The 224,663-nt window shown below is 53.9% G+C and carries 212 protein-coding genes, 2 tRNA genes and 4 pseudogenes (1 of these 218 only partly in view); 85 read left to right on the forward strand and 133 right to left on the reverse strand.

The genetic code is table 11. From position 1 onward, the window contains the following. The 14 genes from thrC to PG062_RS06870 form a co-directional block, all read right to left on the reverse strand. Positions 1–929: the 5' portion of a threonine synthase gene (thrC, locus tag PG062_RS06805; RefSeq protein ID WP_270751699.1), read on the reverse strand. The gene continues 520 nt to the left of window position 1, outside the view; only the first 929 of its 1,449 coding nucleotides appear in the window; its start codon is at positions 927–929; its stop codon lies off the left edge, out of view. 132 nt (positions 930–1,061) lie between these two features. Continuing rightward, positions 1,062–1,421 (reverse strand): YraN family protein, encoded by a 360-nt coding sequence (locus PG062_RS06810; RefSeq protein WP_270751700.1) that lies wholly within the window; start codon positions 1,419–1,421, stop codon positions 1,062–1,064. Continuing rightward, positions 1,418–2,041 carry a ribonuclease HII gene (gene rnhB, locus PG062_RS06815; RefSeq protein WP_242979593.1) on the reverse strand — a complete coding sequence of 208 codons (624 nt, stop codon included), beginning with the start codon at positions 2,039–2,041 and terminating at the stop codon, positions 1,418–1,420. The genes PG062_RS06810 and rnhB overlap by 4 nt, the downstream gene beginning before the upstream one ends. After that, the gene (ylqF, locus tag PG062_RS06820) at positions 2,025–2,951 is read right to left on the reverse strand and encodes a ribosome biogenesis GTPase YlqF (protein ID WP_270751701.1); all 927 of its coding nucleotides are present in this window, start codon (positions 2,949–2,951) and stop codon (positions 2,025–2,027) included. Before ylqF ends, rnhB begins: the two co-directional genes overlap by 17 nt. Before the next feature lie 12 nt (positions 2,952–2,963). After that, positions 2,964–3,485 (reverse strand): signal peptidase I, encoded by a 522-nt coding sequence (gene lepB, locus PG062_RS06825; RefSeq protein ID WP_270751848.1) that lies wholly within the window; start codon positions 3,483–3,485, stop codon positions 2,964–2,966. A 96-nt stretch (positions 3,486–3,581) separates the two neighbouring features. Then, positions 3,582–3,923: a 50S ribosomal protein L19 gene (gene rplS, locus PG062_RS06830; protein ID WP_270751702.1), complete on the reverse strand. Its 342-nt coding sequence runs from the start codon at positions 3,921–3,923 to the stop codon at positions 3,582–3,584. 159 nt (positions 3,924–4,082) lie between these two features. Beyond that, positions 4,083–4,733, reverse strand: a complete 651-nt coding sequence (locus PG062_RS06835; RefSeq protein ID WP_270751703.1) for a TIGR03936 family radical SAM-associated protein — start codon at positions 4,731–4,733, stop codon at positions 4,083–4,085. Further along, a complete protein-coding gene (locus tag PG062_RS06840; RefSeq protein ID WP_114000653.1) occupies positions 4,708–6,570 on the reverse strand; it encodes a TIGR03960 family B12-binding radical SAM protein in 1,863 nt (620 codons plus the stop codon). Before PG062_RS06840 ends, PG062_RS06835 begins: the two co-directional genes overlap by 26 nt. Positions 6,571–6,689: 119 nt before the next feature. Continuing rightward, positions 6,690–7,175 (reverse strand): zinc metalloprotease, encoded by a 486-nt coding sequence (locus tag PG062_RS06845; protein WP_270751704.1) that lies wholly within the window; start codon positions 7,173–7,175, stop codon positions 6,690–6,692. Beyond that, the gene (locus tag PG062_RS06850; protein WP_270751706.1) at positions 7,172–7,969 is read right to left on the reverse strand and encodes a M23 family metallopeptidase; all 798 of its coding nucleotides are present in this window, start codon (positions 7,967–7,969) and stop codon (positions 7,172–7,174) included. The genes PG062_RS06845 and PG062_RS06850 overlap by 4 nt, the downstream gene beginning before the upstream one ends. Before the next feature lie 225 nt (positions 7,970–8,194). Further along, positions 8,195–8,575: an SRPBCC domain-containing protein gene (locus PG062_RS06855; protein ID WP_114001210.1), complete on the reverse strand. Its 381-nt coding sequence runs from the start codon at positions 8,573–8,575 to the stop codon at positions 8,195–8,197. A gap of 111 nt (positions 8,576–8,686) precedes the next feature. Beyond that, entirely contained in the window at positions 8,687–10,888 is a 2,202-nt protein-coding gene (gene ppk1, locus PG062_RS06860) for a polyphosphate kinase 1 (RefSeq protein WP_270751707.1), read from the reverse strand. Between the two features lie 87 nt (positions 10,889–10,975). Further along, complete coding sequence (locus PG062_RS06865) at positions 10,976–11,347, reverse strand: ComEA family DNA-binding protein (RefSeq protein WP_270751708.1); 372 nt, start codon at positions 11,345–11,347, stop codon at positions 10,976–10,978. Positions 11,348–11,462: 115 nt separating this feature from the next. Beyond that, positions 11,463–11,729 (reverse strand): YlmC/YmxH family sporulation protein, encoded by a 267-nt coding sequence (locus PG062_RS06870; protein WP_114001208.1) that lies wholly within the window; start codon positions 11,727–11,729, stop codon positions 11,463–11,465. A gap of 149 nt (positions 11,730–11,878) precedes the next feature. Between PG062_RS06870 and PG062_RS06875 the strand changes: the two genes are divergently transcribed. Beyond that, positions 11,879–12,541, forward strand: a complete 663-nt coding sequence (locus PG062_RS06875; protein WP_270751709.1) for an HAD family hydrolase — start codon at positions 11,879–11,881, stop codon at positions 12,539–12,541. Between the two features lie 417 nt (positions 12,542–12,958). On the opposite strand, the gene PG062_RS06880 is transcribed toward PG062_RS06875, so the two are convergent. Continuing rightward, on the reverse strand, positions 12,959–14,449 hold the full coding sequence (locus tag PG062_RS06880) for a DUF1846 domain-containing protein (RefSeq protein ID WP_270751710.1): 1,491 nt from the start codon (positions 14,447–14,449) through the stop codon (positions 12,959–12,961). Between the two features lie 722 nt (positions 14,450–15,171). On the opposite strand from PG062_RS06880, the gene PG062_RS06885 reads away from it, so the two are divergent. Together PG062_RS06885 and PG062_RS06890 are read left to right on the forward strand one after the other, a co-directional pair. Next, positions 15,172–15,951 (forward strand): SigB/SigF/SigG family RNA polymerase sigma factor, encoded by a 780-nt coding sequence (locus PG062_RS06885; RefSeq protein WP_114001032.1) that lies wholly within the window; start codon positions 15,172–15,174, stop codon positions 15,949–15,951. 60 nt (positions 15,952–16,011) lie between these two features. Next, positions 16,012–16,572 carry a hypothetical protein gene (locus PG062_RS06890; RefSeq protein ID WP_270751712.1) on the forward strand — a complete coding sequence of 187 codons (561 nt, stop codon included), beginning with the start codon at positions 16,012–16,014 and terminating at the stop codon, positions 16,570–16,572. Positions 16,573–16,875: 303 nt separating this feature from the next. On the opposite strand, the gene sigK is transcribed toward PG062_RS06890, so the two are convergent. The 9 genes from sigK to PG062_RS06935 form a co-directional block, all read right to left on the reverse strand. Then, positions 16,876–17,529 carry an RNA polymerase sporulation sigma factor SigK gene (gene sigK, locus PG062_RS06895; protein ID WP_242979611.1) on the reverse strand — a complete coding sequence of 218 codons (654 nt, stop codon included), beginning with the start codon at positions 17,527–17,529 and terminating at the stop codon, positions 16,876–16,878. 280 nt (positions 17,530–17,809) lie between these two features. Beyond that, the gene (locus tag PG062_RS06900; RefSeq protein WP_270751713.1) at positions 17,810–18,688 is read right to left on the reverse strand and encodes a sigma-E processing peptidase SpoIIGA; all 879 of its coding nucleotides are present in this window, start codon (positions 18,686–18,688) and stop codon (positions 17,810–17,812) included. A gap of 162 nt (positions 18,689–18,850) precedes the next feature. Beyond that, on the reverse strand, positions 18,851–20,317 hold the full coding sequence (locus PG062_RS06905) for a radical SAM/SPASM domain-containing protein (protein ID WP_333559390.1): 1,467 nt from the start codon (positions 20,315–20,317) through the stop codon (positions 18,851–18,853). 657 nt (positions 20,318–20,974) lie between these two features. Beyond that, positions 20,975–22,366 (reverse strand): aminopeptidase, encoded by a 1,392-nt coding sequence (locus tag PG062_RS06910; protein WP_270751714.1) that lies wholly within the window; start codon positions 22,364–22,366, stop codon positions 20,975–20,977. 38 nt (positions 22,367–22,404) lie between these two features. Then, positions 22,405–23,046 carry a lytic transglycosylase domain-containing protein gene (locus PG062_RS06915; RefSeq protein ID WP_270751715.1) on the reverse strand — a complete coding sequence of 214 codons (642 nt, stop codon included), beginning with the start codon at positions 23,044–23,046 and terminating at the stop codon, positions 22,405–22,407. Then, a complete protein-coding gene (gene coaE, locus PG062_RS06920) occupies positions 23,021–23,644 on the reverse strand; it encodes a dephospho-CoA kinase (RefSeq protein WP_270751716.1) in 624 nt (207 codons plus the stop codon). Before coaE ends, PG062_RS06915 begins: the two co-directional genes overlap by 26 nt. Before the next feature lies 1 nt (position 23,645). Beyond that, complete coding sequence (locus tag PG062_RS06925; RefSeq protein ID WP_270751717.1) at positions 23,646–24,665, reverse strand: L-threonylcarbamoyladenylate synthase; 1,020 nt, start codon at positions 24,663–24,665, stop codon at positions 23,646–23,648. A 31-nt stretch (positions 24,666–24,696) separates the two neighbouring features. Continuing rightward, on the reverse strand, positions 24,697–25,773 hold the full coding sequence (prfA, locus tag PG062_RS06930) for a peptide chain release factor 1 (RefSeq protein WP_270751718.1): 1,077 nt from the start codon (positions 25,771–25,773) through the stop codon (positions 24,697–24,699). A 63-nt stretch (positions 25,774–25,836) separates the two neighbouring features. Continuing rightward, positions 25,837–26,025: a DUF951 domain-containing protein gene (locus tag PG062_RS06935; protein WP_270751719.1), complete on the reverse strand. Its 189-nt coding sequence runs from the start codon at positions 26,023–26,025 to the stop codon at positions 25,837–25,839. Positions 26,026–26,417: 392 nt separating this feature from the next. Here PG062_RS06935 and PG062_RS06940 point away from each other — a divergent pair, with 392 nt between their 5' ends. Then, positions 26,418–27,326 carry a S1 RNA-binding domain-containing protein gene (locus PG062_RS06940; RefSeq protein ID WP_114001061.1) on the forward strand — a complete coding sequence of 303 codons (909 nt, stop codon included), beginning with the start codon at positions 26,418–26,420 and terminating at the stop codon, positions 27,324–27,326. A gap of 121 nt (positions 27,327–27,447) precedes the next feature. Further along, positions 27,448–28,026, forward strand: a complete 579-nt coding sequence (locus PG062_RS06945; protein ID WP_270751720.1) for a DUF4364 family protein — start codon at positions 27,448–27,450, stop codon at positions 28,024–28,026. Positions 28,027–28,214: 188 nt separating this feature from the next. On the opposite strand, the gene PG062_RS06950 is transcribed toward PG062_RS06945, so the two are convergent. The 5 genes from PG062_RS06950 to PG062_RS06970 form a co-directional block, all read right to left on the reverse strand. After that, positions 28,215–28,934 carry an ABC transporter ATP-binding protein gene (locus PG062_RS06950; RefSeq protein ID WP_114001025.1) on the reverse strand — a complete coding sequence of 240 codons (720 nt, stop codon included), beginning with the start codon at positions 28,932–28,934 and terminating at the stop codon, positions 28,215–28,217. Then, positions 28,934–29,698 (reverse strand): ABC transporter ATP-binding protein, encoded by a 765-nt coding sequence (locus tag PG062_RS06955; RefSeq protein WP_270751721.1) that lies wholly within the window; start codon positions 29,696–29,698, stop codon positions 28,934–28,936. Before PG062_RS06955 ends, PG062_RS06950 begins: the two co-directional genes overlap by 1 nt. Continuing rightward, complete coding sequence (locus tag PG062_RS06960) at positions 29,699–30,805, reverse strand: branched-chain amino acid ABC transporter permease (protein WP_270751722.1); 1,107 nt, start codon at positions 30,803–30,805, stop codon at positions 29,699–29,701. It lies immediately after the preceding gene. A gap of 10 nt (positions 30,806–30,815) precedes the next feature. Then, the gene (locus PG062_RS06965; protein WP_270751723.1) at positions 30,816–31,697 is read right to left on the reverse strand and encodes a branched-chain amino acid ABC transporter permease; all 882 of its coding nucleotides are present in this window, start codon (positions 31,695–31,697) and stop codon (positions 30,816–30,818) included. Positions 31,698–31,999: 302 nt separating this feature from the next. Then, on the reverse strand, positions 32,000–33,235 hold the full coding sequence (locus tag PG062_RS06970) for an ABC transporter substrate-binding protein (RefSeq protein WP_270751724.1): 1,236 nt from the start codon (positions 33,233–33,235) through the stop codon (positions 32,000–32,002). Positions 33,236–33,549: 314 nt separating this feature from the next. On the opposite strand from PG062_RS06970, the gene PG062_RS06975 reads away from it, so the two are divergent. After that, positions 33,550–34,134, forward strand: coding sequence for a xanthine phosphoribosyltransferase (locus PG062_RS06975; protein WP_114001020.1), 585 nt, complete (start codon positions 33,550–33,552; stop codon positions 34,132–34,134). A gap of 207 nt (positions 34,135–34,341) precedes the next feature. On the opposite strand, the gene PG062_RS06980 is transcribed toward PG062_RS06975, so the two are convergent. Beyond that, a complete protein-coding gene (locus PG062_RS06980) occupies positions 34,342–34,470 on the reverse strand; it encodes a hypothetical protein (RefSeq protein ID WP_333559391.1) in 129 nt (42 codons plus the stop codon). A 124-nt stretch (positions 34,471–34,594) separates the two neighbouring features. Here PG062_RS06980 and PG062_RS06985 point away from each other — a divergent pair, with 124 nt between their 5' ends. Further along, entirely contained in the window at positions 34,595–34,780 is a 186-nt protein-coding gene (locus PG062_RS06985; RefSeq protein ID WP_270751725.1) for a hypothetical protein, read from the forward strand. Here PG062_RS06985 and PG062_RS06990 read toward each other — a convergent pair. The 56 genes and pseudogenes from PG062_RS06990 to PG062_RS07265 all read right to left on the reverse strand — a co-directional run bounded on the left by PG062_RS06990 (position 34,770) and on the right by PG062_RS07265 (position 102,748). Further along, positions 34,770–35,303, reverse strand: a complete 534-nt coding sequence (locus PG062_RS06990; RefSeq protein WP_270751726.1) for a prolyl-tRNA synthetase associated domain-containing protein — start codon at positions 35,301–35,303, stop codon at positions 34,770–34,772. The genes PG062_RS06985 and PG062_RS06990 overlap by 11 nt on opposite strands. Before the next feature lie 301 nt (positions 35,304–35,604). Further along, positions 35,605–36,531 (reverse strand): hypothetical protein, encoded by a 927-nt coding sequence (locus PG062_RS06995; protein WP_270751727.1) that lies wholly within the window; start codon positions 36,529–36,531, stop codon positions 35,605–35,607. 160 nt (positions 36,532–36,691) lie between these two features. Then, positions 36,692–37,144: a dicarboxylate/amino acid:cation symporter gene (locus PG062_RS07000; RefSeq protein WP_333559392.1), complete on the reverse strand. Its 453-nt coding sequence runs from the start codon at positions 37,142–37,144 to the stop codon at positions 36,692–36,694. Further along, positions 37,140–37,217, reverse strand: a pseudogene (locus PG062_RS07005) (DNA methyltransferase); the annotation flags it as partial. The pseudogene PG062_RS07005 and the gene PG062_RS07000, both read right to left, overlap by 5 nt. A 179-nt stretch (positions 37,218–37,396) precedes the next feature. After that, positions 37,397–38,314 (reverse strand): translation elongation factor Ts, encoded by a 918-nt coding sequence (tsf, locus tag PG062_RS07010; RefSeq protein ID WP_270751728.1) that lies wholly within the window; start codon positions 38,312–38,314, stop codon positions 37,397–37,399. Between the two features lie 55 nt (positions 38,315–38,369). Then, positions 38,370–39,095 (reverse strand): 30S ribosomal protein S2, encoded by a 726-nt coding sequence (rpsB, locus tag PG062_RS07015; protein WP_114000134.1) that lies wholly within the window; start codon positions 39,093–39,095, stop codon positions 38,370–38,372. 254 nt (positions 39,096–39,349) lie between these two features. After that, positions 39,350–40,324, reverse strand: a complete 975-nt coding sequence (gene pfkA, locus PG062_RS07020; protein ID WP_114000135.1) for a 6-phosphofructokinase — start codon at positions 40,322–40,324, stop codon at positions 39,350–39,352. Positions 40,325–40,516: 192 nt separating this feature from the next. Beyond that, entirely contained in the window at positions 40,517–44,065 is a 3,549-nt protein-coding gene (locus PG062_RS07025) for a DNA polymerase III subunit alpha (protein WP_270751729.1), read from the reverse strand. A gap of 69 nt (positions 44,066–44,134) precedes the next feature. After that, on the reverse strand, positions 44,135–45,118 hold the full coding sequence (gene whiA / locus PG062_RS07030; protein WP_270751730.1) for a DNA-binding protein WhiA: 984 nt from the start codon (positions 45,116–45,118) through the stop codon (positions 44,135–44,137). Positions 45,119–45,160: 42 nt separating this feature from the next. Further along, positions 45,161–46,024: an RNase adapter RapZ gene (gene rapZ / locus PG062_RS07035; RefSeq protein WP_114000138.1), complete on the reverse strand. Its 864-nt coding sequence runs from the start codon at positions 46,022–46,024 to the stop codon at positions 45,161–45,163. A gap of 72 nt (positions 46,025–46,096) precedes the next feature. Continuing rightward, positions 46,097–47,011, reverse strand: coding sequence for a UDP-N-acetylmuramate dehydrogenase (murB, locus tag PG062_RS07040; RefSeq protein WP_270751731.1), 915 nt, complete (start codon positions 47,009–47,011; stop codon positions 46,097–46,099). Positions 47,012–47,031: 20 nt separating this feature from the next. After that, positions 47,032–47,985 (reverse strand): ROK family protein, encoded by a 954-nt coding sequence (locus tag PG062_RS07045; protein WP_270751732.1) that lies wholly within the window; start codon positions 47,983–47,985, stop codon positions 47,032–47,034. Beyond that, positions 47,982–48,731, reverse strand: coding sequence for a PHP domain-containing protein (locus PG062_RS07050; RefSeq protein ID WP_270751733.1), 750 nt, complete (start codon positions 48,729–48,731; stop codon positions 47,982–47,984). The genes PG062_RS07045 and PG062_RS07050 overlap by 4 nt, the downstream gene beginning before the upstream one ends. Before the next feature lie 50 nt (positions 48,732–48,781). Beyond that, complete coding sequence (hprK, locus tag PG062_RS07055) at positions 48,782–49,717, reverse strand: HPr(Ser) kinase/phosphatase (RefSeq protein ID WP_114000142.1); 936 nt, start codon at positions 49,715–49,717, stop codon at positions 48,782–48,784. 280 nt (positions 49,718–49,997) lie between these two features. Then, a complete protein-coding gene (locus PG062_RS07060) occupies positions 49,998–51,017 on the reverse strand; it encodes an acyltransferase family protein (RefSeq protein ID WP_270751734.1) in 1,020 nt (339 codons plus the stop codon). After that, positions 51,014–52,489: a rhamnan synthesis F family protein gene (locus PG062_RS07065; protein ID WP_270751735.1), complete on the reverse strand. Its 1,476-nt coding sequence runs from the start codon at positions 52,487–52,489 to the stop codon at positions 51,014–51,016. The genes PG062_RS07060 and PG062_RS07065 overlap by 4 nt, the downstream gene beginning before the upstream one ends. A 10-nt stretch (positions 52,490–52,499) precedes the next feature. After that, entirely contained in the window at positions 52,500–54,446 is a 1,947-nt protein-coding gene (locus PG062_RS07070) for a rhamnan synthesis F family protein (RefSeq protein ID WP_270751736.1), read from the reverse strand. Positions 54,447–54,469: 23 nt separating this feature from the next. Then, positions 54,470–55,312 carry an NAD-dependent epimerase/dehydratase family protein gene (locus tag PG062_RS07075; protein ID WP_270751737.1) on the reverse strand — a complete coding sequence of 281 codons (843 nt, stop codon included), beginning with the start codon at positions 55,310–55,312 and terminating at the stop codon, positions 54,470–54,472. After that, on the reverse strand, positions 55,309–56,328 hold the full coding sequence (locus PG062_RS07080) for a glycosyltransferase family 2 protein (RefSeq protein ID WP_270751738.1): 1,020 nt from the start codon (positions 56,326–56,328) through the stop codon (positions 55,309–55,311). The genes PG062_RS07075 and PG062_RS07080 overlap by 4 nt, the downstream gene beginning before the upstream one ends. A 61-nt stretch (positions 56,329–56,389) precedes the next feature. After that, the gene (locus PG062_RS07085; RefSeq protein WP_270751739.1) at positions 56,390–58,234 is read right to left on the reverse strand and encodes an HAD family hydrolase; all 1,845 of its coding nucleotides are present in this window, start codon (positions 58,232–58,234) and stop codon (positions 56,390–56,392) included. Then, the gene (locus tag PG062_RS07090; RefSeq protein WP_270751740.1) at positions 58,231–59,124 is read right to left on the reverse strand and encodes a glycosyltransferase family 2 protein; all 894 of its coding nucleotides are present in this window, start codon (positions 59,122–59,124) and stop codon (positions 58,231–58,233) included. Before PG062_RS07090 ends, PG062_RS07085 begins: the two co-directional genes overlap by 4 nt. After that, positions 59,121–59,894 carry a DUF4422 domain-containing protein gene (locus tag PG062_RS07095; protein ID WP_270751741.1) on the reverse strand — a complete coding sequence of 258 codons (774 nt, stop codon included), beginning with the start codon at positions 59,892–59,894 and terminating at the stop codon, positions 59,121–59,123. Before PG062_RS07095 ends, PG062_RS07090 begins: the two co-directional genes overlap by 4 nt. 290 nt (positions 59,895–60,184) lie before the next feature. Then, positions 60,185–62,077 carry an ABC-F family ATP-binding cassette domain-containing protein gene (locus tag PG062_RS07100; protein WP_270751742.1) on the reverse strand — a complete coding sequence of 631 codons (1,893 nt, stop codon included), beginning with the start codon at positions 62,075–62,077 and terminating at the stop codon, positions 60,185–60,187. A 445-nt stretch (positions 62,078–62,522) separates the two neighbouring features. Further along, positions 62,523–63,272: a YjjG family noncanonical pyrimidine nucleotidase gene (locus PG062_RS07105; RefSeq protein ID WP_114000215.1), complete on the reverse strand. Its 750-nt coding sequence runs from the start codon at positions 63,270–63,272 to the stop codon at positions 62,523–62,525. A gap of 70 nt (positions 63,273–63,342) precedes the next feature. After that, the gene (locus PG062_RS07110) at positions 63,343–63,498 is read right to left on the reverse strand and encodes a hypothetical protein (RefSeq protein WP_270751743.1); all 156 of its coding nucleotides are present in this window, start codon (positions 63,496–63,498) and stop codon (positions 63,343–63,345) included. 53 nt (positions 63,499–63,551) lie between these two features. Then, positions 63,552–65,255, reverse strand: coding sequence for a GDSL-type esterase/lipase family protein (locus PG062_RS07115; RefSeq protein WP_270751744.1), 1,704 nt, complete (start codon positions 65,253–65,255; stop codon positions 63,552–63,554). 101 nt (positions 65,256–65,356) lie between these two features. Next, on the reverse strand, positions 65,357–66,001 hold the full coding sequence (locus PG062_RS07120) for an HAD hydrolase-like protein (RefSeq protein WP_270751745.1): 645 nt from the start codon (positions 65,999–66,001) through the stop codon (positions 65,357–65,359). A gap of 437 nt (positions 66,002–66,438) precedes the next feature. Next, complete coding sequence (locus tag PG062_RS07125; RefSeq protein ID WP_270751746.1) at positions 66,439–67,224, reverse strand: ABC transporter ATP-binding protein; 786 nt, start codon at positions 67,222–67,224, stop codon at positions 66,439–66,441. Continuing rightward, positions 67,217–68,119 (reverse strand): ABC transporter permease, encoded by a 903-nt coding sequence (locus PG062_RS07130; RefSeq protein ID WP_333559394.1) that lies wholly within the window; start codon positions 68,117–68,119, stop codon positions 67,217–67,219. Before PG062_RS07130 ends, PG062_RS07125 begins: the two co-directional genes overlap by 8 nt. A 158-nt stretch (positions 68,120–68,277) precedes the next feature. Next, complete coding sequence (locus tag PG062_RS07135) at positions 68,278–69,315, reverse strand: ABC transporter substrate-binding protein (protein WP_270751748.1); 1,038 nt, start codon at positions 69,313–69,315, stop codon at positions 68,278–68,280. Positions 69,316–69,646: 331 nt separating this feature from the next. Then, positions 69,647–70,147: a PTS sugar transporter subunit IIA gene (locus tag PG062_RS07140; protein WP_114000209.1), complete on the reverse strand. Its 501-nt coding sequence runs from the start codon at positions 70,145–70,147 to the stop codon at positions 69,647–69,649. Then, positions 70,144–70,971: an HAD family hydrolase gene (locus PG062_RS07145; RefSeq protein ID WP_270751749.1), complete on the reverse strand. Its 828-nt coding sequence runs from the start codon at positions 70,969–70,971 to the stop codon at positions 70,144–70,146. The genes PG062_RS07140 and PG062_RS07145 overlap by 4 nt, the downstream gene beginning before the upstream one ends. Continuing rightward, positions 70,955–71,893 carry an RluA family pseudouridine synthase gene (locus tag PG062_RS07150; RefSeq protein WP_270751750.1) on the reverse strand — a complete coding sequence of 313 codons (939 nt, stop codon included), beginning with the start codon at positions 71,891–71,893 and terminating at the stop codon, positions 70,955–70,957. Before PG062_RS07150 ends, PG062_RS07145 begins: the two co-directional genes overlap by 17 nt. After that, entirely contained in the window at positions 71,880–72,383 is a 504-nt protein-coding gene (lspA, locus tag PG062_RS07155) for a signal peptidase II (protein ID WP_270751751.1), read from the reverse strand. The genes PG062_RS07150 and lspA overlap by 14 nt, the downstream gene beginning before the upstream one ends. Positions 72,384–72,573: 190 nt before the next feature. After that, entirely contained in the window at positions 72,574–75,345 is a 2,772-nt protein-coding gene (ileS, locus tag PG062_RS07160) for an isoleucine--tRNA ligase (protein WP_270751752.1), read from the reverse strand. Between the two features lie 144 nt (positions 75,346–75,489). Beyond that, positions 75,490–76,464 carry a DivIVA domain-containing protein gene (locus PG062_RS07165; RefSeq protein ID WP_270751753.1) on the reverse strand — a complete coding sequence of 325 codons (975 nt, stop codon included), beginning with the start codon at positions 76,462–76,464 and terminating at the stop codon, positions 75,490–75,492. Positions 76,465–76,577: 113 nt separating this feature from the next. Further along, the gene (locus tag PG062_RS07170) at positions 76,578–77,384 is read right to left on the reverse strand and encodes a YlmH family RNA-binding protein (RefSeq protein ID WP_270751754.1); all 807 of its coding nucleotides are present in this window, start codon (positions 77,382–77,384) and stop codon (positions 76,578–76,580) included. Further along, entirely contained in the window at positions 77,368–77,841 is a 474-nt protein-coding gene (locus PG062_RS07175; protein WP_199488099.1) for a cell division protein SepF, read from the reverse strand. The genes PG062_RS07170 and PG062_RS07175 overlap by 17 nt, the downstream gene beginning before the upstream one ends. Positions 77,842–77,998: 157 nt before the next feature. Continuing rightward, positions 77,999–79,234 carry a biotin/lipoyl attachment domain-containing protein gene (locus tag PG062_RS07180; protein WP_270751755.1) on the reverse strand — a complete coding sequence of 412 codons (1,236 nt, stop codon included), beginning with the start codon at positions 79,232–79,234 and terminating at the stop codon, positions 77,999–78,001. Positions 79,235–79,577: 343 nt separating this feature from the next. Continuing rightward, complete coding sequence (gene miaA, locus PG062_RS07185; protein WP_270751757.1) at positions 79,578–80,537, reverse strand: tRNA (adenosine(37)-N6)-dimethylallyltransferase MiaA; 960 nt, start codon at positions 80,535–80,537, stop codon at positions 79,578–79,580. After that, positions 80,521–82,650, reverse strand: a complete 2,130-nt coding sequence (mutL, locus tag PG062_RS07190) for a DNA mismatch repair endonuclease MutL (protein ID WP_270751758.1) — start codon at positions 82,648–82,650, stop codon at positions 80,521–80,523. Before mutL ends, miaA begins: the two co-directional genes overlap by 17 nt. 352 nt (positions 82,651–83,002) lie before the next feature. After that, positions 83,003–85,651 (reverse strand): DNA mismatch repair protein MutS, encoded by a 2,649-nt coding sequence (mutS, locus tag PG062_RS07195; RefSeq protein WP_270751759.1) that lies wholly within the window; start codon positions 85,649–85,651, stop codon positions 83,003–83,005. A 49-nt stretch (positions 85,652–85,700) separates the two neighbouring features. After that, positions 85,701–86,108: a YlbF/YmcA family competence regulator gene (locus PG062_RS07200; RefSeq protein WP_114000200.1), complete on the reverse strand. Its 408-nt coding sequence runs from the start codon at positions 86,106–86,108 to the stop codon at positions 85,701–85,703. Positions 86,109–86,176: 68 nt separating this feature from the next. Then, positions 86,177–87,559, reverse strand: a complete 1,383-nt coding sequence (gene miaB, locus PG062_RS07205) for a tRNA (N6-isopentenyl adenosine(37)-C2)-methylthiotransferase MiaB (protein WP_114000199.1) — start codon at positions 87,557–87,559, stop codon at positions 86,177–86,179. A 1,009-nt stretch (positions 87,560–88,568) separates the two neighbouring features. After that, complete coding sequence (locus PG062_RS07210; RefSeq protein WP_270751760.1) at positions 88,569–92,876, reverse strand: PolC-type DNA polymerase III; 4,308 nt, start codon at positions 92,874–92,876, stop codon at positions 88,569–88,571. A gap of 80 nt (positions 92,877–92,956) precedes the next feature. After that, complete coding sequence (locus tag PG062_RS07215) at positions 92,957–93,499, reverse strand: hypothetical protein (protein ID WP_270751761.1); 543 nt, start codon at positions 93,497–93,499, stop codon at positions 92,957–92,959. A gap of 145 nt (positions 93,500–93,644) precedes the next feature. Then, a complete protein-coding gene (locus PG062_RS07220; protein ID WP_270751762.1) occupies positions 93,645–93,947 on the reverse strand; it encodes a hypothetical protein in 303 nt (100 codons plus the stop codon). Then, the gene (gene ispG, locus PG062_RS07225) at positions 93,947–94,996 is read right to left on the reverse strand and encodes a flavodoxin-dependent (E)-4-hydroxy-3-methylbut-2-enyl-diphosphate synthase (protein WP_270751763.1); all 1,050 of its coding nucleotides are present in this window, start codon (positions 94,994–94,996) and stop codon (positions 93,947–93,949) included. Before ispG ends, PG062_RS07220 begins: the two co-directional genes overlap by 1 nt. Before the next feature lie 79 nt (positions 94,997–95,075). After that, on the reverse strand, positions 95,076–96,218 hold the full coding sequence (locus tag PG062_RS07230) for a M50 family metallopeptidase (protein ID WP_270751764.1): 1,143 nt from the start codon (positions 96,216–96,218) through the stop codon (positions 95,076–95,078). Positions 96,219–96,278: 60 nt separating this feature from the next. Next, positions 96,279–97,430: a 1-deoxy-D-xylulose-5-phosphate reductoisomerase gene (gene dxr / locus PG062_RS07235; protein WP_114001167.1), complete on the reverse strand. Its 1,152-nt coding sequence runs from the start codon at positions 97,428–97,430 to the stop codon at positions 96,279–96,281. 105 nt (positions 97,431–97,535) lie between these two features. Next, entirely contained in the window at positions 97,536–98,399 is an 864-nt protein-coding gene (locus PG062_RS07240; protein WP_270751765.1) for a phosphatidate cytidylyltransferase, read from the reverse strand. A 600-nt stretch (positions 98,400–98,999) separates the two neighbouring features. After that, complete coding sequence (gene frr, locus PG062_RS07245) at positions 99,000–99,554, reverse strand: ribosome recycling factor (RefSeq protein ID WP_270751766.1); 555 nt, start codon at positions 99,552–99,554, stop codon at positions 99,000–99,002. 52 nt (positions 99,555–99,606) lie between these two features. Then, complete coding sequence (pyrH, locus tag PG062_RS07250; RefSeq protein ID WP_270751767.1) at positions 99,607–100,314, reverse strand: UMP kinase; 708 nt, start codon at positions 100,312–100,314, stop codon at positions 99,607–99,609. Positions 100,315–100,798: 484 nt separating this feature from the next. Next, positions 100,799–101,623, reverse strand: a complete 825-nt coding sequence (locus tag PG062_RS07255; RefSeq protein ID WP_270751768.1) for an ATP-binding protein — start codon at positions 101,621–101,623, stop codon at positions 100,799–100,801. Between the two features lie 50 nt (positions 101,624–101,673). Next, on the reverse strand, positions 101,674–102,432 hold the full coding sequence (locus PG062_RS07260) for a response regulator (protein WP_270751769.1): 759 nt from the start codon (positions 102,430–102,432) through the stop codon (positions 101,674–101,676). 94 nt (positions 102,433–102,526) lie between these two features. Further along, on the reverse strand, positions 102,527–102,748 hold the full coding sequence (locus PG062_RS07265) for a hypothetical protein (RefSeq protein ID WP_270751770.1): 222 nt from the start codon (positions 102,746–102,748) through the stop codon (positions 102,527–102,529). Positions 102,749–103,827: 1,079 nt separating this feature from the next. Here PG062_RS07265 and PG062_RS07270 point away from each other — a divergent pair. Then, positions 103,828–103,903 (forward strand) — tRNA-Ala (locus PG062_RS07270). Positions 103,904–104,091: 188 nt separating this feature from the next. Here PG062_RS07270 and PG062_RS07275 read toward each other — a convergent pair. Beyond that, positions 104,092–104,826 (reverse strand): hypothetical protein, encoded by a 735-nt coding sequence (locus PG062_RS07275; RefSeq protein WP_270751771.1) that lies wholly within the window; start codon positions 104,824–104,826, stop codon positions 104,092–104,094. A 105-nt stretch (positions 104,827–104,931) separates the two neighbouring features. Further along, positions 104,932–105,762 (reverse strand): AraC family transcriptional regulator, encoded by an 831-nt coding sequence (locus tag PG062_RS07280; RefSeq protein ID WP_270751772.1) that lies wholly within the window; start codon positions 105,760–105,762, stop codon positions 104,932–104,934. Positions 105,763–105,976: 214 nt separating this feature from the next. Here PG062_RS07280 and PG062_RS07285 point away from each other — a divergent pair, with 214 nt between their 5' ends. From PG062_RS07285 to bilR, 3 genes are read left to right on the forward strand one after another with little or no spacing between them, the layout of a single operon-like run. After that, positions 105,977–107,365, forward strand: a complete 1,389-nt coding sequence (locus tag PG062_RS07285) for an MFS transporter (protein WP_270751773.1) — start codon at positions 105,977–105,979, stop codon at positions 107,363–107,365. Positions 107,366–107,368: 3 nt separating this feature from the next. Next, entirely contained in the window at positions 107,369–108,124 is a 756-nt protein-coding gene (locus PG062_RS07290; RefSeq protein ID WP_270751774.1) for an alpha/beta hydrolase family protein, read from the forward strand. A 30-nt stretch (positions 108,125–108,154) separates the two neighbouring features. After that, positions 108,155–110,080 (forward strand): bilirubin reductase, long form, encoded by a 1,926-nt coding sequence (gene bilR / locus PG062_RS07295; protein ID WP_270751775.1) that lies wholly within the window; start codon positions 108,155–108,157, stop codon positions 110,078–110,080. A gap of 635 nt (positions 110,081–110,715) precedes the next feature. On the opposite strand, the gene PG062_RS07300 is transcribed toward bilR, so the two are convergent. After that, complete coding sequence (locus PG062_RS07300) at positions 110,716–111,675, reverse strand: calcium/sodium antiporter (protein WP_270751776.1); 960 nt, start codon at positions 111,673–111,675, stop codon at positions 110,716–110,718. Positions 111,676–111,917: 242 nt separating this feature from the next. Then, on the reverse strand, positions 111,918–112,754 hold the full coding sequence (locus tag PG062_RS07305; protein WP_270751778.1) for a putative ABC transporter permease: 837 nt from the start codon (positions 112,752–112,754) through the stop codon (positions 111,918–111,920). Positions 112,755–113,076: 322 nt separating this feature from the next. Between PG062_RS07305 and PG062_RS15990 the strand changes: the two genes are divergently transcribed. Next, entirely contained in the window at positions 113,077–113,235 is a 159-nt protein-coding gene (locus PG062_RS15990) for a hypothetical protein (RefSeq protein ID WP_270751779.1), read from the forward strand. 158 nt (positions 113,236–113,393) lie between these two features. Here the strand turns inward: PG062_RS15990 and PG062_RS07315 are convergent, their stop codons facing one another. Together PG062_RS07315 and PG062_RS07320 are read right to left on the reverse strand one after the other, a co-directional pair. Continuing rightward, positions 113,394–114,029, reverse strand: coding sequence for a GyrI-like domain-containing protein (locus PG062_RS07315; RefSeq protein WP_270751780.1), 636 nt, complete (start codon positions 114,027–114,029; stop codon positions 113,394–113,396). 3 nt (positions 114,030–114,032) lie between these two features. Continuing rightward, the gene (locus PG062_RS07320) at positions 114,033–114,362 is read right to left on the reverse strand and encodes a TfoX/Sxy family protein (protein ID WP_270751781.1); all 330 of its coding nucleotides are present in this window, start codon (positions 114,360–114,362) and stop codon (positions 114,033–114,035) included. A gap of 206 nt (positions 114,363–114,568) precedes the next feature. Here PG062_RS07320 and PG062_RS07325 point away from each other — a divergent pair, with 206 nt between their 5' ends. Together PG062_RS07325 and PG062_RS07330 are read left to right on the forward strand one after the other, a co-directional pair. Next, the gene (locus PG062_RS07325) at positions 114,569–116,239 is read left to right on the forward strand and encodes a GDSL-type esterase/lipase family protein (RefSeq protein ID WP_270751782.1); all 1,671 of its coding nucleotides are present in this window, start codon (positions 114,569–114,571) and stop codon (positions 116,237–116,239) included. A 347-nt stretch (positions 116,240–116,586) separates the two neighbouring features. Continuing rightward, entirely contained in the window at positions 116,587–118,362 is a 1,776-nt protein-coding gene (locus PG062_RS07330) for an ABC transporter ATP-binding protein (RefSeq protein WP_270751783.1), read from the forward strand. 584 nt (positions 118,363–118,946) lie between these two features. Here the strand turns inward: PG062_RS07330 and PG062_RS07335 are convergent. Then, on the reverse strand, positions 118,947–120,320 hold the full coding sequence (locus PG062_RS07335; RefSeq protein ID WP_333559395.1) for an oligosaccharide flippase family protein: 1,374 nt from the start codon (positions 120,318–120,320) through the stop codon (positions 118,947–118,949). Between the two features lie 204 nt (positions 120,321–120,524). Between PG062_RS07335 and PG062_RS07340 the strand changes: the two genes are divergently transcribed. The 4 genes from PG062_RS07340 (at position 120,525) to PG062_RS07355 (ending at position 128,194) form a co-directional block, all read left to right on the forward strand. Next, on the forward strand, positions 120,525–121,349 hold the full coding sequence (locus tag PG062_RS07340) for an Mrp/NBP35 family ATP-binding protein (protein ID WP_114000695.1): 825 nt from the start codon (positions 120,525–120,527) through the stop codon (positions 121,347–121,349). 93 nt (positions 121,350–121,442) lie between these two features. Next, positions 121,443–121,859: a large conductance mechanosensitive channel protein MscL gene (mscL, locus tag PG062_RS07345; RefSeq protein ID WP_270751784.1), complete on the forward strand. Its 417-nt coding sequence runs from the start codon at positions 121,443–121,445 to the stop codon at positions 121,857–121,859. A gap of 282 nt (positions 121,860–122,141) precedes the next feature. Beyond that, entirely contained in the window at positions 122,142–126,698 is a 4,557-nt protein-coding gene (gene gltB, locus PG062_RS07350) for a glutamate synthase large subunit (RefSeq protein ID WP_270751785.1), read from the forward strand. Positions 126,699–126,712: 14 nt separating this feature from the next. Next, complete coding sequence (locus PG062_RS07355) at positions 126,713–128,194, forward strand: glutamate synthase subunit beta (RefSeq protein ID WP_270751786.1); 1,482 nt, start codon at positions 126,713–126,715, stop codon at positions 128,192–128,194. A gap of 112 nt (positions 128,195–128,306) precedes the next feature. Here the strand turns inward: PG062_RS07355 and PG062_RS07360 are convergent, their stop codons facing one another. The 4 genes from PG062_RS07360 to PG062_RS07375 form a co-directional block, all read right to left on the reverse strand. Beyond that, positions 128,307–128,543, reverse strand: a complete 237-nt coding sequence (locus tag PG062_RS07360; protein ID WP_270751787.1) for a hypothetical protein — start codon at positions 128,541–128,543, stop codon at positions 128,307–128,309. A 93-nt stretch (positions 128,544–128,636) separates the two neighbouring features. Continuing rightward, a complete protein-coding gene (locus PG062_RS07365) occupies positions 128,637–129,323 on the reverse strand; it encodes a YkgJ family cysteine cluster protein (protein ID WP_270751788.1) in 687 nt (228 codons plus the stop codon). After that, the gene (locus tag PG062_RS07370) at positions 129,320–130,306 is read right to left on the reverse strand and encodes a D-isomer specific 2-hydroxyacid dehydrogenase family protein (RefSeq protein ID WP_270751790.1); all 987 of its coding nucleotides are present in this window, start codon (positions 130,304–130,306) and stop codon (positions 129,320–129,322) included. Before PG062_RS07370 ends, PG062_RS07365 begins: the two co-directional genes overlap by 4 nt. A gap of 58 nt (positions 130,307–130,364) precedes the next feature. Beyond that, complete coding sequence (locus PG062_RS07375; protein WP_270751791.1) at positions 130,365–131,162, reverse strand: alpha/beta hydrolase; 798 nt, start codon at positions 131,160–131,162, stop codon at positions 130,365–130,367. A gap of 224 nt (positions 131,163–131,386) precedes the next feature. Here PG062_RS07375 and htpG point away from each other — a divergent pair, with 224 nt between their 5' ends. Next, a complete protein-coding gene (htpG, locus tag PG062_RS07380; RefSeq protein WP_270751792.1) occupies positions 131,387–133,291 on the forward strand; it encodes a molecular chaperone HtpG in 1,905 nt (634 codons plus the stop codon). A gap of 279 nt (positions 133,292–133,570) precedes the next feature. Here the strand turns inward: htpG and PG062_RS07385 are convergent, their stop codons facing one another. Further along, complete coding sequence (locus tag PG062_RS07385) at positions 133,571–134,950, reverse strand: sensor histidine kinase (RefSeq protein WP_270751793.1); 1,380 nt, start codon at positions 134,948–134,950, stop codon at positions 133,571–133,573. Beyond that, a complete protein-coding gene (locus PG062_RS07390) occupies positions 134,947–135,666 on the reverse strand; it encodes a response regulator transcription factor (RefSeq protein WP_270751795.1) in 720 nt (239 codons plus the stop codon). The genes PG062_RS07385 and PG062_RS07390 overlap by 4 nt, the downstream gene beginning before the upstream one ends. A 160-nt stretch (positions 135,667–135,826) precedes the next feature. On the opposite strand from PG062_RS07390, the gene PG062_RS07395 reads away from it, so the two are divergent. The 6 genes from PG062_RS07395 (at position 135,827) to PG062_RS07420 (ending at position 141,168) form a co-directional block, all read left to right on the forward strand. Next, positions 135,827–136,750 carry an ABC transporter ATP-binding protein gene (locus tag PG062_RS07395; RefSeq protein WP_270751796.1) on the forward strand — a complete coding sequence of 308 codons (924 nt, stop codon included), beginning with the start codon at positions 135,827–135,829 and terminating at the stop codon, positions 136,748–136,750. Position 136,751: 1 nt separating this feature from the next. Further along, positions 136,752–137,507 (forward strand): ABC transporter permease, encoded by a 756-nt coding sequence (locus PG062_RS07400; RefSeq protein WP_270751797.1) that lies wholly within the window; start codon positions 136,752–136,754, stop codon positions 137,505–137,507. 3 nt (positions 137,508–137,510) lie between these two features. Continuing rightward, a complete protein-coding gene (locus tag PG062_RS07405) occupies positions 137,511–138,248 on the forward strand; it encodes an ABC transporter permease (protein ID WP_113999356.1) in 738 nt (245 codons plus the stop codon). A gap of 384 nt (positions 138,249–138,632) precedes the next feature. Beyond that, a complete protein-coding gene (gene pyrB, locus PG062_RS07410) occupies positions 138,633–139,580 on the forward strand; it encodes an aspartate carbamoyltransferase (protein ID WP_270751798.1) in 948 nt (315 codons plus the stop codon). After that, complete coding sequence (locus tag PG062_RS07415; protein ID WP_270751799.1) at positions 139,574–140,002, forward strand: aspartate carbamoyltransferase regulatory subunit; 429 nt, start codon at positions 139,574–139,576, stop codon at positions 140,000–140,002. The genes pyrB and PG062_RS07415 overlap by 7 nt, the downstream gene beginning before the upstream one ends. A 182-nt stretch (positions 140,003–140,184) precedes the next feature. Further along, positions 140,185–141,168: a Gfo/Idh/MocA family protein gene (locus tag PG062_RS07420; RefSeq protein WP_270751800.1), complete on the forward strand. Its 984-nt coding sequence runs from the start codon at positions 140,185–140,187 to the stop codon at positions 141,166–141,168. Between the two features lie 101 nt (positions 141,169–141,269). Here PG062_RS07420 and PG062_RS07425 read toward each other — a convergent pair whose 3' ends face one another. The 6 genes from PG062_RS07425 to PG062_RS07450 all read right to left on the reverse strand — a co-directional run bounded on the left by PG062_RS07425 (position 141,270) and on the right by PG062_RS07450 (position 147,978). Beyond that, positions 141,270–142,661: an MBOAT family O-acyltransferase gene (locus PG062_RS07425; RefSeq protein ID WP_270751801.1), complete on the reverse strand. Its 1,392-nt coding sequence runs from the start codon at positions 142,659–142,661 to the stop codon at positions 141,270–141,272. Continuing rightward, positions 142,661–143,782, reverse strand: a complete 1,122-nt coding sequence (locus tag PG062_RS07430) for an LB_356 family protein (RefSeq protein WP_270751802.1) — start codon at positions 143,780–143,782, stop codon at positions 142,661–142,663. The genes PG062_RS07425 and PG062_RS07430 overlap by 1 nt, the downstream gene beginning before the upstream one ends. A gap of 47 nt (positions 143,783–143,829) precedes the next feature. Next, positions 143,830–145,608 (reverse strand): HAD-IIIC family phosphatase, encoded by a 1,779-nt coding sequence (locus tag PG062_RS07435; protein WP_113999350.1) that lies wholly within the window; start codon positions 145,606–145,608, stop codon positions 143,830–143,832. 32 nt (positions 145,609–145,640) lie between these two features. Further along, complete coding sequence (locus tag PG062_RS07440) at positions 145,641–145,895, reverse strand: TIGR03905 family TSCPD domain-containing protein (RefSeq protein WP_113999349.1); 255 nt, start codon at positions 145,893–145,895, stop codon at positions 145,641–145,643. Positions 145,896–146,127: 232 nt separating this feature from the next. Next, positions 146,128–146,976, reverse strand: a complete 849-nt coding sequence (locus tag PG062_RS07445; RefSeq protein WP_270751803.1) for a PHP domain-containing protein — start codon at positions 146,974–146,976, stop codon at positions 146,128–146,130. A gap of 114 nt (positions 146,977–147,090) precedes the next feature. Next, positions 147,091–147,978: a LysR family transcriptional regulator gene (locus tag PG062_RS07450; RefSeq protein WP_270751804.1), complete on the reverse strand. Its 888-nt coding sequence runs from the start codon at positions 147,976–147,978 to the stop codon at positions 147,091–147,093. A gap of 409 nt (positions 147,979–148,387) precedes the next feature. Between PG062_RS07450 and PG062_RS07455 the strand changes: the two genes are divergently transcribed. The 40 genes and pseudogenes from PG062_RS07455 to PG062_RS07650 all read left to right on the forward strand — a co-directional run bounded on the left by PG062_RS07455 (position 148,388) and on the right by PG062_RS07650 (position 182,686). Continuing rightward, complete coding sequence (locus tag PG062_RS07455; RefSeq protein ID WP_270751805.1) at positions 148,388–149,320, forward strand: CPBP family intramembrane glutamic endopeptidase; 933 nt, start codon at positions 148,388–148,390, stop codon at positions 149,318–149,320. Between the two features lie 4 nt (positions 149,321–149,324). After that, positions 149,325–149,846 (forward strand): nucleoside deaminase, encoded by a 522-nt coding sequence (locus tag PG062_RS07460; RefSeq protein WP_270751807.1) that lies wholly within the window; start codon positions 149,325–149,327, stop codon positions 149,844–149,846. Further along, positions 149,839–150,579, forward strand: a complete 741-nt coding sequence (gene ymfI / locus PG062_RS07465) for an elongation factor P 5-aminopentanone reductase (RefSeq protein ID WP_113999344.1) — start codon at positions 149,839–149,841, stop codon at positions 150,577–150,579. Before PG062_RS07460 ends, ymfI begins: the two co-directional genes overlap by 8 nt. 137 nt (positions 150,580–150,716) lie before the next feature. Continuing rightward, the gene (locus PG062_RS07470) at positions 150,717–151,661 is read left to right on the forward strand and encodes a glycoside hydrolase family 25 protein (RefSeq protein WP_270751808.1); all 945 of its coding nucleotides are present in this window, start codon (positions 150,717–150,719) and stop codon (positions 151,659–151,661) included. A gap of 262 nt (positions 151,662–151,923) precedes the next feature. Continuing rightward, complete coding sequence (locus PG062_RS07475) at positions 151,924–152,118, forward strand: flavodoxin (RefSeq protein WP_270751809.1); 195 nt, start codon at positions 151,924–151,926, stop codon at positions 152,116–152,118. Between the two features lie 373 nt (positions 152,119–152,491). Next, positions 152,492–152,568, forward strand: a tRNA-Arg gene (locus tag PG062_RS07480). Between the two features lie 557 nt (positions 152,569–153,125). After that, on the forward strand, positions 153,126–153,341 hold the full coding sequence (locus PG062_RS07485; RefSeq protein ID WP_009146480.1) for a hypothetical protein: 216 nt from the start codon (positions 153,126–153,128) through the stop codon (positions 153,339–153,341). After that, positions 153,338–154,267, forward strand: coding sequence for a DUF6017 domain-containing protein (locus PG062_RS07490; RefSeq protein WP_002304312.1), 930 nt, complete (start codon positions 153,338–153,340; stop codon positions 154,265–154,267). Before PG062_RS07485 ends, PG062_RS07490 begins: the two co-directional genes overlap by 4 nt. Before the next feature lie 6 nt (positions 154,268–154,273). After that, on the forward strand, positions 154,274–155,101 hold the full coding sequence (locus PG062_RS07495) for a ParA family protein (protein ID WP_002304313.1): 828 nt from the start codon (positions 154,274–154,276) through the stop codon (positions 155,099–155,101). Beyond that, on the forward strand, positions 155,058–155,984 hold the full coding sequence (locus PG062_RS07500) for a ParB/RepB/Spo0J family partition protein (RefSeq protein WP_002304314.1): 927 nt from the start codon (positions 155,058–155,060) through the stop codon (positions 155,982–155,984). Before PG062_RS07495 ends, PG062_RS07500 begins: the two co-directional genes overlap by 44 nt. An 8-nt stretch (positions 155,985–155,992) precedes the next feature. Further along, the gene (locus PG062_RS07505) at positions 155,993–156,520 is read left to right on the forward strand and encodes a hypothetical protein (RefSeq protein ID WP_002304315.1); all 528 of its coding nucleotides are present in this window, start codon (positions 155,993–155,995) and stop codon (positions 156,518–156,520) included. A gap of 54 nt (positions 156,521–156,574) precedes the next feature. Continuing rightward, entirely contained in the window at positions 156,575–157,216 is a 642-nt protein-coding gene (locus tag PG062_RS07510) for a DUF3846 domain-containing protein (RefSeq protein WP_002588969.1), read from the forward strand. A 10-nt stretch (positions 157,217–157,226) separates the two neighbouring features. After that, complete coding sequence (locus PG062_RS07515) at positions 157,227–157,538, forward strand: DUF5720 family protein (RefSeq protein ID WP_002304317.1); 312 nt, start codon at positions 157,227–157,229, stop codon at positions 157,536–157,538. Positions 157,539–157,574: 36 nt separating this feature from the next. Continuing rightward, positions 157,575–158,057: a PcfB family protein gene (locus PG062_RS07520; protein ID WP_002304320.1), complete on the forward strand. Its 483-nt coding sequence runs from the start codon at positions 157,575–157,577 to the stop codon at positions 158,055–158,057. Beyond that, a pseudogene (locus tag PG062_RS07525) lies at positions 158,057–159,010 on the forward strand (type IV secretory system conjugative DNA transfer family protein); the annotation flags it as partial. The gene PG062_RS07520 and the pseudogene PG062_RS07525, both read left to right, overlap by 1 nt. Before the next feature lie 90 nt (positions 159,011–159,100). Beyond that, positions 159,101–159,346, forward strand: a pseudogene (locus tag PG062_RS15890) (recombinase family protein); the annotation flags it as partial. A gap of 153 nt (positions 159,347–159,499) precedes the next feature. Continuing rightward, positions 159,500–159,808, forward strand: coding sequence for a DUF6050 family protein (locus PG062_RS07535; protein WP_005934801.1), 309 nt, complete (start codon positions 159,500–159,502; stop codon positions 159,806–159,808). A gap of 126 nt (positions 159,809–159,934) precedes the next feature. Next, positions 159,935–160,183: a hypothetical protein gene (locus tag PG062_RS07540; RefSeq protein WP_040650084.1), complete on the forward strand. Its 249-nt coding sequence runs from the start codon at positions 159,935–159,937 to the stop codon at positions 160,181–160,183. Further along, positions 160,176–160,937, forward strand: coding sequence for a phage antirepressor KilAC domain-containing protein (locus PG062_RS07545; RefSeq protein WP_213541557.1), 762 nt, complete (start codon positions 160,176–160,178; stop codon positions 160,935–160,937). Before PG062_RS07540 ends, PG062_RS07545 begins: the two co-directional genes overlap by 8 nt. Beyond that, the gene (locus tag PG062_RS07550; RefSeq protein WP_270751810.1) at positions 160,934–161,839 is read left to right on the forward strand and encodes a DUF6017 domain-containing protein; all 906 of its coding nucleotides are present in this window, start codon (positions 160,934–160,936) and stop codon (positions 161,837–161,839) included. The genes PG062_RS07545 and PG062_RS07550 overlap by 4 nt, the downstream gene beginning before the upstream one ends. 130 nt (positions 161,840–161,969) lie before the next feature. Beyond that, on the forward strand, positions 161,970–162,461 hold the full coding sequence (locus tag PG062_RS07555) for a PcfB family protein (protein WP_270751811.1): 492 nt from the start codon (positions 161,970–161,972) through the stop codon (positions 162,459–162,461). Then, positions 162,458–164,227, forward strand: a complete 1,770-nt coding sequence (locus PG062_RS07560; RefSeq protein ID WP_270751812.1) for a VirD4-like conjugal transfer protein, CD1115 family — start codon at positions 162,458–162,460, stop codon at positions 164,225–164,227. Before PG062_RS07555 ends, PG062_RS07560 begins: the two co-directional genes overlap by 4 nt. Positions 164,228–164,361: 134 nt before the next feature. Further along, positions 164,362–164,577 carry a Maff2 family mobile element protein gene (locus PG062_RS07565; protein ID WP_005934794.1) on the forward strand — a complete coding sequence of 72 codons (216 nt, stop codon included), beginning with the start codon at positions 164,362–164,364 and terminating at the stop codon, positions 164,575–164,577. A gap of 93 nt (positions 164,578–164,670) precedes the next feature. Beyond that, the gene (locus PG062_RS07570; RefSeq protein ID WP_005934794.1) at positions 164,671–164,886 is read left to right on the forward strand and encodes a Maff2 family mobile element protein; all 216 of its coding nucleotides are present in this window, start codon (positions 164,671–164,673) and stop codon (positions 164,884–164,886) included. Positions 164,887–164,925: 39 nt separating this feature from the next. Beyond that, positions 164,926–165,795 (forward strand): VirB6/TrbL-like conjugal transfer protein, CD1112 family, encoded by an 870-nt coding sequence (locus PG062_RS07575; RefSeq protein WP_005934793.1) that lies wholly within the window; start codon positions 164,926–164,928, stop codon positions 165,793–165,795. Next, positions 165,785–166,399, forward strand: coding sequence for an MT-A70 family methyltransferase (locus tag PG062_RS07580; RefSeq protein ID WP_456298752.1), 615 nt, complete (start codon positions 165,785–165,787; stop codon positions 166,397–166,399). The genes PG062_RS07575 and PG062_RS07580 overlap by 11 nt, the downstream gene beginning before the upstream one ends. Further along, positions 166,368–166,748: a PrgI family protein gene (locus tag PG062_RS07585; protein ID WP_256292780.1), complete on the forward strand. Its 381-nt coding sequence runs from the start codon at positions 166,368–166,370 to the stop codon at positions 166,746–166,748. Before PG062_RS07580 ends, PG062_RS07585 begins: the two co-directional genes overlap by 32 nt. Position 166,749: 1 nt before the next feature. After that, positions 166,750–169,149 carry a VirB4-like conjugal transfer ATPase, CD1110 family gene (locus PG062_RS07590; RefSeq protein WP_270751850.1) on the forward strand — a complete coding sequence of 800 codons (2,400 nt, stop codon included), beginning with the start codon at positions 166,750–166,752 and terminating at the stop codon, positions 169,147–169,149. Positions 169,150–169,164: 15 nt separating this feature from the next. Beyond that, the gene (locus PG062_RS07595) at positions 169,165–169,758 is read left to right on the forward strand and encodes a nitrogen fixation protein (RefSeq protein WP_270751813.1); all 594 of its coding nucleotides are present in this window, start codon (positions 169,165–169,167) and stop codon (positions 169,756–169,758) included. Positions 169,759–169,799: 41 nt separating this feature from the next. Beyond that, the gene (locus PG062_RS07600; protein WP_270751814.1) at positions 169,800–170,786 is read left to right on the forward strand and encodes a DNA-methyltransferase; all 987 of its coding nucleotides are present in this window, start codon (positions 169,800–169,802) and stop codon (positions 170,784–170,786) included. After that, complete coding sequence (locus PG062_RS07605) at positions 170,786–172,990, forward strand: C40 family peptidase (protein ID WP_270751815.1); 2,205 nt, start codon at positions 170,786–170,788, stop codon at positions 172,988–172,990. Before PG062_RS07600 ends, PG062_RS07605 begins: the two co-directional genes overlap by 1 nt. A 16-nt stretch (positions 172,991–173,006) precedes the next feature. Then, positions 173,007–173,243 carry a DUF4315 family protein gene (locus PG062_RS07610; protein ID WP_270751816.1) on the forward strand — a complete coding sequence of 79 codons (237 nt, stop codon included), beginning with the start codon at positions 173,007–173,009 and terminating at the stop codon, positions 173,241–173,243. Further along, positions 173,236–174,015 (forward strand): DUF4366 domain-containing protein, encoded by a 780-nt coding sequence (locus PG062_RS07615; protein ID WP_119191145.1) that lies wholly within the window; start codon positions 173,236–173,238, stop codon positions 174,013–174,015. The genes PG062_RS07610 and PG062_RS07615 overlap by 8 nt, the downstream gene beginning before the upstream one ends. Further along, positions 174,012–176,081 (forward strand): DNA topoisomerase 3, encoded by a 2,070-nt coding sequence (locus PG062_RS07620; protein WP_270751817.1) that lies wholly within the window; start codon positions 174,012–174,014, stop codon positions 176,079–176,081. Before PG062_RS07615 ends, PG062_RS07620 begins: the two co-directional genes overlap by 4 nt. A gap of 12 nt (positions 176,082–176,093) precedes the next feature. Continuing rightward, the gene (locus tag PG062_RS07625; protein WP_333559393.1) at positions 176,094–177,983 is read left to right on the forward strand and encodes a DUF3849 domain-containing protein; all 1,890 of its coding nucleotides are present in this window, start codon (positions 176,094–176,096) and stop codon (positions 177,981–177,983) included. A gap of 12 nt (positions 177,984–177,995) precedes the next feature. After that, on the forward strand, positions 177,996–179,189 hold the full coding sequence (locus tag PG062_RS07630) for a MutS N-terminal domain-containing protein (protein ID WP_270751818.1): 1,194 nt from the start codon (positions 177,996–177,998) through the stop codon (positions 179,187–179,189). A gap of 1 nt (position 179,190) precedes the next feature. Continuing rightward, positions 179,191–179,406, forward strand: a complete 216-nt coding sequence (locus PG062_RS07635) for a transposon-transfer assisting family protein (RefSeq protein WP_008396825.1) — start codon at positions 179,191–179,193, stop codon at positions 179,404–179,406. A 13-nt stretch (positions 179,407–179,419) separates the two neighbouring features. Beyond that, the gene (locus PG062_RS07640) at positions 179,420–181,180 is read left to right on the forward strand and encodes an antirestriction protein ArdA (RefSeq protein WP_270751819.1); all 1,761 of its coding nucleotides are present in this window, start codon (positions 179,420–179,422) and stop codon (positions 181,178–181,180) included. A 514-nt stretch (positions 181,181–181,694) separates the two neighbouring features. Next, positions 181,695–182,030, forward strand: a complete 336-nt coding sequence (locus tag PG062_RS07645; RefSeq protein WP_071699556.1) for a helix-turn-helix domain-containing protein — start codon at positions 181,695–181,697, stop codon at positions 182,028–182,030. A 140-nt stretch (positions 182,031–182,170) separates the two neighbouring features. Further along, on the forward strand, positions 182,171–182,686 hold the full coding sequence (locus PG062_RS07650) for an SLOG family protein (protein ID WP_270751820.1): 516 nt from the start codon (positions 182,171–182,173) through the stop codon (positions 182,684–182,686). 271 nt (positions 182,687–182,957) lie between these two features. Here PG062_RS07650 and PG062_RS07655 read toward each other — a convergent pair whose 3' ends face one another. After that, positions 182,958–183,905 carry a site-specific integrase gene (locus PG062_RS07655; RefSeq protein ID WP_270751821.1) on the reverse strand — a complete coding sequence of 316 codons (948 nt, stop codon included), beginning with the start codon at positions 183,903–183,905 and terminating at the stop codon, positions 182,958–182,960. A gap of 215 nt (positions 183,906–184,120) precedes the next feature. Between PG062_RS07655 and PG062_RS07660 the strand changes: the two genes are divergently transcribed. Further along, positions 184,121–185,179 (forward strand): restriction endonuclease subunit S, encoded by a 1,059-nt coding sequence (locus PG062_RS07660; protein WP_270751822.1) that lies wholly within the window; start codon positions 184,121–184,123, stop codon positions 185,177–185,179. Here the strand turns inward: PG062_RS07660 and PG062_RS07665 are convergent. Then, on the reverse strand, positions 185,172–186,230 hold the full coding sequence (locus tag PG062_RS07665) for a restriction endonuclease subunit S (RefSeq protein ID WP_270751823.1): 1,059 nt from the start codon (positions 186,228–186,230) through the stop codon (positions 185,172–185,174). The genes PG062_RS07660 and PG062_RS07665 overlap by 8 nt on opposite strands. A 227-nt stretch (positions 186,231–186,457) precedes the next feature. Here PG062_RS07665 and PG062_RS07670 point away from each other — a divergent pair, with 227 nt between their 5' ends. Next, the gene (locus PG062_RS07670) at positions 186,458–187,078 is read left to right on the forward strand and encodes a restriction endonuclease subunit S (protein WP_270751824.1); all 621 of its coding nucleotides are present in this window, start codon (positions 186,458–186,460) and stop codon (positions 187,076–187,078) included. Here PG062_RS07670 and PG062_RS07675 read toward each other — a convergent pair. The 25 genes from PG062_RS07675 to PG062_RS07795 all read right to left on the reverse strand — a co-directional run bounded on the left by PG062_RS07675 (position 187,071) and on the right by PG062_RS07795 (position 208,096). Then, positions 187,071–188,261 (reverse strand): restriction endonuclease subunit S, encoded by a 1,191-nt coding sequence (locus PG062_RS07675; RefSeq protein WP_270751825.1) that lies wholly within the window; start codon positions 188,259–188,261, stop codon positions 187,071–187,073. The two genes, PG062_RS07670 and PG062_RS07675, sit on opposite strands and share 8 nt — an antisense overlap. A gap of 2 nt (positions 188,262–188,263) precedes the next feature. Then, complete coding sequence (locus PG062_RS07680; RefSeq protein WP_270751826.1) at positions 188,264–189,832, reverse strand: type I restriction-modification system subunit M; 1,569 nt, start codon at positions 189,830–189,832, stop codon at positions 188,264–188,266. A gap of 12 nt (positions 189,833–189,844) precedes the next feature. Then, on the reverse strand, positions 189,845–192,610 hold the full coding sequence (locus PG062_RS07685; RefSeq protein WP_117452828.1) for a type I restriction endonuclease subunit R: 2,766 nt from the start codon (positions 192,608–192,610) through the stop codon (positions 189,845–189,847). A gap of 88 nt (positions 192,611–192,698) precedes the next feature. Then, positions 192,699–194,117, reverse strand: a complete 1,419-nt coding sequence (locus PG062_RS07690) for an NYN domain-containing protein (RefSeq protein ID WP_117461144.1) — start codon at positions 194,115–194,117, stop codon at positions 192,699–192,701. A gap of 65 nt (positions 194,118–194,182) precedes the next feature. Continuing rightward, positions 194,183–194,395 carry a helix-turn-helix domain-containing protein gene (locus PG062_RS07695; RefSeq protein ID WP_071699564.1) on the reverse strand — a complete coding sequence of 71 codons (213 nt, stop codon included), beginning with the start codon at positions 194,393–194,395 and terminating at the stop codon, positions 194,183–194,185. Between the two features lie 169 nt (positions 194,396–194,564). Further along, on the reverse strand, positions 194,565–195,932 hold the full coding sequence (locus PG062_RS07700; protein WP_199483498.1) for a relaxase/mobilization nuclease domain-containing protein: 1,368 nt from the start codon (positions 195,930–195,932) through the stop codon (positions 194,565–194,567). Beyond that, positions 195,893–196,222 carry a plasmid mobilization protein gene (locus PG062_RS07705; protein WP_071699565.1) on the reverse strand — a complete coding sequence of 110 codons (330 nt, stop codon included), beginning with the start codon at positions 196,220–196,222 and terminating at the stop codon, positions 195,893–195,895. The genes PG062_RS07700 and PG062_RS07705 overlap by 40 nt, the downstream gene beginning before the upstream one ends. 235 nt (positions 196,223–196,457) lie before the next feature. Next, the gene (locus PG062_RS07710; protein WP_270751827.1) at positions 196,458–197,117 is read right to left on the reverse strand and encodes an SIMPL domain-containing protein; all 660 of its coding nucleotides are present in this window, start codon (positions 197,115–197,117) and stop codon (positions 196,458–196,460) included. Further along, entirely contained in the window at positions 197,117–197,773 is a 657-nt protein-coding gene (locus PG062_RS07715) for a vWA domain-containing protein (protein WP_456298753.1), read from the reverse strand. The genes PG062_RS07710 and PG062_RS07715 overlap by 1 nt, the downstream gene beginning before the upstream one ends. A gap of 101 nt (positions 197,774–197,874) precedes the next feature. Beyond that, entirely contained in the window at positions 197,875–198,297 is a 423-nt protein-coding gene (locus PG062_RS07720) for a YolD-like family protein (RefSeq protein WP_008396798.1), read from the reverse strand. Further along, entirely contained in the window at positions 198,294–199,802 is a 1,509-nt protein-coding gene (locus PG062_RS07725; protein ID WP_270751830.1) for a Y-family DNA polymerase, read from the reverse strand. Before PG062_RS07725 ends, PG062_RS07720 begins: the two co-directional genes overlap by 4 nt. A gap of 25 nt (positions 199,803–199,827) precedes the next feature. Next, positions 199,828–200,874: an O-acetyl-ADP-ribose deacetylase gene (locus PG062_RS07730; protein ID WP_270751831.1), complete on the reverse strand. Its 1,047-nt coding sequence runs from the start codon at positions 200,872–200,874 to the stop codon at positions 199,828–199,830. 20 nt (positions 200,875–200,894) lie between these two features. Then, positions 200,895–201,416 carry an SRPBCC family protein gene (locus tag PG062_RS07735; protein ID WP_110441594.1) on the reverse strand — a complete coding sequence of 174 codons (522 nt, stop codon included), beginning with the start codon at positions 201,414–201,416 and terminating at the stop codon, positions 200,895–200,897. A gap of 20 nt (positions 201,417–201,436) precedes the next feature. After that, on the reverse strand, positions 201,437–201,646 hold the full coding sequence (locus tag PG062_RS07740) for a hypothetical protein (protein WP_008982901.1): 210 nt from the start codon (positions 201,644–201,646) through the stop codon (positions 201,437–201,439). Positions 201,647–201,685: 39 nt separating this feature from the next. Then, positions 201,686–202,063 carry a hypothetical protein gene (locus tag PG062_RS07745; RefSeq protein WP_118564779.1) on the reverse strand — a complete coding sequence of 126 codons (378 nt, stop codon included), beginning with the start codon at positions 202,061–202,063 and terminating at the stop codon, positions 201,686–201,688. Positions 202,064–202,128: 65 nt separating this feature from the next. Further along, complete coding sequence (locus PG062_RS07750) at positions 202,129–202,656, reverse strand: hypothetical protein (RefSeq protein WP_270751832.1); 528 nt, start codon at positions 202,654–202,656, stop codon at positions 202,129–202,131. 205 nt (positions 202,657–202,861) lie between these two features. Beyond that, on the reverse strand, positions 202,862–203,464 hold the full coding sequence (locus tag PG062_RS07755) for an alpha/beta fold hydrolase (protein WP_005342549.1): 603 nt from the start codon (positions 203,462–203,464) through the stop codon (positions 202,862–202,864). 62 nt (positions 203,465–203,526) lie between these two features. Beyond that, on the reverse strand, positions 203,527–203,946 hold the full coding sequence (locus PG062_RS07760) for a nuclear transport factor 2 family protein (RefSeq protein ID WP_118564777.1): 420 nt from the start codon (positions 203,944–203,946) through the stop codon (positions 203,527–203,529). 34 nt (positions 203,947–203,980) lie between these two features. Further along, positions 203,981–204,460, reverse strand: a complete 480-nt coding sequence (locus PG062_RS07765; protein ID WP_008982904.1) for a flavodoxin — start codon at positions 204,458–204,460, stop codon at positions 203,981–203,983. Beyond that, positions 204,450–205,184: a hypothetical protein gene (locus tag PG062_RS07770; protein WP_008982905.1), complete on the reverse strand. Its 735-nt coding sequence runs from the start codon at positions 205,182–205,184 to the stop codon at positions 204,450–204,452. The genes PG062_RS07765 and PG062_RS07770 overlap by 11 nt, the downstream gene beginning before the upstream one ends. 4 nt (positions 205,185–205,188) lie before the next feature. Continuing rightward, on the reverse strand, positions 205,189–205,875 hold the full coding sequence (locus PG062_RS07775) for an AlkZ-related protein (protein ID WP_270751835.1): 687 nt from the start codon (positions 205,873–205,875) through the stop codon (positions 205,189–205,191). Continuing rightward, positions 205,875–206,180, reverse strand: a complete 306-nt coding sequence (locus PG062_RS07780) for a hypothetical protein (protein WP_021748083.1) — start codon at positions 206,178–206,180, stop codon at positions 205,875–205,877. Before PG062_RS07780 ends, PG062_RS07775 begins: the two co-directional genes overlap by 1 nt. 33 nt (positions 206,181–206,213) lie before the next feature. Then, positions 206,214–207,038, reverse strand: coding sequence for a hypothetical protein (locus PG062_RS07785; protein WP_270751837.1), 825 nt, complete (start codon positions 207,036–207,038; stop codon positions 206,214–206,216). A 24-nt stretch (positions 207,039–207,062) separates the two neighbouring features. Continuing rightward, on the reverse strand, positions 207,063–207,527 hold the full coding sequence (locus PG062_RS07790) for an ImmA/IrrE family metallo-endopeptidase (protein WP_227127608.1): 465 nt from the start codon (positions 207,525–207,527) through the stop codon (positions 207,063–207,065). Positions 207,528–207,667: 140 nt separating this feature from the next. Continuing rightward, positions 207,668–208,096 (reverse strand): helix-turn-helix domain-containing protein, encoded by a 429-nt coding sequence (locus tag PG062_RS07795; protein ID WP_005934745.1) that lies wholly within the window; start codon positions 208,094–208,096, stop codon positions 207,668–207,670. Between the two features lie 203 nt (positions 208,097–208,299). Between PG062_RS07795 and PG062_RS07800 the strand changes: the two genes are divergently transcribed. The 11 genes and pseudogenes from PG062_RS07800 (at position 208,300) to PG062_RS07850 (ending at position 219,033) form a co-directional block, all read left to right on the forward strand. Then, entirely contained in the window at positions 208,300–208,626 is a 327-nt protein-coding gene (locus tag PG062_RS07800; protein WP_005934743.1) for a hypothetical protein, read from the forward strand. Beyond that, positions 208,623–209,351 carry an ImmA/IrrE family metallo-endopeptidase gene (locus tag PG062_RS07805; RefSeq protein WP_008816141.1) on the forward strand — a complete coding sequence of 243 codons (729 nt, stop codon included), beginning with the start codon at positions 208,623–208,625 and terminating at the stop codon, positions 209,349–209,351. Before PG062_RS07800 ends, PG062_RS07805 begins: the two co-directional genes overlap by 4 nt. Before the next feature lie 450 nt (positions 209,352–209,801). After that, the gene (locus tag PG062_RS07810) at positions 209,802–210,284 is read left to right on the forward strand and encodes a hypothetical protein (RefSeq protein ID WP_270751838.1); all 483 of its coding nucleotides are present in this window, start codon (positions 209,802–209,804) and stop codon (positions 210,282–210,284) included. Between the two features lie 511 nt (positions 210,285–210,795). Continuing rightward, a complete protein-coding gene (locus PG062_RS07815; protein WP_009323467.1) occupies positions 210,796–211,038 on the forward strand; it encodes a DUF6870 family protein in 243 nt (80 codons plus the stop codon). 214 nt (positions 211,039–211,252) lie between these two features. Then, positions 211,253–212,887: a recombinase family protein gene (locus PG062_RS07820; protein WP_270751839.1), complete on the forward strand. Its 1,635-nt coding sequence runs from the start codon at positions 211,253–211,255 to the stop codon at positions 212,885–212,887. Positions 212,888–212,902: 15 nt separating this feature from the next. Continuing rightward, on the forward strand, positions 212,903–214,609 hold the full coding sequence (locus tag PG062_RS07825) for a recombinase family protein (protein WP_270751840.1): 1,707 nt from the start codon (positions 212,903–212,905) through the stop codon (positions 214,607–214,609). Continuing rightward, on the forward strand, positions 214,610–216,217 hold the full coding sequence (locus PG062_RS07830; RefSeq protein WP_270751841.1) for a recombinase family protein: 1,608 nt from the start codon (positions 214,610–214,612) through the stop codon (positions 216,215–216,217). It abuts the gene before it with no gap. Continuing rightward, positions 216,214–216,609 (forward strand): recombinase family protein, encoded by a 396-nt coding sequence (locus tag PG062_RS07835; protein ID WP_270751842.1) that lies wholly within the window; start codon positions 216,214–216,216, stop codon positions 216,607–216,609. Before PG062_RS07830 ends, PG062_RS07835 begins: the two co-directional genes overlap by 4 nt. Before the next feature lie 87 nt (positions 216,610–216,696). Further along, a pseudogene (locus tag PG062_RS07840) lies at positions 216,697–218,337 on the forward strand (DUF4368 domain-containing protein); the annotation flags it as partial. Between the two features lie 26 nt (positions 218,338–218,363). Continuing rightward, the gene (locus tag PG062_RS07845) at positions 218,364–218,717 is read left to right on the forward strand and encodes a TnpV protein (protein ID WP_118322732.1); all 354 of its coding nucleotides are present in this window, start codon (positions 218,364–218,366) and stop codon (positions 218,715–218,717) included. A gap of 16 nt (positions 218,718–218,733) precedes the next feature. Then, positions 218,734–219,033, forward strand: coding sequence for a hypothetical protein (locus tag PG062_RS07850; RefSeq protein ID WP_004612693.1), 300 nt, complete (start codon positions 218,734–218,736; stop codon positions 219,031–219,033). A 27-nt stretch (positions 219,034–219,060) separates the two neighbouring features. Here PG062_RS07850 and PG062_RS07855 read toward each other — a convergent pair whose 3' ends face one another. After that, positions 219,061–219,429, reverse strand: a complete 369-nt coding sequence (locus PG062_RS07855) for a helix-turn-helix transcriptional regulator (protein ID WP_005933665.1) — start codon at positions 219,427–219,429, stop codon at positions 219,061–219,063. A gap of 204 nt (positions 219,430–219,633) precedes the next feature. On the opposite strand from PG062_RS07855, the gene PG062_RS07860 reads away from it, so the two are divergent. From PG062_RS07860 to PG062_RS07890, 7 genes are all read left to right on the forward strand, one after another. Then, positions 219,634–220,299 (forward strand): response regulator transcription factor, encoded by a 666-nt coding sequence (locus tag PG062_RS07860; RefSeq protein WP_117456766.1) that lies wholly within the window; start codon positions 219,634–219,636, stop codon positions 220,297–220,299. Then, the gene (locus PG062_RS07865) at positions 220,283–221,734 is read left to right on the forward strand and encodes a sensor histidine kinase (protein WP_118658836.1); all 1,452 of its coding nucleotides are present in this window, start codon (positions 220,283–220,285) and stop codon (positions 221,732–221,734) included. The genes PG062_RS07860 and PG062_RS07865 overlap by 17 nt, the downstream gene beginning before the upstream one ends. 97 nt (positions 221,735–221,831) lie before the next feature. Then, the gene (locus PG062_RS07870; RefSeq protein ID WP_118658837.1) at positions 221,832–222,368 is read left to right on the forward strand and encodes a hypothetical protein; all 537 of its coding nucleotides are present in this window, start codon (positions 221,832–221,834) and stop codon (positions 222,366–222,368) included. Between the two features lie 475 nt (positions 222,369–222,843). Then, positions 222,844–223,257, forward strand: a complete 414-nt coding sequence (locus PG062_RS07875; RefSeq protein WP_270751845.1) for an RNA polymerase sigma factor — start codon at positions 222,844–222,846, stop codon at positions 223,255–223,257. 103 nt (positions 223,258–223,360) lie between these two features. Further along, complete coding sequence (locus PG062_RS07880; protein WP_244799747.1) at positions 223,361–223,813, forward strand: RNA polymerase subunit sigma-24; 453 nt, start codon at positions 223,361–223,363, stop codon at positions 223,811–223,813. Between the two features lie 10 nt (positions 223,814–223,823). Beyond that, a complete protein-coding gene (locus tag PG062_RS07885) occupies positions 223,824–224,285 on the forward strand; it encodes an RNA polymerase sigma factor (protein ID WP_270751846.1) in 462 nt (153 codons plus the stop codon). A 28-nt stretch (positions 224,286–224,313) separates the two neighbouring features. Beyond that, on the forward strand, positions 224,314–224,604 hold the full coding sequence (locus tag PG062_RS07890) for a DUF3847 domain-containing protein (protein ID WP_118213134.1): 291 nt from the start codon (positions 224,314–224,316) through the stop codon (positions 224,602–224,604). The last annotated feature ends 59 nt before the right edge of the window (positions 224,605–224,663 follow it).

Raw genomic sequence — 224,663 nt, forward strand, 5'->3', positions numbered from 1 at the left:
TAGAAGGTGCGGCGGGCATCATAGGTACCGGTCTTGATGAAGTCGGTCAGGACGTTATTCTTGTTGGAAGCGCAAACCAGCTTGCCCACAGGCAGGCCCATCTGCTTGGCATAATAACCGGCCAGGATATCGCCAAAGTTTCCGGTCGGCACGCAGAAGTCCACCGGCTTTCCCCAGGCAACATTGCCCTGCTCCACCAGGCGGAAGTAGGCATAGAAGTAGTACACGATCTGCGGCACCAGGCGACCCCAGTTGATGGAGTTTGCGCTGGACAGGCAGATATTGCGCTTTTCCAGTTCTTCAGCAACCGAAGCATCGCCAAACACGCGTTTCACGCCGGTCTGGGCATCGTCAAAGTTGCCGTTCACGGCATAGACGGATACGTTATCTCCTGCCTGGGTGGCCATCTGCAGGCGTTGGATTTCGCTGGTACCGGCATCGGGATAGAACACTTCGATCTCAATGCCCGGCAGGCCTGCATAACCAGCCAGTGCAGCCTTGCCGGTATCGCCGGAGGTTGCCACCAGAATGCGGGTCGTTTCGGTGCGGCCCAGGTTTTTTTTGGCCTGAACCAGCAGTTTGGGCATCAGCTGGAGCGCATAGTCCTTGAAGGCGCAGGTCGGGCCGTGCCACAATTCCAGCGAGTACAGGCCATCGTGAACCTTCTGGACATAACCCGCCTTACCGGCAAAGGCATCTTCATAAGTTGCAGCGGCAGCTTCACCCAGGAAAGCCGGGTCATAATCTGTCAAAAAGCCAGCCAGAACTTTCTGGGCAAGCTCCGGGTAGCTGAGGGATTTCCAATCTTCCAGCTCTGCCTTGGGGAACGCGGTGGGAACGAACAGGCCGCCGTCCGGTGCCAAACCGCGGAGAATGGCCTCCGACGAAGAAACGATGGTGTTGGGATCGCGTGTGCTTTGGAACTGCATAATCAAACCCCCTATATATTTTCATCTCTATCAAACCTTTCCGCACAGAAAGGCCTGTTTTTTCTGGCACAGCAAAAATAGGTTGCACATCCTGTTTTGCTGTATCCAAAACAGCTCAAAATAGGCCCCGCATCATTCGCTGGCAAAAGCATCCCGGATGCAGTGGACCTGCCAGCCGGAACCGGCAGGCAGAACTTCCACCACATCAAAACGGATATTGGCATCAGCATACGGGCTTTGCTGAAGATACTGGCCCGCCACGGCAATCAGACGTTGCTGTTTATAATAGTCCACCGCTTCGGCCGGGGCGGCGCGCTGGGCGCTGGTGCGGGTCTTGACCTCTGCAAATACAATGGTGTCTGCTTTATATAAGATCAAGTCCAGCTCCCCCATGCGGGTGCGGTAGTTATGGTTCAGCAGCAGGTAGCCCTGCCGGATGTAATACTTAGCGGCAACGGCTTCGCCCGTATGGCCCAAATTGGCGCGGTTCATGGCCAGTAGCCCTGCTTTTTCAAGAAGCTGCGGCGGTAAAAATCCTGAATGCCATATTGTTCAATCAGCTCATAATGGAGCTTGGTGGGATAACCTTTATGTTTGGCCAGCTGGTATTGCGGGTACTGTTTATCCAGCTCCAGCATGTACCGGTCACGGCTGACTTTGGCCAGAATGGAAGCCGCCGCAATACTGGCGCTGTTGGCGTCACCCTTGACGACAGCTTCGGCAGGCTGGGCCAGATTGGGTGGGCAGCGGTTGCCATCCACCAGAACATAGTCCGGCGTAACGGCCAAACCGGCCACCGCCTGCTCCATGCCGTCCATGGTAGCCCACAGGATGTTGCGCTCGTCAATTTCCTGCGGGGAGATAAAAACGATCTGGTAGCACAGAGCGCGGGCAATGATCTCGTCAAACAAGGCTTCGCGGCGCTTCTCGCTGAGCTTTTTGGAGTCGTTGACTCCTTCAATGGGGTCATCCGGGTTCAGAATGACGGCGGCTACGCAGACCGGCCCGCACAGGGGGCCGCGTCCAGCTTCGTCCACGCCGCAGATGTTGCCATGCTCGGCGCGCTTTGCTGCGTCAAACGTATACAACGCGGGGTTACTGCTCGTCCTCATCGGCATCATCGCCCTCCCAGTCTGTCACTTCTGCGCGCTGCGGCGGGCGTTCCAGCGAGATACGGCCCCACTTGCTGGCGCGGAATTCCCCGACCAGCATTTTGGCGGCACGCTCGGTGTCAACCTCGCCGCCGGAAATCAGCATACCGCGCTTGGCACCGATGGCCTGCAAAAGGTCATATGGCGGCAGAGCCAAAGCCTGCTCATCCAGCTTGTAGCGCTCCATCAGGCGCTGCGGATAGATGGCCCGCACGCCGGACAGCAAACCACAGGCAAGCTCCTCGATATCCAGGATATCATCTTTGATGGAACCGATGAACGCCAGATTGGTGGCGGTTTCCAGACTGTCAAACTTTTTCCAAAGCACGCCAGGCATGTCCATCAGGTCGTAATCATCCACGGTGATCCACTGTTTGCCGCGGGTAACGCCGGGTTTGTTGGCCGCTTTGGCGCGGGCAGCACCGGCAAAGGAATTGATGAAGGTGGATTTGCCCACATTGGGAATGCCCACCACCATCACACGGATGCGGGCACCGATCATGCCTTTTTTGCGGCGGCGCTCCATCAGGGCGGAAAGTTCTTTTTCAATGGGGCCTTTGACTGCACCTGCCTTGCCGCTTTGTTTGGAGTTCATGGGCAGGCAGCCAGCCCCGGCGCTTTTGAAGTAAGCCAGCCACTGGGCAGTGATATCCGGGTCCGCCAGGTCGGCTTTATTCATAATATACAGGTGCGGCTTGCCGGAGGTGATGCGTTCAATTTCCGGGTTCAGGCTGGAAAGCGGGATGCGCGCATCCAGAATTTGTAAAACACAATCCACGTTGCGGATCTCGGTTTCCATCAGGCGCAGGGTTTTGGCCATATGGCCGGGGAACCATTGGATCGCGCGGCGGTTGATGATATCTTCGCTCATCTGCTTCTCCTGTCAATATTTTTGAATGGTTTTGCCCATCACATCCCGGATATCCACAAAGCCGATATCGGAACGGCGGCTGTCCAAAGAATTGTTGCGGTTATCCCCCATCACAAAGATGGTGCCTTCCGGCACGGTGACGGGGAACGTCATATCCAGGCGGGTGTAGGTCGGTTCCGCGGTATAGGGTTCGTCGAGTGCTTCGCCGTTGCGGTACACGGTGCCGGTGGTAAAATCAATGTCGATCGTATCACCTGCCACGCCGATGACGCGTTTGATAAGCGTTTGGCCGTGCGGGGTGTAGGCGTCGATCACGACGATATCCCCATGGCTGGGCTGGTATGGCAGACTATTGATGATCAGCAGCTGCTGATCATGCAGGGTGGGGTCCATGGAATGCCCGTCCACACGGATGGCCCGTGCGGCAAAGGTGAACACAAGAGAAAGCACAGCAACCGCCAGAATGATGGAATCCAGCCATTCCAGCAGGTTTTTGTTCTTTTTGCAGCGCTCTGTTACAGCGGCACTTGCCATAGTCAATCAAGCCCCCCTTGCCTGGCATAGAAATTGATAAAACAAAAAGGGAAGAACGCCAACCGTCCTCCCCTTTTGCTGCATATTGGCCGATAATCAGACGCGAGCCTTGACCTTGGCGGCCTTGCCGGTGCGGCTGCGCAGATAGAACAGCTTTGCACGGCGAACCTTACCGCGGCGAACAACCTCAACGTTCTCGACGAACGGGCTGTTGACCGGGAACACACGCTCAACGCCAACACCATAAGAGGTGCGGCGGACGGTGAAGGTCTCCGCGATGCCGCCATGCTTCTTAGCAATAACGGTACCTTCGAAAGCCTGGATACGCTCCTTGTCGCCTTCCTTGATGCGGACGGACACGCGGACGGTATCGCCGACTTCAAACTTGGGCTGGTTCTCTTTGATCATGCCCTCGGTCATTTTCTGCATTGCGTTCATTGATGAATTCCTCCATTGTTTTGCGACGTTCATACCCGCTTACAGCGGCAGAGGACCGCCTGTATAATGATGTGTCATTACCCCGCCGATGGCTCGGCGGCACTAACGCTTAAGTATAATAACATACCCTGGCAGATTTTGCAAGGGCTTTTCGGAAAATTAACAAAATTCTTCGTTGTTTTTTGTGTAAAGCTTCGTGCGCAACACGCTGCACAGCCAGGGCGGGATGTTGTACTGCTGCTGCAAATAGCCCAGCAGCAAAGCGGGGTTATAGTTCGGTGCTTCGCCGGAGCCGCAGGGCAGCACCAGGTTAAACTGCAGCTGCCCCCCTGCCTGTTCATATTCAACATGCGGGATAATGGTTTTCAGGTCCAGCTCTTTCTGGCCGCGCTTGGTCTTTTTGACCACCATGGCGTTTTCGGCTGCATTGTAAGCATCCAGCGCAGCGGCGGCGCTGGCGGGCAGAGTGACAAGATAAGAAGCATGGTCGATCTCCGCTACCTTATTCTGCGCCTGCTGGGCACTGAGCACCTTGATACCGCGCGGCATGTAGGGCTGCAAAACATCGCACCAGGTATCCAGCTGGGGGTCCTCAGCTTCGGTTTTTACCTCGCAGCACTCACACAGGCTTTCCTGCCCCAAAGACAGCGGGCACGCAAAGGAAAGATAGATATGCGGGTTAAAGCCCTGGGTGTAATACACCGGCAGACCGCTGCGCTTTAAGATGCGATGGAACACGCGCTGCAGGTCCAGCAGCGAGATATAGGCAGCTTCGCCCGTTTTTTCAAAGCGAATTCTTACTGTAATCAAAGCAGGGTCCTCCCAGCAGTTTATTGGCACCGCAGGCCGAGCACTGGCGATTGCAGGGCTGTGTGGTCTGCGCCTGCAGGGCCTTTTGGTATTCCCGCACCAGGTGGGCATGGGTCACACCCACATCCAGGTGCGACCACGGGGTTACTTCATCCAAGCCCAAGGCGCGGTAGTTATAAAAATCGGGGTCCAGGCCGCAGGCAGCAAATGCTTCCAACCAGCGGTCATAGCTGAAGAACTCCTCCCAGGTATCAAAGAATGCGCCGTTGTGATAGGCAGTTTCGATCACGCGGCCCATGCGGCGGTCACCCTTAGCGAACACACCCTCCAGCACGCTGGTGGCGCTGTCGTGATAGTTGACCTTGATTTTGCGCGAGTGCACACAGCTGAGCAGGTACTTCTGCTTTTCGCGCAGGGTTTCGCGGCGATCCTGGGCGCAGAACTGGAACGGGGTATCCGGCTTGGGCACAAAGCAGGCCACGCTGATGGTAACCTGGACGCCCTTGCCTTTGGGGTGCTCCATGCTGTAATACAGGTCCACTACCTGCTGGGCGGTATCGGCAATGCCTTTGATGTCTTCCAGTGTTTCGGTGGGCAGGCCCATCATAAAGTAGAGCTTGACGGAGGTGTAGCCTTCCGCGAAGGCAATGCGGCAGCCGCGCTCGATCTGGTCCCAGGTAACGTTTTTGTTGATGACATCGCGCAGGCGCTGGGTGCCGGCCTCCGCCGCAAAGGTCAAGCCGCTTTTGCGCACCTTAGTGGTTTTTTCCACCAGAGACTGCGAGAAGTTGTCCACACGCAGAGACGGCAGCGACAGGCTGACATGGTCGGTCTCCGCCCAGGAATTCAGCTCGTCCAGGATATCCTCCAGACGGGAATGGTCGGAGGTGGACAGGCTGGAAAGGCTCAGTTCATCGTACCCGGTGTTGCGGCACAGCACACGGGCGCTTTCGCTGATGAGCTTGGGCGAGCGCTCGCGGAACGGGCGGTACAGCTGGCCTGCCTGGCAGAACCGGCAACCGCGCACACAGCCGCGCAGAACTTCCACACAGGCACGGTCCTGCACAGCACCCACCATGGGCACAACAAAATTTTCCGGCGGAACAAAGCTGTCCATGTCCTTCACAATGGCCTTGGTCACACGTTCCGGCACACCGGGGCGGTTAGGCTTGATGCTTTCCACCCGGCCATCCGGCAGGTAGGTTACATCATAGAAGGACGGCACATACACGCCGGGAATTTTTGAAAGTTCAAACAGCAGCTGGTCCTTGTTCCAGCCAGCCTTTTTACCTGCTTCCACGGTGGCGCAGATGTCCTGCAGCATCTGTTCGCCTTCGCCCAGCTGCATGATATCAAAGAAATCCGCCATCGGTTCGGCGTTGCAGACGCAGGGGCCGCCGGAAATGATCAGCGGCCAGCGCTCGTCACGATCCGCAGCGCGCAGCGGAATACCTGCCAGATCCAGCATGGCAAGGATATTGGTATAGCAAAGCTCGTATTCCAAGGAGAAGCCAACGATATCGAAATCCGTCAGCGGGTCCTTGCTTTCCAGGCAGTAGAGCGGAATATGCAGGCGCTCCATCTGCTCTTTCATGTCCACCCAGGGCATAAAGGCTCGCTCGCACCACCAGTTTTCGTGGCGGTTGAGCAGCTCGTACAGGATTTTTTCGCCCAAAAAGGACATGCCGATCTCATAGGTATCAGGGAAGCAGAACGCCATGCGCACGTCAACGTTTGCTTTATCTTTATAGGTGCAGCCCGGTTCACCGCCGGTATAACGGCCCGGCTTTTGAACCAGACTGAGCGCTTCTTTCAACTTAGGGGAAAATTCGGCCATGTTGCCACCCTTCCATACCCTGCAGCACAGGTGTTGACCGCAGGCAGTTATTGTTCATTTATTGCTTTACACAACTTTTCTATTTTATATGATAGCCCAAAACAGCGCAAAATGCAACCTCAATTCACGCAGGAATGCTTCTGGGTTTGGATCTTGGAATGAAACAGGATGCCCAGGTTGGAGTTGATCTGCCAGCCATCCAGCCCATGGATCGGCAGCAGGTTGAATGCCCCCAGAAGCAGATTGGCCGCGATGAAATAACACAGGCGGTAACTGGCGGGATGGCCCAGCAACCAGGCAATGCCCCCTGCCGCCAGCACCAGATTGACCGCTGGCCCCGCAGCGGCAAGAATGATAAACTGCTTTGGCGTCAGCACCACCCCACGCAGGGAAAGACAGAAACCGGTTGGACAGATAATAAGCGTTGGGGGCAAACGGGTCAGCAGTACCCACACCAGCAGGTGGCCGCATTCATGCAGGCAGGAGCACAGAAGCCCTAGGCGGACAATGCCGGTGTGGTCAACGGCCAGCGCCAAAGCGAGGAGAAAGAGTGTCCAGACCGGGTGCGCGATACGGACGGCTAAAATGTGGTGCGGCTGCTTCATGGTTCCGCCTGGAGACCCGCTTTGGCAAGGGCCCGGGTTGGGTCATACCGCACACCGGCGTGCAAAAGCTCAAAGTGCAGGTGCGGGCCGGTGGCGTTGCCGGTCTGCCCCACGGTGCCCAGGCACTGCCCCGCCTGAATCTGCTGACCCTGGCGGACAAACAGGTATTGCAGATGGGCATAGATCGTTTCATCCCCGCCGGGGTGCAGCAGACGGACATAATTGCCATAGCTCGCATGATTCCGGGCTATGCGCACCACCCCGCTTGCGGCAGCATAAACCGGTGTACCCTGCACAGCGGAAAGATCCGCACCGGTATGGAACTCCTGCGTTTTGCCCTGCACGGGATCAATGCGGGTTCCGTAAGCGGAGGTTTCAACAGCAGGTTTGCCCGGCAGAGGATATTGGAGCATAACCCCCGGCAGATACGCTTCGGCGCTGGCCAGCGGCTGGCCGTGGGCAGTGCCGGTGCGGGCCGCGGTTTCCGGCGTTTGGGCGGCGACTTGCCGCAGCACCCCGCGCAACTCGGCAAAAGTTTCCTGTGTAAAGCGCACGACATTGCGGGAGCCATCCGTGTTCCAGAAATCGGGGCCGGGCTGGGCCAGCGCATAGCGGTAATCGGTGCGCAGCGTGCTGTACAGCGGCAGTTCCAGCGCGCGGGCAGCGAATACCCCAGCAGCAATCAGCACGCACAGGATGATCTGTGCCCACAGCAGCGTATCATATTCGCCGGGCTCCGCCGCAGCGGGTGGCGCGGGTGGTGTATCAGTATGTTTGGCGGCATTCTCCCACATAGGCAGTCCCCTTTCTTTGCATTGCGGCATATTTTGTATATATGCAGCGGGGGCGGGTGGGTATGCAAGAAAGTGGGGCGCTGCATCACAAGTACCGTGCAAAGTTCTGCGGACAGACTTCCCGAAAAAGCAGCTTCCAGTATAGAAAAACGGAGCACCACAATGCAGTGCCCCGCTTTATCTGTTTTATCAATTTACCAAAGATGTTGTGAATCTGATTCTGGTTTAGTCACCCAGTACTTTGCGCAAGGTTTCCAGATACTCTTCCAGCTTTTTCTGCGGCTTGGCGAACAGACCAAGACCTTCCACATCCAGCGTGCATTCCAGGCTGGTGGAATCGGCGCTGCCCAGCAGGATGGCGGTAAAAGCGCCGCGGATCTTGCCGCGGGTAAAAGTGCAGCTGATACGGCGGGGCTTATCCAGCTTGTCAAAGTGGATATCCGTGGTAGTGCCGTCCTTGTTTTTCTCAACAATGTGCATGCCTTCCAGGTCAACCTCCGCCGAAGCAACAGTCGGGTTCCAGCTGTTCAGGGTGGGGTTGGTCATGTACAGCCATACTTTGTTGGGAGCGCAGCCATAGGTTGCTGTTACAACACAGGTTTTCATACGTTTATGTTCTCCTTAACCGTTTTACTTTTGGCGGTTCCATATCATTCCGGGGCTGATGCGGTATCTCTGCCGTCAGGCGGGAATGGTGCAGAACAGCCTTTGCGGGGGTTACTTTTTGTGGCCAAACAGGCTGTCAAGAAAACCGCGGAAGCGCTTATTCTCCGGTTTGTGGGGATGGGGCGTGGGGTGCTTGGGCTTTTGAACCGGTTTGGCGGCAGCCTTTCTGGTGGGTGCGGCGGGGTGTGCGGTTTCAAAGCCGTGCTGGAAGTAGCCATACATTGCCATCTGGCTGTCCACCGGCGGCTCGCCCTGCTTGGGCTTTACGCGGGTATATATGCCATCAGGCTGCATCTCCCGTGCATTGACGGTATCCCGCAGCTGTAGGTCGAGGATGCCGCGCAGCTTTTTGGCAATCTCACGATCATCCACCCGCACGCCGACTTCGACACGACGCTCGGTGTTGCGGGTCAGGAAGTCGCCGGAGGCGATATAGATGGTCATGTCTTCGCCTTCACCGAAGCAATAAATGCGGGAATGTTCCAGATAGCGGCCAACGATGCTGCGGATGTGGACGTTCTCGGTCTTTCCAGGCACCCCTGCTTTGATGCAGCAGATGCCGCGCACGATCATATCCACCCGCACACCGGCGCAACTGGCCTCGCTGATCTTGTTGATGATCTGCGGGTCATTGATGGAGTTGTTTTTCAAAATCATGGATGCCGGAAGCCCGCGGCGGGCGCGGTCAATCTGGCGGTCCATCTGTTCCAGCAGAACGCTCTTGAAGCGCAGCGGTGCCACCAGCATGGTATCGGCCTCACTGGTCAGGCGCTGCAAAGCCATATTGTTGAACACTGCGCTGGCTTCCTCGCCGATTTCCTGCCGGGTGGTGATGAAGGAAAGGTCAGTGTACAGCTCGCTGGTTTTTTCGTTATAGTTACCTGTGCCAATCTGGGTCAGGTAGTGGTATTTGCCGTTCACCTTGCTGGTGATCAGGGTCAGCTTGGAATGGACTTTGTAATCATCAAAGCCATAGAACACCGTGCAGCCAGCTTCTTCCAGCTGTTTGGACCAGTCGATGTTGTTCTGCTCGTCAAAGCGGGCGCGCAGCTCCACCATGGCGGTAACTTCCTTGCCGTTTTCCGCTGCATTGATCAGCGCCTGCACGATCTGGGAATCGCTTGCCATGCGGTACAGGGTCATTTTGATGCTGACAACATCCGGGTCGGAACCTGCTTTCATCAGCATGCGGATGAACGGGCGGATGCTCTGGTACGGGTAAGAGAGCAGAACGTCATGTTTGTGGGCTTCGGCATACAGATCATAATCCGCGGGGGCCTGAATCGGGCGGGCTGGCGGATAGGAAAAAGCGGGGTTGCTGTCTGCCGAAACGCGGCTGGCCAGGCGGAACAAAAGCCCGGGGTCCAGCGGCGAAGTTTGGGTATAGCAGCGGTCCGCCGGGACCACCAGCTTGTCCCGCAGGAACTTGACGATCTCCTGCGGAGCGCTGGGCCAGAATTGCAGGCGCACAGCGGCCAGCTTGCGGCGCTTTTTCAGCAGCTCGCTCATCACATCGCGGAAGTCGATATCATGGTCCATCATGCCCTCGTCCACCGTGATATCCGCATTGCGGGTCACGCGGAACAGACAGGCGTTCTGCAGCGTGCTTTTATTAAAGATGCCGGCGGCGTAATGGGCGATCAGCTCATCCGCAAAGGCAAAGCTTGTGGTGCCGTCTGGATTTTTGATAAACAGCAGCTGCTCAAACTGGCCGCTGAGGGGGATAATGCCGTAATATACACCGTCACTCTTGCTGTTGAGCTGGGCGGCATAATAAATTTCTTTATTGCGCAGGAACGGGAACGGGTGGCGTTGGTCCACCACCTGCGGGCTCAGGATGGGCAGGATTTCAGAGGTGAAATATGCTTTCCAGTAGTGCTCCTGCTGCTTGTCCAGGTGGTCAAAATCGACCTTGATGTACTTGTTCTCTTTCAAGGCGGAAAGTAAGTGCTGATAGTATTTATCACACTTTGCCTGCAGCTCCGCTACGCGCGGGGTGATGGCGGCGATCTGTTCCGATGGCGTCATATGGGTGACGATATCCAGCTTATTGTTTTTCAGCAACGTCTGGTCATACAGCGAGCCAACACGCACCATAAAAAACTCATCCATATTGCTGCCGAAAATGGCGGCAAATTTGATGCGCTCTGCCAGGGGAACGCTTTTTTCTTTGGCAAGGGCCAGCACGCGGCTGTCAAAATCCAGCCAGCTGAGTTCCCGGTTGATAAAAATGCTCTCCGACGGGTTTTCCAAAACAGGTTCCTCCTTACGGATGTTCAGTGGTGTTGAGCGAGGCTAAAATCAGTTTTTATTTTCTAGCTCCACCATCGGGCAGCGGGGTCAGCCGCCAACGGTAATATCACTTCCCCACTGCTGCACCATGCGCTGGGATATTCCCTTCACGCGGGTCAGGTCTTCCGGCGCTGCATAGGGGCCGTTTGCCGCGCGGTCCGCCAGAATGGCTTCCGCTTTTGCCTGCCCAATGCCAGGCAGCCGCATCAGCTCTTCGGCCGAAGCGGTATTGATGTTGACTGGCCCCTGTTCTTCCCGCGTGGGTTCCGGTGCAGGTTCAGCCTGCGCCGGCAAAACAGGCGGCTGATAGGCAGCCGGGGCATAACCAAACTGCCAGACAGGAGCGATCCAGAATAGCGCACCAAATACGATCAGCGCAAGGGCGGCAGCACCGGCCAGCAGGGTTTGCTTTTCGTTCATCTGCATGGCGGGCTCCCCTTTCCTTGGGTGGCAGTATCTGGAAGTTACTCTTTCAAAATATTATAGCACAGTCTTACAAAATGTTCACCCCTGTCAAGAAGATTTTTCAGTGATTTTACATCCAGCCTTTTCTGATGTGATTTGCGTGCGGGGGCGGCACTTCGGCATCCACCATGATAACATCTGTCCCTATGGTTTTGACAGCGGCCCAGGGAATGAACAAATCATCGTCCCGCCCCAGCAGGCCGAACATTCGGGCGCGGCCGTGCAGGACCACCTGGGTGATCTGGCCATCCTCAAAGGCAAGGTCATCAATGCGGCCAAGGTTCTCCCCTGTTTTCAGCTGAATCACATCTTTCTCGCTCAAGTCACGCAGTGTCATGCCACCACCCCTTTTCCCATTTTGCACCTATTACAGATTATGCTGTAAATAATTTATTTGTGCTTTGGGGCAATTATGTGTATAATAAGGGATAATACAAACTGCTATGCAGGTATGATGTAAGCCAAAACCGGAGGGATAAACCGTTTATGTATAAAAACATCATTTTTGATCTGGGCGGCGTTGTGGTGGATTTTAAGCCGCGGGATTTTTTGATGGATCATTTTTTGAACAAGAGCGCCGAGGATGAAGTGTTTGATTTGACCTTTGGCAGCAAAGAATGGGAAGAGCTGGACCGCGGGGTCATCAGCCGCGGCACTGCCAACCGCCTGATGCTGGAAAACGCTGCTGAGCGCGGCCGTACCTTTGAGGTGCAGGCTGTCATTGATGAATGGCAGAGCATCCTGCACACCAACAAGCGCACGGTAAAAACGATGTGCAAGCTGAAGCTGGCGGGCTACCGGCTGTATTACCTTTCCAACATTCCGCAGGACGTGATTGACGAAATCCGCCAGCGGGACTTTTTCCCGCTGTTTGACGGCGGCATTGCCTCGTGCGAAGTACACCTGAGCAAACCCGACCCGAAAATTTTTGGCTTGATGATGCAAAAATACGGCCTTGCCTATGACGAAACCATTTTTGTGGATGATACCAAGGTGAACGCCCAGGCAGCCTATAACCTGGGGATCACGGGTATTTTGTATAAGGGGCCAAAGTCTTTCCAGCGTGCGCTGGGGCTGTGCGGGGTCAAGATGGAGGCCGACAACAAGCGGCAGGCGGCACCGGAAGCACCAACGGAAAATCGAGGCTGACAAAACCATACTAGGGTGTATCTGAAAAGTCAAAAATATCGTCTATTTCTTTGTTTTCAGATACACCTTAGGGCAATACCGCATAATTCTAAGTGCCGATACGGCGAGCGAGGTGCGGCAGATGTCAAGCCAAAAGCGCAGATAATACTGGATGCTGCAAAGGTGAGCGCCGCCAGTGGCGGAAACAGCGAACCGAAGCAGGGGCAGCGGTCGCAGAGTGCGAGGGGCTTTTGCCCCCGAAGCACGATGCGGGTACCGCAACCCGACATTATCGAGCATTTTGGCAACGCAGATGCCGTGCCGCAGCTGCCGGAGCGGTGCTTAAGCCGCAAGGCGGGAATTATGCGGTGTTGCCTTAGATAACGCAAAAGGCCGAACGGAAGGAGAACCGTTCGGCCTTTTGAATTATGATCGGGGTTATATCTTATGGTACTTGCGACCGGTTTCTTCGTAAACAGGGTCACAGGTCAGGTTCATGCCAAGCTTTTTTAGGGTATCGGCGTCCACGCTGGACAGGATGACAGTGGAATGGACATCGCAGCCTTTGAGCATGGGCAGCTGGTGCATGGCGGCAGCTGCTGCGGCATTTTCAGTAACCGAGCTGGAAAGCGCGATGAGAATTTCATCCGTGTGCAGGCGGGGGTTGCGGCTGCCGAGATACTGGGTTTTTAGGGTCTGGATTGGCTCGATCGCATGGGCGGAAACCAGATTCAGCTCCTGATCAATCCCGGCAAGGCGCTTGAGTGCATTGAGCAACGCAGAGGCGGCAGCGCCCAGCAGCGGGCCGGTTTTGCCGGTTACAATAGTGCCATCCGGCAGTTCGATTGCCGCAGCAGGGCGGCCGCCGGTTTTATCGGAACAGGCGTGGGCCTGCTGTTCCACGGCGCGCATGCCGACGCTGACGCCCGCCTGGTTCAGCAGCAGTTCCAGCTTGTAGCGGTCATCCTTGACGATACCGCCGGTTTTCTGGTCGCACAGGCACTTGAAGTAGCGGCGGATAATTTCCTTGCGGGAAGCCTCCTGGCAGACTTCATCGTCAATGATGCAGTTGCCTGCCATATTAACGCCCATGTCGGTGGGCGAATGGTAAGGGCTTTTGCCCGCAATCAGCTCAAACATGGCATTGACAACGGGGAAAATTTCGATATCGCGGTTATAGTTGACCGCTGTTTTGCCGTATGCTTCCAGATGGAACGGGTCAATCATGTTGACATCATTCAGGTCGGCGGTAGCAGCTTCGTAAGCAAGGTTGACTGGGTGCTTGAGGGGAATGTTCCAGATGGGGAATGTTTCAAATTTGGCGTAGCCAGCCTTGATGCCGCGCTTGTATTCATGGTACAGCTGGGACAGGCAGACGGCCATTTTGCCGCTGCCGGGGCCGGGAGCCGTGATAACGACCAGTGGGCGCTCGGTTTCGATGTAATCATTTTTGCCGTAACCGTCATCGCTCACAATGCGAGTCACATCGTTGGGGTAGCCAGCAATTTTGTAATGGCGGAAGGTACGGATGTTCAGCTCATTCAGGCGGCGCTCAAAAGCTTCCACTTCCGGCGCAGCGGTATACATGGTGATGCACACGCTGCCAACAAACAGACCCATGCCCTGGAACGCGTCAATCAGGCGCAGAACGTCCTGGTCATAGGTGATGCCGTAATCGCCGCGCATTTTGTTGCTGATGATGTCCTCGGCGCTGATCACAACCACGATTTCGGCCTGGGCTTTCAGCTGCAGCAGCATTTGAAGTTTGGAATCCGGCTGGAAGCCCGGCAGCACGCGGGAAGCATGATAGTCATCAAACAGCTTGCCGCCAAATTCCAGGTAGAGCTTGTTATCAAACTGGCTGATGCGCTCCCGGATATGGGCAGACTGCATGGCCAGGTACTTATTGTTATCAAATCCTATTTTCATCGGTATCCCTTTTTCCTGCTGTTTGGGCGCATGGCACAACACGGTGCGGTACCGCACGCCGGAACATAATTTTTCCAACATAAGTATTAGTATAACATAACCTGCGGGCGGGTGCAATCTTGCCAGGGCGGTTCGTATTAAATTTACTAGCATGCACAAAAATATAGTTCAACAGGGGCCTGTTTTTTGCCTTTGCTATTTTATGGAAGGGTGATTTCAATTATTTCCCATCCTGTCTTTTTCAGCCGTCAGGTGCCCATACTAAGGTGTATCTGAAAACAAAAAAATGACGGATATTTCGCAAACACAAGCAGGATTTAAGGCAATACCGCATAATTCTAAGTGCCGATACGGCGAGCGAGGTGCGGCAGCTGCTAGGCAAAAAGCGCAGATAATACTGGATGCTGCAAAGGTGAGCGCCGCCAGTGGCGGAAACAGCGAACCGAAGCAGGGGCAGCGGTCGCAGAGTGCGAGGGGCTTTTGCCCCCCCGAAGCACGATGCGGGTACCGCAACCCGACATTATCGAGCATTTTGGCAACGCAGATGCCGTGCCGCAGCCGCCGGAGCGGTGCTTAAGCCGTCAGGCGGGAATTGTGCGGTGTTGCCTTAACACAAAATCCGGCTATGCTTGTAGAAACAGACGATATTTTCGACTTTTCAGATCCCCCTAAGGGCGGAACCAACTGCTGTTGCTGAATGCAAAAGAACGGGAGGATGCAGAATGAATACCAGCAAAGTGGAAATATGCGGTGTGAACACGGCCCTGCTGCCGGTGCTGAACGAGGAACAGAAAACCCAGCTGCTGCTTGCTGCCAAAGCCGGAAACAGCGAAGCCCGTGCCCAGATGATACAGGGCAACCTGCGCCTTGTGTTGAGCGTGGTGCAGAAATTTGCGGGCCGAGGCGAAAACCTGGACGACCTGTTCCAGGTTGGGTGCATTGGGCTGATTAAGGCAATCGACAATTTTGACCCCGGTTTGAAAGTGCGGTTTTCCACCTATGGGGTGCCGATGATTCTGGGTGAGATCCGGCGCTTTTTGCGGGATAATACCCCCATACGGGTCAGCCGGTCGGTGCGGGACCTGGCCTATCACGCCATGCAGGCACGGGAAGCCCTGCAAAAAGAAACCGGGCGTGAGCCCCGCGTGAGTGAAATTGCCGCCCGCGTCGGCAGCGCCCCGGAGCAGGTTGCCATGGCGCTGGAATCCATTGTGGAACCAGCCAGTTTGTATGAACCGGCCTATACCGATGGTGATGATACCCTAGCCATTATGGACCGCGTACAGGAAGCAAGCTGCGAAGAAAGCTGGATCAGCGATATCATGTTCAAGGATACCGTGCAGGCCCTTACCCCGCGGGAGCGACGCATCATCGCCCTGCGGTATTTATCCGGCCAGACACAGATGCAGGTGGCGCAGGCCATCGGCATCAGCCAGGCGCAGGTCAGCCGGTTGGAAAAATGCGCGCTGAACCACATCAAGGAACAAATCTCCTGCCGGTAGAACCATCTCATGTGCACCATCCCCAGCCGCAGCACATACCATGGAGCAAAGGGGATGGTAATGATGGAGCAAGCATTTTGGCTGATTTTGTTTTTGGCAGTTGTGGGCATTGCGGCGCTGATTGCCGCCGCGATGATGTGGCAGAAAGAGAGCATCCAGCAGCCCGGCACGCCCACCGGGCAGCGCAGTTACCAGGAGGAATATTCGGCGCCGGATTTTACCGAAAGTGCAGGGTTTGCTGTAACGATGTACCCTTCCACTGATATCCTGATTCCGGGGCGGTTCTGGCTCATCAACCGCAAAACGGCGGAGATTGAATACAATGTGATTCCCGCCGGGGGCGTTCGGCTGCGGGTTGCTCAAACCGGGCAGCTGGATGTGCCGGATACCTATCTGGCTTGTCAATACGAAAACGTGGCCACTGTGCCGATTGACGGCACAGAAGTCACGCTGAGCCAGAACCCCGGTCGGAACGCCATGGCGAGTTGGACGCGGAACGGATTTGATTACCTTTTGTTGTGTGAAGAACCGCAAATGAACCTGTTGGGCGGGGTGATCCAGGATTTTGTGACCCAGACAACTGCCAGCACAGTATCTGGGCAACGGGTCACGCAGGAATAGCTAAGGCAACACCGCACAATTCCCGCCTTGCGGCTTAAGCACCGCTCCGGCAGCTGCGGCACGGCATCTGCGTTGCCAAAATGCTCGATAATGTCGGGTTGCGGTACCCGCATCGTGCTTCGGGGGCAAAAGCCCCTCGCACTCTGCGACCGCTGCCCCTGCTTCGGTTCGCTGTTTCCGCCACTGGCGGCGCTCACCTTTGCAGCATCCAGTATTATCTGCGCTTTTGGCTTGGCATCTGCCGCACCTCGCTCGCCGTATCGGCACTTAGAATTATGCGGTATTGCCCTAAGGCATGCCGGATCAGACCAAAGACTCGATTTGTTGACGCAAACGCTTGATGATGCGCTTTTCCAACCGGGAAATATAACTTTGAGATATCCCGATGGAATCCGCAACTTCCTTTTGGGTGTGCTCTACCCCATCACGTAAACCGAAGCGCAGCTCCATGATTTGCCGCTCCCTCGGGTTCAATGCCTGAACGGCGGCAAGCAGGGCGCTGCGCTCGGCATTGCGCTCCAGCTCTTCCCCAACCTGGGCCTGGTCGCTGGTCAACACATCCATCAGCAGCAGCTCGTTGCCGTCGGAATCAGTGTTCAGGGGCTCATCAATGCTGGCATCCTGCCTGCGGTTGGAGCTTTTGCGCAGGTACATCAAAATTTCATTTTCAATGCAGCGGCTGGCATAGGTAGCAAGTTTGATATTTTTTCCCGGTTCAAAGGTATTTACCGCTTTAATTAAGCCGATCGTACCAATCGAGATCATATCCTCCACCCCAGCGGTGGAGGATTCAAATTTTTTGGCAATGTAAACGACCAGGCGCAGGTTATGTGTGATCAAGGCATCCCGCGCCGCCCCTTCGCCCGCAGCAAGACCGCACAGCGCCTGCTGTTCTTCCTGCGGGGTCAGCGGCGGGGGCAGCGTATCCGGGCCGTTAATGTAGTGCAGATCCGGCATGGCACCAAACAGTAGCACAAAATTTCCGATACGGCGGCAAAGCGTGTGCAGCGGCTGCATAAATATTTCCCTCCTTTGAGATGTGGGTGGTAAACTATGATAAAGGCATTGGCGGGTGGTTTGTGCTTACGCAGAGATATAACGTGCAGCGGAAACGATAGCTATGCGTTTTCGCTCATTATTTCACTAAATAAATATTTAGCGAATATAATGTTTGATTTATCATGTGCTTTGCGATAAGAGGATTGCCGGCAGTAATTGATACAAGCCTGCCGCATGGTTACAAAAAATCTGAGCCATATAAAGCTTCATATTCGCCGGACTGGAACGGCTGCGGGCAAAAAGCAACGGCGGTGCGGCCAAGGCTTTGCATCCCCGTTTCGGTGATGGTGCTGATATCCGCCACCGCAAACCCCGGCAGCAGCGCGTGCTGCGCAGCGGTATTGCAGGGTATCACCCGCAGACTGGCACCGACCGGCGGCGTACTGGGGTGCAGGCCCTGGAACCACTGCCCCAAAAAGGCGTTGACTCCCCCCGGCAGTCGGCCTTTTGCCGCCGGCCAGCTGATGAGCAGCACCGGCAGGCAGGTGACGGGGTCTTTCAGGTGGCACCCAGTATCCAGTGTGGCGCGCAGCCGCACGGGGGCACCGCACAGTTCAAACTCGATCCCAATCGTCCGGGTGGTCTGCGGCGTGCTGCCCGAAAAGTGCAATACCAGCCACACCGCGCCGCAGCTGGCTGCAGAAAGCAGCAGCAACACGACCGGCGAAATGCGCAGGTATACCGTAAGATTTGCCGTTTGCAGCAGCGGTGTGCCTGTGCGCAGGATAACGGCAATGCAAAGCCCGGCCAGCAGAATGTTGAGCGCGGCATACCAGCACACGGCGGTGACAAAGCGCCGCAGCCCCTGCAGCCCAAAGGCAACGCCCACCACGGCGCAGGCAGTCAGTATCTTGTACAGAATTTGGGCAGGATATGAAAGTTCCGGCGCGAACAAGATCAGCGCACTGAGCGAGGCAATGCCGCTGGCGCACACCATGCGGGAAAACGCGGCGTGCTGACTGCTGAGCAGCCCGGCGGCCTGCAGCAAAAAGTAAGCCACCAGAAAGTTGACCAACAAAAGGACATCCAGATAAATGACCGTTTTGATAGCAGGCATCTCCCCTTTCGTGGCCGTGCGGCAGTTTTGGCGGCTTTGGGGGCCGCTTGTTCAGTGTATGCCAATGGCAAAGAGAAAATGCGGGAAACCTGCGAAAGCTGAACAGGCACAAAAAATCCGCCCGTGGCTGTTTGCCATGGGCGGATGAAATCAGTAATTTAATTATTCCTGATGAGCGGAGCATGCGGCGCAGCTGGCACAGGAGGCACAGCTGTTAGCGCTTTCCGGATTTTCGGGGTCAACGTAACCGGGGTGCTTTTCGGCCCACAGGCGGTCAGCGGTGGGCATCCAGCTGGTTGCGTAGGGACGGCAGCGGCGGAAAACATCCTCCGGGGATTCCGGCTGCTGCATATCGGTGCTGTGGGCACCGCTGCGGCGAACCATATCGCCCAGAATCTGGGGGTTCTCCAGCATCGGGCAGGGACGCAGATGGTTGCCGTTGAAGGGCTGGCCCTTGTGATATTCCTTGAACAAGGGCTGCTGCAGGCATTCCAGCAGGCTCTTGTCATGGATGTTGGCGCCGGAGTAATGGATGAATACGCAGGGCTCCACATCGCCGTTGGGGTTGATGTGAGCATACTGGCGGCCGCCGGCGATACAGCCGTCAATGTACTCGCCGTCGTTCTGGAAGTCAATGCAGAAAATCTGCTTGCCGCCGGTAAAGCCGCGGATCTCGCGTACACGCTGGATCATGTACTCACGCTGTTCGGGATTCAGCATCAAGTCAACGTTAGCACCATCGCCGATGGGCATATAGTGGAAGTACCAGTTGAAGCGCACGCCGTGGCTGATGAGCATATCCATGAATTCATCGCTGGTAACAGCCTTGTAGTTGGCGGAAGTATAGCAGATGGAGGTACCAAACAGCAGGCCGTGCTTTTTCATGATGTCCATAGCGTTCATAACGCGCTGGAACACGCCTTCGCCGCGGCGGCTGTCGGTGGCATCATCCAGGCCCTCAACGGACAGGAAGAAAGCCATGTTGCCGACTTTCTTGACTTCCTCGCAGAAAGCATCGTCGATCAGAGTACCATTGGTGAACAGGTGGAACACAGAGCTCTGGTGCTTGGCAGCCAGCTTGAGCAGATCGTTCTTGCGGCACATCGGCTCGCCGCCGGTGCACATATACCAGTGGATGCCCAGCTCTTCACCCTCGGTAACCAGCTTGTCCATTTCCTCATAGGTCAGGTTCAGGCGGTTGCCGTACTCGGCAGCCCAGCAGCCCTTGCAATGCAGGTTGCAGGCGGAGGTGGGGTCAAACAGCAGGATCCACGGCATGTTGCAATCATACTTTTTGCGCAGCTCACAAACATAGTTGTAACCGGAAAACATGCCCTCATACACCAGGTTCAGGGCGTTCATCTTCAGCACATGGGGGTCGATCTCGTTGATGGCGCGGTATGCGTACTGCATCCACTTGCCGTTGGGGTCGCTGACAAACTTGCGGGCTGCATCAAAGGCAGAAGCCGGGTAACGGTCTTTCAGCAGGGGCTCGGCCAGGTTGACCAGCTTGACAGCATTCTCGGACAGCTTTTCGGTTCCCTTACCGCGCACGGCGTTGATGGCGACATCAATGGCAGCGCTGAAAGCAGCGCGCTGTGCGGCGTGAACAACTTTATTCATCGGCATAACAAAACTCTCTCCTTTTCAAAACGGTACACCAGCCATTGCTCTGCAAGCAAAGCGTACCCGGCAGCGGCAGGGCCTTTTGGATAAGCCCCTGGGAACCAGCCGTTTTTCGGTTCCAGGTTTGCTGTGCGGTCCCGCTTGAACGGGGCTGCACGGCTTTTCTTGCTATGGTGACATTGTATCGCATTGTTCGGCATTTTGTACATAGGCAAAAAAAGACTTTTGTTCAATTATAATAGGCTATTCCGGCCCCGATGTTTGACGATATGCCCCACTTTGTTCAAAAAGTGCGGTATAAAACACAAAAAGGCGCTGCACCCAATTTGAGGGCACAGCGCCGGAATGATATGGATAAATTTGCTTTAAGGCAACACCGCACAATTCCCGCCTGACGGCTTAAGCACCGCTCCGGCGGCTGCGACACGGCATCTGCGTTGCCAAAATGCTCGATAATGTCGGGTTGCGGTACCCGCATCGTGCTTCGGGGGCAAAAGCCCCTTGCACTCTGCGACCGCTGCCCCTGCTTCGGTTCGCTGTTTCCGCCACTGGCGGCGCTCACCTTTGCAGCATCCAGTATTATCTGCGCTTTTGGCTTAGCATCTGCCGCACCTCGCTCGCCGTATCGGCACTTAGAATTATGCGGTATTGCCTTAAGTGTTACTCAGCATCCGCACAGAAAGCCCGGAAGGTGCGGTAAGCCATGTAAACATCGGCCTTGGAAACGACCTCAAACGGAGAGTGCATGGCCAGAACGGGCACACCGATATCAATGGTATCAATATCGCGGTTGGCCACATATTTGGCGATAGTGCCGCCGCCGCCAAGGTCCAGGCGGCCCATTTCGCCGATCTGCCAAACCACGCCGTTCTTGTTCATCAGGCGGGTCAGGTAGCTGACCAGTTCGGCGTTGGCATCGCTGGTAGAGCTCTTTCCGCCTGCACCGGTGTATTTGTAAATTGCAACGCCGCGGCCCGCATAGGTGCCGTTATCCGGCTCGAATGCTTCGGAGAAGCTGGGATCATAAGCAGCGGTAACATCGGCAGACAGGCACTTGGATGCCTGGAACGCAGCAATGGAATCCACACCGGTGGCGGCACAGAGCTGCTGCAGGAAGTGGTAGGCATACATGCTATTCATGCCGGTCACGCCGTCAGAGCCGACCTCCTCTTTATCGGTCAGGATGCAGACAGTGGTGTGGGCCGGGTGCTGTACCTCAATTTCAGCCATCAGGGCCGGGTAAGCGTCCACGCGGTCATCATGGCCGTAAGCGCCGATCATGGAGCGGTCCAGGCCAACATCGCGGGCCTTGAATGCGGGCACAATCTCAATTTCAGCGGTGACAAAATCACGCTCGGCAATGCCGTACATCTCGTTCAGCAGACCGAGAATGCTCAGCTTGATGCGGTTTTCGGCATCAGTGTCCGCAATGGGCAGGGAGCCAAGCACGACATTCAGGTTTTCGGCGGTGATGGCATCGGGCAGCTTTTTCTGGTTTTGTTCGCGGCCCAGATGGGGCAGCAGGTCAGTGATGGTAAAGACGGGATCCTCGTCGTTTTCACCGATGGTAATGGTTACGGTGGTGCCGTCCTCACGGCAGACAACACCATGCAACGCCAGCGGGATGGTAGGCCACTGATACTTGCGGATACCGCCGTAATAGTGGGTGCGGAAGTAAGCCAGGCCATCCTTTTCAAACAGCGGCACCGGGCGCAGGTCCAGGCGCGGGGAATCAATATGGGCAATGTTCAGGTGGAAGCCCTCGGCCATGCTGCGCTCGCCGATGGTAGCTGCCAGCACGCACTTGCTGCGATTGATCAGGTAGACTTTATCCCCTGCGTTCAGTGCCATGCCGGGCACAAAGGGCTTGTAGCCAGCCTGCTTGAGCAGCTGCTCGCTATAAGCGGCGGCTTCGCGCTCGGTTTTGGCAGCGTTCAGGAAAGCCTTGTAACCTTCGCAGAAAGCATTGGCTTCTGCAATGGCATCAGGCTGCTGATCAGCGACTGTTTTGTTTTTATACAACAGTTCTTTCAGTTCCTGTGTTGTTTTCATGATGGTATCCTTTCTTCTTACAAATTCGGGCAGGGGTATCAGCCGGAGCTGTCCGCCGTGCCGTATATTTCACTGTACTGCGCGTATGCGTCCGTTACTTTTTGCACATAGCGGCGCATTTGCGGGTACGGGAAAGCATCCAGTACCTTGCCATCCTGCGAATACTGGCTGTCCGCCAGCAGGGTATCCACGGTGCCAAGCCCGCTGTGGTAGGCGGCTGCGGCGGTGGCCAGGTCATCGTCATACCGCTGCAGGCAGTAGCTGATAAAATAGCTGCCAAAGCGGATGTTTACCTCCGGGTCATAGAGATCATCGAATGTAAGGGGTTCATCCGGCGCAATCTTGGTTTTGATCCAGTCGAATGTTATCTCGGTGATCTGCATCAGCCCGCGTGCGCCAACGTTGGATTCAGCCTGCGGGTTAAAATTGCTTTCGGTGCGGATAATGGAATACAGGATGTAAGGGTCAATTTGATATTTGCCCGCGTAATAGGTTACATACTCGTCATATTTGCGGGGGTATGCGGTGTTCATTACGGTATCGCTGCCGCGGTTCAACAGGGTGATAGCCGCCAGCAGCAGGGCCAGCAGCACCATACACACCCGCAAAATAACCATTTGCGGCGGGGATGGTGCCAGCACAGAGCGTTTGCTCTTATTTTTCGTCTGACGTTTCGCCATAAGCCTCCTTCCGCAGGGCAGTCAACAGCGCATTGCAGCGCTGCTGCATCTGTTGCAAAGTTCCATCGTTTTCAATCACAAAGTCTGCGGCGGCACGCAAGACATTTTCGGGCAGCTGAGCGTCCAGGCGGCGGCGCGCCATTTCCGGCGCAATGCCATCCCGCGCACAGATGCGCTGCACGCTGGTTTCATACGGCGCGGCAACCAAAACGAGATGGCTGCACCGCTTTTGGAACGGGGTACCCACGATCACCGCGCCGTCCACAAAGAAGAGCTTTTCCCCCGCCTGCCGGGCTTCCGCCATGGCAAGATCCAACCGATGGTAGATTTCCGGCTGGGTGATGGCGGTCAGCCAAGCGGTGCCCTGCGGTGTGGCAAAGGCACGGTCCGCCAGCAGGCGGCGGCGCACCTGACCGGCTTCATCCACAATATCGGCACCGAATTCCTGCTGGAGCTGCACAATGCAGGGCGAACCCGGCAGCAGAACTTCCCGCGCCACCTGGTCGGCATCCACACAGCGGAACCCCGCGGCACGGATGCTGTCCGTCAGGGTGGATTTGCCGCAGCCGGAACGCCCGGTAATGCCAATGATCTGCATATCAGACCTCCACCACGCGGAACGCCGCGGCACGGATCAGGCGGTTATACACGGCCATGGAAACGCCATCGCTGAGCGGGCAGCGGGCATAAACGGTTTTGGCACCCTTGCGGTCCAGTTCCCGCAGCACGGTGAACAGGTTGTGCGCTTCGCTGATGCCGTCCCCCTCTTTGCCGTAAGAGATGGCCGGAACGGGGAGCTGGGCTTCCTCGCCGTCAAAGCAGAGCGCCCAGACGCCGTCCCCAGCGTGGGCGGCAATATAATCGCGGTAGGCATCAAAGCTGCCTTTCAGGATGGTCACATCCGCCTTGGGGGCGTAATGCTTATACTTCATTCCGGGGGAACGCGCAACTTCACCGTCTTTCAGCTTTTCCAGAATGGCGTGGTTGACAAGAACTTCCTCGCCCAGAACGGCTTCCATCTGTTCTTTTGTCACATAGCCGGGGCGCAGGATCATCGGGTGTTCCCCTGTCACGGCCACGACGGTGGATTCCACGCCGACAGCACTTTCGCCGCCATCCAGAATCAGCGGCAGGCGGCCATCCATATCCACAAAGGTATCCTGTGCGTTGGTGGGGCTGGGCTTGCCGGAAAGGTTAGCAGACGGGGCGGCAAACGCCACGCCGCTGGCTTTGATGACCGCCTGCACCACCGGATGGGACGGCATGCGCACGCCGACCGTATCCAGCCCGGCACAGGTCACTTCGGACACTTCCGGTCCGCGGGGCATGACCATGGTGAGCGGGCCGGGCCAGAATGCGGCGGCCAGCTTTTTGGCGCGTTCCGGCACTTCAGACACAATGCCGTGCAGCATTTCCATGCCGCAGATATGCACGATCAGCGGGTTATCCTGCGGGCGGCCTTTGGCTTCAAAAATTTTTTTGACAGCCTCACCGTTGCGGGCATCGGCGGCAATGCCGTACACCGTTTCGGTCGGCAGAGCTACCAGTTCCCCCTGCTGCAGCAGTTTGGCGGCAAGGGCAATGCTTTCCTCATTAACAGGCAAAACCTGAGTATTCATAGATCTTGATTCCTTCTTTTACAATGTGGGGTTACTGGATGGGGTTATTTTTGAGCTTTTCTTCCTGATCGGCCAGAATCAACGGCTCAATCACCCGGTCAAGGTTGCCGTCCAGTATATCCTGTAAATTGCGCAGTGTCAAGCCGATGCGGTGGTCGGTCACGCGGTCCTGCGGGAAGTTGTAGGTGCGGATCTTCTCGCTGCGGTCGCCGCTGCCCACCTGGCTTTGGCGCTTGGCGTTATATTCCTGGTCGTATGCTTCCTGCTTTTGCTGCAGCAGGCGGCTGCGCAGAACTTTCAATGCCTGCTCTTTGTTTTCGCGCTGGCTGCGCTGGTCCTGGCACTCCACCACCATGCCAGTGGGCAGGTGGGTCACCCGGATGGCGGACGACGTTTTGTTGATGTGCTGGCCGCCTGCGCCGGAGGAGCGGAAGGTATCAATGCGCAGGTCCTTGGGGTTCAGTTCCAGCTCCACTTCCTCGGCTTCCGGCATGACGGCAACGGTGGCGGTGGAAGTGTGGATGCGGCCCTGGGTCTCGGTTTCCGGCACGCGCTGCACGCGGTGAACGCCGCTTTCAAACTTTAAGCGGCTGTAAACGCCGGGCCCTTCGATCGAGAACGTGATCTCCTTTACACCGCCCAGCTCGGTCTCGTTCAGGCTGATGACGGAGCAGGCCCAGTTCTGGCGTGCGGCGTACATGGTGTACATGCGGTGCAGGCTGTGGGCAAACAGGGCGGCTTCCTCGCCGCCGGCACCCGCACGGATTTCCATGATGATGCTTTTTTCATCGTTGGCATCTTTGGGCAAAAGCAGCAAGCGGATTTTTTGTTCCAAGTCTTCCAGTTTTTGCCAGTTTTCGCGTAATTCCTGCTGTACCATATCGTTAAAGGCAGCATCCTCCGTGGGGGCATCCAGCAGCGCTTTTTCTTCGTCCACTTCTTTTTGCAGTGCGGTATAGCTGCGGTATGCTTCCACCAGGGGGGTCAGTTCCTTATACTCCCGCATCATGGCTGCATAGGCCGCGGGGTCATTCATTGCTTCGGGGGTGGTCATGCGGTAGGCAAGCTCCTCATAGCGGCGCTTTACCTGGCTTAAATCGTCAAACATAGGGGCAAATCTCCTTACATTAGGGGCACAAAATTGTGCCGGATGGTTAAAGAGCTTTTGCCGCTACTCTTCCCCGCTGCGCAGGATTTTTTTGATGTTCTTTTCAATCTTTACGCGCGGCAGCATAATCTCATGGCCGCATTTTTGGCAGCGGATCTTAAAATCCATGCCCACGCGCAGTACGTCAAACCGGTTGGCCCCACAGGGGTGCGGCTTTTTGGTTATGATCACATCACCAACCTGAACGTCCATTCTTCCACCGCCTTTCTTTGGGCAATACCGCATAATTCTAAGTGCCGATACGGCGAGCGAGGTGCGGCAGCTGCTAAGCCAAAAGCGCAGATAATACTGGATGTCTTAGCGAGCATTTTGGCAACGCAGATGCCGTGCCGCAGCCGTCGAAGCGGTGCTTAAGCCGCTAGGCGGGAATTGTGCGGTGTTGCCTTTGATCTGGTCCGCAGGGCTACAGGCTGTGCCTGTGAACAATGCGATACAGATATTATTATATACCATCCCGGCAGTTTTGAAAATAGCCCTGCCGGGAAAAGCTGCCCCCGCCAGGAGAATCTTTTGTGAACTTTTGGCGGCAGCGGCAGCTATGATCGTTGTTCTTTTATTTTATATATAAGAAAAGAGGAAAACAAATGCTTGAATACCGTGCTGAAGGACTTTGCCGCAACGCTTCCCACCTGCGGCGGGAAGAGCTGGATCATTGCATTGCCGCTGGGGAGGTGCTGCAAAGCACAGCCCTTGCCTTTGATACCAACCGCCGCCTGCGCTTTGAGCTGTGCGGGCACCATGCGTATATGCCGTTTGAAGAATGTCTGGACACTGCCCCCGGTGAGACAGTCAAAGAGATCGCTGTGCTGACCCGCGTGGGGCGGCCGACCTGTTTTGTGGTCCAGGGTACGACGCAGGATGAAAACGGCGAGGCCGTTTATCTGCTTTCCCGCGCGGCGGCGCAGCGGGCCTGCCGGGAGCAGTACCTGGACCAGCTGGAAAACGGCAGCGTGATTCCCTGCACGGTAACACACATTGAAAACTTTGGCGCGTTCTGCGATGTCGGGTGCGGCATTTCAGCACTGCTGCCAATCGACTGCCTTTCAGTATCGCGGATTGCTTCCCCGGCAGACCGTGTAACGGTGGGCCAGCAGCTGCTGTGCGCCATCAAGAACCGGGATGAGCAGGACCGCATTGTGCTGACCCTGCGGGAGCTGCTTGGAACCTGGAGTGAGAACGCCGCCTGCTTTGCCGCCGGGGAGACCGTGGTGGGTATTGTGCGCAGTGTGGAAGATTACGGTGTGTTCATTGAGATTGCCCCCAACCTGGCCGGGCTGGCGGAGCCGGATACGGCACTGCACCCCGGCCAGACGGTGAGCGTGTATATTAAAAGCATTCTGCCGGATAAAATGAAGATCAAGCTGGTGGTGGTGAACAAGAACCTGAACCAGAAAATGCGGTTTGAGCCACACTATTTTGTGACCCGTGGGCGGCTGGACCGGTGGATCTACTCCACCCCGCAAAGCCGCAAGCAGATCGAAACGGTGTTTTGAAGCCGGCTTAAGCGGGCAAGAATTTTGCGCTTGTAAGTTTTTTGAAACTCCTGTATAATAATTACAAAGTAAAGTTTGAGGGCACGGTGCTGCCTGTGCCCCCTGTTCAGGAAGTGAGACCATGGCAGAAGCATTTACCGCCGGTGTAAAGATGGGCGGCTTGACCAATGATACCGAGATTCGTATTTTGCTGTGCTACCTGATTAAAAGCGTGGGGCCTGTGACCCGTGAAGCCATGGAGGCTGCGCTTTTGCAGGAAGAGCTGGTCAATTATTTTGAATTTGTTGGCGCGCTGAACGACCTTGTGGCCCAGGGGCTGGCCATTGATGGAGCCAACGGCTACACCATTACCGAAAAAGGTACCACAGTGGCTCAGACTCTCTCGGAAGATTTGCCCCGCAGCGTGCGGGAAAGTGCGATTCTGGCAGTTATCCGCATCCAGAGCTGGGTGCACAAGGCGGCCCAGAACCATGCTGATATTGAAAAAGACGGTGACCGTTACCGCGTAACCTGCACCATTCAGGATAAAAACCAGCAGCACGGCGCATTCACCCTGCAGGTGACGATGCCGGACGCCATGACCGCTGAACAGGTGCGCGACCATTTTGTAGCCTGCGGGAGCGAAATTTACAACAAAGTGCTGAATCTGTTGACCCAGCCACTGAGCGATGAACAGCGCCCGCCGGAGGGAGTACGGTAAAATTATATCGGCACTCCCCTGCCGTATATGATCATGGCAGTACGGATAGCCAAGTTACCATCTTATCATCATTGCATACCATCAGATAAACAAAAAACAGCCCCGGCTTTTTCCTGAATGCAATCAGGTAAAGGCCGGGGCTGTTTTGTCAGTTTCTGTTCATTGCAGAGGCGTATCTTATGCTATGGTTATTCGCAGCCAAGGTAAGCCTTGCGCACTTCGATGTTATTGGCAAGCTCGGTGGCTTCGCCCTCCATCTTGATGGTGCCGGTTTCCAGCACATAGGCGCGGTTGGCAATATCCAGTGCCATCTTTGCGTTCTGCTCCACCAGCAGCACAGTAACGCCCTGGCGGTTAATGTCGCGGATGATCTTAAAGATTTCCTTGACCAGCAGCGGAGAAAGGCCCATGGAGGGTTCATCCAGCAGCAGGATCTTAGGCTTGCACATCAGAGCGCGGCCCACGGCCAGCATCTGCTGTTCGCCGCCGGAAAGGGTTCCGGCGGGCTGGTTGCGGCGCTCTTTCAGGCGGGGCAGCAGGTCAAACACCATGTCGTAATCGCTCTGGATGGCATCCTTACCATCGTGGCGGGTATAAGCACCCATGGAAAGGTTCTGCTGCACAGTCAGGCCGCTGAATACACGGCGGCCCTCCGGCACCTGGGCCAGACCAAGGCGGACGATTTTGTGGGCTTCCATCTTGCTGATCAGGTTACCGTCATAGGTGATCTCGCCGCTGGCCAGCTTGAGCAGGCCGGAGATGGCGTGCATGGTGGTGGTTTTGCCAGCACCGTTTGCACCGATCAGAGTAACGATTTCTCCTTCGTCCACATGGAACGAAACATCCTTGATGGCGTGGATGGAACCGTAATAAACATTGATATTTTTAACCGAAAGCAGCTCACCCATTAGTCGTCACCTCCCAGATAGGCCGCAATGACCTTGGGGTTATTGCGGATGGTTTTGCCGTCGCCGCGGGCAATCACACGGCCATAGTCCAGCACGGTGATCTCCTCGCAGATACCCATAACGAAGTTCATATCATGCTCTATGAGCAGGATGGCAACGCCGAACTGGTCACGCACGCTGTGGATGGTGTTCATCAGTTCTTCGGTTTCGTTGGGGTTCATACCGGCTGCGGGCTCGTCCAGCAGCAGCAGTTTCGGGTTGGTAGCCAGGGCGCGGGCAATTTCCAGCTTGCGCTGTTTGCCGTAAGGCAGTTGGCTGGCTTTATAGTTAGCCTCCGCATCCAGGTCAAAAATTTTCAGCAGCTTCATAGCACGGCGGTCCATCTCGTGCTCTTTCTCACGGAAAGACGGCAAGCGCAGGATACCGGTCCACATGCCGTAAACAACCTGGTTGTGCAGGCCGACCTTGACGTTATCCAGAACTGTCATATCATTAAACAGGCGGATGTTCTGGAACGTGCGGGCAATGCCCGCCTTGCTGATGGCTTCCGGAGTGGCACCGGTAATATCGTTGCCATCCAGCACAATGTTGCCCTCGGTGGGCTTATACACACCGGTCAGCATATTGAACACGGTGGTTTTGCCCGCGCCGTTGGGGCCGATCAGGCCATACAGATGGCCTTTTTCGATTTTAAGGTCCAGCTGCGAAACGGCTTGCAGGCCGCCGAACGCAATGCCAAGGTTACTGACTTCCAGCAGTGCCATTTATGCCGCCTCCTTTTTGCTTTTATCCTTTAGGAATTTGTTCAGCTTCAAAATCGGGAATTTCTCGGTGATTTTTTCAGCCACTTCTTTGCGCCATGCCACCAGCTTGGGGCTGCGGGTAAAGATCATCATGACAATCAGAACGATAGCATAGATCAGCATGCGGTAATCGTTCAGGCCGCGCAGCATTTCGGGCAGAACGGTCAGGATGGCCGCTGCAATCACGGAGCCGCGGATGCTGCCGATGCCGCCCAGAACCACGAAGACCAGAATGTTGATGGAGGTGTTGTAATCAAACTTTTTGGCAACCAAAGAAGAATAGTTCAAGCTGTACAGCACGCCTGCCATGCCGGCAAACACGGAGGACAGTACAAAAGCCATCAGCTTATAGCGGGTGATATTGATGCCGATGCTCTTGGCAGCAATCTCATTATCGCGGATAGCGGAGACAGCGCGGCCAGCGCGGGAGCGGATCAGGTTGAGCACAACCACCAGCGTGATAAGCACCAGAATAATGCCCATGGTAAAGGTGGAAGTCTTTTTGATGCCGGTAATACCCATGGCACCGTTGATCAGGATCTTGCCATCCTCGGCCATGTTCATCGAAGCGGCATCTTTAAGGGAGAAATGCAGGCCGCTGTCGTCCACGCCCAGGTAAACGGCGTTCATAATATTTTTGATGATCTCGCCAAATGCCAGGGTAACGATGGCCAGATAGTCGCCGGACAGGCGCAGAACGGGAACACCAACGATGACGCCGAAGATACCGGCCATAGCGCCGCCCACAACAAAGGCCAGGATCAGCGCCAGCCAGTGCGGGGCCACATCATACAGGCTGACCCAGACCAGCGTGCCGGAAAACGCGCCAACGCTCATAAAACCGGCATGACCGAGGCTCAGCTCACCCAAAAAGCCGACAACGAGGTTCAGCGAAACAGCCATGACCACATAAGCGCAGATGGGCACCAGCTGGCCGGAGAAAGAGTTGGTCAGCACACCGGCGGCTGCCAGCAGCTGAACGACAATGTAAAACCCAATGACGATGCTAAAGGTGATAAAATTACTTTTGGTGCTTTTTTTCACTTGGTTCCATTTTGTTAATGCCATGATCCTCACCTTACACTTTCACGTTGACCTTTTTGCCGAGCAGGCCGGTAGGCTTGACGATCAGCACAACGATCAGAACAACAAACACGATGGCATCGGACAGCTGGGTGGAGATGTAAGCCTTGCTGAGGTTTTCGATGATCCCCAGCAGGATACCGCCCAGGAAAGCACCGGGGATAGAACCGATGCCGCCAAAAACCGCTGCCACGAACGCCTTGATGCCGGGCATTGCGCCGGTGGTGGGCATCAAAGTCGGGTAAGAGGAACACATCAGGGCACCGGCAACTGCGGCCAGCGCAGAACCAATGGCGAAAGTCAGAGAAATCGTGGCATTGACGTTAATGCCCATCAGCTGGGCAGCACCGCGGTCCTCGGACACAGCCAGCATAGCGTGACCGGCGGAAGTGTGGTTGATGAACAGGGTGAGCACAACCATGATGAGGATGCAGGCCAGGATGGTGACCAGCGTTTCGGCTGAGATGGTCAGCTGGCCGTCAAACAATTTGATGGGCTGCAGGCTGACAACGGACTTGAAGTTCTTGGGGTTGGAAGTCCACAGCAGCTGGGCCACCTGCTGCAGCAGGTAGGAAACGCCGATGGCTGTGATCAGAACAGCCAGGGACGGGGCTTCGCGCAGGGGGCGGTAGGCCACACGCTCCATGGTAACGCCCAGAATGGTGCACACCACCATGGACAACAGCACCGACACAATGGGGTTAAGCCCGAACGAGCCGAATGCGAAAAAGATCACATAGCTGCCAATCATGATGACATCGCCATGGGCGAAGTTCAGCATTTTGGCAATACCATAAACCATGGTATACCCCAATGCGATCAGCGCGTACACACTGCCCAAGCTGATGCCATTGATCAGATAGGATAGAAATTGCATTGTGCAGAACACCTCACTCTATTTTTTCCCTTGTTCTTCCACACCAAGGCGACGCACGCCACCTGATTATTGCACAGCGGAAAAACAAAATATGTATATAATATTAACACATCTGTCCGCACAGTACAATGCCTTAAAGCGCAAAAGGCACGTATTTTTGGCTAAAACAGGCACTTTCTGTCACTTTTTTCTCTGTGCGTAACAAAATGGGGGCTGCTGACATGGTAAATCAGCAGCCCCCATTGGCCAAAACTCAATTTTGCATGCTTTTCAGCACGCGGTCCCCTGCTTTTGTGCAGAGATTACATAGCGGCGTAAGCGCCATCCTTGATCACAACAGCCTTAGGATCCTTGGAAACAGCGCCGGAAGCATCCCAGGTCATGCCGGTACCAGTCAAGCCGTCAAAGGTCATGCTGGTGTAACCGGTCTTCAGCTGCTCGCAGATCTCGCTGGCATCCATATCGCCGGTGACGCCGGTTTCCAGAACTGCCTGGTACATGCTGTAGATAACGTCGTATGCGTCAGCAGCGAACTGGTTCGGGGTTTCGCCGTAAGCGGCAACGTAAGCGGAAACAAATGCCTGGGTCTTTTCATCCTGAGCGTCAGCAGCGAACGGAGTCAGCAGCATCAGGCCCTCAGCCAGGGAGGTATCAAAGCCCTCAACATCCAGGATGCCATCCATGCCATCGCAGCCGAAGAAGATGGGCTCATAGCCAGTCTTGTTGGCGGTGGTCAGGATCTGAGAAGCCTCGGTGTAGTAGATGGGCAGGAACACCAGCTCAGCGCCAGCTTCCTGGCACTTGGCAACCTGGGTGGACAGGTCGCTCTTGTTGTCGCTGGTGAAAGCTTCAGCAGTGACGATCTCAAGGCCCTTGCTCTCAGCTTCGGTCTTGAACTTGGCGTAAATGCCGGAAGAGTAAGCGTCAGAAGAGTCATAGATGACGCCGATCTTGGTAGCCAGAGCGTTCTCAGCAATGTAGTCAGCGGATGCAACACCCTGGTTGGGGTCGGTGAAGCAGATCTGGAAGACATTGTCGCCGGTTTCGATAACGGTCTGTGCAGAGGCAGAAGGGGTCATAACGAACATGTTATCGTTGACGCTCTCAGCAGCAACTGCCAGGGTCGGGGTAGTGGTAACGGGGCCAGCCAGAACCTGCATGCCCCAGTCTTTCAGGGAGTTGTAAGCGTTGACGCTCTTTTCAGCATCGTGCTCATCGTCCTCGAACTTCCAGTCAAAAACATCGCTGCCGTTTGCGGCGTTGATCTCTTTGACAGCCAGCTCTTCGGCGTTCTTAACAGCATTGCCGTAAGTTGCAGCAGCGCCGGTGATGGGGCCAATGCCGCCAACCTTGATGGGGGTGCCGGTGTAGGAGCCGGAAGCAGCGGACTCGCCGGAAGCGACGGTGCTGGAAGTCTCGGAAGAGACAGTGGAAGAAGCTTCAGCGGAAGTAGCTTCGGAAGTAGCGGTGGGACCGCAGGCGGCCAGGCTGACAGCCATGGAAGCAGCCAGCATTGCACTGATGACCTTTTTGTTCATTGTTATTCCCTCCTAATGATTTACAGCCTCCGGCGGGCAAGCGCCTGCCGGAACGGGTTGCACAGCCCATAACTGTAATTTAAATTAAAGTATACCGCTAAGTTGGCAAATCTTCAATACGGAATATCGGCATAAATTGCAGATGGAATCCAAAGCCTTTGTGGCGGTTTTGCACAAAGTTTGGTTACAAAATATTATCAAACTACCATATTGACAAAGTTTGTAATAAAAAAATGAAAAACCTGGTTTTAAGGGTTGAAAAACGCGGCGGAATTAGGCATAATAGTTGGTAAATACGAAAGGGGTATCTTAAGATGAAGCTTTTGGAAGACCGCATTCTGCGCGATGGGCAGGTCCGCCCGGGCAATGTGCTGAAAGTTGACTGCTTTTTGAACCACCAGCTGGATGTTGACCTGCTGGATAAAATCGGCGAGGAGTTTTACCGCATTTTTAAGGATGACGGAGTAAACAAGATCCTGACTATTGAGGCATCCGGCATTGCGATTGCCTGCATGACGGCTCGCCACTTTGATGTGCCTGTGGTGTTTGCCAAAAAGGCCAAAAGCAAAAACATTGATGGCGATGTGTACACTTCCACGGTACATTCTTATACTTACGGCAAAGATTACAATATCACCCTGGCCCAGAAGTTCCTTGGCCCCAATGACCGTGTGCTGATTCTGGATGACTTTTTGGCAAACGGCAAGGCCATGCGCGGTCTGTTGGATGTCTGCCAGCAGGCCGGAGCCAGTGTGGCGGGTATCGGCATCTGCATTGAAAAAGGCTTCCAGCCGGGCGGCGACGAGCTGCGCCGCGAGGGTTACAAACTGGCCAGCCTGGCCATCGTGGACGAAATGGGCGATAACGGCAGCCTGAAGTTCCGCGAGACGGAGTATTAAGAGAGATTGCTTGGTTTCGTATAATTGGGACGATCCGATATTTATCATCTGCATTAACGATTAAAAAAGCGGCGTGATTGGGTTCACGCCGCTTTTTGTTTATGCTTTTATTGGGGAGGATGATAAATCATTCGGGTTCTTCCTCGGCGCAATGAGGGCATCGCACCTTACAGACATCTTGCGGGGCACAGCGAACAATAACACGCTTTACATCGTATGGATATACAGCCGCGAGGGCTCTTCCTCGCCATCGCCCTGCACCATGCAGTAAAACTGCCAGCCGTAACGCTCATAAAATGAGGTGTGGTCAGTAACAAGGTAAAGTGCGCGCCGCATCCATGCCGTTGGCTGCTAACGTTACGCCGCATTCCGGCGCGGGGCAGCGTGCTGCATGTGGCATTTGGCCGTGTGTCCCCTGGTACCAACCGCGGTATTACGGTAAGTTTTGCCTGCTGCAGGCATGGAAAAAGACAAAAAGAATGCCAGGGACACTTCACTTTTTGAATCACTCAAAAAGGCAAAGCTCCCCTGGCCGGTTGCACCACTATATGGTATAACGTTTATGTGTAAGAAATCGGCGAAGCCATCACATCATTTTGCCATAATCAAAATCATTCTGCTTTACCCCCACGGAATTACAGTTTAACCCGGACAAATTCATGGTGGATGGCGGGCAGAATGGTTTCCACCAGGTCTTTTGTGCGCAGGCGCAGGCTGGAAGTATTGATGCAGGGGTGGCAGCCCACATATTCACCGTTCAGCACATCTTCATCGATCAAAAGCTGCACATGGTTTTCGGTATCGTTCATCAGGCCCAGCACACTGACCGAGCCGGGAGTGATATCAAGGAACTTTTCCATATATTCCGGCTTGGCAAAGGACAGGCGCGCGGAGTGGATCTGGGCGGATAGATCCTTGGTGTGAAACACCTTGGTATCCGGGATCATCAGCAGGTAAAACGCGGTTTCCTGACGGTTACAAAGAAAAAGATTTTTGCAGATGACCGCCTGCAGCGTTTTGTCAATTTCCTGGCAGACTTCCATCGTCATGGCCGGGGCATGGTCAATGCGGTTATATTCGATCCCAAGACTATCCAGTAAATCATAGGTACGGGTTTCTTTGGCCAATCTGCCCGTAGTATCCATCGGGCGGCCTTTTTGCAGTTCCATCAAAGCATTCCCCTCTCTTCGATTTGCATGCTGTCTATTATATCACAAATCGTGCCAGCCCGCCTGCAAAAATGTGGTTTCCGTTCAGGTTTTCGGATTCTGTTCGGTTCAAGTTTTCCGCAATCGCATAATAATCTGTACGCCGCTGTTATAAACAAAATCATTCATTCGATCATCATGCCTCACTTTCGATTTGCATTTTTATTTTTAAGGGATACTTTGCGTATACGTCCCTCATGTAGCATGAGAGCAAGAGGATTCCAGAATTTTTCTGTGCTAAACTGACATTTAATTCTTAAATTCAGAACAGGTCTAGCATATTATTGAGATAAATTTCTTCGCGGACGCGCAACTGGTATTCTGGCTTTGTCATATAGTAAAGCAGAAACTCCAAAATCAAGGCACTGCCAAGCCCGCGGCCCTCAATTTTGAAGTTGGAAAAGCCCATGGGCAGATAGATATTTTGAATATCCTGGATGCCAATAAAACCGGGGTTGTCCATTGCTTTTGAAAAGCGATACCCTTCCTGTGCGCCAGGGGCTGCGCAGCGGTGGTCGGGGCAGGTTTCGCCAAGGTTTTTACGGCTTACATTTTCATAGCAGCGCTTTCTGTCCTTGCAGCCAAACCAGCAGCATTCATTGCAAAGGAATTCCACTTTATCTTTCTGGGGCTGGGGCAGGTTGTTCAGCTGTTCAAATTCTTTATTTAACCGGAAATCCGGCACAACATAGCGGAAGTCATCCCGATTCAATTCCGCCTGTAACTGCGGGAATTCCGTGAGCACCTTGGTTGTAGATGAAACAAAGTAAAGCCCCGGATAACGGCTTTCCAGATATCTGAGCAGCAAGTCCGAATGGACAATAACGCCGTTTTGTGCGCCGCCGCTATTTTCAAACAGCTTACACAGGGCGTTGCACTTTATGTCCGCCAGGTGTTCTTCACGCAGCAGTGAGTTACTGAATGTCAGCCGGGCGGATATCCCATATTCGCGCATCAGATCCATAACATCTTCGGGGTCCTGCACGCCAAAACTTGTGCGGCCGCCACCCCAGATGCAGTCGCCCAGGGCCCCATAAATGGAGCCGATGGCGCACCAGTTGTAAAAATATTCTCTGTGATGATAGAACAACGGCAGGAACATGCGGTACAGCCCATAAAATTCAAACAGCCCCGGCAGATGATAATATGCCACGCCGGGCTTTGAGGTATTCTTTATCTTATCATCCATCTTGCGTTTTTGTGCGCTCCCCTTCCGGTGTGATTTTTCAACTGCTTTATTTTAGCATCTTTTTCCGCTGAAAGCAAAGCAGGCAGCAAAAAGGCGGGCAGTTATTTTTCGTCGCTGCCCGCCCAAATGTAACTTGTTATTTTGTTTTGTGGGAACTGTGTCAGTCATCCAGCTTAATTTTCTCTTTCAGCACCACGCAGCCTGCCATATCGCCAATAACGTTCACGCAGGTAGCGCCCATATCGCATAGGGTATTGATGCTGATATAAACGCCCATCACGCCAGCCGGGAGACCCGCCATGGTAGCCAACGCGGCGAACGAAGCGATTGCACCACCGGGGATGCCGGGGGTGCCCACGGACAAGATCACATTTGCCAGCAGGATCACAATCATCATGGAGGTACTGACCTCAACGCCGCAGGCGTTGGCGAAAAACACGATCATGAACGACAACACGATGGAAACAGCATCCATGTTGACCGTTGCGCCCAGAGGGATAGCGATACTGGTGATTTTATCGGATACGCCCATCTCGTCCTCCATGCACTGCTTGCTGAGGGGGATGGTGGCCGAACTGGAACAGGTGCCAAAGGCGTTCAGAGCTGCCGGCAATCAGCGTAGAGCCGCTGCCAAGGAACGGATCAAGGACGATGCCATTGGTCATGGTAGAGTTTCGGATAGGATACTGGCAGAAATTGAGGATAATCACATGCGCGAAAGAGACACAAAAATCGGATTAGTTGAACAAAGGCAGGTGGCTTTTCTGGAGATAGCGTTCCAAATTTTACCACTCAAAAGCAAACAAAAAAAGAGCACCCTAAGAGGTAAACTCTCAAAGTGCTCTTTCAGAAAGCAATCAGCTAATTAACCCTTAACAGCGGCGGCAACTTCAGCAGCGAAGTCGTCAACGCGCTTTTCCAGGCCTTCGCCCTTGATGAAGTGGGTGTACTCGACGATCTTGATATCGCCGCCCAGCTTCTTAGCGGTAGCGTTCACATAGGCGTTCACGTCCATGTTGCCATCCTTGATGAAAGCCTGATCGACCAGGCAGTTCTCCTTGTAGAACTTGCCCAGACGGCCGGTAGCCATCTTCTCTTTGATAGCGTCGGGCTTGTTGGCGGCCTTCGGATCGTTAGCCATCTGAGCGATGATAATCTTCTTCTCGTTCTCGATAGCCTCAGCAGGCACAGCCTCACGGTTCAGGTAGCTCGGGTTTGCAGCAGCGATCTGCATTGCAATATCCTTGCCAAACTCAGCGAACTCCGGCTTAGCAGCAACTTCATCGGTGGTATCGAACTTAACGATAACGCCGTGGGTGCCGCCGCCGTGAACGTAAGCGGCGCAATGGCCCTCATAGGAAGCAAAACGGCGAACCTTGATGTTCTCCTTGATGACCAGAATCAGAGCCTTCAGAGCTTCGTCAACAGTGCCTTCGCCCATCTTGCAGCCCATCAGAGCCTCAACATCAGCGGGCTTCTGCTCAGCAACAACGTTGGCCAGATCTTTGGTGAACTCAACGAACTTATCGTTCTTGGCAACAAAGTCGGTCTCAGCGTTGACTTCAACAACAACAGCACCGTTAGCGGTGGCAACAGCGTAAACCATGCCTTCAGCAGCGATACGGCCAGCCTTCTTAGCGGCAGTAGCCAGACCCTCTTCACGCAGAATCTCGATAGCCTTATTGATGTCGCCATCAGCCTTGACAAGAGCCTTCTTGCATTCCATCATGCCGCAGTCAGTCTGGCGGCGCAGTTCCATAACGTCCTTTGCAGAAACAGCCATGTTCATTCGTCCTTTCTGAATTTAGGTGTACAAACAGTTTCGGGCGGGATCGGGCTTATTCAGCCTTGGCGGCCTCTTCGGCAGCGGGAGCATCCTGCTTACCCTGCTTGCCTTCCAGCACAGCATCAGCCATAGCGCCGGAGATCAGCTTGACAGCGCGGATAGCGTCGTCGTTGCCGGGGATGACGTAATCGATCTCATCGGGATCGCAGTTGGTATCAACGATAGCAACAATGGGGATGTTCAGCTTGCGAGCTTCGGAAACAGCGATGCGCTCCTTGTGCGGGTCAACAATGAACATAGCCTTCGGCAGGGTCTTCATGTTCTTAACGCCGCCCAGGTACTTGTCCAGCTTAGCCATCTCCAGCTCCAGCTTAACAACTTCCTTCTTCGGCAGCAGGTCGAAAGTGCCGTCTTCCTGCATGGTCTTCAGCTGCTCCATACGGTCGATGCGCTTACGGATGGTGCGGAAGTTGGTCATCATGCCGCCCAGCCAACGAGCGTTGACATAGTGCATGCCGCAGCGGGTAGCCTCGTCACGGATGGACTCCTGAGCCTGCTTCTTGGTGCCAACAAACAGGATCTCACCGCCGTCAGCAGCAACATCGCGGACAAAGTTGTAAGCCTCATCGAGTTTCTTTACGGTCTTCTGCAGGTCAATGATGTAGATGCCGTTGCGCTCGGTGAAGATGTACTTTGCCATCTTGGGGTTCCAGCGGCGGGTCTGATGACCGAAATGCACGCCGGCTTCGAGAAGCTGTTTCATAGATACGACTGCCATAGTTAATTTCCTCCAAAATTTAGTTTTTTACCCTCCGCATCGCGTACTTGTTTTCTAACCTTTTTACGTGTTACGGCAAAAAAGGCACAAAAAAACAACGCAATGCGTGTGTATTGCTATAGTATAGTAGCACAAGGTGCAGCAAAATGCAAGAACTTTTTTTCATTATGCGAAAATTCTTGCCTGCACGGCGCAAAATATGCACCTTTACAAAAAAATGCGGCCCATATACAGGGCCGCACAGACTTACCGCATCAGATGGAAATCGCCTGTGCCACTTCGATCTCCATCGGGTCAAGGTATTTGTGCATCGACAACGCCACGTTGACATCATAGTCCACGATCTTACCGCCGGACAGGGCAACCACGCGGTTATAAATGCCCTTATCCAGCAGGTCCACTGCATGGTAACCCATCAGGGAGGCATTCACACGGTCACGCACGGTAGGTGAACCGCCGCGCTGGATGTGGCCCAGAACAGTTGCACGCGAATCAACACCTGTTGCAGCCTGGATCTGGTTGGCCAGGGTCTGGGCATCGGTAACGCCTTCCGACACAATGATGATGAAGTGCTTTTTGCCGGTAACCTGGGTCTGGCGCATACGCTGGAGAATGTCACGCTCAAAGTCGAACGGACGCTCCGGCAGCAGCACAGCCAAAGCACCGGTAGCAATGCCGACGTTCAGCGCAATATAGCCTGCATGGTGGCCCATAACCTCAACAACACTGCAGCGGTCATGGCTCTGAGTGGTATCACGCAATTTATCAATGGCTTCTACCGCGGTATTCATGGCTGTATCATAGCCAATGGTATACTCGCTGCAGGCAATATCGTTATCAATGGTGCCGGGAATGCCAACGCAGGGAATGCCCTGGTTCGCCAATGCGCGGGCACCCATGAAAGAACCGTCGCCGCCGATGACTACGAGGGCATCAATGCCAAGTTCCTTACAGCGTGCAAGGCCTTTGGCCTGGCCTTCCTTGGTTTTGAACTCCAGGCAGCGGGCAGTATACAGAATCGTACCGCCGCGGTGGATGATCTCCGACACGCTGCGGACGTTCATTTCGTAGCATTCGCCGTTGATCAGGCCGTTATAACCGCGCTGAATGCCCATCATGCGGTAGCCCTTGGAGATGCCTGCGCGGACAATGGCGCGTACCGCTGCATTCATGCCGGGGGCGTCGCCGCCGCTGGTCAGTACACCGATGGTTTTGATTTCCTTAGCCATAAAAATGTCCTCCTGTTATAGTTGAGCCGCGCAGAGCGGCCCAATGAAGAAAACGCAAAACTGGTTTTCCCCGGCAGGCATTTTCCGGCGTACCACCGGGCAACCTGCCTATTTTTTAACATACTCCCCTGCCTGCTATTATACCATACCAGCGGCCCAATTTTATGGATAAAACGCGCAAAGTGCATGGATTTATTTTGCCGCTTGTGCCGTTGTGAACTTTACATGGTCAGCACCCAGGATGCGTTCCAGCTCCTGGCGCAGCAGCGGGTGATCCATGGCCCACATACTTTGCGGTGCACGCACCCGCTGGCCAGAATCTTCAAATTTGAAATATACGGGTGTGGGGCCGTCAAAAATATTTTGCAGCAGGTTTTCCACCTTGTGCATCTGGGCGCATTCCCGCGAGGGCACCAGCAGCCATATGCTTTGGGCAGCCGTATCCCCCGCTGCCGCGCTGATGCGCTGGGAACGGTTCTGGCCAAAGCTTTGGGATGGATCATAACCATCGACCGGCAGTACGCTTTCCACGATCAGGCGGGTGCCTTCATCCTCTTTAACGGAAGCGCGGCCAGTGGTGACAACAACGGCGTTCTCCTGCAAATACGCACGGCAGCTGGTCAGCACGCGGGGGAACACCAACAGCTCCATTGTGCCGGTCAGATCTTCAATGGTAGTAAAGGCCATCAACGTATTGGACTTTGTGGTCATGATCTTGTTTTTGACCACGGTACATACCAGGGTAACCGTCTGGTTATCAAAATCCCTAGCATTCTCTCCCTGCAGCTGAGCGATGGTACAGGTGGAGATTTTTTCGATCTTTTCCCGGTACGCATCCAACGGGTGGCCGGACAGGTACAGGCCCGAGACCTCTTTTTCCATTTTCAGCAGCTCGCCGGAATCATACTCACGCAGGTTGGGCACCTGATAATCATCGTTCTGGGGGGCTTCCTCGGCACCGGCCATGGCGCTGAACAAATCCAGCTGGCCATCCAGATTCTGGCGGGCATCGTTTTCAACAATGCGCAGTACCGTTTCCACGCTTTCCATCATGCCGTGGCGGCTGGGTTCCAGGGTATCAAAGGCACCGGCTTTGATCAGGTTTTCCAGCGCACGGCGGTTAAGCATGTTGCTGCGCATCCGCTTGCAGAAATCGTACAGGCTGCGGAATGGGCGGCTTTCGCGCTCTTTGATGACCGCTTCAATCAAATCGCGGCCAACGCTTTTGACGGCGTTCAGGCCAAAGCGGATGCTCTGCCCGTCCACCGTAAAGCCGCCACGGGATACATTGATATCCGGCGGCAAAACCTTGATGCCAAGGCGCTGGCATTCGGACGAATATTCAATCACCTTGGCGGTGCTGTCCAGTACGCTGGTCAACAGCGCAGCCATGAACTCGCGCGGGTAATGGCACTTGAGATAGGCTGTCTGGAATGCCACATAGGCATAGCAGGCCGCATGAGATTTGTTGAACGCATAAGAAGCAAAACTGACCATATCGTCATAGATCTCATTGGCCACGGCTTCCGGGATCCCGTTCTTCACACACCCGGCGCACTCTTTGCCCGGCTCAGTACAGCCATGCACAAAGTGCTCTCGCTCGGCTTCCATGACTTTATGCTTCTTTTTGCTCATGGCACGGCGCACGTTATCAGCCTGGCCAAAGCTGAAGCCTGCCAGCTCGCGGCAGATCTGCATGACCTGTTCCTGATAAACGATACAGCCGTTGGTAACATCCAGGATATGGGCCAGCTGGGGTGTTTTATAGGTAACTTTATCCGGCTCCCTGCGGTTGCGCAGATAGGTCGGGATAGAATCCATGGGGCCGGGGCGGTACAGCGAGATGAGGGCGATGACATCTTCAAGGCTGCGGGGGTGCATACTGACCAGCACCTGGGTCATACCAGTAGATTCAAGCTGGAAGATGCCCTCTGTTTCGCCCCGTTCCAGCATAGCATAAGTAGCGGCATCGTCATAATCCAGATTGGCAATGCGGAAATCCGGTTCATGCAGGCGCACGGCGGCTTCGGTATCATGGATAACGGTCAGGGTGCGCAGGCCAAGGAAGTCCATCTTGAGCAGGCCAAGGCGCTCAATTTCCACCATGTTGAACTGGGTAACCGGCAGACCATCGTTGGTGGAAAGCGGCACATACTCGGTAGCCGGTTCGCGGGTAATCACAACGCCCGCCGCATGAGTGGAAGCGTGACGCGGCATGCCCTCCACTTTCAGCGAGGTATCGATCAGCTCATGCACCTGGGGTTCAGCGTCATACATTGCTTTCAGGTCCGGCGAAACCTCCAGCGCATGGTTCAGCGTCATTTTCAGTTCAGTAGGAATCAGCTTGGCCACCTTATCCACGTCCTGGTACGGCATACCCATCACGCGGCCGACATCGCGCACGGCGGCACGGGCGGCCATAGTTCCAAAGGTCACGATCTGTGCCACATGGTCACGGCCATACTTGCGGTTGACGTAATCAATCACTTCCTGGCGGCGCTCGTAACAAAAGTCAACGTCAAAGTCCGGCATAGAGACACGTTCCGGGTTCAGGAAGCGTTCAAAAATCAAACTGTAGCGGATGGGGTCAATGTCCGTAATACCGACACAATAGGCCGCTAGGCTGCCCGCACCGGAGCCGCGGCCGGGGCCGACCGGGATATCGCGGCTTTTGGCGTAATTGATAAAGTCATACACGATGAGGTAATAGTTGGTGTACCCCATCTTTTTAACCACGCCAATCTCGTATTCCAGGCGTTCACGCAAGGCATCCGTTACCTTGCCGGGGTAGCGGCGTTCCAAGCCCTCATAACAGAGCTTTTCAAAGTATTCTTGGTTTTCCATGCCGTCCGGAGCTTTGAAATACGGGAGCTTGGTATCGCCAAACACAAAGTCAAAGTTGCACTGTTCTGCAATTTTGTTGGTGTTCTCGCAGGCTTCCGGCACCATGGAGAACAGGTCATACATTTCATCGGTGCTTTTCACATAGAATTCCTCGGTCTGAAACTCCATGCGGTCCACATCGTTGACGGTTTTGCCGGTCTGGATGCACAGCAGAATGCTCTGCATCTTGGCGTCCTCGCGGGTGATGTAGTGGGAGTCGTTGGTGGCAACCATGGGGATGCCTGTCTCCCGCGAAAGGCGGATAAGCTGCGGCAGAACGGTAGTGTCTTCTTCCAGGCCGTGGTCCTGCAGCTCAATATAATAGTTGCCCTGGCCGAACAGATCGTTATAGTAAAGAGCAATCTGCTTGGCGCGCTCATAGTCCCCTGCCAGAATCGCCTGAGGGACCTCACCGGCAAGGCAGGCGGAAAGGCAGATCAGGCCTTCGTGATACTGCTCCAGCAGGTCATGGTCAATGCGCGGCTTGGAATAAAAGCCCTCCAAAAAACCGGCGGATACCATTTTGATCAGGTTTTTATACCCGGTTTCATTTTTGCAGAGCAGGATCAGGTGGTTGTTGCCGTCAATGCGGTTGACCTTATCAAAGCGGGTGCGGGTGGCAACATACACCTCACAGCCAATGATCGGCTTGATGCCTGCGGCTTTGGCTGCATCATAAAAGGCAACGCAGCCGTACATAACGCCGTGGTCGGTAATGGCAACGGCGGTTTGGCCCAGCTGTTTGATATAGTCAAACAGGCGGTCAATACGGCAGGCGCCATCCAGCAGGCTGTACTCAGTATGCAGGTGCAGGTGGGTGAACTGTCTTTGCGGTTGGTGTGGCGTGGTTTCTGGCATAATGTATCCCTTTGCTGCTGTGGTAAAATGCGGAAAAGCCGCAGCAGTTACGCAGCGGCTTTGCGTGGTTTATTGCGGAGATGGTGCGATGTCCTGTCCTGCTGGTTCCGGCTCTTTAAGATTTTCCTGCTCTTCCGGCTGTGCTGATGCAGCGGCGTTCAGGCGAGCGGCTGCTTCCTGGATCCGCTTGAACCGGTGGGAAAGCCCTGCTTTGCTGACAGGCGGGTCAAACTTTTCCGCCAGTTTGGCAAGCGGCATTTCGGGGTACTGCATCCGCAGGCGGGCTGCCTGCTGCAATGGTTTGGGCAGGGTTTCCAGCGCGCCGGCCTCTTCCAGCATCTCAATCGCAAGGCGCACCTGCACGGCTGCCTGTACGGTTTTGCCCATGTTGGCGGTTTCGCAGTTGGAAAGGCGGTTGGTTTTATTGCGCATATCGTTATACATGCGCTGTTCCATGATGCGCATGGCGGCGTTGCCCGCGCCCATAAAGGTCAGCAGATCTTCCAGATGGTCGCTGGATTTGACATATACGGTGTTGGCCCCCTTGCGCACAGCGCGGTGGGGATTGAACTCATACTGGGCCAGAATGCCCTCCAGCTGCTGCGAAAGCGAGTGCCGGGGCGAAAGGAACTCAATGTTATATTCCTTTTCCGGGTCGGTTGCCGTACCGCAGCATAAAAATGCAGTGGAAATGAAAAATGATCCGCATTTCTGGCATTTGAAGCAATCCGGCCGGATGCGCAGGGTGGTTTCGCGGCCAGTATGTCCAAACAGGTTCAGCATTTTTTGTACCTGTTCGGGGTCTTTTACGCTGAACTCATAAATCAGGCCGGTGCCGCGCTCCTTGGAAATTACGGTACCGGTAATGCCGCAGCGGGCATACAGCTTTTGTGCCAGCTGGGCAATGCCCTCGTTTTCGGTCTGCAAAACCACGCCGCGGTCATCAAAATACTTGCCAAAGCAGGCAACCGCGTAAGCTGCTGCGGTAACACAGCAGCTGCGCACGATTTTGCGGTGCAGTATCTCGTTTTTAACGTCTTGGGAAAAACTCACGTTTGGTGTTCACACTCTCTTTATCGGGAGATTTGGGATGTATCAGGCCGTGCGGCGGGCATCGCGGTGCTGCACGCTGGGCTGGTAACCAAGCTTTGTGCAGTACTCCCCGATCTTGCGGGCAAAAGTGATAGAACGGTGCTTGCCGCCGGTGCAGCCAATGGCGATCATCAGCTGGCTTTTGCCCTCCTTAACATACAGCGGCAGCGCATATTCCAGAAAGCTCTCTATCCGGCGCAACAGCTCCTGCGATTCAGGGAACTTCATCACATAGTCCACCACTTCCTGGTCCAGGCCAGTCTTTTCTTTCAGCTCTGGCACATAGAACGGGTTGGGCAGACAGCGCACATCAAACACGATGTCCGCTTCCTGCGGAAGACCGTATTTAAAGCCAAAGGAAACCACGTTGATAGACATGGCACACTGACCTTTTTGCAAAAACAGGCTGGAAACACGTTCCCGGTTTTGTGCGGTAGAAAGCAAAGAGGTATCAATCACATATTTTGCACGTTCACGCAGGGGCTGCAATATCTGCCGTTCTTTGGTGATTGCCTCACTGACCGGGATCCCCTCGCTGATGGTCATGGGATGCACACGGCGGGTCTCTTTATAGCGGCGGCGGATGGCGGCATCGCTGGCATCCAGGAACAGGATGTCATAAGGCATTTTCTTTTCGTCCAGCGCTTCCAGTGCCTCATTGGTTTCCTGAACAGAATGCAGGCCGCGGATGTCCATCACGACCGCAACGCGGCTGAGCTGGTTTTCGCCCTGCTGGGCAAAGTCCAGGATACGGGGCAAAAGGCCTGCCGGGATATTATCAATGCAGAAAAATCCGATATCTTCCAGCGCGTTGACCGCCATGGACTTGCCTGCGCCGGAAAGGCCGGTTACGATCAAAAAGTTCATCCTGTTGTTCCTCTCTCATTCAGCGGGGCGGAATACCGTTCCTTGCCTGGCAGGCATCAAGATGCGGCATGGTTATTCCACCACGCGGATCTCGCGTTCCAGGGTGCAGCCGGTTTTTTCCAGCACGATCTGCCGCACCTGCTCCGTCAGGCTGACAACATCCGCGCAGGTGGCATTACCCAAGTTGACAACAAAGCCGCAGTGCTTTTCACTGATGGCTGCCCCGCCCACGCGGAAACCGCGCAGGCCGCAGTCCTCGATTAGCTTGCCGGCAAACTGGCCCACAGGGCGCTTGAAGGTACTGCCGGCGGACGGGTATTCCAGCGGCTGCTTTTCTTTGCGGCGGCGCATATATTCCTGCATGGCGGTATGGATTTCCTGTGCATCACCGGGGTGCAGGGTAAATTCCGCTTCCAGGATGCACCAGGAGCACCGCTCAAAAATGCTGGTGCGATAACCCAGCTGCAGTTCCTGCACAGGCAGGGTTTGCAGATGCAGGTTTTCGTCCAAGAACGTAACAGCTGTCAGCACGTCCTTTATTTCTCCGCCGTAAGCGCCCGCGTTCATATACACAGCCCCGCCCACCGTGCCGGGAATGCCGAAGGCAAATTCCAGTCCGGCCAGGCTTTCCTTCTGGGCGGTGTTGCAAAGAGCGGAAAGCATCATGCCAGCCGGGGCCAGCACCTTGGTGCTGCCATCCGGCTGGGCCTGCATGGAAAAGCGGGAGTTTAACCCCGTCAGGCAGATAACCGCCCCGCCGAACCCTGCATCCGAAAACAGCGTGTTGGAACCGTTGCCCAGCAGATAGGTGCGGACTTGATATTGGCGACACAGTTCCAGAATACGGGTCAGCTGCGTTACCGTGGCGGGCACACAAAAAAAGTCTGCATTGCCGCCAATGCGGAACGTTGTATGCCGCCCCAGAGATTCATCAAGGCTGACAGGCAGGTTTTCTGCCTGCAAAGCTGAAAGAAATTGCTCGTTCATAAGCAAACCTCACAAACGGCTCAGATAGAATTTGCCAGGGCTGCCGCGCCGATCACGCCGGCATCGTTGGTCAGCACACAGGCACGAATAGCGGGCATTTTGCCGGTGGTAATGTTTTTGGTTTCTTCCTCCACATACTTGCGGATGGGTGCCAGCAGGGTTTCTCCCTGATTGGAAACACCGCCGCCAATGCAGATGGCTTCCGGCTCAAAGGTATTCACCACGTTGGAAATGCCGCAGGCAACATATTCGATCCAATTATCCACAACAGCCTTGGCGGTTGCATCGCCGGCTTCCATCGCGTCAAAGGGGATCTTGGCGTTCACATGGTCAATATCCCCCGCCAGTTTCCACATCATGCTCTCGGGGTGCCGGGTCATCGCTTCGCGGGCATCCTCCGAAAGAGCGCGGGAGGAAGCATAGCGTTCCCAGCAGCCATAACGGCCACAGTTGCACTTGCGTCCACCCTTTACAATTACGGTATGGCCCATCTCGCCAGCGGCAAAGTTGAAGCCGCGCAGAATCTTGCCGCCCAGGATAATGCCGCTGCCAATGCCGGTACCCAGCGTGATAACAACGGCATCCTTGAAGCCCTTTGCGCCGCCTGCGATGTATTCGCCAAATGCTGCTGCATTGGCATCGTTTTCCACATAGACCTTGCAGCCGAGCAGAGCTTCCAGGTCAGGCCCCAGGTTCCAGTCATAGTAGCCGAAGTTGGTGTTATAGCCCACAAAGCCGGTGGTAAAATTCACACTGCCCGGGGTACCGATGCCCACATAGCTGACATCTGCAAAATCAATCTTGCAGTCTTTGGCAACAGCACGGCACAAATCTGCCAGTGCCTGCTCCAGGTCCTGCGCCGGACGCGGCAGGCGGGTCGGGCGGGTAATTTTGCCCACAATGTTGTAAGCTTCGTCAACAAGGCCTGCCGTCATGGTAGTGCCGCCAAGATCGATACCAATGGTGTATTTCATAAGATTTCTCCTTCTATATATTCTGCACAGATGCGGCCGTGCAGTTTTAGCTCATTTACAAGGTTCTGCCGCGTGGCGTTTACCACAAGTTCCTGCGGGAACTGCATTTCTTCCAGCATCGCCAGCAGTGGGGGCATGTTACCTTGCAGCTGGGTGGTGCTGTGGGCATCGGTATCCAGCGCAATATGGCAGCCGTTTTTCAGGCAGGCGGCCAGCAACAGTTTCATGTTGGGGATACCATCCCGCCGCACATTAACGGAATTGCCGTTGAGCTCCACAACCTTATGGTTTTTGGCGAACGCTTTGGTTACAAGGTCATAGTCATAGCGGTAATTCTGCTGCTCGGAATGGCCGATGCAATCCACATAAGGGTTTTCGGCCACAGCCAGCCACAGGCGGGTGGCTTCTTTTTCGGTCAGCAGACCGGGGATGCAGGGGCTGTGGATGGATGCCACAACCCAATCCAGCGCCCGCAAACGGCTTTGGGCAAAATCCAACCCGCCGTTTGTGTCCATCACATTGGCCTCCGCGCCGTACATCATCGCAACGCCGTGCAGTACCAGCGGCAAAGCCGTCTGGTTGGCAAAATGCCACATGTGCGGGGCATCCGGCATAGCCGGGCCGTGGTCGGTAATGGCCAGCGCCGCATAGCCGAGGGCGGCGGCTTTGGCAGCCATTTCATCTAAGGTATTAAATGCATGGGTAGCGCTTAAAGTATGGGTGTGAAGATCCGCAATGATCTGCATACAGATGGTACTTCCGTTTCTAGTGATAAAATGATAATTTACAGTCAGGCTCAGAACCCGCTTACATCGTTCTGCAAGCCAAGGCGGTTGAGCAGTTCCTGCGCCGCGTTATAGCCCATCTCTTTCTGGCGATTGTTGATGGCTGCAGTTTCCAGGATAACGGCCAGGTTACGGCCGGGCATAACGGGGATCAGCATACTGGGCACCTTAACGCCAAGGATATCATAGGTGTTGCTTTCCAGGCCGGTGCGGTCATAATTCTTGGTGCGGTCCCAGGCCTCCAGCTCAATGACCATTTCCACCTCAACGCTGTTTTTGACCGCGCCGATGCCAAACAGGCGCGCCACGTTGATGATGCCGATGCCGCGCAGCTCAATAAAGTGGCGGATGTTCTCCGGTGCCATGCCCATGATCTTGCTGCTGGAAACCTTGCGCAGCTCCACAGCATCGTCCGCAATCAGGCGGTGGCCGCGCTTGACCAGCTCAATGGCCGTCTCGCTTTTGCCAACGCCGCTGTCGCCAAGGATCAGGATACCTTCGCCGTATACTTCCACCAACACGCCGTGGCGGGTGATGCGGGGGGCAAGCTCGGTGCTCAGCGCCTGGATCAGGGAGCTCATCAGCGGGGAGGTCATCTCAGCCGACTGCAGCAGTGGCACGCCGTACTTTTGGGCAAACTCCATCATTTCCGGCAACGGCTCAAACCCGCGGGTCAGGATGACTGCCGGCGGCTGGAAAGAGAAAAGCTTTTCAAGATGGGTACGGCGGATCTCCGGGTCCAGCTCATTCAGGTAGGAAAGCTCAGTCAGGCCGATGATCTGGATCCGGGTGCGGTCAAAGTACTGATAGTAACCGGCCAGCATGATGCCGGGGCGGTATACCTCGGCGGTATAGACCTTAAACTGGTCAAGATCCTTGGGGGTGTAGGCAACGGTCAGATGGGATTCGCGCGCAAGTTTGTCAAGGCTGACGAAAAACTGCTCCACGGAAAATGCGCCCCTTTCCAATTTTAGTTATGGTATATCGTTTTAGGTTTGTGATCAAATGGTTTTGTTAGTATTATAACGTACAGGATTTTTTTTGTACAGTCATAGCCGAAATAATTTTGATTCTTTCCTCGTTCCGGGGGTGAAACAGCAGGGCTTTCCCTGCCGGTTCTGCCGCACAGGTGTCCGCGGCGCTGCGATATTTCGATCATAATTCACCACAGAAAAAATGCCTGCAGCAAAGCAGGCATTTTCATCTTAATGCAAATTATGGGGCACGTTATTCCGGTTTAGCAGCCAGCTTTACCGCACTGCTGCGCACCCAGGCATCCAGCCGGAAGAGCGCTGCCGACGCCGCGGCAACGGCCAAAAGGTAAACGCCAAACAAGAGCGCGGTATCCCGCCGGGTCATGGCGGCCAGGTCAAAGTTATCCACCAGGCGCAGAATGATGACATGGTGGGTCAGAAAGACCGCATAAGAATACTTGCTGAGGAGCGCACACGCATTTTGCAGCGGCACCCAGTGGATGCAGCCCCCCAGTGTGGCCAGCAGAATGAACGCCGCGGCACTGAACAGCGCACAGGCCACCTTGCCATCCGCCGCAGCGGGGGTAAACAGCAGCACCGCACACCCGGCCAGCACGCCAAGGCGCGCCGGGCGCTTCCAGTGTACAAACGCCATGCCGAGCAGGAATTCCGGGATATGGATTGCTACCAGGCGGGCATCCCACCCCATGTAATGCACCGGCAGGCTGGCCGCCAGCACTACGGCCCAAGTCAGCAGCGGCTGTTTGCGCAGCCCCCAGCGCAGCAGCGGGAATAACAGGTACAAAAACAGGATGCTGCCCAGGAACCACTCGCCCACGCAGGCAAAATCCATCGTGACCAAGCCCGCGGCCTGGGCAAAATTATCCAGCCCCAGGACCGTCAGCAGCAGGCTGGGCGTTTTGGCTGCGGCATAATACCCCGGCTTTGTGACAAAACGGATGGGAAAAAATATACACCACGCCAGCCAGAACATGGGGTACACCGCCTTGGCGCGCTTTTGGTAAAAGCGCGCCAGATTGAGTGGCTCTCTTCCCTGGCCGGGGCTGGTATACTGCAGCGCTGCGCCGGAAACCATAAAGAACAGCGAGGAGCCAAAGTCCCCCAAATAGATGTTAAAGGGCAGCACACTGCCGAACAGTTTGGACGGCAGTGTAAAATACCCGGTAACAGCAGCATTGAAATGAATGACCAGAATGCACACCAGCGCCACAGCGCGGATGAGGTCCAGATAAAACAGGCGCTGTTTTTTCACCGGGCACTCTCCTTTCGTTTGCGCAGGGCATTTTTGACGGTGCGGCCCATCAGGCGGAATACTGGGCCAACGCCGCGCTGGGCAGCAAGGGCGGCCTCCAGCACATCGGCGCGGGCCGCACACTGGGCGGCGGTTTCAAATGTAGCGCTGGCATAGCCGTTATACTGGGCCAGCAGCGGCACCAGCCAGAAATCCGACTCCGTTTGCAGCGGCGGCAGCCCCTGCGGGAATGCCGCCCCCCGCACCAACAGACAGCCACCATTGGGCAGCGGCGGCGGGGTTTCATCCAGAGGGAGCGGGCAATCCAGCGCAGACAGTTTTGCCTGTACGGCAGGTTTCTGCTGCTGCCAGCGCCGGGCTTTTTCGGCGGCGCAGCCCGCATACAGCGGCAGAGCCGGGCCAAGCACACCTACCAGCGGGTGGGCATCAAACAGTTCTGCCGCCTGGGCCAGCTGCAGGCTGGTTGGCATAGACCGGGCATAATAATAGCCCTCCACCCCGGCAGCACGCGGCAGCGGCAGGCAGTAGACGGCGTCCGGCTGCAGGGCGCAGCCTTTTGCCAAAGTGTTGGCATCCAGCAAAATGGGCGCACACTCCCCCGCCGTTTGCGGCAGGATATAATGCCAGTGCAGGTTTTGCGCCATGGCAGCCAGCGGCTGCACCGGCAGAAGTGCGCGCAGCAGGTCATCCACCGGGTAATCCGTCTCGGATTTCAGATAGTCATACAGTTCTGCGGCGGCCTGGCCGTCTGTGCGGCGCAATTCATCCGCATAGGGGGTAAAAAAGCTGCGGCGCTTGAAAAACAGGCACCCGCGGTCCGCCAGCAGCAGCTTGGGGCAGGCCATAATGGGGTTGACGAAAAGGCTTGCCAGGTCTTTTGTATCCACAAAGGTATCCCACCGGTAACCAAGGGCAGCAAAGCGGGCGGTAAACTGCGTTTCGTGCAGGCGGACGGAATCTTCATAGCTGGCGGGCAGGGCGGCCGCCTGCCAGTAAGCAAAAAAGTCTGCCATCATGCGGGAACGCACCACAACAAAGTGGGATTGAATATGCTCCGGCACCATGGCTTTTGCCCCGCCAAAGCGGTGGCTGCGCATAGCATAGTGGCGGGTCAGGCCCCAGAAATCCAGCTCCGGGCGCCCATCCATCACGGCAAACATGGCAGCTGCATTCCCCACCGGCCCGGCAAGGGTATAGTTCATCAGCACAACTTCATCGTATTGCAGCAGCATATCCAGGCCGGTCTGCAAAACAGCGTCCCGGTAGGCCCCCACATCAAAGCCTGTGTTTTCACGCTCCAGCACAGTGTGGCAGCAGCCTTGCGCCCACTGGCGGGATTCCGGCTGCAAGGGGCCGTTATTGACAAAGAACACCTGCCCCACTGCGGCCATTTGCTGTACAGCAAAGCGGCAGGCTGCATCAGCCTGCCCGTTGGGGTGATAATTGAAATAGATAATCAGCCGTTTTTTCATAGCGGTTGGCTTAATCCTCATAGTTCACGTCATGGGGGCCCAACACCGTGCGCTTAACGCGCATCATGTTTTCGTAAGCGGATTTCGGCATCCGCTTACGCAGCCAGTTGCGGGCGCGGCGGCGCTTGGAATTCTCATACGGGCCATAGTTTCCAAAACCGAACCAGTGCCTGCGCGCGGCAAAAGCACCGGCGCTGGCAGCGGCGCTGCCAAAGGTGGTGCAATCAAACACGCGGGCAAGCGGGCGGATCAGACCACTCGCGTATGCCTGCATGGAATCGCAGCGGGCAACGGCATAATCAGCGCTCATGGCCTGGGCGGGGTAATACCCTGCCCCCTGCGCCACAAAGGGATAGATACGCTCAATGGCATGGCTGATGGTACCATCCTGCGGCAGCGGCTCCGGCGGGAAATCTTCGTGCTTCCAGCCGTGGTCAAACAGTGGGGCCAATGCTTTTACGCGGAACCAGAATACGCTGCCAAAGGGGGCAATGGGCATTTTTTCGCCGGAAATAGGGCGGTCAATGCCCAGCTTTTTCATCAGGGCCTTGGTATTATCAAAGTTGGGGCCCCAACCGTTGGAGCACATGTTCATGAAATACACGCCATGCGTGGGGAACGGTGGGCAGAGCAGGCCCAGATAAGGGTCTTTTTCAAATTCTGTCAGCACATTCAGCACATAGTCTGCGTTTTTGCAGATATTCTCGTTACAGACATAGCCAAAGCTGGCGCCAACGCTTCCGGGTTTGGTCTGGATGGCCTTTTTATCGTGCATAAAGCAGGCGTAATCATACTCCCGGATCTGCGGGGCAAGGTCACACAGGAACGCTGCCACATCGCGGCCGCGGTTTTCGACCACCTTTACGGTAACGGCATGCAACGGCAGGGTGCGGAACGCTTCTTCGATCTGCTGCTTTTTCTCCGGCGTGTTGGTGGAAATAAAAACGTCAGTCTCCGGCGGCATGTTGGCGGCAAAGGCGCAGCTTTGGGGCAGCATATCCATAAAATACAGGTGCATGCACAGCGCAATGCGGCGGTTTTTGCGCACGGCAGCGGCGCAGGCCTCATCCTGTACCCTTTCCGGAATCAGGCGGGTCAGACCCAGGTTGCGGGTAAAATCATAAGGGTGCATGGTGCGGATCATGTTTTTCCAGATCAGCTCCAGCGGGTAATCCGTATGGTCCCGCAGGTAGGCGTACAGTTCCCGCACCGGCTCCCCGGCGGTATCATTCAGGTATGCCTCAAAATCATGCATAAAGCTGCGGCGCTTGAACAGCGGGCACTTTTTATCCCGCAGCAACCGCGTGGGGCAGACAAGCAGCGGATAATCCGTAAACTCTTTCAGATCGTCCGTGTTGACATAGACATCCCACTGGTAGCCTTTATCGGCAAACTGTTTGGTAAACACCGATTCGTACCGCTGCACAGAGTCGGTATAGCTTTCGATCATGGGCATGGTATCCCAGTAATTTTGCAGCTCTTTGCTCTGGATGAACTTTTTGCGGTAGACAATAAAGTGGGACTGAATGTGCACCGGCAGGTAATTATAAAGATGTTTGCCCTTAAAGGGGTTGCCCTCCGCCCCATGGTGGATCGTCAGGCCCCAAAAATCAAGGTTGGTGCGCTCGGCCATGGCGTCAAACATTTCTTTCAAGGGGCGCACAGGGCCCATCAGGGTAGAGTTCGTCATGACCACTTCGTCAAATTCGCTCAAACGCTGCCAGCCGTAATGATCCAGCGCGGTTTTATAGGCCCACACATCCAGGCCCTTGTTTTCGCGCACAATAATTTGATCGGTAAATTCTTCAAATGCCGCGCGGCCCTGCTTGCTCAGCTTGCCGTTGCACACAACGATCAGCTCGGTCAGGTTACGGGCAAGATCGCGCAGGTAATAGGTGATAAAATCATCCACATCACCGTTTTTTTCGTAAAAGAAAAAAATACCCAGTCGTTTCATTCTGTCACCCTTTCCGGTTATCGTTATGCCAAACCTGCATCTTTTAATATTGCGTTGATCTTGGTGGGGTCGCCCCAAACGCCGGGGCTATCATACGGGCGGTCCGGGAAAACGCCGTAATCCAGTTTGATCTTATAGTTTTTATCCCGCAGGAACTGCTCCACACGGTCAGCCAGGGTCCGCGGCTGGCCGGTGCAGACGTTGATGATGCCGTTGACCTTGTTCTGCACGCTGGCCGCCACAATCATGGTTGCCAGTTCATCCAGATCAATAAAATCGTACTTATTCTGCCCGCTGGTAAACGGGAACGTTGTTTTGCCGTCCAGCTCTGCCTGTGCGATTTTGGCAAAGATGGAACTGCCATGGGCTTCATCGCCCGTAATATAATAGGCGCGCAGCCAGTGCAGGTTGCAGCTGCTGCCCTGCAAGGAGAGCATCATGCTCTGGCGCAGGGCATTTTTGGCAATGCCGTATTGGCTCAGGGGGTTGCAGGGGGTATCATCCTCAATAGCGCCCTCCCAATAGCCGACTTCGTGCATGGTGCCCATCACGGTCAAATCCAAAAGGCCGCCCGCTGCCATATTGTTCAGGAAGGTAACATGGGAGGAAAGATCCTTCATGTGGCTGGGCGCATTGTGGCGGAAACCATCCCGCCAGGCCATATGGATGCAGACATCAGGCTTGCCCAACGCCGCATAAATATTTTTGTCCCCGCTGAAAATAGGCACATCGCAGAATTCTGCGCGCTCGTCCACGCCCTTAAAGGCAAAGTCCGATGCAATGACGCGGTAGCCCATATCCAGTGCTTTTTTTACAACATGGCGGCCGATATAACCGGCTGCGCCGGTAACAAGGATGGTTTTCATTGTAGCAGTTTCTCCTCCCGGTTTGGCAGGCAGGCATACAGCCCCTGCAGGTGGGTACGGAACAAAAACAGTGCGGCACCCTGTTTTTTGTTGTGCCGCAGTGCATACCAAAAGTCAAGCCTGCTGTGGGGGCAGGCTGCCAGCGCCTGCTGCAGGCTGCGCCAGGCAGCCGCTTTGGCTTTGGGCGGCAAGCGGCCATCCCGCAGCTGATGCATGACAAAGGTGACAAACTCTGCCTGGCGGGCGCTCCACACCTTTGGCAGCTGCTGCGGGGGGCACCAGGCGCGGGCTGCGGTATATTCCGCCTGCACCCACTGGGGCAGGTATTGCAGCCGTACCTGCACTGCTGCCGGGTTCCCACAGGCGGAGGTACTGCCCTGCCGCTCCAGGTGTTCATATACGATCTGCGGCGTATATGCGGCTGAATCTGCCTGCTGGAACACTGCCGCGTTGAAGGCAAAATCTTCCAGCCCTTTGCGGCAGGTTTCATCAAAGCGCAGATGGCCCAGCCGATTTGTACAGTACATAGCGTTCCAGACAAACTGCGGCCCGCTTTGCTGCAAAAATTGCAGGTAGCCCTGCCCCGCCGGCTTGTGAATGATTATTGCCTGCCCCGGCGGGTGGGGCAGCTCCACAGCCGTTCCTGCAGCATTGGCCCGCAGCAGGCGGTAGCCACCGCGCACCACATCCGCCCCGGTTGATTTGGCAAGGACCAGCAGGGTTTCCAATGCATGGGGCAGCATGGTATCATCATCATCACAAAAGGTGAACCACTGGCCGCGGCAATGCTGCAAGCCAAGGTTGCGCGCAGCGCAGATGCCCGCATTGGGCTGTTCCAGCACCCGGATGCGGCCATCTTTTTTGGCCAGTTCATGGGCCAGCGCAGCACTGCCATCGGTGGAGCCATCGTCCACCAGCAGCAGCTCAAAATCCGCAAAGCTCTGGCACAGCACGCTTTCCACCGCGGTATGCAGCAGCACCCCGGCATTATAGACAGGCATGATAATACTGATCAATGGGGCCTGCTCCATACGGTTCACCTGCCTTTTGGTTTATATTCTATCTCCATTTTAATGCTTACTTTTTATGTTTCAGTGCAGCGTACACCTTGCCGTATGGCAGCGGCACGCCAAACAGGCGCTGCAAAAACGCAGGTTTCCAGCGCGCCTGGGCAAGGTCCCGTTTCAGCTGTGCCGGGGCGTGCAGATAGGCGCCCCAGCTGGCTGGGGCAGCCAGCTTCCAGCTGCCGCCGTCCTCCACGGTGATCTCACCCAGGGTGCGCACCTCCTGCATGCGGGGGGCCTGCACCATCTGCAAAAACGCTGCGATGCAGGTTTGCGGCGGAATTTGCACTTCCCGCAGCGGGCCAGCCTGCCAGCGCTGAACAAAAGCCCTCATGCCCTGCCAGAGCGGCGCGGTGATTGCCCTGTTATCTGCACCCGCCTGCCCGATTTCCGGCACCATCTGCCCGGCCTGTGCGTGGTATCCCACCGTGGAGCCGCATGGCTCGGAGAGCAGAACTTCCAGCATGGGCTGGCCCACCCAGTACCACAGGGGGGCTGGGCAGCCGTCAAACAAAAATGTTTTGGCGCGCTCCGGCGGCAGGTTCTGGTGCAGGCGCGCATCGCAGGCAAGGTAACAGCCATACAGCTGGGTGTGCAGCAACTCTTCCAGCACACGCTGGGTGGTTCCGCCGCTGCCGATATCCACCAGCAGCACCGGGCTATCCGTCAAGCCCGCCTGTTCCAGATATGCTCTTGCCTGCTCTGCCCGCCTGCGCAGCGGCTCCCCTTCCGGCAACTTGCTGTGGGCCGCAAGGGCCAGCAGCATCTCTTTGGTGCGGCACGGCAAGGGGCGGGTGCGCAGGTCATAGGTTTTGGTGGTGTGTCCCTTCGGGGAATCAAAGCCAAGATAGGCGGCGATCTGCCGCTGGGTCAGCTGCTGGCGCGGCAGGGTATCCGCCAAAAGTGCCAACGCCTGCTCATTCATTGGGCATTGCAGCAGGGCGGGCAGAAGGCTTTGGCGGGATACTTTCAGGTAAAAGGTTTCTTCTTCTGGGTACAGCAGCTGGTACACCTGGCGCACCAGGTACATATCCCGCGCCAGGAATACAAGCTTTGCCCCCGGTATAGCCGCGCGCTGCCCATGCAGCCAGGTGGCAAAGCCAACCGCCAGCGGGCCAAGCAGCTCTGCCCCCAGCGCAGCACTGGGATTTAGATTCTGGCAGCAGTTTTGCAAGGTGGCAATTGCGGCACCACCTACGGCATCCGCCGGGGTTTTGGTGTATGGCAGCGGGGTTGGCTGCGGCAGCAAAAAGCAGCGGATACCCGCCAGCGCTGCCCCGGCAAAATCCGCGCGGGGGCTATCCCCCACAAACAAGACTTCCGCCGGGCGCAAGGCAGTTTGCTGCAAAAAAAGCTTGAACAGCTTACCGCTGCGCTTTTGCACCCCGTACTCGCAGGAAACGAACACTCCATCCAGAAAATCCAGCCCGCATTTTTGCAGCATGGCTTCGATCTGCTCTTTAGGCAGATACATATCCGAAACCGCATATACCTTTTGCCCGCGGGCATGGCAGGCCGCAGCGGCTTGGGCTACCGGTCGGTTGGGGGCAATCATAGCCAGTTCCGCTGCGCACTCTGCAGCGGGGTCAGTACCCCGCAAGGCAGGATGTGCATAAATTTCGGCCAGCGTCACCTCGCGGCCAAGGGTCTGGCGGGTTTCTGCCTCTGCGGCAGCGCGCGCCCCGGCAAAGCCGAGAGCCGCCTGATGGGTAACTTCCATCAGGGCGAACAGATCCGCCGGGTGGGCGCAATCCCGCTTGAGCAAGGTATCAAAAATATCAAAAGCAACCGCTTTGTACCCCTTTGCCGCATGCAGCAGGCGCAAGGTCAGGCAGTTTGTGTTTGGTGTATTGTTCATTGCTCCTGTGTGGGTAAGCCCTGTACGGTTGGGTGAAAGTTGACTCCAGCAAAAAATCCGCGCCAGATAATGCCCAGCCTCTTACATTTTTGCGGGCCGTGGCGCAGCACCTGAACGCTGTGCCAGGCATCTTTGGCAATCAGCCACAGCCAGCCACGCAGCCCCTCCCGCCGATAAAGCACCACATCATTGCGGTAAAAGTAGCGGTAGCGGGGCCAGCGATCCGGGGTATCGGTGGCAATGTTGACAACCGTGGCGTTCTGCATTGCATGCACCACCCGGCTGGCGGGAATTACATAGCACGGCATGCTGCGGGAGATACGGCGGGTATACTCCCAATCGTCCGACCAGATAAAAAATTCTGCAATGGGCAGGCCAAAGCGCTGCACTGTGCTGCTGCGCAAAAACAGCGAAACAAAGCTGGCCATAACCGCGGGCTGCCGCGGCCCGGCAAAGCTTGCCAAATCTTTGTACGGCGTGCTGCGCTGCAGGTTCATGGGCTGGTCTTTACCGTCCGGCGCCAGTGCGCGGGAGGAAAGCCAGCCGTACTGCCCGTCCAGTTCGGCATCCGCCAGCAGCAGCTGCTGCAGGGCATCCGGTTCCGGCAGGCAGTCATCATCCATAATCCACAGATACTCTGCCCCGGAACACGCTGCCTGCTGGATGCCGCAGGCAAAGCCGCCCGCACCACCCAGGTTTTTGCCGGTATTATAATAGTGCATGGTTGGCAGGTTCAGCTGCGCCACCAGTTCGGCCGTGCCGTCCGTACTGGCATTATCGATCACCCACAGTTCCGGCACACCGGCCGTTTGGGTACACAAAGCCCGCAGGCAGCGCTGCAGCATTGCCTTGCGGTTATACGTTACAATAACCGCTGCCGTGCGTTTCATTTGTGAGCCTCCTTGTGGGGGAAGAACTTGCGGTTCAAAAAGGCCATCCCCTTGCGCAGCCAATGCTGGCTTTCCATATATACAACGTCAAGCTCTTCATAGGCGATGTTGTTGGTGATCAGCCAGGCATCCAGCAGGCGCTCGCTCACAAAGCCGAACACCCGCTTATCATTGGTGGAATAGCTGCTGATATCCAGCTCTTTTTCCAGCTCAAACAAAATATCGAACAGCCAGGTGCAGTAGTGCTGCAGCAGTTCCTTTTTCATCACGAACATATTGAAGTGATGGCCGTGTGTTTTGGACATGTAGGTGTCATACGCCGGCAGATACTCCGGGCATTTGCGCTCGATGATGGCGCGGGTCACCCGCAGGTCCTGTTCATGGTGGGCGTGGATATACTGGGTATAATTGGTTTCAATAAAATAGTGGCGCTCTTTAGGCAGCACAACATTGGTGGTGGCCAAAATAGCGTTGAGTTCCTCGTGGCCGATGACCCGACGCTTTTTGCGCTCAAAACGGTGCAGGCGGCTGGCAAAGTAACGGCGGTAATGCACGATGCCGATATAATCGGAATCCAGGTTTTTGGCCGCCCAGTACAGGCCCGTCAGCTCGCAGAAATTGCCGTTGCGCTCTGAAATATTTTCACCGGTATCGTCCCCGATGTAGCCAATGCCGGGGTGGATGGCATGACCCATCTGTACCGGCAGGTACATGGGGTCTTCCGGTATCCAGTACGGTTTATGTGTTGCTATGATGATCGTTGTCTGCAAAGTGTATTCCCTGCCTGTTTCTTACTGCTACGCATGGTTAGCAAAAAAGCGCAGCGTGTTTTACTCCAGCCGGCAAAGCACCGGCACACATGCAAAATAGCTGGCGGTGGATGATGCAGCGCACCTGCCCAGCCGCACAAGCCCATTATCAAAAATAGTATACCGCTTTTTATCAGGAAAGCAAGTTACAGTTTCATTACTGTTTCTAATGTTTCTCATTTTTTGCAGCCGGATCTGCCACAAAAAGGGCCTCCGGGCCGGTGTGCCAGATGCAGCGCTCAACGCGTTTTTCAGGAATCACTTTCTGCATCCATGCGGTCCTGTTCCTCTGCCAGCTTTTCCCACTCGTCATACAGTTCCTGCTGGTGGAAGCGGGAATCATCCAGTTCATCGCACTTATCCCGCAAAAGCAGGTGGTCGCGCAGAACCTCCGGGTCGTTGATCTCGTTTTCCAGCTCAACAATATGGGCGCCAAGCTCTTCGATCTCGGTTTCCAGCGCTTTCAGGCGGGTGCGCACCTCGGCACGCCGGCGGCGCTGCTCCTTGCCATAGCCTGCCTTCTGGGGCTTATCCTCCTGCTTGGCGGGTTCCGGCTGTTTGGAAGTATCGCGGTCATGCAGCTTCTGGAAGTTCTGGTAGAAAGTCGCCTTGCCATCTTCCAGGTACAGGATCGGGCAGCCGAGTGTCTGCATCAGGTAGCGGTCATGGGTGACCAGCAGCAGGGTACCCGTGTAGGCAGACAGCGCATCGGTCAACGTTTCGCGCATGAAAATATCCAGGTGGTTGGTGGGTTCGTCCAAAAACATCAGGTTCGGGCGTTCCAGGGCCAGCTCCGCAAAGCGCAGGCGGGCCATCTCACCGCCGGAAAGGGTGGCGCAGTCCTTGAACACTTCCTCGCCGCGGTAGCCGAACCTGGCCAGGTGGCTGCGCACTTCCAGCTCGGTAAAGCGGGGGTACTGGTTCCAGATGGCATCGATCACGCGGCCTGCGCGGCGGGTCTGCTGCTGCACAAAGATACCGGGCTTGGCACCGGTGCCCAGCCGCACCATACCGCCGGAGGGGCGGCGCTTACCGTCCAATACCTGCAGCAGGGTGGATTTACCGGTGCCGTTGGGGCCCGCAATAATCAGCTTGTCCCCACGGTGGACGACATAATCCAGTGCTTCCAACAGGGTGCGTTCCCCAATGCGGATAGTTAAGCCTTTCATGATGACCAACTCATCATACGGCTCAATATCATACTCAAAGCGGAAATTCAGCTGGTGGGCTTCCGCCTGGGGTGCTTCGGTGATTTCCAGCTTTTCCAGCTGTTTGCGGCGGCTCTGGGCCATTTTGGTGGTGGAAGCGCGCACCAGGTTACGGTCAATATAATCCTGCAGCTTGGCCGCCTTTTCCACATCGGCATCATGCTGTTTTTGCAGGCGCTCGTCCGCTGCTTCGCGCTGGGGCAGGTAGGCGGAGTAGTTGCCGCGGTAGGTGGTGATGGTTTTGCCGCGCAGCTCCCAGATACGGGTACAGACAGAATCCAGGAAGTAGCGGTCATGGCTGACCACCAGCACTGCGCCGCGGTAGGCTTTCAGATAGGTTTCCAGCCAGTCCATCGTTTCCAGATCCAAATGGTTGGTGGGTTCGTCCAGAATCAGAATGTCCGGGCGTTCCAACAGCAAGCGGGCCAAGCGCAGGCGGGTCTGCTCGCCGCCGGAAAGCACCCCGGCCTTTTTCTTCCAGGTATCTGCCGGGAAGCCCATGCCGTTGAGCACCTTTTTGATCTGGGTATCCATATTATAGGCATCCATGGCATCGATCACTGCGTTGCAGGCTGTGATCTTATCCGTAATAGTCGTGTTGTGGAGGTCAGCTGCCAGCTGCTTTTGCAGGGTCTCCAGCTCCGCCATGGCGTCAAGCGCAGGCTGGAACGCAAGGCGCATGGTTTCGTAAACGTCTTTCTCCGGGTCAAGATGACCCGTCTGTTCCAGGTAGCCGCAGGTTGCCCCCGCCGCAAAGGCAGCGTCACCGGCATCGGGCAGGCTTTCGCCGCACAGCACACGCAGGAGCGTGGTTTTGCCGGTGCCGTTTGCACCAATAATACCAATGCGGTCGCCGCGTTCCACACTGGCTGTTACATGTTTTAAGACCTCGTGCTCGCCAAAGCTTTTGCCAAGGTCCTGCAGTTCGATCAGCATAATTTCACACCTTATCGTATCCCTGGCCACTAGGGTGTATCAGAAAAGTCGAAAATATAGTCTATGGCAACACCGCACAATTCCCGCCTTACGACTTAAGCACCGCTCCGGCGGCTGCGGCACTGCATCTGCGTTGCCAAAATGCTCGATAAGACATCCAGTATTATCTGCGCTTTTGGCTTAGCATCTGCCGCACCTCGCTCGCCGTATCGGCACTTAGAATTATGCGGTATTGCCCTATTTCTACAAACACAGCAGGATTTTGCATTAAAAAGCCTTAAATCCTGCTTGTATTTGCGAAATATCCGTCATGCTCTTTGTTTTCAGATTCACATTAAAGCAGCAGCCAGTTTGTTTTACTCTTCCACCAAAGGGCGCATCAAACCCGAAAATGTGCCGCTGCTCAGTTCTTTACCCCGGCAGCGGCACATTCCATTGGCCTGTTTCAGCCCTCGTTCATATGCCGACGGTTGCGCACGCCGACATTTTCCAGTTCTTCCGGCTCCATTACAATGCGGTAGAGTTCTTCATAGCTGTGCACCGTATATTTGGGCTGGATGCCAGTTTTATTTTCCTCGTTGGCAAAGTTGACCCAGCAGGTATCGATCCCCGCGTTGATACCGCCCTTGATATCGGCCAGCAGGTCGTCCCCCACCATCAGCACACGGCTGCGGTTGGTCAACCCCAGGTCCCGGATGGCATAGTCCAGCAGCTTGGGCGAAGGCTTTGCCGCACCCACTTTTTCCGAGATATACACACCATCCATAAAGCGGCCAATGCCGGATGCCGCAATGCGGGATTCCTGTACCTGGGTAGCACCGTTGGAAACGATTGCCAGGGTAGCAACTTCGCCCAGTTCTTCCAGAGCGGTCAGCGCACCGGGCATCAGATCCGCATGGTTGGCCAGCTCGTTCTCATAAAAGTCGTTCATCTCGCGGGCGTTGCCGGCTTCCGGTGTGCCAAGAGCCTGCATCACGCGGCCAAACCGCACCGCAAACAGCTTGCTGCGGTTCAGCTCGCCTTTGGCAAGGCTGTCCCACAGCTGGCGGTTGATCTGGTGGTAGGTTTCCAATGCTTCGGGGCCGTTGGGCATGCCGTAATGCTCTAACGTAATGCCGACCGCAGCACGCTCTGCTGCGTTAAAATCCAGCAGGGTGTTATCCACATCCAGTAAAAGACAAGTATAATTTGCCATAGATTTATTCCTTTTTTCCGGTCTATTCTTGCCGGATATCTGCCGGGGTGCCGCCCTGCCGCCAAAACAATTACTCCGTGTGCTGTGCTTCCGTCCGTTCATCGTCCGTCAGCGCATCGTCAAGGGGCTGGCCCCAGTCAAAATCATAGTTTTCCACACTGCCGTCGGTCACATCGTTCTGGCCGTTATCCGGCTGATAGCCAGCCTCGCAGTCAAAGACAAACATGTGATCACCTCCCGGCTTATGCTATGCCGGGGGCAGGCGCTGTGTGACTGCAATCAGTTTCCGCCGCCAAAGGGGAAGAACGGGAACTGTTCGCCCGAATCACTTGGTTCCGGGGTTACCGTGGGGTCCGAAAGGGGTTCCGTTACGTTGATGACAAGCTCTGCATACTGACCATTGTTGGCAGCACGCACGGTATAGCTGCCAACGGTATCCGCGCTGAACTGCACATTATCGCCGGTTGCACTCCACTGCGGCTTCTGGGCGCAGGTCCAGGTGGTATCCCCCGAAGGATTGCTTACGTTGGCCTGCAGCGTTGTGGTACTGCCTGCCGGCATAGAGCTGACACCGGTGATGCTGACGGTGGTAGCCGGTGCCTGCACATGCACCATCAGTTCCTGCGAAGTATAGGTATCGTTGACTTCCAGCCCGGCCTTGATGCGGTAATCTCCGGTGGCATTCGGCGTAAAGGTATAACTGGCGCCATTCTGCATCATGTCATCGTTGACCGACCACTGCACACCGCTGTTATCATAGCTCTTACCGCCCAAGGTGACACTGGCGTTGATGGTCAGGGATTCACCCTGCTTGATGGTGCTTTCGCCCTGATCCAGGGTGATCTGCACACGGGCATCGTTGAACATTGCCGTCACGGAAATATCCTTGGTCGCGCTGTCCACACGGGTAGCGGTGGCCAGGTCATCGCTCCACTTATAGAACGTATAGCCGTCTGCCGCCACAGCGGTAATGGTCACAGTCTGCTTTTCGGCTGCGTCCATTTCGATGGAAGTTACGCCGCTCTGGCCATTGCCCTGCAGGGTGCCCTTGCCTTCTTCCACCAAGTATTGCAATTTGAACGTTGTAGGGGTCGCCGAAGGCGTGGGCTCCGTGGCGGCTGCGCTGCCGCCAGCCTGCTCAGTACGCTGCGGAATATCATCCGTGTTGGGGCGGGTATCCGCAGTATCGTAAGCATGATTGCGCAGGTAGTTCAGCACCACATTCGCGCCGGATGTGCTGAAGCCATTCTGTTTGTTGTTCAAATAGGATGCTTCGGCATAGCCGCTGTTGCTGTCTTTCAGTGCTTCGGCCAAGTTCAGGTATTTATAGCCTTCATCATTGCACATCTTGGCCAATTCCTGGTTGAACTGGTCGATCATCAGCTGCGTTTTGGCGGCATCAGATGCATTTTTTGCCACAGGCGGAATGGCACAGACAATGACATCGCAGTACTGGTACGCACCGGTAATTGCGATGACAGCCTGCTTATAGTTACGGGCAAAATTATCGTAGGAAAGGCTGCCGTCCAGATCGTTGCTGCCCAGCAGCATGACCACGCGGCGGGGTTTCATTTTGGATACCGCCTGCGGGACGGTATAGGCGCTGGAATCCCCCGCAAAGTAAACGCAGGCATCGTTCAGCAATGAGCTGACGGTCAGGCCGTCCTTGCCTGCAAACTGATCCAGCGTGATGACTTTATCGTCATACAGGGACTTGGCAAACTGATCCCCCACAAACAGCGTGGAGGAGACATAATCGGTGCCTGCATCAGAGGTTTTGGCCAGCACGGACCCCAGCGAAGTATCCAGCGGATAGGCCTGCGGGTCATAGCGGCCGCTGCCGCCCAGCGACAGCTTGCCCGGCAAAACCCAGGATGCAATAAATGTAAGGATGACAGCCAGCACACATACTGCCAGAACAGCACATGCCTTGCGCTGGGTTGGGCTGAAGGATGCCCGGCTGCCGGATGTTTTGCGGCTCATAATGTTCGTTTCTCCCTTTGTTCCTTATGTAGGATGCGCCCGCGGGCCGGGTTGGTTCCGGCGGCGGGCTGTGCCCGGCAGCGCTTTGCACCGCGCGGGGTTCAGCCCAGAATATACTGGGTCAGTTCTTCACAATTTTGCGCCAGCAGCACCGGATTCCAGGGTTCCATTTCTTCCCTGCTACCATAGCCGTACAGCACGGCAGCAGCGGGCAGCTGGTTGTTGACTGCGCCCTGCATATCATCCTGGCGGTCCCCCACCATCAGGATGCGTTTGCCCGCCAGGCGTGGGTCCTGCAGCACAAGGCGGATCACATCCGTCTTGTTGTCCACACTTTCGTCCATGCTGGCCCCGCCAATGCGGTCAAAATAGTCAAACAGCCCCTGCTCTTTCAGGATGGGTGTTACAACTTCGACCGGTTTGCAGGTTGCCGTTGCCATGTACAGCCCGGCATCTTTCAGGGTATCCATCATCTGACGCACCCCGGGGAACAGGCTGCACTGGTGGCTGCCAACTTCCTCGTAATGCACGCGGTAATACTCCACGGCCTGCTCCACCTCGGCATCCGTTGCAAAGTGCTGGGCAAAGCTCCAGCGCAGCGGAGGGCCAAGGTAGCGGGAACAATCTATCGCATCCGGGTCAAGGCCCATTTTGCGGAACGCATAGGCAAAGCAGTTAAAAATGCCCGGCCGGGAATGGATCAATGTTCCATCAACATCAAATAAAACGGCGTCGTAACGCTGCATCCAAAATACCTCCTGCGGAAAGGCGGTGCTCCCTTTATACAGTCCTGATAACTTCCCATGGCGCTTGTGGCCGCGTTGTCTATGGCTACTCCCCCGGTGTAAAGTACACTCACTTTACATCCATTTCAAGAGCCTTGGCCGCATACCATGCAGAGAAAACAATGAACTTTCCTGGGTTCTTTCTGTTCTCTTTTGGTGTATACGGAATCGAAAACAGACGATCCGATACTCTGCCGTCTGTCAATTCCGTCATAATATACAGTTGTATTATATCATAACTGTCAAGGTTTGAAAATGACTTCACGGAAATTTGATAATTTGCCCCTTCTTTCCTGCTCCAAAAGACAAAAAAGCCGCTGCAAACCGGTAAAATCCGGCCCACAGCGGCAGTTAAATGGTATAAAACTTATCCAAATCCGATCCTGTACGCAATCTTATCAGGAAAGGATCATGCGGTCATTGGCTTCGCCGCCAGCCTGCTCAAAGCGCTGCAGCAGATCCGATACTTCCAACTTTGTCTTTTCTTCGCCGCGCACATCATAAATCACATGGCCTTCGTTCATCATGATCAGGCGGTTGCCATAGCGGATGGCATCGCGCATATTATGGGTGATCATCAGGGTGGTCAGGTGGTTTTCCTGCACGATCTTGTTGGAAATTTCCAGCACCTTGGCGGCGGTCTTGGGGTCCAGGGCTGCGGTGTGCTCGTCCAGCAGCAGTTTGGGCTTTTTCAGGGTCGCCATCAGCAGGGTGACTGCCTGGCGCTGGCCGCCGGAAAGCAGACCGACCTTGCTGGTCATGCGGTCCTCCAGGCCCAAGCCCAGGGTTTTAAGCAGCTCGTGGTACTCGGCATTTTCCTTTTTGGTAATACCAACGCGCAGGGTGCGGCCCGCACCGCGGCGGGCGGCCAGGGCCAGGTTTTCATCAATCTGCATCGTGGCGGCGGTGCCCATCATGGGGTCCTGGAACACACGGCCAATGTAAGCGGCGCGCTTGTGCTCCGGCAGGCGGGTGATATCCTTACCATCAATAATGATCTTGCCCATATCCACCGGCCACACACCGGCAACAGCATTCAGCATGGTGGACTTGCCCGCACCGTTGCCGCCGATTACGGTGACGAAATCGCCGTCCTCCAGCGTCAGGTTCAAATCATTCAGGGCAACCTTCTGGTTGACCGTACCGGGGTTAAAAGTCTTGTAAACGTTTTTGATCTCAAGCATTGCTGCTGCCGCCTTTCTTTACCGCAACGCGGGTGAAGTATTTTGCTTTCCAGTATGGAACCGCAAGGAAGATGGCGACCACGATGGCGCTGAGCATTTTGAGCAGGTCGGTATCGATCTTGAACCAGATGCAGATCTGCATAACAATGTAGTAGATGACGCTGCCGATGCCAACGCTGAGCAGCTTGAGCGCAAAGTTGCGAAAAATCTTGCTGAACACGGCTTCACCGATAACAACGGCAGCCAGACCGATCACGATAGCACCGCGGCCCATCTGGACATCAGCAAAGCCCTGGTACTGGCTGAGCAGCGCACCGGAGAATGCCACCAGACCATTGGAGAGCATCAGGCCCAGCACAATGTTGAAATTAGTGTTGATGCCCTGCGCCCGCGCCATGTTGGCGTTGCAGCCGGTAGCGCGGATGGAGCAGCCAAGCTCGGTGCCGAAGAACCAGTACAAAATAGCGATAACAACCACCATAAGAACGGCCACGATCAGGATGGTATTGCGGTAAAACGGAACGCCTTTGATATAACGCAGGGATACCAGCAGGTCATATTTGTCCACGTTGATAGCCTGATTGGCTTTTCCCATGATTTTCAGGTTGACCGAATATAGGGACAACTGGGTCAAGATACCGGCAAGGATGGCCGGAATGCCCATAAACGTGTGGAACAGGCCGGTCACCAGGCCAGCCAGCAGGCCAGCACCAAACGCCAGCAGCAGGGACAGCCAGACGTTCATGCCGGAAATCATACACATGATGCAGACCGCACCGCCAAGGCCCAAGGTGCCGTCTACCGTCAGGTCGGCAACATCCAGGATGCGGAAGGTAAGGTAAACGCCAATCGCCATAATGGCCCAAATCAGGCCCTGCGCCAATGCGCCCGGCATGGCATTGAACAATGTTGCAATGTTCAAGAGATCGTCAACTCCTCAAAAAAGATATAGTCTTTTTAATTATATCAAAAAATCGCGGGAAAGAAAAGCCTTTTCCGCGATTTTTGTATTAAAGTTACCTGCATCAAATCAAAGCAGGCCGTTCTGGCTGTTTAGCCCTCGTATGCCACATAATCATCTGGGATGGTGATGCCCAGAGCTTCGGCAATGGTCGGGTTGTATTCCTTAGTGAACTCCGGAGCGTACTCAATGGGCATCTCCTCAACCTTGCTTTCGCCGGTCAGGATCTTGGCGGCCATCTTACCGGTAGCAACGCCCAGGTCATAGTAGCTGATGGACAGGGTAGCAACGCCACAGCCGCTCATGATGCCTTCCTCGCCTGCAACGACAGGCACACCGGCGGGCTGGCAGATGTTATTGACGATCTCCGTGTTGTTGGCAACGGTGTTATCGGTGGGAACATAGATCACATCGCTGGCATCGGCAGCGCTCTGGCAGACGGTGGCCAGATCGTTGGAGTCAGAGAATGCGTAATACTCGCAGGTGTAGCCCAGTTCTTCCAAGCTGGCCTTTACGGTATCAACCTGATACTGGCTGTTTGCTTCGGCGCTGCAATACAGCAGACCAACGGTCTTTGCATCGGGGAACAGTTCCTTGATGATTCCTGCCTGCTCATCCAGAGGAGCCAGGTCGCTGGTGCCGGAAATATTGGTGCCGACAAGGCCATCGAAGTCATCAATACCCAGTGCCACGCCGTACTCGGTAACAGAGGTGCCCAGAACCGGGATGGTGTTGGTGCCGGCCTGTGCAGCCTGCAGGGCGGGGGTTGCGTTGGCCAGGATCAGGTCAACATTATCAGAAACAAAGCCATTGATGATGGTGCTGCAGGTGTTGGAATCGCCCTGGGCGTTCTTTTCCTCGAAGGTAACGGCATCGCCGAGCTGCTCGGTCAGGGCATCCTTAAACCCCTGGGTTGCAGCGTCCAAAGCAACGTGCTGCACCAGCTGGCAGATGCCGACCTTGTAGGTCTGGCCGTCAGCAGCGGCGGTATCGGAAGCGGCGGTGGATTCTGCGGCAGAAGAAGCGGTGCTGTCCGCGGCCGATGCAGCAGAGCTTGCTGCAGTGCTGCCACAGGCAGCAAGGGAAACAGCCAGGCAGCCGGCTGTCAAAATAGAAAGTGCTTTTTTCATGGTATCTTCCTCCCAAATCTATGCATCGCTCACCGGCATCCACTATGCTGCATAGCCTTGGGTGGGTGTCCTCTCCGAAAAGCGATTTAGTGATTTAAAGTATAGCATCAATCGTATTCCCTGCAAGATACAATCCGCCAAATCACGGCGCTTTAGAGCACTAAATTTCCACATTTTGCACAATTTTAACAAAAAAGCACACCCTGCGTTCTGCCTTTGGGGCATTCGCACAAGGTGTGCAATATCAATAAGACTTATAAAATGATATTTTTCTCTGTTTCAGCAATTGGGTGCTGGATTGCTTTTGTGTTCCTTGCCGTTTTGGCCTCATTTATGCAAAGATTGCCGCTTCGGTCTGGTTCAGGATGCGGATAAACGCCTCTCGCGTATCCGCCATACGCAGTTTTTCCGTCAGGCGGTGGTCGCTGAGCAGGTTGACAAGGCGAGCCAAAATCAACAGGTGGTCGCTCTGGCGGTCCGGCGGAACCGCAACCATAAAGATCATATCCACCAGCTTGCCGTCCGCTGCGCCCCAGTCCAGCCCACGGGTAAGGGTCAGCGCGGCCAGCCCAAGCGAGGCAACGCCCGCATTGCAGGCATGCGGGATGGCAAGCCCTTCCCCAATGGCGGTGGTGCCGCCCGCGCGTTCACGCTCACACACGGCTTTATAGTAGGCGGTACCGTTGGTGATCACGCCGTTGCTCTCCTGAAGTTCCACCAAGGTTTCCAGCGCCGTCTGCACACTGGGCATCTCGGCATGCAGCATCACACTGTCACGGTTCAGTAAACGGCTGACTCTCAGCTGTGTCTGCTCACTTTCCCTGTGTTTCATACGTCCTCCACCTTGCTGATCAGCTTGTAAAGGAACTCGCCCACCGCGCCGCCGGTGCAGTCGCAGTTGGTCACTTCGTTGGCCGCTGCTTTTACTTCGGACGGCGCATTGGCCACAGCCACGGAATAGCCCGCTTTTTTCATGATTTCGAGATCATTATAATAGTCACCGATCACGATGGTCTTTTTGATGTTCTCGTTCAGGATATGGCAAAGCTCTTCCATTCCGGCTGCTTTGCTGATGCCGGAAGGCATAATTTCCAAGTAGATCTGGTTGGTAGGCAAAAAGTAATTATCCCGGCCAAAGTACCGCGTTTTGGCGTATTGTCCCGCTTTGCGGATCGTTTCCGGATCCCCGGCAAACACCACCTTCAGCCAGCCATCCGGCACATTTTCCAGCGGGCAGGCCACGCTTTCCATGTGTTCATCCACCTGGTGGGCGTGGGTATAGCTGCTGGCGTGAACAACATACATCTCCCCCGCACCGGCCATGACCTCTACACCAATCTTCGGGAATTTTTGCAGCATATCGGCAATGGCGGCAGCGGCCTGTTCCTGATTCAAGCAGGAGCGACGCAGCACACGGTTGGTCTGGAAATCATACAGCAGCGAACCATTGCAGGAGATTGCTGGCAGCGAAAGCTCGATATCGCCCAGCGCCGCGCGGATCGACTCCGGCGGACGGCCGGATGCAACGGTAAAGCGCCCACCCATGGCGGTAAACAACCGGATGACGCTGCGGTTGCAGGCGGGAATGCCCTCCTTTGCAGTCAGCAGGGTGTTATCCATATCACAAAAAACCAGATAATCACTCAAACGCTCCATGGCGGCTTTCCTTTCTCAGACGGCTTAAGTAGTCCTGAAACCAGTCAGGCAGTGAGCTGTCAAACTGCATCCATTCCCCGGTGGTGGGGTGCACAAAGCCAAGCTCCTTGGCGTGCAGGCACTGACCGTTCAGGCTGCGGATACAATTTTTGGGCCCATACACGGCATCCCCAGCCAGCGGGTGGCCAATGGACGCCATATGCACCCGAATTTGATGGGTGCGGCCTGTTTTAAGCTTGCATGCAATGTAAGTAAAGTTGCCGAACCGTTCCAGCACCTGCCAGCCGGTGTAGGCATATTTGGAGTTCTGCTGGGTCACGGCCATCTTTTTGCGATCCTTAGGGTCGCGGCCGATGGGGGCTTCCACAAAGCCGGTATCCTCTTTCAGGTTGCCATACACCACAGCGTGGTACACCCGATGGATAGAATGCACGCTCATCTGTTCGGTCAGTGCCTGGTGGGCGGCATCCGTTTTTGCAACGACCAAAAGGCCGCTGGTATCCTTATCAATGCGATGCACAATGCCGGGGCGGATGGCCCCGCCGATGCCGGACAGCCGCCCCGCACAGTGCCACAGCAGTGCATTGACCATGGTGCCGTCCGGGTTGCCGGGCGCAGGGTGCACCACCATGCCTTTGGGCTTGTTGACCACCAGCAGGCTGTCATCCTCATACACAATGTCCAGCGGAATGTTCTGGGGCTGGGCTTCGATGGGCTGCGGGTCCGGCAGGGTGAGCAGAATCGTCTGCCCGGCTTTCAGCTTATCCTTTTTGTTCAAGGGGCTGCCGTTGCAGGTCACACTGCCCGCTTCGATCAAGTTTTGCAGCTGGCTGCGGGAAAGATCCGGGCACTGTTCCGCCAGCCAGCGGTCCAGCCGCAAGCCAACGCTTTCCGGCGCAAGGATCAGTTCACGCTGTTCCATCTGTGGGCGCACTCCCCTTTTGCTGTTTTGCTTTTTGTTCGCGGCGCATATCCAGCAGCAGGCTGAGGACCAGCAGGCCCACGCCGACACAGATGCAGACATCCGCAAAATTGAACACCGGGAAATTGATGAACAGGCAGTTCAGGTAATCCACCACCACGCCGGTGCGGATACGGTCGATCAGGTTGCCAACACCGCCGCCCACGACCAAAATCCAAGCAGCACGCTCCAAACGCGGCATTTTGCGCAAAAGCAGCATACCGGCCAGCACAGCCAGCATCACACCGGTAACGATCACCAGCAGCGTGCGCTTGCCGCTGAGCATGGAAAACGACATACCATCATTGAGCAGGTAATAAAATTCCAGCACATGCGGGATAAAGGGTTTGCTGCCAACCGGCAGCAGTTCCACGGTGGCCCAAAGTTTGATCAGCTGGTCAACCAGCGTCAGGCCTGCCGCAGCAAGAATGGATAAAATGCCAACCAGCATAAACGCCTCCGTCGTCCGGGCCAATGCAGCGCTGCAACATGCCCTGACAAAAACAGCGGTGCAAAGGCTTGATAAAAGCGCAAAAGCACCGCTGTAAATCATACTATGGCAATACCGCACAGTTCCTGTTTTACAGGCTTAAGCACTGGAACAGCGCTTAACATCATGCGGCATAGCCCTTTATTTGAAATTAACCAAGAACTTTCGCACAGCGCGGGCACAGGCCGTCTTCGCCAACAGCTGTGTCGAACTTCCAGCAGCGCAGGCACTTGTTGCCAGCAGCATGGGCAACGCTCATGCCCAGGCCCTCGGTCAGACCCTTCACGCCGCCTTCGCCCTTGACCAGATCCACATGGGAAACGATCATCAGATCGGCCAGCTCATCCATCGGGATGGCGTTCAGGAAGTCATACATTTCATCGTTGCAGTACAGGGTAACGGCAGCTTCCAGAGAGGAACCGATGGTCTTATCGGCACGGGCCTGCTCTAGAACCTTCTTTACATCGTCACGCACAGCAATGATCTTGGCCCACTTGGCGTCAAAAGCGGCATCCTCATCGCTCTTGGCTTCCGGCATACGCTCCCAGCAGACATACTCCTGCATGCCTTCCAGCTTCGGGATGTAGCTCCAGATTTCCTGGGCGGTGAAGCACAGGATGGGGGCAACCAGCTTGGTGAAGTCAACCAGAATGCGGTACAGCGCAGTCTGGGCGCAGCGGCGTGCGTGCTCGTCCGCGCAGTACAGGCGGTCCTTGATGACGTCCATATAGAAGTTGGACATATCAATGACACAGAAGTTGTAGATTGCGTGGTAAGCGCGGGAGAAATCGTAATTATCGTAAGCGGCACGCACATTGGCGGTCAGGCTGTTGCAGCTCTTGAGTGCCCAGCGGTCGATTTCGAACAGCTGATCCTCGGCAACCATATCCGTGGCAGGGTTGAAATCGCCAATGTTGCCCAGCATAAAGCGGGCGGTGTTGCGCATCTTGCGGTATGCTTCGGACAGCTGCTTGAAGATATTCTTGCCTGCGCGCACATCAACGGTGTAATCGCTGGAAGCAACCCACAGACGAACGATGTCAGCGCCGTAATCGCGGATGATTTCGGACGGCTCCACACCGTTGCCGGCAGATTTGTGCATCTGCTTGCCCTGCTCATCAACGACCCAGCCATGGCACAGAACGCCTTTGTACGGGGCAACGCCCTGGGTGGCAACGCTGGTCAGCAGGCTGGACTGGAACCAGCCGCGGAACTGGTCGGCGCCTTCCATATACAGGTCAGCGGGCCAGTTCAGTTCGGGACGTTCGCGGCAGACTGCGCTCCAGGTAGAGCCAGAGTCGAACCAGACATCCATGATATCGGGATCCTTTTCCCAGTCAGAAGCGCCGCATTCGCAGACCTCAGTCTTGGGCATGATCTCGTTGGCATCGTACTTATACCAGGCATCGGAGCCTTCCTTGCGGAACAGGTCGCTGACAGCCTTGATGGAAGCATCGGTGATGTGGTACTTGCCGCAGTTCTTGCAGTAGAACACCGGGATGGGCACACCCCACACGCGCTGACGGCTGATGCACCAGTCGCTGCGGTCACGCACCATGCCGTGCATACGGTCATGACCCCATGCCGGCTGCCACTTGACTTCGTCAATGGCCTTATAGGCTTCCTCGCGGAACTTATCAATGGAGCAGAACCACTGTTCGGTTGCACGGAAGATGATGGGATGGTGGCAGCGCCAGCAATGCGGGTACTGGTGGGTGATGTGCTGCACGCCCATCAGGTGGCCGGACTGCTTGATGTGCTCCAGAATAACTTTGTTGGCAGCCCAGACCTTAAGGCCTGCAAACTCTTTGCCTGCTTCTTCGGTCAGGTAACCGCCATCGTCCACGGGGACAATAACGGGAACCTGCGGGTAGTGGTTGACGCAGACTTCAAAGTCCTCAACACCGTGGCCAGGTGCGGTATGAACGCAGCCGGTGCCGCCTTCCAGGGTAACGTGGTCACCCAGGATAACCAGGCCCTTGCGGTCCAGGAAGGGGTGCTGATACTGCATCAGCTCAAATTCAGAGCCGAGAACGCGGGGCTCCAGAACCTCGTAATCCTCGATATGGCAGGCTTTCATGGTGGATTCCACCAGACCGGCAGCCATCAGGTGATATTCATCGCCGATTTTGACGAAGGCATACTCCAGGCTGGGGTTCAGGCAGGTTGCCACGTTGGCGGGCAGGGTCCAGGTGGTGGTGGTCCAGATCACGATCCATGCCTTGTCCAGAGGGATACCGTACTTGGCCAGAACACCGTTGGGGTCATCGGTGAGCTTAAAGCGGACATAGATAGAATCGCACTCGTCCTCGGCATACTCGATTTCGGCTTCTGCCAGAGCAGTACGATCCTCCGGGCACCAGTAAACGGCTTTCATGCCCTTGTAGATATAGCCTTTCTTGGCCATCTCGCCAAAGATCTCCACCTGGCGTGCCTCAAATTCGGGGCGCAGGGTCAGGTAGGGGTTGGCGAAATCGCCCTGAACGCCCAGGCGGGCGAACTGGCTGTTCATCACATCAATATGCTCGGTAGCAAACTCTTTGCAGATCTTGCGCAGTTCCAGCTTGGAAATGCCGGCCTTTTTATCGCCCAGAGAGGACAGAGCCTTCAGCTCAATGGGCAGACCGTGGGTATCATAGCCGGGAACATAGGGAGCACAGTAGCCCGACATGTTCTTTTCACGGATGATGATATCCTTGATGATCTTGTTCAGGGCAGTACCCATATGGATATTACCGTTGGCATACGGAGGGCCATCATGCAGAACAAAGCGCGGCAGATCCGCGTTATGTTCGATCATTTTTTCGTAGACGTGGTTTTTCTCCCAATCCTCCAGCATTTTGGGCTCCTTTTTCGGCAGCCCGGCACGCATTTCAAAGGGGGTAGCCATCTTATGGATGGTATCATTGTAATTCTGCGGCAAAGTTTCCAACTCTCCTCTATTTCCTTAATATAGCTGATATGGCGGCTTGTCCAAAGCGCAGTACACCAGGTTGCCCCGGCAGTTCTGCACCGTTCAGGCAGGTCTTAAAATGCTTGGGGTACACGCACGCACAAATGCGGCACCTCAAACATCATAATCAATATCATCAAATGCGTCAAGCTCCGCTTTGGCAGAGCTCTTGGTTTTGCGGGCATTTTTGCCCGTGCTGCGGGCCGAAGCGCCGCGGCTGCGGGAGCCGGATTTCTTGGCGGGCTTTTCCGGCATATCCCCGCCGTAAAGCCCGGCAACGGATGGCATATCATCGTCCGGCAGGATTGGCTTTGTTTTGGGGGCAAAGGCAAATTCTACCGTATCGATCTTTTCCTCGTCCAGCGGCTGGCCAGGGGCAGGTGCCGGAGCCGGAGCCGGCTCTTCGGGCTGGGCGGGTTCTTTCGGCTCAGCCTCGTAATATTCCGGTTCCTCATATGCCGGGTAGCTTTCCTCCGGGGCTGCGGGCTGCGGAGCCGGGACATCCTCCGGGATTGGCTGGTTGGGTTCCGGTTCCGGCTGCGGAGCCGGGGCAGGCTGTTCTACCGGCTGGGGTGCAGGCTGCTGCGGGACTTCCTGCGGTTCCGGTTGCGGCTGCGCGGCCTGCTGTTCTGTACGGTTGGGGTGATACTCCGGAATTTTGGCAATCATTTCGATGTGCTGGCGGTACAGGTCCATCAGGCGCTTTTTGAACGCATCCGCTTCCTGCTTTATTGTCACAAGCTCCTGCTGGGCCAGCTCCACCTCATCGCGGGCGCGCTGTTCACGATCCTCCGCCTTAATGTTGGCGGCACGAATGATCTCGGCAGCTTTCTGCTTGGCTTCCTTGATGACGTTCTCGCCAAGGCGCTGGGCATTGATCATGGTTGTGCTCAGGGTATCTTCGTCGGCACGGTACTGGTCAATGCGCTGGGCCAGTATGACCAGCTTTTTCTGCAGGTCATCATTTTCTGCGGCCAGGCTGTCGATGCTGTCCGCAACCTGTTTGAGGTAATCGTCTACGTCCTCACAACGATAACCGCGCATGGCACGGTCAAAGGTCACGCGGCGCACATCATCCGAAGCAATCATCCAAATTCCTCCTGTTTCGGGTGGCACACACCCGGAATGGTATCCGAAATTTTACCGTTCGGCACGGCTGCCGGGCTGCCCCGGCCCATGGGTTTCACATTCAGGTTTTATGTTCAATACTGATAAAACGTGATAAAGATGCGGTCCTTGCGGCTTTTGCCGCCGATTGCCACCAGACGGTAGCGCCCAACGCCCCGCACGGTGAAGATATCGCCTTCAAACACATCCTCATGGGCGGTGCGCAGCGGAACGTGGTTCACTTCCACCCTGCCGCTTTGGATTGCCTGCGCCGCAATGGAGCGGGAGGTGCGCATCATGGCTGCCAATACGGTATCTGCCCGCAAAGATGGCACCGTTGCATCCTGCGTCTGGCGTTCCGGCCCGCGCAGGACTTCTTCCGGCACGGCATCGCAGCGCTCGACACGCACCGGGCTGCGGCCAGCTTCCGTCAGGTTGGAAGCAATAAAATCCGCCTTATCTTCCAGCACAAAGGCATACACACTGCGGGCATCGGCCGGATCCGGCAGGATATCCCCCAAACAGGCACGATCCAGGCCAAGACCCAGGATTGCCCCCAGATAGTCACGGTGGCCCGGCACGGCGCTGCCGCCCTGCTGCGGCGCTGTGAAATGCAGCACCGCAACTGGCTCTTCCGGCCAGGAATCCGGTGGTTCAATGCAGAGCACTTTGCGTTCCGCATCCGGCCAGCCGCCCTGAAAGCGGGCAAAATCGCAGCCCTCACGGTTGAGCGCAGCCTGCGCAAGGGCCTGTTCGCGGTCCGAAAGGAAGCCCGTTGCCCGCGGGATGCCACGCTGCATGGCGGTACGGCAGAGTTCTTCCACCCGGCGCATCAAAAAGCGTTCATCCTCGTTCTGCGGCGGCACAAAGCCGCGGGTCCTTGTATCAGAAGAAGACGCCATTGTTCTCCAGCTCGTCCAGCAGGTCGCCCATAATATCAACGTTATACGGGGTAATGATGAATGTACTGGTTGCTACACGCTTGATCTGGCCGTTATTGGCGTAAGCCACGCCGGACAAAAAGTCGATCAAACGGCGGGAGACTTCTTTGTTGGTGGATTCAAGGTTCAGCACAACGGTGCGCTTTGCGTTCAGCTGGTCTGCAATGGCAGCAGCATCGTCAAAACGTTCCGGCTTGACCAGTACAACCTGCAGCTGGGTGGTAGCGTTGATGTTGACCACCTTGTTGCTGTGCTGCTTAGCAGTTTCCTGCGTGGGGTAGGCTTCTTCCGGGGCTGGCGAACCGCCCTGACCACCGCCAGGGAAGATATCATCCTCTTCGTTATCATCCACATAGGAATCTGCTTCGGGATCCTGGTTGATTCCGAGGACGTTTCTCAAACCGTCTATCATGGACATGGCAGTTACTCCTTACGTTTGCTTAGTTGTATAAATTGCACAAAAAAAGCCCCGATTGGCTTTTGTCACAACTATACAGTATTTATTATCTTCCATTTTTGCTTCGTTGTCAATACAAATATAACAGAATGTGGGGCAAAACGCCCGTTTTCTGTCCTTACAGCAGCTTGCCGTCCTGCAGGTTGCTGCCTTCCACGATCACCTCATCGTACAGGCGCAGCTCGTTATCCTCCCCCACTTTGCCGCCTTCCGGTACAAGGATGTAGGTATCGTCCTCATATAAAATGGTAATGCGGCGGAAGCGCTGCAAATCGCCGTATTTGACATATACGCCGCGCTGGCCGTTCACGATATGCAGGGCCCTGCGGTCAATGCGGATGCCCTGGTAGGTGTGCAGGCTGATTTCGGCTTCCTCATAATTCAGGCAGAGCACCTGAGCATTGATGCTGCGGCATTCCAGCACCACTTTGGCAAGGCCGGTTTCTTCGTCGGTGGTCACATCCACCACGGTGGCAGCCAAAGGCTCTTCCTGTTTGCCCGGAACACTGATGCTCACGCGGGACAGGCCGTTCAACCGCCCGGCAAGGTCTGCCGAACACACGGCATAAAACCGCCAGGAAAACCCGGTTACAATATGCCCAGCAAGGTCGGCATTGGACGGAGTCTCCCCTGCGTTGATCATCTTTTGCAGATCAGCCGGGCTCATGGCATCCAGCTCCGTGGGATCCCGCACCACCGGGGCGGCGCTTTCGGATGAGACAAAATACCCGTTGGTATCCGCTTCGATCGTCTGCAGGCCGTTCAGCTGGGCAGCAATGCCGTCCCGCTCGGCCTGCAGGCTGGCCAGCACCTCGCCAAAGCCCGCCGCCTGGCCGGTGCTGATCTGCAGTTTATTTTGCGCCAGCAAAAAATCTTCCGCAGCATCCTGAATTGCGCCGTAAGATGCTGTGTCGATCTGGTCCAGCAGGTTATACAGCGCCGTGCGCGTCTGGGTGGTCAGAACCGAAAGATCGCTGCCGGAGGAATTTTCCGACTTTGTCAGCAGCAAAATCGCACGATCCAACCGGTCCAGCCGTTCCCGCATTGCTCCCTGGGAATCATCCGTATACTGTTCCGCCAGAATGGTGCCCGCGCTGACGCGCTCACCATCCTGCACCACATATCCCAGGTTGCCGCTGCCAGGCACATCCACTGCCTGGAACACTGCCACGCCTTTCAGCGTGATGTTATCCGACATGGTGTAGGCAATGGCGGTTTCGGTTTTGTAAGTTCGGTGGAAGATCGTGTAAATCTGGATACAGAGATACCCAAGCACCACAACCAGCAGCGCCGTAAACAGGGCAAAAAGAATTTTTATGAATGCTTTGGGCTGGCTTTCATTCTGTTCATGCATTGGGTATCCCCCCTTTGGTTTTATGGCAACACCGCACAATTCCCGCCTGACGGCTTAAGCACCGCTCCGGCGGCTGCGGCACGGCATCTGCGTTGCCAAAATGCTCGATAATGTCGGGTTGCGGTACCCGCATCGTGCTTCGGGGGCAAAAGCCCCTCGCACTCTGCGACCGCTGCCCCTGCTTCGGTTCGCTGTTTCCGCCACTGGCGGCGCTCACCTTTGCAGCATCCAGTATTATCTGCGCTTTTGGCTTAGCATCTGCCGCACCTCGCTCGCCGTATCGGCACTTAGAATTATGCGGTATTGCCTTATCTTTTATATATAGCGATATTGTTACTGCATTTCAAGCGTTGTTTTCCGCCAGGAACGCTTCGGTCTGTTCTGCCGCCTGCTGTTCCAGGTTTCCGTCTTCCAGGTAAAGCCACACAGCGTCCGTCTGGCGGCGGAACCAGGTCAGCTGACGCTTGGCATAATTGCGGGAAGCCTGTTTGAGGTGCGCAAGGCAGCTTTCCAGGTCTGCTGTTCCCTCAAAATACGGGAAGAACTCTTTGTAGCCGATGGCCTGCGCCGCGGTGCGGTAGGTATCGCGGTGGTCATACACCAGTTTGGCCTCTTCCAGAATGCCGCTTTGCATCATACGGTCACAGCGGGTATCAATCCGCTGGTAAAGAAGGGTGCGGTCGCGGCAGGTCAGGCAGAGACAGAGTGAACGGTAAGGTTTTTCCGCCGGACGGGCGGCCTCGCGCTCAGCGCTCATCTTGCGGCCGGTGGCACGGTACAGTTCCAAAGCACGGATGACCCGAGGGGTGTTGTTGGGATGCACCTTGGCGGCATAGCCCGGGTCCACCGCGGCAAGTTCTGCATAGAGCGCCTGGGAGCCTTCCGCCTGCAGGCGGGCTTGCAGCTCCTGCCGGATGGCAGGATCCACTTTTTCCGGCGTAAAGCCAATGCCGTTGAGCAGGCTGGTAATGTACAGCCCTGTGCCGCCCACAACCAGCGGCAGCTTGCCCTGTGCCGTCAGCTGGGTGATGGTTTTCCCCGCAAGGGTGGTAAAATCCGCCACGCTGAACGCCTGTTCCGGCGCAAGGAAGCCGACAAGATGGTGCGGCACCCCCTGCATTTCTTCCGGGGTCACTTTGGCAGTGCCAACATCCAGCCCCTGATAGATCTGCATGGAATCCGCACTGATGATCTCGCCGCCAAAGCGTTTGGCCAAGGCGACCGAGAGTGCGGTTTTACCAGTTGCCGTCGGTCCGCCAATGGCAACCACGCGGGGCTTGGCGGCATTATACAAGGCGTCCAAACTGTTTTTCCAGCTCCTTCCGGGTCAGCTTCAGCACGCAGGGGCGGCCATGGGGACAAAACGGCGGCACACTGCCGTCCATAATTTTCTGGGCCAGGGCCAGCATTTCATCGGTGGTGGTCCTGTCCCCCGCTTTAATGGCGGCGCGGCAGGCAATGGAATGCAGTACCCACTCGGTTTTCTCCCGCAGGGCATCGCGGCCGCCGTTCAGCAAATGGTTGGCCAGTTCCAGCACCATATCCCCCACATCGTCCACCGGCACATCCGCGGGAACGGCACGCACCACAACGGTAAAGCCGCCGTAATCATCCACTTCCACACCGCTGTTCTGCAAAAGTTCCTGGTGGGCCAGCAGGGCCTGCTTTTCCTCGGCGGAAAGGTTGACCTGCACGGGGACAAGCAGCATCTGAGACGGCACGCTGCCGTAATCCTTGGCGAGCTGCTCAAACAGGATGCGCTCATGTGCGGCGTGCTTATCAATCAGACAAAGCTCATTGTTGCGCTCGGTGATGATGTAGGTTTTGAATACCTCCCCCACCACGCGCAGCGGCAGGCTGGCGGGTGCCGGGGCAAAGGTCGTCTGCTCCGGCGGGATGTCCGCCTGGGCAGTTGGGTCATTGTGGGTGATGGGCAGTGCGCTCAGGCCGGTGGCAGATTTTTCCTCTTCCGGCAGTTCCGGTGATTCAATATTTTCCAGCTGGGCCGGGGCAGGCTGCTGCGCGAGGGCTGTGGTTACAGCGGGTTCTGCCTTGGGCTGCTGTTCCGGCAGGTCGGGCAGAATGTCCAGCAGGTCCTCCTGTGCCGTGTGCGGTGCGGGGGCGGCAAACTGCGGGGTGCTGGGTGCATTAAATGGTGCCCGCACCGAGTTCAGCTCCATCACTCCGCTGGTACCGGGCAGCGTGCGGGCAGGCACCGGGGCCGTGAGCTTATTCAATGCGCGGTACTCTGCCGCGGAAAGGGTGTTGAAATGCTTTTGCGGCTGCGGCGGCTGGGCCGGTGCAACCGCAGGCCGCTGGGGGTTGGACTGTGGTGCCGGAGCACTGCCGGGCAGCGTTGTCTGCTGCGGGGCGGGCTGGGGATTTTCTTTTGCCACATGGCCCAAATCAAAGCGGCACTCTCCGCTGCCGGGGGCAGCCAAGGCCGCGCGCACCGTGCGGTAGACCGCATCGAACACATCGCTTTCCCGCGCAAAACGGATCTCGGTTTTGGCGGGGTGTACGTTGACGTCCACCATGTCCGCCGGCATATCAACGCGCAGGATGGCGCCGGGGTATTTGCCCTGCATCAGGGTACCCTTGTAAGCGTTTTCCAGCGCAGCCATCATGGTGCGGTTTTTGACATAGCGGCCATTGACGTAAAAATGCTGCGCACTGCGAGACGCCCGGCAGGCGCGCGGCGGGGTGACAAGGCCGGTCACTTTATAAACGCCGCCATCGCCATCCAGCGGCAGCAGGTCGCGGGCAAACTCCCGCCCCAGCACCGCATAGGCAGCGCTGCGCAGCTGGCCGTCACCGGGGGTCATGAACTGCTGCTTGCCGTCCCGCAGAAAGCGGAATGCAATTTCCGGGTGGGACAACGCTTCATGCAGAACGATATCCGCCACAAAAGTTCCCTCACTGACGTCCTTTTTCAGGAACTTCATGCGGGCGGGCGTATTATAGAACAGATCGTTCACCGTTACGGTGGTGCCGCGCGGGCGGGCGCCGGGCTCCATGCCCTGGGGCTCGCCGCCCTCAATGCGATAGCAGCAGGCGTATTCGTCCGCTTCGGTGCGGGTCAGCACCTCTACCCTGGCCACGCTGGCGATGGAAGCAAGCGCTTCGCCGCGGAAGCCAAGGGTGTGGATGTGGCCCAGATCCTCGGCACTGGCAATTTTGCTGGTTGCGTGGCGCACAAAGGCTTTATCGATATACTCTGCCTCAATGCCGCTGCCGTTATCCGCAATTTGCAGCTGTTGAATGCCGCCGCGCACGATGGAGAGCGTGATCTGCGTTGCACCGGCGTCGATGGCGTTTTCCAGCAGTTCCTTTGCAACCGAAGCAGGCCGCTCCACTACCTCGCCTGCGGCGATCAGTTCAGCGGTATGCTTATCCAGTACGCGAATTTCTGCCATGGGGTACCTCTTTCTAGGTCAGGGGGTGTTTTTCTGCTTAAAGTTTAGGGCAATACCGCACAATTCCCGCCTAACGGCTCAAGCACCGCTCCGGCGGCTGCGGCACGGCATCTGCGTTGCCAAAATGCTCGATAATGTCGGGTTGCGGTACCCGCATCGTGCTTCGGGGGCAAAAGCCCCTCGCACTCTGCGACCGCTGCCCCTGCTTCGGTTCGCTGTTTCCGCCACTGGCGGCGCTCACCTTTGCAGCATCCAGTATTATCTGTGCTTTTGGCTTAGCAGCTGCCGCACCTCGCTCGCCGTATCGGCACTTAGAATTATGCGGTATTGCCTTAGCGTTTGAACAATGTATTTACTTCAGCGCCTGTTTCAGTTCATACAAGAAGTTCAGCGCTTCGATGGGGGTCAGGGTCTCAATATCCAGGCTGTTCAGCTTGTCCACAACCTCGCTGGGAACGGCGGGGTTGTTATAGGCTTCCACTGTTTCGAAATCCAGCTGCATGGCCTTGTTGGCGCCGGGAGCTGTGGCTTCCAGCTGGCGCAGCACGGCGTGGGCACGCTTGATCACGGCCTCCGGCAGACCGGCCAGTTTGGCGACTTCAATGCCATAGCTGTCATCCGCCGGGCCCTGTACAATGCGCCGCAGGAAGGTGATATCCTCCCCGCGCTTTTTGACGGCGATGTTATAGTTTTTAATGCCGTCCACATCCTGGTCCATGCTGGTCAGCTCATGGTAATGGGTAGCGAACAAGGTTTTGCAGCCGATGTTATCGCAGATATACTCCACCACGGCGCGGGCAATGCTCATGCCGTCAAAGGTGGATGTGCCGCGGCCGATCTCATCCAGAATGACCAGGCTGCTCTTGGTGGCCCGCTGCAGAATTTCGGCCACTTCGGTCATTTCCACCATGAAGGTGGACTGACCGGCGGCAAGGTCATCCGATGCGCCCACGCGGGTAAAGATAGCATCCACCACACCGACATGGCAGCTGGATGCCGGAACAAAGCTGCCGATCTGCGCCATCAGGGCGATCAGCGCATTCTGGCGCATGTAGGTAGATTTGCCCGCCATGTTGGGGCCGGTGATGATGAGCATGCGGTTTTCGGTTTCGTCCAGCGTAGTATCGTTTGGCACAAACAGACTGCCTTTCAGCATCTGCTCAATCACCGGATGGCGGCCCTCGGTAATAGAAAGCACATCGCTGTCATCCACCGTGGGTTTTACATAGTTGTTCTGCACCGCCGCTTCCGCAAAGGAAGCCAGAACATCCAGCTGGGCTACCGCAAAGGCCGTGCGCTGGATGCGCAGCAACTGGGCGGAGATGGCTTCCAGCAGGTCGGCAAACAGCTGGTGTTCCAATACCAACAGGCGCTCGTTTGCGCCAAGGATCTTGTTTTCCAGCTCTTTCAGTTCCGGGGTAATGTAGCGCTCCCCTGTTGTCAGGGTCTGCTTGCGGATAAAGGTATCCGGTACGCTGGCCGCATAGCTGCGGCTGACCTCAATATAATAGCCGAACACTTTATTGAAACCTATTTTCAGCTTGGGGATACCGGTCTCCTCTTTCAGCTTGGCTTCCAACTGGGAAAGGAAGCCCTTGCCGCCGTGCATGATATCCCGCAGCTCGTCCACTTCGGCGTTGAACCCTGCGCGGATAGCACCGCCGTCCTTAAGGTTTGCCGGGGGATCTTCCACCAGGGCACGGTTGATGAGGTCCAGCAAATCTTCCAGCGGGTCCACAGCGCCCGAAAGCTCCTGCAGCAGTGGGGTGGTACACTGCCGGGCCAGCTGGCGTACCTGCGGCAGATAAACACAGGTATCCCCCAGGGCTTTGACCTCCTTGGGGGTGGCGGAGCCATACAGAATGCGGGTGGTCAGGCGTTCAATGTCATAAACATGGGAGAGCGCTTCTTTTAAGTCTGCACGGGTCACGTTGGCATTGTACAGTGCTTCCACAGCATCCAGCCGCTGGTTGATGACACTGCTGTCCACCAGCGGCTGCTCGATCCAGGCGCGCAGCTGGCGTTTGCCCATCGAGGTTTCGGTTTTATCCAGCACCCACAGCAGCGTACCGCGCTTTTCGCGGCCGCGCATGGTTTCGGTCAGTTCCAGGTTAGCGCGTGTGACCGGGGAAAGCCGCATGTACTGGGCATCGGCATAGTTCTGCACTGATTTGATGCGGTCGATGCCGTGCTTCTGGGTCTCATGCAGGTAGCCAAGCAGTGCCCCAAAGGCATAGGGCACCAGACCGTCCTGCGCAAAGCCGCAGGTATTGCGCCAATCTGCCCCAAACTGAGCGGTCATGGCGTCCTCCATCACACGCTGCTGGTAGCAGGCATCCTCGCGCAGTTCCACCAGCGCATGGGTATGCTGGCGGACATAGTTGGTTACTTCTTTTAAGTCCAGCAGTGCCGGGTTGATCAGAATTTCACTGGGCATATAGCGGCAGAGCTCGGTGATGATGGCCGGGCCCATTTTTTCCGCGGTCAGCTCGGTGGCATAGGCCTCACCGGTGGAAATATCCGCAAAGCAGATGCCGGCTTTCCAGCGGCTGCGCACCTTGCGGGTATAAATGCTGCAGATATAGTTGTTTTTATCGTCCGCCAGCATGCTGCTTTCGATCACAGTACCCGGCGTAATTACGCGGATGATATCCCGCTTGACCAGCCCTTTGGCCAGCGCCGGGTCTTCCATCTGTTCACAGATAGCGACTTTGTAGCCCTTGGCAATCAGGCGGGCGGCGTAAATTTCATACGAATGGAACGGCACGCCGCACATCGGCGCACGGTCCGGCAGGCCGCAGGCTTTGCCGGTCAGGGTCAGTTCCAGCTCCCGCGATGCCGTCAGGGCATCGTCAAAGAACATCTCGTAAAAGTCACCCACGCGGTAAAACAGAATCTCGTTGGGGTGCTGGCGCTTGATTTCCAGATATTGCTGCATCATGGGCGAAAGCGCCTGTGTATCAACATCCTCAACTTTTTGGGGCACAATGTTTGCTGCCATTCTTCACACTCCTGATTCTGTTCATGAACAAATTGGCTGCTGTGCCGCCTTAGTGGCAGCCGCCACAGGTGGAGCAGCTGCCGGTGCAGCCGCCGGTGGGGGCCTGAACGGTCATGGGGTCGCCGCCGTTCATGGCCGTGTTGATGATGGCATCAATATGGCTGACCATGGCTTCGCACTCTTTTTTGGCGGTGTTGTAGCGCACCATGCCCTCACTGGACATGATCTGGGTATACAGGTCGTTCACCTGCTGGTTCAGTTCGGCCACATGGGCGGTATCCGGTTCCGGCTTGGCGCTTTCGTTGTTCAGGTCCAGGCGCTTGAGGTTGAACTCGCCGATCAGGCCCTGCAGTTCCTGGTCGTTATCGTTTTCGCGGCGGGCTGCATCCAGTTCCAGGTAACGGGGGTCAGTCTGCATGGCAGCGGCGGCTTTTTTGAAAAGATCAATGCAATCCATTTTGGTTACTCCTTATTATTACGCTGTATTCAGCAAATGTTAGCTACGATATTTTATTGGAACTGGCTTTATTCTGCCAGTTCCCCCACCAGCAGTGCGGCGCGGGAACCGGTCAGGCGCACATTGGCGTACTGGCCGATCAGGCTTTCCTCGGCGGGGAACTCGACGACCAGGTTGTTATCCAGCCGCCCGTTCAGGGTGCCGGGGGTGCGGCCAGCAGCCTCCACCAACACTTTCACGGTCTGCCCCGCCATAGCGGCGATCATCGGGAAAGCAATGGAATCCTGCAGTTTCAGCAGGCGGTCCATGCGGGCTGCCTTTTCGGCATGGGTGGCCGGGTCCGGCAGCTTGGCAGCGATGGTACCCGTGCGCTTGGAATAGATAAAGGTAAACAGCTGCATGTATTTGACCTGCTGGATCAAATCAAGCGTTGCCTGGAAATCCTCTTCCGTCTCGCCGGGGAAGCCGACAATGATGTCACTGGAGAAAGTTACACCGGGGATTTTCTCCTTAGCATAATTGACCAGGTCCATATACTGGGCAACCGTATAGTGGCGGTTCATTTCTTTCAGGATACGGTCACTGCCGGACTGCACCGGCAGATGGATATGCTTGCACAGGTGATCCTGCGCGGCAATGGTATCGATCAGCTTACGGCTGGCATCCTTGGGGTGGCTGGTCATAAAGCGGATCTGGTAATCGCCCGGAACGGTGCACAGCAGGTTGAGCAGATCGGCAAAATCCGTCTTTTCTTCCAAACCTTTGCCATAGCTGTTTACGTTCTGGCCCAGCAGGGTGATTTCTTTATAGCCCTGCTCTACCAGTGTTTTAAACTCTGCCAGAACATCCGCCGGGGTGCGGCTGCGCTCGCGCCCGCGCACATAGGGCACAATGCAGTAGGTGCAGAAATTATCGCACCCATACATGATGGGCAGCCAGGCGCGGAAGCCGGAATCACGCCGGATGGGCAGCTCCTCCACCACGGCGTTGCGCTCGACCGGGGTTTCCAGGTAGCGCTTGCCGCGGTGCAGGCGCTCCACCAGCATGGCGGGCAGGCGGTCAATGCCGTCCACGCCGAACACCAGATCCACATAAGGGTAGCTGGCGCGCAGCTTATCCACAATATGCTTTTGCTGCACCATGCAGCCGCATACCCCGATGATCAGGCGGGGGTTCTTTTCCTTCAGCTTTTTCAGCGCGCCGACATTGCCGAACACGCGCTGTTCCGCATGTTCGCGCACAGCGCAGGTATTGAACAGGATCAAGTCTGCCTGCTCGACGGAATCACAGACGCCGAAGCCGATGTCCATCAGCACGCCGCGTATCTTCTCACCATCGTTCACGTTCTGCTGGCAACCATAGCTGCGCACATAGGCAAGGGGCGGGGTATCATAAGTCTGGGCGATGACGGCGGCGGCATCCGCGTTATGGGTATAAGTTAGTTTTTCCAAGATATTGCTCCTGACGGGTGCAGTTTGTCCCAGCTAACGCCTGGGAGAGCACAAAAAATTAGAATCTGACACTTAAGTATACCGCAACGCACGGCAAAGTACAAGATGCCTGTCCCCAGAAATTTTGCTCAGAAAATTTTCTGGTGTCGAGAACTCTCACCGGGTTTGGAATTCTCATAAAGTTAGGCAGGGGGTGTGGCATAAAGGCGGAAGTATTTAGGGCAACACCGCACAATTCCCGCCTTACGGCTTAAGCACCGCTCCGGCGGCTGCGGCACGGCATCTGCGTTGCCAAAATGCTCGATAATGTCGGGTTGCGGTACCCGCATCGTACTTCGGGGGCAAAAGCCCCTCGCACTCTGCGACCGCTGCCCCTGCTTCGGTTCGCTGTTTCCGCCACTGGCGGCGCTCACCTTTGCAGCATCCAGTATTATCTGCGCTTTTGGCTTGGCATCTGCCGCACCTCGCTCGCCGTATCGGCACTTAGAATTGTGCGGTATTGCCTTATCTTTACTGCTGGGCATCGTATAGTTCCTTGTAGATTCTACATGTATCCTATAGTCTATCATGTTCTCCATGATAAATCAATTTTCCATCGTCAAATACGCAATTCCTACACCTGCCCCGGAAAATTTTGCTGGAATGGGGCGCGGGCATTTTTTTTGGGGGGGTGTTTTCCCCTGCCTGGCTGTAAGTTCAATCAACGAATCAAAGCGAATCCCGCAAAACAAAAAGTACCGTCCCCGCAGCGCTACTGCAGGTCCGGTACATCATAGGCAATACCGCACAATTCCCGCCTAACGGCTCAAGCACCGCTCCGGCGGCTGCGGCACGGCATCTGCGTTGCCAAAATGCTCGATAAGACATCCAGTATTATCTGCGCTTTTGGCTTAGCATCTGCCGCATCTCGCTCGCCGTATCGGCACTTAGAATTATGCGGTATTGCCCATAGTATATTCGTATGCTGATCTGCCTGCGCTGCGGCAGGCGGGATTTCGGGGGATTGCCATTACATTAAGCTGAACAGGTCAACCTGGCTGGTTTCCGGCAGATTTCCCAAAGCGCCGACTTCGTGCAATTTGTCGAATACCGACTGCGCCACGCCGGAGGCTTGCTGCAGTTCTTCCACCGAGATATATTCCTGCCCATGGATGGTAGCCTGTTCCAACGCCACAGCGGCAGCTTCGCCCAGGCCGCGGATGGCGGTAAAGGGCAGGCGCACTTTGCCGTCCTCCACCACATACTTGCTGGCATAGCTCTTGCCCAGCTCAATGGGCAGGAACTGGCAGCCGCGCTGCAGCATTTCATTGACCAGCTGCAGGCTGACAAGGGCATCATCGTCCTTAGCGGTACGCTCATCCTTGGGGATCTTTTCGTTATCCCGCAGGTGCTCCTTGGCCACGCGCACACCGCCAACAGCTGCTTCATAGTCGATATCCGCGCCGCGAACGGTAAAGTACACAGCATAGAAGATAGCCGGGTGGTACACCTTGAACCACATCAGGCGGATGGCCGCCATCAGGTAGGCAACAGCGTGAGCCTTGGGGAACATATACTTGATCTTGCGGCAGGATTCGATGTACCAATCCGGCACATCATGCTCCTTCATGGCTTCTTCCCAGCCGGGCTTAAAGCCGCCCTTGGCCACCTTGCCTTTACGCACGGCCTCCATAATGTCAAATGACATTTTGGGTTCCAGCCCCTTGCGCAGCAGGTAGAGCATGATGCTGTCACGGCAGCCGATCACCTCGGCAATGGTGCAGGTACCGGAGCGGATCAGTTCGTCCGCGTTGCCGGTCCACACATCCGTGCCGTGGGACAGGCCGGAGATTTGGATCAGCTCCGAGAAGTTTTTCGGCTTTGCATCCAGCAGCATGCCGCGCACAAAGTTGGTGCCCATTTCCGGGATGCCGAAGGTACCGGTCTGGCTGCCGATTTGCTCCGGGGTAACGCCCAGCGCTTCGGTGGAGGTCAGCAGGCTGTAGACCTTGGGATCGTTCATCGGCACGCTGTCAATGGGGATGCCGGAATACTCTTCAAAGAACTTATAGAAAGTCGGAACATCATGACCCAGCTCGTCCAGCTTGAGCAGCGTATCATGCAGGTACTTAAATTCAAAGTGGGTGGTCAGCAGGCCGCCCTTCACATCGTCCGCCGGGTGCTGAATGGCACAGAAATCATAAATATCAAAGGTGGAAGGCACAACAACCATGCCGCCGGGGTGCTGGCCCGTGGTGCGCTTGACACCGGTGCAGCCCAAGCACAGGCGGTTTTCCTCAGCACGGTTCACGGTTTTGCCACGCTCTTCCAGATATTTTTTCACATAACCGTAAGCCGTTTTATCCTGCAGGCCGGATACAGTGCCCGCCTTGAACACATTCTCCTTGCCGAACAGCTCCTCCGTATAGCGGTGAACGTTGGACTGGTACATGCCGGAGAAGTTCAGGTCGATATCCGGCTCCTTATCGCCGTAAAAGCCCAAGAAGGTTTCAAACGGGATATCGTGGCCGTCCATGATCATGGGTTCGCCGCAGACAGGGCATTTTTTATCCGGCAGGTCAAAGCCGTCCATCGTCACGCCATCATCAATCCACTCGCTGTGCTTGCACTTGGTGCACAGGTAGTGCGGCGGCATGGAGTTGACCTCCGAAATGCCGGAAAAGTGCGCCACAGCGCTGGAGCCGACAGAGCCACGGCTGCCCACCTGGTAGCCGCCTGCGTTGGAAAACGCCACCAGCTTGACCGCAATGACATACAAAACAGCGTAACCATGGCCGCAGATGGAATCCAACTCTTTTTTCAGGCGCTTTTGCAGCACATCCGGCAGGGGGTTGCCGTAATCACGGCGGGCGTGCTGCCAGGTGCCGGAGCGCAACTGATCCTCAGCACCCTCAATGGAAGGCGGGTAGGTTCCCTTGGGGATGGCGCGCAGATTGTTATCAATGGTAGCGGCAATCTTGTTGGGGTTGGTCACGCAGATTTCAAAGGCTTTTTCCTGCGGGAGATAGCTGAACTGCTCCAGCATATCCGGCGTGGTGCGGTAGAACAGCGGGGCCTGGTTGTCAGCATCCTTAAAGCCGTTGCCTGCCTGCAGGACCGCGCGGTAAATGCGGTCCTCCGGCTCCTGGAAGTGAACGTCACCGGTGGCAACCACGGGGATATGCAGTTCTTCGCCCAGCTGGATGATGGTGCGGTTGAAGTTCTTGATGGCTTCGATGGAATCCACCTGCCCATTGCGGACCATGAACTCGTTGTTGCCAAGAGGCTGCACTTCCAGATAGTCATAATACCGGGCAATGCGCAGCAGTTCATCATGGGCCTTGCCTGCCACTACGGCGCGGTACAGCTCGCCTGCTTCGCACGCAGGTGAAAGCAGCAGGCCCTCGCGGTATTGATTCAGCAGGCTGCGGGGCACGCGCGGCTTTTTGAAGAAATACTTGGTGTGCGCCGCACTGACAATGCGGTACAGGTTTTTGAGTCCTGTCTGGTTCTGCACCAGAATGATCAGGTGGTAATACTTCTTTTTCAGCACCTCTTTGTTGCCGCCAAGGCCGGTGTTGATAGCCTCCACGGTGGTCATGTCCTTCTCCTTCAAATCGGAGAGCATAACCTCAAAGATGCGGGCCAGCGCCATGGCGTCATCCACGGCGCGGTGGTGATTAAAGGGCTGGATTTCCAGATGTTTGTTGATGGTATCCAGTTTATAGTTATGCAGGCCGGGGAACAACGCCTGTGCCATGGGCAGGGTGTCAATATAGGTGTTGGAAAAATCCACCCCCGCCTTATCCCCTGCTTTACGGATGAACAACATATCAAAGCTGTTGGCGTTGTGGGCAACCAGGATGTTATCGCCGCAGAATTCCTTGAATTGGCGGATGGCCTCGGCCGGTGTGGGGGCATCGGCCACCATGCTGTCGTTGATGCCGGTCAGCTCCACCACCTTTTGCGGGATGGGTTTGCCGGGGTTGACGAAGGTACAGAAACTCTTATCTGGGTTGATCTTGCCGTTTTCCACGTACACGGCGCCGATCTCGGTCAAAGCTTCCACGTTGGAGTCCAGGCCGGTGGTCTCGGTATCAAACACCACAAAGGAGCCGGTGATGGGCATGGTTTTGGTGCCATACACAGCGGGGATCATATCGTCCACAAAGTAGGCTTCACACCCATAGATCAGCTTGAAGTTGGGGTCGTCCTGGTGGATCTCGTCAGTGGCAAGCATGGCTTCCGGGTAGCCCTGGCACACGCCGTGGTCGGTAATGGCAATGGCGCGGTGGCCCATGCGGTGGGCCAGGCGCACGATCTTGCCGGAATCGCAGAAGCCGTCCATGCTGCTGGACTTGGTATGCAGATGCAGTTCCACGCGCTTTTGCCCCTCGGGGGCATCATCATGGCGGGGCATACGCTCCACCTGCAATACATCATAGGGCAGCAGGACATAGTCGTGCTCGTACTTATCGTAGGTATAGTTGCCGCGCACGATGAGGGTTGTGCCGGATTTGAGGCCCTCCCACTTAGACATATCCTCGTTTTCATCGCCGAGGACTTTGAGGTTGATGGAACCGTTATAGTCGGTGATGGAGGTAAAGTAGATTTTGCGGCGGTTGCCCTTTACCTCGGTAAAGAATACGTCGCCCCACACGGTCACCTTGCCGCCATCGCCCAGATCGTTCAGCGGGCGCAGGTCGGCAGGCTTGAAAGACTTGCCATAGAACACCTTAGCCGGCTTGGAGGTGAGCTCCAGCCCCTCAATGGTAAAGGGTGCCACTTCTTCTTTGGCCTTGAACTGCACGGCGGGCACCTTTTCTGCCACGCGGCGGTCGAGTTCGTCCGCATCCATCTGTTTGCCGACCAGCTCCATGCGTACAATGGGCAAAGCACCGGTGCGCTCCTGGATGAGTTCTGCCAGATGCTTGGGCAGCTCCACGCTTTCCAGAATCGGCAGACCCGCGTTGACCCGCACCACAAGACCGTCCTGAGCAAAAGCAACCGGCTGGGTTTTATCCAGAAAGCCGTTGACCGGCATCCCCTGCTGTTTAAGCTCTTCGATCATAGCCTTGACGGCTTCCGGCGTGATGGCGTTATAGTTGAAGTAGTTGCGCATGGTCAACTCATAACCGGCAAAAATCTGCTCCAATGACGCCAAAAGACGCCCGCACAGGGCAGAGTCCAGCGGCTCTGTGCTGCGCAGGCAGATGATAACTTTGCGTGCGGAACGGAACAGTTCTACCCGCTCCACAAACACATTGCTGAAGCTGGCGGTAAACTGTTCATCGGCCGTGAACTGCGGCCAAACCTGGGTAACAAGTGGTTTTAACATAGCACCTCTTGAGAGTTACGAACGGCCTTTTTTGAAAAAAGGCCTGGCAAAAAACTTTAATATGATAAATTACAGTAATATTATAAGGCAATACCGCATAATTCTAAGTGCCGATACGGCGAACGAGGTGTGGCAGATGCCAAGCCAAAAGCGCAGATAATACTGGATGCTGCAAAGGTGAGCGCCGCCAGTGGCGGAAACAGCGAACCGAAGCAGGGGCAGCGGTCGCAGAGTGCGAGGGGCTTTTGCCCCCGAAGCACGATGCGGGTACCGCAACCCGACATTATCGAGCATTTTGGCAACGCAGATGCCGTGCCGCAGCTGCCGGAGCGGTGCTTAAGCCGCAAGGCGGGAATTGTGCGGTGTTGCCATAACAATATTATGTTGGATTCAAAGGCAGCCCGGCAGCTGGCGTTAAGCTCCCCTGTTTTCGCAGGCTTTGTTAGCATCACATAGAAGTGCAATGCTCTATTTACCGGGAAATATAAATCAGACTTTTTCTCAGCGTGTTGAAAAGCGTATTTTCCCTTGTAGAGGATAGGGGTGAACGCCACCGCAGAGGAATTCTGCCTTGCCGTGTGCTGCGAACGTTGCACATGATTTGTAGGGGACGATGCTTGCATCGTCCCGCAATGGTGGGCTTTGCCGCAGATTCCTCCACAGCAGGCTCCGCAAGGTGACGGGCGCACAACATGCGCCCCTATGGTCACTATGGGGTAAACAGCGCAGTTTTCCCACGCGGTGCCGTGCCGCTTTCACGCAACATTTTCATCGCTTTGGCATCGGTTTTCGGACTTGTTTTCGGAACTTGTTTTTATCTTTGCGGATGACATACATCGCGGTGATGGTGGCCACCACGCCGGGCAGCAAAAAGGCAAAGGCATCCAGCACCAGGCAGGCGGCCAGCTTGATTGCGGCGTTGGGAGCACTTTTGCAGTACCAGACTTCCAGCACAATACTGACCACAAAGCACACCAGCAGCACCGTGCCAATGCAAAGCAGCCCCCGCACAAACGGCGGGAGCTTGGCTTTAGCGGTCGGTTCTGCGTTTTTGGGGGTGTTCCGGATCATTACAGTTTATGGATTTCCTCAATGAACTGGCTGACGATATCGCCTTTCAGGGTGCGGATCTTCTCGCCATGCTCAAACAGCACAGCACAGTCCTTGCCGCCTGCAATGCCGATATCCGCATCGCTGGCTTCGCCGGGGCCATTGACAATACAGCCCATAATGGCGATTTTTACCGGCTTTTTGAAGCCCTCTTCTTTCAGGCGGCGCTCCACCTCGTTGGCAATTTCGATCATGGGGTACTGGGTGCGGCCGCAGGTGGGGCAGCTGATGATCTCCGGCCCGGCCACGGCGTAGCCAACCGCACGCAGGATATCGTAACCGGCGTACACTTCATCCTCCGGGTCGCCGGTCAGGGAGACGCGCAGCGTATCGCCGATGCCTTCCAGCAACAGGCCGCCAATCCCCATGCCGGATTTGATCAAGCCCATGCGGTTGCCGCCGGCTTCGGTCACACCCACATGCAGGGGGTAATCTGTCTGGGAGGCCAGCAGCCGGTAAGCGGCCATCATGCGCGGCACGTTGGAGGATTTTATGGAGATGACGATATTATTAAAGTCATGCTTTTCCAGCAGGCGCACATGGTACATGGCACTTTCCACCATGGCTTCCGGCACAGAAGCACCGTAACGGGCCAGGATATGCTTTTCCAAGCTGCCGCCGTTCACGCCAATGCGGATGGGGATGTTTTTGGCGTTGCAGGCATCCGCGACCGCTTTTACACGGTCATCATCACCGATGTTGCCGGGGTTGATGCGAATCTTATCGGCACCGGCATCGATGGCTGCAAGGGCGGCACGATAGTCAAAGTGGATATCGGCCACAACGGGGATATCCACCGCCTCCTTAATGGCCGATACCACCGCGGCATCTGCCGGGGTGGGCACCGTGACGCGCACGATCTGGCAGCCCGCTTTTGCCACGCGTTTTGCCTGCTCCACGTTGCCCGCAATATCCTTAACGGGCACATTGAGCATGGTCTGCACTGCAATGGGGTTGGTGCCGCCAATGGTAATGTTGCCGATTTTGACCGTCCGTTTTAGCTGACGCATGGAAAAACGCCTCCTGTATGTTACTTCGCAAAGCCTACTGTTCCCCTTTTATCTGGGTTGCTGCGGCTTTCGTTCCAAATCAAAGAATATATTTTGCCACATCCTGCATCGTGGTCAGCACCATCAGCATTAAAAGCAGGATCATGCCTGCCGCGTTGATGGCTGTCTGGAAGCGCAACGGCAGTTCCCGCCGGGTAATGCCTTCTGCGGCAAGGAACAGCAGCTTGCAGCCGTCCAGCCCGGGGATGGGCAGCAGGTTAAACACGCCAAGATTTACCGTGATGACAGCGGCCAGGCTGAGCACATCCCGCCAGCCATATTTGACGGCTTCGCTGACCGCATTGACTACACCGACCGGACCGGAAAGCTCATTGACGCCCACATGCCCGGTGAAAAGGTCCAGAAATCCGCGCAGGATGACCCGCGCATAATAGCAGAAATACCGTGCCGCCCCATGCACCACGCTGCGCGGCGTTTTTTCAATGCCATACACCCGAAAATCCAGTACCATGGAGGTTGTGCCGTCCGCATTGGTAGTGGAATCAAACTGCACCTGGGGCAGTGTGACCAGCTTGCCGTCCCGCAGAACCGTGATGGTTGCGGTATCATTTTCGGTACGCTGCAGTTCGTACATGACATCTTCAGCCGTAAAGCAGAAATGCCTGTTGACCGACATGATCTCATCGTTCACCTGCAGGCCAGATGCCTGGCTTTTGGGGTTTTCACCCTGGAAGTCATAAATGATCTTGCTGGTCACAGCGCTGCCGCTGGCCACAAGTACCAGCAACAGGATAAAGCCCAGCACAAAATTCATCAGGGCACCGGCGGCAATCACAAAAAAGCGCTGCCAGGGGCCTGCTTCCACAAAGCTTTTGCCATCCACCGTCAGGGGGAACAAGGGAGCATGCGGATCATAGGTATGCACAGAAGCAGCGGCAGCATCCTGCTTTTTCGCAGGTTCTGCCCGCTCCTGCTCGTCCGGGTCCTCAGATTCTTCCGGGGTTTCACCGGCAAGGTTATTGTAACCGCCCAGCGGCAGCAGACGCACGGAATAACGGGTGCCGCCCCTGACGGTGCTCCACAGCGCCGGGCCGAACCCGATGGAAAATTCCTCCACATGGATGCCGCAGTGCCGGGCGGCAAAAAAATGCCCGGCCTCATGCACCAGCACCACCGTGCCAAATACCAAAACTGCCACAATCGCGGTCAGCAGAAAATTCATAAGCACCTCGCTTACAGGGAACTTTGACAGCCGGGCCGCCAAATGCCCGGCACAGAAGGGTTACACATGGGCTTTTACATAATCGCGCGCCATGCGGTCGCAGTCATACACATCCTGCAGGGTATAATCCCCGCCAAAGCTGTCGCTGTCCACCATGCCTTCCACCAGGCGGCCAATATCCAAAAAGCCGATCTTATCCTGCAGGAACAGGCGCACAGCTTCCTCGTTGGCACCGTTTGCGGCGCAGGGGCCAAGGCCGCCCTTGCGGATCGCCTTTTTGGCGGCTGCCAGGCAGCGGAACGTTTCATCATCCGCCACATCAAAGCTCAGATGCTTGAGGGCAGCAAAATCCAGCTCCGGCACCGGGCTGGGCAGACGGTCCGGCCAGGTCAGGGCATACTGGATCGGAATGCGCATATCCGGCACGCCCAGCTGAGCGATAACAGAATGGTCGGCAAACTGCACAGCAGAGTGCACAATGCTTTCGCGCTGGACAACAATCTGAATCTTATCCTCCGGCAAGCCAAACAGCCAGACAGCCTCAATCAGCTCCAGACCTTTGTTCATCAGGGTGGCGGAATCGATCGTGATCTTAGCGCCCATATTCCAGTTGGGGTGCTTGAGGGCATCAGACTTGGTTTTGCCGCGCAGCTGCTCGGTCGTCATACCAAAGAAAGGTCCGCCTGACGCGGTGAGCAGAATCTTTTCCAGCCGTTTGGCAGAATGCTGATCCTGCAGGCACTGGAAGATGGCGGAATGCTCGCTGTCCACCGGCAGCAGCTTGACGCCGTATTTCTTTACCGCGTCCGTTACCAGGTGGCCGCCGGTCACAAGGCTTTCCTTGTTGGCGAGGGCCAGATCATGTCCGCTTTCGATTGCAGCCAGAGAGGCCGGCAAACCGGCAATACCGACTACCGCGTTCAATACAACATCGGGGCCATCCATGGCAGCCAGAGTACGCAGCCCCTCCGGGCCTTTCAGCAGTTTGGGTGCGTTGGCGGTACCGGCAAGGGCAGCATCCAGTTTCTCACAGGCGGCAGGGTCCACCACGGCCACATATTCCGGGTGGAACTCTTCGATCTGCTTTTGCAGGATCTCCACGCGGGAGTTCGCTGCAAGGCCAAAGATGCGGTAGCCGTGCATCCGGGCAACATCAAGGCTCTGGGTACCGATGGAACCGGTGGAGCCAAGCAGAGTAATGGTTTTTGGCATGTTGACATCCCCTTATGGAAAGGCACTGCCCCAAAAGTGCAGTGCCGGTTGTTGTTCTGGTTTTCGGGACCTGGCCTGTTGATACGGCAGCCCCCTGTTTACGCTTTACTGGAACACATAAAAGAAGTAACGCACCACGATGGACACCAGCGGCGCGATAAACATCACGCTGTCAAACCGGTCCAAAATACCGCCGTGGCCGGGGAAAATGGTGCCGTAATCTTTGATACCCACCTGACGCTTGACGGCAGAGGCGAAGAGATCGCCCAAAATGCCCAGCACCGACGCCACGGCGCCCATGGCGGCAATGATGATATAGTGCCGCGCGGTGACAGCCACCGTCAGGCTGGCGAACCGGCCGGAAAGCGCGCTGTAAATAATGGTTGCCAGCAGCCCGATGACCACGCTACCGATCACGCCGCCGATGGCGCCTTCCACCGTTTTGTTGGGGCTTACCACCGGAGCCAGCTTGTGCTTGCCGAACGCGCGGCCCGCAAAGTAGGCGCAGGTATCGCCGCCCCAGGCAAAGCACAGGATCAGCAGGATGAAGTAGATGGCATCATAGCCGTACATATTCATCGGCAGGCAGCGCTTGAGGTGGATGAGAGAGTAAAAGCAGAACAGAATCACACCGCTGAAGTAGATAAAGCCGCTCAGCTTGCCAAAATCCAGCGTTTTATCATGGGTGATGAGCACCACATTATAAAACAGCACCGTCAAAAAGCCCACAGCCAGCAGCGCTGCGCGCGCCGCGCCGCTGGAGCTGAGCATGAGCAGCATGGTAAACGGCACCGCTGCCGCATACAGGTACCACTGCTTTTTGCCAAAGCCCATTGCGGTAAACACTTCATGAATGCCAAGCAGGCAGATAGCCGCCAGCACCAGGTCAAACAGGATCGTGTCAAAGAAAGCCAGAACCACGGCAAGAACAGCCAGCCCGACTACGGCGGTAATGATGCGAGTTTTCATAAAAGATGGTTTCCTTTCAACAGCAGCTGCGGTGTGTTAAGGCAATACCGCATAATTCTAAGTGCCGATACGGCGAGCGAGGTGCGGCAGATGCTAAGCCAAAAGCGCAGATAATACTGGATGCTGCAAAGGTGAGCGCCGCCAGTGGCGGAAACAGCGAACCGAAGCAGGGGCAGCGGTCGCAGAGTGCGAGGGGCTTTTGCCCCCGAAGCACGATGCGGGTACCGCAACCCGACATTATCGAGCATTTTGGCAACGCAGATGCCGTGCCGCAGCTGCCGGAGCGGTGCTTAAGCCGCAAGGCGGGAATTGTGCGGTGTTGCCTTAAGCCTATCCCCTGCCATGGTATGCGGTGGAACGGCGTTTCTTGCACTTCTGCCGGAATAAACTGCGTGCCGCGCATGGCGTTCAGGCGCGGCACACAGCTGGGGTGTATCTGAAAAGTCGAAAATTCAGTCTATTTCTACAAGCGCAGCGGGATTTTGCGTTAAAAAGCCTTAAATCCTGCTTGTATTTGCGAAACATCCGTCCTTTTCTTTGTTTTCAGATACACCATAAAGAGGGACTGCGCCCAGGCAGGCTTACGCCCGTCTGCCGCAATCAGACCTCCATGATCTCCTGATTTTTACGGGCGCAGGTTGCGTCAATTTCCTTAATGAACTTATCGGTCAGCTTCTGAACCTCTTCTTCCAGGTTCTTCTGGTCGTCCTCGGTCAGCTCGCCAGCCTTTTTCTGGGCTTTGAACTTATCCATGGCATCGCGGCGGACATTGCGCACAGCGATCTTGGCTTCTTCGCCCTGCTTCTGCACATCCTTGGTCAGCTGCTTGCGACGTTCCTCAGTGGGGGCCGGGAACACCAGGCGGATGGTGTGGCCGTCATCAATGGGGTTGATGCCGATATCGCTGGTCTGGATTGCCTTGGAGATTGCCTTGATCAGGGTACCATCCCAAGGGGTGATGGTCAGGATGCGGGCTTCGGAAACAGCCACGGATGCAACCTGCTGGACCGGCGTCGGGCTGCCGTAATAATCCACCATTACTTTATCCAGGATGCCAGGGTTTGCGCGGCCTGCACGGATGGAGGTCAGCTCGCGGTCGAGATGGGCAACGCAGTTGTTCATTTTTTCTTCGTAAATTTTGGTCGTGCTGCTCATGAGGGTTTTCTCCTTTTTCGATATATAAATTAGGGGTTAAAATACTTTGCGGTTACTCGCGCACAATGGTGCCCACGTTTTCGCCCTGCAGGGCACGGGCAATGTTGGCGGGCTCGTTCAGGTCAAACACCACAATGGGCAGACCGTTGTCACGGCAGAGGGTTGCGGCGGTGGAGTCCATAACAGCCAAGCGCTCGTCCAACACACGGGTAAAGGTCAGGGTATCGTACTTGACGGCATCGGGGTACTTGTGGGGATCCTTATCATACACGCCGTCCACCATAGTTGCCTTGAACATGGCGTCTGCACCGATTTCCAGGGCGCGCAGGGCGGATGCGGTATCAGTAGAGAAGATGGGGTTGCCGGTGCCGCCGCCGAACACGACGATCTTGCCTGCTTCCAGCTCAGCGATTGCCTTATCGCTGCGGAAGGTATCGGCCACCTGCGGCATGGCGGAGCTGGTCATAACAACAGCGGGCACACCCTGCTGGCGCAGAGCATCCTTGACGGCAATGGCGTTCATCACGGTTGCCAGCATACCGATCTTGTCTGCATCCATGCGATCCATTTTGCCGGAGGAACGGCCGCGCCAGAAATTGCCGCCGCCAACCACGATGCCGATCTGTGCGCCAAGGTCATACGCTGCCTTGATGCCCGCGCAGATAGAAGCAATGGTAGCTTCATCAAAACCGGTGCCTTTTTCGCCGGAAAGTGCTTCGCCGGAGACTTTCAAAAGAATACGTTTATATTGAACTGCCATATTCAAACACCACCTGTATTTTCCGGGCACAGCCGCCGCTGCCGGGTTTTCCCAAACTGCACCCATATTATCTTTTCCCTTGTATTTTACAATAGTTTGCGCTCAAAGTAAAGCCGTTGTTTGAAAAAAGGAAAATTGACATAATTACATTTTGTTTTCCGCTTGTTTTCCGCTTGTTTTCCGCTTGCCGCACAGAAAAACAGCGGCGCACCGGGTGCGCCGCTGTACAAATTATATTTATTGCTTATGGCAACACCGCACAATTCCCGCCTGACGGCTTAAGCACCGCTCCGGCGGCTACGGCACGGCATCTGCGTTGCCAAAATGCTCGATAATACACAAAGTATTATCTGCGCTTTTGGCTTAGCAGCTGCCGTGCCTCGCTCGCCGTATCGGCACTTAGAATTGTGCGGTATTGCCTTATGATTTCCGGCTTTGCTTTTCGACTGCAGGATGGTGTCTTTTATCAGCTTTGGCAGCCGCATCAAATCTTTTTGGGCGGTAGGGTCGCACGGAATTCTTCCCGCAGGCGGGCTGCGCCGCTTTCGGGGCGAGGTGTGCGCAGCACATTATGGGTGCCGAACGCTGCCAGCGGTTCCGGCGGCAACGTCATGCGCAGCACGGTTTCCTGGTTTGCTGCGGTTTCCAGCCGCCAGCCCAAATTTTGGGCGCAGCGGTATACCAACAGCAAACCGGTGCACCCGTTGGCAAGGGCTTCCGGTGTCTGAACACCAGCCAACTGGGCGCAGGCGGCCTCCGGCCAGATCCTGCCGTCATGGTATTCCAGCGTGCGTCCGGTGCAACTTATCGTAATTTTTGCCGCCGGGTTTGCCCGCAGAGAATTGGAAAACAGGTTGGCAAACATCGTTTGGACGATGGCCAAATCAATCTGCGCCCAAACCGGCTGGTTCTGCGGCATGGGCTGCAAGTGCACCCGGCCGGTAACGGCGCATTCTTCCAGCTCATGGTTGGCGGCATCACACAGCTGAGCCAGGTACACCGTCATTTCCTGCACAGTCCAGTTCAGCTGCCGGGGCGGCTGGCTTTGCGCCACAAGATCCGCCGCATTATCCGCCAAACGTTCCAGGCGGAAAATGCGCTGTTTCATCTCTTCCAGCAGCGGTGCTGCCATATCCTGTACATCAGGGGTGGCAGCGTGCACAAGATAATTCTGCAAGGCATCCACAGTGCTTTGCAGCAGGCAGAAATCCGCAAAAAAGCGGCCTTTCAGCCCCCCGCGCAGCTGCAGTTCATCCGCTGCATCTTCCTGCTGCGGGTGCAGGGCATCGGGCAGTGTATGTTCCGGCATAGGAAGTTTCTCCTTTTATAGCGCTGGATATGCCCGTTTATCTGCTGCTGTCAGCAGCGCAGGTCATGGTGCGTGCGTGCGATCACCGCTTCCAGCAGTTCACTTACCGTCAGGCGATCCTGCGGGGTCTTGCCGTTGCGCTCGCACAGCATCTGGTAAGCCGGCGTATTGCTTTTGTACAGCCGCGCATTCAGGCGTTCCAGGGCCGAGCGCACCGCCGGGCCATTTACGCCAAACGGCTCCCCTGCTTTGGTGCACAACTCCCCTAGGGAACACGCCTGGCGGTCGCAGACCGCAATATACACGGCTTCCTGCAGGTAATTGATACCATAGGCCAGGTTTTTGTAGCAACCAAGGGTGCGCAGCTGAGCCGTAACGCTCTCATGCACCAGGTAACGGTTCAGCCGCGGGCCGCTTGCTGCTGTTTGATACACCGTATCAAATAATTCGGGCAAACTATATGGTTTGAATATAGTACACTCGGCCCCCAATGTCAATATTTTTTCAATTTGGGGCGCTGCACTGGGCATCAGGGTTACAATAATATGCGGTTCGTACTCAATCTGCTGTTGGCGTATGCTGCGCAGCAGTGGAAAAATTGTGGTATCACTCAAAACCGAATCCAGCACCAGAACTTCCGGCCGCAGGCCGCCTTGCAGCATATGCAATACTTCTGCGCCGGAATCAATGATTGCGCTTGCCTCAATGGCATCATTGGTTTCTGCATACAGGCGGATCATCTTGCGCTGGGCTGCATCACTGTCTGCAAACAGTGCGGTCACACGTTCGACCAGCTTTTCTTCCGTCATTCTTGTTTCTCCTACCGGGGCAAGGCATCACATACGGTCCCCCTGCATTTTAACATTCTTTCGCAGCTTTTTGCTGCGCATTTGGTTCAGGTACTCAGCAGCCTGCGTTCAGCACTTCAACCTGCCCCACTGTGCAGCAATCAGCCAGCACATCTGCGGCCTGGCTGGGCATTACGGTGTTTTCGTATAAGTATTGCAACAGGTTCCGGGCGCGGCACTCCATATCTGCGGGGAAGGTACAACGCACAGCGGGGCCCGCCTCCCCGCTCACCAAAATACGCAGCTCCGGGCCACATTGCCACAGGGTATAATACACACGCGTTTCCGCCTGTAATCCTTCAATGTAACTGAATAATCGGGTTTGCTTTGCCAGCAGTCTGTTTACCTTGCTTCTGCCTGCTTTTCCACAATGATCCTCCACGGTTTTAGGGCCTCCTTTTCCCTGCCGGTACGCTAATCCACCCCGCCGCAGCATAAGCAGACTGTTACCATGTGTAACCTTTTATAATTGCTCTCTCATTATATTGCGCCTGCTACCCAGGCTGTTACCCCTCTGCTTTTGGCAGGTCCAGGCTGCAAGCCTTGCCCGCCGCATGGTTAATATTGTATTAAGGTTACTATATACAGCCGCACAGCAAAAAGTCAAGGCTTTTGGGGTATACGGTTTTGTACGGTTAGTGCAATTTTAGAACCATATATTTTATTTTATCATATACGCGTTATTATTAGAAGCAAATATTATTCGTCTGTCGATATATGCCGATTTTTTCAGACCGCAAGCCAGGAATTGCCGTTGTTTTATTGTTGTGCTCTTGTTGTAAAAGGAACGCCGCACAGATGGCCGGCGACGTTGGGGATCGTGGGTATTCTGTTTTCTAAGGCAACACCGCACAATTCTAAGTGCCGATACGGCGAGCGAGGTGCGGCAGATGCTAAGCCAAAAGCGCAGATAATACTGGATGCTGCAAAGGTGAGCGCCGCCAGTGGCGGAAACAGCGAACCGAAGCAGAGGCAGCGGTCGCAGAGTGCGAGGGGCTTTTGCCCCCGAAGCACGATGCGGGTACCGCAACCCGACATTATCGAGCATTTTGGCAACGCAGATGCCGTGCCGCAGCCGCCGGAGCGGTGCTTAAGCCGCAAGGCGGGAATTGTGCGGTGTTGCCCTAAATTGTTTTATGCCCGCAAATGCCGCAGCATGTTTTCATACCTCTGCTTTGCATCCGGCACAATATTCTTGACCGGGTAAGCATGATAAAGGCCTTTGCCTACTTCCGGGATCACGTTTTCCCGGCGTTCTCCTGCCGCTTTTTCAGGCTGAACAACATCTGCGTACTTTTTTCAAAACCAGCTTGACAATTTTCCCCTGCTGCGGTATAGTAGTTAAGTCAACAACATGGGCTCGTAGCTCAGCTGGGAGAGCGTTCGGTTCGCATCCGAGAGGTCGAGGGTTCGATCCCCTTCGAGTCCACCAATTTGCCGCATCGTTTTGTACGATGCGGCGTTTTTTATGCCTAAAAAACTTTGGCAGACCGTGCCGGGCTCCGAACCCTGAAGTCGGATGCGAACCGGGCGGGGTCATCAATATATTTTTTGAAAATCCATCGGCTTCACGCTTCTTTCTTTGCATTTTGCAGAGTTCTGCGGGCAATCGCATCGCTTTTATGCCCCCTTCTCGGAAATTTCTTCAAAAATTTCCGCGCCATCGTAGGTTGATACAGCCTTGAGCTGCTCCACTTGGTTGAAGCTGGCGTTCAGCGTAATCGAGATCTCATAGTCTTTTCGGACGCGAATCTCCTTAATGAACTGCTGCAAAATGGCGCGGCGTTCATCGTGATTGGCAGTGTCGTACACATCCGCCCATGTAAGAAGTTCATTGCAGATGTAGTTACTGCGCTTTGCCGTTTTGATGGCTTCTTCGTATTCTTCCTGTGCCTGCACGAGCTGCTTTTCCAGGGTTTCCAGTGCATCTTTTGCTTCGGCCACCAGTGTGCCCAGCAGTTCTTTGTCCAAGGCACTTACGCCCCGGATGACGAGGATGGTTTCGGCTTTCAGGTCGTCCCGTTCTTTCTGCTTGGCTTCCAAATCTTTCTGGATTTTCTTGACCTTCTTCTGGATGCGGGCGGCATCGTTAGTCTTGACCGATTCCAGCAGCTTTTTCCGGGAAACCTCGCGGAACTGTGCGAAGATCTGCCGGACAACTTCTTCTACAATGGAATCCAGCTTGGAAACACCGTAGCCGGACTGCCCATCGCAGTCACCCGAATGCCGGATCTTATAAAAGCAGCTATACCGGGGCCGGACTTCTTTCACCGTATGCTCATCGGCATGACCGGTATCCTGCTGGTCATCGGCTTTCTCATGCTGGTTGTGATGGCGCTGAACTGCCTCACCCACCGCAAGTAAAAGAAAAAAATAGGATAAGCAAGCCGCCCGGGAGGATCTGCGGATCTTCCCGGGCGGCTTTTTTCACAGGCGCAGACGGCGCTGCTTTTGCCGGATTCATCCCCGGGCGTCCTGCCGGGTGGTGTGGAAGTACTCCTTGGGGGTCATGCCGTACTCCTTTTTAAAGGCGCGGAAAAAGTGGTTGTAACCGCCAAAGCCGCTGGTCTTGTACACCTCGGTGATGGGCAGCCCCTGCTCGATGAGGGTGCAGCAGCGGTCTAACCGCGCCTTTACGATATAGCGGTACACCGTCTGCCCGGTCTGGCGTTTGAATTCCCGGGCAATATGTTCCCGGGAGACGAAAAACTCCTTTTCCAGCCGCTCCAGCGTCAGTTCCTCGGTAAGGTGCGCCTGAATAAACAAAAACACCTCGTCCAGCATCAGGTAGTGGCGGCTGACCGATGCGGTGTGGAACTCCGCATGGATGCAGGCACGCAGCGCCAGCACCACAAACATTTGCAAAATACCGTGCTCGAACACCGCTGCACCGAACTGGGTGCGCTCCTGCGGGAGCATCAGCAGCTTCCGGGCAAGGTTTTTCAGCAGCATATAGATCTGGCTGTCCGGGCGCACAGCCACCTGCCGGGAGGGCACCACGTTGAAGCTTTTTTCAAGGTCGGTATCTGCGTCCGAAAGCTGCGCCAGCGTCTGGGGGGACAGCTGCACCCGAATAAGTTCCAGCGGGCCGTAAGCACCGGCGTATTCCAGTCTGCCGCCCTGACCGGGCTTGAAGATGATGAGATTCTGCTGCTGTGCGGGCAGCACCACCTCGCTGCACCGGAACACACCGCTGCCCCGCATGACCAGAAACAAATCATAATACGCGCCGGAATAAAATTCCCGGACGGCGCTCTGCTCAAAAAGATAACACTTGGCTGTATAATTCACCAAAAAGTCCTCCATGAAACTGTCATATATAACAAATTGTTGTACACAACAGAAAAATACAACTGTTATAATTGCATAATACATCAATTGGCGATAGTTTTCAATCATTTTTGGGATATGTATTGATGAAAAATTAACGTATAATGTAACCGTAGAAAAGAGACTTGTGCGAAAAGTCTCGTGGTTTCACTGTTTTTAAGGAGGATAAAACACAATGGACCAGAAAAAGACCATCCGACCCTTCTCCATGAAGGACAAGATCGGCTATACGCTGGGCGATCTGGGCTGCTGCTTCACCGAGCAGTACCGCGCCATGTATCTGTCGATCTTCTACACCCTGATCCTGCAGGTCAACCCCTTCCACGTGGGTATCCTGCTGCTGATCACCAAGATCTGGGACGCCGTGAATGACCCCATCATCGGTGCCTTGGTGGACTCCCGCAAGGCCACCAAGGGCGGCAAGTTCATCCCGTGGATCCGCGCCTTCTCCTTCCCCATGGCAGTGCTGTGCATACTTGGCTTTGTCAATGTAGGCAATATCAACTACGGCCTGCGTCTGGCCTACATGTTCGTCACCTACGTTCTGTACGAGGCGCTGTACACCTGCGTCAACGTGCCCTTCGGTACTCTGTCCAGCGTGATGACCGATGATGTCAGCCAGCGCACCGCACTGTCCCGCTACCGCAGCCTTGGCGGCACCATCTTCATGACCGTTATGGTCATGGTCGGCCCCCTGTTCCTGTATGTGGACAACCAGCCCGTGGCTGGCCGCTTCCTGATGCTGGCCTGCATCTGCGCTATGCTGGGTCTGCTGTGCCTGCAGATCACCTGCGTATGGTGCAAGGAGCGCGTGGAAGTGCCCGAGCGTCCGCAGGGCGAAAAGCTGAACTACCTGCATGTGCTCAAGGAGATCTCTCACAATAAGGCTCTGCTGGGCGTTATGTTCTTCAGCCTGACCGGCATGATCGGTGCTTCCGTGGTCAACGGTCTGAACACCTACCTGTATAAGGACTTCTTCGGCAACGTTAAAATTCAGGCTGTCTCCGGTATGCTGAGCGTGCTGTACGCTGTGCTGTCCTTTGCCATCACCCAGCCTCTGGCCAACAAGTTCGGCAAGAAGGAGTGGTGCTGCATGGGCGCTGGCTTTGCCGCCATCGTGTTCGGCATCCTGTTCTTCTTCCCCGTCCACAACCCTGTGGCCTTCATCGTCATCAACGGTATCTGCTATCTGGGCGCTTCCGGCATGCAGGTGCTGATCTGGGCTATGGTCAACGACGCCATCGACTACCACGAGCTGCAGACCGGCGAGCGCAACGAGGGCATCGTTTACTCCACCTACTCCTTCTTCCGCAAGCTTGCAAGCGCCATTTCCGGCAGCCTGTCCAGCTTTGTGCTGGGTGCCATCGGCTACAACGTTACCGCAGGCGCTGTGCAGACCGCAGGCGTTGTGAACGCCATCTGGAAGAGCTACACCGGCATCTACTTCCTGGGCTACGGCATTGCAGTTGCCATCCTGTTCTTCGTCTACCCCCTGACCAAGCAGAAGACTGCTGAGATGCTGACCGAGCTGAAGGCTCGCCGCGCCGCAAAGGAGAGCAAGTAAACCATGAAGATCTTACAGGTTCAGTTTAAAAACCGCAATGGCCACACCCTGCGCGGCATCGTGACTCTGCCCGACACCGAGGGCAAGGTACCCTTTGTGGTGCATCTGCACGGCTTTGCCGGCAGCTGCAGCGGCTACAAGTCCATGTACACCCATCTGTCCCGCGCTCTGGCAGCGCAGGGCATCGGCAGCGCCCGGTTCGATTTCTACGGCAACGGCGAGAGCGACGGCGAGTTCGAGGATATGAGCTTTGACGGCTTGCACACCGATGCACAGGATATCTTTGCATGGGCCGCTGAACAGCCCTATGTGGACAGCGAAAAGCTGTTCCTCTCCGGCCAGAGCATGGGCGGCTACATTGCCGCCTCCTGCGCACCGGTCATCCAGCCCCACGGCCTGATTTTGCTGTGCCCGGGCGCCGGGATGTGGTTCGGCTGCGCCCAGCGCGCCGACGGCATTATGCAGACCGGCAAGGACTACACCGACATGGAGGGTCTGTGCTACAAGATGGCCTTTAACTACGAGATGGCAAAGCACCCCGACCCCTTTACCGAGGCCAAGGGCTACAACGGCCCGGTGCTGCTGCTGCGCGCCGACGATGACCGTCTGGTGGACGAGGGCACCTGCAACCGTTACGCACAGGTGTACACCGCACCCGATGTGGACACCATTGCAGGCGGCGGCCACAACTTTGCCACGCTGGCAGCCCGTGCCGCCGTGGAGGAAAAGACCGCAGCATTCATCAAAGCAAATCTGTAAAGCAAAGCGTATCTGCAAGGAGGCTTTCGTATGCAAAACGTGATTCTGCAGCCCATCGAGGTGGGCGGACAGACCTTTAAAAACCGCATCATGTTCCCCCCGCTGACCACCGGCTACGAGAAAAACGGCATGATCAGCGAGCAGGACATGGGCTTCTACACCCGTCTGGCAAAGGGCGGTGTGGGTTACATCGTTCTGGGCGATGTGGCACCCATCAACAGCTTTTCTCCCACCCCCAAGCTGTTTGACGACAGCCAGATCCCTGCCTTCAAGGCACTGGCCGACAGCGTACACGCCTACGGCACCAAGCTGGGCGTCCAGCTCTTCCACCCGGAGTACGACGTAGACGCCATCAACAGTCTGTTTATGCAGAAAAAGTTTGATGAGATGCGTCAGCGCCTGCATCACGACATGATGTTCTTCACCGATGAGGTCAGCGAGGAGATGCTGATGGCCATCATCGATAAGATGTGCGCCTGCGCAGTGCGTGCACAGAAGGCCGGTGTGGACGTCATCCAGATCCACGGCGACCGCCTGAACGGCTGCCTGTGCTCCACCCGCATGAACCACCGCACCGATAAGTTCGGCGGTAGTCTGGAGAACCGCGTCCGCTTTGCCCGCATGCTGACCCGCGCCATCCGCAAGGCTGTGCCGGATATGGTCATCGACTACAAGCTGTCCATCGTCACCCCGCAGCGCGGCAAGGGCGGCATTGACGAAGCCGACGCCGTGCAGTTTGCCCAGTGGCTGGTAGAGGACGGCGTGGATATGTTCCACGTTGCGCAGGCCAACCACACCGGCAACATGGCCGACACCATTCCTCCCATGGGCGTACAGCCCTACGGCTTCTTCGTCAAAATCGCCGGGGACATCAAAAAGGCCGTCAATGTGCCGGTCAGCGCCGTGGGTCGTATCGTGGATGCCGAAATGGCTGCGCGTGTCATCGAGAGCGGCATGGCCGACATGGTTGCCATGGGTCGCCCGCTGCTGGCAGACCCCGACTGGGGCACCAAGATCGCTGCCGGGAAGGCCTGCGATATCCGCCGCTGCATCAGCTGCAACAAGGGCTGCACCGATGCCATCCAGAACCGTCAGTTCCTCTCCTGCGTGCTGAACGCGGAGAACGGCTACGAGAACACCCGCAGCATCCAGCCCGCAGCGCAGAAAAAGAAGATCGCCGTCCTCGGCGGCGGCCCTGCCGGTCTGGAAGCCGCCCGTGTGGCAGCGCTGCGCGGCCATGACGTGACCCTGTTTGAAAAGACCACCACTCTGGGCGGCCAGCTGAACATTGCCTGCGTACCTCCCCGCAAGGAGGAGATGCGCCGCGCCGCACAGGACCTGATCCACGCGGTCTGCAACGCCGGTGTGCACCTGTGCATGGGTCAGACCCGCACCGCAGAGCAGCTGAAGGATGCCGGTTTCGAGGCCGTTATCAACGCTGTGGGCGCACACAGCGCCGCACCCCGCATCCCCGGCATCGACAGCGTGAACGTGGCAGATGCATGGAAGGTTCTGGCTGGTGAGCAGCAGGTGTACGGCACGGTTGCCGTCATCGGCGGCGGCATGGTGGGCTGCGAGACCGCAGAGTACCTGGCTGCCCGCGGCTGCAAGGTGTCCGTTATCGAGATGATGGACAAGATCGCCGCAGGCGAGAGCTCCACCATTCTGCCCACCCTGCTGGAAAACTATAAGACCTACGGCGTGGAGCAGTACCCCAGCCACAAGGTCAAGGAGTTCCGCATGGACGCCGTCGTCTGCGAGAACAAGGACGGCGCAGAGGTGACCATCCCCTGCGATTACATCGTGCTGGCTATGGGCGCACGCTCCAACGAATTTGACGCTGCTGCGCTGGAAGCTGCCAGCATCCCGGTGTATTCCATTGGCGATGCCGCCGGCAAGGCTGCGGATATCTCCAACGCCATCCGCACTGGCTACGATACCGCCTGCCAGCTGTAAAACAAAAATATCGTTCTATTTGTGGGTCAGAAACGCCTGTGGGCGCTTCTGACCCACTTTTTTTACCCTCTCAGGCAAAGCCGTCAGGGTTTTGCCTCGCCCTCTCAGGCGCTCCCGCGCCAGCTCCCCCAAGGGGAGAGCGGACACGCCCGGAAACTTTACGGGTTAGCCGGGAACTGTACCGCCCCGCTTAAGCCTTCACCCACCGGGGGAAGGTGGCGCGTAGCGCCGGATGAGGGGCAGCACCAGCTCCCCCGAAGGGGTAGCCAAGGTTTAACATTGCTAAAGTTAGGCATCATGAGGAGACTTTCGGCAGTGCTCTTGGCTCTCCCTTTGAGGAAAGACTTCCACCCGCTCCGGGGGAAGATGTCGCGGAGCGCATTCAAAATCATCCCACATAAAAAGGCTGCTGCACAAAACCCTGTGCAGCAGCCTTAAGGCAACACCGCACAATTCCTGCCTTACGGCTTAAGCACCGCTCCGGCGGCTGCGGCACGGCATCTGCGTTGCCAAAATGCTCGATAAGACATCCAGTATTATCTGCGCTTTTGGCTTAGCATCTGCCGCACCTCGCTCGCCGTATCGGCACTTAGAATTATGCGGTATTGCCTTAAATATTTTACGTTTACAACAGATCAGATGCTGAACTGCACGGCGCAGAAGGCGGCATAGATGCACAGCAGTGCAATGCCCTGCGGGCGGCTCAGCTTGCCCTTGATCAGAGCGGGCAGGGTGAGCAGCAGCATCACGGCAAACATGACCGGGATATCCATCACCAGCGAGGCGTTCATGCCTGCGATGGTGGAGTTCTGCGGGATGCTGAAGGGTGCCAGCGTGACAGACACGCCGCTGACCAGCACTAGATTAAACACGTTTGCACCGATGACGTTGCCCAGCGACAGCGCGCCGTGACCCTTGACCAGCGAGGTGATGGCGGTGACCAGCTCCGGCAGCGAGGTGCCCAGTGCCACAAAGGTCAGCGCAATGACCGACTCCGGCACGCCCAGCGCCTGTGCGATGAGGGTGCCGTTGTCCACCAGCAGGTCAGCGCCCACAGCAATGAGCACTGCGCCGATGGCCAGCAGCCCCAACTCCTTGGCAAAGGAGCCTTCCTCAGCCTGCTCTTCCTCTTCCGGGGCGGGGGTATTTTTCATAGCCAGCACGTTGCACACGATGTAAGCCACGAACACGGCCAGCAGGATCAGGCCCACCGGGCGAGTGAAAGAGCCGGTGGTGTAGGCCACACCGGCATAGAAAGCGGCAGCCACAAAGAAGAAGGCCACCGGGGTGCGCAGGCTCTTGGGGTCAACCTTGCCCGGGCGCACCGCAATGGTGATGGCGGCGATCAGTGCAGCGTTGCAGATGACCGAGCCGATGGCGTTGCCGTAGGCGATCTCGCCGTGACCGGTGAGGGCAGAGGTGGTGGACACCATGACCTCCGGCAGGGTGGTACCGATGGACACCACCGTGGCACCGATGAGCAGCTCCGGCACATGGAAGCGGCGGGCGATGCCGGTGGCACCGTCCACAAACCAGTCGCCGCCCTTGATCAGGCACAGCAGACCCACGATAAATAACAGAACAGGGATCAGCATAATATCTCTCCTTTTTTAATAATAGCGGCAGAGGCACAAAAAAAGACCTTTATCACATCCAGCCCAAAACGGGAAAATGTGATAAAAGTCTCAAGCATCCGGTACTGCATCGGGCATTTCTGCCGGGGGTGTCGCTGCAGCACAGCGCACCCGTTTTTCAACTAAAGTACGCCCCTTACTCCCTTTTATCTAGAGAATATTATACCTGTTTTCCAGCAAAAGCACAAGGGGAAATGTGGGATTTATTCTGCCTTGGTCACTTTTTTGGCGTTGGGGTAAATATGCTCCATGCGGGCGTTGTCGAAATGCTCGTCAAGGAACACTTCCAGCTGGCCGTTGGGCGCATCGCCGCTGGTGCGGGCATCGTACCGCGCCAGTGCCAGCGCGCTGGTAAGCATATTCACCGCCATGAATACCGCCAGCGCTGCTGTCATCCACGGACGGATATGGCTGCGCACCTTTTTCATCAGCTTCAGCACCAGCGGGTAGCCGTAGCGCATCCACATCACCGCCGCAATGCCCCAGAAAAAGCAGTACAGCAGGTTGATGCGCCCGCCCAGATTGAACTTGAACTTGCTGTAATCCCAGAACACGGTACCGAACAGCAGCTCTGTAACAGCGCTGCACACATATTCATATACGCCGCCCAGCACTGTGCCAAAGGCAAAAAGATAGCGGTCGCTTTTATCCTGATTTTGCCGCAGCAGCACGGTAGCCATGGCCAGCGCCAGCCCCCACACCACGCTGAAAGGCCCCCACAGCAGACTGGAACGGCTCATCCACACCCCGGCGGTCAGGCGGCAGAACACGGTCTCCACCATGTCGCCCAGAAACGCCCCGATGACAAACAGCCACAGCAGGTCTGCCGCGCTGAAGAAGTCGACTTTCCCCTTCTGCACTGCCGTGGGCTGCCGCCGGGCGGCCTCCGGGTAGACGCGCCGGATGCGCTTTTCCACATACACGGCAATGCGGCGGCGCAAGGTATAGGATCGCGCCTCCAGTTTCTGGTTCGGCTGTTCCAGCACCGGGTGCTGCGCCGCGTACCGCCCCACCAGAATCGCCGAGCCCAGCTGGTCCAACGCCGCGATGCCGTGTGCTTTAGCCGCCGTCGTTTTTGGAATCCCGAAAGTTCAGAGCTGCCATCAGGCATCCAAACGCACCCGCCCAGAGAAGGCCGGTATAGCACAAAGTCTTTTTCTTTGCAACCAACTTTCCTTGGCAAAACTATACGGTTCTTGAATCGTTGCGGTTCGTCTAAATCTGCAAACAAAACGAAAGACCGCGCCGTAAACGGAACACAGCTTACGCAAGCAGGGCATTCGTCTATACAAATCCCTTCCCCAGAAGGCTATCCTTCTGGAATACGCCAAGAAGAACCACTTCCCGAACCCGGTATTCTTTGTGGATGATGGCTGCTCCGGCACGAACTGCGACCGTCTCGGCTTCCAGCGTATGCTGACCGAGATCGAAGTGGAGTACCAGAATCATTATCGCGAAAATCATTGTGAGATCACAGGACTAAATCCGAAAGACCTTGAAAACCAAGGCATTCTGGCTTAGTCCCTTCTTTTTTTGACCGAAAGCAAAGGACTTTCGCAAGAATCAAACAAGCCGGAGTGCCGTTTTTTTCACGGTAACTGTAAAAGACTGCCCTCCCCCTGTATTGATCAGGTGGTACGGCAGTCTTTATTTTGATTTTGTTCTCTTTCCGGTGATCTTTACTCCACCTTGCAGACTGGTTCCCGGATAACGGTCTTGCATTTTTCCGGGGCAGTGCGGCGGGGATCGCTGAGGTAAATTTCGTGGTGCAGGCGAGCGGAGGTGCAGTCAATTTTATAGTGCCGCTCCGCCGCAAACTGCTCCATTGCGTTGAGCGTTGCGGGCTCGGTATCATAGTTGCCAAGGTGCATGCACTGCACGCACAGGCCCTCATCATAAGTAAAGTACTCCACTTTGCTGAGATCCAGCTTTTTCTTGGCGGCAGCTTCGGCCACGGCCCAATCGAACTCCTGTTTGGTTACAAACTCCGGCAGGCGAATCATGGCGATCCAAGAGAATGTTTCCTTATGGGCGTAATCGACCCGGCTTTGCCCCTCCTGCCACCAAAGGCCCTCCAGCGGCGGCACCACATATTCAAAATAGCCGGGGATCTGGTGGATACCTTTGTAGCTCATTTTTATGGTAAAGGCAACCGCATACAGCATACCAATGGCCGCCTGATATTCTCCATCCTGCGCGTTGGGGTCACCATGGCCGCGCACCGCCACATAGTTCATGGGCGGCACTTCCAGCAGCTGCGGCTTTTGGGGCGGGAGATAAAATTCCTTATACTCCTTTTTATAGTCAAACGGCATTGGTCAGGTCGCTCCTTTCTTCTTTTTGGGCTTTGGCATGGGCAGTTCGCGGCAGGTGGCCTGCACAAATGCAATCATGTGTTCCCGGTCATCCACATCCTCGTACAGAAAATAATCTTTTGCACCATCATACGGCGGGGCTTTGGGCAGCTGCGGAGCAAGGGCTGCCCCCTCTTTGGTAATTTTGATGAACAGCTGGTCATCGCACACCAGGGCAAACATTTTGCCGTCCAGATACACGCCATAATCGCCAAACATTTTGTGGTAGGTAACCTGCCCGGCCGGGGCAAGCTGGTCCGCAATATACTGAACAAATTCGGGATTGGAGGCCATAAAAGGTTCCTCTCTTTTCATCATCATTTTGCAAAATTATATCATATTTCCTTACTTTTTACAACCTTTTTTCTTATATAACAACCAGTTATTGTATACCGCCGATGCTATAGCCACATTTTTTAGCCGCATTTTTACAACTCAGCGCTTTACAGTGGTGCTTGGTTCGGTGTATCATAAAAGAATATTAAAAAGGAGATGAGCGCATGAAATGCCCGAATTGGGGTAAAATTTTGGCTGCGGCGGCGCTGTGTGCTGCGCTGTGTGCCTGCAGCAAGCCGCAGGATGTTCTGCCCGATCATATCGCCACGCCGGAAACATCCGCCACGGTTGCCCCAACCGCCGCCGTCGTTCAGGCCACCACCACCCCCGCCCCAACAGATACCACCGTGCCCACTATTCTGCCGCAGACAGCAGATGCCGGGCGCAGTTATGTGGACGACACCCTGTTCATTGGGGATTCCAACACCGTGCGCTACACCATGTACGCCGATGACACCGGAACGGCGTTTTCCACGCTGAAAAACAACATTGGCGTGGTCAGCATGGGGGCCGGTTCCATCACCACCCTGAAATGCGAAAAGTTCAAGGGGGACAGCACCCTGTACACCATTCCGGATGCCGTTGCCAAGTTGCAGCCCAAACGCATTATCATTGGTTTCGGCTCCAACAACCTTGGAGGCAGCTCCACGGATGCCACCAAATTCATCGCGCAGTACCGGGAGGGGCTGGCCGCCATCACCAAAGCGTGGCCCTATGCGGATATTATCGTCAGCGCCATTCCCCCGCTGGACCAGCAGCGGGACAACACCAACCTGACCATGACCCAGGTAGATGCGTACAACGCCGCCCTTGTGACGATGTGCGAGGAGAACGGCTACAAATTTTTAAACACCGCCGAAGTGCTGCGGGATGACGCCACCGGCTGGGCTAAAAAGGACTATACCCTTTCGGACGGGGTGCATCTTTCCAAAGAGGCTGTCACTGCCTATTTTACTTATGTGCGCACCCACGCTTACGTCACGCAGGACCGCCGCCCCGAAAGCACAGTCGTCATCCCGGAGCCGGACGGCGTACCGCTGGGGTTAATCTCCTCGGATCCGATCGCCGTGCGCGGCGCTAAAGTGCCGGTGGAATTTGTGGCCACATCCGGCGGCAGCATCAGCGGTTCCACCAGCCAGAAAGTGAAAAAGGGCGGCACCTGCTCCACCGTGAAAGCCGTACCCGATGCAGGCTGGAAGTTTGCCGGGTGGACGGCGTCGCTGGGGGCGGCCTCCAGCAGTTCTTCCCTGAGCTTTACCGTGCCCAGCAATGCGGACGCCAACGGCGTGATTGTGACAGCACACTTTGAGCCGGACGAACACGAACATGAATTTGTGGAAGTAAAGGATACCCGCATTGAGCCCACCTGTTTGGAATACGGCACCGTAAAAGTCAAGTGCACCATCTGCGGCAAGGTAAAAGAAAAAGAACTGCCCGCCCTGGGGCACGACTATGACAAGGGCGTTATCACCTTGCAGCCCCAACCCGGTGTGGCCGGGGTGATGACCTACACCTGCCAGCGCTGCGGCTACATCAAAACAGCGCCCATTGAACCGCTGCCCACCGCAACGCCGACAGCTTCGCCCACGTCACCCCCTTCACCGACACCGGCAGTTACCCAGACGCCGGAACCTGTTGTCACACCAGAGCCGATAACTACCCCGGAGCCTACGCAGGAACCTGTCATTACGCCGGAGCCCGAACCGACGGGTGCACCGGAGCCGGTAATTACCGCGGAACCGGCCCCTGACCCGGAGCCGCCACAGGAAACCGAGCCTGCCAGCGAAGCCCCCACCGAGGTTCCTGCACAGGAACCGGAAGCTCCGCAGGAATAACCCTGAGGCAACACCGCACAATTCCCGCCTTGCGGCTTAAGCACCGCTCCGGCAGCTGCGGCACGGCATCTGCGTTGCCAAAATGCTCGATAATGTCGGGTTGTGGTACCCGCATCGTGCTTCGGGGGCAAAAGCCCCTCGCACTCTGCGACCGCTGCCCCTGCTTCGGTTCGCTGTTTCCGCCACTGGCGGCGCTCACCTTTGCAGCATCCAGTATTATCTGCGCTTTTGGCTTAGCAGCTGCCGCACCTCGCTCGCCGTATCGGCACTTAGAATTATGCGGTATTGCCCTGATTTTTTGATTGCATTTATTTTTGATTTTTTGAAAAGAAGAGGAACTTAATCTTATGAATGACCCCAGCCAGCAGCACATTGGCACCCCGGCGCTGATCCGCCGGTTTGCCCCTTACCTGATGCGATACAAACGCATTTTGATTTTTGATTTGTTCTGTGCCGCACTGACCACTTTGTGTGATATCGTGCTGCCTAAAATTATGAGCTACCTAACCAACGCCGCCACCGATCCCGGCATTGTGCTGACGGTTGATGCGGTGTTAAAGCTCGCCCTGCTGTATCTCATTTTGCGGCTGATTGATGGTGCCGCACAGTATTTTATGTCCGGCACCGGCCACATCATGGGCGTTTACATTGAGACCGATATGCGGCGGGATGCCTTTGCCCACCTGCAGCGGTTGAGCCACACCTATTATTCCAATACCAAAGTTGGGCAGATCATGGGCCGCATTACCAACGACCTGTTTGATGTGACCGAATTCGCCCACCACTGCCCGGAAGAATTTTTTATTGCGGGCATCAAAATTGCGGCTTCGTTCATCATCCTGTGCGGGGCCAGCGTACCGCTGACTTTGGTGGTGTTTGCCTGCGTGCCCTTGATGGCGGTTGTATCCATCAAGCTGAACCTGAAGCTTCGCGCCGCGTTCCGCCGCCAGCGGTTCCAGATCGGCGAGCTGAACGCTTCGATTGAGGACAGCCTGCTGGGCCAGCGGGTTGTGAAGGCGTTCGCCGCGGAAGAGGAAGAGAACAAAAAGTTCGAGCAGGGCAACACCGCGTTCCAGACCATCAAGAAGAAAACCTACCATGCCATGGCCGCGTTCAACACCTCCACCCGGCTGTTTGACGGGTTGATGTATCTGGTGGTCATTGTGGCAGGCGGCCTTTCGCTGGTATATGGCACCATCAGCGCTGGCGATTTGGTTGCCTATGTGCTGTATGTTTCCACTCTGATTGCCACCATCCGCCGCATTGTGGAGTTTGCCGAGCAGTTCCAGCGCGGCGTGACCGGCATTGAGCGCTTTTTTGACATTATCGATACCCCCGTTGAGATCACTGACGCCCCCGACGCCAAACCGCTGCAGGTGGAAAAAGGCGGCATTGAGTTCCGCGATGTGAGCTTTGAATACCCGGACGACCACAACAAGGTGCTGCGTCATGTAAACCTGAACATCCGCCCCGGCGAGAATCTGGCGCTGGTTGGGCCTTCCGGCGGCGGCAAAACCACCCTGTGCAACCTGATCCCTCGCTTTTATGATGTGACCGGCGGCGAGATTTTGATTGACGGGCAGGACATCCGCCATGTTACCCTGAGCAGCCTGCGCAATGCCGTTGGCGTGGTGCAGCAGGATGTTTACCTGTTCAGCGGCACGGTGGCCGAAAACATCGCTTACGGCAAGCCGGGTGCCACGCGGGAGGAGATCATTGCCGCCGCCAGGCTGGCCGGTGCTGATGGCTTTGTGCGGGAGCTGAAAGACGGGTATGATACCTATGTAGGCGAACGCGGGGTCAAGCTTTCCGGCGGGCAGAAACAGCGCATCAGCATTGCGCGGGTGTTTTTGAAGAACCCGCCCATCCTGCTGCTGGACGAAGCCACAAGCGCGCTGGACAACGAGAGTGAGATTCTGGTTGGGCAAAGCCTGGATAAGCTGGCCAAGGGCCGCACCACCCTGACGATTGCCCACCGCCTGACCACCATCAAAAACGCTGACCGCATTCTGGTGCTGGGCAAATCCGGCATTGAGGAAGAGGGCCGCCACGAGGAATTGCTGGCAAAGAAAGGCATTTATTACCGCCTGTGGAACGGGCTGGTCAGCGGGCAGACGCTGTGATGGAAAAGCGGACGCTATGCCGCTTTGTTCCGATATAAAGGCAACACCGCACAATTCCCGCCTTGCGGCTTAAGCACCGCTCCGGCAGCTGCGGCACGGCATCTGCGTTGCCAAAATGCTCGATAATGTCGGGTTGCGGTACCCGCATCGTGCTTCGGGGGCAAAAGCCCCTCGCACTCTGCGACCGCTGCCCCTGCTTCGGTTCGCTGTTTCCGCCACTGGCGGCGCTCACCTTTGCAGCATCCAGTATTATCTGCGCTTTTGGCTTAGCATCTGCCGCACCCCGCTCGCCGTATCGGCACTTAGAATTATGCGGTATTGCCTAAAATATATAATGCAGAGCCACCCCGCCGTTGGGGCAGAAGTTTCCCGCGGCGGGGTGATTTTTGTGATTTTATAGGGAACGGTTTTGAGCGTTCTATTATCTGCCGCCTATCTCCAACACATAACAAACCCCATATTTTCTGAGCGGCGCCCCGCGCCGCGATCCACCGCCATTATTCATTATTATTTATTATTTATTCTTTTTCCGTCTCCCCGCCGCCCAATTCCTAATTTCTAATTTTCCTCTCAACTCCTCACTCCTAACTCCTACTTCCTAACTTCTTCACCATTCTCCCCGTATTCAGCCCGCAGGTCAGCAGGTTAGAGGCTGTCATGACCGCCAGAAAGCCCGGCATACCGTATTGCGGCATCAGCCACAAAATGCCTGCAATGCGCAAAATGGAATCCAGCACCGAATAGCGGAAGGTCGCCAGCTGCTCCCCCATGCCTTTTAAGATCGCATCCACCATGCTTTCCAGGTACATAAAGGGCGCCACAAAGCCCAGTACCTGCACATAGCGGCCCGCCTGGGCATCGTGATAGAGCAAAATGGCGGCATCCTTGCCAAACAGCACCAGCGCGGCCCCCACCAACAGCGAGAACCCACCCGTCAACCCCATGGCAAGCCGCACAAGGCTGCGCAGGGCAGCGGTATCCCGGGCGGTGTGGGCACGGGTGATCTCCGGCATCAGCAGGCCGGAAAGTGCCGCCAGCACCGAGAACGGAAAAAAGATAAGCGGCAGTGCCATGCCTTTTAAGGAACCATACTGCGCCACGGCTTCGGCGCGGGTGCCAAGGTAAGCGGCAAGACAGGCGGGGATCAGCACGCTTTCCCCTGCCTGCAAAACGCTGGCCACCAACCGGCTGCCGGTCACGGGCAGCACAATTTCCCACAGCTCCCGGCTGGTATAGCCGCGGGGCGGGTCATCGGCGCATGGGCGGAAACTCGGTTCCTGCCGGGCAAACAGCGCCATAATGCCGCAGGAGACCGCCTCGCTGACAGTATTGCCGATGAGCACCGCACAGCAAGCGTAAGCCGCGCCCCAGTGGGCCAGCTTTACCAGCGCCAATGCGGCCACGGCCATCCGCACGGTCTGCTCCACCAGTTGGGCAATGATATTCGGTTCCACCCTTCGCCGCGCCAAAAAGCACCCCCGCAGCGCCCCGGCCGCCGCAATAAACGGCAGGCTGGGGGCCAGCGTACACAGCCCCAGCTCCGCGCGGGAATCATGCAGGGCAAAGCGGGCCAAAGGGTCCGCCAGCGCCAGCTGCGCCAGCATGGCGGCGGTGCCCAATACGGCCGCTGTTGCCGCAAGGCTGCGCAGCGTCGGGGTCATGCCGCGCCCACGGGTCAGGCACTGCGCACCCAGCCGTGTGGACGCCACATTGATGCCCGCCGAAGCCAGCGAAACAAACACCATATAGACGGATAAGATCAGCTGGTACAGGCCCATACCCTCCGGCCCCAGGCGCGCAGCCACAAACACCCGGAACACCATGCCCAGCGCCCGCAGCGCAAAGCCCGCCACTGTCAGCAGTGCTGCATTTTTCAGATAGGTTTTCCCCCGCAGTGCCGTTTTTGCCGCCCCCTTTGCCCGTATAAAGCCAGTATATTCTGCATTGCTGCGGTTTATGGCAGGGTTCTATGAAGAAGTATCACCCATACAATTCGGACATTTTTGCTGGTTTGGCGTGCTATTCGTTTTGATAGTACTTGCATTTTGTGCTCTGACGCGGTACACTAATAAAGTGCGGCCCATGCCGCAAAACGGAGAACGGTGCCGAAGCGGGGCAGTTGCAGCGCCCCGCCCGGCACAGATAAAAGGAGCTATACCCACATGAGTGAAGCATGTACCCACGATTGCAGCAACTGCCACGCTGACTGTTCCAGCCGTGCGCCGCAGCATGAACCGCCGCACGCAAAAAGCCACATCAAAAAAGTGATCGGCGTTGTTTCCGGCAAGGGCGGCGTTGGCAAAAGCATGACCAGCGCCATGATGGCTGTTTCCATGCGCCGCAAAGGCTACAAGGTCGGCGTGCTGGATGCTGACATTACCGGCCCTTCCATCCCCAAATTGTTCGGCGTTCATGGCCCGGCCATGGGCACCGAGGACGGCATCAACCCGGTGGAAAGCCACACCGGCATCAAGATCATGTCCATCAACCTGCTGCTGGAAGATGAGGAAGCCCCCGTTGTGTGGCGCGGCCCCGTGATTGCCGGTGCGGTCAAGCAGTTCTGGCAGGAAGTGATCTGGGACGACGTTGACTTTTTGTTTGTCGATATGCCTCCGGGAACCGGCGATGTGCCGCTGACCGTGTTCCAGACCCTGCCGGTAGACGGCATCATTATTGTATCCAGTCCGCAGGAGCTGGTCGGCATGATCGTTGGCAAGGCTGTGCAGATGGCCGAAATGATGAAGGTTCCCATCCTTGGCATTGTGGAAAACATGAGCTATGTGCTCTGCCCGGACTGCGGCAAGCATATCAACGTGTTTGGCGACAGCCATGTGGACGAGACCGGCAAGAAGTACCACCTGCCCGTGCTGGCCAAAATGCCGCTGAACCCCGAATTTGCCAAAGAGGCGGACGCCGGCATGATTGAAACCTTTGCCGGGGATTATCTGGACGGCGCAGCAGACGCTGTAGCCAAGCTGCTGAAGTAACTTTTTTATTTTGGAATCCGGGCTCCATGCCCCGTTTGCAGCCTGTGTGGGGCATGGCCCTGAAAAATTTATCCATACAGGAGGAAACACATTATGAAAAAGTTCCTGGAAGAGTTCAAAGCTTTTGCCCTGAAAGGCAACATGATGGACATGGCCATCGGTGTTCTCATCGGCGGCGCATTCTCCACGCTGGTCACTTCTTTGACAGACAACATCATCAACCCCATCATTGGCATTTTGTTCCAGACAGATTTCAGTGATGTTGTGCTGCACCTGCCGTTTGACATCAACCTGGGCATCGGTGCATTCATCTCTGCCGTCATTAACTTTATCATTCTGGCATTCGTTCTGTTCTGTATGCTGAAAGCCATGAACAAGCTCATGGACCTGGGCAAGCATGAAGAAGAAAAGCCCGCCGAGCCGGAAGCCCCTAAGGCCCCGACGCAGGAGGAGCTGCTGACCGAGATCCTGGCTGTTTTGAAAGAGCAGCAGGCTGCAAACGGCAAATAACACACCGTTTTGCCCGGCAGTTATTGCCGCAGCTTAATTTTATTAAGTTTGGTCCTTGCAAAACAAAGCAAATAAGGTTTTTGCGTTAATTTCATAAAAATCTTTTGTTTGATGATTGCCATTCCCCTACTGGTGTGGTATAGTACATACAAGAACAAAGACGTTCCCACAAACGGGTTAGTGTACCCGTTGGGGAGCGTCTTTTTTCGTATCTATGCCAGGGTGGGAAATGTGCGTTCCCGCCCGGCCCCGCAGGAAATTACGGGAAGGAGCAAAAAACGGATGGAAAACTTTACAGAGCGCAAGGCCCCCGCCGGGCTGTATGATCCGCGGTTTGAACATGACAACTGCGGCATTGGTGCAGTTGTGGATATCAAGGGCCGCAAAACCCACAAAACGATCGACGATGCTTTGCAGATCGTGGAGCACCTGGAACATCGTGCCGGTAAGGATGCCGAAGGCAAAACCGGCGATGGTGTCGGTATCCTGCTGCAGATCGGCCACAAGTTCTTCAAAAAAGCTGCCGAAGAAGCCGGCATTACGCTGGGCAACGAGCGTGACTACGGCATTGGCATGTTCTTTTTCCCACAGGAAGAGTTGAACCGCAACCAGGACAAAAAGCTGTTTGAGATCATCTGCAAAAAAGAGGGGCTCAACTTCCTTGGCTGGCGCGAAGTGCCCACCTGCCCGGAAATTTTGGGCCACAAGGCACGTTCCTGCATGCCCAGCATCTGGCAGGCATTTGTGGAACGCCCGGCCCGCGTAAAGCCCGGCATTGACTTTGACCGTAAGCTTTATGTTGCCCGCCGCGTGTTTGAACAGTCCAGCCAGGATACTTATGTGTGCAGTCTTTCCAGCCGCACCATTGTGTACAAGGGCATGTTCCTGGTTAAAGAACTGCGCCTGTTCTATCCCGATTTGCAGAGCGAAGATTATGAATCTGCCATCGGCATGGTGCACAGCCGTTTTTCTACCAACACGGCACCCAGCTGGAACCGCGCCCACCCCAACCGCTTTATCCTGCATAACGGCGAGATCAACACCATCCGCGGCAACGTGGATACCATGCTGGCCCGCGAGGAAACCATTGGTTCCAACTACCTGAAAGAGGATATGACCAAGGTTCTGCCCATTGTGAACCAGGGTGGTTCCGACTCCGCCATGCTGGATAACACGCTGGAGTTTATGGTTATGAACGGCATGGAGCTGCCGCTGGCTGTTATGGTCACTATCCCCGAACCGTGGGAAAACAACCATAGTATGGACCCCAAAAAGCGTGCGTTCTATCAGTATTACGCCACCATGCTGGAACCGTGGGACGGCCCCGCTTCCATCCTGTTCAGTGACGGCGATGTGATGGGCGCTGTGCTGGATCGCAACGGTCTGCGCCCCAGCCGCTACTATATCACCAAAGACGGCCGCCTGATCCTTTCCAGTGAGGTCGGCGTGCTGGATATTCCCGCCGAAGAAATCGTGCGCAAGGACCGCCTGCGCCCCGGCAAAATGCTGTTGGTGGATACCGCCAGGGGTGAGCTGGTGGACGATGAAAGCCTGAAAGCTGATTACGCCAGCCGCGAGCCTTACGGCGAATGGCTGGACCGCAACCTGGTCAACCTGGCCGATTTGAAGATCCCCAACGAGCGCGTGCCCAGCCACGAGCATGACGAGCTGGTGCGGCTGCAGAAAGCATTCGGCTACCAGTACGAGGATGTTTCCACCATGATCCTGCCGATGGCAAAGAACGGCGCAGAGCCTGCCGGTGCCATGGGCAGCGATACCCCGCTGGCCGTTTTGAGCCACACCCATCCCCCGCTGTTTGAGTATTTTAAGCAGATGTTTGCCCAGGTCACCAACCCGCCCATCGACGCCCTGCGCGAGAAGATCGTGACCTCCACCACCGTATACGTTGGCGCACAGGGCAACCTGTTGGAAGAGGACGCCGAGAACTGCAAGGTGCTGAAAATCACCAACCCCATTTTGACCGAAACCGACCTGATGAAGATCAAGGCCATGAAGGTTCCCGGCTTTAAGGTGGAAACCATCTCCATCTGCTACTATAAGAACACCGACCTGGAAAAGGCCATTGACCGCCTGTTCGTTGATGTGGACCGCGCCTACCGCGATGGTGCCAACATCCTGATTTTGTCTGACCGCGAAATTGATGAGTACCATGTCGCCATCCCCAGCCTTCTGGCTGTGGGCGCAGTTTCCAAGTATCTGGTTCGTACCCGCAAGCGCACCGCCATGGCCCTGATCCTGGAAAGCGGTGAGCCCCGCAAGGTTCATGATTTTGCCACCCTGCTGGGCTACGGTGCCTGCGCCATCAACCCCTATCTGGCACAGGAGACCATCGGCGAGCTGATCAATGAGGGTCTGCTGGACAAAGATTACTATGCCGCCGTGAACGACTACAATAAAGCCGTTCTGGCCGGCATCGTCAAGATTGCCTCCAAGATGGGCATTTCCACCATCCAGTCCTACCAGGGCAGCCAGATTTTTGAAGCGCTGGGTCTGAGCAACGAGGTAGTGGATAAGTACTTTACCAACACCGTCAGCCGTGTGGGCGGCATTACCATCCGCGACATCCAGAACGACCTGGAAGCCCGCCACAAACAGGCATTCGACCCTCTGGGCCTGGATATCAGCATGGAGCTGACCAGCCTGGGTGAGCACAAGCTCCGCAGCGGCAAGCTGGCCGAAGATCATCTGTACAACCCGCTGACCATCCACCTGCTGCAGCAGGCCTGCTGGACCGGCGATTACAACAAGTTCAAGGCTTATACCGATGCCGTGAACGCCGAGGGCGGCGATGCCATGCACCTGCGCAGCCTGCTGGACTTCAATTATCCTGACGCCGGTATCCCGCTGGACGAAGTGGAAAGCGTGGATTCCATCGTACACCGCTTCAAGACCGCTGCCATGAGCTATGGCGCCCTTTCTGAGGAAGCCCACGAGTGCATGGCCATTGCCATGAACCGCATCGGCGGCAAGAGCAACACCGGCGAAGGCGGCGAAGCCGAAGACCGTTTTGGCACCGAGCGCAACAGCGCCATCAAGCAGGTGGCATCCGCCCGTTTTGGCGTGACCAGCAAGTATCTGGTTTCCGCCAGTGAGATTCAGATCAAGATGGCACAGGGCGCAAAGCCCGGCGAGGGCGGCCAGTTGCCCGGCGGCAAGGTTTACCCCTGGGTTGCCAAGACCCGCCACTCCACCACCGGCGTGGGCCTGATCTCTCCCCCGCCGCACCATGATATCTACTCCATTGAGGACCTGGCCCAGCTGATCTATGACCTGAAATGCTCCAACCGCAAGGCTGCCATCAACGTCAAGCTGGTCAGCGAAGCCGGTGTTGGCACCATTGCCGCCGGCGTTGCCAAGGCCGGCGCCGAAGTGATTTTGATTTCCGGTTTTGACGGCGGCACCGGCGCTGCACCGCGCAACTCCATCCACAATGCCGGCCTGCCGTGGGAGCTGGGCCTTGCCGAAGCACACCAGAGCCTGATCATGAACGGCCTGCGTTCCCGCGTGCGCATTGAAGCTGACAGCAAGCTGATGAGCGGCCGCGATGTGGCCATTGCCGCCATGCTGGGCGCTGAAGAGTTCGGCTTTGGCACCGGCCCGCTGGTTGCCATGGGCTGCGTGATGATGCGCGTGTGCAACCTGGATACCTGCCCCATGGGCATCTGCACCCAGAACCCCGAGCTGCGCAAGCGCTTTAAGGGCAAGCCGGAATACATCATCAACTTTATGCGCTTTATGGCCGAGGATCTGCGCGAATACATGGCCCGCCTGGGCGTGCATACCGTGGATGAACTGGTTGGCCGCACCGACCTGCTGAAAGTCAAGGATGCCCCGGCTGGTTCCCGCGCAAGCGAGATGGACCTGACTGCCCTGTTGAAAAACCCGCTGGTGGAAAACAGCAGCGTACACTTCAACGCCAAGGATGTTTATAACTTCGGCCTGGAAAAAACGCCGGATATGCGCGTGCTGATGAAGAAGTTCAAGAAGAGCTTTGACATGGCAGAGCCCAAGCCGATGACCGTTGAACTGGAAGTTGGCAACACCGACCGCGCGTTCGGCACGATTTTTGGCAGCGAGATCACCCGCAAGTTTGGCAACACCCTGCCGGAAGATACCTTCCATGTGATCTGCAACGGGTACGGCGGCCAGAGCTTTGGTGCCTTTATCCCCGCTGGCCTGACCTTGGAACTGGTTGGCGATTCCAACGACTATATGGGCAAGGGCCTTTCCGGCGGCAAGCTGATCGTTTACCCGCCCAAGGATGTCACCTATGACCGCAGCGAGAACATTGTCATTGGCAACGTTGCCCTGTACGGTGCGACCGCTGGTAAAGCGTTCATCAACGGTGTGGCTGGCGAGCGTTTCTGCGTGCGCAACTCCGGCGCTACCGCTGTTGTGGAGGGCGTCGGCGACCACGGTTGCGAATATATGACCGGCGGCACCGTGGTGGTGCTGGGCAAGACCGGCAAAAACTTTGCAGCCGGCATGAGCGGCGGCATCGCCTATGTGCTGGATGAGGACTGGGATTTCTACACCCGCGTCAACAAGGATATGGTCAGCCTGGAGCCGGTGGAACACAAGTATGATGTTTCGCTGCTGAAGGATTTGATCCGCGAGCATGTGGAAGCCACCGGCTCCCCCCGCGGCAAGGAAATCCTGGATAACTTTGGCGAGTATCTGCCCAAGTTCAAAAAGGTCCTGCCCCATGACTATGACAAGATGCTGCGCCTGATTGCCCAGATGGAAGAAAAAGGCGAAGACAGCGAGCAGGCACAGATCGAAGCGTTCTATGCAATGAAGAACGCTGCTAACAAATAAGGGAGGCGCAAACGATGGGAAAACCGACAGGATTTATGGAAATTGCCCGGCAGACCAGCACGGAGCTGCCGCCCGAAGAACGTATTCAGAACTTTAACGAATTTCACATCCCGCTGCCGCAGGATGAACAGCAGGCGCAGGGTGCCCGCTGCATGGATTGCGGCGTACCGTTCTGCCAGGCTGGCATGATGATTGGCGGCATGGCAAGCGGCTGCCCGCTGAACAACCTGATCCCCGAATGGAACGACCTGGTCTACCAGGGCAAGTGGGATCTGGCTGTACATCGCCTGCGCGCCACCAACCGCTTCCCGGAGTTTACCAGCCGGGTATGCCCCGCTCTGTGCGAAGCTGCCTGCACCTGCGGCTACACCACCGGCAGCCCTGTTACCGTAAAGGAGAACGAGCACGCCATTGTAGAATATGGCTATGAATCCGGCCTGCTGACCGCCTGCCCGCCCCCGACCCGCACCGGCAAAACCGTTGCCGTGGTTGGCGCCGGTCCTGCCGGCCTTGCGGTTGCCGATTACCTGAACAAGCGCGGCCACAAAGTGACCGTATACGAGCGTGAGGATCGCGTGGGCGGCCTGCTGATGTACGGCATCCCCAACATGAAGCTGGAAAAGCAGGTCATTGACCGCCGCGTGAACATTATGAAGGCCGAGGGCATTGACTTTGTAACCTGCGCCGATGTTGGCGGCAGCACCCCTGCCCAGGATGTGCTGGATGCACACGATGCCGTTGTGCTGGCCTGCGGTGCCAAGCAGGCGCGTGACATCAACGCCCCGGGGCGCGATGCACAGGGGATCTACTTTGCCGTGGATTACCTGACCAGCGTGACCCGCAGCCTGCTGGATTCCGGCTTTTCCGATGGCAAGGCCGTGAGTGCCAAGGACAAAAAGGTGTTGGTCATCGGCGGTGGCGATACCGGCAACGACTGTGTCGGCACCGCCATCCGCCAGGGCTGCGCAAGCGTGACCCAGCTGGAAATGATGCCCTGCCCGCCCACAGAACGCACCGCCGCCAACGCCTGGCCCGAATGGCCCAAGGTGCTGAAAACCGATTACGGCCAGCAGGAAGCCATCGCCGTGTTTGGCAGCGACCCGCGCATTTACCAGACCACGGTCAAAGAGTTCTATAAGGACGAAGCCGGTCAGGTTTGCGGTGCGCTGATTGCCAAGCTGGAAAGCAAAGTGGTGGATGAAGCCACCGGCCGCCGCGCCATGGTGCCCACCGGCGAAGAATTTGCCATCGAGTGCGACCTGGTGCTGATTGCCGCCGGTTTTACCGGCTGCCAGCCCTATGTGGCCGAAGCGTTTGGCGTTGACCTGACCAAGCGCGGCACCGTTGCCGATACTAAGTACGCCACCAACGTGCCCCATGTATTTACCTGCGGCGATATGCGCCGCGGCCAGAGCCTTGTTGTTTGGGCCCTGCGCGAAGGCCGCGATGCCGCCGCCGAGGTGGATAAGAGCCTGATGGGCTACACCAACCTGTAACAAGCCATATTCTTAACATCCGTTTTATAATAGACAGCAGCCCCCGTACCGATGTGCGCACAAAATCATCGGTGCGGGGGCTGCTGCTTTATGATTTTATTATGGCTTCAGGTTATTTATCCTTATTGTCCTTGTGGAACGCCACATAGAAGCAGAGGATGAGCCCCACGCACATGGCCGCTGTGGAGATGATGAACGGCACCAGCGTTTGGGTACCCAAAAAGCTGCCCAGCAGGCCGTTAATGCCATTATAGTTCCAGGGGTTCATAACGGCATAGATAAAGCAGAACGAAGAAAACACAAGGCCAACCAACGTCAGCAGCAGGCCACATAACAGTTTAGGTGCCATAGTTTTCCCTCCTCTTCATCATACACCGTCATATTTTATTTTCTGTTCTTGCAACCATCAATGTCTCGCTTACCGAGCCGCTGATGGTTGATCTCACAGCATTTTATCCAGCAGCGGCCAAAGCGCCTGGGTGTTGGCGTTGAACTGGGGGTAAAAATCATCCTGGATGGAATAATCAAAATACAGGGCGCGTGCAATGCGGCGGGCGGCGGGCAGGTAGCGCGGGTTTTCGCGTCCGCCTGCCTGCTGCAGCTTATCCGAAAGCTGGGTACACACCACAGCCCACCGGGCGTCAATCCCGGCGCGGGCGGTGATGGCGGCATCGTCCAGGTAATTTTGCAGGGTGCGCTGTTCCTGCGCGGATACGCGGGCACCGCACAATGGCAGCTGCACGTAATATTCCATGGCGGCTGTTGCCGGGTCAATGGCCTGGCCCAGCGGGTAAAGAGCGCAGGCCAGCGGGCGGGCGGCGTGGATGGTGCAGGCATCGGCCTCAAAAAAGGGGCAGTTGCCTGTGCGGGCATTGGGGCGCAGCACCACGGCAGGCAAAAGGGTCTGCGGGGCAAACTCCTGCTTGCAAAAAGCATCCGCCGTCAAGCGCGGGGGCAGGCCCAGGCGGCGGGCAATGCGGTACAGGTCATAACCGGAAAGCACCAGGTCCCGCCGGTTACGGCAGCAGTCCCCGCAGCCTGCACAGACAAAGTCAAATGGCTCCCCTGCCGCCAGCCGCGGGCACTGGGCCAGCGCAGCGGCAGATTCGGCACGGCCCGGTTCTGTCACAGGCGCACCTCCAGTGGGGTCTGCTCGCCATCCGCCATGGCGCGCACAGCCTTAAAGGCGCTTTCCACCATGCTGGCCACGTTCACATCGGTATAAAACGCGGTGTGCGGGGTAAAGATCACATTCGGGAAGCTGCGCAGCATGGCAAGTTCGCGGTTCTGCAACGCATCGCCCATATGGTTAAAGTAGAACAGGCCGTTCTCGTTTTCCACAACGTCCAGGCCGGCTGCACCGATCTTGCCGCTTTCCAGCCCGTTTACCAGCGCTTCCGGATCAATCAGGGTGCCGCGGGCTGTGTTGATCAGCACAACGCCGTTTTTCATCTTGGCAATAGCATTGGCATCGATCATATGGCGGTTGGCGGCGGTGGCGTTGGTGTGCAGGGTGATGATATCACAGCTCTTGTACAGGGTATCCAGGTCCACATACTCCGCATACTGGCGTGCTTCATCGTTGGGGTACAGGTCGTAAGCCAGCAGCTTGCAGCCAAAGCCGCTTAAGTGGCGCAGCACAGTGCGGCCAATGTTGCCGGTGCCGATCACCCCCACCGTCATACGGGTGATATCGCGGCCCATCTTGCCGCTTAAGGAATAATCCTGGGCATCGGCACGGCGCAGAATCTGGCCCACTTTGCGGTTGCACATCAGCATCAGCATAATGGCATAATCGGCCACACCTGCCGGCGGATACCAGGAATGGGAGATGCGCATGCCAAGCTCCTTGGCTTTCTGCTGCGGGATATGGTCATAGCCAATGCTGCGGCAGGGCAGGAATTTGACCCCCATCGCGGCCCAGGCTTCCAGATATTCCGGTGCAATCAGGCAGGGGTTAGTGCTGACGGCATCGCAGCCTTTGGCAAGTTCCAGGTTATCCGGCGTGGGGACCGCTGCGGTATAGGCATAATCAATGCCGTACTGTTTGCTGTATGGATCACAATAGGCTTGCTCGTCGAAAGGACGGAGGGCATAAAACATGATCTTCATGGTGTAACCTCCTTAATAATAGGGTTACAAAAACGGCTTCTTAATTGGGCTGCTCAAATCACAGGGTAAAATCCAGGGTCTCCCCCAGCCAGCCCATGCACAGGGGCAGCCAGGCATTGTTATGCTTGTTAGGGGTGTTGACCTCGTTGGTGCAGGTGCTGGAGCCATGGCCGCCATGGGTGAACAGGTGCAGCTCAAACGGCACGTTGTTCTCTTTCAGGGCGCCTGCCAGCAGCAGGCTGTTTTCCACGGGCACAGCCTGATCTTCCACGGTGTGCCAGATGAAGAAAGGCGGCACATCGGGGCGCACCTGGTTTTCCAGGCTCATGGTCTGCAGCAGGGCTTCATCCGCGCCGCACAGGTTCTCAAAAGAGCCGCGGTGGGCGAACTTGCCGCTGGTGATAACGGGGTACCCCAGCACCACCGCATTGGGGCGGGCTTCGGTTCCGGTAATACCAAGGGCCTGCTGCACGGGAGCTGCATCCCACAGCAGGGCGGTGGAAGCCGCCAGGTGGGCACCGGCAGAAAAGCCAACGATGGTGATCTTATCCGCCGCAATGCGCAGGTCCGCCGCATTCCGGCGCAGGTACAGGATGGCGGACGCGGCTTCGGTCAGCGGCTGCCACAGCAGCGGGGCGTGGTCAGTGGAATAAATCAGGGTGAACACATGGTAGCCGGCCTGCAAAAACTGGACGGCAACAGGGTCCGCTTCGCGCGGGGAGCAGTAGCGGTAGCCGCCGCCGGGCAGGATCAGCACTGCCGGGCGGGTGTTGTAGCTGGGCATTTCGGTGGTTTCGTCACGCAGGTAGCCGGTCAGCATGGCACCGGTGGCAAGTTTATGTTCTACAAATTTCATAACATCAGGCTCCTAATGATAAATATGAAGATACAGTTATTAGGATAGCGCAAAAAATGTGCTTTGAAAAGCCTTTTTCTGTATTTTACATACAGTTTTTTAACTTTTTGTAAAAAGGGCAATCAGGACTTGCACTTTGCGGGTAAGAGTGCTAATATATGCTTAGCACTTAAAGCACGCGAGTGCTAAACCATAAAATATATAAAAGTGAGGTCATTGTAACTATGGCAATGCATCAGTTTAAGGCCGAGAGCAAAAAGCTGCTTGACCTGATGATCAATTCTATTTATACCAACCGCGAGATCTTCCTGCGCGAGCTGATCTCCAACGCATCGGATGCCTGCGACAAGCTGTATTTCAAGAGCCTGACGGATACTTCCATCAACGTAAAAAAAGAAGACCTGCACATTCATATTGCAGCCGATAAAGAGAACCGCACCCTGACCATCAGCGATAACGGCATTGGCATGACTAAGGATGAGCTGGAAAAGAACCTTGGCACCATTGCCCGCTCCGGCAGCCAGGACTTTAAGGCAAGCAATCAGAACGAGAATATTGACATCATCGGTCAGTTCGGCGTTGGCTTCTACTCCGCTTTCATGGTTGCCAGCAAGGTGACCGTTGTTTCCCGCGCGGAGGGCAGCGAGGAAGCCTGGCAGTGGTCGTCCTCCGGCGTGGAGGGATACACCCTGACCGAAGCCGAAAAGCCGGAAGTTGGCACCGAGATCACCCTGGTGCTGAAAGAGGACACCGAAACCGACAAATACAGCGAATATCTGGACGAGTACACCATCTCCGGCCTGGTCAAGAAGTACAGCGATTACATCCGCTACCCCATTACCATGTACCGCGAGAAGAGCCGCCAGAAGCCGAAGCCGGAGGACGCCGGTGACGACTATAAGCCGGAGTACGAAACCTACACCGAGCTGGAAACCCTGAACAGCATGGTGCCCATCTGGAAGCGCGACAAGAAAGATGTAAAGCCGGAAGAATACAACGAGTTCTACAAGAGCAAGTTCATGGATTATTCCGACCCGCTGCGCGTGATTACCAGCCGCACCGAGGGCACCGCAACCTACACCGCCCTGCTGTTTGTGCCCGGCCAGACGCCGTATGATTACTACACCAAGGAGTACGAAAAGGGTCTGGCCCTGTATGCTTCCGGCGTTATGATCATGGAAAAATGCGCTGACCTGCTGCCGGATTACTTCAGCTTTATCAAGGGCGTTGTGGACAGCGAGGACCTGAGCCTGAACATCAGCCGTGAAACGCTGCAGAAGGACGGCCAGGTAAAGCTGATCCGCAACAGCCTGGAAAAGAAGATCAAGAACGAACTGCACGCCATGCTGGTGAACGACCGCGAGAAGTACGAAACCTTCTGGAAAGCATTTGGCCGCCAGATCAAGTTTGGTATTTACGGCGATTACGGCATGCACAAAGACCTGCTTTCCGACCTGCTGATGTTCTACTCTGCCAAGGAGCAGAAGCTCATCACGCTGGATGAATACATTGAGAAGATGCCGGAAGGCCAGAAGGCCATTTACTTTGCCGCTGGTGACGAGGCGGCCCGCCTGGGCAAACTGCCCAACGCACAGCTGGTGCTGAGCAAGGGCTATGACCTGCTGCTGTGCAGCGAGGATGTGGATGAATTCTGCCTGCAGATCATGCACGACTACAAGGAAAAGGAATTCAAAAACATCAACTCCGGCGATCTGGGCCTGGAAACCGAGGAAGAAAAGAAGGCTGCCGAGGAGACCGCAACCGAAAACAAGGACCTGTTTGAGGAGATCAAGAAGGCCCTGAACGGCAAGATCAAAGATGTGAAGGTCAACCCGACTTTGCAGGATCACCCGGTATCGCTTTCCAGCGAGGGCGGTATTTCCATGGAGATGGAAAAGATCCTGCGCAAGATGCCTGCCGGCGGCGAGGGCATGGAGAGCACCAAGGTGCTGGAGCTGAACCCCAACCACGCCGTGTTTGGTGCGCTGAAAGCCGCTCATGAGGCCGGTGACACCGACAAGATCAATAAGTACGCCGAGCTGTTGTACGACCAGGCCCTGCTGATTGAGGGCCTGCCGCTGGAAGACCCCGTTGCCTACGCACAGCTGGTCTGCGACCTGATGAAGTAATGGCATCCAGGCTTTATGCCAGACAATCTAAGGCAACACCGCACAATTCCCGCCTGACGGCTTAAGCACCGCTCCGGCGGCTGCGGCACGGCATCTGCGTTGCCAAAATGCTCGATAAGACATCCAGTATTATCTGCGCTTTTGGCTTAGCAGCTGCCGCACCTCGCTCGCCGTATCGGCACTTAGAATTATGCGGTATTGCCTTAACATAGCATAACAATCCCCCACCGGGCGGTGCTGCAAAGTGCTTTGCCCGGCGGGGGATTTGTTTTTTGGGTATTATTTTTCGTTTTCGTCTTTGGCCAGTGGCAGCTGCATCATCACTTTTGCACCGTGGGGGTCCCGGTTGACAAACTGCACGCTGCCGCCGTGGGCGTTTATGATTTGCTCCACCACATGCAGGCCCAGAATATGCGGGGCGTTCTCCCCTTCCGGTTCGCCGTTCAGCACGGCCAGCACGCTTTGCGGGTAGCCGGTGCCGTCATCCTGTATGGTCAGGTGCAGCGTTGTTTCGTCGGCATCCGCGTGGAAAGCCAGCGTGATCGGCCCCGCATTATGGCGCACGGCGTTTTGCAGCACATTTTCCAGCGCACGAGTCAGCAGAGCGGCATCAGCGTGCAGGATGGCGGTTTCTACTGCCGGGGTAATGTTGCAATCCAGTGTGCAGCGGGCGGCCAGGGGGTTCTCACAAAAAGCCGCCACCACCCGGCGCAAAAACGGCCCCGCCTGGGTGGACCGGCGGCGCAGGGGCTGGGCGCCGTATTGCAGCTTGCTGGTCAGGTTCAGGTCCTCAATCAGGCTGCGGATTTTTTCGCACTGGGTGCAGATGCCGCCCGCTTTCTGTCTGGCTGCTGCGGGCAGGGTGGCATCCCGCTGCAGCTGTTCCGCCCAGCCCAGGATCAGTGCCAGCGGAGTGCGGATATCATGGCTGACCCCGGCGATCCACTCGGTTCGGGCGGTATCCCGCCGGGCAATGATCTCATTGCGGCGGCGCAGCTGCTCGCTGGTTTCGTTCAGCTTTTGGGCAAGCTCCCCCGCAAAGCCGGCGGCAGGCAGGCTGACCGTACCGCCCTGCGCCAAGGTATCCAGCCCGGCTGTTACGGTTTGCAGGCTTTTGCTCCCGCGCCAGCTGAAGAACAGGCAGCACCCCAGCACCACCAGCAGGAGCCCCACCATGGTGAGCTGAATGCTTTTGGCCAGCATTATTATCATTTTTTGCTTCATGTCGATGTTATACTTCCAGCAGGTTCCAACCGGTTCTGCCACAACAAACAGCCCGTAATCCGCCGCCCAGCACTGCACGGGGTAATCGGCCAGGTACCAGTGGGAGAACACGGCAACTTCCGATGCCGTGTACCGGTGATTCAGCTTTTGCGGCAGGTCTTGCTGCCAGATGACATTGCCATTATCGTCCAGCACCATGGCCCAGGCATAGCCCTGCATCCATTCTGCCGGGGTATGTTCCCGACCCCATTGCAGGCCGGTTTCGGTTTGTTTTAGGGCATCAGCCAAGGCGCCGACCCGGTAGCCTGTTGCATCCACCGCGTTGGACTTGAACCCCACATAAAAAATCTGCTCCACCAGCAAACCGCCCACCAGCAGCACAATAGCGGCTGTGGCCAGCACATAGCGGCGGATCAGGGCTGCAAAAGTTTTCATTGTACGTTCTCCTCTGCCAATTTATAGCCGATGCCCCGCACCGTTAGAAGGTACTGCGGCTTGCTGGGGTTGGGTTCCAGCTTTTCCCGCAGGTGGCGGATGTGAACATTCAGGCTGTTCTCGTACCCGTAATAGTCTGCCCCCCACACGGCTTCGCACACCGCGTCATAAGTAACGATATGGCCGCGGTTTTCGGCCAGCTTTTGCAGCAGAGCGCGCTCGGTGGCCGTCAGGGGCTGGGCGGTGCCATCCGGCAGGCGGACCAAAGCATCGGCCAGATACACCGTGCGCTGGCCCAGCTGGAGCGTTTTTGCGGCAGTCCGCCACAGTTCGCCCCGATAGCAGCGCTGCAAAATGCGCTGGATGCGCAGCAAAAGCTCCTGCGTTAAAAACGGCTTGGTCAAGTAGTCGTCCGCGCCCAGGCCCAGACCAAACAGCCGGTCGGCGTCAGCATCGCGGGCAGAAAGAAAAAGCGCCGGGATATCCGCCATGCTGTGCAGCGTGCGGAACAGGGTAAAGCCGTCCCCATCCGGCAGGTTGATGTCCAAAATCATCAGGTCCGGACGGTTGGCGGCAAATGCCGCTTGGGCCGCTGCGCAGCCGGTGCAGGCGGTCAGCTGGTTGTAGCCGGTGCTGCGCAGCGCCGTGGTAACAAGGTTCAGCAGATCCTGGTTGTCATCCACAATCAAAATTTTAGCATCATAAATGGTTTGCATGGGTGCGCCCCCTTTGTGCTTTTATTATAATACGAGCACCGGGCTGCCGATAGAGCCGCCGGGCAGAATTAAGCTAAACTTAAGCTGGGCTTTGTGGCAGGTTAAGGTCGGCGTGTTACCATGCCTTTGTTCCCAAAAGATGAACAAAGGAGTGTTAGCTATGCAATATGTAATTGAAACAAAACGGCTGTGCAAAACCTATGGTGGCCGTACCGTGGTTCACAATCTGGACCTGCATGTTCCGCAGGGGTGTGTGTATGGTTTTATTGGGCCAAATGGCGCGGGTAAATCTACCAGCATGAAAATGCTGCTGGGGCTGGTTCACCCCACGGCGGGCAGCGTGGCTCTGCTGGGCCGCACATTGACGGAGCGTACCCGGCTGGAGCTGCTGCGCCAGACCGGCAGTTTGATTGAGTCGCCATCCGGCTACCTGCACCTTACTGCGCAGGAAAACCTTGAAATTGTAGCCGACCTGAAAGGCGTGCCCTACAAAGACATCGACCGCGTGCTGGAAATTGTACACCTGCCGGCAGACCGAAAGCGCAAGGTGGGGCAGTATTCCCTTGGCATGAAACAGCGCCTGGGCATTGCCATGGCTCTGCTGGGCAGCCCCAGGCTGCTGATCCTGGATGAACCCACCAACGGTCTTGACCCGGCTGGCATCCAGGAAATGCGTGCATTGATCCACGATATGCCAGATGCCTGCGGTGCCACGGTGCTGATTTCCAGCCATTTGCTGGGCGAGATGGAGCAGATTGTGAGCCAGGTGGGCATCATCAACCACGGCCAGCTGCTGTTTGAAGGCCCGCTGGCGGAATTGCAGCGCCACAGCCGCGGCAATGTTGTTCTGCGCCTGCTGGCTCCGGACCGCGGGGCCGCCGTGCTGCGCCGCTACGGTCTGACCCCGCAGCCTGCGGACAACGGCTGCCTGCTGCCCACCATGGAGGATGCCCGCCTGGCCGCGCTGGTGCAGGATCTTGCCGCCGAGGGGGCCGGGGTGGTTGGCGTGGAGCGGCAGACCAAGAATCTGGAAGAAATTTTCCTGAGCCTGACCAACACGCAAACCGGCAAGGAGGTGGGCTGACATGTACACAAGCATCCGCGCCGAGCTGCAAAAGGCCCGCCGCCGGCATGATCTGATTGTCTGCCTGCTGGTGCCGGTCATGGCGCTGCTTTGGTGCCAGTCCGCTGCGCCGACCGGTGCTGACGAGCTGGCATCCGCTTATAGTGCCCTGTTTTACAGCCTGCCCATCATCAATACCATTTTAATGCCGTTGGCCATGGCGATTCTGGCAAGCAGGCTTTGGGATGTGGAAGTCAAAGGCTGTACGCCCAAACTGCTGTATACCCTGCAAAGCCGCCGCAGCCTGTTTGCCGCAAAGGCAGCGCTGGGGCTGGCGGAGATCTTTTTGATCGTCACGCTGGAAGCTGCGGGCGCCCCGCTGATCGGGCACTTGCAGCATTACACGCAGCCCTACCCCGCCGCAGGCCAGGCTGCCTATCTCTGGGGCTGCACCTTTGCCGTGGACTGCATGATTTTTTTCTCTGAGCTGCTTTTGACAGTGCTGCTGGCCAATCCCCTGCCCGCTTTGTGTGTGGGCATTCTTGGCACGCTGCTGGGACTGTTCAGTGCCTTTATGCCGGCATGGGTCGGCTATTTTGTGCCGTGGGGGTATTTTATCCCTCTGAACACCTACCGGATTGCGGACTGGGACCAGGCCAGCAAAGTAGTCACCTACATGATTGTGCCGTTCCAGTGGCCGCTGCTGGTTGCCACGGTGGTTTTGGCCGGTATTTTGTTTTTTGCCGCGTGGTATGCCATGCGGAACAAGGAGGTGTGACCCATGCTGCTGCGTTGTATCCGTGCAGAAAACCGCAAACTGCACGCTTCGCCCATCTGGTTTATGTTTTTTATTCTGCCCATCATTTCCGCCGGGTACGGAACCTTCAACTACCTGCAAAACCTTGAAATTTTGCGGGACGGCTGGTACAGTCTGTGGACCCAGCACACACTATTTTACTCGCTGTTTTTCTTTCCCTGCATGGTGGCGGTATACGCGGCGTACCTGTGGCGGCTGGAGCACATAGGCCACAACTGGAACCTGATTATGGCGGAGCCGGTGCCGCCCTTTTACCTGTTCCTTGCCAAGTTGCTTGTGGTGACAAAGCTGGTACTGCTGACTCAGGCATTTGTGTTTGTATTGTACTGGTTCTGCGGCCGGGTGTTCGCCGGGTTCACAGCGCCCCCGCCGGCCATTACCATCTTTTACCTGGTGCGCAGTGTACTGGGCGGGCTGGCCGTGGTGGCGGCGCAGCTGCTATTTTCCATGGTGATCCGCAGCTTTGCCTTGCCGGTGTTTTTGGGGCTGGCCGGGGGTGTTTCCGGCATGCTGCTGGCCAGCCGGGGCTACTGGTACGCCTGGCCCTATTGCCTGATGCAGCGCGGCATGAACGCTAACCAGAGCAGTGATATGCTGGCGGACAGCTACCTGGGCTTCGCTTTGGCCTGTGTTGGCTGGCTGGCGCTGATTTTGCTTGCGGTCCAGCTGCTGTTGAGCCACCAGGATGTAAAGGTCCGGTAAAGGCTGCACCGGCTTTGCCGCGCATTTTGACCGCTTTTGTAAAATTGCCTCAAAAAAATCGGACGTTTTTGGGGGTTAATGGGTTTTATTTGCCGGGCAGGTATGATATAATAAGCCAGGTTTGCGGCCAGCTTTGCCGCACTGCCGGTTTGAACGTATTTCCCGAACGTGTGCCTGCCCCGCGCATGGCACCGTTTGACCAAGGTGTATCTGAAAAGTCGAAAATATCGTCTATTTCTACAAACACAGCGAGATTTTGCGTTAAAAAGCCTTGGAATCCACAAAGGATTCCGGCGGCTCTTTGCCTTACATTCTGCTTGTTTTTGCGAAATATCCGTCATTTTCTTTGTTTTCAGATACACCATAAGGAAAGGATGGCTGTTGATGAGACATTTGATTGATCCCCTTGACTTTACAAAGGAAGAAACCCAAAAGCTGCTGGACCTTGCGGACCGCATCCATGATGACCCCGAAGCATACCAGGATGTAGCTGACCGCAAGCGCCTGGCCACACTGTTCTATGAGCCTTCCACCCGCACCCGCCTTTCGTTTGAATCGGCGATGCTGCGTTTGGGCGGCAAGGTGTTGGGTTTCCCGGATGCCGGTGTTTCCAGTGCTTCCAAGGGTGAAACCGTTGCGGATACCATCCGCATTATCAGCTGCTATGCGGATATTGCCGCCATGCGCCACCCCAAAGAGGGGGCCCCGCTGCGCGCTTCCCTTTACAGCAAGATCCCGGTGATCAATGCCGGTGACGGCGGCCACAGCCACCCCACCCAGACCCTGTTGGACATGATGACCATCCGCCGCCGCAAGGGCCGTTTGGACAACCTGACCATTGGTTTCTGCGGCGACCTGAAGTTTGGCCGCACGGTGCATTCCCTCATCAAGAGCCTGGCCCGCTATGACAACATAAAGTTTGTCCTGATCAGCCCCGAAGAACTGCGCGTGCCGGATTACATCATCAATGAAGTACTGGAGCCCCGCGGCATCCCCTACATTGAGACCCGCAACCTGGAAGGTGCTCTGCCGGACCTCGATATTTTGTACATGACCCGTGTGCAGCGCGAGCGCTTTTTCAATGAGGAAGATTACATTCGCCTGCGTGACAGCTACATCCTGACCGCCGAAAAGCTGAGCCTTGCCCCGGCGGACATGGCGGTGCTGCATCCCCTGCCGCGTGTGAACGAAATTACGCTGGATGTGGACGATGACCCGCGCGCCGCCTACTTTGAGCAGGCACAGAACGGCGTGTATGTGCGCATGGCTTTGATTATGACGCTGCTGGGGCTGAAAGACCCCAAAACCGGGGAGGTTGCTTTTGAATGCTGAATATTGATGAAATCATGAACGGCGTGGTCATTGACCACATTACCGCCGGGACCGGGCTTTCGCTGTATCACCTGCTGGAGCTGGAAAAGCTGAACGAAGCCAGCGTGGCCCTGCTGCAGAACGTGCGCAGCCAGAAAAGCGGCAAAAAGGATATTATTAAAATCGAGGGCGATATTTCCGGCTTGAATTTTGATGTGCTGGGTTATGTGGACCCGCAGATCAGCCTGACCTTTATTGAGAACGGTCATGTATCCCGCAAGGTGCGCCCGGACCAGCCCAAGCGCCTGGTGAACGTGATCAAGTGCACCAACCCCCGCTGCATTACTTCCCTGGAGACCGGCTGCGACCACATCTTTGCCCTGACCCCCAGCGGACGCTACCGCTGCGTTTACTGTGAGCAGGAGTTCAAGGTACGCCCGTAAGGCAGTGCCGCATTTTCCTGTTCTGTTCCCATAATAAGTTCAGACCCGGCATGATGGAACGGATTTTGCTGTTCCCCTGCCGGGTCTGTTTTTTCTTGCTGTTTTGCGCGTGTTTCCTTGCCGCAATTTCCTGCTTGTGGTACGATATGCACAAAGAGCCCTTGTTAATGGGAGGTAATTTTATGAATTGGGGAATTTTAGCTACCGGCACCATTGCCAACAAATTTGCCACAACAGTCAATGCGATGGCTGCCGAGGGCGAGCGGCTTGCCGCAGTCGGCTCCCGCCGGGCCGAAAGTGCCAAAGCCTTTGCGGCGCAGTACAACATCCCGCACTGGTACGCCAGCTATGAAGAGCTTGCCGCCGATCCCGCCGTAGATGCCATCTACATTGCTACGCCCAACGCCCTGCATTACGAAAACTGCAAACTCTGCCTGGAGCACGGCAAGCATGTTCTGTGCGAAAAGCCGTTCACCATCAATGCAGAGCAGGCCAAAGAGCTGTATGCCCTGGCGGAAAAAAAGCAGCTTTTTATCATGGAAGCATTCTGGATTCGCTTTTTGCCGCTGTATGCCAAATTGCAGCAGATGCTGGCGGATGGGGTGATCGGTACGCTGCAAACCATCACCTGCCAATACGGTTTTACCACTGAAGGCGCCCGCCGCGAGCGCAAATTCAACTCTGCTTTGGGCGGTGGCGCTTTGCTGGATATTGGCATTTATAACCTTGGCTTTTTGCAGATGGTCACCGGCCAGCAGCCCCAGAACGTGCAGACAGAAGAACTGCGCCTGACAGAATACGGCACCGATGAATACAGCAAACTGCGGCTTGCCTACCCCAGCGGCTGCACGGCGGAATCGGTGCAAACCATCGGCCAGCGCCTTACCCGCATGGCCTGCATTGTGGGCACCAAGGGCCGCATTACCCTGCCGGACTTCCAGTACGCCGAACATATGACGCTGGAACTGGACGGCCAGCCACCGCAGGAACTGGATTTTCCCTTTGATGTGAACGGTTTTGAATACCAGATTCGGGAAGTAAGCCGTTGTGCTGCCACTGGCAGGCACCACAGCAGCATTTATACCCCGCAGCAAAGCATTGCCCTGACCCAACTAATGTATGATATCCGCATGGCCTGGGGCATGAAATTTGAGGGCGAGGAATAAGCAGCTTTTGGTAAAGCTTTGTCCCCTTTTTATATTTTCCACACAGACAAAAACAGCCCCAGGCGGCACCTTTTATGGGTACTGCCCGGGGCTGTTGCTTTTCAGAACCGGGCATACAAAAAGCCCGTATTGGAATAAAAGCTTGCCATCAGCAAAAAGGCAAAAATGGCAAATTCGTACACAGCCCAGCGCACCGGGCGCGGCGCGGCGTTGACCCAGGCGCGCAGGTGCAGGCCGCATTCATGCAGCACATCCACCAGCACCAGCAACGCAATGCCCAACAACAGCAAGAGCAGTTCCAGCTTGCTGGTCAGGCCTAGCAGCCAGTACTGGGCAAACACCTCGTGCCCGGGGTTATGCAGGATACCGGCAAAGTATGCCGCCGCATTGCCCAAACTGCTGGTGCGGAAGATGGTAAAGGTTGTAACAAAGATGGCAAATGTCAGCGGCACGCCCACGATGCGCAGCGGCAGAGATTTGCGCTTGCGCAGCGGAGCGGGCATGTGGTCCTCCGCCACCTGGCACAGGCCGTGCAGCCCACCCCAGACAAGGAAGGTCCAGTTGGCGCCGTGCCACAGCCCGCTGACCAAAAAGGTCAGCAGCAGGTTGGCATCCCGCCGGGCAATGCCCTTGCGGTTGCCGCCCAGTGGGATATACACATAATCCCGGAACCACTGCGAAAGGCTGATATGCCACCGGGCCCACAGCTCCTTGACGCTGGCAGAAAAAAACGGCTGGCGGAAGTTTTCCGGCAGGTGCAAGCCCAGGATCTCGCCCATGCCCAGCACAATATCCGTGTAGCCGGAAAAATCGGCATACAGCTGGAACGAATACATAACCGTGGCAAAAATCAGCTGACTGCGGTCAAAGGACGCCGGGTCCGCAAAGGCGGCGCTGACCACAATGGCCGCACGGTCCGCAATGGCAAACTTTTTGAAATACCCCCACGCACTGCGCTGCAAACCGCTGACCAAACGCTGGGTTTCAAACGTTTTGGGGGCGGCTTCCAGCTGGGGCATCAGGGTATTATAGCGGTTGAACGGCCCCTGGGTGAGCGAGAGGAAAAAGCCCGCATAGCACCACAGCCGTGCATAGCTGGGCGTGGGTGCCGTGCGGCCATGCCACACATCCAGCAGGTAGCCCGCCAGCTGCAAGCTGTAATACGCAAGGCCAAAGGGCTTATACAAATCCCGCAGGCCCGGCACCAGCATGCCGCTGTATTTGAGCACCAGCAGCGGCAGCAGGGCTGCGGCCAGCCCCAGTGCCAGCCACCCGCGGCGGCTGGGCTGCTCTGGCTGCGCATGCTGCGCGGCCTGCCACACCACTGCCGTGGCAAGGGCTACCGCAAAAAACGCGCCGATATCAATGGAAAGGCAGAACACTGCGTTGGCTGCCAGAACCAGCTTCCAGCGGGAAGGCTGGGGCACGCGGTACCACAGGCAGACAAACAGCGCCATAAACGGCAAAAAGCCAAGGGATGTAACAGAAAACATCAGTTGCCCTCCCCCTGCTGCACGGTGCTGTCCGGTGATGTGGCCAGCTTTTCGGCAACCGTATCATAGAACAGGCCGCTTACATCCTCGCCCGCAGCACTGCGAGCGGCCACCGTGGCGAACGCCTTGCTGAACGTTTCTGCCCCCTGCCCGTTCAGGTGGTGCATATCTGAAAAATCGTCAAAGCCAATGGGCAGCAGGTCGGTATCCTTAAAGATCGAAAAATCCCAATACTGGGTGCCGTTGGCCGCGGCAAAGCTGCGCATGGCATCCACATAGGCCTGGTAGTTCTGGGTATCCTGCACATAGGCGCTGGGCAGCGGGGCAGTGACCAGCACCAGGCGGATGTTCTGCTTTTTGCAGAACTCGGCAATGCGGGTCAGGTTCGCCCGGCCAAACGGTGAGATTGGCGCGCTGGCATCCACGTGCATCAGGGTGCCGAACCCCCAGATGCTGGTACCCTCGGTATAGACAAAACCGCGGTCCCGGTAGGCTTCGCCCTCGTCCGGGTAGGTGACCCAGTCATAGTTCCCCGCGTTATAGCCGCCGGTCAGCTTGCCGCGCCACAGGGCTGTCAGCTCACCGGGGTCAGCAATAGCATGGCGCGCCGGGAACATCAGATCCGCAAACGCCGCGGCACCGCCCATCTCCCACAGATACTGGTAACGGTAGGGCGAGGACGCGCGCATGTAATCGGTGATCAGGTAGCAGGCCAGCGGAACATTGCTGGATTTTTGCTGATTATAGCCAGTATAGAAGGTTTCCAGATAGACGGTTTTCAGCGGGCTGTTGGCGGTGGCTTCCCGAATAAGCCAATAGGAGCCATCCGGCTGCTGCTGGCTGGTGCCAAGGTTAAAGCTGTGGCTGCCCAGAATGGGGTCAATGGTATCCGGGTCAAAGCTGCGGTAGCTGTGGGAGGAACCCACAAACACAGTATCCACCGCATCCGCTTGGGCGTAATACTCCCCCAGCGTCACACGGGAATAGGCGTGCAGGTCATCCACCAGCAAAAAGTTCAGCAGCAGGCAGAGCGCCGCCGTGATGGCCGCAAACAACACAAACAGGCCCGCCTTGTGCAGCGGGCCGGGAATGCGGCTGGGTTTTGGGGTTGTATGGGGCATGTAGCTTCCTTTACGTTTGCCATCTGCCGCGCGGTATGCGCCGCGGCTCAGGTTTCAATTTTTATATGGGGGCAGCGGGGATTGTAAGCGGCAAGGTCCAGGCGCCAGGTGGTGTTGCCATCGGCATCCTCGGCCGTTTTTTCAAAGCCGTACCCAGCATAAAATTCCCGCACCATAGCGTTTTTGGCGGTGGGGTAATAATAGCCCTCCAGCGCAGTATACCCTGCAGCGGCAGCTTTGGCGGCAAGGGTGTCCATCATGGCGTCTTCCATGCCGCGCTTGAGCACACGGCAGCTCATCAGCCACAGGCGCAGGCAGAGCGTTTGGCCCTGGGCCTGCCCTGCCACAACGGTAACAACGCCGTTATCCGCAAATTTATCCACCAGCTTGCCGTACAGGGTGATCCAGTCCGGCTTTTCTGCCATGGAACGGATGTCATCCTCAGTGCAGCGCAGAGTGGTCAGGTTGAACTGGTTGCTCTTGTTGGTCAGCTGAGCAATGCGCTGCATATACACCGCCTCAAAGGGGCGGATGGTCGCCGTCATTTCCAGGCTGTCCAGATACTGGCCGTAATCGGCAAAAGCTGCCTGGGCCTGGGCGGCCTGGGCGCGGGCATGGTACTGCGCGGTCTTTTTCAGGTCGTCGCCGGAAAGGATCGTCGTTTCAAAGTACCCGCCGTGATCCAGCATCTTGATGTAGTTTTCGGCACCATCCAGCACCGGGGTGGCCACGCCGGGCAGCTGGGCGGCCACAATGGCACGCTCCGCCGGGTTGTCATCAGCAAACACAAAGCTGTCGGCGCCAAGGCTGAGCTCTGCGGCGATGGCTTTCAGGTTCTGATCTTTAGGATCCCAGTTGGCCTTGATGCAGACAAAATCATCCGGGTGCAGCACGCTGTCCGGGTGGTTCAGGCCGGCCAGGGCGTTGGCTTCGTCATTTTTGGAATCCACCGCCAGCACCACGCCGATGGTCTGCAGGGCTTTGCAGTAGCTCTGGAACTCAGCGTACACCTGGCCTTCCGGCACTTCGGGGCCGATGGCAATGCCGTCCACACCGTCATCGCCCACAATGCCGCCCCAGAGAGTGTTATCCAGATCCAGCACCAGGGCTTTTTTGTTGCGGCCATACAGGGATTTGATGATGTTTGCCACGCTGTTTGCCAAAGACGGGATTGCATCCAGGCACATGGCGTACTTATACATGTGCCAGAAGAACGCATCCCCCCAGGCAGTCAGGCCGTAATCTGCGCTGAGATAGTCAATATCATTGATATAAAAATCCTCATGCGCGGCGGCATAGGCGTAAAAGCGCTGGTTCAGGCGGCTGAGATAGTTGGAACGGCCATGCGGGTCCCAGATATCGCGGTTGCCCATCAGGCGGTAGTTGGGGCGGTCAAAGTTATTCTGGATGACGGGGCAGTGGAATTTGGCTTCCAGCGCCTGCCACATCTGCTCAAAGCGGCTGTACTCGGCATTCAGCATGGCGTCAATTTCCGCCTGCGGGGTGGCCGTTGTGGGGAAATTGATGATGTTGCGCCAGTTGGTGTGGATATAAATGACATCGGGGTGAAACCCATCCAGCTCCGGCGTGCCGAACATGGCGTCCTGCCAATATTGGCCATACTCGCTCTGGTAGAACTCCGCCTGAATGCCGTATTGCAGCAAAAACAGGCCCAGCTGGTCTGCCACCTCGTTGGTGGTGGAACCGCCCAGGATGGCGATGCGCTTTTGCAGCGGGTGCGGGTTTTGGGCCAGCAGTTCCTTGCGCAGGCGGCGCTTTTTGCGCAGCAGCGTTTCGGTATCCAGCGGGTAGTTAAAACAATCCATATCGGCGCTTCCTTACAAATAATATTCAGGGCTTACAGCTTCTGCAGGGCCTCTTCCAGCGTAATGGCGATCTGGTCCGGGCAGCTGGTGGGCTTGGAGCCGCACAGGGTGCCTTTCATGCGCTCAATGGCGTCCTCAGCTTTCATGCCTTTCAGCAGCTGGCAGATGCCTTTCAGGTTGCCGTTGCAGCCCCCCAGCACCTCAACAGATTCAATGGTATGGTCAGGGTTCAGTTCTACTTTGGTCATCACCGAGCAGGTGCCCTTATTGCGGCGTTCGTAAGTCATAATTGTTTGCTCCTTTTTATTTTCTTGCTCCGTTTTGTTTTTTGCTGTTGGTTGCTTTAGGCAATACCGCACAATTCCCGCCTGACGGCTTAAGCACCGCTTCGGCGGCTGCGGCACGGCATTTGCATTGCCAAAATGCTCGATAAGACATCCAGTATTATCTGCGCTTTTGGCTTAGCATCTACCGCACCTCGCTCGCCGTATCGGCACTTAGAATTATGCGGTATTGCCTTTACTTTTTGCGCGCTTCGGCCAGCGCACGGATGCGGGCGATCTGTTCGTCCGCGGTGGTGCAGGTGCCAACCGGGTGCGGGGTGTTGGTGTTCATGCCGTGGTAGTCAGTGCCGCCGGTCACGATCAGGCCGTACTCCGCGGCCAGCTGTTCCAGCTCGGCTTTATCCTCCTCCGTGTTGCGGGGGTGGTCGATCTCCACGCCGTCCAGCCGCCCGGCTGCAATCAGCTCCCGCGCCAAGGGCATGCTGTGGTAAACGCTGGGGTGGGCCAGTACCGCCACGCCGCGGCATTCTTGGATGAGGTTCAGGATGGTATCCACGGTTTCATACACCGGCGTGTGCAGGATCTTGCCGCGCACTGGGCGCAGACCGAACAGGCTGCGGTACACCGTGTTGTACATTCCATCCGAAAGCCCATACTGCCACAATACACGCATGACATGGGCCTTGTACAGCGTGCCGCTGTCCTTGGCAAATGCCAACGCTTCCTCGGTCTTGAACTGGGGGCAGATTTCCTCCAGCTCCTTGCAGGACTGGTACACGGCATCATAGCGGCGTTTGTCCATGACTGCAGTATGGCGGGCCAGAGCTTCGCAATCGTCCGGGTAATAGCATAGGATGTGCACGCGGTGTTCCCGCCCATAATCATAGGCCGTCAACTCCACCGCCGGGATCAGCTTCACACCGTTTTGTTCCGGGTGGGCGTAAGCATAACGCACAGAGCGGTTGGTATCATGGTCGCTGATGGCAAGCCAATCCAACCCCGCGCAGGCCGCCAGCCAAGGCAGCTTTTCGATGGGGGTAGAACCGTCCGAACAGGACGAATGGGTATGCAGATCACCGGGCATAGGCTGAGCTCCTCCTTTCCTGCTGAAGCTTTATTATATACCTTTTTTATATTTTTGAAAAGAGGGATATGACATTGCCAAGTCCGCACAAGTCCGTCTTCCCCGCCCCGCCGCTCACTTTTGCCGCAGGCTGGCGGCGTAAGCGCGGGCGCGAGCGGCAAACTGGCGTGCAGCCGGGGAAAGCGCCCCCCGCGCCAGGCAGGCCAGCCCAATGCTGCGCGTTGCAGCGGGTTCCAGCCGCAGCACCTGGCAGCCGTGGGGGTCGGTTCCGGTTTTGAACATCAGCTCCGGCATAATGGCAAAGCCGCGGCCACAGGCCACCATAGCGATCATGGATTGGTCATCCACGATATAGCAGCGGCTGTCCACCCGCAGGTCGTTGGTTTTGAAGTAGCTCTGGATATCGGCATCCACGTCCGCCAGCTGGCTGACGAACGGCTGGCCGCGCAGTTCCTCGGCGCTGACACAGCCGGGCCGGGCCGGGCGGTAGGACGCGGGTGCGATGCAGACCAGCTCGTCATCATATAGCGGTTCAAAATCCAAATCCAGCGCGCTGGAATTGGAAAGGAAGCCGATTTCCGCCGTGCCGTTTTTGACCCAGGCGCAGATATCCGCATAGCTGCCCTGATAGATCTGCACATCAATACCGGGGAAATCCAGCTGGAACTGCGGCACCAGCTGCGGCAGCCAGGTCACGCAGGCAGAGTTGAACACCCCCAGGCGCAGCACGCCTTTGTGCATGCCGTTGATCTGGGCGATGGACTGATCCAGGGATTCGCTGGAAGCCAGCAACCGCTGGATGGCGGGCAGCAGGTTTTCGGCGGCGGCGGTCATGGTAACGCCACTTTTGGTGCGGGTAAACAGTGGGAAACCGCATTCCGTCTCCATGGTAGAAACCGCATGACTGATGGCGGAGGGGGTCAGGTGCAGTTGCTCCGCGGTGCGGGCAAAGCTGCCCTCGTGCGCAATGGTGGAAAAAATCTGGCAGGCTAACAGGGTCATGATGAACCGGATGCTCCTTTTATAATTGGGAAGTAAACTTTACTTTTTTGTTTTCTGATGCGTCTTGATGAATCTCGTTCATCTTTCATGTGAACTTTTTGAGCTTTACTTCACACAAATACTGTACTATTATAATAGCATAAAGTCAAGGCCCGCACAGCCTTGATGGATTTTCTCTGTATAGAAAACATTCCTTCCTCTATTTTCCTCTCCTACCCGCCGGTCCGCACAACCGGCGGGTTTTTGTTTTGCCGTTTTTCTGTGGGCCGGGCTGCGCCGCGTTGTAAAAGCGCCGCAAACGTGTTATTATTGTTACTGGTATCATCTGCCGCGTTTTGTGCCGGAATTATATGGAACGTATCTTTATATAGTACAGTATATAGTACAGTGAAAAGAAAGAGGAAGTATTTTGCCAAAATCAACACTCTCCAATCCCCGCGGTGTACGGGGGGCGGCATCGCTGTGCGCGGTGGCCGCGCTGGCTTATCTGTTTGTACAGGATCTATTGACTATTTTTGTTTCCGCCTTGATGGGTATGCGGGTGCAGGGTGCCAGCCTGAGCGACCCGGTCGGATTCAGCGTGGCCGCGCAGGGGCTGCTGGGCATTGTGGTGGCAGCGGGTTCTATTGTGCTGCCGCTGTGGTGGCTGCTGCGCGCCACCCGGCTGCAAACGCAGGATCTGCGCATTCTGCTGCCCGCCCCCTGGAGCCCGGCGTTCTGCCTGGTGGTGTTTTTGGGGCTGGCCAACGCGGGCAACCTGTTCGGCGGGCTGCTGGCCCGCGGGCTGGGCGTTACCACCAGCAGCACCGCGCTGCCCGCCGGTGGCCTGGATCTGTTCATTCGTTATTTCAGTCTGTGTGTAGTGCCCGCTGTGCTGGAGGAAATTTATTTTCGCGGGGCGCTGCAGGGCATTATGCGCCCCAGCGGCAGCAGCGTGGCGATTTTTGCCCCTGCCCTGCTGTTTGCATTGCTGCACCTGGATCTGGCACAAAGCATTACCGCGCTGGTGTGCGGCATCTTTTTGGGCTGGCTGGTTGAGCGCAGCGGCAGTATTCTGCCCGGCATGCTGCTGCATTTCATCAACAATACCTTGGCGTTTCTCAGCCTATATCTGCGCCAATATGCGCCGGAGCAGCTTGCCGTGGTGTATGAGCTGATTTTGCTAGTGGCCCTGCCGCTGGCGGCGCTCTTTCTGGTATGGCGGGTCAAAGTGCAGGGGTTCAGCTTTTCCGCCGGGCTGCGCGGCGGCATGGAGCCGCTGGCTGTTTTTACCAGCCTGCCGTATACCGTATGTGTTCTGTTTTTGATGGGCCTTACGGTGTACCTGTACCGTGTGGGGTAACGCAATGACCGATGAACAACTGATGCAGGCCGCGCTGGAAGAAGCCCGCGCCGCTGCCGCTTTGGGTGAAGTGCCCGTTGGCGCGGTGATTGCCAAGGATGGCGAGATCATTGCCCGTGCCCACAACCTGCGAGAGAGCGGCAAAAACGCCATCTACCACGCCGAACTGCTTGCCATCGACGCAGCCTGCAAAGCCCTTGGCGGGTGGCGGCTGTGGCAATGTGAGCTGTTTGTTACGCTGGAGCCCTGTCCCATGTGCAGTGGGGCCATCATCAACAGCCGGTTAAAGCGGGTAGTCTATGGTGCCCGCGACCCCAAGGCCGGATGCTGCGGCTCTTTGACGGATCTGTTTGCTTTACCATTTAACCACCACCCTGTTATGGAGCAGGGCCTGTTGGAAGAGGAAGCCCAGGCACTTTTACAAGAGTTTTTTGCCGGACTGCGAGCCAAACGGCTGAAGCTGAAAGCCGAAAAGCGCGCCCAGCAGGCAGCCCCGCTGCAAAATGAGGAGAACCCCCATGAATGACCATGTATTGATTACCGGCGGCAGCCGCGGCATTGGTGCCGCCACCGTTTTGGAGTTTGCCCGCGCCGGGTACGATGTTGCCTTTACCTGGAACAGCCGCGAAGATGCTGCCCTGGATGTTGTGCAGCAGGCACAGGCGCTGAACCCCGGCGGGCGCTTTGTGGCTCTGCACGCCGATGTGAGCGATTCCGCCCAGGTGAATGCCGCGGTACAGGAAGCACTGCAGCAGTTCGGCAGCCTGCAGACGCTGATATGCTGTGCGGGGATTGCCCAGCAAAAGCTCTTCACTGACCTGACCGATGAGGACTGGCACCGCATGATGGGGGTAGATTTGGACGGCGTGTTTTATGCATGCCGCGCCGTGCTGCCTGGCATGATCCGCCAAAAATACGGCCGCATACTGCTGGTAAGCAGCATGTGGGGCCAGACCGGCGGCAGCTGCGAAGTACACTATTCCGCCGCAAAGGCCGGTGTGATCGGCCTGACCAAGGCGCTCGCCAAAGAGGAAGGTCCTTCCGGCATTACGGTGAACTGCGTGGCTCCCGGTGTGATTGAAACCGACATGATGGCCAGCTTTACCGCAGAGGACAAAGCTGCCCTGGCGGAAGAGACCCCCGTGGAGCGCCTTGGCACCCCGGAAGAAGTTGCCCGCACGCTGGTATTTTTGGCCGGGCGCGGGGCCGGGTTCATCACCGGGCAGGTGCTCGGCGTAAACGGCGGCATTGTGATTTAACGCGTCCCTGCTTATTCAGCGTCGCCGCATGAATGCGCCGGCAGCAATTTCATAAGATTCACTTCCCTCTCCTTTCCAGCATAACATGCTGTAGGATACACCTGCACGGCAGGCAATCCTGGGAGGGGGATTTTTGTATGGCTTTGTTTCAGGTGGGGATCGATGTTTCCCGGTATCAGGGCAGCATCAACTGGAGTGCCGTTGCCGCGGCGGGCAAACAGTTTGCCATTGTACGCATTGGGTCCAGCAACAACAACGGCGCGTATGTGGACCCCTATTTTCTGCAAAACGTGAACGGCGCCCATGCCGCCGGGCTGCGGGTTGGGGCTTATTATTACACCTATGCCCGCACCGAAAGCGCTGTTGCCGGGGAGCTGACCACCTTTTTGAACGCGCTGGAGGGCTTACAGCTGGAATACCCGGTGTTTGTAGATGTGGAGGCCCGCAGCCTGACCAGCCTGGGCAAACCGCAGCTGACGAACCTGGTCAAATACGCCATGGATATTTTGAACCAGCGCAAATGGTACGCGGGCTGGTACAGCTACACCAACTACATCAACTCGTATATAAATGCTTCCGCGCTGGCAAACTATCCGCTTTGGGTGGCGGATTACCGCTCCAGCCTGGGGTACACCGGGCAGTACGGCATGTGGCAGTATTCCGGTTCCGGCACCGTCAGCGGCATTACCGGCGCGGTGGATCTGGATTACAGCTATCAGGACTATCTGCCCACGATACGCGCCGGGAACTTTAACGGATATGGCAGCGATGGGCCGGACATGACAGCCGTGAGCGGATATAAGCTCACGGTTTTTGGTTCCAACACAGAATATTTTTATACCGCCAATCTGAACGATGTGGTGGGCTACCTGCCGCTGGGCAGCTACCCGGTTACCCAGATCACCAAGGAAAAATACAACGGGTACGATTGGGTCGTGTTTGAATATAACGGTGGCCAGTATTGGACCGCCCTGATTGGGGACCGCAACCGCCTAGAGCGCGATGATACCACAGACGATTGTTCCCGCCAGCTGGCTGAAGCCAACGCCAAAATTGCCGCCGCAAAGGCAGCGCTGGAATAAGCGATGCGGATTTTCCAGTAGGGTTCCCTGGGTTGCCCTGCCTTTCACTTCTCGTTATATCCATGTAGAGTTTCTTTACACTTAAGGCAACACCGCACAATTCCCGCCTTACGGCTTAAGCACCGCTTCGGCGGCTGCGGTACGGCATCTGCGTTGCCAAAATGCTCGATAAGACATCCAGTATTATCTGCGCTTTTGGCTTGGCATCTGCCGCACCTCGCTCGCCGTATCGGCACTTAGAATTATGCGGTATTGCCTTAAAATGATGCACTCCACCGCACCACGCATCATCCAAACTTTTATTGAAAGCAACGACCTGACCGAAAAAAACGTGTACCTGTTCTGCACCTCCGGCAGCAGCGGTAATGACAAAAGCCTGCGGAACCTGCAACCCCTGTACCCGTATATCAATTTTGCCGCCGAAAGCATCGCCGCATGGCTGGACGGTCTTGCCTGAGTGCTCCCCTTTTCCGTATAACTTAAACGCAAAGCCGCCCACACAATTTTGCTGTGCGGGCGGCTTTGTATTATGTCTTGCTTTTTTGCAGGGTTGCGTTTATAATAATAGGGCAGTTGTACTCCTGCATCGCGCACAGCTGCCTGATTCAAATTGTCTCAGTAGCTCAGTTGGATAGAGCACACGCCTCCTAAGCGGCAGATTGTTCGATTCCTTCGAGCAATGAAAATTGCATAAATCTTAAAAATGTCTCAGTAGCTCAGCTGGATAGAGCACACGCCTCCTAAGGTTGCGTTACAACGGCCACCTCAAAAAAAACTAAATAAGGGATTGCAGTTCGACTTTGATCGGGCTATAATCATATATCAGACACGTCCATATAGCTCAGCTGGATAGAGCACACGCCTCCTAAGCGTGGGGTCGGAGGTTCAAATCCTCTTATGGACGCCAGTGAACAACGCCGAAAGCCTTTGTTTTCAAGGGTTTTCGGCTTTTCTTATATAAAAAGCTACGAAAAAGCTCTTTCACTGTATGAGATAAAATTCTACTCCAAAATTTGATTTTTGACAACCCCTCCAGAATCGAACGGTTGTTATAAGACAAAATCGCCAGCTAATTTTTAGCAGAAAACGGGCTGTTCTTGCTAATGAAAATGCCCTTCCTGCTAATCAGCCCCAAAATCGTGCCAAAAATCCAGCTAATCAAAAAAGGCGGATGTTTTGAATACCATGCAGTTATAGCAGATAAAATTAAATATCGTTATGTACATAGAGCGTCTATTTGCCCCGCATTGGGGATGGATAGGCGCTCTTTTTTTATGCCCAAACCCATGGGCAAATACAAGAGATTGGAGGTGTTTTATTTGAGCAAGCCTGTTTATACCGCAGACAAGCCGAGCGACTGTCATTACTGCTACTTCTGGACGAATGGCAGAAAGGGCTGCCGTCTGGGTAGAAATAATTGCTACTACTTAATCTCTTTGCCGCCGAAACCCAAGTCGGAATGTGATGGCTGTCCCTATGGGCGAGATCACCCGTGCATTGGTTGGTGTACGAAGAAGGTTATGCGTGAAGTGGGGCTTCGTTGATATGGATGTGTATGAACAGGAATACCGCTTCTACTATTTTGCCCGATGTCCTTACGAAAAGACGGATACGACTTTCCGCAGCATTCCGCTGACAACAGAAAGTTTTCCGCAGAAAGAAGGTGGTGAAGCCGTGTGAGTTTTGATTATTTTTACGGTCAGCAATCCGATCTATTCACATTCTATCGAGTTCCGAAGGTGTTGTTCACGAACGAGAGGTTCTGGAATATTTCTGCCGATGCCAAGATGCTGTATGGCATTTTGCTTGACCGCATGAGCCTGTCTGCCAAGAATGGTTGGATAGATAAAAACGGTAGAGTGTATATCATTTTTACAATCGACGAAGCGAAGATGGCTCTGAACTGTGCTGAACAAAAGGCTATCAAGCTGCTCAGTGAACTTGAGAAGAAAGCAGGATTGATTGAACGTAAGCGCCAGGGTTTGGGAAAGCCCAACCTGATCTATGTGAAGAACTTTATCTCTGCTGTGGATTCACAACTCTTGAATTGTGAAAATCACAATTCTGGAACAATGGAAATCACAACTCAAGAACTTCCGAAATCACAATGTAATAATACTGATATTAAAAATACTGAATTTAGTGATACTGATTCTATCTTTCCTTCCGGAAATGGTGGAATGATGGACGAGAATGACCGGTATCAAGAATACTTTGATTATTTCTCGGATCAGCTTAGTATGGATTTGTTGAAGAAGGATTACCCTTACGATTCCGAAATGCTGGATAACATTCTGGAGTTGATCGTTGAAACAGTTTGCACGAAGCGACCGTTGATTCGCATTGGTGCAGAGGAGCGTCCGGCAGAAATTGTCCGCAGTCGGTTTATGAAACTGAATGCCGAACACATTCGATATGTTATGGACTGCTTCAAGGAGAACACCACAAAGATTAGAAATATCCGTCAGTATATGCTGACTACGATATACAATGCGCCGACGACAATAGACACCTACTACGATGCTCTTGTTCGGCACGATATGTCACACGGATATTTGGAAGGAGGATTTAAGAAATTGAAAATGAAGCGAGAGGAAGGAGAGTGACGATAAATGTCGAAAAAAGCAACCATCATTGCGGTGGTCAATCAGAAAGGAGGCACTGGAAAGACCACCACCACCGAGAATCTGGGCGTTGGCTTGGCTCTTGAAGGAAAAAAGGTGCTTCTGGTAGACACCGATCCCCAGGCTTCCCTGACGGTCAGTTTGGGCAATCCCTGCCCGGATGATCTGTCTCCGACACTTTCCGATCTGATGGGAAAGATTATGATGGAAAACCCTATTACTCCCGATGAAGGGATTCTTCATCATCCGGAGGGCGTTGATTTGGTGCCGTCCAACATCGAACTCTCAGGTATGGAGGTAGCACTGGTCAATGCCATGAGCCGGGAAACCATTCTCCGGCAATACCTGGATACAGTCAAACAGAATTATGATTACATTCTTCTTGACTGTATGCCGTCTTTGGGTATGCTGACCGTCAATGCGTTGGCAGCTGCCGACAATGTGCTGATACCGGTTCAGGCAGCATACCTTCCTGCAAAGGGTCTGGAACAGCTGCTTGGAACCATCAACAAGGTCAAGAGGCAAATCAACCCGAAACTGAGGATTGAAGGGATTCTTCTGACGATGGTGGACAGCCGCACCAACTACTCCAAAGACATCAGCAATCTGATTCGGGAGAGCTACGGCGGAAAGCTGAAGGTTTACAAGACCGACATTCCCCGCTCTGTCCGTGCAGAGGAAATCAGCGCAGAGGGAACCAGTATCTTCAAGCATGATCCCAAAGGCAAAGTTGCCGAAGCCTATAAAATTCTGACGAAGGAGGTGTTAAACAATGCAGAAAAAAGGCGCAAACATCAGCTTGAAGGGGTACGATGATATTTTCTCCACCGATCAATCCAGAGCTGAAGCCCAGCAGGAGCGTGTGCAGGAAATTCCGCTTTCTGAGCTACACCCCTTTGAGGGACACCCCTTCCGTGTGGTTGATGATGAAGAAATGATGAAAACGGCAGAGAGCGTCCGAGATTTCGGAGTTCTCACTCCTGCGATTGTCCGTCCTGACCCCGACGGTGGTTATGAAATCGTTTCTGGTCACAGGCGGCACCGGGCATCGGAGCTTGCGGGTAAGGAAACCATGCCTGCGATTGTTCGTGACCTGGACGATGATGCAGCCATTATTTTGATGGTTGATGCGAATTTGCAGAGGGAGAGTATCCTGCCGAGTGAAAGAGCATTTGCTTATAAGATGAAGCTGGATGCGATTAAACATCAAGGTCAACGCACCGATTTAACTTCATCCCAAGTTGGGATGAAGTTGCAGGCAATGGATATAGTCGGTCAGGAGGCAGGAGAAAGCAGAAATCAGGTACACCGTTATATCCGTCTGACCGAACTGATTCCGGAACTGCTGGATATGGTAGATACGGGTCAGATCAAATTCAATCCTGCGGTGGAGCTTTCCTATCTGGCAAGTGAAGAACAGAAGGATTTTCTTTCTGCAATGGATTATGCTCAAGCAGCTCCTTCCCTTTCGCAAGCACAGCGAATTAAAAAGCTCGCACAGGAGGGCGAGTGTACGCTGGATGCGATGTGCGAGATTATGAATGAAATCAAGAAGGGAGAGCTGGACAGAGTAACCTTCAAAACGGATTCGTTGCGAAAATACTTCCCGAAGTCCTATACCAACAAGCAGATGGAGGATAAAATCATTCAGCTTTTGGAGCAATGGCAGAAAAAAAGAGAAAAATCAATGGAAAGGTAAGGTAAAAAATGTTTACACCCAAAAACATTCAGGGCGCTTTGGAAGAACTCTACGACCTTTGCGATCCTGATTATATGGTAGATATGCTCGTAAACTACAGTGAGGAGTTCGATGATATTTCTCCTGCGCTTCTGGCAAAGTCGTTTCAGAAAAATGCCGAGATGATTAGCGAGTATCGAGTATTGTCCTCTGCTGGTGAGGGTATCGACTATCAGGGAAAGGTACTTCTGAACAGCAGAGCCGTGCGGCTTCTGTCCTATGTAGAAGATATGAGCGGCGATGAAAAAGTTCGCACGATTCAGAGCAAGGAGCTGTGGTTAGCAGAAGATATGACATTCTATGTGGTGTCCTGTATGTCTACGATCACGATGGACAAGGAAGAAGCCATTTGTCTTAACGAACACCGCAGCGTGGTTACTACGGTGGAATGCGAGGACGATATTTTCTTCGACATGGGTTCCCTGATTTGCGAACTGGACGATATTTGCTTGTTCGAGCTTTTAGCCGATGTGGATGCGACTATTTATGAACTGTAACAGGTTCATGGATGGTCGCTTTTCTTATTTCCAAAGAAACGGAGGTATCGAAACTTGAAAGAATACGATGTGAAGATCACCGAAACCTTGGAGAAAACGGTTACGGTGCAAGCAGAATCTCACGATGCGGCAGAGGAACAGGTTAGAGCCGCTTATTACAATTCGGAGTACATTCTGGACTCCGAAAACTTTACCGGTGTTGCGTTCGGCACGACCGAGGAACGGGAGGTTCAGAAAGAACAGGCAGATACCATGAATGTGTTGCTGGTAAAGCCGTTCATGTATCCGCAGGCTGTGCAGATCGGCTGTGAGCTGGAGGATTTGCAGAAAGCCGTAGGTGGCGATATTGAGGCAACTTATCCGTTCAATGAGCCGGTTGCACTGGTGATGCACGACGAAGGTAAACTCGTAGGCAAAGAACTGAACCGTGCGCTGCGTGATGATGACGGCGATATTTATGACATTATCGCCGGTGATTTTCTGGTTGTGGGATTGGGCGAGGATGATTTTTGTTCTCTGTCCCCGGAACTGATGAAGCAGTTTGAGGAACACTTTCATCAGCCTGAGACTTTTGTACGCATGGGGCGCAGCATTATGGCGCTTCCCCTGCCGGATGACATGGTGAAGAAAGAAGATGCACCTGTCAAAGCTGATTCGGTTCCCCACAAAAGTAACCCTGACCGAGATGTTCTGTAAGGAGGTTCTTATGCAAAGAAATTCGACGATTGGAGAGCTGATGGAGCGAAAGCGGATTCAGGATGGTGCCAAGGAGTACCAGGGACATACCTATATGGACTTGGCACGATTTGATGACGCCACCAAGCACATGATTATTTTCGATGTGCTGACCGATGAATCGCCTGTCGGTTGGAAAGGCGAAAGAAATCGCCTGTATTTGAGCGATGTGGGTTATCAGAAGGCTCTGGATAACCAGAAAGCTGGCAATATCAAGATTATCAGCCATGCCGCAGTTGCCAAGGGCAATCTGTATTACGACCACAGAGATATGGCACGATAATCTGTTCACTCTACTGCTTGCAGGAGGTGATGAATCATGCAGGAAGAAGTTGAAAACAGAACAGTAAACCTGGCGATCAGCACAACCAAGCTGACGGGGCGCACTATCATTGCCGGTATCCGCAAGTATTTGCAGCACCGGGAAAAAGTGAAGATGAAAAAGGCACGAGACCCTGCCGTTCATGGAAAGCAATCCGTGAAACAGCTTTTGGGACAGAATCAGGGTGCTACGAATGTTGAGATCGACAAAGAGAGTATCCGTGATTTTGAAAAGCTCGCCAAGAAGTATGGCGTGGACTTTGCCGTAAGAAAAGATAAGTCCGTTGATCCTCCCCGGTTTCTTGTTTTTGTCCGTTCTAAAGATGCAGATGCTTTGGATGCAATCTGCAAGGAACATCAGGCAAGGGCATTAACCAAGAATGAAAAGCCGAGCGTTCTGGCGCAGCTGAAGAAGTTCAAGGAAATTGTCGCAGCGATTCCGAAGAAGGTTCGAGAGAAGAAACAGGAGCGTGATCTGTGATGGATAAGAGAAAAATGAAAAAGCTCCTGATTCTGAATTTACCGTATTTTCTGGTAGGGTTGTTCGCTACGAATTTAGGAGAAGCATGGAGATTGGCTGAGGGGGCAGATTCATCTGCGAAAATCCTCAGCTTTTTTCATGCCCTTCCGATAGCCCTGAACAATCCGTTTCCCAGCTTTCACCCGTTGGATTTGCTGATTGGTATTCTCTGCGGCGCAGGACTTCGGCTGGCTGTCTATCTAAAAGGCAAAAACGCAAAGAAGTACCGACACAATGTTGAGTACGGTTCTGCTCGTTGGGGAACGGCAAAAGATATTGAGCCGTTTATTGCACCAAAGTTCGAGGACAATGTGATCCTGACGAAAACGGAGCGGCTGATGATGAGCAATCGCCCGAAGAATCCTGCCAATGCCCGAAATAAGAATGTTCTGATTATCGGCGGTTCGGGTTCCGGTAAAACTCGCTTTTGGTTGAAGCCAAACCTTCTCCAGATGCACAGTTCCTATGTGGTCACTGACCCGAAAGGCAGCATCGTGATTGAGTGCGGCAACGCCCTTTTGAAGCATGGCTACACCATCAAGATTTTCAACACCATCAACTTTCAGAAGTCGATGCACTATAACCCATTTGCCTATATCCATTCAGAAAAAGACATTCTGAAACTGGTGACAACGCTGATTGCCAACACAAAGGGTGATGGAAAAGCCGGTGATGAGTTCTGGACGAAGGCGGAAACGCTGCTCTACTGTGCCTTGATCGGATATATCCACTATGAAGCTCCGGTTGAGGAACAGAATTTCTCCACCCTGATTGAGTTCCTGAACGCAATGGAGGTGCGGGAAGATGATGAGGAGTTCCAGAACCCGGTGGATCTGATGTTTGAAGCCCTGGAAAAGAAAAAGCCGAATCACTTTGCAGTCCGTCAGTATAAAAAATACAAGCTGGCTGCCGGTGATATATGCTCTAAGTGACTTCTTAATCATGATTTTGTCATGGTTAGTGAAGCAATCACTTAGAGCATTTTTGTTTCAGGAGGTACAGCCATGAGAAATGAAAAAATTACCCCACTGTACGAGCGCCTGAGTCGGGACGATGAGTTACAGGGCGAGAGCAATTCCATATCCAACCAAAAGCAGATGTTAGAGGATTTTGCCCTCCGGAACGGGCTGCCCAACCCTACGCACTTTACCGATGATGGTATCTCAGGCACCCGTTTTGACCGCCCCGGATTTTTGGCGATGATGGAGGAAGTGGAGGCAGGGCGTGTAGAGGCAATCGTCATCAAGGATTATTGTGCGATAATAGGACTAAATCAGAAAGACCTTGAAAATCAAGGCATTCTGGCTTAGTCCCTTCTTTTTTTGACCGAAAACAAAGGACTTTCACAATAATCAAGCAAGCCGGAGGGTGCTGCTGCACACTTCCGGCAGAAGGAGGATATAGTGGGTGCTATCAAAGTCTTCTTGAAGGAGGTTCTGCTTCCAATCGCGCTTGCGTTCTGCCTCGCGTCATTTCTCAAGCCGATCTATATGCCTGACGGCGTATGTGACTACTTCCTTATGTGGATCTGCGTCGGCTTGCCATTCGGCATCCGGAGGATGTGCCTCTGGCTCGTTCCCAGCGGCTACGGTATCTCCGGCTCAGTCGGCATCTTCGCATTGAACTTAATCATAGGCGGTCTTATCGGAGGACTTGCCTTCTTCATCGGGCTGCTGCTCGGTGTCATTCATACCATCCGAGAAATCATCTGAACTACATCGTAAACGAAGAGGGTTTGTTTCTTCTCCAATTTGGAGTAAGAAGCAAGCCCTCTTTTTTTGTTGCCCAAAAGCCGCAATATTTGCTGGCGATGCGGCGAAAGAAAGGAGTTTTTAAGCATGAAACGCATGACAGCCGGTGATCTGCAAGCACTGGAATTGCTGATGCAGACCACACCCGGCTTTGAGCATTATGACAGCGGTGTGGATGGCATTCTCCCTGAGTGCCGAAGCTGCCGCTTTCATCGTCCCTTCTGGAAATATCAGTCCTGCGTGTTTGCGGAGTGTCCCTACTGCTGCAATCCCGTTTCAACCCTCAAAAATCAAAGTGGCACATCTGATGCCGGAAAGGAAGCCAGTCATGGATAACAAAATCGAAATCTTCAAGAATGAACAGTTTGGTGAGGTAAGAACGATCCTCGAAGGAGAAAAAGTTCTGTTCTGTGCAGCAGATGTTGCAAAGGCACTCGGTTACACCAACCCGAACAAGGCGGTCAACGACCATTGCAGGGCTATAACGAAACGTTCTACCCCTATCAGCGGGAAAGTTCAGAGTATCAACTTCATCCCGGAAGGAGACGTTTATCGGCTAATTATTCGCAGCAAACTTCCTGCGGCTGAAAAGTTTGAACTGTGGGTATTTGATGAGGTCATTCCTACCATTCGCAAGACCGGCGGCTACATGACGGACTCCCTTCTGGAACGCATTCAGAAGGAACCTGCGGTCATTGTGGAGTTTGCTCAGGCGTTGATTCTGGAAAAGAATCGTGTGAAGGCTCTTGAGTGTGAGCTGAACACGGCGAAGCCCAAAGCCGATTACTACGACGCCTTCATCAATCCGGATGACTGCACCAATATCCGAACGACGGCGAAGGAACTGAAAATCCCGGAGCGCAAGTTCGTCCAGTTCCTTCTCAGAGAGAAGTACCTGTTCCGATCTCCCTCCGGTCAGCTTCTTCCCTACAACAAGGACAGCAACGCCGGACTGTTCATCGTCCGCGATTTTGTGACGTACTGCTACACCGGTTCTCAGACCTACTTCACGCCGAAGGGCAAGGAGGTCATCCGAATGAAGTTCCAGAAAAAGTGTGCCGAAGAGCTGCTTCCCAAGATGGCAAGGTGATTTTCGTGGCAGTCTATCGCGTAAACAAGAATCGTGGCTATACGGTCATGGCGAACTTCCACCTTCGAGACAAGAGCCTGTCACTCAAGGCAGTCGGTCTTCTCTCAAAGATGCTCTCGTTCAATGATGGCTGGAAGTTCTCAACCAAGGGGCTTTCCGCAATCTGCAAGGAAGGTCCGGATGCCATTCTTTCCGCGCTCCGTGAGCTTGAGACACACGGCTACCTCGTCAGGCACCGGCAAAGAGACGGTAAAGGCAGGATGAGCAGCACAATCTTTGAGATATACGAAGAGCCGCAGGAGTCCACGCCAGAACGGGAAATGCCACACACGGAAAATCCATGTGTGGAGAAGCCGGATGTGGATAATCCACACGGGGATAAGTCCGCACAAATAAATACTGATCAAGTAATTACTCAAGAAAGAAATACTCTCTCAAAGAACTATCAATCCATCAATCTTGATGTGATGGACAGGATGGATGAGCGAAGCGAGTATGAAGAGATTATCAAAGAGAATCTTGACTACAACATTCTCTGTCAGGATCCGAAGTTCGATAAAGACCGCTTCCGGGAGATCATGGACATCATGCTGGATGCCGTCTGCTCTACCGCTCCGACCATCCGTATCAATGGCGAGGATATGCCGCAGCAAGTGGTTAAGTCCCGCTTTCTCAAGCTGAATAGCAGCCACATAGAGTACGTTCTGGAAGCAATGAGCAAGAACCCGTCAGACATCCGTAATATCCGGGCGTACCTGTTGACCGCTCTGTATAACGCCTCTCTGACGATAGACAATTACTACTCCGCCCTCGTCAACCATGATTTCTACGGGCAGGACAGATCGGCAGGGTCAAAGAAGCCGAAGTCCTACGATTATAGCCTTTGTGAAGACACTCTTTAATGAATACCATCGTGAGCAATGCTCGGAAAGGAGGACAGTGTAAATGAAAATCATCTATCGTCGGATTGTGCCGCCTTAGCTTCGGCAGCAGTCCCCATAATCATTCCAACGAAAGGAGGTAAACGCCGCAATGCAGGATGAAGTCAACACCAAAGTTGTTGCAATCATGATCAAGGGCGGCAAAATCTCAGCCGAGGTGCTGAAAAAGGCGCTGGACAAGTTCGTGCAGGAGATTGAGAAGGCGCAGAAGCAGATGCAGCAGCCCAAAACCTATCGCGGCAAGCAGTCCATCAAGCATCTGATGAGCCAGAACGCCGCCATCTCCAACATCGAAGTGACGGATGGCAATATCAAGTCCTTTGAGCGGACTGCCAGCAAATACGGTCTGGACTTTGCGCTCAAGAAGGACGTTTCCGTAGAACCGCCCAGCTATCTTGTCTTCTTCAAGGGGCGGGACGTTGATGTGATGACCGCCGCGTTCAAGGAGTTTTCCACTAAGACGGTCAAGCAGAAGGAACAGCCGTCCATCCGGCACAAGCTGGATCAGGAGAAAGCCCAAAGCAAGGCGCAGCACAAGGAGAAGGTCAAGGTTAAAACCAAGGATCGGGGTGTGGAGCTGTGAACAAACCCGATGTGAAGAAGCTCGTTCTTCTGAACCTACCGTATGTCTTCGCCTTCTACTTTGCGGATAAGATCGCCGCCGTGTTTCGTCTCGCTCCCGGCACGGAGTTCATCGACAAGCTGACAAACGGCTTTGCCGTGTTCGGCTCTGCCTTTGCAAATCCGCTGCCCAGCTTTCATCCCATCGATCTGATCATCGGTCTGATTGCCGGTGCGTTGCTCAAGCTGGCGGTCTACGTCAAAGGCAAGAACCGCAAGAAGTTCCGGCAGGGCGAAGAATACGGATCTGCACGATGGGGTAAGCCGGAGGACATCAAGCCGTACATGGACCCGGAGTTCTCGAACAACGTCATTCTGACGCAGACGGAGTTCCTGACCATGAACAGCCGCCCGAAGCAGCCGAAGTACGCCAGAAACAAAAATATCCTTGTCATCGGCGGTTCCGGCTCAGGCAAGACGCGCTTTTTCGTAAAGCCAAACCTGATGCAGATGCACAGTTCATACGTTGTCACCGACCCGAAGGGTACGGTGCTGGTAGAGTGCGGCAAGATGCTCGAAAAGGGCGGCTATGTCATCAAGTCGCTGAACACCATCAACTTCAGGAAATCCATGCACTACAACCCGTTCAGCTACATCCGCAGCGAGAAGGACATCCTCAAGCTGGTCAATACGATCATCGTCAACACGAAGGGAGATGGCGATAAGTCCGGCGAAGATTTCTGGGTCAAGGCGGAAAAGCTCTACTACACAGCTCTCATCGGCTACATCTGGTACGAGGCACCCGACCACGAGAAAAACTTTACTACCCTGCTCGAAATGATCAATGCCTCAGAAGCCAGAGAGGACGATGAGACATTCAAGAACCCGGTGGATGTCATGTTCGATGAGCTGGAAGCCCGCGACCCTGACCACTTTGCGGTCAAGCAATACCGCAAATACAAGCTGGCGGCGGGCAAAACCGCCAAGTCGATTTTGATTTCCTGCGGTGCAAGGCTTGCGCCCTTCGACATCGCAGAGCTGCGGGAACTGATGAGCTACGATGAGATGGAGCTGGACACAATCGGAGACCGGAAGACGGCGCTGTTCGTCATCATTTCCGATACCGATGACACCTTCAATTTCGTCGTGGCAATCATGTATTCCCAGCTCTTCAACCTTCTCTGCGACAAGGCAGATGACGTTTACAACGGACGGCTTCCCGTTCATGTACGCTGTCTGCTGGACGAGTTTGCAAACATCGGTCAAATCCCGAAGTTTGATAAGCTCATCGCAACCATCCGAAGCCGGGAAATTTCGGCGTCAATCATCTTGCAGTCCCAGTCTCAGCTCAAGACCATCTACAAGGATGCGGCGGACACCATCACGGGCAACTGTGACTGCACCCTTTTCCTCGGCGGCAAGGAGAAATCCACGCTCAAGGAAATCAGCGAGGTGCTGGGCAAGGAGACAATCGACCTTTACAACACCTCAGAAACCCGTTCCAACAACAACTCCTATGGCTTGAATTATCAGAAAACCGGCAAGGAACTGATGTCTCAGGATGAGATCGCCGTCATGGACGGAGCCAAGTGTATTTTGCAGCTTCGAGGCGTGAGACCTTTTCTCAGTAACAAATACGACATTACGAAGCATCCAAAGTACCGGCAGCTCTCCGACTATGACAAGCGGAACGCCTTTGACATCGAGAAATACCGGCAGCACAAGCTGGTGGTCAAGCCCGATGACACATTCGACCTCTATGATATGGGCGAGGTCGATGCAGATTAAAGCCCCGTCGCTGCACTGCGCAGTGGGTAAAGCCTGATGGCTCATCCCAAAGCAGAACAGCGACGGGGCTTCTTTTTTTATGCCCATTTTCAAAAATACACAACCAATCTTTTTCAAATCAAGGAGGAAAATCTATGGCTTTCATCAATCAGGCTGTCACGGTTCTTCAGACGCTCGTTATCGCCCTCGGTGCCGGTCTCGCAGTGTGGGGTGTTGTCAACCTCATGGAAGGCTACGGCAACGACAACCCCGGCGCTAAGTCTCAGGGCATCAAGCAGCTCATGGCTGGCGGTGGTGTGGTGCTGATCGGCACGACCCTCATCCCTCTGCTCTCCGGTCTGTTCGGTTAATCCGGCAGCCGCGCAGAAGCAACCATCGGGGCGGGTGCGGAAAAGGCACTTGCCCCTCACAATTCACCAACGATTTAAGGAGGAAATTCAAGTATGGCATTTATCAATCAGGCAGTTACGGTTCTCCAGACGCTTGTTATCGCCCTCGGCGCAGGTCTTGCGGTGTGGGGTGTTGTCAACCTCATGGAAGGCTACGGCAACGACAACCCCGGCGCTAAGTCTCAGGGCATCAAGCAGCTCATGGCTGGCGGCGGTGTGGTGCTGATCGGCACGACCCTCATCCCCCTGCTCTCCGGTTTGTTCGGCTAATCCACGGCAAGCCCAGCTTAACCGAAGGGTGGTGAAATATTGGGCAGCATTTTAGAAAAGATCGAACAGGCTCTCAAGGATATGCTGATCGGATGGATCGAGAGCAACCTGACCAATATGTTCACCGATGTCAACGAGAAGGTAGGAACGATTGCCGCCGAGGTCGGTCAAACTCCGTCCGGCTGGAACGGCGGCGTGTACCAGATGATCCGGGGACTATCCGAAAACGTGATAGTCCCCATCGCTGGTATCATCATCACCTTCGTTTTGTGCTACGAGCTGATTTCCATGATCACCGAGAAAAACAACCTTCATGACATGGACACTTGGATGTTCTTCAAGTGGTTTTTCAAGGCGGCTGTGGCGATCTACCTCGTGACGCACACCTTTGACATCGTGATGGCAGTATTCGACATCGGGCAGAATGTAGTTTCCGGTGCAGCCGGTGTCATTCACGGCAACACGAGCATTGACATTGACGCGACGATTGCGCAGATGCGTACCGGCATGGAGAACATGGGCGTCGGAGAACTGCTCGGACTGTCGATAGAAACTCTTCTGATCAGCTTGTGCCTCAAAATCATGGCGATCCTCATTACGGTCATTCTCTACGGGCGCATGATTGAGATTTACTGCACCGTGAGCATTGCGCCTATTCCCATCGCAACCATGAGCAACCGCGAATGGGGCAGCATCGGCACGAATTATCTGAAAGGCTTGTTCGCTCTGGCATTTCAGGGCTTCCTCATCATGGTCTGTGTCGGCATCTATGCGGTGCTGATCAACGGCATGATCATCGCAGACAACATTCACTCGGCTCTGTTCTCTGTGGCAGCGTACACGGTTATTCTGTGCTTCTCGCTGTTCAAGACCGGAAGCCTCGCAAAATCCATTTTCCATGCGCACTAAGGAGGGCGGCAGCATGAAGAAGTACAGCATCATCTACGCCGATCCCCCTTGGGCGTATCGGACTTACTCCAAGAAGGGACAGGGACGGTCGGCAGAAAGCCACTACCCGACAATGTGCATTGAGGACATCAAGGCGCTTCCGGTTGGTGAGCTTGCCGCGAAGGACTGCGCTCTGTTTCTCTGGATCACGTTCCCGTGCCTCTGTGAAGCACTCGAAGTGCTGACGGCATGGGGATTTTCTTATAAGACCGTGGCTTTTGTATGGGTGAAGCAAAACCGCAGGAACGATGATCTCTTCACCGGCATGGGGTATTGGACAAGGGCGAATGCCGAAATCTGCATCCTTGCCACGAAGGGACACCCGAAGCGAGTTGACGCCGGTGTGCGTCAGGTCATCCTCAGCCATATCGAAGAGCATTCCAAAAAACCGGATGAAGCGCGGGAGCGCATTGTCCGGCTCATGGGAGACCTTCCCCGCGTAGAGCTTTTTGCCCGTCAGTCTCCCGAAGGCTGGGACGTTTGGGGCAACGAGGTCGAATGCAGCATTACTCTTGGAAAGGAGGAAACAGTCAATGGCATTTGTTCCGGTTCCGAAGGATCTTAACCGCGTCAAAACGAAGGTCATGTTCAACCTGACCAAGCGGCAACTCATTTGTTTTTCCATCGCTGCGGCGGTCGGCGTCCCGATCTTCTTTCTGGTGAAGGCGCATCTCGACTTGTCTACGGCGGCAATGCTGATGGTGGTGATCATGCTCCCGTTCATCTTCTTCGCGCTTTACGAGAAGGACGGTCAGCCCGCCGAAAAGTATCTGTACCACATCGTACAGTCCATGTTCATCCGGGACAAGGTGCGTCCCTATCGCACAAACAATCTCTACGCTGAAATTCAGCAGAAAATCAAAGAACAGGAGGAATTGCAGCTTGAACAACAGCACAGCAAAGGCAAAGCCTAAGATGACCGTCAAAAACGGCGTCGTTTACGGCGATGCCCTTTCCGCTCAGGAAAAGAAGCGGATCGTCATGCAGAAGAAAAAGGACAGAAAGGCAAAGAAAGTCCGCAAGTCCGCCCAGCAGACCATTCCCTATGTGGAAATGTGCCGCGACGGTATCTGCAAGGTGAACAGCCGCCTCTACACGAAGTCCATCGCCTTTGAGGACATCAACTACCAGCTTGCGCAGAACGAGGACAAAACTGCCATCTTTGAGAACTGGTGCGACTTTCTGAACTACTTCGACAGCTCGATCTTCGTCCAGCTCTCCTTCATCAATCAGAAGGCAAGCCTCAATGAGTTCCGCAAGCGCATCAACATTCCGGCACAGGAGGACGCCTTCAACGACATCCGCTCCGAGTATTCCGGAATGCTGCAAAGCCAGCTCACCAAGGGCAACAACGGACTGGTCAAGAAGAAGTACATCACCTTCGGCGTTGAGGCGGACTCCCTCCGCACGGCAAAGCCGAAGCTCGAACGCATTGAAACCGACATTCTCAACAACTTCAAAACCCTCGGTGTGAGAACCGAGCCGCTGTCCGGCTACGAGCGGCTGAAAGTGCTTCATGACGTGTTCAACATGGACACCAATGAGCCGTTCCGCTTTTCCTTTGACATGGTAGCCCGGACGGGACTCAGCACGAAGGACTTCATCGCGCCCACTTCCTTTGACTTCCGTGAAGGCAAGTGCTTCAAGATGGGCAGAACCATCGGCGCGGTGAGCTTTCTCCAAATCCTCGCGCCGGAACTCAATGACCGTATGCTTGCCGACTTCCTTGAGATGGACAGCAACATCACGGTCAATTTTCATATCCGGACGATTGACCAGGCGAAGGCAATCAAGAGCATCAAGATGAAGATCACCGACCTCGACAAGATGAAGATCGAAGAGCAGAAAAAGGCAGTCCGCTCCGGCTACGATATGGACATCATCCCGTCCGATCTCGCCACCTTCGGCGGTGAGGCAAAGCGTCTGTTGCAGGATCTCCAGACCCGCAACGAGAGACTGTTCCTTGTGACCATCCTCATCATGAACACGGCAACCAATCGCCAGAAGCTCGAAAACGCGGTGTTCCAAACCGCCGCCATTGCCCAAAAGTATAACTGTGCGCTCAAGCGTCTTGACTTCCAGCAGGAGGAAGGGCTGATGTCCTCTCTGCCTATCGGCGTCAATCAGGTGGAGATTGAGCGCGGACTGACCACTTCCAGCACGGCGGTTTTCGTGCCGTTCACCACGCAGGAGCTTTTTCAGGGCGGCGAAGCTCTCTACTACGGGCTGAACGCGCTGTCCAACAACATGATCATGGTTGACCGCAAGCAGCTCAAAAACCCCAACGGGCTGATCTTGGGTACACCCGGTTCCGGTAAGTCCTTCTCCGCAAAGCGCGAAATGACGAACGCCTTCCTCATCACGGAGGATGACATCATCGTCTGCGATCCCGAAGCCGAGTATTTCCCCCTTGTGCAGAAGCTCGGCGGTCAGGTCATCCGCATCTCGCCGGTCAGCACGGACTACATCAATCCGCTGGACATCAACACGAACTACTCCGAAGAGGAAAACCCGCTGACGCTGAAATCCGACTTCATTCTCTCCATGTGCGAGCTGATTGTCGGCGGCAAGGACGGCTTGCAGCCGGTTGAGAAGACCATCATTGACCGCAGCGTCCGCATGGTCTATCAGGAGTTTCTTGCCGATCCGAAGCCGGAGAAAATGCCGATCCTCGAAGACCTCTACAACATTCTGAGAAATCAGAAGGAGCCGGAGGCACAGCGCATCGCAACCGCCCTTGAAATCTATGTTCACGGCTCTCTGAACGTCTTCAATCACAGAACGAATGTGGATGTCAACAACCGCTTCGTCTGCTATGACATCCGAGAACTCGGCAAACAGCTCAAAAAGCTCGGTATGCTGATCGTGCAGGATCAGGTGTGGAACAGAGTTACCATCAACCGTGCCCAGCACAAGGCAACGCGCTACTACATGGACGAGTTCCACCTTTTGCTGAAAGAGGAACAGACCGCTGCGTATTCCGTTGAAATTTGGAAGCGTTTCAGAAAATGGGGCGGCATTCCGACCGGCATCACGCAGAACGTCAAGGATCTGCTTGCGTCCCGCGAGGTAGAGAATATCTTTGAAAACTCGGATTTTGTCTACCTTCTGAATCAGGCGTCCGGCGACCGGCAAATTCTCTCGAAGGCGCTGAACATCTCGCCCAGCCAGCAGAACTACATCACCAATTCCAATGCCGGTGAGGGACTGATCTTCTACGGCTCGACCATTGTTCCCTTCAAGGACGATTTCCCGAAGGACACCCAGCTCTACCGCATCATGACCACCCGTTTAGAAGAAACCGTACAGAACTAAGGAGGATTTTTGAATATGAACAACAAGATGATTACCATTCCCTACGCGGACGCTATCGAATACGGAGAGAACACCTCCGCGCTGTTTAAGGCTCTGTGGGAGCTGACCGATCTGATCCGACTGGAAAGCGATCTCAAGAAGCATCACCGCGCCTACCTCCATGTGAGGGAGGACATTGACGAAAAGGTCAAGGAGGCACGTCAGATTATGACCAAGGTATCTGTGGATATGATCGGTTTCTACTTCAAGGTTGATGTTCCCAAGTGCAGCAACAGCGATGAGAATACCCCTTTCACTGACGCGGCGGATGATGAAACCGTATCTATCCCCAAGGATGAGTATGAGCTGATGATCGACGATCTGCTCACGATGTCCGAAATCATCCAGTGCGTCGCAGATATGCGCACGCAGGATATGAGGGCAATCCGCGAGTTCGGCAAGCTCGTCCCCGCCTTCGCTGCCTTTGAGAAGAACCGCCTGAGCCTCTATCGTGAGGCGGCGAAGGAAGCCGAGGAAATCTTCGACCGTTGGGCAGACGAGATTGACGATCTCGACGAGGACTTCATGGAAGATGAGGACTATGAGCCGGACGAGTATTACTCCGACTGATGCCCATTGAAATGTTGTCGGGTTTTGCAGCCAACACTTCAATGGAAACGCAAATCCAACAGAATAGGAGGTACACCACCATACAACTTGACATCATTCATACCGGCGATTGCCTTGAAATCCTGAAAACTCTGCCCGATGACAGCGTTCATTGCTGTGTGACATCCCCGCCTTATTATGCGCTCCGTGATTACGGCATGGATGCTCAGATCGGCAGAGAGACAACGCCGAAGGAATACATCTCGCGCCTGACGGAAGTGTTTACCGAAGTCAGGCGCGTTTTGCGTCCGGATGGAACGCTCTGGCTGAACATCTCGGACACCTACGCCGGAAAGGGCAATCAGGGCGATTTCATTGACCCGAAGAACCCCAACGGCAGAAACGGTCAGGCTGTGGCTCTCAACAACAAGGTTGAGGGCTGCAAGCCGAAGGACATGATCGGCATTCCGTGGATGCTGGCTTTTGCCCTCCGCGATACCGGCTGGTATCTGCGCAACGACATCATCTGGATGAAGGATAACCCCATGCCGGAGAGTGTGAAAGACCGGTGCGCCCGCTGCTATGAGCATATTTTCCTGTTCTCAAAGTCCAAGAAGTATTTCTTTGACTACAAGGCGATCTCCGAACCGATTGCCCCCGCAACGGCAGAACGCCTCAAGCGCGGCATGAAGGGCGGCAACAAATACGGCAAACCCGTTCCCGGTCAGCCTCAGCCACAGTCCATCAACCGCCCGCGTGAACACGGGGAAATCAAGGATGGTGACATCAATCCGCTCCGCAACAAGCGCGATGTCTGGAAGATCAACACCGTTCCCTTCAAGGGTGGTCACTATGCCGCCTACCCTCCGAAGCTGGTTGAGACCTGTCTTCTCGCCGGTTGTCCCGAAGGCGGTATTGTGCTTGATCCCTTCATGGGGAGCGGCACAACCGGCATGGCTGCTTCGCAGATGGGGCGTCATTTTGTCGGCATCGAGCTGAATCCGGCGTACACCGAGCTTGCCTACAAGCGGATTGGAGGTGAAATCTGATGTCCAAGGAACCGGAACTTAAAGCCCGTGACAAGGTAGTCGTGCGGATGACGCGGGAAGGCGCGGTTGAGGAAAACCTGACGGCTGGCACCGAGCAGCGTGTGTCAAAGCGGCTGGAAGATGCAGAGCTGGTGAAGCCCGCTGAGACAGCAGAACCTTCCGAAGCTCTTTCTGCGGAGGAACAGAAAAAGGTGCAGATGCGCCGTCAACAGCGTCAGTTTCAGGTGGAACACGCCGAGGATAACGACACACAGCCGCCCTCGGAAACGTCCGTCACAGAAGAGAAAAGGGCAGAAAATCCACCCCAGAATGTAACTGAACCGCTGCCCTCGGAAACGGCGTTCAAGCCTCCTGCTTTGGAGCAGCACGGCGTTTCTTCGCACACCGGCACGGTGATTGCCGAAACGGTTGTTACGCACAAGCTGCGCAAGACCTCTGCGGTTGAAGCCGTGGATGCAGACACCGTTCTCTCTCAAGCGGCGGAGACTGCCTCCGCAAAGCCGGTCTCGGACGATGCCGTCCCGCCCACGAAGCGGATGCAGAAGCTCGAAAGGAAGTCCGAGAAGGCGCATGAACGTCTGGATGCCGCCCGTGAAAAGCTGACCACGCACAAGGTTCTCAAGAAAGAGCGCGTCTTTGATGAAGAGACCGGAAAGGGCAAAACCCGCCTTCATTTTGAGGATGAGCTGAAAAAGCCCAAGGGCAAAGGCAAGCTGCAATTTGAGGCAGATAAAACCGTCCGCAAGGTCGGGGACACCCTCGCTTCCGGCATTCACGGCAAAATCCATGAGTTCGAACAGGAAAACTCGGCGGTTGAGGCGGCGCATAAAACAGAGATTGCCGCTGAGACTGCCGCTCGGCATTTCAGTCATCATCGGGAAAACAGCGTCAACAAGCCTTATGAGAAGGTTTCTAAGCTGGAACACAAGGCGGATGCTGCGGATGCGAAGCTCCAATATGAAAGAAATCAGCAGGAGCATCCTGAGATGAAGAAGCAGAACATGAACAAACACTATCAGAAGCAGAACATCAAGAAGGAATATGCCGCCGCTCGAAATGCCGGTTCTCAGTCCGCCGGAACTGCCACAAAGAATACCGGCAAGAAGCTCGGTGAAAAGGTGTCCGACAAGATCAAGGAGTTCTTTGAGAAAAACAAGAAGGTCTTCATCTGGATCGGCGTCGGAGTTGCCCTTCTCGTTTTGCTCGGTGCCGGAATCAGCTCGTGTTCGATGCTCACCTCTACCGGCTCGTCGGTTATCGCTTCCTCTTATCTCAGCGAGGATGACGCGATGCTCGGCGCGGAAGCGCAGTATTGCCGGATGGAGCAAGAGCTGCAACGCTATCTCGACACCTACGAAAGCACCCACGACTACGACGAATACCATTTCGATCTGGATGACATCGAGCATGACCCCTATGTGCTGATCTCCATTCTCTCGGCTCTCCACGAGGGTGAGTTCACGCTGGATGAGGTGCAGGGTACGCTTCAAATGCTGTTTGAAAAGCAGTACATCCTCACCGAAGAGGTCATCGTCGTAACCAGATACCGCACGGAGACCGACACATGGACGGACGCAGACGGCAATACGCACACGGAAACCTATCGCGTCCCGTATGACTACTACATCTGCAACGTGAAGCTCGAAAACTTCAATCTCTCCCATGTCCCGGTCTACATCATGTCTCAGGAACAGCTTTCCATGTATGCGACGTATATGTCGGTGCTGGGCAACCGCGAGGATCTGTTCGGTGACTCTCCCTATGTGGACAAGTACATCACAAATCCTCCCGCCGACTACGATGTCAACCCGGAATACCTGAACGATGAGAAGTTTGCGACGCTGATTACCGAGGCGGAAAAGTATCTCGGCTATCCGTATGTGTGGGGCGGCTCCAATCCCGACACGTCCTTCGACTGCTCCGGCTTCGTCAGCTACGTTCTCACGAACAGCGGTCTCGTGAATACCGGGCGGCTGGGCGCACAGGGGCTTTACAACGTCTGTACGCCGGTTTCAAAGGCGAATGCACAGCCCGGTGATCTTATCTTCTTTGTTGGAACGTATGACACCCCCGGTGTGTCTCACGTCGGCATCTACGTTGGTGATGGGGTCATGATCCACTGCGGCGATCCCATTCAGTACACATCCATCAACTCTTCCTATTGGCAGCAGCATTTCTACGCCTTCGGAAGACCCGCCTATTAAAAGAAAGGAGTTTTGCATGAATCCCAAGTATCAGAAGGTCCTCTCTGACATTGAGAAGGCTGAAAAGAAAAAGACCGAAATCGAAGGACAGCTCAAGGAGCTGTATGACAAGAAGACAGAGCTGGAAAACCTTGAAATCATCAATACTGTGCGCTCTATGGTGATGGACAAGGATCAGATCATGGCGTTCCTGTCTTCCATGAAGGGCGGCACCAAGCCCACTGAAAATACGGAGGTAATCGACAATGCGTAAGAAGTTTCGTTTTCTGACCGTCCTTGTGGTCTGCGTCATGGTTCTGTCCTGCTTCTCGGTGACGGCGTTTGCCTACGCCGATGATACCGAGCAGAACCTCCCCGTCACGGAGGCAACCCAGCCGGAACAGCAGCCCGCAGTCACTCCCGCGCCGGAAAAGCCGAAGGGTGAGCCGATTGACGATGAGGGCAACGCCTACACCCGCGACTTGCTCTATGACAGGGCAACCAACAAGCAGTTCATCACAGTCCAGACGAAGAGCGGCAATACCTTCTTCATTGTCATCGACTACGATGCGCCGATCAACGAAGACGAGGAACAGTATCAGACGTACTTCCTGAACATGGTCGATGAAAGCGATCTGCTTGCGCTGCTGGACGAAGATACTGCGGCTGCTCTGACTACCTGTAACTGCAAGGAGAAATGCGCTGCCGGTCAGGTCAACACAGACTGCCCGGTCTGCAAGACCAACATGAGCGAATGCAACGGCACAGCCCCCGTTACACCTGAGCCGGACAAGGATGCGGAAACCGATGTCCCCGCCCCTAAACCCGAAAAGAAATCCAACATCGGCATGATCCTCGTCATCTTTGCCCTTGCCGGTGCTGCGGGTGCAGCCTATTACTACATCAAGTTCGTCAAGGGCAGAAAGCCCAAGGACGAGGATCTGGACTTCTTCGACGATGAAGGCTACGAGGAAGAGCCGTACATCAACGAGGATGAAGAGCCGCAGATCGCGGAGGATGCTGAAACGGATGGTGATGAAGATTGATCTTAGTCATTGCTGAAAAGCCCAGCGTTGCCCAGTCCATCGCAAAGGTTCTGGGCGCAACGTCCCGAAAGGACGGCTATATGGAGGGCGGCAATTACATCGTTTCGTGGTGCTTCGGTCATCTGGTGGAGCTGGCAGACGCCAGCTCCTACGATGAGCGGTATGCCAAGTGGCGGTATGACGATCTGCCCATTGTTCCGGAAAACTGGATGTTTGAGGTCACGAAGGATAAAGCCCAGCAGTTCAAGGTGCTGTCCGCTCTCATGAAGGACAAGCGCGTCACCGAGCTGGTCTGCGCAACCGATGCAGGACGCGAGGGTGAGCTGATCTTCCGGCTGGTCTACGACAAAGCCGGATGCACCAAGCCCTTCAAGCGTCTGTGGATCAGCTCATTGGAGGACTCCGCCATCCGCGAAGGCTTCAACCATCTCCGGGACGGCAAGGAATATGACCGCCTCTATGAAGCGGCACTCAGCCGCTCGAAGGCAGACTGGATTGTCGGTATCAACGGCACCCGCCTGTTCACCACGCTCTATCACAAGAAGCTGGTGGTCGGGCGCGTCCAGACGCCGACCCTTGCAATGCTGGTGGAGCGTGACGGGAAAATCTCCACGTTCCAAAAGGAGAAGTATTTCAACGTCCACGTCGGCAAGGGCGATCTGACCGCCGATCTGGAAAAGGTCAAAACCGAAGAGGAAGCAAAAAGAATTGCGGCGGCTTGCGAGAAAAAGCAAGCCGTCGTTTCTTCTCTCAAGCGGGAGACGAAAACCGCCAATCCTCCGAAGCTCTATGATCTGACCACTTTGCAGCGTGAGGCAAACCGATACTACGGCTTCACTGCCCAGCAGACGCTCGATCTCGTTCAGACACTTTACGAAAAGAAGCTCCTGACCTATCCGCGCACGGACAGTCAGTTCATCACGGACGATATGGAGGACACTGCCCGTCAGGTCATTTCCATCGTCTGCCGCCAGCTTCCGCTTTTTTCCGGCGTTTCAATCACTCCGGACATTGCCCGCGTAACCGACAACAGCAAGGTCACAGATCACCATGCCATTCTCCCGACCGTCCAGCTCGAAAAGCAGGATGTTTTCGCGCTTCCTCAGCCGGAGCAGAAAATCCTCAATCTTGTCGGGATGCGCCTTCTGTGTGCGACCGGCGAGAAGCACACCTACGCAGAAACGCAGATCACGCTCTCCTGCGAGGGCTATGCGTTCAAAGCCAAGGGCAAAACCGTCGTTCAAAACGGATGGAAAGCCATCGAAGAGCTGTTCAAGGCATCTCTCAAGACGAAGGAAAAGGATGGTCCCATGAAGTTCCTGCCCGAAGTCCATGAGGGCGATGTTCTGGATAGTGTGTCCGCCAGTGTCACCGAACACTTCACAACGCCTCCGAAGCAGTACACGGAAGACACGCTCCTGTCTGCGATGGAGACTGCCGGAAACGATCAGTTCGACGATGACACCGAGAAGAAAGGTCTCGGCACTCCCGCAACCCGCGCCGGTATCATTGAAAAGCTGGTGAAATCCGGCTTTGCAGAGCGTAAAGGCAAATCCCTCATTCCCACGAAGGACGGCTGCAACCTCGTCTGCGTCCTGCCGGAACAGATTACGTCTCCCGCAATGACGGCGGAATGGGAAAACACGCTCATGGAGATTGAGCGCGGCAATGCAGATGCGGACGCCTTCCTCAGCGGCATTGTCCGGATGACCGGGGATCTCGTGAAAGCCTATCCCTTCCTCTCCGATGCCGAAGCCCAGCGTTTCGGCACGGGCAAGGAGGAAATCGGCAAATGCCCCCGCTGCGGCTCTCCGGTCTACGTCGGCAAGGGCAATTTCTACTGCTCGAACAAGGAATGCTCCTTCTGCCTGTGGGAAGACAACAAGTTCTTTTCCAGCAAGAAAAAGAAGCTGACCAAGAAGATTGCAAAGGAACTGCTGGATAAGGGCTGGTGCCGCGTGACCGGGCTTTACACGCCGAAGAAGCCTCAGCTCTACGATGCGGTGATCCGTCTGGATGACAGCGGCGGCAAATACGTCAGCTTCAAGATGGAGTTTGATAAGTAAAGGAGGTAGCAAATGGCTGAAAACAAAAATGCACAGCAAGTCCGCGAGATTACGGACAAGCTGGAACAGGGCATCAAGGAGCTTTTTGAATCCGAGCGGTTCAAGGAATATCTCCGCACGATGTCCAAGTTCTACAACTATTCCTTCAACAACACGCTGCTCATTGCGATGCAGAAGCCGGAGGCAACCTATGTTGCCGGTTATACCTCGTGGCAGCGCAACTTTGACCGTCAGGTTATGAAGGGCGAAAAGGGCATCAAGATTCTTGCACCCGCGCCGTACAAGGCGCAGAAAGAGCGCGAGAAGATTGATCCTGTGACGCAGAAGCCGGTGATCGGTGCAGACGGAAAGACTGTCACGGAGACGGTTGAGGTTCTGCGTCCTGCCTTCAAGGTGGTCAGTGTCTTCGATGTTTCCCAGACGGACGGCAAGGAGCTTCCGGACATCATCGTCGATGAGCTGAAAGGCACCGTCGAAAACTACGAGGCGTTCTTCGACGCGCTCAGGCAGGAATCTCCCGTCCCCGTTTCCTTTGAGGACATTCCGGGCGGTGCAAAGGGATTCTTCTCTCCGGTTGAAAGCCGCATTGCCATTCAGGAGGGCATGAGCGAAATCCAGACGGTCAAAACCGCTATTCACGAGATCGCCCACGCAAAGCTCCACGCTGTAAAGCCGGACGAGAAAGCCGCACCCGAAGACAAGAAGGATCGGCATACCAAAGAGGTTGAGGCGGAAAGCGTAGCCTACACTGTCTGTCAGCGGTACGGCATTGAAACCTCGGACTACTCCTTCGGGTACATCGCCGGTTGGTCTTCCGGCAAGGAAACCAAGGAGCTGAAAAGCTCTCTGGACACCATCCGCAAGACGGCGGCTGAGATGATCGAGGGCATTGACGCCAAGCTCAAGGTGCTGCTGGCAGAGAAAGCACAGTCCGCAGAAATGGAAGTCGAAGCTCCCGTAAAGGAAACCGTTCCGGAGGAAAAGCCGGAAGTACCCATTTACCGCGAGACGGCGAATTACGCCTATGAAGCCGGTGAGCTGGAGTCATATCGTGCTTCTCTCGCCGCAAACGAGGAATGCCGCAGTGCGATTGAAGCGGCGATCAGCTCCAACTACGGAGATAACCGGCTGGATGCGGATGCTGCCGTGAAAAGCGTCCTTGAGCAGTTCTCTCCGGAGCGCGTCCGGTATGTCCTCGCAAACACCATTCAGCAGAAAGACTTTGACGGGCGCATTCCGCAGCCTCTCAAGGAGTGGGCAAAGAGCGTTGAAGTCTGCCCTGAGAATGCCTCCCGCTTCCTTGTGGATAAACCCAATCCCGGACTGACCGCTCTTTTCGTCGATGCGTTCCGTCAGCAGACCGAAGCTCAAAAGGAAGTCACTTCTGAGAAAACAGAGGAAAGAGACCCGGAGGTCGTTGCATGGGAGAATGATGAGATTACCTCTATTGAGGTAAAAACCGTGGAGGTCAAGCCTCCCGTTGTCCCCTTGCCGGAGGAAGCAGCGCAAGCACCGAAGGCACACCGTCTGACCGCCGAAGAGAAGGAAATCAAAGCCGCAGTCATGGACACGCTCAAGGGGCAGATTGCCTATAACAACGACGGAATGCGGGCGTCCTATCGCGCCTCTAACCACTCCTTCAATCTGCTGGCGCGGAACGGCGTCAAAATTGAGGGCAACACGGTCACGCAGAACGGTGAGCCGCTGTTCAAAATCCATCGCCGTCATGCGGCGAGGAAAACACAGGGCTGCTATCGTGAGCTGATGCCGACGCTGGAATACGTCAGGCAGGAGCAGAAGCAGGAAAAGCCCTCCATCCGCGATCAGCTCAGGACTGCCGCGAAAACGCAGCCGGAGAAGAAGCCCCCGGTCAAATCCAAAACACACGACATGGAGTTGTGAGAAAGGAGACGCATGAAGAAATACACAGACGTTGACATCGTTGCGGAGCTGCAGAAGCTCGTGGACAGTCATGTAGACAGCTACAAGGAAGACTTCGACATCGACAAGCGCATCATCCGCCGCGCTGCCGAAAGCCGGAATCCCGAAGAGAAAACGCTGATGTGGTTCTGCCGTCCGCATGGAACGCACTGCCTCAATGAAAATCAGGTCTTTATTCAGGGAACGCGAGATCACAACACCTTCCGTTTTTATGCGGAGCAGACCTACGACGAGTGCGTTGCCCGCGTCATTATCCCGAAAACCGTCAAGCACGGCAAGGTCTTCGGAGATGTCTTTGAGATCAACTACCGGGAACAGGCGGCAAATGTAGCGCAGAACTCGGTTGCGCCGGATCATGACCGGCTGACCTTTGCAGACGGCTATGTGCTGGACGCCCCCTGCCGCAGCAGCTTCGATGCAGCAATGGCTCTGGTCGGTGAGCATGGCGGCGTCAAAACCCACCAGACGCTCCCGAAGGACGCGGATGCTCTGGCGGAAGTGCTGTCCAAGCAGAAAAGCCGCCGTGACAGACTGCCGGAGGCAGAAAGGACAGAGGTACTATCGCCTCTGCCCGTTGCAGAACTCCGCAAGTACGAGGCAGTCAAAAAGGCTCATCCCGACGCGCTGGTTTGCTTTGCCCAGAATGGCTATTTTGAGCTGTACGGCAAGGACGCGGAAAAAGCCGCGCCCTTGCTCGGCACGAAGCTCCTTGAGAAGAAGGTGCGCGGCAAGCCCTCCATGCCGGTGACCGGCTTCCGTGAAACTGCGTGGGTAGCAGCATCAAAGAAGCTCTGGCAGTCCGGCGCGGATGTCTTTCTCAGCAAGGACGGCGAGACCTTTAAGGAACTCAAAGCCGCAGATTACATTCCTGTCGGCGCGACGCTGAATGTGGACGGGATCAAGTGCAAAATTGACGCGGTTGATTTTGCCGCTGATGAAGTCCGGCTGACCAACATCGAGGACAAGAACCGCCCCATCCGCTTTTCTGAGAGCATCCAGTATGTCCGCTCCTATGTGGAAGATGCCGGAACAGCCATCTACGACACCATCCCGAAGAAGCCCGCTGCCCGTGAATCCATCCGTGACAAACTGAAATCCGCACAGAAGGCACAGCCGCCTCACACACCGAAGCCGCAGAAATTGAAAGGAAAGGATATGGAACTCTGATATGAAAAACTTTACCGTGGAAGAAATCAACCTGATGTGCTGCTTCAATACGTCCAGCCGGAAGCGGCTGATCGACGATATGAAGAGCGTCACCCTGAACGACATGGACGGCGAGATCGCAGAGCTGATGTATAAGACCGTCCGGAAGCTCGAAGCCATGACCGACGCGGAGTTTGAGGAACTGTATATCATGCCGGACGGCATGGTAGATGACTGAAAGGAGGATGCCTATGCCCGTATTAGACGGTGATTTTGAAGCCTTCGTCACAAACCTTGGAAAATACAATGAAGGAATGCTGGTCGGTGAATGGGTCAAGTTCCCGACAACCGAAGAAGAGATGCAGAAGGTCTTTGAGCGCATCGGGATCGGCAAGCAGGATGAGTTCGGTCAGCCCTACGAAGAGTGGTTTATCACCGACTACGAATGCCCGATCTACGGCGTTCAGAAGATGCTTGGCGAGTACGAGAGCCTTGATAAGCTCAACTACCTCGCCGCCTTGATTGACGAGCTTTCCCTGAGCGATCAGGAAAAGCTCGTTGCCATTATGGAGGCTGGCTGCGATGAGGTCAGCGACATCGACGATCTCATCAACCTGACGTTCAATCTGGACTGCTACGACATCATGCCCGGTATCAACGACGAATATGACCTCGGCTATTACTATGCCAACGAAGCCGGTATCTACTCCGAAAAGGATCTCGGTCCTCTGGCAGACTACATCGACTATGAACGCTATGGTCACGACATCGCTTATGATGAACAGGGACGCTTCACCGATGAAGGCTATGTCCGCGTCGCAAGCGAACGCTGGGACAGACAGTTTAACGGTGAGCTGGACGATATTCCCGACGAATACCGGATCACCGGCTCAGGAGAAGCCGCCGAGCGTGACAGCACTATTGCAGTTCTCGTTGTTGAGCCGGGAAAGGAGCCTTATGTGAAGGAGATTGACTCCGGTCTGGAGTCCTTGCAGCATGAGGTCGGCGGCTGCATCGAGGCAATTTATCCCTACGAAGACCCGGTTGCCTTAGTCTGCAACGAGGAAGGCAAGCTGGAAGGTCTGCCCCTGAACCGCGCTCTGCGTGATGAGGACGGTGACATCTACGATGTTGTTGCCGGAACATTCATGGTGGTCGGCTTGACGGATGACAGCTTCGGCTCTCTGACCGTAGAGCAGATGCAGAAGTTCGCTGACCACTTCAAAGTGCCGGAGCAGTTTGTCAAGCTGGGCGATAAGATTGTGGCGATCCCCATGATCTCGAAGGAGCAGCAGAAGCAGGAAGCTACCGAGCAGAAGGACTTTGAGATGAATGCCGACACCTCCGGTCTGACGGTTGCCGGTCACATCGGGACGTGGCACACCATTGACCAGCGCGAAGTCGGCGGTCGCAGCTTTTATCTGATGGAGCATGATACCTACGGCGATGAAGCTGCCTGTATCATTGTCGATGAGCGCGGCAAGCTCGTCCTTGATGATGTCTACAACGGCTTTGACGATGACACGCTCCGCCTTCTCGACCTTGAGGTCAAGGAAGTGCCGGAAATGCCCGATCCCACGCTCTCCGTTCAGGATATGAAGGACTACGGCTACGCATGGGCTGGCGTTCTTCCTGCCGGTCAGGAGGCGGCTGAAAAGGCACTCGAAAAGGGCTGTGAGGTTTACCGGCTCTATTCGGATAACACCGAAGGCTTATGTGTGGATGCCAAGGAAATTGCCGACCATGCTGCAAAGGGCGGGATGCTCGGCATCAGTAAGGAAAGCTGGATGGCGGCACTTGAGAAGGAAAACTATCTCAAGTCGGCTGAGATGGCAATGGAGGATGATTACGGCATGATTGACGGGATCATCAACAACGGTCCGAAGGAAGATAAAGTCCCGGAGCGCAGCGAGAAGTCCTCTATCATGGATCGGCTCAAGTCCGCAAAAGCAGATCATCCTCCAAAGGAATGCCCTCCTAAGCAAAAGCACAAAGGAGAGATAGAGCTGTGAGCAAGAGTCAGAAGTGGAAGTTAGAATGGAGCTTCTATCTCGATACAGACGGGCGGCGCAAATACAATGATTTGTGCCGCCGCTGCATCCATTCCTGCAAGCAAAGTTTCAGGGCTGAAATCGTCAGATGTCCATGCTACATTTCCAAACGCAGCAGAGTAGACAGATAAGCCCGTTTTGTGTTGTGAAAAGGGTTGAAAATCAAGGATTTCTCGTCCTATAAACGGCACAGAGAAGTTGCCCTGTATGTTTTCCTATCTAAGTGTTCCCAACCGAAAGTGTAGGAATAAAGGTCGATTTTCTACCTTCCTTTGAAGGCAACAAAGTAGCACAAAGAGCCTCTGTCGATGTCCAGTCGGGTGTCGGCAGAGGCTCTTTTTTTGTGTCTTTTCCTTGAATTTTACCGTAAAATCATTCGCTAATCCATAGTAACACCATTAGCGTTTCTGTATCACTATGGTTCTAATCCATATAATATTCATGAGCGATTTAGAAAAGGAACAGGTAAACGCCCATGATTGATAAACGAATAGGAAAGCGCGTTAAGCAAGCCCGTGAGCGTCTTGGTATTACACAAGAGGATCTTGCAGAAAAGACCGGCTTAACCACAAATTATATTTCCACCGTCGAGAGAGGGATGTCATTTCCGCGTTGCGAGAAGCTGATTATTTTGCTCAATGGCTTGGAGACATCCGCTGATTCAATTTTCTGCGATGTCTTAGAGCATAGCGGAGAGGCAAAAGCCTCAGAACTCTCAAAGAAAATTGCTGATCTTCCTCCCGAAGCGCAAAAGCGCATTTTGCAAATGGTTGAGTTGATGATCCAGCAAGAGAAGGATAACATGAAGTAAACTCATTGAAGGCTGCGTGATTTTTCACGCAGTTTTTTCTTTTGCCGACTTATTTCTACAAATTTCTTGATTTTCTATGCTATAATCTACGTATAAGCGATTTAGAAACACACGCTAATACATATAAGGAGATCAAGAATATGAAAAGTTGTGCCTTCACCGGACACCGACCTCAAAATTTACCCTTTGGCTTTCGTGAGGATGATGAACGCTGCACTGCGCTCAAAGAAACCCTAAAAAAACAAATTATCTCTTTGATTACAGATGAAAATGTCACCCACTTTATCTCTGGCATGGCTCTCGGCGTTGATATGTACGCTGCCGAGATCGTTCTGGAACTGAAGAAGACTTATCCAGACATTACGCTTGAGAGTGCTATACCGTGCGAAACACAGGCAGCCAAGTGGAATGCAGCAATGCGCGAAAGGTACTATGGCATTGCCGCTCAATGTGATAAAGAAACGCTTCTTCAAACGCACTATACTCCTGACTGCATGGACAAGCGCAATCGGTACATGGTAGATCACGCTGATTACATCATTGCTGTATGGGACGGCAAGCCCAGCGGTACAGGCAAGACAGTGATGTACGCCCAAAGCAAGGGGAAGGTAATCATCAAAGTCAATCCGGCAACACTCACGGTTGAACGGTTGTAAATGCCAAAAACGCCTCCGCAAATCAATCCTTGCTTAAATCGCATAATACATTTCCAAAATACAAACGCAGTACACGATTCCGCGATTGTGGAATCCGTGTACTGCGTTCATTTTTTTGTGCAGCCTTTCACAGATCAAGAAGAAGTCACTCTTTTTCGGAAAGTCGAATAGTGCCTCCTATGAACAGCACATCGAGTCAATGAATTTGAATCGCTGGAAACGGTTATTCGTTTCTGCTGCACTGTAAAAGCCGAGTCAGAACTGAATAAGATTACAGCAGATCGTTTAGTAAATTCATGCACTTGACCTTCTGTTGGAGGTTTGCACTTCCATAGACATTCAGCGTAAAGGACACATTTTTATGGCCGAGGATTTCAGAGAGCGACTTAATATCAAACTCCGGTATCTCAATCGCCCTGACCGCGAATGTGTGTCGGATCTCATGGAACTTCACCTTCTCCAATCCATTTCGTTTCAGAAAACGGGTGAAGAACTGCCGATAAGTACGAGGCTCTGTCGGCTTTGTTTTGCCGGTCAAGAAGTAGTGGTTAGGGTTATCCGTGTAGAACTTCTTGATAATGTTCATCAGAAGAGACGGAACAGGGATCGTCCTTGCAGAAGTTTTCGTTTTGGGCGGTCCGATGTGAAGATAGGATTTACCCTTCTTTTTGTCATAGATGCGCTGGACAGTCTTATTGATGCTGATTGTCTTATCCGTCAACGAGATGTCCTTCATCTGCAATCCGCAGAGTTCTCCAATGCGTACTCCGGTAAAAAGTGCAATGAGAATGCCAGCGGTCTTTCTGTTCAAGTTCATGTAGATGCACTGAATCAGCGCTTGCTCCTGATCTTTTGAGAGAGAAACAACCTTCTTAATGCCAAGTTCCTTCGGGTACTCGATGAGATCCCAGTTCAGCAGTGGAATTGCCCTTTCTTTGTACGCAAACTCCATTGACAGTCTGAGAACAAGGATCACATCCCGGATAGTCTTTACCGTTAGCCCTCCGGTCTTGTCCAACCTACCGGCATCATGGAGATACGAAATGTAGCTCTGGATGTCCGTTTCGGTGATGCTGCCGATCTTACGCTTGCCGAAGTATGGAATAAGATGATTTTCGGCAATCAGCGTAAAGCTGGCATGGGTTGACGGCGTGATCATTGGCTGCTTTTGATTTAGCCAAGTGTTCACAAGCGTCTTGAATTGTGTATTGTTAGTCATATTGACCACCTCCACGAACATTATCCGTTGGAGGGATAATCAGGGCAGTATATTCCTCAAGTAACGGTCTTGAGAAGCGTCCGAAACTCCGGTTCCCGGGCTTCGATGAGCCGTGGAAAGCTGAGAAACTTTCAGATTTTGCAGAGCGTGTCACACGGAAGAACACCAATAACGAAACGAGTCTGCCTCTCACAATTTCGTCCAAAGATGGGCTTGTGGATCAGATCAGCTACTTCAATAAGACCGTAGCCAGCAAAGACATGAGTGGCTACTATCTCTTGAAGAATGGTGAATATGCCTACAACAAGAGTTATTCAGTCGGGTACGATTTTGGCTCCGTCAAGCGTCTTGACCGCTATGATATGGGTGCGCTTTCTACACTCTACATTTGCTTTGCACTCAAGAAACACGATTCTGATTTTATAAAAGCCTACTTTGATTCACTCAAATGGTATCGTGAGATTTACATGATCTCTGCCGAAGGAGCAAGAAATCATGGGCTTTTGAATGTGCCAACCGATGAGTTCTTTGACACGAAACATTACATGCCGCAGGATTCAGCGGAACAGCGAAAAATCGCAGATTTTATGATTGCGTTAGAGCATCGAATAGAGGCACAGCAGTCCCTCGTGGACAACCTCAAGAAGTATAAAAGAGGTGTCGTTCGTACACTCTTATCCCCAAAACGTTGCAGCATCAAGAATGTTAAGTGGACAACATCAAGAATCGGTGACATCGGTACATTCATAAAGGGCGCACCTTTATCTAAGGCAGATATTTCTTTAGAGGGTACTCCGTTCATCTTGTATGGAGAGCTTTATACAACATATAGTGAGGTCATATCGAATGTTGTTCGTAAAACACAGGCATCGGCGGATAAACAGTATTACAGTCAAATTGGTGATGTTATAATTCCCACCTCCGGCGAAACACCGGAGGAAATATCCACAGCCTCTTGTGTAATGCTCCCAGACATTATTCTTGCCGGTGATCTCAACATCTATCGTTGCACTCAAGTAGATGGACGAATTATGAGTTACATCTTAAATCATGTGGTAAATGATAGAATTGCTCGTATAGCTCAAGGAAAGTCCGTTGTTCATGTTCAAGCGGCTGAAATATCCAAGATTGAAATAACTTATCCAGATCCGTTCTCTCAAAAGACAATCATAGCAATTTTAGCTGCAATTTCAGACCGGATAGATCAGAGCAACGCAGAACTTAGGCTGCTGCACGAGCTGCGCAAAGCACTATTGCAGAAATTATTTATATAAATAAGCGTTGGAGCAATCCTTTTTTGTACTCAATAAGGCGATCATAAGACGCTACATGAGATACTATAATACGATCAGTAGTTTCAAGAATGTCAACTGTCGCTTGCTGGTCATCCTTTGACGGGATCAGATAGCCGCTTTTTGCGATTGTTGACCACTCAGCACGGGGCATTTTCGTTCCAGAACTTACATTAGCTACTTTCATGAACGCCTCTGATTGAATCAGATAGAAAAGATATTTCGGGATCACGATGTCGGTTGGAATCAACGACCATATTTCTGATGAACATACGCACTCCTTCTGGACGAATGCGTACTTTCTCAAATACGGGCGGAGTTTGCCAAACATTACATCTCCGGGCTTGCAAACTGTTTTTATGCTGTTTTGATAGTCGGCACAGGTTGATCCGATGATGCGTCCTGTTTCCTGCTCAATATGCTCAAGTTCGATGCAGACGGCATGAGCATTGCATTTTGGATCGTATTTCTCGCTTCTACGCACTGCCAATTCAGAAAAAGCATAAAAGTCAGCAGTTGAAAACATGGACACATTTTGCGAGAACACGGCAGAAAGCAGACCTCTTTTATACTTCTTGAGGGCGACTACTAATGTGCGCTGATTTTCTATCCGTGCGTTCAAGCACTCCAAAAAGGCGGCAATCTTGTCCTGCTCATCTTTACACGGCAAATCGAATTTTGCAGCCTTCAAAGCCTCAAATGAGAGAACTACCTGACTTGTGCCAACTGCAAGTACTGACAGCTTTTTCTTTACACGCGGTGATGAATTAAGAAACTCTGCCATGAAGGTGCTATTTGCATTAGTAAATCTGAATACTGGATAAAACTTACTTACGATAGCCTTTTCACTTATGGTATTGATGTTAAATGCAAACTTCCCGTCATCGCTTCTGTTTCGATATGTGCAGTAACCAAAAGGTATAATGTTATACCCGTCTGTATCATGCCGCTGTTTAGAACCAAAATGATCTTCTTGTCTTTGAAGACCTTCGCGAGCGGATGTTAAAACTTCATAGTCATGTTCTCCGTACACCTTTTCTGAGTATGGCTCGATAATGCAGCCAAGAGAAGTCTGTCTCCAACAAGGGAAATGCGATCCATCTGTGTTTCTAAATGCTAATCTCGGACGCTTCTCAAGACCGTTACTTGAGGGCTATTTCAGCAATTAAATAGGGGCTTGTAGCAAAGGTAAATCCCTTGCGGTAGCAGAGATATTCCGCTACTGCAAGGGATTTTTTCGGTCATATAGCTCTATTCTGCTTGCTTGATCAGAAGTATAAAAGAGGTGTCGTTGATGGGATATTCAGCAGAAAGCTAAATTTTTCATATCCGCAAACATGGGCAGAGTTGGAAATATCTGAGCTATTTATGCCAATCTCTGATAAGGGATATTCAGACAAAATTGTCTTAACCATTGTGCAGGGAGAAGGTACAATGCCCCGTGACAGTGTAGATAGAAGAATTGCTTACGATAAATCAACGATTTCGTCTTACAAGCGAGTATTGCCAAATGACTTTATACTTCATTTACGCTCGTTTGAGGGTGGGCTGGAAATTGTGAACGAAGAGGGCGTTGTAAGTCCCGCATATACGATTTTGAGAGCAAGGAATGAAATTATTCCGTTGTTCTTCTATACTTTCTTTAGATCTTACTGGTTCATCAACAGCAAACTTCGCATTTCTGTCGAAGGAATACGCGATGGCAAATCAATAAATATGAACACATTTTGGCATATTAAAGTCCCTGTGCCGTCTATTGAAGAACAACGCCATATTTCTGCACTCATCTCTTCTATTGACAATAGAATCAAGATTGCTGAGTTTGAATATAAACGATTGTTGCAGATTCGCGTTGGCTTGATGCAGCAACTCTTTATATAAAAAGTTGTTGCAATAGCGATGTCCGAACCTGTAACAGTGCTTGCAGCTTTTCATCCTCACATTTGCAATGTTCATCAAAAACGGACAAGCACTCAGCAATTTTATCCTGTTCAGATATAGGAGGCATAGTAACAGCGATCTCTGAAAACTGAGGAAACTTTAGATTCCATGTGTCAGATGTAAGTCCCTGTGAATACTTTTGGAATGTCTGCACCAGTGGACTATATTTGAAGTAGTATGCCCAGAATGTCATGTTATGCAGATCTGGTCGGATTGGCGTAACTATTGTATAGGCTGGACTCACAATTCCGTTATATGGAGATACTCCACTCGCGCCTTGCCACATTCGCATGGTGTTGTATGCAATATCTCCTATATAAACACATTTGTAATTGCTCTTGTCATCGCTTGAGTTATCTTTCAGATCAATTTCGTCTCTCCGTTGCACACCGTTGCTGATTGTTACCGCCAACAGAGTCTCATTTCCTTTTGCTCGTTCTGTCCTTTCTTTGAATATGTGACCGAGCTTAACCGTTTTCCACTCTCCGGAAGTATCAAACGCTTTCTTCTGTGCAATCAGTTGAGAAAGCAATCCTCTTTTATACTTCTTGAGGGATTCAACCAACCGCGATTGAGCGGCTATTCTTTCATCAAGGACACTGAACATTTCTGATACTTTGTCCTGCTCAGAAACAGAGGGAATCTGTACCTTTATCGTTTCTATCTGAGGGTATTTCAAATTCCATGTGTCCGATGTCATTCCTTGGGAGTTCTTCCTGAACTCATTGATCAGGTTCGCGCTTTTGAAGAGTGCCGCAAAATATCCATTGTTAATCTCTTGCTTGGGCATAAGAACGGTATATGCAGGACTTACAATACCGTCGCACGGAGAAATACCGTTTGCGCCTTGCCACATTCGCATGGAATTGTAGACCATATCACCCTTGCGGACGATCTTATAATTGCTTTTGTCCTCGCTGGAATTGTCCTTTCCTTCTATCTCGGAACGGGGCTTGACACCATCGTTCATTGTAACAGACAGTAATTCCATGTCGGATGCTCCGCGCTGACTTCGCTCTGCATAGATGTCACCAATGCGGCACTGTTTGTATGGCTCATCGAAGCCCGGAAACCGAAGTTTCGGACGCTTCTCAAGACCGTTACTTGAGGATACATTTGCCATAATTATTTGCCCTCCACATCAAAGGGAAAATCAAGTCCCAGCTCATTGAAAAACGGTTTCAGTTGTGCGTCGATGCCTTTGATCTCAGCCTGAATATTGCGGATTTCTGCTGCAACAGCATTGAGGTCAATTTCCTCTTCCGGCTCAAAGGTATCAACATAGCGAGGAATGTTAAGATTGAATCCGTTCTCTTCAATCTCCTGCATAGTGGCAACATGGGCGTACTTATCGACATCCACACGATGCTCGTAGGTTTCGACGATCTTATCAATGTCGCACTCACGGAGGATGTTCTGATTCTTTCCGGCTTCAAAGTCGTTGGACGCATCAATGAAGAGAATGTTATCAGAGTTGCCGTTGCGCTCCCTCTTGAGTACAAGAACACATACCGGAATGCCCGTGCCAAAGAAAAGGTTTGCAGGAAGACCGATAACAGCGTCCAGCACATTCAGCTTTTGGATCAGGTGCTTACGGATCACTTCTTCGGCTGCGCCCCGAAATAGAACGCCGTGAGGCAGCAGAACAACGGCTCGTCCGTCTTCGTCCATGTGGTAAACCATGTGCTGCACAAAAGCAAAGTCAGCCTTGCTCTTAGGCGCAAGTTTGCCGTATTCATTGAAACGCTCGTCCTCCATGAAGTGCATATCAGCAGACCAATTTGCAGAATACGGAGGATTTGCAACCTGAACACGGAACTTCATATCTCCGAAGTAGTCATGCTCAAGCGTATCGCCATTGTAGATATTGAAGTTACGATACGGGATGCCGCGAAGGATCATGTTCATTCGGGCAAGGTTATAGGTGGTCGATGTCAATTCCTGACCGTAGTAGTTACGCACATTTGCATAGTTCTTGAGGCGTAGAAGCAGAGAGCCGGAACCGCAAGTCGGATCGGCTGCGTCCTTAACATCGGTCAAGCCAAGACAAGCAAGGCGGCACAGCAGCTCGGCAGGACCCGAAGGCGTATAGAACTCACCGGCTTTCTTACCGGCTGTGGCAGCGAACTGACCGATCAGATACTCGTAGGCATTACCCAACACATCAATCTTCGTGTCATCCACGCTGAAATTGATCTCGTCCAGCGAAGCAATGATTTTCGCCATGACAGCACTTCTATCTTTAACGGTATGCCCCAGCTTCGTAGAATCAAGCTGCATATCGGAGAACAATCCGTCAAAGTCTTCCTGCGAATCGTTGCCGATAGTGGATTCCATCAGAGCGTTGATTGCTTTCTGCAAGAACTCAATGTCGAAGGAACGGTTCTCAACCATCTTGACCATCTTGCGGAACAAATACTCCGGTTCGATGATGTAGCCAAGGTCACGCAGAGCTTCTTCTACGATGGCAGCCTTGTATTCTTCGTCATTCCAAGCATCCTCGTAGCTGATATTATCGTCTTTGAGAAGATTAACCATGTACTTCTCGGTCTTGTCGGAGAGGTAGTAATAGAAGATCATGCCCAAGATATAGTTCTTGAACTCGTATGCCTCCATGTTACCTCTCAGGGCATTTGCCATCGCCCATAGTTTGTTGCAAAGCTCTTTCTGGTGAGCCTGAATAGAATTATCCATTGTTCTCTCTCCTTATTGGTATTTCTCAGTGTGCTGCCGGATAAATTCGACGATCCGGTTGACCAAAGACCTCTTCTTGAGCAGCGGCATGGGCTTCTCAATACGGTCACGGATGTTTCCTGCATCCATTGTGCCGGAGAACTCATACTCAGAAATGATGTCCGTCAGCATGGAGGAATCAATATCCTCAGTCTTTGCGAAAGCAACGATCTCTTCTCGTTTTGCTTCATTTTCAAAGTCGTTGTATGCAGCGTCAATCTCATCCGCACTTTCAAGTCCAACAACGACACGATCCAAGAACGCTTGAAGAATTTCAACCTTGCGAAGCAACTGCGGATTATCCGTCCTGCTCAATTCTTCCTTGATGTGCTTGATGTCGTAGTCCTTCTGCTTCTTGTCATCAAAGTGGATGTTGCGGATCAAGTTCATGATATAGGCAACATTGATGCGGTCACTCTCCATGATCTCAATGCAGAAGTCCACATCATTCAGGACAGATACGACTTCTCGATCAGTTTTTTGCCGGGAGTAAAGCATCAGATACTTGCTCTTGTAGTCCTGATACTCCTGCTCGGACATGATGAGTGCATCCTGATCAAAGCTGAACTCAATGAATGTCTGCAAAGATTGGAGGTATTTTGTCAGCTCACGGAAAGTGATGACAAACTTCTTCTGGTCATCCTCGCTCTGCATGGTATCGACGGACTCAGGGTAGAGTGCCACTTCCTTGAGCTTCATAACCATTTCATTGAACTTCTCAACAAAATACTGATAGCCCGGAACGACAATGCCGGAGGTGTCCTGACTCTTGGAGAAGAGCGTCAGCGCATCATCTGTCCGTTTCTTGAGGTTGCGGTAGCAAATGATGATACCAAACGGTTTGGTTTCTTTCTCGACACGGTTCGTGCGAGAATAGGCTTGCAGCAAATCATGATACTTCAAATCCTTGTCCACATACAGCACAGAGAGCTGCTTGCTGTCAAAACCGGTCAGGAACATATTTACGACAATGAGAATGTCCAGAGACTTCGTTTTCTTGCCTTTGACACGATCTGAAATATCCTTGTGATACGCAGAGAAGGTGTCGGTAGAGAAATTCGTGCCGTACATCTCGTTATAGTCCTTGATGATACGCTCCAAGGCATCCCGGCTATGCTCGTCCTTGCCCTCAGCATCTTCGTTCTGCCCATAGGAAAAGATACCGCTGATGTTCAGATCGTGTTTGATCTTCTTGAAGATGTCATAATATTTGACCAGAGCTTCAATGGAGGAAACAGCAAAGATAGCCGTGTACTGACCATTTCTCGTTTTGGCTTTGTGGTTCTGGACGATGTGGTTTGCAATGAGGGACATTCTCTCATCAGACATATAGAGTTCGCCAACATCAATCGCGTCAGCCAATGTCGGATCGTCCCAGTCAAAATCGCCTTCCATCGTCTTTATGTACTCAATATGGAATCCGAGGACATTGTTATCGAAGATGGCGTCCTTGATCAGATAGTTATGCAAACATTCCCCAAACAGCATTTCGGTGGTCTGTGTGATTTTGCCCTCCGTCTTTCCGTTCACTTCAAAACGGGGCGTACCGGTAAAGCCAAAGAACTGCGCTTTCTTGAAATGCCGAACAATATCCTTGTGCATGTCTCCGAACTGGCTGCGGTGGCATTCATCAATGATGAAGACAACCTTTTCGTCACGATATGCGTCCATTACCTTTTCGTATTGAGGACGCTTAACGGCATTTGCCATCTTCTGCATCGTCGTGACAATGAGCTGCCGGTTCTTATCCTTCATTTGCCGCACAAGAATGTCTGTGCGATCTGTGACATCAACAGAGCCAGCCTCAAACTTGTTAAACTCTTCGGTGGTCTGAGAGTCCAAGTCCTTACGGTCAACAAGGAAGATAACCTTCTTGATGTTCGGATTGGCTGCGAGGATTTGAGCTGTCTTAAAGGATGTCAGCGTCTTTCCTGCACCGGTGGTATGCCAGATATAGGCGTTGCGATTTGTGAGCGTAGCCTGCCTTATAAGGGCTTCTACGGCATACACCTGATAGGGGCGCATAACCATCAGAATCTTATCCGTATCGTTCAGAATGGTATAGCGTGTCAGCATCTTGATGATGTGATCCCTTGCCAGAAAAGAGATTGAGAAGTCCTTCAGGTTGGTAATACGGATGTTGTTGAAATCCGTCCAGAAGAAGGCGAGGCTATACATCAAGTCCCTGTCGGAGTTGGCAAAGTATTTGGTATCAACGCCGTTGGAGACAATGAAAAGCTGAATGAAGTGATATAGTCCGTTATAGGAGTGCTTCTTATAGCGCATGACCTGATTGACTGCTTCTCGAATGTCAATCCCCCTGCGCTTTAACTCGACCTGAATCAACGGCAAGCCATTCACAAGAATCGTTACATCATAGCGGTTGACATACTTGCCTACAACCGTTGTCTGATGTGTAACTTGGAAGATATTCTTGGTGTGATCCTGATCGAAGAAGGAAAGGTAAACCTTCGTCCCGTCCTCACGCTCAAGGACAAACTTGTCTCTCAGAATTTTTGCGCTCTGGAACACGGACTTTCCAAGCATGAGGTTAAAGATACGCTCCCACTCTTTATCGGTGATAGGCGTATCAAGTTTGGGCGCATTGAAGGCTTCAAACTGAACTTTGAAGTTCTCCACCAATGCGTCATAATCAGGAATATCGACTGTGCTGTATTCCTGCTTGTTTAGCTGCTCTATGAATTGTTGCTCAAGAGCCGCTTCGCTCTGGTATGCCATATCTTCATCTCCAATACTTGAGGATCATTTTTGGTTGCCAACCGATCCTCATTTTATTCTATCACGGCTACTGTCCGATATAACGGACTCATTTTCGTCTTATTTCCAATGTCACATCGCCATTATCCGCAATGGACATTTGCATCGTTTTCAAATACTTGTCCACAAACTGTTTCTGTTCCGAAGAACTCATTTCAATTCGAGTCGCTCTTAACGCCTCTGTGAACATCTCGTAGATATTCAGCCGCACCGCCTGATCTATGTAATGATACATCTCTTTGAACAGGGCGCCGATCTTAATATCCTCTGCATTGCCGGAGTAGAAGTCATCAATGTAGCAATAGAATATACCGGCATTGACAAGTGCGTTCTTCAAATCCGGTCCGCAGTTTTCGCGCTCTATCATGACAAGGAACCGAGCCTCCGGTAAAGAAGAAATCAGTCCCCAATAGTCGGAGTCGCTGGACACCAAAATAAAGGAATCCACATTGTTTTTGTAATGCTCCTGACAAGTTCGGGCAATCAGCATCACATCGACCAGAGACTTGTTCTGCTTTACCCGTTCGGTCATCATGTGTTCGACCGGGATGTGGGTAAAACTATCCAGAATACGCCAAGCAGATGCACTATGCACATCATCAAACAGGATGATGGATGCTATCTTCTGTGTGTACTGATAGTCAAGATTCTTGAGCGTAGCGCAGAGCTTGTACGGATCAGAGTTTTCACAATCTACCACTACGACAACCTTTTCGCTGCTACCAATAAACTCGTAGATGCTTCCTTTAATGTAACTTCCAGCATCAGAAACTTTACTGTACTCTGTAAAGTAGTCACCGTTCATTTGATAAAGCAGCGTCACGAATTTTTTATCGTTATAGAGCAGATTACCGACATCCTCCGGTTCCCAGTTTATATACATCTGGTAAGGATAAAAGAGCAAGTGAGCGTAATAAATATCTGCTGCTGCTTTTGTCCCTTCCTCTTTCAAGCCATCTGGCATGAGAAAGAGGTTTTTTACATACAGCCAATTCAGCCAAAGAGGAAATAGCTTCTTGCAATTATTGATCCGATCAGAAATCAGCTTGTTTATCTCAACGATATGCTGACTTAGCTTCGTGCTGGACTTCTTTATAAAACTAATGCCATCCGCATTTAGTTGTTGAAGGCTATCCTGCGGCACGTATTCCGGCATACTGCTGATTGAGAGATAACTAAACTTCATGCGCTCGTTGATATGCTTGAAGTTTCTTTCAATCGCTGTCCTTATGATACACAAATGACGGATTATCCGTGCCGTTTTGTCTGCATCAAGTTTTTCGTATATCTCTATTTTGGGTGCTTCATGCTCATTATCAAAAATTCGTTTCGGAACACCAATCAAATATGCAACCTTAGAAACAATTTCATAGGTGCTGTCTTTGTAGGTGACTCGATCATCTGTGGGAAACGCCTCCGCTTCAACGAGGGCATTTTTCTCAGTCACAGCATTCTCAAGGACATCCATATATGCTCCTTTCGCTGAGGTATTTTTCTCTACCTATAACAAAATAGCCGCACGAAAACTCGGACCTACTTCTTGCCCGTTCGCACAGCTTCACATATATCTCCAATGTCACAATTCAAATAGTCGCAAATGCGCAGCAGAACAGAGAGAGCTACATCCTCGTTCTTATTGAGCTTACTCATCGTGCCAGGAGACAGCTCTATATCCTTGCGTAAAGTTGATTTTGGGATCTCTCTTTCGATGAGCATGACCCATAATTTCTTATAGCTTATCTTCATAAAAGCACCTCTCTCAAACGCTTATAGTGAGACTCATTATATTATACACCAAACGCTTCAAATTTTCAATACGATGCTCCAAAAATTCAAAATATATTTCAAGTTCATGGAGCGCATTACGAAGAAGAAAGCCTGAGCCGATTTATTCATACGGCTCAGGCTTTGGTGGTTATTCCAACTCGCTACTTTTGGCTTTTTCATGCTCCTGTGAAAGCGTTGGACTGAGGAAATCATCGACATTTGCCTTCATGGTATCAATCACTTTAGCCTCTTTTTTGAGCCTTGCTCGTTCGTCGTAGAGACGCTGCTGCTCTTCCAAAAGGCGTTGCTGCTCGGCTTGCAGAGACTTCATACTTGGAAGTTTTTCACCATCTTGCATAGCAAGCAATGTACTCTTTGCTGCTTCAAAAACGACAAGCTCTGCCTCGTGCGCAGCTCGAAAACTCTGCTTGTTCTTCGTCTTTGAGTAGGCATCATAGACCGGCTTGAGCTTTTGATAGGTTGAGATATTCTTGATAAGCGGCTGCACCTTTCGGAGCTGCGCTTCAACGACTTTCAAGTCAGCGCCGGTACGCTCATAAGAACTATGGATGTCTTCGACTTTCTTTTCAAGATCGGCATATTGAAGTAGCTCGTTCTCAGTGAGGTAATTGAGCGTTCTGGCGGCTTCTTTGAGGATCTTAATCTTCATAGAATGCTCAAAGCCCTTGCTGTCGATCTGCTTAATTCTGTTTTGAATATCACTGATGAGAGAGATGTTCTTCCTACCGTTCTGCATCTGCCGTCTGCGGGCATTGCGTCCTTGAATGCGTTCCTTGATCCGGTCCTCGGTGTAGTTATCTCCGATGGTTTTTGCACGGGTGAAACGCTCTTGCCCTTCGGCACGGAAGGAGATGTATTTGCCGGTTTTGATTTCATATCCGGCGTCCTGCATCAGCTTCAAAAACTCATCGTAGTCCTTTGCTGTGATTACACAGCGATCAATGGTCTGCTTGAGTTTTTGCTTCCAACTTGTACCGCGTTTGGCTTCGGTGTATTCCTTGTAGTCCATGCCTTTTCCCTGAGAGGGAGGAATAACTGACAGCCCGTGTTCAGCACATATCTCATCACTTAGATGCCGCATCTCACGATAGGTTTTCTTATTGCTTCGGTACGCATGAAAGTCTACATAGTTGACTGCGTTGAAGATAATATGATTGTGGCAATGCCCCTTGTCGATGTGCGTTGCAATCACGTACTCATACTTTCCCTTGAGCCATTCGTCGGCAAACTGCTTACCGATTTCATGCGCTTGTTCCGGCGTGACTTCATCAATCGCAAAGGATTGGATTAGATGTCGGGCGATCACCTTCGGCATCTGCATTCCTTGTTGAGCAGCAAGATTTCTTGTCCACTCAAATTCCTTCGCTGCGGCATCGCTGGCAGCGCAACCATAGGAAGCGACATAGAGCTGGTCATCTGTTTTCTGCGGATCAAGAATGTATGCGAGAGCCTTGTTCACAGTTCCTCGGATTGGCTTGATTTTAGTAATCGCCATATCTCAGCCTGCCTTTCTTTCAGCTCTGCAACATCGTCCTCATAGAAGTGTCCTGTGGAGTTAATTCGGCGGCAAATGTGATTGATATTTGCCGCTGCACGAGATACTGCGGCGGCAAGTTTCTTCTGCTGCGTGTAGTCCACTTTGATGATGTAACCGTCAATCGCCATCTTACGAAGATACGCTCCCATGTTCTTTGTACCAAGCTGTTTCATCTTTCCTTTGATAATCCGCTTCTCGTCATCTGAAACAAAGAAGAGTATCTGATTTGGTCGTGTTCTGTTTGCCATAAGCGGTTTGTCCTTTCGTAAAGATAGAGGGTTTGGGAGACATCCCAACAAGCATTTTCGGGATTAAGGGGAGGGTTTCCTTAATCCAAAATCGCCGTGTGTATATACACCGGCTGTGCTTGCTAATCTCCCAAAATCGTATTCCCCGAAGATTCCTCCGTGAAATATCCCTTCACTTTACAACGGACACAAAAAGGGCGTTTGTTGAGTACCGGATTTCAAAAAAGTCAAAAAATCATTGGATTTCCCATGTGAAAGCCACTGTGTCTGTCACATCAATATCAACCGGCTCAATCTCAGGTGCGGCGCACTTGCTCATCGCCATGAGAGGCTGAATGCAGTCTTCAACATCGTAGCTTGTTCTGGAAAAAACATTGAGTTCGCCCCAGTTGTAGTCGATGTTGAGCAACTGCCCAAGCGTACTGCCTGATGCTTTGCAAAGAATCTCCGCCTTTGCCCTGGCGTTCTCCGTCGCATTGATCAGCAGCTCTTCGCTGACTCTTGCCGGGTTTTTCACGGTGAACGCAATGCTGAGTTCTGGTTGCGCCCCACAATCCGCAATCGCAGAAATGACCTTTGCAAGCTGCTTGCTGTCAAAGTCAAAGGCAAGTTTCAAGCGATAGCTGCAAGCATATCCGGCAAACTCTCGCTTGTAATTTCCTTGCCGATCCTTGACATTCTCGTACCTTGTCTGGACATCAAAGTTCGTGGTTTTCAGGTCTTTCTTGCGATACCCAACGCGGACTGCGGCACCTTGCAGTCTTTCGATTCTCTCGGCAGCTTCCGACATTGCGCGGTCATAGGTTTCAGATAAGACTTCAATGTTCAGGGATAGGATGATGTAATCCGGTCTTGCGGAGACATTGCCTGTCCCTTTTACGGTGATTGTTCTCATTACTTTCTCCCGTCCTTTCTGGAATTGAAGTCTTCATCAATACGTTTTTTCCAATTCGTACCCAGCGGTACGCTGCATCGGACAGCGGAAACCGCTTCGCTCAGAACTTCATAGTTGAGTTGCGTTCCCTCGCGGTCAGAGTGGTAATTGACCGCTCGATCTGCTCCAATTCCAAAATGCTTTGCCGTCTCTACTGCATCAATGTTTGCACCGAGGAAAAGAAACTCCCAGCCGTACTTTTCCTTCTGTCGTTCAATCATCTTCTTGACCTTCTCGCTGTCATAACGGCGGCTTGCATTCTCCATGCCATCCGTTGTGATGACGAACAGTGTGTGTTCAGGGACATCCTCTTTTCTTGCGTACTTATGGACATTCCCAATGTGATGAATCGCTCCGCCGATAGCATCCAGAAGCGCGGTGCAGCCGCGAACGGAATAGTCCCTGTCGGTCATCGGATCCACCTTCTGAACCGGCACACGGTCATGGATAACCTCGCTCACGTTGTCAAAGAGAACGGTAGAGATCAATGCCTCGCCATTTTCTTTTTTCTGCTTTTCAATCATGGAGTTGAATCCTCCGATGGTGTCTGTTTCCAGTCCGCTCATAGAGCCGCTGCGATCAAGGATGAATACGATCTCCGTCAAGTTCTTTCTCATGTTTTGTACCTCCGTATATAAAAATATGACTGCTTGGTGTCTCACCTTACAGTCATATTGTACTCCGGTATTCACTTCATTTGGTCGCATGGCAAGCGACATTATTCTAAGGACAAGAACAGCTCTCCGTCAATGCTTAGGATGTCATCCATCGGAATCTTCGTGCCGTCCTGCATGGTAATCAGGCGCTCAAAGTCATCAACCTTTATGACTGCGCCGGTTGCAGTTACATACGCACCGCCAGCTTTGCGCTCATCAGGTTTGAAGTAGGTTATTTCAACCTCCGGCTCTTCATCAAGGGCATCCATGAGAAGCTGATACCTCATGTTCAAAGCGGTCAAGGCTCCCTCATCAAGCTCAATCCTTTCGTCGGTCAGACGTCCGGTTTCCTTGATTGCAGAATCATAGCCGGTGAGGGCGGCAAAGGGCGCAAACTGCGCTGCACGATCTGACATCGGCATTTGTGGTCGCGTTTTGGAAACGTGGTGAGGAAGTCCCATGATCTCGTCGTATTTTCCGTTCACGCCTTATGCCCTCCAATCTGCGCATTGCGGTCTTTCGCGGTTGCACCTTCTTCAAGATTCATTGCCTTGAGGATGGCGTTCTTTCCATACTTCTTCTTGATGGCAAGCGTGGCGGCTTGTATCTTCCGCTCACGCTCCAAAGCGGCATCTTCGGCTTTCTGTTTTTCCTCTTCGGCGGCATAGTCGGTAAAGAGGTCGAGCTGGACTGCACCGTCGTTTTTCTTCGGTACATCAGCTTCCGGCAGGACATGATTTGCAACAACATACATACGGCGGACAAGCAGATTCTTATCCACGATCCGGTCGAAGAGTTCTGACACAGCACACATTATTTTGCGGGTAGATGATGTGTGACCGTCGAGGTTGATGGACCCGTGCGCCTGTTTGGGAATCTCCCGACCGTAGGGGTCTTTCTCCACCGCACCGTGATACTTTGCCCGTCGTGCCGGATCGATTAGGTTCTCGATGTCGTAGCCAACTGTGAGAACCATTTGGTCGGTGACAAGCCCCTTGTCCACCAAGTCCAGCACAAGCAAATCCGTCATTTCCCGCACAACCAACTTCGCCTTCTGCGGCTCGTAGGGACAGTGCAATACCTGACCGGAGCTGAGGCTGTTGGAGCTGGGACGGTATGCCTTGATTGCCTCAATGGTCGTAGGCTCCCAGCCCCACGCATGGTCGATGAGCAATTCTGCATTCTTCCCGAAGTGCTTGTAAAGCAAGTCTTCGTTCCGCTCTGAACAGAGGGCAACATCGCCCATCGTGAACATCCCGTTCTGCTCAAGTTTCTTGGAAATGCCTCGACCCACACGCCAGAAGTCTGTGAGGGGCTGATGCGTCCAAAGCTCGCGCCGGAACTTCATCTCATCCAGCTCTGCAATGCGGACGCCGTTTTTGTCGGCGGGGATGTGCTTCGCCACAATGTCCATTGCCACTTTGCAGAGGAAAAGATTCGTGCCGATTCCTGCGGTTGCTGTGATGCCGGTTGTTTCAAGCACATCGAGGATGATCTTCATGGCGAGATCATGGGCGGAGAGCTTGTAGGTGTTCAGGTAGTCCGTCACATCCATGAACACCTCGTCGATGGAGTAGACTACGATGTCCTCCGGCGCAATGTACTTGAGGTAGACCTGATAGATGCGGGTGCTGTATTCCATATAGTACGCCATCCGGGGCGGCGCGATGATGAAGTCAATCGCCAGAGACGGATCTGCTTGCAGCTCCGAGAAGAAGTGCGATGATCCTTCCAGTCTGCGTCCCGGTGCATCATGCTGACGTCCGGCATTTGCTTCCTTCACACGTTGCTTGACTTCAAATAGACGCCCGCGCCCGGAGATGCCGTAGCTTTTGAGGGAGGGTGTGACGGCAAGGCAGATGGTCTTGTCCGTCCGGCTTTCGTCCGCGACAACAAGATTTGTGTCCAGAGGATCTAAGCCGCGCTCCCGGCATTCCACGGAGGCGTAGAAGGATTTCAGGTCGATTGCGATATAGGTACGTTGCTTCATCTTCTAAGCCTCCTTCATCGTCAGATTATGCACCTATGAGGCTCTGGTCAAAGGCAAACATAGCCTCGTTGATCTCAAAGACGTTATAGTTCCCATGCTCCACGAAATACTCCACGATGATGTCAAACTTGTTGGAGTGGGAGAGTGCAAAGCCCGCCTTCATGAGCATATCCTTCATTTCGGAAAGTGGCAGCTCAAGGGCGATGGCAAATGCAATTACGGTGGGCTTGGAAGGCTTGTATGATTTGTCCGAGCGGATCTTCGAGAAGAGCTTCCGGTCAATATTCGCCTTCTTGTAGCACTGCGAGTCCGTCATGCCGCGCTCGTCAATCTTCCGCAGAAGCATCTCCGAAAAGCTCTCATCGATCTGTCCCAGTGCGTCATCAAGGGTTGCCGCCTTTTTAGGAGCAACTGCCGCAGAGACAGGAGGGATGAGCTGTTCGATTGCATCTTCATCGCAGACGGAGGACTCGCAGGGCATGGGTTCTTCCATCCGGAAGGCACTCATTCTGCGCAGCCGCTCGGAACGACTATCTGTATGTTCGTCCACATAGCGGTCATCTATGTATGAAGCAATGTCGGCAAACAGCTTGCCGCTGATCTGATAGGCTTTGCGGTCGAAAATGACGATGTACACCGTCATTTCGTTTTCAAGAAGGAAACTGCTGATGGTGTCAATCGCAACCTTGAGAGCTTGATCCTTCGGATAGCCAAAAATGCCGGAGGAAATCAGAGGGAACGCAACCGACTCGCATCCGTATTCCTTCGCCAGCATGAGCGATGTCCGATAGCAGGATGTCAGTAGTTCGCGCTCACCATGCCGTCCGTCATGCCAGCGCGGACCTACTGCATGAATGACATATTTGCAGGGTAGCTTATAGCCCTTCGTGATTTTTGCGCTCCCGGTTTCGCAGCCGTGGAGCGTTTCACATTCTGCCAGCAGCTCCGGTCCTGCGGCACGATGAATGCAGCCGTCCACACCGCCGCCACCCAGCAGCGACTCGTTGGCAGCGTTGACGATGGCGTCCACCTTCATTTTTGTGATGTCATTTCTGACGATTTGAAGCGGCATGATCAAGCCCTCCCATTCGGTTACTTCGCGCCGGTCAGCAGTTTGTCCAGCGGGATTCTTTCCGGGTATTTTCCTTCGGTCAGAATGTCATATAAATACCTGTTATCCAGAATCATATCATCCCGGATAAGCTGCCAGTTTGCCTTTTTCCTGAAAAACACCTTGAAGATCAGGAAATTCATGATCGCCCCAATTACCGGCGTGGTCATGCCGAAAGCCTCGGTGTGAGAGAAATGGCATCCTGTTTTGGTTCTTTTCCCTTCAAAGGTGATGAACGCCGTTTTCTTGTCGCTCCGGAATACAATGCGGAAGTGGTTCTCATCCTGTTCGCATTCCGTAATTGTGCCGGTCACATCGTAGTCCAGCCCCATGACGATCTCGCGGAAGCGGATCTTGCTTCCTGCGTTATAGTTTCCGTTATAGAGATTGCATTCGATGTGGTAGGGACTCCATTTCACAAACTCTTCCTCAAAGTTAGCAGTCCATGCCTTTAATTTTTCATAGGAAGCCGGAATCTCTATCTGCTCTGTAAGAACAATCATTGTCAGTTTCTCCTATTCTGTCAAAGCGGCATCGGTGTCCGGGCGATCAGAATGATCGCCAGAATTGCCCCTACAAATGCCGCAGCCCCTATGACAGCCAATACCTTTTTGCTGAGTTTCTTCTTCGCTGCCTTGCAGATCAGCGCGGCGCAAGCTATGCAGATAGCCGCCGCCAAAAGCGCAATGCCCAGCGTTTCCCATAGCCAAGAAAGTTCATGTAGGATTTTCATGCGTTCATCATCTCCTGTTCGTTAAACTGGAATTTGTAATTACATTCCATACATATTGGCATTTTTTACAATTACTTTATCGCCTTTTTCTAATTGTTCCTTGGAAATTCCTCGTAACCCAAGTCCAACATGCTCTGTTTTATATCCACAACCATTTGCTTTTCGTTCTTTTGTATGTACATCGACAGTAGTAATTCTGGATTCTAAGATATCTCCATTTGCTTTATAAATACACGCATTTTCCCCTTCTCTGCACATCCCTATTAATATGTTTCCTGTGGCAACTGTTCCAATCCCCATAATTGTAAATGCATCATCAATAATCAATTCAAAATTTTCTTTTAAACACGACGGAACATCTAATTTGTTCATGTATTCTTTTTCTCGTTCTTTTTTGCTTTTACCAAATAATCCCATAGTATTTCTCCTTTAAAACTTTCGATTTTTCATTCTCTGCGACTTCCCAATAAACGGGAAGTTGGTTACTTCTTGTAATTCATTTTCTTACTTAATACCCCAAACAAAGCCAATAAAAATATTCCAATTCCAAGCAATACGCCAGCCACTTTCATTAATTCATTGTTTCTATACTCTGTATCCGGAAGAATCCCATACTTGTAATAAGAATAACTAACATGGTCTGTGGTATATGCAGCTATGGAATCTCCTAAATTATATTCCGAATATACAAATCCCGGTACTTGCATTCGCTTGTGATAATCATTCACTTTTCCATTGTTGTAGTAGAAGAAATAATTCTGAGATATCGTATCAGCCGAAGCATCTTCAACCCTTTTACCTGTAATCACAATATCCTCTATATAGTAATCTTCTCCCAGTACCATCTCTTCCATTTGTGTATTAAATGCTTTAGATGTCAAAAGTATATTTATCCAGACTGTAATGAAAGCTATACTTAAAATAATGAAACAAATCCAAAACAAAATTTTCTTTTGATTTCCAGTTAATATTTCTTTTGATTCTTGGTGCTTAACCAATTTATTACTCATTCCATAATACCTCTAAAGTACTTTTTTCTTCTTCCTTCCTTTCGTCCAAGAAGTGTATCTCACTCAAAGAACTCGGTCAATTCCGATTGTTGCTTACATTGTACTTCGTCCATCTCTCTAAGGACAGTGGGATGTTGTGATGAAAGTGAGAGAGATCGCTTACCTGTCAGACAATTTATCTTACTATATTTTTTGCACAATAAATTTACTGATTTAATATCTCTGCAATCGTGTTTGGTGCATATTTATTGAGTTCATGTCCTGCATTTGGAACGATGTGCAAAGTAGCTTGGGGTAGCAATTCTTTTAGCCTTTTAGAAGCCTTTAGATTGGCAGTATCCTTTTTGCCACACAAAATTGTTACTGGACAACGAATATTATTTAATTGCAAAGTAAAATCCAATGACCGCATAGAGTGAGCCAATTTTATGGTGCTGCTTTTTGATAGTCCCATACTTTCAAAAACCTTGTTTGGCATACAACGGAAGATAAGATTTTGAAAATCTATCAGTAAACTTGGAACTTTATATTGTGCGCCAATCAAAACCAGCGAATCCACTTTTTCCTCATGTCGAATGGCAAAATCAATCGCAAGAAGCGCACCTAACGAAAGACCGCAGATACGAAGCGGCTCTTTTACTTCTGAATACCGCTGTTCTAAATCACCCAAAATCTGCGAATAGGATATTTCATCTTCTGTTGAAGAAAAAAGTTCTGGGCAATCGACATCAGAAATTGATAGTTGTTGGACTACTTCTTTCCAGTCCTGTGCAGTTTGTCCCAACCCATGTAAAAAAACAGTTTTCATTAAACGCCTCCTAAGCTCAAGATAACCATCAATGCACAAACAAACTGGAATTTATAGTCCTCTCAAAACCAATTTGCTTTTTCTTCTCGAAATACGGGAATATCACTATCTCGATATGGATTGTAATTATGAAGATTGCAACCAAACTCTTTTAATGATTTTATTTTGTTATCCTGTGTCCATACAATTAAAGATATTCCGTCAAATTCTTCAACATTTCCATTATTCATTTTGTCTTTAAAATACCACTCCACGATTGTTTGATTGCCTTGATGAAAAAATTGCTTAATCTCCCAGACAAGAACACTTCCGCGTGTATTCCATTCGTCAAACCAGTGCTTTACCGTTTTGCGGTTTTCATATTTAGGACTCCAACTCTCAGTATATACAACATCATCTGTAAAAATATTGTCAATTCCTAAATCTGCTTTCTTAATCCACATATCAAACCATAATCGGATAATTTTTTCTCTCTCGTTCATAAAGCACCTCCACAACTCCCGATTTGTCTGCCCCTTAAAGTCCAAGTCCTTCAACCCACGCCGCAAGCTCCTGATGCCCGACGCTGCTCTTGAAGACCTTGCCGTCCATCAGCTTTGCGCCTTTGCAGCTCGGCGCAAGGCGCTCGTTCGTCTTGCCAATGCCGCTTCCGCCAGAGGTTGCAAACGGGATGATCGTCTTGCCGGTCAGGTCATAGCTCTCAAGGAACGTATTGATAATCGTCGGCGCAACGTACCACCAGATCGGAAAACCCACAAAGATTGTGTCGTAGTCCTTCATGTTGTCCCGCTTCACGGCAATCTCAGGACGGGAGGCAGGATCGTTCATCTCAATCGTGCTGCGGGCTTTCTTGTCCATCCAGTTCAGATCAGCTTCCGTGTAAGGCACCTTCGGCTCAATCTCAAAGATGTCCGCGCCGATTGCCTCTGCCAGCGTCTCAGCTACCTTCGCGGTCACGCCGGACGCAGAAAAATATGCTACAAGTTTATTGCTCATTGTGTTCTTCCTCATCAATCTTTTCATTTCCTTCATTCAGCATGAAGTATAGCAGCGCTTCCAGCAATGTTGCCATATAGTGAAGCGACCAGTTTTCTTCCGGCTCTTTTGCCATCTTATCAAGTACGGCTCGAAAAGCCGTGGCACGGTCAATCCTTGTTTCCTCATCAATGCGGTCAAGTATGCCCTTCATTTTCAGAGCGAGTTCTTTTTCCTCGTCAGAAAGCTCCGGTATGCCAAGTAGCTCAGATAGTTTCTTGTCCTGCATAATAGCATCGTATTCGATGTATGACTTGTGCTCGGCTGACATCAATTCTTCAAAGTAGTTGATAAAAATATGAACGCGGATGCCACCTTCTTCCTCCGGGGAGAAGCAGACGGTTTGCGATTTTTCTGCAATTTCTTTCAAAAATGCAAGGTCTTCTGAGTCATCGAACTCCGCAAACGGAAGAAACATATTGATTTCCGCGTGCCAACGATGATAGTCCACGATTCCCTTGATATACCCGCGGTGTTGCTTGACAAACGCATCACAGCGTTCCAGAAGATACTCGTAGTTCTTCTTGTCCTCCGGTACAATGATCTTTGGTATCTTGTCCATTGCTTCGGAGTACGCTTTCAGCATACCACAATTAACTGCGCGGTCAAACACCTCATCGCACCATTTATCGTATTCGGCAGACTCGGTTTCCCGGTAATCCTTCTCAAAGATAATATCGTCCATTGCGTTACCCCTTTATGATTTTCTCAAGCTGCATTTCGGTCGCGTTAGGCAGACGTGAATGCAGATGTTTTAGGATACGTTCTTTAGATTCCTGCGGGTCTCGCTGATAGGCAGATGTGATAAGGTCGTACCCGAAAAGTTCTTCCGGCGTCGCATACTCTGCGACACCCCAGCCATAAGGTCTTCCGTATCTGTCCTGCATATAGACGAAATCCGCGATGCAGACATAGCTCTGCATTTGCAGCCGCGTGATGCACGTCTCAAAACCGGTGTTGCCGCCCTTGCGGTAGTTCAGAGCCTCTTTCAGCCGTTTGGAAAGCATCCTGCCTTCACCGGCTATGGCTTCATAAAGCTCCTTGTCCTTGTAGGACGCCAAGCCGTCATCCCAACGGGCGTCAAAGTCATAGCCGTCACGCCGGAAGTTCGCAAAGTCCGGAATCCACTCCCGACTCACAAATCCAGCCTTCTTGTTGAAAAGTTTGCCGTAAAGACATTTGCCGCTCCGCGCAGCCGGTCCTTTCCATTCCCACGGACCATCTACATCATCCGCAAACCATAACTCAGGTGGGCAAAGTTCCTCGATGGAGAAGCCGTGAATCTCGTTCCGAAAGAAGGGCAGAAAGCCGTATTGTTCGACGGCGGCAATCAAGTCATCGGCACTATGCAGTTGTCCGACATCTCGCTCTGACATTACTCTGCCTCTTCAATCACGCCATAATCAATCAGGATATTTTTCTCCGCATACTGCGGGTAAACAATACCCATCATTTCATACTGATAACGTCTCACGCGGCGATGCTCCTGAACCGGCTCCGGTGCATACGCAGCGGTTTCACAGTGCGCATATTCCGGCATTTCCGCAAGATCATCCCGAACGGCACGGATAAGCGCGTTTGCCACATCATCAATGCTTTTGCCGGTTTCCACGGCAACCAGTTCGTGCTTCCGGACTGCCTTGTCCAGATTACCGGGGGAGCGAAACAGCTTGTATTTCATATCATTGCCCGTCCTTTCTCTCTATCGGTCTATCTATTCTTCCTGAAATCTGTTCTTTAGGGACGCAATCATCGCTTGTGCGGCGATGCTCAGATACAAAACTCCAATTTCATAGATAAATTCGCGGTCGATCACGATAAAGCATTCTCTAATGTGTGTGAAAACCAGTTCCAGCAAGTCCCTGTACAGTGGATCATCAAAGGGCTTGAACCGTGCAAACTTGCTTTTGGCAGCGTCCCATGTCATGGACGCTTCGCCCTCAGCACTGGTCATCGCCTCGCAGAGAATCATGCTGACGCCCATTTTCCCGTTGCCGGTCAGGAGTTCTCCTTCGTAATAGCTGAGAAGGTCTTTCTTACGTCGGAGCGGAATCATATCACAGTTGTCATCAAGCTCAAATGCAATCAGCTCCGCAGCGAGTTCCCGCCAGACCGCATATCCGGCGTTAATGGTTCCGTCCTCTTCGCGGCTGATGGTATCGTCCATGCAGTATCGTTCATAGAAGTTATCCCCGCCAAGCTCGTTGCGGGTGCAGAAGATATGCGCCAGCTCATGCAGAAGAATGTGCTTCAACTCTGCCGGATAACGCGCAATGTCTGTCCGCAGAAGGATTCCATCAACGCCGCCTCCTTTACCGACGAAGGCAGAGGCATGAAAGTCAAAATAGCCGTCCTCTGTATAGCGGTCTTCCAGCCGATCAGGGAAATACTGCTTGCAGAACTGTTCAAAGACTCCCTGCTGATTTTCCGTCTGAAAGCAGCACAGCACAAGGTTGTCCTCGCTGAACTCCGTTCCCATGCGCTCGTTAAAGATGGAAGCGGCATAGAAAAGGGCTTCTTTATAGTCATTGTTGTTCATCTAATTACCATCCTTCATCCTCATTCACCCCTCCGGTCTGACATTTCTCAGGAAGTCAGAGTGCGGCACATACGGCAAGTTGAGCTGCCAGCCCATGCGGTTCAGCTCGTTGAGCTTGATCAGCATCAGGTTGATGTTTGTTCCCATTGCAGCCGAGAGCTGCACCACATCGTAGTCCTGCTTCATCAGGTCAATCAGCTCATCATCGTCAATGATCAGGTGTGAGGCAAACGCATTCGCCTCATATTCGTGTTTTGTGCGCATATCGAACAGCACGAACTCCGGGAGCGGTTCGTTTCCTTTGGCAAGATCACGGTGAAAGGTATCATGCCCGATCTCGTGACCGCAAACCATTTGCATGATCAGATACTCCATGTTGGAGTTCAGAAGAATATGCCGCTCTTTATGGCGGTAGGTGTACATTCCGAGCAGATCGTTCAGATTGTCAAGAAAATGGAGATGAATGCCCAGCTCACGGGCAATCTTCAAGGTATCTCTTGTTCCACAGCTTTTGACAATGCTGTTCGCCTTTTTGTATATTTCCTCGGAGCGAATTATCACGGGACCTTCACCCCTTTCATGTTGAAAACAGTCAAAGTAAATCCGTCAAGAAACCGAGACGCAGACAGTTATTCCTCTGCGTCCGTACCGGTCTTCTTGTATTTCTTCGGCGTGTATTTCTCAACATTCCGGGCTTTGGATTCCCAATATATATCCTGCAACGCCTTCATCACCGCATCCTTGTCCTGCTCAGACAGCGTACCGCCCGCAAACAAGCCGGACATCCCTTCAATCAGGTCCTTTGCCTGTTTCATGCCACGAGAGCCGTACTGCTCGGATGCCTGAACCACAAACTCTTCGTCCTCGGTCAGCAGATAGTTCACATCCACCTTGAAGTATTCCGCGATTTTTCTGTAAGCGTCCTTGGTACGGGGAAAGGAAATGCCGTTCTCGTACCGGGTAATCATACGCCTGTTGATCCCCAGTGCGTCGGCTACTTCCTGCTGGGTCAGCTTCCGCTTCTCCCGTTCAGCCTTGAATTTCTCTCCAAACGTCATTTTGGTAATCACTCCTGTTCACAAAAAGTTTGCGACATCAAATTGCGCAAGTCTATTGACAAAGGCACTTGAAGTGCGTATAATAATGACTGAGCAATCCAACTACTCATAGTATATCCTGAATTGCTCATCCTGTCAAGGGGCATGAGTAGTTGTACACGAAAAAGTTACATCTTTTGAGCAGTTCAAATGGACAGGCATTTATGCTGCCGAAGATCATCCGTACCGGCATACACCGGTATGAGGGAACAGGAGTGAGAAAAACAGAAATGGCTACACAGTACAGAAAAGCATACGTCCCGGTTACGCTGGATGTGGACAAGGAGGGGGCAATCCTCCCTCGCCTTATCTGGTGGGACAACGGTGTAATCTTTCAAATCGACCAGATTCTATACAAATGCCGCGCCACATCCAAAAAGGTTGGGGGCGGAGGCATCCGTTACACAGTTCAGATTCGCGGAAAGGAGTCATTTCTTTTCCACGAAGGAGACAAGTGGTTCGTCGAAGCAAAGGAGGACAACTGCTCATGATTTTATCCCAGCGCCAACTTGAAGAAATTGCAGCCTCAACAACAAAGGACTTCAATCGGTTCTTTTTCGGGGATGAGGCGGACAAGCCCGACCGATCAGCTTTGCCAACACCCATTGATCAGTTTGCAAAGAATTACCTCGGTCTTCGCGTATCATTCGCCCGTCTCTCGCCGGACGGAAGCATCTGCGGTGTCACTGCCTATGCCGACACTGAGTACAAGATCACGGAACTTGGTATTACGCGCACACTGGCTTTGAAGCGTAATCAGGTCATCTTGGACGAGAGCTTCATTCGATCCGGCAACGTGCAGCGGCTCTGCGCCAAGCGCAGATTTACCCTTGCCCACGAGTGCGCTCATCAGATTCTCTTCCAACTGGAATCGGAAGAGGTAAAGGCGTCCTGCGAAATGAAATATTCCGCACGGACAGCCTATACGCCGCGAGAGCTGAAAACCCGCGAGGACTGGAACGAGTGGCAAGCAAATGTCTTGGGCGCGGCGATCCTGCTTCCTCAAAAAGAGGTTGACCTGGCAATGCGTCGGTTTGCAGAAACGCCGCTGATCAATTACGAGGGGAGGTATTCGTATGGTGATCACTTAACGCTGCGCCTTTTCTGCCGGTTGTTCGGTGTCTCCAAGACAACGGCGTCTATCCGCCTTCGTCAGCTCGGCTACATGGTAGATCGTCCATTCAGTGAGTATGTTGACCCATTGGAGGTGTGGTAATGAAGAGAGCATCCATTCGGGTTCAGGAACCGACGCCGGAGCTGATCGAAAAAATCCGCAGGGCAAGAGTTGCCATTTCCCAGCAAAAGCCCCGATACCTGAAATGTCCGTATTGTCAGCATAATGCCATTGCTGTCTACGAGGACACGAGGGGTCATGTAGAATCCAAGTGCAAGAAATGCGGGCGGATCACAGTCTTTGATGTGCTGAATATGAGAAGACTGCGACCGCGTACCAAGTAAGAACCGGAGGACAAGCCTCTGTTCTAAAATAAAATATATGTCATAGCTGAGCTGTGGAGCCGCCTGATAGGTGAAGTCATCCTAATGCCGCATGAGACAGAGTTTAATTGCTCTGTTTTATCGGCATGGGATTCAAACCTCACCGTCATGCGGCTCTTTTTCTGTCTTCACCCTTCCCGCTGCTCCCGCGCAGCGGAAAGGATGAACAATGAAAATCCCTAAAACCCCTATCGCGTTCGATTACGATCTCTGGACTACGGAGGACGGCAAGTGCATGGTGCGCGTGAAACGAACCGGCGAAGTTTCCGAGGTTGACCGCAAGGTTATGAGAATCCTTCGCGCAGAGGAAAAGCGGATCAGACGCTCGTATGGCTCTGACAACACCTCTGAGGATGAGGACGGCGCAGAGAAAATTTCTGGTACCGTGCTGTCCCTTGACGCTATGCCGGAGGACGATGTGAAGTCCGCTGCATGGCTGGCAGACTCCCGCGACTGCATGGAGGAACTGATCACCGCCCTCAAAGAGAAGGAGCTTCTTTCCATTCTGACCGAGAAGCAGCGCGAATTGTATCTTGCGATGACTCGTGAAGGACTGACTCTTCGAGAGTTTGCCCGAAGGAAAGGCATCGGCATCAGAGCTGCATTTGACCTCAAAGCAGCGGTGCAGAAAAAATTTCAAAGAATTTTTTGAGCGGTACTCAACAAACGGCAAAAAGATGTCCGTTGTAAAGTGAAAGGGTCAATCAGACCACTTCACTGCTCCTTGAAAACTGAATAGTTCAGTGCTGCGGATCTTTCCGCTTCTGCGAAGCAACACAGCTTCCGACGCCAAGACCTCCCGAAAGGGAGTGAGCGACCTCCGGAGAGCTATAACAGTCGTGTGGTGCGGCTGCTTGCGACGATGCAGATGCCGGGTATAATGATACTTCCGTCTTTTCTTTGAATGGGCGGCTCGGAGCGATCCTCGGAGGGGTGAGAGTCCCATGATACCGATTGACCATTGGTAGTCCGCAGCATTCCCGGAACTGCAAAGTTCTTCTGGCAGGGGCGCGAGCTGCAAATATGCCGGACAACGAAACAAACCCAAAAGAAACTTACTATATAGTTTCAGGATGAAAACTATGTGGCAGGGTATCTTCACAAGATGCTCTGCCATATCCTTTTGTCCTGAATAGTTCTACGAAACAGGAGGTGCTTAGAATATGATGGGCATTGAAACAATGAAAAACGTCAGCCCGAAAACGGTTGACCGAAGCACACTCGTTCAGAGAAGCAGCATCCGGCTTGATCCTGCTGCACCGCAAGAAGTCAGACTGAGGGAGTTCATCAAGCAGATCAGAAATCCCTATTGTTATCTGGACGGGAAAACTGTGGTGAAGATCAGCTTCGCCGAGACGGACACGACAATGGAAGATTGTCTGGAACACTATCTGAGAGGTCTTTGATTTATGAACAGTCTGAATCTTTTCGCCCGGTTCTATGGACAAGCGATTGAGCCTGTGGTATAATTTAATCGGTCAAAAAAAGAAGAATACGGATTAAGCCGCTTGCCTTGATGGTCATGTGGTGTTTTCGTGTTCCTCTTCATAAGAGTTGAAGCAAGCCTTCGTCTTTCTGATTTGATGTACCACACCAAACAGAAAAACGGAGGTTATTTTTATGCCAGACAAGGTTTACCGCACGGCGATCTACTGCCGTCTGTCCCGTGAGGATGGAGACAAAGTAGAAAGCAACTCCATCGCCAGCCAGAGAGCCATCTGCGAGGACTATATCGCAAGACATGAGGATTTGGAGCTTGTCTGTGAGCCGTTTGTTGATGACGGTTACAGCGGCGTTTCCTTCAATCGTCCTCAGTTCAAAAAGCTGGAAGAGGCAATCCGCAAGGGTGCGCTTGACTGCATTGTGGTTAAGGATCTCAGCCGCTTCTCAAGAAACTATATCGACGGCGGACGTTACATTGAGAAGATATTCCCGCAGCTCGGCATACGCTTCATCGCAATCAATGATGCGTATGACAGTCTGACCGGTGATCCGCAGTCCGACTCCTTTGTTATCCCGTTCAAAAACTTGATTAACGATTCTTACTGCAAGGACATCTCCATGAAAATCCGAAGCAGTCTGGAAGTCAAGCAGAAGAGCGGTGAGTTCGTCGGTTCGTTCGCCCCTTACGGCTACATGAAATCGCCGGAGAACAAAAACCAGCTCATCGTGGATGAAGCGGTCAGCGAATATGTGCAGATGATCTTTTCCATGTACAAGGACGGCTTCTCCATTGGGCGCATTGCAAAGCGTCTGAACCAGATGGGCGTTCTGTCCCCAATGGAATACAAGCATTCCGCCGGTGTGAAGTTTGATACCGTCTTCAAAACCGGCGATACCGCAAAATGGACATACAAAGCCGTCCAGCGTATTCTCACCAACGAGGTTTATATCGGCGTTCTGGCGCAAGGCAAGCGCGGCACTCCCAACTACAAAGTCCGCGTTGTGAAAAGCAAGGATGAATCCGAGTGGGTCAAGGTAGAAAATGCGCATGAAGCTCTTGTGCCCTACGAGGACTTCATGGCAGTCAAGGTCATGATGCAGAGAGATATGCGCTGTTCACCCGATCAGGACGAGGCGCATCTGTTTTCCGGCTTCCTGTTCTGCGGAGACTGTCAGCAGCCAATGATCCGCAAGACCGTCCCGTCGAAGACGAAAAAGTATATCTACTACGTCTGCTCCACCAATAAGCACACCCGGACGTGCAGCCCGCACAGCATCGCCGCAAAAGAGGTTGAGGAAAAGGTCTTCCGTGCCATTCATGACCAAATTGAGCTTGTCATCAATCTGGAACACGCGCTTGCAATGATTGAGCGGCTTCCGTCTCAGAGTCGCAAGGCTTTCAATTACGAAGCCCAGATTGCCAAAATCGAGGAAGAGATTGAGCGGTATCAAAAGCTCAAGCTGGGGCTTTACGAGAACTTCATCGGCGGCGTCATCGATAAGTCGGAATACTTCGAGTTCCGCAAGAGTTACACCAAAATCATTGAGGACAAGCAGGACGCGCTTCTGCGGGTTAAAAAAGAAATGAAGCAGACGGTGACAACCGGTACGACTGAACGGAACTGGGTAACGCTTTTCAAGCAGTATGAAAACGTCGAAGAACTGAACCGCCGTGTGCTGATGTCGCTGGTTGACCGCATTCTGATTCACGAAAACCATGCAATCGAAATTGTCTTCAAGTACAAAGATGAATACCAGCAGACACTTGAATACGTTCTCGGTTATGCCGACGAACTGGATATTGCCGTATAAAGGAGGGATGAGCAAATGGCAAGAAAAAGCAGAAAACAAATTGCAGTCGAAGAGCCGGTTGTTGAATCTGTCTCTTCCGAGGTCTTCTCAACAGCCATCTATGCCCGTCTTTCCGTTGAAAACAGCGGCAAGTCTGAAAAGGTGGATGTCATCGCAAATCAGATTGAGATTTGCAAGTCCTACATTGCAGAGCGTCCCTATCTGAATCTGATAGATACCTATGTGGACAACGGACGAACGGGTACGGTTTTTGACAGACCGGAGTTCAACCGTCTGATGAACGACATCCGCACCGGCAGAATCAAGTGCCTTGTGGTTCGTGATCTCAGCCGGTTCGGGCGAGATTACATTGAGGCAGGAACCTATCTGGAACGGGTCTTTCCTCAGATCGGGCTTCGGTTTATCGCCATCAAAGAGAACTACGACAACTTTGATACGGACGGCTCCGGCGAAAGCCTTATCATCCCTCTGCAAAACATGATCAACACCCTCTACTCGAAGGACATCTCCCGCAAGGTTTCTACCGCGCTCAAGGCGCAGATGGAAAGCGGAGAGTTCAAGAAGCGCAATCTCCCGTATGGCTACCGCTGGGATGAAGCACACTGCAATATGGTTTTCGATGAGGAAACCGCACCGATTGTTCAGAAGATTTTCCAATGGAAAATCGAAGGGCTGTCTCTTCCGGCGATTGCAGACCGGCTTGACGCAATGAACGCTCCCAATCCGGAGTTTCAGAAGTATCAGGTCGGTGTCCGCACAGGCAATGCTACGGCAAAGAAGATTTGGAACAAGTCTTCACTGACTACCATTCTGGATAATCCCCATTACGTTGGAGATACCGTACTCGGACGAACGCTGAACGCCATCTACAAGGGTGTCAAAAATCAGCACATTGACCGCGAGGAATGGATTGTTTTTCCCAACACTCATGAGCCAATCATTTCCCGTGAGGACTTCCAGAAGGTGCGAGAGATGCGGGACGCCGCTGCAAAGACGAGAGTTGAGAAGATGGAGCGCACGGAAGAAATCCGCGCTACGCTGATCAATCTCTTTGAAGACAAAATCGTCTGCGCAGACTGCGGCAAAAAGCTCTACTTCCATCGCAAGCGCGTTGACAAGCGCAAGGACGGCGCATGGTACGCCTTCTATGAGTGCAGTTCATCCGTCAAGCGCGGCAATCTCTGTACGCCACACTATACGCGGCAGGACAAACTCGAAGCCGATGTGCTTGCGGCGATTCAGCTTCAAGTCAAGGCGGCTCTCAATTACGACAAGCTGCTTGCCAAACTGAGAAACAGCGAAGGTGAACGCAGCATCCGAGATCAGCAGAATGCGCTCATTACAAGCCTGAATCTGAAACTCAGCGGTATTTCCAAGAAGCGTACCCGTCTCTATGAGGACTTCACGGAAGGCGTTCTCGATGAAGAGGAATACGCCTTTGCCAAGAAAGCCTACGATGAGCAGTATGTCGATCTTTCACGGCGGTTGGATGAAGCGGTTCAGCGGAAGGTAAAGTTTGCCGAGGCAATGTCCGAGGACAATAAGTGGCTCACGCTGATGAAATCTGTCAGCGGTGCAGCAAAACTCTCTCAGGAGTTGATTGACGAGTCCGTAGAGCTTGTAAAAGTCCATAAGGACGGCTCAATCGAGCTGGTCATGAAATACGGCGATATTTACGCTCTGACCGTTCAGAGCATCAAGGAAGTACAGGAGGCGATGTAAATGAGCAAGGAATACAACATCGGCATCTACATCCGCCTCTCAATGGCTGATGAAGATACCGGCTATGGCAGCAAGGCGGAAAGTGACAGCATCGGCAACCAGCGTATGCTCATCAACCGCTTTCTTGACAATCATCCGGAGCTGTCTCACTGTCAGCGGTCTGAGTTTGCGGATGACGGTTATACCGGCACGAATTTTCACCGTCCTCAGTTCACGCAGATGATGGAGAATGTCAAGCGCGGCGAGATTAACCTGATCTGCGTCAAAGACTTTTCCCGCTTTTCTCGTGACTACATTGAAACGGGAAACTATCTGGAATGCACTTTTCCATTCATGGGCGTCCGCTTTATTTCCATCAACGACGGCTATGACAGTGACGATTACAAAGGCACAACGGGCAGTCTGGAAGTGGTTATGCGCAGCATCATCTATGCGGCATACAGCAAAGACCTCTCCGTAAAGACCACATCGGCAAAAATCCAGATGATGAAGCAGGGCAAGTATGTCGGCGGCTATGCTCCATACGGCTACGTCCTGCATCCTACCATTCGGAATAAACTTGCAGTAGACCCGGAGGCGGCTGATGTGATCCGTCGTATCTTCCGTGAGGCGCTGGAAGGCAGCAACACCTCTCAGATCGCCCGCAGCCTGAACGATGACGGCATCCCGACGCCGGGGCAATACTTCAAGAGTAAGCATCCCGACAAGAAGAAGTTCAGTAACATGAGCGAGAAAATCAGTTGGGAAACCGTGATGGTCTACAACATCCTCAAAAACCTTGTTTACACCGGAACACTGGTCAGCCGCAAAATGAAGTCCTGCGGTGTCGGCTCAAAAAAGCGTGTTGTCAATGAGCCGATTATCGTAGAAGGTACGCATGAAGCTATTATCAGCAAGGAAGACTTTGAGCTTGCTCAGAAGGTCATTCGAGGCGGAGGTCGGAATCCCACGCGCAAGCAGCATGACTATCCGCTCAAGGGACTCGTCCGCTGCGGTAACTGTAAACGTGCTATGACACGCCGAAAGAACAAGGCTGGCATTCGATACTTCCAGTGCATTCACTCGGTCAACAACGGAAACACAGACTGTCCGGTTGGCAGGAGCTTTCCGGAAATGGATATTGAGAAGGTTGTCTTCCATGCCCTTACTCAGTTTCTTGCTTTGGCACAGAAGGAAGCAATACAGAACCGCGAAGTCGGTGATCTGCGGAAATCTGCCATCAAGGAATGTGCTGATAAAATCCGCACTCTGCAAAAGCAGAACGAGCAGCACAAGGCGTCCAAGCTGAGGCTCTACGAGAAGTATGCAGCCGGAAGCATCACGAAGGAGGCGTACATTCAGCAGAAGGCGGCAGCGGATGTGAAGATTGCTGAAAACGATGGAGTAATCCAGCGCAGTCACGAACGGATGAAGGAGCTTGACTCCGAGACCGCCTGTTCAGATGAAAAGCTGGATGCGGTCTGCGAACAGTACGCCGACTGCAAAGCTCTGACCTATGAGCTGACCCACGCATTCATTTCTGCGGTCTACATTTACGATCTTGACAACATAGAAATCGTCTGGAAGTTCAAGGACTTCCTCACTACATCAGAAGGAGAAGCCAAATGAAAGTATTTCTTTATATCCGCGTTGCCTGTGCGGATCAGCTTGCGGCAGCAGACCAGCGGGAAGAGCTGGAACGCTATGCAAAGGACAAGGGCTATGAGGTAGCTGCTGCGGTTGCGGCAGACGGCATCTCCGGCGTTCATACGGAAGGCATCATGAGCTTCCTGCTGAACGAAGCCAAGCGTCAGGGCATCGGCACGATCCTCGCCCGCGACACCTCGCGGATCAGCCGGAACACTTCCTCTTTCATGAGGTTTGAGCGAAAGTTCCGGGAGAACGGCATCCGGTTCGAGTATCTGTCCAAGCCTGACAACGTGCTTCCGGTCACTCCAATGATGGAGGCGTTCGAGGCGGCGTATAAGAAGCGTCGCACAAAGAACGGCAAAAGAGCATAGAGAAAAATGCAAGCCGTTCACGGGTGGTTGTCCACCTATGAACGGCTTGTAAATTCTCAAAATTTTTTTAGTCCCTACTTGACACAAGAAGACATGAGCCGGTTGGGGCGCGACTATTTAAAGGTCGGTCAGGTCATGGAGGTTTTGCGGCAGCGCGGAGTTCGGCTGATTGCGATCAATGACGGTGTGGACAGTCTGAAAGGCGATGACGATTTCACTCCGTTCCGCAACATTATGAATGAATTTTACGCCCGTGATACCAGCCGGAAAATCCGCTCTGTGTTTAAGTCAAAAGGAATGAGCGGTAAGCACCTGACAGGCACCGTGATTTACGGCTACTTATGGGACGAAAAGCGGGAGCATTGGCTGGTAGATGAGGAAGCTGCAGAAGTGGTACGCCGTATCTTCTCCCTCACGCTGGAGGGATATGGGCCTTACCAGATCGCCTGCAAATTATCCACAGACCGGATTGAAATTCCTGTCGTACACCTTGCCCGCTTCAACGAGGGTGTGAACCGTTCAAAGCCGGTCAAAGACCCCTATGGATGGGGATCATCTACCATCGTGAACATTTTGAAAAAACGAGAGTATTTGGGGCATACCATCAATTTCAAGACCCGCAAGCACTTTAAGGACAAGAAAAGCCACTATGTTTCTGAGGACGAATGGACGATCTTTGAGAATACCCATGAAGCCATTATCGACCAGCAGACCTTTGATTTGGCGCAGAAAATCCGCAGCAATGTACGGCGTTATCCAAACGGCTGGGGCGAAGCGGCTCCCCTCACAGGATTGCTCTATTGTGCCGATTGCGGCGGCAAGATGTATGTCCACCGCACCAACAATGGCAAGAGGATTTCTCAATATACCTGTTCCAATTATACCAAAGTTCCGTGTGGGACACTATGCCCTACACAACACCGTATCAATGAGAGTGCTGTTCTGACATTGGTTTCCGACACGCTCCGGGCTATCGCTGAATATTCGAGAAATGACCGGACGGAATTTATTCACACTGTTCAGGAGACGCAGGTTGCTCAACAGAGTGCCGATATATCGAAAAAGCGCAGGCGTCTGGCTGCTGCCCAAAAGAGAGCCGGAGAACTGGAAAAACTGATTTGCAAAATCTATGAGGACAATGCCCTCGGCAAGCTGCCGGATGCACGATATAGGGCGCTCGATGCACAGTATGCCAAAGAGCAGGACGCACTTGAGATTGAAATTGCGGAGCTGGAAAAGGCTATTACCGGCTACGAGCAAAGCCAGAAATCAGCGGAGAAATTTATAGCCCTGATTGATAAGTACGAGAATTTTGACACGCTGACAAACACCATGCTCAATGAGTTTGTAGAAAAAATCCTTGTCCACGAACGCGCCCGAAAAGGCAGCCAGGACACCACGCAGGAAATTGAAATCTACTTCAATTTTTTAGGACGCTATATCCCACCATTCTTACAGCCGGTTCCTTTAACACCGGAGGAACAGGAAGAATTGCGAAAAAAAGAAGAACGCAAGGACAGGCTTCATCAGAACTATTTGAAACGAAAAGCCAGCGGCGCACAGAAACGGTATGAGGACAAAATCAAGGCGCAGAAAAAAGCGGAAATGGACGCTAAGAAAGCCCTGATCCGGGCTGAGGATATGAAAAAAGGTGTTTTTTCTACTGTCGGACAGCTGCCGAAAGAAGAACCGCGCAAAGGCAGCATAGCAGCCAGCGCAGCAGTCTAATCATCACGAAGCAAAGGAGAATGAAAATGAGTAAGTTGACTTACATTCGTTGTGGAGATTATGATATACCCAACCTAAAACTTTCTGAACAGCCGGAAACTTCTATCGGCAAGTACGGCAGGATGAGAAAATCCTACCTAAAGAAACATCGCCCCATTCTCTACAACCAACTGCTGATGAGCGAGAAGCTGTATCCACACCTGTTAGAGATTGACCGGACAGCGCAGGAGCGCGTGGACACCATGTTGCCTCACATGATGGAGACTGCGGGTGTCACGGAAGAACTGAAAGCCTGTGATCCTATGCGTTGGGTAGGGCTGATGAACACATTAGCGGCACAGATTGAGGAAATTTTAATCAGGGAACTGATTTGCAGCTGAATGGGAGGTGTGGGAAATGCTGACCTTTGAAAAGATTTTGAAAGTGTTTCAGGCATATCTGGATGATGATCCACTGTATGAGGTGGTTCAGACCAGCCACGGTTATACATTGATGGCATGGGAACCCCACCGGAATGACTGGTACAGCGCTGAAATACAGAAAACCCCGGAGGATTTACGGAACGCTTTGTTGGGTACATACGCCAACTTTCTGGAAGATAAGATTACTGGAAATGACCGTGACCTGACTGTGACAGAAACCGGAGAAATCCAGCAGAGGTGTCGGGAACTTTTGGAAAAGTGCCGGGAACCTTGATATAGAAATGCCAGAAGGAGGCCGCGATTATGCGTCCTCCTTCTGCTTCGCAGTCTGTTCCATTTTGAGCGCCCCATCTATGGCACCTTCGATAATCGGCAGGTATTCTTCAGGGCAAAGCTTCAGCTTGTGGCTGACCCGTTGCCGCTGTTCGCTTTCTTCTCGCATAATCTCCGGGTTAAAATACCGTTCCACGGGAAGTCCGCAGACCTTAATCAACTGGATCATCACAGGCAGGCTCGGAATCGCACCTTGATTCTCAATGTTGGCAAGATACCGCCATTCAATCCCAACCATTTCTGCCAATGTTTTTCGTGCCAGACGCTTTGCCTCTCGTGCAGCTTTGACATCTGCGCCGAAGGTTTCAAAACCGGGACAATCTTCAACTTTCGCCATATAACATCACCCATCTACATTGTATAATTCATACTTTGCCCGTGGAATGTTGCTATATGTAGGTTAGTTGAAGTTTATAATTCATATTCACGCTTGCTTTGCAACACAGAGGTAACTTATAATTACAATAATCTTTCTAAATCTTGAGTTCTCCATAATAGATACATATTTCTCTGCTATACTTGAAAAATTGGAGGTGGAACAATGCAGAAGATTTTAATTGTCGAAGATGATATTGACATTCAGGATATATTGAAAAACCATCTGATTGATGCGGGATATGAAGTTGCTGTTGCTTCTGACGGCGTGGCGGGGATTGCAATGTTTGATGATACAATCGACCTTTTGCTGTTAGACATCATGCTCCCTAAAATCGACGGCTATGGTGTGTGTGAGGTCATTCGCAAAAGGTCACAAGTCCCTATTATTATGCTTACTGCGCTTTCGGATGAAGAAAACCAGTTGCGGGGTTTTGAACAGCAGATTGACGATTACATTCCAAAGCCCTTTTCGCCCAAAATCCTGCTGTGCAAGATTGCGGCTATTCTTCGCCGTAGGACTGTGGAAAATCAAAATCAATCCCTGCTTACTTATAAAGAGTTGAGTATGGATGTTGATGGATTCCATGTATATCAAGGCGGAAACGAGGTTGTTTTGACCAGCAAAGAGTTTGCGCTTCTTAGGCTTATGCTTGAAAATCAGGGAAAGGTCTTTACTCGGCAAATGCTACTTGACCGATTGTGGGCGGACGATTTGGAGGTCGAAGATCGGATCGTTGATAGTCACATAAAGAACATTCGCAAAAAGTTAAATGCTGACTATATAAAAACAATTAGAGGGGTGGGATACAGAATTGATAAGGAAAATTAAAACGAGCCTAACGGCAAAGCTCTTTTTAGCGACAACGGTTCTTTTGATTTTGGTATGTTTGCTTTCTGTTTTCAGTATGGCGAGATATATTCCCCAAACTTATAGCAATCGACTTAGTGCAGAATTGCAAAAGCAAGCAAATGATTTAGTGCCAGTATTGGAAAAGGCTGGTTCCTTAGAGGAATGTTATTCACTTGTTCAGCAATTCACCGCACAGACAAAAGCAACTGCCTATATTGAAGATGATTATGGAGATATTTTGTATTCAAGTGACAAATTGACGATAACAACAGACAAGGATTCTATTGCTACGATTCAAGAAAATCCTGATAGCGCAATTATTACAAGTGACGAATTACTGACAGAAGCAGGCTATGTGTTCACCCTGTTAGGTAGCGACTATACCCTTTATGTGCAAAGTGATACGGTGTCCGTCAATCAGGCAACAGAGGCGATTTGGCAAACCGTTCCGCTGGTTATATTGGGAATCTTCTTTATGTCCATCTTGTTTTCTGTCATTTACTCACGCTATATAACAAAACCGATTATTGAATTAAGCAGCACATCGCAAAAAATGGCCCAGCTCAATTTTGAGCCGCACGGAAATTCTAATCGTTCAGACGAGATAGGAATACTCTCGGACAGCTTAAATACTTTGGCGGATAATTTACAGCATACATTGGCAGAACTGAAAAAAAGCAATTCCGAGTTAGAGGCCGAAATATCAAAAGAGCGAGAACTTGAAAAAAAGCAACAGGAATTTTTCTCGGCGGCATCACATGAACTGAAAACGCCTTTGACAATTCTGAAAGGTCATTTAATGGGGATGCTCAATAAGGTCAAAGGATATGAAAATCAAGAGTCGTATATGGAGCGGTCGCTGGCCGTTGTTGAAAAAATGGAAACATTAGTGAAAGAACTGCTCTATGTATCTAAAACAGACGGAAAACAGAGAACAGAATATAAGACGATTGATTTTGCAGAGCTTCTTCGGGTACAAATAGCTGATGTGACCGATTTGCTGTCTGAAAAAGAAATCTCCCTTTCCGTGGATATTCCTGACAAAATCCTGTGTGATGCAGACCCGGCACAGATGGAACGAGCCATTCAAAATGTTTTGGTAAATGCCATTCGCTACTCACCGAATGGCGAGGCAATCTATATATCCTTATCGAACGATAAAAATACCGTTTCCTGCAAAGTTGAAAATACAGGCGTCCATATTCCAGAGGAAATGATACCCCATCTATTTGAAGCATTTTACAGAGCGGATACCTCCCGTAATCGTAATACTGGGGGAACAGGCTTAGGACTTTATATCGTCCGCAAAATCATGGAACTGCACCACGCAAAATATGGTATCCAAAACACAAGCAGAGGTGTGGTGTTCTGGCTTGAAATGCCGCAAGAAAGAGGTGCTATCAACTCCATCTAAACTCCATATTCCTTGCAAACTATATCCAAATCATTTTGTTATCTTATAGCTGTCCTCAAGAGGACAGCTATAATTTTTGAAAGCGAGGCAAAGCAAAATGGTAAAAGCTAAATTCGGAGCATTGGCTCTGACGGTATTGATGGGACTGGGTGCAGTAAGTCCCTTGCATGGGGTCACAGAAGCTCATGCGCTAAACGCACCTGTTGCCAATTCTGCACAGCAGAAAACGGTCGTGTCCACAACGGATGATTCCGATGGCGTTATGAGCTACAAGGACAAGGAGAGCGGAAAGACCTTTGTCAGCGAGGACAATGGCGCAAACTGGATGTCCGAAGAAGATTATAATAACAGCCATCCCGCAATCAACTACGAGTGGTGGACTTATGACGAGTACAAGGAATGGCTGGAACAGGAAAAGAAAACTCTTCAGGAAATGGCCGACGAGCACGCAATGGCCGAAACCAGCGAGGGCTCTTTCGAGTGGACGCAGGAAATGACAGACCAGTACATTGCCGAATATGAGCAGACCCTGGAGGACATCAAAAATGGGCTTCTCGTATCTAAGTCTGTGAATGGGGACGATGAGTGCATGACAACTTTCAATCCTAATTGGGTAGGCAGCACTACCGACTAACAGCCTATCATGTTGATTTAGAAACTGCCACACGACGGCAAAAGAAAAAAAGCCGTCGTACAGCAGCCATATCGACACGCCCATTTGAAGCGGCGGCTTTGATTTTCAGAGCCGCCGTTTCTTTTCGTCTACGCTAAACCAACGACGACCTAACACCGTGTAAATCCACGGCGGCACATAGGAGGATTGCCGCCGTGTCTATTTTTGCCTTTTTTCACAGTCCCCATGACCTGCACCAGCTAAAAAAAGCCTGTTCCCAGCAGCGGAGCAATGCGGTCAGAAGTATGCACTATACCATGTAACTAAACAGCAAAATATACTCTATTACGCTCGTATGGCTTTATGCCGTCCGGGCGCTTTTTTGTCTCTATGGAGCCGGAACATCGGGGCAGCATGGCCCGAACTTTATCCCCGGTGCCGTTCTCCGCCGCCCCATTCAGATTTTCCCGAAAAAATCTGAATGGAGGAAAGGCAGATGGAAGTTACCATCAATTATAACGGACAAGCTGTGGCCGTGGAGGTCACGCTGGAAGTCTATGAATTTCTTGACCGGGCAGATCACAAAACGGAGAACCTGTTCCATGAACAGCGGCGGCATTGGGATGGCCGGGAGTTTGACGAGTACATCATTACCACCGAGGGTGTAGGGGTCTACGGCGAAACGCCGGAGGAATACCTTTGCCGCATGGAAACGCTGCATGAGCTGATGGCTGTTCTGGACACCTGTACCGAGGCCCAGCGCCGCCGGTTCCTGCTCTATGCGCTTGACGGGTTGAGCCTTGCAGAGATCGGTGTGCTGTGCGGCTGCTCCAAAGTGGCTGTTTATCAAAGTGTGGAGGCGGTCAGAAAAAAATTTATAAAATTCTTTGAGAACAGGCTTAACGAATGACCTGTTTTCGGGCTACCAAGTGAAAGGGATTATTTCCCTTATCTCAGCGAGGGGCGGACAGCGGACAAGCTGCCCGCCTCTCCGATTTTCAGGAGGTAAGCCTATGAAAACAATCAATCTGCGGTGGATGTATCCCCACTACCGGCATGACGAGTTTGTGGATGTTACGGACGAGGTATGGGCAGCGATGTATCAGGCCAAGCGGGAGATGGAGAACTATGAGCGTCGGAAAGTCTACCACCGCGCCTACTACTCTCTGGACGCATACAGCTGGCTGGAAAATTACGCACTGGAACACAGCAGATCGCCGGAAGATATTTTGCTGGAACGAGAAGAAATGACCACCCGCCTATACCTGATTGCAGCTCTGCCGGTGGCTCTGGCTCATGCCACTCCGACACAGGCCCGCCGAGTTCACGCCTACTACATTGCCGGTATCAAGCAGCCGGAAATCTCCCGGAGAGAGGGCGTCCACAGCAGCAAGGTCAGCGTTTCCATCCGTCGGGGGCTGCGGAATATGCGCCGTTGCTATGATGGCCTTTTCCAAACAGAGTGAGGGCGTGCCTATGCAGACCATCAATCTCAAACAATATTATCCATTTTGCAAAGAGGACATTTTTGTGGAGGTGTCCGATGAGATCGTCGAAGCGTTTCTTCTGGACAAGAGAGCCGAGGCCGCCAGAGATCGCAAGATGTTCCGGTATAAGGCGTTTTATTCCCTCGATTGTAACGATGGAATCGAAAATGCCGCCATCGGCTGGGCGCAGCCATCGCCGGAGGACTACCTGATAGAAAAAGAAGAATTAGCCGCATACGAAGAACTGATACGGCGATTGTACGAAGCCATTTCTTCCCTGCCGCCTATGCAGGCTCGCCGTGTCCACGCCCGCTATATGCTGGGTATGAAAGTGAAAGATATTGCCGCAATGGAGGGTATCACGCCATCACAGGCGGGAAAATCCATCCATGCCGCACTGCGGAGGCTGCGCCGGTACTTTGCGCGTCAGAAATGGACGGTCAATCTATGAGTATTTCCAAAGAAAAGAGGTGCCTGACATGAACGAAAAAATTACAGCCCACCCCCAAAAAGAAGAACGGGAGAAAGTCCTGAAGGAGATTCGGCGGCTTGAAAACCGAAAGAAGATTTTGGAGAACAAGCATCGGAACGAGGAACGCAAGGCCCGCACCCGCCGCTTGATTGAGCGCGGAGCCATTTTGGAGGGTATTTTTCCGCTGGCTTCCAACCTTTCCGGCGCAGAGGTCAAAGCATTTCTGATTGCCCTGTCCCATCTTCCGGGGGCTGCGGAATTGACTGCAAACCTGCCAAAATCCGGGGACACGCCATAAGTCCCTTGTTTACAAGGGCGCATTATCCGAGATATTCAATTATCCGAGGAGAATCTTAA

Origin of the sequence: Gemmiger qucibialis, assembly GCF_027689445.1 — a bacterium.
GTDB classification, from domain to species: domain Bacteria; phylum Bacillota; class Clostridia; order Oscillospirales; family Ruminococcaceae; genus Gemmiger; species Gemmiger qucibialis.

Bases quoted from the DNA above. Each gene is read 5' to 3' on its own strand.
- PG062_RS06810 (WP_270751700.1), bottom strand. From the start codon at position 1,421: ATGAACCGCGCCAATTTGGGCCATACGGGCGAAGCCGTTGCCGCTAAG.
- rnhB (WP_242979593.1), bottom strand. From the start codon at position 2,041: ATGAGGACGAGCAGTAACCCCGCGTTGTATACGTTTGACGCAGCAAAG.
- ylqF (WP_270751701.1), bottom strand. From the start codon at position 2,951: ATGAGCGAAGATATCATCAACCGCCGCGCGATCCAATGGTTCCCCGGC.
- lepB (WP_270751848.1), bottom strand. From the start codon at position 3,485: ATGGCAAGTGCCGCTGTAACAGAGCGCTGCAAAAAGAACAAAAACCTG.
- rplS (WP_270751702.1), bottom strand. From the start codon at position 3,923: ATGAACGCAATGCAGAAAATGACCGAGGGCATGATCAAAGAGAACCAG.
- PG062_RS06840 (WP_114000653.1), bottom strand. From the start codon at position 6,570: ATGGCCGAATTTTCCCCTAAGTTGAAAGAAGCGCTCAGTCTGGTTCAA.
- PG062_RS06845 (WP_270751704.1), bottom strand. From the start codon at position 7,175: ATGAAGCAGCCGCACCACATTTTAGCCGTCCGTATCGCGCACCCGGTC.
- PG062_RS06850 (WP_270751706.1), bottom strand. From the start codon at position 7,969: ATGTGGGAGAATGCCGCCAAACATACTGATACACCACCCGCGCCACCC.
- PG062_RS06855 (WP_114001210.1), bottom strand. From the start codon at position 8,575: ATGAAAACCTGTGTTGTAACAGCAACCTATGGCTGCGCTCCCAACAAA.
- PG062_RS06865 (WP_270751708.1), bottom strand. From the start codon at position 11,347: ATGAACGAAAAGCAAACCCTGCTGGCCGGTGCTGCCGCCCTTGCGCTG.
- PG062_RS06870 (WP_114001208.1), bottom strand. From the start codon at position 11,729: ATGACACTGCGTGACTTGAGCGAGAAAGATGTGATTCAGCTGAAAACA.
- PG062_RS06875 (WP_270751709.1), top strand. From the start codon at position 11,879: ATGTATAAAAACATCATTTTTGATCTGGGCGGCGTTGTGGTGGATTTT.
- PG062_RS06880 (WP_270751710.1), bottom strand. From the start codon at position 14,449: ATGAAAATAGGATTTGATAACAATAAGTACCTGGCCATGCAGTCTGCC.
- PG062_RS06885 (WP_114001032.1), top strand. From the start codon at position 15,172: ATGAATACCAGCAAAGTGGAAATATGCGGTGTGAACACGGCCCTGCTG.
- PG062_RS06890 (WP_270751712.1), top strand. From the start codon at position 16,012: ATGATGGAGCAAGCATTTTGGCTGATTTTGTTTTTGGCAGTTGTGGGC.
- sigK (WP_242979611.1), bottom strand. From the start codon at position 17,529: ATGCCGGATCTGCACTACATTAACGGCCCGGATACGCTGCCCCCGCCG.
- PG062_RS06900 (WP_270751713.1), bottom strand. From the start codon at position 18,688: ATGCCTGCTATCAAAACGGTCATTTATCTGGATGTCCTTTTGTTGGTC.
- PG062_RS06905 (WP_333559390.1), bottom strand. From the start codon at position 20,317: ATGCCGATGAATAAAGTTGTTCACGCCGCACAGCGCGCTGCTTTCAGC.
- PG062_RS06910 (WP_270751714.1), bottom strand. From the start codon at position 22,366: ATGAAAACAACACAGGAACTGAAAGAACTGTTGTATAAAAACAAAACA.
- PG062_RS06915 (WP_270751715.1), bottom strand. From the start codon at position 23,046: ATGGCGAAACGTCAGACGAAAAATAAGAGCAAACGCTCTGTGCTGGCA.
- coaE (WP_270751716.1), bottom strand. From the start codon at position 23,644: ATGCAGATCATTGGCATTACCGGGCGTTCCGGCTGCGGCAAATCCACC.
- PG062_RS06925 (WP_270751717.1), bottom strand. From the start codon at position 24,665: ATGAATACTCAGGTTTTGCCTGTTAATGAGGAAAGCATTGCCCTTGCC.
- prfA (WP_270751718.1), bottom strand. From the start codon at position 25,773: ATGTTTGACGATTTAAGCCAGGTAAAGCGCCGCTATGAGGAGCTTGCC.
- PG062_RS06935 (WP_270751719.1), bottom strand. From the start codon at position 26,025: ATGGACGTTCAGGTTGGTGATGTGATCATAACCAAAAAGCCGCACCCC.
- PG062_RS06940 (WP_114001061.1), top strand. From the start codon at position 26,418: ATGCTTGAATACCGTGCTGAAGGACTTTGCCGCAACGCTTCCCACCTG.
- PG062_RS06945 (WP_270751720.1), top strand. From the start codon at position 27,448: ATGGCAGAAGCATTTACCGCCGGTGTAAAGATGGGCGGCTTGACCAAT.
- PG062_RS06950 (WP_114001025.1), bottom strand. From the start codon at position 28,934: ATGGGTGAGCTGCTTTCGGTTAAAAATATCAATGTTTATTACGGTTCC.
- PG062_RS06955 (WP_270751721.1), bottom strand. From the start codon at position 29,698: ATGGCACTGCTGGAAGTCAGTAACCTTGGCATTGCGTTCGGCGGCCTG.
- PG062_RS06960 (WP_270751722.1), bottom strand. From the start codon at position 30,805: ATGGCATTAACAAAATGGAACCAAGTGAAAAAAAGCACCAAAAGTAAT.
- PG062_RS06965 (WP_270751723.1), bottom strand. From the start codon at position 31,697: ATGCAATTTCTATCCTATCTGATCAATGGCATCAGCTTGGGCAGTGTG.
- PG062_RS06970 (WP_270751724.1), bottom strand. From the start codon at position 33,235: ATGAACAAAAAGGTCATCAGTGCAATGCTGGCTGCTTCCATGGCTGTC.
- PG062_RS06975 (WP_114001020.1), top strand. From the start codon at position 33,550: ATGAAGCTTTTGGAAGACCGCATTCTGCGCGATGGGCAGGTCCGCCCG.
- PG062_RS06980 (WP_333559391.1), bottom strand. From the start codon at position 34,470: ATGCGGCGCGCACTTTACCTTGTTACTGACCACACCTCATTTTATGAG.
- PG062_RS06985 (WP_270751725.1), top strand. From the start codon at position 34,595: ATGGAAAAAGACAAAAAGAATGCCAGGGACACTTCACTTTTTGAATCA.
- PG062_RS06990 (WP_270751726.1), bottom strand. From the start codon at position 35,303: ATGGAACTGCAAAAAGGCCGCCCGATGGATACTACGGGCAGATTGGCC.
- PG062_RS06995 (WP_270751727.1), bottom strand. From the start codon at position 36,531: ATGGATGATAAGATAAAGAATACCTCAAAGCCCGGCGTGGCATATTAT.
- tsf (WP_270751728.1), bottom strand. From the start codon at position 38,314: ATGGCTGTTTCTGCAAAGGACGTTATGGAACTGCGCCGCCAGACTGAC.
- rpsB (WP_114000134.1), bottom strand. From the start codon at position 39,095: ATGGCAGTCGTATCTATGAAACAGCTTCTCGAAGCCGGCGTGCATTTC.
- pfkA (WP_114000135.1), bottom strand. From the start codon at position 40,324: ATGGCTAAGGAAATCAAAACCATCGGTGTACTGACCAGCGGCGGCGAC.
- PG062_RS07025 (WP_270751729.1), bottom strand. From the start codon at position 44,065: ATGCCAGAAACCACGCCACACCAACCGCAAAGACAGTTCACCCACCTG.
- rapZ (WP_114000138.1), bottom strand. From the start codon at position 46,024: ATGAACTTTTTGATCGTAACCGGCCTTTCCGGCGCAGGCAAGTCCATG.
- murB (WP_270751731.1), bottom strand. From the start codon at position 47,011: ATGAACGAGCAATTTCTTTCAGCTTTGCAGGCAGAAAACCTGCCTGTC.
- PG062_RS07045 (WP_270751732.1), bottom strand. From the start codon at position 47,985: ATGAAATACACCATTGGTATCGATCTTGGCGGCACTACCATGACGGCA.
- PG062_RS07050 (WP_270751733.1), bottom strand. From the start codon at position 48,731: ATGCAGATCATTGCGGATCTTCACACCCATACTTTAAGCGCTACCCAT.
- PG062_RS07065 (WP_270751735.1), bottom strand. From the start codon at position 52,489: ATGAAAAAACGGCTGATTATCTATTTCAATTATCACCCCAACGGGCAG.
- PG062_RS07070 (WP_270751736.1), bottom strand. From the start codon at position 54,446: ATGAAACGACTGGGTATTTTTTTCTTTTACGAAAAAAACGGTGATGTG.
- PG062_RS07075 (WP_270751737.1), bottom strand. From the start codon at position 55,312: ATGAAAACCATCCTTGTTACCGGCGCAGCCGGTTATATCGGCCGCCAT.
- PG062_RS07085 (WP_270751739.1), bottom strand. From the start codon at position 58,234: ATGAACAATACACCAAACACAAACTGCCTGACCTTGCGCCTGCTGCAT.
- PG062_RS07090 (WP_270751740.1), bottom strand. From the start codon at position 59,124: ATGAAACGCACGGCAGCGGTTATTGTAACGTATAACCGCAAGGCAATG.
- PG062_RS07100 (WP_270751742.1), bottom strand. From the start codon at position 62,077: ATGCTGATCGAACTGCAGGACCTTGGCAAAAGCTTTGGCGAGCACGAG.
- PG062_RS07105 (WP_114000215.1), bottom strand. From the start codon at position 63,272: ATGGCAAATTATACTTGTCTTTTACTGGATGTGGATAACACCCTGCTG.
- PG062_RS07110 (WP_270751743.1), bottom strand. From the start codon at position 63,498: ATGTTTGTCTTTGACTGCGAGGCTGGCTATCAGCCGGATAACGGCCAG.
- PG062_RS07115 (WP_270751744.1), bottom strand. From the start codon at position 65,255: ATGAGCCGCAAAACATCCGGCAGCCGGGCATCCTTCAGCCCAACCCAG.
- PG062_RS07120 (WP_270751745.1), bottom strand. From the start codon at position 66,001: ATGCAGCGTTACGACGCCGTTTTATTTGATGTTGATGGAACATTGATC.
- PG062_RS07125 (WP_270751746.1), bottom strand. From the start codon at position 67,224: ATGCTTGAGATCAAAAACGTTTACAAGACTTTTAACCCCGGTACGGTC.
- PG062_RS07130 (WP_333559394.1), bottom strand. From the start codon at position 68,119: ATGCCGGGCGCATTGGCGCAGGGCCTGATTTGGGCCATTATGGCGATT.
- PG062_RS07135 (WP_270751748.1), bottom strand. From the start codon at position 69,315: ATGAAAAAAGCACTTTCTATTTTGACAGCCGGCTGCCTGGCTGTTTCC.
- PG062_RS07140 (WP_114000209.1), bottom strand. From the start codon at position 70,147: ATGAAACACAGGGAAAGTGAGCAGACACAGCTGAGAGTCAGCCGTTTA.
- PG062_RS07145 (WP_270751749.1), bottom strand. From the start codon at position 70,971: ATGGAGCGTTTGAGTGATTATCTGGTTTTTTGTGATATGGATAACACC.
- PG062_RS07150 (WP_270751750.1), bottom strand. From the start codon at position 71,893: ATGGAACAGCGTGAACTGATCCTTGCGCCGGAAAGCGTTGGCTTGCGG.
- lspA (WP_270751751.1), bottom strand. From the start codon at position 72,383: ATGCTGGTTGGCATTTTATCCATTCTTGCTGCGGCAGGCCTGACGCTG.
- PG062_RS07165 (WP_270751753.1), bottom strand. From the start codon at position 76,464: ATGATTGCTTCGGATGATGTGCGCCGCGTGACCTTTGACCGTGCCATG.
- PG062_RS07170 (WP_270751754.1), bottom strand. From the start codon at position 77,384: ATGGCGTCTTCTTCTGATACAAGGACCCGCGGCTTTGTGCCGCCGCAG.
- PG062_RS07175 (WP_199488099.1), bottom strand. From the start codon at position 77,841: ATGTCCATGATAGACGGTTTGAGAAACGTCCTCGGAATCAACCAGGAT.
- PG062_RS07180 (WP_270751755.1), bottom strand. From the start codon at position 79,234: ATGCATGAACAGAATGAAAGCCAGCCCAAAGCATTCATAAAAATTCTT.
- mutL (WP_270751758.1), bottom strand. From the start codon at position 82,650: ATGGCAGAAATTCGCGTACTGGATAAGCATACCGCTGAACTGATCGCC.
- mutS (WP_270751759.1), bottom strand. From the start codon at position 85,651: ATGGCAGCAAACATTGTGCCCCAAAAAGTTGAGGATGTTGATACACAG.
- PG062_RS07200 (WP_114000200.1), bottom strand. From the start codon at position 86,108: ATGGATTGCATTGATCTTTTCAAAAAAGCCGCCGCTGCCATGCAGACT.
- PG062_RS07210 (WP_270751760.1), bottom strand. From the start codon at position 92,876: ATGTTAAAACCACTTGTTACCCAGGTTTGGCCGCAGTTCACGGCCGAT.
- PG062_RS07215 (WP_270751761.1), bottom strand. From the start codon at position 93,499: ATGCAAGCATCGTCCCCTACAAATCATGTGCAACGTTCGCAGCACACG.
- PG062_RS07220 (WP_270751762.1), bottom strand. From the start codon at position 93,947: ATGATCCGGAACACCCCCAAAAACGCAGAACCGACCGCTAAAGCCAAG.
- ispG (WP_270751763.1), bottom strand. From the start codon at position 94,996: ATGCGTCAGCTAAAACGGACGGTCAAAATCGGCAACATTACCATTGGC.
- PG062_RS07230 (WP_270751764.1), bottom strand. From the start codon at position 96,218: ATGAATTTTCTGCTGACCGCGATTGTGGCAGTTTTGGTATTTGGCACG.
- dxr (WP_114001167.1), bottom strand. From the start codon at position 97,430: ATGCCAAAAACCATTACTCTGCTTGGCTCCACCGGTTCCATCGGTACC.
- PG062_RS07240 (WP_270751765.1), bottom strand. From the start codon at position 98,399: ATGAAAACTCGCATCATTACCGCCGTAGTCGGGCTGGCTGTTCTTGCC.
- frr (WP_270751766.1), bottom strand. From the start codon at position 99,554: ATGAGCAGCACGACCAAAATTTACGAAGAAAAAATGAACAACTGCGTT.
- pyrH (WP_270751767.1), bottom strand. From the start codon at position 100,314: ATGGCAGTTCAATATAAACGTATTCTTTTGAAAGTCTCCGGCGAAGCA.
- PG062_RS07255 (WP_270751768.1), bottom strand. From the start codon at position 101,623: ATGCCGGAACATACACTGCCCGATGCCCTGCACCCGCAGCAGGAAGAT.
- PG062_RS07260 (WP_270751769.1), bottom strand. From the start codon at position 102,432: ATGACGGAAGAAAAGCTGGTCGAACGTGTGACCGCACTGTTTGCAGAC.
- PG062_RS07285 (WP_270751773.1), top strand. From the start codon at position 105,977: ATGGACCAGAAAAAGACCATCCGACCCTTCTCCATGAAGGACAAGATC.
- PG062_RS07290 (WP_270751774.1), top strand. From the start codon at position 107,369: ATGAAGATCTTACAGGTTCAGTTTAAAAACCGCAATGGCCACACCCTG.
- bilR (WP_270751775.1), top strand. From the start codon at position 108,155: ATGCAAAACGTGATTCTGCAGCCCATCGAGGTGGGCGGACAGACCTTT.
- PG062_RS07300 (WP_270751776.1), bottom strand. From the start codon at position 111,675: ATGCTGATCCCTGTTCTGTTATTTATCGTGGGTCTGCTGTGCCTGATC.
- PG062_RS07315 (WP_270751780.1), bottom strand. From the start codon at position 114,029: ATGCCGTTTGACTATAAAAAGGAGTATAAGGAATTTTATCTCCCGCCC.
- PG062_RS07320 (WP_270751781.1), bottom strand. From the start codon at position 114,362: ATGGCCTCCAATCCCGAATTTGTTCAGTATATTGCGGACCAGCTTGCC.
- PG062_RS07325 (WP_270751782.1), top strand. From the start codon at position 114,569: ATGAAATGCCCGAATTGGGGTAAAATTTTGGCTGCGGCGGCGCTGTGT.
- PG062_RS07330 (WP_270751783.1), top strand. From the start codon at position 116,587: ATGAATGACCCCAGCCAGCAGCACATTGGCACCCCGGCGCTGATCCGC.
- PG062_RS07340 (WP_114000695.1), top strand. From the start codon at position 120,525: ATGAGTGAAGCATGTACCCACGATTGCAGCAACTGCCACGCTGACTGT.
- mscL (WP_270751784.1), top strand. From the start codon at position 121,443: ATGAAAAAGTTCCTGGAAGAGTTCAAAGCTTTTGCCCTGAAAGGCAAC.
- gltB (WP_270751785.1), top strand. From the start codon at position 122,142: ATGGAAAACTTTACAGAGCGCAAGGCCCCCGCCGGGCTGTATGATCCG.
- PG062_RS07355 (WP_270751786.1), top strand. From the start codon at position 126,713: ATGGGAAAACCGACAGGATTTATGGAAATTGCCCGGCAGACCAGCACG.
- PG062_RS07360 (WP_270751787.1), bottom strand. From the start codon at position 128,543: ATGGCACCTAAACTGTTATGTGGCCTGCTGCTGACGTTGGTTGGCCTT.
- PG062_RS07370 (WP_270751790.1), bottom strand. From the start codon at position 130,306: ATGAAGATCATGTTTTATGCCCTCCGTCCTTTCGACGAGCAAGCCTAT.
- PG062_RS07375 (WP_270751791.1), bottom strand. From the start codon at position 131,162: ATGAAATTTGTAGAACATAAACTTGCCACCGGTGCCATGCTGACCGGC.
- htpG (WP_270751792.1), top strand. From the start codon at position 131,387: ATGGCAATGCATCAGTTTAAGGCCGAGAGCAAAAAGCTGCTTGACCTG.
- PG062_RS07385 (WP_270751793.1), bottom strand. From the start codon at position 134,950: ATGAAAACTTTTGCAGCCCTGATCCGCCGCTATGTGCTGGCCACAGCC.
- PG062_RS07390 (WP_270751795.1), bottom strand. From the start codon at position 135,666: ATGCAAACCATTTATGATGCTAAAATTTTGATTGTGGATGACAACCAG.
- PG062_RS07395 (WP_270751796.1), top strand. From the start codon at position 135,827: ATGCAATATGTAATTGAAACAAAACGGCTGTGCAAAACCTATGGTGGC.
- PG062_RS07400 (WP_270751797.1), top strand. From the start codon at position 136,752: ATGTACACAAGCATCCGCGCCGAGCTGCAAAAGGCCCGCCGCCGGCAT.
- PG062_RS07405 (WP_113999356.1), top strand. From the start codon at position 137,511: ATGCTGCTGCGTTGTATCCGTGCAGAAAACCGCAAACTGCACGCTTCG.
- pyrB (WP_270751798.1), top strand. From the start codon at position 138,633: ATGAGACATTTGATTGATCCCCTTGACTTTACAAAGGAAGAAACCCAA.
- PG062_RS07415 (WP_270751799.1), top strand. From the start codon at position 139,574: ATGCTGAATATTGATGAAATCATGAACGGCGTGGTCATTGACCACATT.
- PG062_RS07420 (WP_270751800.1), top strand. From the start codon at position 140,185: ATGAATTGGGGAATTTTAGCTACCGGCACCATTGCCAACAAATTTGCC.
- PG062_RS07425 (WP_270751801.1), bottom strand. From the start codon at position 142,661: ATGTTTTCTGTTACATCCCTTGGCTTTTTGCCGTTTATGGCGCTGTTT.
- PG062_RS07430 (WP_270751802.1), bottom strand. From the start codon at position 143,782: ATGCCCCATACAACCCCAAAACCCAGCCGCATTCCCGGCCCGCTGCAC.
- PG062_RS07435 (WP_113999350.1), bottom strand. From the start codon at position 145,608: ATGGATTGTTTTAACTACCCGCTGGATACCGAAACGCTGCTGCGCAAA.
- PG062_RS07440 (WP_113999349.1), bottom strand. From the start codon at position 145,895: ATGACTTACGAACGCCGCAATAAGGGCACCTGCTCGGTGATGACCAAA.
- PG062_RS07445 (WP_270751803.1), bottom strand. From the start codon at position 146,976: ATGCCCGGTGATCTGCATACCCATTCGTCCTGTTCGGACGGTTCTACC.
- PG062_RS07450 (WP_270751804.1), bottom strand. From the start codon at position 147,978: ATGACCCTGTTAGCCTGCCAGATTTTTTCCACCATTGCGCACGAGGGC.
- PG062_RS07460 (WP_270751807.1), top strand. From the start codon at position 149,325: ATGACCGATGAACAACTGATGCAGGCCGCGCTGGAAGAAGCCCGCGCC.
- ymfI (WP_113999344.1), top strand. From the start codon at position 149,839: ATGAATGACCATGTATTGATTACCGGCGGCAGCCGCGGCATTGGTGCC.
- PG062_RS07470 (WP_270751808.1), top strand. From the start codon at position 150,717: ATGGCTTTGTTTCAGGTGGGGATCGATGTTTCCCGGTATCAGGGCAGC.
- PG062_RS07475 (WP_270751809.1), top strand. From the start codon at position 151,924: ATGATGCACTCCACCGCACCACGCATCATCCAAACTTTTATTGAAAGC.
- PG062_RS07485 (WP_009146480.1), top strand. From the start codon at position 153,126: ATGGCTGTCCCTATGGGCGAGATCACCCGTGCATTGGTTGGTGTACGA.
- PG062_RS07495 (WP_002304313.1), top strand. From the start codon at position 154,274: ATGTCGAAAAAAGCAACCATCATTGCGGTGGTCAATCAGAAAGGAGGC.
- PG062_RS07500 (WP_002304314.1), top strand. From the start codon at position 155,058: ATGCAGAAAAAAGGCGCAAACATCAGCTTGAAGGGGTACGATGATATT.
- PG062_RS07505 (WP_002304315.1), top strand. From the start codon at position 155,993: ATGTTTACACCCAAAAACATTCAGGGCGCTTTGGAAGAACTCTACGAC.
- PG062_RS07515 (WP_002304317.1), top strand. From the start codon at position 157,227: ATGCAAAGAAATTCGACGATTGGAGAGCTGATGGAGCGAAAGCGGATT.
- PG062_RS07520 (WP_002304320.1), top strand. From the start codon at position 157,575: ATGCAGGAAGAAGTTGAAAACAGAACAGTAAACCTGGCGATCAGCACA.
- PG062_RS07540 (WP_040650084.1), top strand. From the start codon at position 159,935: ATGAAACGCATGACAGCCGGTGATCTGCAAGCACTGGAATTGCTGATG.
- PG062_RS07545 (WP_213541557.1), top strand. From the start codon at position 160,176: ATGGATAACAAAATCGAAATCTTCAAGAATGAACAGTTTGGTGAGGTA.
- PG062_RS07555 (WP_270751811.1), top strand. From the start codon at position 161,970: ATGCAGGATGAAGTCAACACCAAAGTTGTTGCAATCATGATCAAGGGC.
- PG062_RS07565 (WP_005934794.1), top strand. From the start codon at position 164,362: ATGGCTTTCATCAATCAGGCTGTCACGGTTCTTCAGACGCTCGTTATC.
- PG062_RS07570 (WP_005934794.1), top strand. From the start codon at position 164,671: ATGGCATTTATCAATCAGGCAGTTACGGTTCTCCAGACGCTTGTTATC.
- PG062_RS07580 (WP_456298752.1), top strand. From the start codon at position 165,785: ATGCGCACTAAGGAGGGCGGCAGCATGAAGAAGTACAGCATCATCTAC.
- PG062_RS07585 (WP_256292780.1), top strand. From the start codon at position 166,368: ATGGCATTTGTTCCGGTTCCGAAGGATCTTAACCGCGTCAAAACGAAG.
- PG062_RS07590 (WP_270751850.1), top strand. From the start codon at position 166,750: ATGACCGTCAAAAACGGCGTCGTTTACGGCGATGCCCTTTCCGCTCAG.
- PG062_RS07595 (WP_270751813.1), top strand. From the start codon at position 169,165: ATGAACAACAAGATGATTACCATTCCCTACGCGGACGCTATCGAATAC.
- PG062_RS07600 (WP_270751814.1), top strand. From the start codon at position 169,800: ATGGAAACGCAAATCCAACAGAATAGGAGGTACACCACCATACAACTT.
- PG062_RS07605 (WP_270751815.1), top strand. From the start codon at position 170,786: ATGTCCAAGGAACCGGAACTTAAAGCCCGTGACAAGGTAGTCGTGCGG.
- PG062_RS07610 (WP_270751816.1), top strand. From the start codon at position 173,007: ATGAATCCCAAGTATCAGAAGGTCCTCTCTGACATTGAGAAGGCTGAA.
- PG062_RS07615 (WP_119191145.1), top strand. From the start codon at position 173,236: ATGCGTAAGAAGTTTCGTTTTCTGACCGTCCTTGTGGTCTGCGTCATG.
- PG062_RS07625 (WP_333559393.1), top strand. From the start codon at position 176,094: ATGGCTGAAAACAAAAATGCACAGCAAGTCCGCGAGATTACGGACAAG.
- PG062_RS07630 (WP_270751818.1), top strand. From the start codon at position 177,996: ATGAAGAAATACACAGACGTTGACATCGTTGCGGAGCTGCAGAAGCTC.
- PG062_RS07635 (WP_008396825.1), top strand. From the start codon at position 179,191: ATGAAAAACTTTACCGTGGAAGAAATCAACCTGATGTGCTGCTTCAAT.
- PG062_RS07640 (WP_270751819.1), top strand. From the start codon at position 179,420: ATGCCCGTATTAGACGGTGATTTTGAAGCCTTCGTCACAAACCTTGGA.
- PG062_RS07645 (WP_071699556.1), top strand. From the start codon at position 181,695: ATGATTGATAAACGAATAGGAAAGCGCGTTAAGCAAGCCCGTGAGCGT.
- PG062_RS07650 (WP_270751820.1), top strand. From the start codon at position 182,171: ATGAAAAGTTGTGCCTTCACCGGACACCGACCTCAAAATTTACCCTTT.
- PG062_RS07655 (WP_270751821.1), bottom strand. From the start codon at position 183,905: ATGACTAACAATACACAATTCAAGACGCTTGTGAACACTTGGCTAAAT.
- PG062_RS07675 (WP_270751825.1), bottom strand. From the start codon at position 188,261: ATGGCAAATGTATCCTCAAGTAACGGTCTTGAGAAGCGTCCGAAACTT.
- PG062_RS07680 (WP_270751826.1), bottom strand. From the start codon at position 189,832: ATGGATAATTCTATTCAGGCTCACCAGAAAGAGCTTTGCAACAAACTA.
- PG062_RS07685 (WP_117452828.1), bottom strand. From the start codon at position 192,610: ATGGCATACCAGAGCGAAGCGGCTCTTGAGCAACAATTCATAGAGCAG.
- PG062_RS07690 (WP_117461144.1), bottom strand. From the start codon at position 194,117: ATGGATGTCCTTGAGAATGCTGTGACTGAGAAAAATGCCCTCGTTGAA.
- PG062_RS07695 (WP_071699564.1), bottom strand. From the start codon at position 194,395: ATGAAGATAAGCTATAAGAAATTATGGGTCATGCTCATCGAAAGAGAG.
- PG062_RS07700 (WP_199483498.1), bottom strand. From the start codon at position 195,932: ATGGCGATTACTAAAATCAAGCCAATCCGAGGAACTGTGAACAAGGCT.
- PG062_RS07705 (WP_071699565.1), bottom strand. From the start codon at position 196,222: ATGGCAAACAGAACACGACCAAATCAGATACTCTTCTTTGTTTCAGAT.
- PG062_RS07710 (WP_270751827.1), bottom strand. From the start codon at position 197,117: ATGAGAACAATCACCGTAAAAGGGACAGGCAATGTCTCCGCAAGACCG.
- PG062_RS07715 (WP_456298753.1), bottom strand. From the start codon at position 197,773: ATGAGAAAGAACTTGACGGAGATCGTATTCATCCTTGATCGCAGCGGC.
- PG062_RS07725 (WP_270751830.1), bottom strand. From the start codon at position 199,802: ATGAAGCAACGTACCTATATCGCAATCGACCTGAAATCCTTCTACGCC.
- PG062_RS07730 (WP_270751831.1), bottom strand. From the start codon at position 200,874: ATGCCGCTTCAAATCGTCAGAAATGACATCACAAAAATGAAGGTGGAC.
- PG062_RS07735 (WP_110441594.1), bottom strand. From the start codon at position 201,416: ATGATTGTTCTTACAGAGCAGATAGAGATTCCGGCTTCCTATGAAAAA.
- PG062_RS07740 (WP_008982901.1), bottom strand. From the start codon at position 201,646: ATGAAAATCCTACATGAACTTTCTTGGCTATGGGAAACGCTGGGCATT.
- PG062_RS07745 (WP_118564779.1), bottom strand. From the start codon at position 202,063: ATGGGATTATTTGGTAAAAGCAAAAAAGAACGAGAAAAAGAATACATG.
- PG062_RS07750 (WP_270751832.1), bottom strand. From the start codon at position 202,656: ATGAGTAATAAATTGGTTAAGCACCAAGAATCAAAAGAAATATTAACT.
- PG062_RS07755 (WP_005342549.1), bottom strand. From the start codon at position 203,464: ATGAAAACTGTTTTTTTACATGGGTTGGGACAAACTGCACAGGACTGG.
- PG062_RS07760 (WP_118564777.1), bottom strand. From the start codon at position 203,946: ATGAACGAGAGAGAAAAAATTATCCGATTATGGTTTGATATGTGGATT.
- PG062_RS07765 (WP_008982904.1), bottom strand. From the start codon at position 204,460: ATGAGCAATAAACTTGTAGCATATTTTTCTGCGTCCGGCGTGACCGCG.
- PG062_RS07770 (WP_008982905.1), bottom strand. From the start codon at position 205,184: ATGGACGATATTATCTTTGAGAAGGATTACCGGGAAACCGAGTCTGCC.
- PG062_RS07775 (WP_270751835.1), bottom strand. From the start codon at position 205,875: ATGTCAGAGCGAGATGTCGGACAACTGCATAGTGCCGATGACTTGATT.
- PG062_RS07780 (WP_021748083.1), bottom strand. From the start codon at position 206,180: ATGAAATACAAGCTGTTTCGCTCCCCCGGTAATCTGGACAAGGCAGTC.
- PG062_RS07785 (WP_270751837.1), bottom strand. From the start codon at position 207,038: ATGAACAACAATGACTATAAAGAAGCCCTTTTCTATGCCGCTTCCATC.
- PG062_RS07795 (WP_005934745.1), bottom strand. From the start codon at position 208,096: ATGACGTTTGGAGAGAAATTCAAGGCTGAACGGGAGAAGCGGAAGCTG.
- PG062_RS07800 (WP_005934743.1), top strand. From the start codon at position 208,300: ATGCTGCCGAAGATCATCCGTACCGGCATACACCGGTATGAGGGAACA.
- PG062_RS07805 (WP_008816141.1), top strand. From the start codon at position 208,623: ATGATTTTATCCCAGCGCCAACTTGAAGAAATTGCAGCCTCAACAACA.
- PG062_RS07810 (WP_270751838.1), top strand. From the start codon at position 209,802: ATGAAAATCCCTAAAACCCCTATCGCGTTCGATTACGATCTCTGGACT.
- PG062_RS07815 (WP_009323467.1), top strand. From the start codon at position 210,796: ATGATGGGCATTGAAACAATGAAAAACGTCAGCCCGAAAACGGTTGAC.
- PG062_RS07820 (WP_270751839.1), top strand. From the start codon at position 211,253: ATGCCAGACAAGGTTTACCGCACGGCGATCTACTGCCGTCTGTCCCGT.
- PG062_RS07825 (WP_270751840.1), top strand. From the start codon at position 212,903: ATGGCAAGAAAAAGCAGAAAACAAATTGCAGTCGAAGAGCCGGTTGTT.
- PG062_RS07830 (WP_270751841.1), top strand. From the start codon at position 214,610: ATGAGCAAGGAATACAACATCGGCATCTACATCCGCCTCTCAATGGCT.
- PG062_RS07835 (WP_270751842.1), top strand. From the start codon at position 216,214: ATGAAAGTATTTCTTTATATCCGCGTTGCCTGTGCGGATCAGCTTGCG.
- PG062_RS07845 (WP_118322732.1), top strand. From the start codon at position 218,364: ATGAGTAAGTTGACTTACATTCGTTGTGGAGATTATGATATACCCAAC.
- PG062_RS07850 (WP_004612693.1), top strand. From the start codon at position 218,734: ATGCTGACCTTTGAAAAGATTTTGAAAGTGTTTCAGGCATATCTGGAT.
- PG062_RS07855 (WP_005933665.1), bottom strand. From the start codon at position 219,429: ATGGCGAAAGTTGAAGATTGTCCCGGTTTTGAAACCTTCGGCGCAGAT.
- PG062_RS07860 (WP_117456766.1), top strand. From the start codon at position 219,634: ATGCAGAAGATTTTAATTGTCGAAGATGATATTGACATTCAGGATATA.
- PG062_RS07870 (WP_118658837.1), top strand. From the start codon at position 221,832: ATGGTAAAAGCTAAATTCGGAGCATTGGCTCTGACGGTATTGATGGGA.
- PG062_RS07875 (WP_270751845.1), top strand. From the start codon at position 222,844: ATGGAAGTTACCATCAATTATAACGGACAAGCTGTGGCCGTGGAGGTC.
- PG062_RS07880 (WP_244799747.1), top strand. From the start codon at position 223,361: ATGAAAACAATCAATCTGCGGTGGATGTATCCCCACTACCGGCATGAC.
- PG062_RS07885 (WP_270751846.1), top strand. From the start codon at position 223,824: ATGCAGACCATCAATCTCAAACAATATTATCCATTTTGCAAAGAGGAC.
- PG062_RS07890 (WP_118213134.1), top strand. From the start codon at position 224,314: ATGAACGAAAAAATTACAGCCCACCCCCAAAAAGAAGAACGGGAGAAA.